Source organism: Pseudarthrobacter sp. rb (genome assembly GCF_056389225.1).
The window spans coordinates 55,288-279,853 of record NZ_JBWJAR010000005.1 but is presented as its reverse complement, the minus strand read 5'-3'; the positions used below and the strand labels follow the sequence as shown (position 1 = coordinate 279,853).

Annotated in this window: 213 protein-coding genes, 1 tRNA gene and 1 pseudogene (2 of these 215 running past the window's edge); 76 read left to right on the top strand and 139 right to left on the bottom strand. The window is 67.0% G+C overall.

Features of this window, described 5'->3' with window-relative positions:
• From ACWRN3_RS09615 to ACWRN3_RS09605, 3 genes are all read right to left on the bottom strand, one after another.
• Window positions 1-907, bottom strand: partial view of a glycoside hydrolase family 65 protein gene (locus ACWRN3_RS09615; protein WP_476740471.1) — the beginning only. The gene continues 1,439 nt to the left of window position 1, outside the view; the window shows 907 of its 2,346 coding nt (coding positions 1-907); the start codon lies at window positions 905-907; the stop codon falls past the left edge of the window.
• A gap of 141 nt (window positions 908-1,048) precedes the next feature.
• On the bottom strand, window positions 1,049-1,786 hold the full coding sequence (locus ACWRN3_RS09610) for an HAD family hydrolase (RefSeq protein ID WP_476740470.1): 738 nt from the start codon (window positions 1,784-1,786) through the stop codon (window positions 1,049-1,051).
• Between the two features lie 201 nt (window positions 1,787-1,987).
• Complete coding sequence (locus tag ACWRN3_RS09605) at window positions 1,988-2,605, bottom strand: alpha/beta hydrolase (RefSeq protein WP_476740469.1); 618 nt, start codon at window positions 2,603-2,605, stop codon at window positions 1,988-1,990.
• Window positions 2,606-2,778: 173 nt separating this feature from the next.
• On the opposite strand from ACWRN3_RS09605, the gene ACWRN3_RS09600 reads away from it, so the two are divergent.
• From ACWRN3_RS09600 to ACWRN3_RS09580, 5 genes are all read left to right on the top strand, one after another.
• Window positions 2,779-3,036 (top strand): DUF6458 family protein, encoded by a 258-nt coding sequence (locus ACWRN3_RS09600; RefSeq protein WP_255174206.1) that lies wholly within the window; start codon window positions 2,779-2,781, stop codon window positions 3,034-3,036.
• A 272-nt stretch (window positions 3,037-3,308) separates the two neighbouring features.
• Complete coding sequence (locus tag ACWRN3_RS09595) at window positions 3,309-4,115, top strand: DeoR/GlpR family DNA-binding transcription regulator (RefSeq protein ID WP_255174205.1); 807 nt, start codon at window positions 3,309-3,311, stop codon at window positions 4,113-4,115.
• On the top strand, window positions 4,112-5,092 hold the full coding sequence (locus tag ACWRN3_RS09590; RefSeq protein ID WP_255174204.1) for a 1-phosphofructokinase family hexose kinase: 981 nt from the start codon (window positions 4,112-4,114) through the stop codon (window positions 5,090-5,092). Before ACWRN3_RS09595 ends, ACWRN3_RS09590 begins: the two co-directional genes overlap by 4 nt.
• A 2-nt stretch (window positions 5,093-5,094) precedes the next feature.
• Window positions 5,095-7,188: a PTS fructose transporter subunit IIABC gene (locus ACWRN3_RS09585; RefSeq protein ID WP_255174203.1), complete on the top strand. Its 2,094-nt coding sequence runs from the start codon at window positions 5,095-5,097 to the stop codon at window positions 7,186-7,188.
• A gap of 65 nt (window positions 7,189-7,253) precedes the next feature.
• On the top strand, window positions 7,254-7,532 hold the full coding sequence (locus ACWRN3_RS09580; protein ID WP_015935750.1) for an HPr family phosphocarrier protein: 279 nt from the start codon (window positions 7,254-7,256) through the stop codon (window positions 7,530-7,532).
• Between the two features lie 119 nt (window positions 7,533-7,651).
• On the opposite strand, the gene ACWRN3_RS09575 is transcribed toward ACWRN3_RS09580, so the two are convergent.
• From ACWRN3_RS09575 to ku, 3 genes are all read right to left on the bottom strand, one after another.
• The gene (locus ACWRN3_RS09575; protein ID WP_255174202.1) at window positions 7,652-8,068 is read right to left on the bottom strand and encodes an SRPBCC domain-containing protein; all 417 of its coding nucleotides are present in this window, start codon (window positions 8,066-8,068) and stop codon (window positions 7,652-7,654) included.
• An 18-nt stretch (window positions 8,069-8,086) separates the two neighbouring features.
• Complete coding sequence (locus tag ACWRN3_RS09570) at window positions 8,087-8,929, bottom strand: class I SAM-dependent methyltransferase (RefSeq protein WP_476740468.1); 843 nt, start codon at window positions 8,927-8,929, stop codon at window positions 8,087-8,089.
• A 171-nt stretch (window positions 8,930-9,100) separates the two neighbouring features.
• Window positions 9,101-10,288: a non-homologous end joining protein Ku gene (ku, locus tag ACWRN3_RS09565; RefSeq protein ID WP_476740467.1), complete on the bottom strand. Its 1,188-nt coding sequence runs from the start codon at window positions 10,286-10,288 to the stop codon at window positions 9,101-9,103.
• Window positions 10,289-10,328: 40 nt separating this feature from the next.
• Here ku and ACWRN3_RS09560 point away from each other — a divergent pair, with 40 nt between their 5' ends.
• A complete protein-coding gene (locus tag ACWRN3_RS09560; protein ID WP_476740466.1) occupies window positions 10,329-12,833 on the top strand; it encodes an ATP-dependent DNA ligase in 2,505 nt (834 codons plus the stop codon).
• Window positions 12,834-12,982: 149 nt separating this feature from the next.
• Here ACWRN3_RS09560 and ACWRN3_RS09555 read toward each other — a convergent pair whose 3' ends face one another.
• Window positions 12,983-13,240: a hypothetical protein gene (locus tag ACWRN3_RS09555; RefSeq protein ID WP_476740465.1), complete on the bottom strand. Its 258-nt coding sequence runs from the start codon at window positions 13,238-13,240 to the stop codon at window positions 12,983-12,985.
• 432 nt (window positions 13,241-13,672) lie between these two features.
• Here ACWRN3_RS09555 and ACWRN3_RS09550 point away from each other — a divergent pair, with 432 nt between their 5' ends.
• Window positions 13,673-15,262, top strand: coding sequence for an MFS transporter (locus ACWRN3_RS09550; protein WP_476740464.1), 1,590 nt, complete (start codon window positions 13,673-13,675; stop codon window positions 15,260-15,262).
• A 203-nt stretch (window positions 15,263-15,465) separates the two neighbouring features.
• Window positions 15,466-16,602, top strand: coding sequence for an FUSC family protein (locus ACWRN3_RS09545; RefSeq protein ID WP_476740463.1), 1,137 nt, complete (start codon window positions 15,466-15,468; stop codon window positions 16,600-16,602).
• Here ACWRN3_RS09545 and ACWRN3_RS09540 read toward each other — a convergent pair.
• Window positions 16,570-17,343 carry an SDR family NAD(P)-dependent oxidoreductase gene (locus ACWRN3_RS09540; protein ID WP_476740462.1) on the bottom strand — a complete coding sequence of 258 codons (774 nt, stop codon included), beginning with the start codon at window positions 17,341-17,343 and terminating at the stop codon, window positions 16,570-16,572. The genes ACWRN3_RS09545 and ACWRN3_RS09540 overlap by 33 nt on opposite strands.
• An 89-nt stretch (window positions 17,344-17,432) precedes the next feature.
• Between ACWRN3_RS09540 and ACWRN3_RS09535 the strand changes: the two genes are divergently transcribed.
• Together ACWRN3_RS09535 and ACWRN3_RS09530 are read left to right on the top strand one after the other, a co-directional pair.
• Complete coding sequence (locus ACWRN3_RS09535) at window positions 17,433-17,774, top strand: hypothetical protein (protein ID WP_476740461.1); 342 nt, start codon at window positions 17,433-17,435, stop codon at window positions 17,772-17,774.
• A 171-nt stretch (window positions 17,775-17,945) separates the two neighbouring features.
• Window positions 17,946-18,269, top strand: coding sequence for a hypothetical protein (locus ACWRN3_RS09530; protein ID WP_476740460.1), 324 nt, complete (start codon window positions 17,946-17,948; stop codon window positions 18,267-18,269).
• 75 nt (window positions 18,270-18,344) lie between these two features.
• Here the strand turns inward: ACWRN3_RS09530 and ACWRN3_RS09525 are convergent, their stop codons facing one another.
• The 7 genes from ACWRN3_RS09525 to ACWRN3_RS09495 form a co-directional block, all read right to left on the bottom strand.
• Window positions 18,345-18,674 (bottom strand): GNAT family N-acetyltransferase, encoded by a 330-nt coding sequence (locus tag ACWRN3_RS09525; protein WP_476740459.1) that lies wholly within the window; start codon window positions 18,672-18,674, stop codon window positions 18,345-18,347.
• Window positions 18,675-18,689: 15 nt separating this feature from the next.
• Complete coding sequence (locus ACWRN3_RS09520; RefSeq protein ID WP_476740458.1) at window positions 18,690-20,009, bottom strand: acyltransferase family protein; 1,320 nt, start codon at window positions 20,007-20,009, stop codon at window positions 18,690-18,692.
• 86 nt (window positions 20,010-20,095) lie between these two features.
• Entirely contained in the window at window positions 20,096-20,500 is a 405-nt protein-coding gene (locus ACWRN3_RS09515; protein ID WP_476740457.1) for a DUF1304 domain-containing protein, read from the bottom strand.
• Between the two features lie 119 nt (window positions 20,501-20,619).
• Window positions 20,620-21,495, bottom strand: coding sequence for a class II fructose-bisphosphate aldolase (locus ACWRN3_RS09510; RefSeq protein ID WP_476740456.1), 876 nt, complete (start codon window positions 21,493-21,495; stop codon window positions 20,620-20,622).
• Entirely contained in the window at window positions 21,495-22,961 is a 1,467-nt protein-coding gene (locus ACWRN3_RS09505; protein ID WP_324643909.1) for a GntP family transporter, read from the bottom strand. The genes ACWRN3_RS09510 and ACWRN3_RS09505 overlap by 1 nt, the downstream gene beginning before the upstream one ends.
• A gap of 168 nt (window positions 22,962-23,129) precedes the next feature.
• The gene (locus ACWRN3_RS09500) at window positions 23,130-24,029 is read right to left on the bottom strand and encodes an NAD(P)-dependent oxidoreductase (RefSeq protein WP_224024499.1); all 900 of its coding nucleotides are present in this window, start codon (window positions 24,027-24,029) and stop codon (window positions 23,130-23,132) included.
• A gap of 66 nt (window positions 24,030-24,095) precedes the next feature.
• On the bottom strand, window positions 24,096-25,592 hold the full coding sequence (locus ACWRN3_RS09495; RefSeq protein WP_324643908.1) for a four-carbon acid sugar kinase family protein: 1,497 nt from the start codon (window positions 25,590-25,592) through the stop codon (window positions 24,096-24,098).
• A 173-nt stretch (window positions 25,593-25,765) separates the two neighbouring features.
• Here ACWRN3_RS09495 and ACWRN3_RS09490 point away from each other — a divergent pair, with 173 nt between their 5' ends.
• Window positions 25,766-26,470 carry a FadR/GntR family transcriptional regulator gene (locus ACWRN3_RS09490; protein ID WP_255174189.1) on the top strand — a complete coding sequence of 235 codons (705 nt, stop codon included), beginning with the start codon at window positions 25,766-25,768 and terminating at the stop codon, window positions 26,468-26,470.
• A gap of 113 nt (window positions 26,471-26,583) precedes the next feature.
• Complete coding sequence (locus ACWRN3_RS09485; RefSeq protein WP_142131425.1) at window positions 26,584-26,796, top strand: dodecin; 213 nt, start codon at window positions 26,584-26,586, stop codon at window positions 26,794-26,796.
• Window positions 26,797-26,872: 76 nt separating this feature from the next.
• Here the strand turns inward: ACWRN3_RS09485 and ACWRN3_RS09480 are convergent, their stop codons facing one another.
• Complete coding sequence (locus tag ACWRN3_RS09480; RefSeq protein WP_159633882.1) at window positions 26,873-27,079, bottom strand: hypothetical protein; 207 nt, start codon at window positions 27,077-27,079, stop codon at window positions 26,873-26,875.
• Between the two features lie 151 nt (window positions 27,080-27,230).
• On the bottom strand, window positions 27,231-28,130 hold the full coding sequence (locus ACWRN3_RS09475; RefSeq protein ID WP_476740455.1) for a helix-turn-helix domain-containing protein: 900 nt from the start codon (window positions 28,128-28,130) through the stop codon (window positions 27,231-27,233).
• A gap of 219 nt (window positions 28,131-28,349) precedes the next feature.
• On the opposite strand from ACWRN3_RS09475, the gene ACWRN3_RS09470 reads away from it, so the two are divergent.
• From ACWRN3_RS09470 to ACWRN3_RS09425, 10 genes are all read left to right on the top strand, one after another.
• Window positions 28,350-29,171 carry an aldo/keto reductase gene (locus tag ACWRN3_RS09470; RefSeq protein WP_324643905.1) on the top strand — a complete coding sequence of 274 codons (822 nt, stop codon included), beginning with the start codon at window positions 28,350-28,352 and terminating at the stop codon, window positions 29,169-29,171.
• Window positions 29,172-29,225: 54 nt separating this feature from the next.
• Entirely contained in the window at window positions 29,226-30,197 is a 972-nt protein-coding gene (locus ACWRN3_RS09465) for an aldo/keto reductase (protein WP_255174186.1), read from the top strand.
• The gene (locus ACWRN3_RS09460; RefSeq protein WP_255174185.1) at window positions 30,191-31,213 is read left to right on the top strand and encodes an NAD-dependent epimerase/dehydratase family protein; all 1,023 of its coding nucleotides are present in this window, start codon (window positions 30,191-30,193) and stop codon (window positions 31,211-31,213) included. Before ACWRN3_RS09465 ends, ACWRN3_RS09460 begins: the two co-directional genes overlap by 7 nt.
• 87 nt (window positions 31,214-31,300) lie before the next feature.
• On the top strand, window positions 31,301-32,026 hold the full coding sequence (locus ACWRN3_RS09455; protein ID WP_255174184.1) for a TetR/AcrR family transcriptional regulator: 726 nt from the start codon (window positions 31,301-31,303) through the stop codon (window positions 32,024-32,026).
• Between the two features lie 135 nt (window positions 32,027-32,161).
• Window positions 32,162-33,418 (top strand): acyl-CoA dehydrogenase family protein, encoded by a 1,257-nt coding sequence (locus ACWRN3_RS09450; RefSeq protein WP_476740454.1) that lies wholly within the window; start codon window positions 32,162-32,164, stop codon window positions 33,416-33,418.
• 49 nt (window positions 33,419-33,467) lie between these two features.
• On the top strand, window positions 33,468-34,664 hold the full coding sequence (locus ACWRN3_RS09445) for an acetyl-CoA C-acetyltransferase (RefSeq protein WP_324643904.1): 1,197 nt from the start codon (window positions 33,468-33,470) through the stop codon (window positions 34,662-34,664).
• A gap of 24 nt (window positions 34,665-34,688) precedes the next feature.
• Window positions 34,689-36,245 carry a long-chain-fatty-acid--CoA ligase gene (locus ACWRN3_RS09440; protein WP_255174181.1) on the top strand — a complete coding sequence of 519 codons (1,557 nt, stop codon included), beginning with the start codon at window positions 34,689-34,691 and terminating at the stop codon, window positions 36,243-36,245.
• A gap of 80 nt (window positions 36,246-36,325) precedes the next feature.
• Entirely contained in the window at window positions 36,326-37,159 is an 834-nt protein-coding gene (locus tag ACWRN3_RS09435) for an aldo/keto reductase (RefSeq protein ID WP_255174180.1), read from the top strand.
• 132 nt (window positions 37,160-37,291) lie between these two features.
• Entirely contained in the window at window positions 37,292-37,558 is a 267-nt protein-coding gene (locus ACWRN3_RS09430; protein ID WP_018769627.1) for a GlsB/YeaQ/YmgE family stress response membrane protein, read from the top strand.
• 126 nt (window positions 37,559-37,684) lie between these two features.
• Window positions 37,685-38,110 carry a YtxH domain-containing protein gene (locus ACWRN3_RS09425; RefSeq protein WP_324643903.1) on the top strand — a complete coding sequence of 142 codons (426 nt, stop codon included), beginning with the start codon at window positions 37,685-37,687 and terminating at the stop codon, window positions 38,108-38,110.
• Window positions 38,111-38,278: 168 nt separating this feature from the next.
• On the opposite strand, the gene ACWRN3_RS09420 is transcribed toward ACWRN3_RS09425, so the two are convergent.
• A complete protein-coding gene (locus tag ACWRN3_RS09420) occupies window positions 38,279-39,142 on the bottom strand; it encodes a putative protein N(5)-glutamine methyltransferase (protein WP_476740453.1) in 864 nt (287 codons plus the stop codon).
• Window positions 39,143-39,313: 171 nt separating this feature from the next.
• Between ACWRN3_RS09420 and ACWRN3_RS09415 the strand changes: the two genes are divergently transcribed.
• Window positions 39,314-40,375 (top strand): lactonase family protein, encoded by a 1,062-nt coding sequence (locus ACWRN3_RS09415; protein WP_476740452.1) that lies wholly within the window; start codon window positions 39,314-39,316, stop codon window positions 40,373-40,375.
• 187 nt (window positions 40,376-40,562) lie between these two features.
• Entirely contained in the window at window positions 40,563-43,709 is a 3,147-nt protein-coding gene (locus ACWRN3_RS09410; RefSeq protein WP_476740451.1) for an alpha-amylase family glycosyl hydrolase, read from the top strand.
• Window positions 43,710-43,778: 69 nt separating this feature from the next.
• Here ACWRN3_RS09410 and malQ read toward each other — a convergent pair whose 3' ends face one another.
• Window positions 43,779-46,001 (bottom strand): 4-alpha-glucanotransferase, encoded by a 2,223-nt coding sequence (gene malQ, locus ACWRN3_RS09405; protein WP_255174176.1) that lies wholly within the window; start codon window positions 45,999-46,001, stop codon window positions 43,779-43,781.
• Window positions 46,002-46,176: 175 nt separating this feature from the next.
• On the bottom strand, window positions 46,177-46,911 hold the full coding sequence (locus ACWRN3_RS09400) for a GAF and ANTAR domain-containing protein (protein WP_255174175.1): 735 nt from the start codon (window positions 46,909-46,911) through the stop codon (window positions 46,177-46,179).
• Between the two features lie 179 nt (window positions 46,912-47,090).
• On the opposite strand from ACWRN3_RS09400, the gene ACWRN3_RS09395 reads away from it, so the two are divergent.
• From ACWRN3_RS09395 to ACWRN3_RS09385, 3 genes are all read left to right on the top strand, one after another.
• A complete protein-coding gene (locus ACWRN3_RS09395) occupies window positions 47,091-48,137 on the top strand; it encodes an aldo/keto reductase (RefSeq protein WP_255174174.1) in 1,047 nt (348 codons plus the stop codon).
• A gap of 36 nt (window positions 48,138-48,173) precedes the next feature.
• Window positions 48,174-48,707 (top strand): DUF488 domain-containing protein, encoded by a 534-nt coding sequence (locus ACWRN3_RS09390; protein WP_476740450.1) that lies wholly within the window; start codon window positions 48,174-48,176, stop codon window positions 48,705-48,707.
• Between the two features lie 94 nt (window positions 48,708-48,801).
• Window positions 48,802-49,098, top strand: a complete 297-nt coding sequence (locus ACWRN3_RS09385; RefSeq protein ID WP_255174172.1) for a DUF3040 domain-containing protein — start codon at window positions 48,802-48,804, stop codon at window positions 49,096-49,098.
• On the opposite strand, the gene ACWRN3_RS09380 is transcribed toward ACWRN3_RS09385, so the two are convergent.
• The 6 genes and pseudogenes from ACWRN3_RS09380 to ACWRN3_RS09355 form a co-directional block, all read right to left on the bottom strand.
• Window positions 49,009-50,064, bottom strand: coding sequence for a DMT family transporter (locus ACWRN3_RS09380; RefSeq protein WP_476740475.1), 1,056 nt, complete (start codon window positions 50,062-50,064; stop codon window positions 49,009-49,011). The genes ACWRN3_RS09385 and ACWRN3_RS09380 overlap by 90 nt on opposite strands.
• Before the next feature lie 41 nt (window positions 50,065-50,105).
• On the bottom strand, window positions 50,106-50,702 hold the full coding sequence (locus tag ACWRN3_RS09375; RefSeq protein ID WP_476740449.1) for a TetR/AcrR family transcriptional regulator: 597 nt from the start codon (window positions 50,700-50,702) through the stop codon (window positions 50,106-50,108).
• 68 nt (window positions 50,703-50,770) lie between these two features.
• Window positions 50,771-51,847, bottom strand: a complete 1,077-nt coding sequence (locus tag ACWRN3_RS09370) for an L-idonate 5-dehydrogenase (protein ID WP_476740448.1) — start codon at window positions 51,845-51,847, stop codon at window positions 50,771-50,773.
• Window positions 51,847-52,617 carry an SDR family oxidoreductase gene (locus ACWRN3_RS09365; RefSeq protein ID WP_476740447.1) on the bottom strand — a complete coding sequence of 257 codons (771 nt, stop codon included), beginning with the start codon at window positions 52,615-52,617 and terminating at the stop codon, window positions 51,847-51,849. Before ACWRN3_RS09365 ends, ACWRN3_RS09370 begins: the two co-directional genes overlap by 1 nt.
• 63 nt (window positions 52,618-52,680) lie before the next feature.
• Complete coding sequence (locus ACWRN3_RS09360) at window positions 52,681-53,634, bottom strand: 2-hydroxyacid dehydrogenase (RefSeq protein ID WP_255174168.1); 954 nt, start codon at window positions 53,632-53,634, stop codon at window positions 52,681-52,683.
• 45 nt (window positions 53,635-53,679) lie between these two features.
• Window positions 53,680-53,811, bottom strand: a pseudogene (locus ACWRN3_RS09355) (SDR family NAD(P)-dependent oxidoreductase); the annotation flags it as partial.
• 117 nt (window positions 53,812-53,928) lie between these two features.
• Between ACWRN3_RS09355 and ACWRN3_RS09350 the strand changes: the two are divergent.
• The 4 genes from ACWRN3_RS09350 (at window position 53,929) to ACWRN3_RS09335 (ending at window position 57,907) form a co-directional block, all read left to right on the top strand.
• Entirely contained in the window at window positions 53,929-54,405 is a 477-nt protein-coding gene (locus ACWRN3_RS09350; protein WP_476740446.1) for a hypothetical protein, read from the top strand.
• A gap of 10 nt (window positions 54,406-54,415) precedes the next feature.
• On the top strand, window positions 54,416-56,335 hold the full coding sequence (locus ACWRN3_RS09345) for a glycoside hydrolase family 15 protein (RefSeq protein ID WP_255174166.1): 1,920 nt from the start codon (window positions 54,416-54,418) through the stop codon (window positions 56,333-56,335).
• 73 nt (window positions 56,336-56,408) lie between these two features.
• A complete protein-coding gene (locus ACWRN3_RS09340; protein ID WP_018772148.1) occupies window positions 56,409-56,708 on the top strand; it encodes a DUF4193 domain-containing protein in 300 nt (99 codons plus the stop codon).
• Window positions 56,709-56,836: 128 nt separating this feature from the next.
• Window positions 56,837-57,907, top strand: a complete 1,071-nt coding sequence (locus tag ACWRN3_RS09335; protein ID WP_476740445.1) for a quercetin 2,3-dioxygenase — start codon at window positions 56,837-56,839, stop codon at window positions 57,905-57,907.
• Window positions 57,908-58,067: 160 nt separating this feature from the next.
• Here the strand turns inward: ACWRN3_RS09335 and ACWRN3_RS09330 are convergent, their stop codons facing one another.
• Genes ACWRN3_RS09330 through ACWRN3_RS09315 form a run of 4 tightly spaced genes read right to left on the bottom strand, consistent with a single transcriptional unit; the run spans window position 58,068 to window position 62,868 of the window.
• Window positions 58,068-59,303, bottom strand: a complete 1,236-nt coding sequence (locus tag ACWRN3_RS09330) for a DUF3500 domain-containing protein (protein WP_476740444.1) — start codon at window positions 59,301-59,303, stop codon at window positions 58,068-58,070.
• Window positions 59,281-61,047, bottom strand: a complete 1,767-nt coding sequence (locus ACWRN3_RS09325; RefSeq protein ID WP_476740443.1) for an FAD-dependent monooxygenase — start codon at window positions 61,045-61,047, stop codon at window positions 59,281-59,283. Before ACWRN3_RS09325 ends, ACWRN3_RS09330 begins: the two co-directional genes overlap by 23 nt.
• Complete coding sequence (locus tag ACWRN3_RS09320; protein ID WP_255174162.1) at window positions 61,047-61,928, bottom strand: fumarylacetoacetate hydrolase family protein; 882 nt, start codon at window positions 61,926-61,928, stop codon at window positions 61,047-61,049. Before ACWRN3_RS09320 ends, ACWRN3_RS09325 begins: the two co-directional genes overlap by 1 nt.
• Window positions 61,929-61,986: 58 nt before the next feature.
• Window positions 61,987-62,868: an alpha/beta hydrolase fold domain-containing protein gene (locus ACWRN3_RS09315; protein ID WP_476740442.1), complete on the bottom strand. Its 882-nt coding sequence runs from the start codon at window positions 62,866-62,868 to the stop codon at window positions 61,987-61,989.
• A gap of 144 nt (window positions 62,869-63,012) precedes the next feature.
• Between ACWRN3_RS09315 and ACWRN3_RS09310 the strand changes: the two genes are divergently transcribed.
• Both ACWRN3_RS09310 and ACWRN3_RS09305 read left to right on the top strand, forming a co-directional pair.
• Window positions 63,013-63,360, top strand: a complete 348-nt coding sequence (locus tag ACWRN3_RS09310) for a hypothetical protein (RefSeq protein ID WP_476740441.1) — start codon at window positions 63,013-63,015, stop codon at window positions 63,358-63,360.
• Window positions 63,361-63,385: 25 nt separating this feature from the next.
• On the top strand, window positions 63,386-63,625 hold the full coding sequence (locus ACWRN3_RS09305) for a hypothetical protein (RefSeq protein WP_476740440.1): 240 nt from the start codon (window positions 63,386-63,388) through the stop codon (window positions 63,623-63,625).
• Window positions 63,626-63,644: 19 nt separating this feature from the next.
• Here ACWRN3_RS09305 and ACWRN3_RS09300 read toward each other — a convergent pair whose 3' ends face one another.
• The 5 genes from ACWRN3_RS09300 to ACWRN3_RS09280 form a co-directional block, all read right to left on the bottom strand.
• A complete protein-coding gene (locus ACWRN3_RS09300; RefSeq protein WP_476740439.1) occupies window positions 63,645-64,127 on the bottom strand; it encodes a hypothetical protein in 483 nt (160 codons plus the stop codon).
• The gene (locus tag ACWRN3_RS09295; protein WP_476740438.1) at window positions 64,124-66,589 is read right to left on the bottom strand and encodes a molybdopterin oxidoreductase family protein; all 2,466 of its coding nucleotides are present in this window, start codon (window positions 66,587-66,589) and stop codon (window positions 64,124-64,126) included. Before ACWRN3_RS09295 ends, ACWRN3_RS09300 begins: the two co-directional genes overlap by 4 nt.
• A 95-nt stretch (window positions 66,590-66,684) precedes the next feature.
• A complete protein-coding gene (locus ACWRN3_RS09290; RefSeq protein WP_476740437.1) occupies window positions 66,685-67,683 on the bottom strand; it encodes a bile acid:sodium symporter family protein in 999 nt (332 codons plus the stop codon).
• Window positions 67,684-67,941: 258 nt separating this feature from the next.
• Window positions 67,942-69,339, bottom strand: a complete 1,398-nt coding sequence (locus tag ACWRN3_RS09285) for an MFS transporter (protein WP_476740436.1) — start codon at window positions 69,337-69,339, stop codon at window positions 67,942-67,944.
• 115 nt (window positions 69,340-69,454) lie between these two features.
• Complete coding sequence (locus ACWRN3_RS09280) at window positions 69,455-70,390, bottom strand: dihydrodipicolinate synthase family protein (protein ID WP_476740435.1); 936 nt, start codon at window positions 70,388-70,390, stop codon at window positions 69,455-69,457.
• A 166-nt stretch (window positions 70,391-70,556) separates the two neighbouring features.
• Between ACWRN3_RS09280 and ACWRN3_RS09275 the strand changes: the two genes are divergently transcribed.
• Complete coding sequence (locus tag ACWRN3_RS09275) at window positions 70,557-71,582, top strand: LacI family DNA-binding transcriptional regulator (protein ID WP_476740474.1); 1,026 nt, start codon at window positions 70,557-70,559, stop codon at window positions 71,580-71,582.
• A 223-nt stretch (window positions 71,583-71,805) separates the two neighbouring features.
• Here ACWRN3_RS09275 and menE read toward each other — a convergent pair whose 3' ends face one another.
• The 6 genes from menE to ACWRN3_RS09245 all read right to left on the bottom strand — a co-directional run bounded on the left by menE (window position 71,806) and on the right by ACWRN3_RS09245 (window position 78,383).
• On the bottom strand, window positions 71,806-73,368 hold the full coding sequence (gene menE, locus ACWRN3_RS09270) for an o-succinylbenzoate--CoA ligase (RefSeq protein ID WP_476740434.1): 1,563 nt from the start codon (window positions 73,366-73,368) through the stop codon (window positions 71,806-71,808).
• A 7-nt stretch (window positions 73,369-73,375) separates the two neighbouring features.
• Window positions 73,376-74,701: an MFS transporter gene (locus ACWRN3_RS09265; protein ID WP_476740433.1), complete on the bottom strand. Its 1,326-nt coding sequence runs from the start codon at window positions 74,699-74,701 to the stop codon at window positions 73,376-73,378.
• 107 nt (window positions 74,702-74,808) lie between these two features.
• Window positions 74,809-75,264 (bottom strand): MaoC family dehydratase, encoded by a 456-nt coding sequence (locus ACWRN3_RS09260; protein WP_224024406.1) that lies wholly within the window; start codon window positions 75,262-75,264, stop codon window positions 74,809-74,811.
• 53 nt (window positions 75,265-75,317) lie between these two features.
• On the bottom strand, window positions 75,318-76,547 hold the full coding sequence (locus ACWRN3_RS09255) for an acyl-CoA dehydrogenase family protein (protein ID WP_476740432.1): 1,230 nt from the start codon (window positions 76,545-76,547) through the stop codon (window positions 75,318-75,320).
• Between the two features lies 1 nt (window position 76,548).
• Window positions 76,549-77,439, bottom strand: coding sequence for an amidohydrolase family protein (locus ACWRN3_RS09250; RefSeq protein WP_476740431.1), 891 nt, complete (start codon window positions 77,437-77,439; stop codon window positions 76,549-76,551).
• Between the two features lie 2 nt (window positions 77,440-77,441).
• Window positions 77,442-78,383 (bottom strand): SDR family NAD(P)-dependent oxidoreductase, encoded by a 942-nt coding sequence (locus ACWRN3_RS09245; RefSeq protein WP_476740430.1) that lies wholly within the window; start codon window positions 78,381-78,383, stop codon window positions 77,442-77,444.
• Between the two features lie 130 nt (window positions 78,384-78,513).
• Here ACWRN3_RS09245 and ACWRN3_RS09240 point away from each other — a divergent pair, with 130 nt between their 5' ends.
• Window positions 78,514-78,981, top strand: coding sequence for a MarR family winged helix-turn-helix transcriptional regulator (locus tag ACWRN3_RS09240; RefSeq protein ID WP_224027260.1), 468 nt, complete (start codon window positions 78,514-78,516; stop codon window positions 78,979-78,981).
• Between the two features lie 1,274 nt (window positions 78,982-80,255).
• Here ACWRN3_RS09240 and ACWRN3_RS09235 read toward each other — a convergent pair.
• Complete coding sequence (locus ACWRN3_RS09235) at window positions 80,256-80,663, bottom strand: SHOCT domain-containing protein (RefSeq protein WP_255174147.1); 408 nt, start codon at window positions 80,661-80,663, stop codon at window positions 80,256-80,258.
• 162 nt (window positions 80,664-80,825) lie between these two features.
• Between ACWRN3_RS09235 and ACWRN3_RS09230 the strand changes: the two genes are divergently transcribed.
• Both ACWRN3_RS09230 and ACWRN3_RS09225 read left to right on the top strand, forming a co-directional pair.
• Window positions 80,826-81,434: an RNA polymerase sigma factor gene (locus ACWRN3_RS09230; RefSeq protein WP_324643879.1), complete on the top strand. Its 609-nt coding sequence runs from the start codon at window positions 80,826-80,828 to the stop codon at window positions 81,432-81,434.
• Window positions 81,431-82,345, top strand: coding sequence for a peptidase M56 family protein (locus ACWRN3_RS09225; protein ID WP_324643878.1), 915 nt, complete (start codon window positions 81,431-81,433; stop codon window positions 82,343-82,345). The genes ACWRN3_RS09230 and ACWRN3_RS09225 overlap by 4 nt, the downstream gene beginning before the upstream one ends.
• Window positions 82,346-82,562: 217 nt before the next feature.
• On the opposite strand, the gene ACWRN3_RS09220 is transcribed toward ACWRN3_RS09225, so the two are convergent.
• Entirely contained in the window at window positions 82,563-83,072 is a 510-nt protein-coding gene (locus ACWRN3_RS09220; RefSeq protein ID WP_476740429.1) for a DUF4188 domain-containing protein, read from the bottom strand.
• Window positions 83,073-83,127: 55 nt separating this feature from the next.
• Here ACWRN3_RS09220 and ACWRN3_RS09215 point away from each other — a divergent pair, with 55 nt between their 5' ends.
• Window positions 83,128-83,703, top strand: a complete 576-nt coding sequence (locus ACWRN3_RS09215) for a TetR/AcrR family transcriptional regulator (RefSeq protein WP_324643876.1) — start codon at window positions 83,128-83,130, stop codon at window positions 83,701-83,703.
• A gap of 255 nt (window positions 83,704-83,958) precedes the next feature.
• Here the strand turns inward: ACWRN3_RS09215 and ACWRN3_RS09210 are convergent, their stop codons facing one another.
• The 9 genes from ACWRN3_RS09210 to ACWRN3_RS09170 all read right to left on the bottom strand — a co-directional run bounded on the left by ACWRN3_RS09210 (window position 83,959) and on the right by ACWRN3_RS09170 (window position 93,006).
• Complete coding sequence (locus tag ACWRN3_RS09210; protein WP_476740428.1) at window positions 83,959-84,696, bottom strand: Pr6Pr family membrane protein; 738 nt, start codon at window positions 84,694-84,696, stop codon at window positions 83,959-83,961.
• Between the two features lie 148 nt (window positions 84,697-84,844).
• A complete protein-coding gene (locus ACWRN3_RS09205) occupies window positions 84,845-85,669 on the bottom strand; it encodes a class I SAM-dependent methyltransferase (RefSeq protein ID WP_476740427.1) in 825 nt (274 codons plus the stop codon).
• A gap of 47 nt (window positions 85,670-85,716) precedes the next feature.
• Complete coding sequence (manD, locus tag ACWRN3_RS09200; protein WP_476740426.1) at window positions 85,717-86,946, bottom strand: D-mannonate dehydratase ManD; 1,230 nt, start codon at window positions 86,944-86,946, stop codon at window positions 85,717-85,719.
• A gap of 52 nt (window positions 86,947-86,998) precedes the next feature.
• Window positions 86,999-87,961: a sugar kinase gene (locus ACWRN3_RS09195; RefSeq protein WP_476740425.1), complete on the bottom strand. Its 963-nt coding sequence runs from the start codon at window positions 87,959-87,961 to the stop codon at window positions 86,999-87,001.
• The gene (locus ACWRN3_RS09190) at window positions 87,958-88,635 is read right to left on the bottom strand and encodes a bifunctional 4-hydroxy-2-oxoglutarate aldolase/2-dehydro-3-deoxy-phosphogluconate aldolase (protein ID WP_476740424.1); all 678 of its coding nucleotides are present in this window, start codon (window positions 88,633-88,635) and stop codon (window positions 87,958-87,960) included. Before ACWRN3_RS09190 ends, ACWRN3_RS09195 begins: the two co-directional genes overlap by 4 nt.
• Before the next feature lie 5 nt (window positions 88,636-88,640).
• Window positions 88,641-89,789 carry a galactonate dehydratase gene (gene dgoD / locus ACWRN3_RS09185; protein WP_255174137.1) on the bottom strand — a complete coding sequence of 383 codons (1,149 nt, stop codon included), beginning with the start codon at window positions 89,787-89,789 and terminating at the stop codon, window positions 88,641-88,643.
• 10 nt (window positions 89,790-89,799) lie between these two features.
• Window positions 89,800-90,672, bottom strand: coding sequence for a carbohydrate ABC transporter permease (locus tag ACWRN3_RS09180; protein ID WP_324643871.1), 873 nt, complete (start codon window positions 90,670-90,672; stop codon window positions 89,800-89,802).
• Window positions 90,669-91,622, bottom strand: a complete 954-nt coding sequence (locus tag ACWRN3_RS09175) for a carbohydrate ABC transporter permease (protein ID WP_255174135.1) — start codon at window positions 91,620-91,622, stop codon at window positions 90,669-90,671. The genes ACWRN3_RS09180 and ACWRN3_RS09175 overlap by 4 nt, the downstream gene beginning before the upstream one ends.
• An 85-nt stretch (window positions 91,623-91,707) precedes the next feature.
• Window positions 91,708-93,006, bottom strand: coding sequence for an ABC transporter substrate-binding protein (locus tag ACWRN3_RS09170; protein WP_324643870.1), 1,299 nt, complete (start codon window positions 93,004-93,006; stop codon window positions 91,708-91,710).
• 137 nt (window positions 93,007-93,143) lie between these two features.
• Between ACWRN3_RS09170 and ACWRN3_RS09165 the strand changes: the two genes are divergently transcribed.
• Window positions 93,144-93,890, top strand: coding sequence for a FadR/GntR family transcriptional regulator (locus ACWRN3_RS09165; RefSeq protein WP_255174133.1), 747 nt, complete (start codon window positions 93,144-93,146; stop codon window positions 93,888-93,890).
• 13 nt (window positions 93,891-93,903) lie between these two features.
• Here ACWRN3_RS09165 and ACWRN3_RS09160 read toward each other — a convergent pair whose 3' ends face one another.
• From ACWRN3_RS09160 to ACWRN3_RS09150, 3 genes are read right to left on the bottom strand one after another with little or no spacing between them, the layout of a single operon-like run.
• Window positions 93,904-94,869: an alpha/beta hydrolase gene (locus ACWRN3_RS09160; protein ID WP_255174132.1), complete on the bottom strand. Its 966-nt coding sequence runs from the start codon at window positions 94,867-94,869 to the stop codon at window positions 93,904-93,906.
• Window positions 94,866-95,858 carry an alpha/beta hydrolase gene (locus tag ACWRN3_RS09155; RefSeq protein WP_255174131.1) on the bottom strand — a complete coding sequence of 331 codons (993 nt, stop codon included), beginning with the start codon at window positions 95,856-95,858 and terminating at the stop codon, window positions 94,866-94,868. Before ACWRN3_RS09155 ends, ACWRN3_RS09160 begins: the two co-directional genes overlap by 4 nt.
• Window positions 95,855-98,554, bottom strand: coding sequence for an alpha-L-rhamnosidase (locus ACWRN3_RS09150; protein ID WP_476740423.1), 2,700 nt, complete (start codon window positions 98,552-98,554; stop codon window positions 95,855-95,857). Before ACWRN3_RS09150 ends, ACWRN3_RS09155 begins: the two co-directional genes overlap by 4 nt.
• Window positions 98,555-98,714: 160 nt before the next feature.
• On the opposite strand from ACWRN3_RS09150, the gene ACWRN3_RS09145 reads away from it, so the two are divergent.
• On the top strand, window positions 98,715-99,545 hold the full coding sequence (locus tag ACWRN3_RS09145) for an IclR family transcriptional regulator (RefSeq protein ID WP_255174129.1): 831 nt from the start codon (window positions 98,715-98,717) through the stop codon (window positions 99,543-99,545).
• 6 nt (window positions 99,546-99,551) lie between these two features.
• Here the strand turns inward: ACWRN3_RS09145 and ACWRN3_RS09140 are convergent, their stop codons facing one another.
• The 8 genes from ACWRN3_RS09140 to ACWRN3_RS09105 all read right to left on the bottom strand — a co-directional run bounded on the left by ACWRN3_RS09140 (window position 99,552) and on the right by ACWRN3_RS09105 (window position 111,021).
• On the bottom strand, window positions 99,552-100,700 hold the full coding sequence (locus ACWRN3_RS09140) for a cation:proton antiporter (RefSeq protein ID WP_476740422.1): 1,149 nt from the start codon (window positions 100,698-100,700) through the stop codon (window positions 99,552-99,554).
• A gap of 167 nt (window positions 100,701-100,867) precedes the next feature.
• Window positions 100,868-102,355, bottom strand: coding sequence for a glycoside hydrolase family 43 protein (locus ACWRN3_RS09135; protein WP_476740421.1), 1,488 nt, complete (start codon window positions 102,353-102,355; stop codon window positions 100,868-100,870).
• Between the two features lie 78 nt (window positions 102,356-102,433).
• Window positions 102,434-102,898, bottom strand: a complete 465-nt coding sequence (locus ACWRN3_RS09130; RefSeq protein ID WP_224024363.1) for a phage tail protein — start codon at window positions 102,896-102,898, stop codon at window positions 102,434-102,436.
• A 128-nt stretch (window positions 102,899-103,026) separates the two neighbouring features.
• Entirely contained in the window at window positions 103,027-105,321 is a 2,295-nt protein-coding gene (locus ACWRN3_RS09125) for a family 78 glycoside hydrolase catalytic domain (protein ID WP_476740420.1), read from the bottom strand.
• Between the two features lie 37 nt (window positions 105,322-105,358).
• Window positions 105,359-106,363, bottom strand: coding sequence for an oligopeptide/dipeptide ABC transporter ATP-binding protein (locus tag ACWRN3_RS09120; protein ID WP_476740419.1), 1,005 nt, complete (start codon window positions 106,361-106,363; stop codon window positions 105,359-105,361).
• Window positions 106,360-108,438: a dipeptide/oligopeptide/nickel ABC transporter permease/ATP-binding protein gene (locus tag ACWRN3_RS09115; protein WP_476740418.1), complete on the bottom strand. Its 2,079-nt coding sequence runs from the start codon at window positions 108,436-108,438 to the stop codon at window positions 106,360-106,362. The genes ACWRN3_RS09120 and ACWRN3_RS09115 overlap by 4 nt, the downstream gene beginning before the upstream one ends.
• 8 nt (window positions 108,439-108,446) lie before the next feature.
• On the bottom strand, window positions 108,447-109,400 hold the full coding sequence (locus ACWRN3_RS09110) for an ABC transporter permease (RefSeq protein WP_324643863.1): 954 nt from the start codon (window positions 109,398-109,400) through the stop codon (window positions 108,447-108,449).
• Between the two features lie 64 nt (window positions 109,401-109,464).
• Window positions 109,465-111,021, bottom strand: coding sequence for an ABC transporter substrate-binding protein (locus tag ACWRN3_RS09105; RefSeq protein ID WP_476740417.1), 1,557 nt, complete (start codon window positions 111,019-111,021; stop codon window positions 109,465-109,467).
• A gap of 218 nt (window positions 111,022-111,239) precedes the next feature.
• Here ACWRN3_RS09105 and ACWRN3_RS09100 point away from each other — a divergent pair, with 218 nt between their 5' ends.
• A complete protein-coding gene (locus tag ACWRN3_RS09100) occupies window positions 111,240-112,499 on the top strand; it encodes a glycoside hydrolase family 1 protein (RefSeq protein WP_476740416.1) in 1,260 nt (419 codons plus the stop codon).
• A 52-nt stretch (window positions 112,500-112,551) separates the two neighbouring features.
• On the opposite strand, the gene ACWRN3_RS09095 is transcribed toward ACWRN3_RS09100, so the two are convergent.
• A complete protein-coding gene (locus tag ACWRN3_RS09095) occupies window positions 112,552-113,382 on the bottom strand; it encodes a nucleoside hydrolase (RefSeq protein WP_324643860.1) in 831 nt (276 codons plus the stop codon).
• Window positions 113,383-113,596: 214 nt separating this feature from the next.
• Here ACWRN3_RS09095 and ACWRN3_RS09090 point away from each other — a divergent pair, with 214 nt between their 5' ends.
• Window positions 113,597-114,478, top strand: coding sequence for a methyltransferase family protein (locus ACWRN3_RS09090; RefSeq protein ID WP_255175715.1), 882 nt, complete (start codon window positions 113,597-113,599; stop codon window positions 114,476-114,478).
• Here ACWRN3_RS09090 and ACWRN3_RS09085 read toward each other — a convergent pair.
• The 3 genes from ACWRN3_RS09085 to ACWRN3_RS09075 form a co-directional block, all read right to left on the bottom strand.
• Window positions 114,475-114,912: a universal stress protein gene (locus ACWRN3_RS09085; RefSeq protein WP_324643859.1), complete on the bottom strand. Its 438-nt coding sequence runs from the start codon at window positions 114,910-114,912 to the stop codon at window positions 114,475-114,477. The genes ACWRN3_RS09090 and ACWRN3_RS09085 overlap by 4 nt on opposite strands.
• 39 nt (window positions 114,913-114,951) lie before the next feature.
• A complete protein-coding gene (locus ACWRN3_RS09080; RefSeq protein WP_159634125.1) occupies window positions 114,952-115,236 on the bottom strand; it encodes a hypothetical protein in 285 nt (94 codons plus the stop codon).
• Window positions 115,237-115,326: 90 nt separating this feature from the next.
• Entirely contained in the window at window positions 115,327-116,049 is a 723-nt protein-coding gene (locus tag ACWRN3_RS09075; protein WP_476740415.1) for an AAA family ATPase, read from the bottom strand.
• 105 nt (window positions 116,050-116,154) lie between these two features.
• Between ACWRN3_RS09075 and ACWRN3_RS09070 the strand changes: the two genes are divergently transcribed.
• Window positions 116,155-116,460 carry a hypothetical protein gene (locus ACWRN3_RS09070; protein ID WP_255174117.1) on the top strand — a complete coding sequence of 102 codons (306 nt, stop codon included), beginning with the start codon at window positions 116,155-116,157 and terminating at the stop codon, window positions 116,458-116,460.
• Here ACWRN3_RS09070 and ACWRN3_RS09065 read toward each other — a convergent pair.
• The gene (locus tag ACWRN3_RS09065) at window positions 116,445-117,197 is read right to left on the bottom strand and encodes a GAF and ANTAR domain-containing protein (protein WP_324643856.1); all 753 of its coding nucleotides are present in this window, start codon (window positions 117,195-117,197) and stop codon (window positions 116,445-116,447) included. The two genes, ACWRN3_RS09070 and ACWRN3_RS09065, sit on opposite strands and share 16 nt — an antisense overlap.
• A gap of 103 nt (window positions 117,198-117,300) precedes the next feature.
• Between ACWRN3_RS09065 and ACWRN3_RS09060 the strand changes: the two genes are divergently transcribed.
• Window positions 117,301-118,857 carry a carboxylesterase/lipase family protein gene (locus ACWRN3_RS09060; protein WP_476740414.1) on the top strand — a complete coding sequence of 519 codons (1,557 nt, stop codon included), beginning with the start codon at window positions 117,301-117,303 and terminating at the stop codon, window positions 118,855-118,857.
• On the opposite strand, the gene ACWRN3_RS09055 is transcribed toward ACWRN3_RS09060, so the two are convergent.
• The 6 genes from ACWRN3_RS09055 to ACWRN3_RS09030 form a co-directional block, all read right to left on the bottom strand.
• A complete protein-coding gene (locus tag ACWRN3_RS09055; RefSeq protein ID WP_324643854.1) occupies window positions 118,835-119,275 on the bottom strand; it encodes an SRPBCC family protein in 441 nt (146 codons plus the stop codon). The two genes, ACWRN3_RS09060 and ACWRN3_RS09055, sit on opposite strands and share 23 nt — an antisense overlap.
• Window positions 119,275-119,544: a hypothetical protein gene (locus tag ACWRN3_RS09050; protein WP_159634144.1), complete on the bottom strand. Its 270-nt coding sequence runs from the start codon at window positions 119,542-119,544 to the stop codon at window positions 119,275-119,277. Before ACWRN3_RS09050 ends, ACWRN3_RS09055 begins: the two co-directional genes overlap by 1 nt.
• Window positions 119,545-119,566: 22 nt before the next feature.
• Window positions 119,567-120,058, bottom strand: coding sequence for an RpiB/LacA/LacB family sugar-phosphate isomerase (locus ACWRN3_RS09045; RefSeq protein WP_476740413.1), 492 nt, complete (start codon window positions 120,056-120,058; stop codon window positions 119,567-119,569).
• A complete protein-coding gene (locus tag ACWRN3_RS09040; RefSeq protein ID WP_476740412.1) occupies window positions 120,058-121,809 on the bottom strand; it encodes a dihydroxyacetone kinase family protein in 1,752 nt (583 codons plus the stop codon). The genes ACWRN3_RS09045 and ACWRN3_RS09040 overlap by 1 nt, the downstream gene beginning before the upstream one ends.
• A gap of 53 nt (window positions 121,810-121,862) precedes the next feature.
• Window positions 121,863-122,636: an SDR family NAD(P)-dependent oxidoreductase gene (locus tag ACWRN3_RS09035; protein WP_476740411.1), complete on the bottom strand. Its 774-nt coding sequence runs from the start codon at window positions 122,634-122,636 to the stop codon at window positions 121,863-121,865.
• Between the two features lie 107 nt (window positions 122,637-122,743).
• Window positions 122,744-123,568: a sugar phosphate isomerase/epimerase family protein gene (locus tag ACWRN3_RS09030; RefSeq protein WP_476740410.1), complete on the bottom strand. Its 825-nt coding sequence runs from the start codon at window positions 123,566-123,568 to the stop codon at window positions 122,744-122,746.
• Window positions 123,569-123,754: 186 nt separating this feature from the next.
• On the opposite strand from ACWRN3_RS09030, the gene ACWRN3_RS09025 reads away from it, so the two are divergent.
• From ACWRN3_RS09025 to ACWRN3_RS09005, 5 genes are all read left to right on the top strand, one after another.
• Window positions 123,755-125,092 (top strand): MFS transporter, encoded by a 1,338-nt coding sequence (locus ACWRN3_RS09025; RefSeq protein ID WP_476740409.1) that lies wholly within the window; start codon window positions 123,755-123,757, stop codon window positions 125,090-125,092.
• Between the two features lie 36 nt (window positions 125,093-125,128).
• Window positions 125,129-126,040, top strand: coding sequence for a transketolase (locus ACWRN3_RS09020; protein ID WP_476740408.1), 912 nt, complete (start codon window positions 125,129-125,131; stop codon window positions 126,038-126,040).
• Window positions 126,037-127,056 carry a transketolase family protein gene (locus ACWRN3_RS09015; protein WP_255174110.1) on the top strand — a complete coding sequence of 340 codons (1,020 nt, stop codon included), beginning with the start codon at window positions 126,037-126,039 and terminating at the stop codon, window positions 127,054-127,056. The genes ACWRN3_RS09020 and ACWRN3_RS09015 overlap by 4 nt, the downstream gene beginning before the upstream one ends.
• A 119-nt stretch (window positions 127,057-127,175) precedes the next feature.
• Window positions 127,176-127,835, top strand: a complete 660-nt coding sequence (locus ACWRN3_RS09010) for a GntR family transcriptional regulator (RefSeq protein WP_159635915.1) — start codon at window positions 127,176-127,178, stop codon at window positions 127,833-127,835.
• Between the two features lie 87 nt (window positions 127,836-127,922).
• Window positions 127,923-128,372, top strand: coding sequence for a DapH/DapD/GlmU-related protein (locus ACWRN3_RS09005; protein WP_255174109.1), 450 nt, complete (start codon window positions 127,923-127,925; stop codon window positions 128,370-128,372).
• Window positions 128,373-128,419: 47 nt separating this feature from the next.
• Here the strand turns inward: ACWRN3_RS09005 and ACWRN3_RS09000 are convergent, their stop codons facing one another.
• Genes ACWRN3_RS09000 through ACWRN3_RS08980 form a run of 5 tightly spaced genes read right to left on the bottom strand, consistent with a single transcriptional unit; the run spans window position 128,420 to window position 134,154 of the window.
• Complete coding sequence (locus ACWRN3_RS09000) at window positions 128,420-129,472, bottom strand: LacI family DNA-binding transcriptional regulator (RefSeq protein ID WP_476740407.1); 1,053 nt, start codon at window positions 129,470-129,472, stop codon at window positions 128,420-128,422.
• A complete protein-coding gene (locus ACWRN3_RS08995; RefSeq protein ID WP_476740406.1) occupies window positions 129,472-130,956 on the bottom strand; it encodes a glycoside hydrolase family 1 protein in 1,485 nt (494 codons plus the stop codon). Before ACWRN3_RS08995 ends, ACWRN3_RS09000 begins: the two co-directional genes overlap by 1 nt.
• Window positions 130,953-131,870, bottom strand: coding sequence for a carbohydrate ABC transporter permease (locus ACWRN3_RS08990; protein ID WP_476740405.1), 918 nt, complete (start codon window positions 131,868-131,870; stop codon window positions 130,953-130,955). Before ACWRN3_RS08990 ends, ACWRN3_RS08995 begins: the two co-directional genes overlap by 4 nt.
• Window positions 131,867-132,859 (bottom strand): carbohydrate ABC transporter permease, encoded by a 993-nt coding sequence (locus ACWRN3_RS08985; RefSeq protein WP_476740404.1) that lies wholly within the window; start codon window positions 132,857-132,859, stop codon window positions 131,867-131,869. Before ACWRN3_RS08985 ends, ACWRN3_RS08990 begins: the two co-directional genes overlap by 4 nt.
• Window positions 132,860-132,861: 2 nt before the next feature.
• Window positions 132,862-134,154, bottom strand: a complete 1,293-nt coding sequence (locus ACWRN3_RS08980) for an ABC transporter substrate-binding protein (protein ID WP_476740403.1) — start codon at window positions 134,152-134,154, stop codon at window positions 132,862-132,864.
• A gap of 295 nt (window positions 134,155-134,449) precedes the next feature.
• On the opposite strand from ACWRN3_RS08980, the gene ACWRN3_RS08975 reads away from it, so the two are divergent.
• Window positions 134,450-136,375: an adenylyl cyclase gene (locus ACWRN3_RS08975; protein WP_476740402.1), complete on the top strand. Its 1,926-nt coding sequence runs from the start codon at window positions 134,450-134,452 to the stop codon at window positions 136,373-136,375.
• A gap of 56 nt (window positions 136,376-136,431) precedes the next feature.
• Here the strand turns inward: ACWRN3_RS08975 and ACWRN3_RS08970 are convergent, their stop codons facing one another.
• From ACWRN3_RS08970 to arfA, 12 genes are all read right to left on the bottom strand, one after another.
• On the bottom strand, window positions 136,432-137,469 hold the full coding sequence (locus ACWRN3_RS08970; protein ID WP_476740401.1) for a HoxN/HupN/NixA family nickel/cobalt transporter: 1,038 nt from the start codon (window positions 137,467-137,469) through the stop codon (window positions 136,432-136,434).
• Window positions 137,469-138,425, bottom strand: a complete 957-nt coding sequence (locus ACWRN3_RS08965; RefSeq protein WP_476740400.1) for an urease accessory protein UreD — start codon at window positions 138,423-138,425, stop codon at window positions 137,469-137,471. Before ACWRN3_RS08965 ends, ACWRN3_RS08970 begins: the two co-directional genes overlap by 1 nt.
• Window positions 138,422-139,036, bottom strand: a complete 615-nt coding sequence (ureG, locus tag ACWRN3_RS08960; RefSeq protein ID WP_110542400.1) for an urease accessory protein UreG — start codon at window positions 139,034-139,036, stop codon at window positions 138,422-138,424. Before ureG ends, ACWRN3_RS08965 begins: the two co-directional genes overlap by 4 nt.
• Before the next feature lie 26 nt (window positions 139,037-139,062).
• The gene (locus tag ACWRN3_RS08955) at window positions 139,063-139,731 is read right to left on the bottom strand and encodes an urease accessory protein UreF (RefSeq protein WP_324643842.1); all 669 of its coding nucleotides are present in this window, start codon (window positions 139,729-139,731) and stop codon (window positions 139,063-139,065) included.
• A gap of 144 nt (window positions 139,732-139,875) precedes the next feature.
• Entirely contained in the window at window positions 139,876-140,361 is a 486-nt protein-coding gene (gene ureE / locus ACWRN3_RS08950) for an urease accessory protein UreE (protein ID WP_324643841.1), read from the bottom strand.
• Window positions 140,362-140,394: 33 nt separating this feature from the next.
• Window positions 140,395-142,125, bottom strand: a complete 1,731-nt coding sequence (ureC, locus tag ACWRN3_RS08945) for an urease subunit alpha (RefSeq protein ID WP_476740399.1) — start codon at window positions 142,123-142,125, stop codon at window positions 140,395-140,397.
• Window positions 142,122-142,475, bottom strand: a complete 354-nt coding sequence (locus tag ACWRN3_RS08940) for an urease subunit beta (RefSeq protein WP_476740398.1) — start codon at window positions 142,473-142,475, stop codon at window positions 142,122-142,124. The genes ureC and ACWRN3_RS08940 overlap by 4 nt, the downstream gene beginning before the upstream one ends.
• Window positions 142,476-142,486: 11 nt before the next feature.
• Window positions 142,487-142,789 (bottom strand): urease subunit gamma, encoded by a 303-nt coding sequence (locus ACWRN3_RS08935; RefSeq protein ID WP_324643838.1) that lies wholly within the window; start codon window positions 142,787-142,789, stop codon window positions 142,487-142,489.
• A 109-nt stretch (window positions 142,790-142,898) separates the two neighbouring features.
• A complete protein-coding gene (locus ACWRN3_RS08930; RefSeq protein ID WP_476740397.1) occupies window positions 142,899-143,456 on the bottom strand; it encodes a cysteine hydrolase family protein in 558 nt (185 codons plus the stop codon).
• A gap of 77 nt (window positions 143,457-143,533) precedes the next feature.
• Window positions 143,534-144,538, bottom strand: coding sequence for a LacI family DNA-binding transcriptional regulator (locus tag ACWRN3_RS08925; RefSeq protein WP_476740396.1), 1,005 nt, complete (start codon window positions 144,536-144,538; stop codon window positions 143,534-143,536).
• A complete protein-coding gene (locus tag ACWRN3_RS08920; protein WP_476740395.1) occupies window positions 144,538-145,125 on the bottom strand; it encodes an HhH-GPD-type base excision DNA repair protein in 588 nt (195 codons plus the stop codon). Before ACWRN3_RS08920 ends, ACWRN3_RS08925 begins: the two co-directional genes overlap by 1 nt.
• Before the next feature lie 58 nt (window positions 145,126-145,183).
• Window positions 145,184-146,752, bottom strand: coding sequence for an arabinosylfuranosidase ArfA (gene arfA, locus ACWRN3_RS08915; protein WP_476740394.1), 1,569 nt, complete (start codon window positions 146,750-146,752; stop codon window positions 145,184-145,186).
• Window positions 146,753-147,016: 264 nt separating this feature from the next.
• Here arfA and ACWRN3_RS08910 point away from each other — a divergent pair, with 264 nt between their 5' ends.
• Window positions 147,017-147,970, top strand: a complete 954-nt coding sequence (locus ACWRN3_RS08910; protein WP_476740393.1) for an ANTAR domain-containing response regulator — start codon at window positions 147,017-147,019, stop codon at window positions 147,968-147,970.
• Window positions 147,971-148,017: 47 nt separating this feature from the next.
• On the opposite strand, the gene ACWRN3_RS08905 is transcribed toward ACWRN3_RS08910, so the two are convergent.
• From ACWRN3_RS08905 to ACWRN3_RS08885, 5 genes are all read right to left on the bottom strand, one after another.
• Window positions 148,018-148,914 (bottom strand): anti-sigma factor, encoded by an 897-nt coding sequence (locus ACWRN3_RS08905; RefSeq protein ID WP_476740392.1) that lies wholly within the window; start codon window positions 148,912-148,914, stop codon window positions 148,018-148,020.
• The gene (locus tag ACWRN3_RS08900) at window positions 148,901-149,515 is read right to left on the bottom strand and encodes an RNA polymerase sigma factor (RefSeq protein ID WP_476740473.1); all 615 of its coding nucleotides are present in this window, start codon (window positions 149,513-149,515) and stop codon (window positions 148,901-148,903) included. The genes ACWRN3_RS08905 and ACWRN3_RS08900 overlap by 14 nt, the downstream gene beginning before the upstream one ends.
• 45 nt (window positions 149,516-149,560) lie before the next feature.
• Entirely contained in the window at window positions 149,561-150,277 is a 717-nt protein-coding gene (locus tag ACWRN3_RS08895; RefSeq protein ID WP_476740391.1) for a class F sortase, read from the bottom strand.
• A gap of 111 nt (window positions 150,278-150,388) precedes the next feature.
• Window positions 150,389-151,225 carry a DUF4397 domain-containing protein gene (locus ACWRN3_RS08890; protein ID WP_476740390.1) on the bottom strand — a complete coding sequence of 279 codons (837 nt, stop codon included), beginning with the start codon at window positions 151,223-151,225 and terminating at the stop codon, window positions 150,389-150,391.
• A gap of 153 nt (window positions 151,226-151,378) precedes the next feature.
• Entirely contained in the window at window positions 151,379-152,398 is a 1,020-nt protein-coding gene (locus ACWRN3_RS08885) for a LacI family DNA-binding transcriptional regulator (protein WP_324643831.1), read from the bottom strand.
• Window positions 152,399-152,559: 161 nt separating this feature from the next.
• Here ACWRN3_RS08885 and ACWRN3_RS08880 point away from each other — a divergent pair, with 161 nt between their 5' ends.
• The gene (locus ACWRN3_RS08880) at window positions 152,560-152,907 is read left to right on the top strand and encodes a YciI family protein (protein ID WP_255174087.1); all 348 of its coding nucleotides are present in this window, start codon (window positions 152,560-152,562) and stop codon (window positions 152,905-152,907) included.
• Window positions 152,904-153,521, top strand: coding sequence for a M23 family metallopeptidase (locus ACWRN3_RS08875; RefSeq protein ID WP_476740389.1), 618 nt, complete (start codon window positions 152,904-152,906; stop codon window positions 153,519-153,521). Before ACWRN3_RS08880 ends, ACWRN3_RS08875 begins: the two co-directional genes overlap by 4 nt.
• Before the next feature lie 66 nt (window positions 153,522-153,587).
• Here the strand turns inward: ACWRN3_RS08875 and ACWRN3_RS08870 are convergent.
• Window positions 153,588-153,660 (bottom strand) — tRNA-Lys (locus ACWRN3_RS08870).
• Between the two features lie 211 nt (window positions 153,661-153,871).
• Between ACWRN3_RS08870 and ACWRN3_RS08865 the strand changes: the two genes are divergently transcribed.
• The 4 genes from ACWRN3_RS08865 (at window position 153,872) to ACWRN3_RS08850 (ending at window position 157,064) form a co-directional block, all read left to right on the top strand.
• Window positions 153,872-154,531 (top strand): hypothetical protein, encoded by a 660-nt coding sequence (locus ACWRN3_RS08865; RefSeq protein WP_159634234.1) that lies wholly within the window; start codon window positions 153,872-153,874, stop codon window positions 154,529-154,531.
• 314 nt (window positions 154,532-154,845) lie between these two features.
• Window positions 154,846-155,463 carry a DUF47 domain-containing protein gene (locus ACWRN3_RS08860; RefSeq protein WP_255174084.1) on the top strand — a complete coding sequence of 206 codons (618 nt, stop codon included), beginning with the start codon at window positions 154,846-154,848 and terminating at the stop codon, window positions 155,461-155,463.
• Window position 155,464: 1 nt separating this feature from the next.
• Window positions 155,465-156,475, top strand: a complete 1,011-nt coding sequence (locus ACWRN3_RS08855; RefSeq protein ID WP_255174083.1) for an inorganic phosphate transporter — start codon at window positions 155,465-155,467, stop codon at window positions 156,473-156,475.
• 181 nt (window positions 156,476-156,656) lie between these two features.
• Window positions 156,657-157,064 carry a hypothetical protein gene (locus tag ACWRN3_RS08850; RefSeq protein ID WP_324643828.1) on the top strand — a complete coding sequence of 136 codons (408 nt, stop codon included), beginning with the start codon at window positions 156,657-156,659 and terminating at the stop codon, window positions 157,062-157,064.
• A 30-nt stretch (window positions 157,065-157,094) separates the two neighbouring features.
• Here the strand turns inward: ACWRN3_RS08850 and ACWRN3_RS08845 are convergent, their stop codons facing one another.
• The 5 genes from ACWRN3_RS08845 to pstS form a co-directional block, all read right to left on the bottom strand.
• Window positions 157,095-157,523, bottom strand: a complete 429-nt coding sequence (locus ACWRN3_RS08845) for a hypothetical protein (protein WP_476740388.1) — start codon at window positions 157,521-157,523, stop codon at window positions 157,095-157,097.
• A 93-nt stretch (window positions 157,524-157,616) separates the two neighbouring features.
• Window positions 157,617-158,396, bottom strand: a complete 780-nt coding sequence (pstB, locus tag ACWRN3_RS08840) for a phosphate ABC transporter ATP-binding protein PstB (protein WP_018763202.1) — start codon at window positions 158,394-158,396, stop codon at window positions 157,617-157,619.
• 71 nt (window positions 158,397-158,467) lie between these two features.
• Window positions 158,468-159,580: a phosphate ABC transporter permease PstA gene (gene pstA / locus ACWRN3_RS08835; protein WP_255174079.1), complete on the bottom strand. Its 1,113-nt coding sequence runs from the start codon at window positions 159,578-159,580 to the stop codon at window positions 158,468-158,470.
• Window positions 159,581-160,513 (bottom strand): phosphate ABC transporter permease subunit PstC, encoded by a 933-nt coding sequence (gene pstC, locus ACWRN3_RS08830; protein ID WP_476740387.1) that lies wholly within the window; start codon window positions 160,511-160,513, stop codon window positions 159,581-159,583.
• A 103-nt stretch (window positions 160,514-160,616) separates the two neighbouring features.
• Window positions 160,617-161,738 (bottom strand): phosphate ABC transporter substrate-binding protein PstS, encoded by a 1,122-nt coding sequence (gene pstS / locus ACWRN3_RS08825; RefSeq protein ID WP_476740386.1) that lies wholly within the window; start codon window positions 161,736-161,738, stop codon window positions 160,617-160,619.
• A gap of 251 nt (window positions 161,739-161,989) precedes the next feature.
• On the opposite strand from pstS, the gene ACWRN3_RS08820 reads away from it, so the two are divergent.
• The 3 genes from ACWRN3_RS08820 (at window position 161,990) to ACWRN3_RS08810 (ending at window position 166,407) form a co-directional block, all read left to right on the top strand.
• Complete coding sequence (locus tag ACWRN3_RS08820) at window positions 161,990-163,117, top strand: FUSC family protein (RefSeq protein WP_255174076.1); 1,128 nt, start codon at window positions 161,990-161,992, stop codon at window positions 163,115-163,117.
• A gap of 107 nt (window positions 163,118-163,224) precedes the next feature.
• The gene (gene radA, locus ACWRN3_RS08815) at window positions 163,225-164,598 is read left to right on the top strand and encodes a DNA repair protein RadA (protein ID WP_476740385.1); all 1,374 of its coding nucleotides are present in this window, start codon (window positions 163,225-163,227) and stop codon (window positions 164,596-164,598) included.
• 180 nt (window positions 164,599-164,778) lie between these two features.
• Window positions 164,779-166,407: a sensor histidine kinase gene (locus ACWRN3_RS08810; protein WP_476740384.1), complete on the top strand. Its 1,629-nt coding sequence runs from the start codon at window positions 164,779-164,781 to the stop codon at window positions 166,405-166,407.
• A 13-nt stretch (window positions 166,408-166,420) separates the two neighbouring features.
• Here ACWRN3_RS08810 and ACWRN3_RS08805 read toward each other — a convergent pair whose 3' ends face one another.
• On the bottom strand, window positions 166,421-166,660 hold the full coding sequence (locus tag ACWRN3_RS08805) for a hypothetical protein (protein WP_324643822.1): 240 nt from the start codon (window positions 166,658-166,660) through the stop codon (window positions 166,421-166,423).
• 120 nt (window positions 166,661-166,780) lie between these two features.
• On the opposite strand from ACWRN3_RS08805, the gene ACWRN3_RS08800 reads away from it, so the two are divergent.
• A complete protein-coding gene (locus ACWRN3_RS08800; RefSeq protein WP_324643821.1) occupies window positions 166,781-167,269 on the top strand; it encodes an NUDIX hydrolase in 489 nt (162 codons plus the stop codon).
• A gap of 102 nt (window positions 167,270-167,371) precedes the next feature.
• Here the strand turns inward: ACWRN3_RS08800 and ACWRN3_RS08795 are convergent, their stop codons facing one another.
• Together ACWRN3_RS08795 and ACWRN3_RS08790 are read right to left on the bottom strand one after the other, a co-directional pair.
• Window positions 167,372-168,601 carry a beta-ketoacyl-[acyl-carrier-protein] synthase family protein gene (locus ACWRN3_RS08795; RefSeq protein ID WP_476740383.1) on the bottom strand — a complete coding sequence of 410 codons (1,230 nt, stop codon included), beginning with the start codon at window positions 168,599-168,601 and terminating at the stop codon, window positions 167,372-167,374.
• A gap of 7 nt (window positions 168,602-168,608) precedes the next feature.
• Window positions 168,609-170,222: a peptide chain release factor 3 gene (locus tag ACWRN3_RS08790; protein WP_255174070.1), complete on the bottom strand. Its 1,614-nt coding sequence runs from the start codon at window positions 170,220-170,222 to the stop codon at window positions 168,609-168,611.
• Between the two features lie 197 nt (window positions 170,223-170,419).
• Between ACWRN3_RS08790 and ACWRN3_RS08785 the strand changes: the two genes are divergently transcribed.
• The 3 genes from ACWRN3_RS08785 to disA all read left to right on the top strand — a co-directional run bounded on the left by ACWRN3_RS08785 (window position 170,420) and on the right by disA (window position 172,556).
• On the top strand, window positions 170,420-170,650 hold the full coding sequence (locus ACWRN3_RS08785; RefSeq protein ID WP_324643819.1) for a hypothetical protein: 231 nt from the start codon (window positions 170,420-170,422) through the stop codon (window positions 170,648-170,650).
• 82 nt (window positions 170,651-170,732) lie between these two features.
• Window positions 170,733-171,233, top strand: a complete 501-nt coding sequence (locus ACWRN3_RS08780; RefSeq protein WP_324643818.1) for a 2'-5' RNA ligase family protein — start codon at window positions 170,733-170,735, stop codon at window positions 171,231-171,233.
• 246 nt (window positions 171,234-171,479) lie between these two features.
• A complete protein-coding gene (gene disA / locus ACWRN3_RS08775; protein ID WP_255174067.1) occupies window positions 171,480-172,556 on the top strand; it encodes a DNA integrity scanning diadenylate cyclase DisA in 1,077 nt (358 codons plus the stop codon).
• 96 nt (window positions 172,557-172,652) lie between these two features.
• Here the strand turns inward: disA and ACWRN3_RS08770 are convergent, their stop codons facing one another.
• A complete protein-coding gene (locus ACWRN3_RS08770; RefSeq protein ID WP_476740382.1) occupies window positions 172,653-173,354 on the bottom strand; it encodes a hypothetical protein in 702 nt (233 codons plus the stop codon).
• 274 nt (window positions 173,355-173,628) lie between these two features.
• Here ACWRN3_RS08770 and ACWRN3_RS08765 point away from each other — a divergent pair, with 274 nt between their 5' ends.
• The 3 genes from ACWRN3_RS08765 to ACWRN3_RS08755 are packed head-to-tail and all read left to right on the top strand — an operon-like array spanning window position 173,629 to window position 175,475.
• On the top strand, window positions 173,629-174,447 hold the full coding sequence (locus tag ACWRN3_RS08765; RefSeq protein ID WP_476740381.1) for an HhH-GPD family protein: 819 nt from the start codon (window positions 173,629-173,631) through the stop codon (window positions 174,445-174,447).
• Between the two features lie 60 nt (window positions 174,448-174,507).
• Complete coding sequence (locus ACWRN3_RS08760) at window positions 174,508-174,939, top strand: DUF3592 domain-containing protein (RefSeq protein ID WP_324643815.1); 432 nt, start codon at window positions 174,508-174,510, stop codon at window positions 174,937-174,939.
• Window positions 174,940-174,968: 29 nt separating this feature from the next.
• The gene (locus ACWRN3_RS08755; protein ID WP_324643814.1) at window positions 174,969-175,475 is read left to right on the top strand and encodes a hypothetical protein; all 507 of its coding nucleotides are present in this window, start codon (window positions 174,969-174,971) and stop codon (window positions 175,473-175,475) included.
• Here ACWRN3_RS08755 and ACWRN3_RS08750 read toward each other — a convergent pair.
• The 10 genes from ACWRN3_RS08750 to lysS form a co-directional block, all read right to left on the bottom strand.
• Window positions 175,472-175,645, bottom strand: coding sequence for a hypothetical protein (locus tag ACWRN3_RS08750; RefSeq protein ID WP_255174062.1), 174 nt, complete (start codon window positions 175,643-175,645; stop codon window positions 175,472-175,474). The genes ACWRN3_RS08755 and ACWRN3_RS08750 overlap by 4 nt on opposite strands.
• Window positions 175,646-175,680: 35 nt before the next feature.
• Window positions 175,681-176,421 (bottom strand): HPr family phosphocarrier protein, encoded by a 741-nt coding sequence (locus tag ACWRN3_RS08745; RefSeq protein WP_324643813.1) that lies wholly within the window; start codon window positions 176,419-176,421, stop codon window positions 175,681-175,683.
• Complete coding sequence (gene dhaL, locus ACWRN3_RS08740) at window positions 176,418-177,050, bottom strand: dihydroxyacetone kinase subunit DhaL (protein WP_255174060.1); 633 nt, start codon at window positions 177,048-177,050, stop codon at window positions 176,418-176,420. The genes ACWRN3_RS08745 and dhaL overlap by 4 nt, the downstream gene beginning before the upstream one ends.
• 2 nt (window positions 177,051-177,052) lie before the next feature.
• Complete coding sequence (dhaK, locus tag ACWRN3_RS08735; protein WP_324643812.1) at window positions 177,053-178,054, bottom strand: dihydroxyacetone kinase subunit DhaK; 1,002 nt, start codon at window positions 178,052-178,054, stop codon at window positions 177,053-177,055.
• A gap of 245 nt (window positions 178,055-178,299) precedes the next feature.
• Window positions 178,300-178,809, bottom strand: coding sequence for an amino-acid N-acetyltransferase (locus ACWRN3_RS08730; protein WP_255174058.1), 510 nt, complete (start codon window positions 178,807-178,809; stop codon window positions 178,300-178,302).
• Between the two features lie 27 nt (window positions 178,810-178,836).
• The gene (locus ACWRN3_RS08725) at window positions 178,837-180,954 is read right to left on the bottom strand and encodes a S9 family peptidase (protein ID WP_476740380.1); all 2,118 of its coding nucleotides are present in this window, start codon (window positions 180,952-180,954) and stop codon (window positions 178,837-178,839) included.
• Between the two features lie 118 nt (window positions 180,955-181,072).
• The gene (locus tag ACWRN3_RS08720; RefSeq protein ID WP_026264823.1) at window positions 181,073-183,565 is read right to left on the bottom strand and encodes an ATP-dependent Clp protease ATP-binding subunit; all 2,493 of its coding nucleotides are present in this window, start codon (window positions 183,563-183,565) and stop codon (window positions 181,073-181,075) included.
• Between the two features lie 345 nt (window positions 183,566-183,910).
• A complete protein-coding gene (locus ACWRN3_RS08715; RefSeq protein ID WP_255174056.1) occupies window positions 183,911-184,243 on the bottom strand; it encodes a histone-like nucleoid-structuring protein Lsr2 in 333 nt (110 codons plus the stop codon).
• A gap of 139 nt (window positions 184,244-184,382) precedes the next feature.
• The gene (locus ACWRN3_RS08710; RefSeq protein WP_255174055.1) at window positions 184,383-184,559 is read right to left on the bottom strand and encodes a hypothetical protein; all 177 of its coding nucleotides are present in this window, start codon (window positions 184,557-184,559) and stop codon (window positions 184,383-184,385) included.
• Window positions 184,560-184,561: 2 nt separating this feature from the next.
• Window positions 184,562-186,100 carry a lysine--tRNA ligase gene (lysS, locus tag ACWRN3_RS08705; RefSeq protein WP_159634312.1) on the bottom strand — a complete coding sequence of 513 codons (1,539 nt, stop codon included), beginning with the start codon at window positions 186,098-186,100 and terminating at the stop codon, window positions 184,562-184,564.
• A 68-nt stretch (window positions 186,101-186,168) separates the two neighbouring features.
• Here lysS and ACWRN3_RS08700 point away from each other — a divergent pair, with 68 nt between their 5' ends.
• Window positions 186,169-187,083 carry an alpha/beta fold hydrolase gene (locus ACWRN3_RS08700; RefSeq protein WP_476740379.1) on the top strand — a complete coding sequence of 305 codons (915 nt, stop codon included), beginning with the start codon at window positions 186,169-186,171 and terminating at the stop codon, window positions 187,081-187,083.
• Here the strand turns inward: ACWRN3_RS08700 and atzF are convergent.
• The 5 genes from atzF to ACWRN3_RS08675 are packed head-to-tail and all read right to left on the bottom strand — an operon-like array spanning window position 187,061 to window position 195,740.
• Window positions 187,061-188,923, bottom strand: coding sequence for an allophanate hydrolase (gene atzF, locus ACWRN3_RS08695; protein ID WP_476740378.1), 1,863 nt, complete (start codon window positions 188,921-188,923; stop codon window positions 187,061-187,063). The two genes, ACWRN3_RS08700 and atzF, sit on opposite strands and share 23 nt — an antisense overlap.
• Window positions 188,920-192,648: an urea carboxylase gene (uca, locus tag ACWRN3_RS08690; RefSeq protein WP_476740377.1), complete on the bottom strand. Its 3,729-nt coding sequence runs from the start codon at window positions 192,646-192,648 to the stop codon at window positions 188,920-188,922. The genes atzF and uca overlap by 4 nt, the downstream gene beginning before the upstream one ends.
• Entirely contained in the window at window positions 192,645-193,316 is a 672-nt protein-coding gene (locus tag ACWRN3_RS08685; RefSeq protein WP_255174052.1) for an urea amidolyase associated protein UAAP2, read from the bottom strand. Before ACWRN3_RS08685 ends, uca begins: the two co-directional genes overlap by 4 nt.
• Window positions 193,313-194,188 (bottom strand): urea amidolyase associated protein UAAP1, encoded by an 876-nt coding sequence (locus ACWRN3_RS08680; RefSeq protein ID WP_255174051.1) that lies wholly within the window; start codon window positions 194,186-194,188, stop codon window positions 193,313-193,315. Before ACWRN3_RS08680 ends, ACWRN3_RS08685 begins: the two co-directional genes overlap by 4 nt.
• 1 nt (window position 194,189) lies before the next feature.
• Window positions 194,190-195,740 carry an amino acid permease gene (locus tag ACWRN3_RS08675; RefSeq protein WP_255174050.1) on the bottom strand — a complete coding sequence of 517 codons (1,551 nt, stop codon included), beginning with the start codon at window positions 195,738-195,740 and terminating at the stop codon, window positions 194,190-194,192.
• A gap of 229 nt (window positions 195,741-195,969) precedes the next feature.
• On the opposite strand from ACWRN3_RS08675, the gene ACWRN3_RS08670 reads away from it, so the two are divergent.
• Window positions 195,970-196,641, top strand: coding sequence for a TetR/AcrR family transcriptional regulator (locus ACWRN3_RS08670; RefSeq protein WP_255174049.1), 672 nt, complete (start codon window positions 195,970-195,972; stop codon window positions 196,639-196,641).
• 51 nt (window positions 196,642-196,692) lie between these two features.
• A complete protein-coding gene (locus tag ACWRN3_RS08665) occupies window positions 196,693-197,529 on the top strand; it encodes an alpha/beta fold hydrolase (RefSeq protein WP_255174048.1) in 837 nt (278 codons plus the stop codon).
• Window positions 197,530-197,586: 57 nt separating this feature from the next.
• On the opposite strand, the gene ACWRN3_RS08660 is transcribed toward ACWRN3_RS08665, so the two are convergent.
• Both ACWRN3_RS08660 and ACWRN3_RS08655 read right to left on the bottom strand, forming a co-directional pair.
• Window positions 197,587-199,089, bottom strand: a complete 1,503-nt coding sequence (locus ACWRN3_RS08660) for a DHA2 family efflux MFS transporter permease subunit (protein ID WP_476740376.1) — start codon at window positions 199,087-199,089, stop codon at window positions 197,587-197,589.
• Window positions 199,090-199,219: 130 nt separating this feature from the next.
• A complete protein-coding gene (locus ACWRN3_RS08655) occupies window positions 199,220-199,786 on the bottom strand; it encodes a type 1 glutamine amidotransferase domain-containing protein (protein WP_324643800.1) in 567 nt (188 codons plus the stop codon).
• Window positions 199,787-200,132: 346 nt separating this feature from the next.
• Here ACWRN3_RS08655 and ACWRN3_RS08650 point away from each other — a divergent pair, with 346 nt between their 5' ends.
• Window positions 200,133-201,731: an HNH endonuclease signature motif containing protein gene (locus ACWRN3_RS08650; protein ID WP_476740375.1), complete on the top strand. Its 1,599-nt coding sequence runs from the start codon at window positions 200,133-200,135 to the stop codon at window positions 201,729-201,731.
• Between the two features lie 43 nt (window positions 201,732-201,774).
• Here ACWRN3_RS08650 and ACWRN3_RS08645 read toward each other — a convergent pair whose 3' ends face one another.
• The gene (locus ACWRN3_RS08645; protein ID WP_255174045.1) at window positions 201,775-202,395 is read right to left on the bottom strand and encodes a TetR/AcrR family transcriptional regulator; all 621 of its coding nucleotides are present in this window, start codon (window positions 202,393-202,395) and stop codon (window positions 201,775-201,777) included.
• Window positions 202,396-202,521: 126 nt separating this feature from the next.
• Between ACWRN3_RS08645 and ACWRN3_RS08640 the strand changes: the two genes are divergently transcribed.
• Window positions 202,522-202,788, top strand: coding sequence for a hypothetical protein (locus ACWRN3_RS08640; protein WP_255174044.1), 267 nt, complete (start codon window positions 202,522-202,524; stop codon window positions 202,786-202,788).
• 49 nt (window positions 202,789-202,837) lie between these two features.
• Here ACWRN3_RS08640 and ACWRN3_RS08635 read toward each other — a convergent pair whose 3' ends face one another.
• The 14 genes from ACWRN3_RS08635 to dacB form a co-directional block, all read right to left on the bottom strand.
• Window positions 202,838-203,761, bottom strand: coding sequence for a 4-phosphopantoate--beta-alanine ligase (locus tag ACWRN3_RS08635; protein WP_324643797.1), 924 nt, complete (start codon window positions 203,759-203,761; stop codon window positions 202,838-202,840).
• A complete protein-coding gene (locus ACWRN3_RS08630) occupies window positions 203,762-204,655 on the bottom strand; it encodes a Rossmann-like and DUF2520 domain-containing protein (protein ID WP_255174042.1) in 894 nt (297 codons plus the stop codon).
• Entirely contained in the window at window positions 204,648-206,303 is a 1,656-nt protein-coding gene (locus ACWRN3_RS08625; RefSeq protein WP_324643796.1) for a PH domain-containing protein, read from the bottom strand. The genes ACWRN3_RS08630 and ACWRN3_RS08625 overlap by 8 nt, the downstream gene beginning before the upstream one ends.
• Window positions 206,300-206,812, bottom strand: coding sequence for a PH domain-containing protein (locus ACWRN3_RS08620; RefSeq protein ID WP_476740374.1), 513 nt, complete (start codon window positions 206,810-206,812; stop codon window positions 206,300-206,302). Before ACWRN3_RS08620 ends, ACWRN3_RS08625 begins: the two co-directional genes overlap by 4 nt.
• The gene (locus ACWRN3_RS08615) at window positions 206,793-207,341 is read right to left on the bottom strand and encodes a DUF3180 domain-containing protein (protein ID WP_255174039.1); all 549 of its coding nucleotides are present in this window, start codon (window positions 207,339-207,341) and stop codon (window positions 206,793-206,795) included. Before ACWRN3_RS08615 ends, ACWRN3_RS08620 begins: the two co-directional genes overlap by 20 nt.
• Window positions 207,338-207,883 (bottom strand): 2-amino-4-hydroxy-6-hydroxymethyldihydropteridine diphosphokinase, encoded by a 546-nt coding sequence (gene folK / locus ACWRN3_RS08610; RefSeq protein ID WP_255174038.1) that lies wholly within the window; start codon window positions 207,881-207,883, stop codon window positions 207,338-207,340. The genes ACWRN3_RS08615 and folK overlap by 4 nt, the downstream gene beginning before the upstream one ends.
• Window positions 207,880-208,272 carry a dihydroneopterin aldolase gene (folB, locus tag ACWRN3_RS08605; protein ID WP_476740373.1) on the bottom strand — a complete coding sequence of 131 codons (393 nt, stop codon included), beginning with the start codon at window positions 208,270-208,272 and terminating at the stop codon, window positions 207,880-207,882. Before folB ends, folK begins: the two co-directional genes overlap by 4 nt.
• Before the next feature lie 13 nt (window positions 208,273-208,285).
• Complete coding sequence (gene folP, locus ACWRN3_RS08600; RefSeq protein ID WP_255174036.1) at window positions 208,286-209,224, bottom strand: dihydropteroate synthase; 939 nt, start codon at window positions 209,222-209,224, stop codon at window positions 208,286-208,288.
• A gap of 9 nt (window positions 209,225-209,233) precedes the next feature.
• The gene (gene folE, locus ACWRN3_RS08595; protein ID WP_324643792.1) at window positions 209,234-209,878 is read right to left on the bottom strand and encodes a GTP cyclohydrolase I FolE; all 645 of its coding nucleotides are present in this window, start codon (window positions 209,876-209,878) and stop codon (window positions 209,234-209,236) included.
• A gap of 9 nt (window positions 209,879-209,887) precedes the next feature.
• Complete coding sequence (gene ftsH / locus ACWRN3_RS08590; protein ID WP_159634414.1) at window positions 209,888-211,951, bottom strand: ATP-dependent zinc metalloprotease FtsH; 2,064 nt, start codon at window positions 211,949-211,951, stop codon at window positions 209,888-209,890.
• Window positions 211,952-212,466: 515 nt separating this feature from the next.
• A complete protein-coding gene (hpt, locus tag ACWRN3_RS08585) occupies window positions 212,467-213,018 on the bottom strand; it encodes a hypoxanthine phosphoribosyltransferase (protein WP_041651844.1) in 552 nt (183 codons plus the stop codon).
• A gap of 30 nt (window positions 213,019-213,048) precedes the next feature.
• Window positions 213,049-214,122, bottom strand: a complete 1,074-nt coding sequence (tilS, locus tag ACWRN3_RS08580; protein ID WP_476740472.1) for a tRNA lysidine(34) synthetase TilS — start codon at window positions 214,120-214,122, stop codon at window positions 213,049-213,051.
• 108 nt (window positions 214,123-214,230) lie between these two features.
• Complete coding sequence (locus ACWRN3_RS08575; RefSeq protein WP_476740372.1) at window positions 214,231-215,376, bottom strand: zinc-dependent metalloprotease; 1,146 nt, start codon at window positions 215,374-215,376, stop codon at window positions 214,231-214,233.
• 361 nt (window positions 215,377-215,737) lie between these two features.
• A complete protein-coding gene (gene dacB / locus ACWRN3_RS08570) occupies window positions 215,738-217,249 on the bottom strand; it encodes a D-alanyl-D-alanine carboxypeptidase/D-alanyl-D-alanine endopeptidase (RefSeq protein WP_476740371.1) in 1,512 nt (503 codons plus the stop codon).
• A 156-nt stretch (window positions 217,250-217,405) separates the two neighbouring features.
• Here dacB and ACWRN3_RS08565 point away from each other — a divergent pair, with 156 nt between their 5' ends.
• The 3 genes from ACWRN3_RS08565 (at window position 217,406) to ACWRN3_RS08555 (ending at window position 220,121) form a co-directional block, all read left to right on the top strand.
• Window positions 217,406-217,894 carry an inorganic diphosphatase gene (locus ACWRN3_RS08565; protein ID WP_043450105.1) on the top strand — a complete coding sequence of 163 codons (489 nt, stop codon included), beginning with the start codon at window positions 217,406-217,408 and terminating at the stop codon, window positions 217,892-217,894.
• Between the two features lie 93 nt (window positions 217,895-217,987).
• Window positions 217,988-219,331, top strand: coding sequence for a carboxylesterase family protein (locus ACWRN3_RS08560; RefSeq protein ID WP_476740370.1), 1,344 nt, complete (start codon window positions 217,988-217,990; stop codon window positions 219,329-219,331).
• Between the two features lie 37 nt (window positions 219,332-219,368).
• Window positions 219,369-220,121 carry a DUF429 domain-containing protein gene (locus tag ACWRN3_RS08555; protein WP_255174032.1) on the top strand — a complete coding sequence of 251 codons (753 nt, stop codon included), beginning with the start codon at window positions 219,369-219,371 and terminating at the stop codon, window positions 220,119-220,121.
• A 4-nt stretch (window positions 220,122-220,125) separates the two neighbouring features.
• Here the strand turns inward: ACWRN3_RS08555 and ACWRN3_RS08550 are convergent, their stop codons facing one another.
• On the bottom strand, window positions 220,126-222,549 hold the full coding sequence (locus ACWRN3_RS08550; RefSeq protein WP_476740369.1) for a phosphoketolase family protein: 2,424 nt from the start codon (window positions 222,547-222,549) through the stop codon (window positions 220,126-220,128).
• A 187-nt stretch (window positions 222,550-222,736) separates the two neighbouring features.
• On the opposite strand from ACWRN3_RS08550, the gene ACWRN3_RS08545 reads away from it, so the two are divergent.
• Window positions 222,737-224,566, top strand: the 5' portion of a protein-coding gene (locus ACWRN3_RS08545) for a catalase (RefSeq protein ID WP_476740368.1). Its footprint extends 402 nt past the window's final position; the window shows 1,830 of its 2,232 coding nt (coding positions 1-1,830); the start codon lies at window positions 222,737-222,739; its stop codon lies beyond the right edge, outside the window.

Below are 224,566 nucleotides of genomic sequence, written 5' to 3'. Positions count from 1 at the left end.
CGGCAAAGATGCTGTCCACCGGGCGGAGGGCTTCCTCCGCCACAGCGGCCGCATCGACGTCCGGGTCCTGGATGGTGCGGCCGGCCGCGTAGCTGACGCTCTTTTCCAAGCGGAACGGATCGCCGGCTTCGACCGCAAGGACGTACCGGACGGTGCTGTCGTCCTGGTCCACCACCGTTTCGAACGGCTGGTGCCCGGCAGAGGTCCAGTGGTCCACTGCGATCCCCACCCGCTGCTTGGATTCGGCCGCCTCCCAGGACAACCGCAACGAGCCGTCGCCGCCGTCCAGCCGCACGGGGAGCAGCACCCGCCCGGCGTGCCGTCCGGCCCGGCGGGGATCGTGCACGGAGTGGTCTTCCACCGGCTGGTCCTGGCGGTTGATCACCGCGGAGGTGACGTCCAGGGAGATCTGCCGGTCCGCTTCCACCTCCAGGGAAATGCCCAGGCAGCCGCGGGACTCGTAGCCCACAGCCCGCCGTTCCGTGGTGGTCACGGTGGCGCCGGACCGGCACTGCCAGGTGATGCGGCACTCGTAGATCCCGGTGGAGAAGTCGACGCTCCGGTGGTAGTCCAGGACCTCTGATTCGGCGAGGCTGAGGTTTTCGCCGTCCACCACAACGGTGAAGTTGTTGGCGTCCGGGATGTAGAGGATGCGCTGGCCCGTCCGGGCGAAGCCAAAGGCGTTTTCGGCGTGCTTGATGTCCCAGATTTCGTGCAGGCCGTTGATGAAGCTGCCTGGCAACTCGGCATCGGCGGCCGCCCAATGGGCCCCCCGGATGCCCAGATGGCCGTTGCCCAGGGCGAACAGGGCCTCCAGGGTTCCTGTGCCATCGGTTCCGTAGCGCGTTTCGACGAGCTGCCAGGGGGTATCGGGGAACCGTTCGCGGTCCGCGGAAATCAATGCCATGGTCGGGGTCCTTTTGACCTTGCTGTGGTGCCGGGCTGGCCGGCACGGAATATTCGGGGGAAGGGCAATACTCGGATGGGGTGCTGCCGGTGAGCAGCAGGGTTGCCCGGGGCAGGCAACGGGGGTTGTTGAGGCCTGGGTTTAGGGGACTAGTTCCTGGAGGTCGTTGACCACCAAGGTGGCTCCGGCGTCCAGGAGCGTCTGCCGCCCGGCGCCACGGTCCACGCCGATCACTGAGTGGAACGCTCCCGCGTGTCCGGCCTGCACCCCTGATACGGCGTCTTCCACCACCACGCACTCGGGACTGGAGAGGTCCAGCAGTTTTGCCGCGTATTCGTAGGTAGCCGGGCTTGGTTTACCGGGCAGGCCCTGCTCCGCGGCCACCACCCCGTCCACCACCACGGCGAAGTAGTGGCTGAGACCGGCGGCTTTCAGGACGGCGGGGGCATTGCGGGAAGAAGAGACGACGGCGACCTTGAGTCCGCGTTCCAGGGCGGCTTCGAGGAAGCGGACCGAGCCCTGGAACGGTTCGACGCCGGCGCTCACGATGTCACTGAAGATCGCGTTCTTCCGGTTGCCCAGGCCCTGGACGGTTTCGTGGGCCGGGTCGTCATCCAGCGGGCCTTCCGGCAGCGTGAGTCCCCGCGAGGCCAGGAAGTCGCGCACCCCGTCAAAGCGGGGCTTGCCGTCGATGTGGTCGAAGTAGTCGCTTTCCCGGTATCCGGGGAGCTCCGGGTGCGAGGCCAGATAACCGTCGAACAGTTCCTGCCAGGCGCGCTCGTGCACGGTAGCGGTGGGCGTCAGGACGCCGTCCAGGTCAAACAGGATTGCTGCGGCGCCGGTCCAGGCGGCGGCCTCAGCTGCAGTTTCCAGTGTCATCGGCAGTGCGGTGTCCTTTCGGTTAGTGGACAGCCGGCCCTGCCGGGACAGCCTAAAGGAGGGTGTGCTGCGCTTCGCGCGCTCAGCATCACTTCCTTGTCCGCCCACTGCAGGACCGATCATGGCCGTAGACGAGTGTAAGCGCTTGCAAATTACGCTGGCAACTGTTTTTTCTTACCCACTGATGGGGCGGCTACACAGTCAGCGCAGCACGTAGTGACGCAGGAAGGCGCTGACGTCCACCATCTCGGTCTTGGACATCGCGTGCCCCATTCCCGGGTATGTCCGGGCCGTCAACAGAGTGTTCTTTTCCAGCCACTCGGCGGTGTAGGCAACGGCGTCCTCGTTGATCACCAGGTCCGCCTTGTCCCGGCCCCAAAAGAAGGGCGGCTTGACGTCAAAGGAGTCGGTCACCGAGAGGAGTTCGTTGTTGAGCACGAAGCCGGACAGTCCCACAACCGCCTTGTAGTCGTCGGGGTGCAGCCGCAGGAGCGTGCTGGCCATGGCCATGCCCTGCGAGTACCCCATCAGGGTGACGCTGCTGTGCTGGTCCCTGACGGAGCTGATCCATGCCCGTACCGAGTTGGCGGCGGAGATGACATCCGCGAAGTCGTTCGCCAGGAAGTAGTCGAGCAGGAACCAGCCCCAGTGGTCGCCGATGGGCATCGGTGCCCGCAGGGCGGCAAACGTGAACTCGGGAGGCAGGTACTCGAAGAGGCGCACCATCCGGGACTCGTCCGTACCGTACCCGTGCATCATCACCAGGAGGGGGGTGCCTGCGCGCTGGTCTTCCGGCTTGGACCACACAACTGTTTCCACTGGTCAAGCCTAACTACGGAAGCACGACGCCCCGGTCGGATCATTGAATCCGGAATCACCGGGAGGTAGCGTGACGCTAGACAGACAGCAGGCTTGGCTTTTGGCAGTGTACGCACCACCCTTCCGTATCGCCCTACCAGCGCCGCGCAGCCCGCGGCCATAAGGAGCAAGTCATGAGAATCGGATCGTCAATCTTCCTCATCGCCCTCGGCGCCATCCTTGCCTGGGCTGTCGCGCCCGGACTGATCCCGTTCGTGGACCAGCAATTGGTTGGGTACATCCTCATGGCGGTAGGCGTGATCGGGCTGGTCGCCTCGCTCATCCTCGCTTCCCCGGGCCGCAGCCGCCGCGTCAGCGAATCACGTTCCGTTATCGATCCCAACACCGGTGAGCGCATCACCCGCCACGAAAGCCGCGACGGCGGTATCTAGCCACACGCGAACGGGGACGGGGACGGGGATCCCGGGGCGTGACCGATGAACCCGAAAAAGCCGGATTGGACCACCACGCGTCCAGCCCGGCTTTTTCGTGCCTGCGCCCGGACTGGAAAGCTCGATATTGTTTCATGTTGGTTTCCATTGACAAACCAACAGAAGCACAGATAAAGTCAAGTAACTCAACATCAATGTGATGCCAGTCACGCAAGGCCGGGAAGTCGGCAGGGCGGACAACCTCACAGCAGGACCTACGCAACGGAGGGTATGTGTTCGCCGAAGAGCGCCAGCAACAGATTGCCGAGCTTGTAGCCGGCAGCGGCCGGGTCAGCGTGACCCTGCTGGCTGAGCGCTTCCGCATCACCACCGAAACGGTGCGCAGGGACCTCGCCGCCCTCGAAAACGCCGGCACGGTCCGCCGTGTCCACGGCGGCGCTGTTGCGGCAGACCGATTCAGCACCACCGAGGAAAGCGTCACTGAACGGGCCATTCAGCGGCCGGACCAAAAGATCCGGATCGCCGAAGCCGCCCTTGCCCTGATCCCCCGCAACTCGCCTGCCAGCGTCCTGATGGACGGGGGCACCACCACCGAAGTGCTTGCCGACATGCTGGCCCGCCGCACCGCCGTCGAACCTTCCGACGGAACGGGCCCCCAGCACGAACTGGTGGTCATCACGCACGCAGTACCCATTGCCAGCAAACTCTCCAACGTCCCCGGCGTTGCCCTGCAGATCCTGGGCGGCCGGGTTCGCGGCCTCACCCAGGTAGCCGTGGGGCAGGCAACGGTGAACGCCGCCGCCAGGATCCGCCCTGACATCGCGTTCATCGGAACCAACGGCATCCACGCCACCTTTGGCGTCAGCACTCCCGATCCTGAAGAAGCCGCCGTCAAGGCAGCCTTCGTCCAGTCGGCACGCCGCATTGTGGTGCTGGCCGACTCCTCCAAGCTGGACACGGAAACCCTGGTCCAGTTCGCCTCCCTGAAAGATCTGGACACCTTGATCACAGACAGTGAACCCGGACCTGAACTCGCAGCCGCCCTGGAAGAGGCCGGCGTTGATGTGGTGGTCGCATGATCGTCACCTTCACGGCCAACCCCAGCCTTGACCGGACCGTCGCCCTTCCCGGCCCGCTCGAGCGTGGCGAGGTACAGCGCGCCATCTCCGTCCGCCAGGAATCCGGCGGCAAGGGCGTCAACGTCTCCCGCGCGCTGGTGGCCTCGGGGCTGGAGTCCCTTGCCGTCCTCCCCGGCGCGGACAGCGATCCCGTCCTGGCGGGCCTGCGCGAGCATGCGGTGCCCTTCGTTTCGCTTCCCATCGACGAGCCGCTGCGCACCAACGTGGCCCTCACCGAACCCGGCGGCGTGACCACCAAGATCAACGAACCGGGCCCCGCGCTGGATGAGAACCAGCAGGAAGCCCTGATCAAGCTGTTGGTCGAAAGCTCACGCGGCGCCACCTGGGTGGTCCTGGCCGGATCACTGCCGCCGGGACTCCCCACCGACTTCTACGCAACGGCAGCCCGCCGCCTGCGTTCTTCCGCCGACGGCGCCGCCCCGCGCATCGCCGTCGACTCGTCCGGCCTGCCACTCGCGGCCGCCCTTACCGGCGGCCCGGAGGGCATGCCTGACCTCCTGAAGCCCAACGCCGAGGAACTGGCGGAACTGGCCGCAGCTGCCGGTTTCCCCCCGGCATCCGGTGACGAACTGGAAGCGGATCCGGCTGCTGCCGCTGCCGCCGCAGCCGCCGTCGTCCGTTCCGGTGTGGGTGCTGTGCTGGCAACTCTCGGTTCCAAGGGAGCTGTCCTTGTCACGGCCGACGGCGCGTGGCTGGCCACGCACCCGCCGGTCGCCGCGGTCAGCACGGTGGGTGCGGGCGACTCCGCACTTGCCGGCTACCTGCTTGCCCATGGCCGGGGCGCCGCCCCTGCCGACTGCCTTCGTCAGGCGGTGGCCCATGGTGCCGCCGCTGCCTCGCTGCCGGGTTCCACCGTTCCGGCAGTAAACCAAACCACCCCGGATGCCGTAACCATCACGGCCCTTCGAAAGGATTGACAGTGACCCAGCTCATCACCACGGACCTGGTCGAGCTCGACCAGAACCTGGGCAACGCCCCCGAGACGGTGATCCGGCATCTGGCAAGCAAGGTAGCTGCCACCGGACGCGCATCAGAAGTTGAAGGACTCTTCGCGGACGCCTTCGCCCGCGAGCAGAAGACCGCCACGGGCATCCCCGGCGGCATCGCCATTCCGCACTGCCGCTCTGCCGCCGTCACCGTACCCACCCTCGCCATGGCCCGCCTGAACCCGAAGGTGGACTTCGGCGCCAAGGACGGCCCCGCTGACCTGGTGTTCTTCATCGCCGCTCCCGACGGAGCGGACCAGGAGCACCTGAAGCTGCTCTCCAAGCTCGCCCGGTCCCTCATCAAAAAGGACTTCACCGCGGCCCTCCGCAACGCGTCCTCCCAGGAAGAAATTGTGGAACTCGTCGACGGCGCGCTGGCGGACAAGCCCGCCGCGCACGCCGCAGCGGCTCCGGCCGATGCAGTTCCGGTCGGCGCCGGAGTAGGCGCAGCCGGTGCCAGCGCTGTGGGTGCCCCCGCAGGGGCATCCGCAGGTTCCGCCGCCCGGGGACCCAAGCGCCTGGTGGCCGTCACCGCGTGCCCCACCGGCATTGCCCACACCTACATGGCAGCCGACTCCCTCGTGGCAGCCGCCAAGGAAGTGGGCGTTGACCTGCAGGTGGAGACCCAGGGTTCCTCCGGAGCCAAGGCACTGGACCCCGCCGTCATCGCCGCGGCGGACGCCGTGATCTTCGCTGTTGACGTGGACGTGCGCGGTAAGGAGCGCTTCGCCGGCAAGCCCGTCATCAACGCCCCGGTAAAGCGCGGCATCGACGAACCGGACAAGATGGTCCAGGAAGCCCTCGCCGCGGCCGACAACCCCCACGCCCGGCGCGTCCCGCACTTCGGTGCCGAGGAACAGGCCGAGCACGAGGCCGAGGAAAAGGGCGAGCACATTGGGCAGAAGCTCAAGAAAGCCCTCCTGACCGGTGTCAGCTACATGATTCCGTTCGTGGCCGGCGGTGGCCTGCTGATCGCCCTTGGCTTCCTCATGGGCGGCTACCTGATCACCAAGTACGCGGACACGATTGTGGTCCAGAACAGCCTGTTCAACCTGCCCACCGAGTTCCCCGACAACGCGTGGGGTCCGCTGGGTGCCTACCTCGGGGCGGTCCTGTTCAAGATCGGCGCATTGTCACTCGGGTTCCTGGTTCCGGCGCTGGCAGGCTACATCGCCTACGCCATCGCTGACCGTCCGGGCATCGCGCCCGGCTTCGTCGCCGGTGCAGTTGCCGGGTTCATGGGTGCCGGATTCCTGGGCGGCATCGTGGGCGGCCTGCTGGCCGGCTACATCGCCCACGTGGTAGGCCGCCTGCAGGTGGCACGCTGGCTGCGCGGCCTGATGCCCGTGGTGATCATCCCGCTGCTGGCCTCCCTGGTGGCTTCGGGCCTGATGTTCGTAATCCTGGGCGGCCCCATCGTCGCCATCACCAACGGCCTGAACTCCTGGCTGTCCGGCCTCACCGGGGCCGGTGCCATCGCCCTGGGCGTGATCCTGGGCCTGATGATGTGCTTCGACCTCGGCGGCCCGGTCAACAAGGTTGCCTACTCCTTCGCCGTCGCCGGCCTCGGCGCCGCAACCATCGACAACCAGGCCCCGTGGCAGATTATGGCAGCCGTCATGGCGTCCGGCATGGTTCCGCCGCTGGCCATGGCCTTGGCGTCCACCGTCCTGAACAAGAAGCTCTTCAGCCTGGCGGAGCAGGAAAACGGCAAGGCAGCCTGGCTGCTGGGCGCGTCCTTCATCTCCGAAGGCGCCATCCCGTTCGCCGCGGCCGACCCGCTGCGCGTTATCCCCGCCAGCATGCTGGGCGGTGCGGTGACTGGAGCCATCTCGATGGCTGCCGGCGTCGGATCCAAGGCACCCCACGGCGGCCTGTTCGTCTTCTTCGCCATCGACAACTTCCTGATGTTCGTTGTTTCGATCATCGTCGGCGTCGTGGTCACCGCCCTCTCGGTCATCGCCCTGAAGCGCTGGGCAGTCAAGAAGACCGTTGATACGGTTGAACCGGTTCCCGTAACCGTCTGAGCCGGTTCAGCCACAGACCTTCCCGGCGCTGAACGATCAGCACGCCGAAAGACAAAGGAGCAAAAATGCCAGAACGCACAGCAACAGTTGCCAGCCGCGTGGGCCTGCACGCCCGCCCCGCCGCTATCTTTGCCGAGGCAGCCGGAGAGTTCGACCTGGACATCACCATCGCCCGTGAAGGCGAGCCGGCAGACGAGGCCATGGATGCCGCCAGCATCCTGTCCCTCATGAGCCTGGGCGCCTCACACGGCGACGTGGTGGTCCTCCGCGCCGAAGGTGCCGGCGCAGACGATGCGCTGGAGCGCCTGGTGCAGATCCTCGAAACGGACCACGACGCCGAGTAGCACCTTCGCTGCCTCAGGCAGCACAACGCCGGCGGCCGCCGTCGGGCTTTCCCTCCCAAGGGATACGCCCGACGGCGGCCGCCTGGTTTTAACCGTCCGCCCGCACGGGCGGGCATCAGTCAGCCGCGCTCGGCGAGTGCCTTCACATCCGCCACGAGCTTGTCCCACATACCCTTCGAGTGCGCGGCGGCTTCCTCCGTGGGGTTATTGTCCTGGGCCAGCGTCAGCCGGGTGGCGCCGCCCTGGTCCTCGAGTGTCCATTCGAGCGTGTGGTAGTTCTCTGGTTTGTCCTCCTGGCCGGACAGGGCGCTGAAATGGGTGTGGACGAGCTTCCGCCCCGGCTCCACGGCCAGGATCCGGCCTTTGTCCTGGTACGTCTTTCCCTCCCACACGCCCTGCCAGGTGATGGGGCTTCCCACCGTCCAGTCCGTCTCCAGAGTGGTCCCGAACATGAACTCCTTCACTGCGGCGGGATCGGTCAGCACTTCCCACACGCGCTCCGGCCGGGCGTTGATGGTGGCAACGGATGTAGCCACGTGGTTTCCCGCCATGGCTCAGGCCTTCTTCGCCGTGAAGAGCAGGTACTCCCATTCCATCTGGAACGGGCTGTCGCCGTGCGCATCACCAAAGGAATCAGCAAGATCGGTGAGGGCCTTATCCAGCGCCTGGACCTTGTCCCGGTCCTCGCCCAGGAATTTGTAGACGGAGATGATGGGGCCGTAGTGGGACTTGAAATACCTGACGAAGTCCGCGGGCTGGTGAAAGCTCCTGACGGCCAGGTTCTGCTTGCGGGTGTGAACGTCGGTGACGCTCCCGTCCAGCAGTTCGCGGACATGCTCCTCGCTCCCCCAGAGCGGCGCTGGCTGTGCGCCGGGCGGGGGCGGCGGGGCAAACGGCTTCAGGGTGGCCAGCATCTGACCGACGAATCCTTCCGGCGTCCAGCTGAGCAGCCCGATCGAGCCTCCCGGCTTGCAGACCCGGAGCAGCTCGTCCGCGGCCGCCTGGTGGTGCGGCGCAAACATCACCCCGATGCAGGACATCACGGCGTCGAACTCCGCATCACCAAAGGGCAGGGCTTCGGCGTCGCCCTCCTGCCACTCCAGGCTGACGCCACGGTTGGCCGCCTCCTTGCGCCCTGCCTCGAAAAGTTCAGGAGTAAGGTCGCTGGCCACCACCTCGGCCCCCATCATGGCTGCCGGGATGGCCGCGTTGCCGGTTCCGGCCGCAACGTCCAGGACCCGTTGGCGTGGCCTGATGCCGCAGGCCTCCACCAGGACGGCGCCCAGTTCCAGGAGCATCTCGTCCGCGAGGGCGGGGTAATCCCCTGATGCCCACATGGCCCGGTGCTTTTTCTTCAGCTCCCGGTCCGCCTCCACTGCATCCGTCTGCTGGCTCATGTCCGCGCCCCTTTACATGTCCGTCCGGAATGGGTGGCAGCGCCCCGTTGGCACAGCGGAGGCTGCGATGCGACTCATTGTGGGCGCGTTGGAGGCCGCTGTAAAGCAGGTTTTCCGAAAGCGCGCCGGCCCGGCCCCTCCGGCCTTGCGGAATGCCGTCCCGATTGCCGCTCAGGCCGGCTTGCGCGCCCTGGTGGTCTTGGCCGCCGGTTTTGCCGCAGCCTTTGTGCCGGACGTCTTGGTGTCCGCCGGGCCCGTGCCGGAGGACTTGGACGCGGTTGTTTTAGCTGCAGTGGACTTGGCTGCAGTGGATGTGGCTGTCGTGGATTTGGCTGTCGTCGACTTGGACGCTGTGGATCTTGCTCCCGTGGTCTTGGCGGAAGCCGATGTGGACTTCGCTGATGACCTGGCGGCTGGTTTGGCATCGTCTGTGCCGGTCTTCGCTGCCGCCGTCCTGGACGCGGCCGCCTTGGTGCCGGACCGCTTGCCCGCAGGTTTGGCAGTTTCGGTTTCCTCGTCCCCTGCGTCCGCTTCGTCGTCGGATTCTCCACCGGCGGAGGCGGCTTCCCCGCCGCCGCGCTTCCGGTCCAGGCTCCGCTTGAGGGCCTCCATGAGGTCGATGACCTCGCCCTTGCCGCCCTCGCCGGCCTCGACGCCGAACGTTTCCTCCGTGTCCAGCGATTCGCCCTGTTCGAGCTTGGCGTCAATCAGCTGCCGGAGCTGCACCTGGTACTCATCCGTAAAGGAGCTGGGCTCGAAGTCGGCCGCCATGGATTCCACCAGCGCCGCGGACATGTCCCGTTCCTGGGCGGAGATCCTGATATCGGCGTCCAGCGATGGGAAGTTGGCCTCGCGTACCTCATCGGGCCAGAGCAGGGACTGCAGCACCAGGACGTCGTCCTTGATGCGCAGGGCACCCAGCCGGGTCTTTTCCCGCAGCGCGAACTGGACGATGGCCACCCGGTCCGTGTCCTCCAGCGCGCGGCGCAGCAGCACGTAGGCCTTGGGCGACTTGGAGTCCGGCTCCAGGTAGTAGCTCTTCTCGAACATCATGGGTTCGAGCTGCTCCGACGGCACGAACTGCACCACTTCGATCTCGTGGCTGTTCTCAGCAGGAATGGACTTGAGCTCATCCTTGGACAGCACCACCGTGCGGCCGTCCTCCTCGAACGCCTTCTCGATGTCCGAGTAGTCCACCACTTCGCTGCAGACCTCGCACCGGCGCTGGTAGCGGATCCTGCCGCCGTCGGCATTGTGAACCTGGTGCAGACTGATGTCATGATCCTCAGTGGCGCTGTAGACCTTCACGGGCACGTTGACCAGGCCGAACGCGATGGCACCTTTCCAGATGGCTCTCATTCATACAGTCAACATCAGTGCGGGCCGGAGGTGAAGCCCCATGGCAGGTAGCCGGGAACGTGTCCGGGTGGCAGGCCGCGAACTGACGCTGACCAACTTGGACAAAATCATCTACCCGGAGACCGGCACCACCAAGGCGGATGTGCTGGCCTACTACGCCGCGGTGGCGCACGTCCTGATACCGGCGGCCGCCAACCGCCCGGCCACGCGGAAGCGGTGGGTCAACGGAGTAGGCACCGCGGACAAGCCGGGAGAAGTGTTCTTCCAGAAGGATTTGGAGGACTCAGCGCCTGGCTGGCTGCCCCGGGCCGCGATCACGCACAAGGACCGGACCATCCACTACCCCCTGGTCAACGACGCCGCCACGCTGACGTGGTTCGGCCAGATCAATTCCCTCGAAATCCATGTGCCGCAGTGGCGGGTGGATCCGCACGGCCACCAGCTCAATCCGGACCGGCTGGTGCTGGACCTGGACCCTGGCGAGGGCGCCGGGCTGCCGGAATGCCGCGAAGTGGCCCTCCTGGCGCGGGACATCCTGCAGGACGTGGGCCTGGACCCGGTGCCGGTAACCAGTGGCAGCAAGGGCATCCACCTGTATGCAGCACTGGACGGGACCCAGACCTCGGAACAGATCTCCGCTTTCGCCCGCGAACTGGCCCGGGCACTCGAGGCCGACCACCCGGACCTCGCCGTCAGCGACATGAAGAAGTCACTGCGCAAGGGCAAGGTGCTGGTGGACTGGAGCCAGAACAACGCCGCAAAAACCACGGTGGTCCCCTACTCGCTGCGCGGCAGGCCCACGCCCATGGTGGCCGCCCCGCGGACCTGGCGGGAAATCCAGTCTCCCACGCTGAAGCACCTGGACTACCAGGAGGTGCTGCGCCGGGTGCGGGACGGCAAGGACCCGTTCGCCGCCGTCGTCAACGCTGCGGCAAGCGCGGCGGCGGGTGGGACAACCGGCAGCCCGGAACAGGGGGACGCACACCACGACGGCGACGCCCGGCTGGGCAGGTACCGCTCGATGCGCGACCCCAAGGCGACCCCCGAACCGTTCGCGGGGATCCCGGCCGGCGGCAACAGCTTTGTCATCCAGGAACATCACGCCAGCCGCCTGCACTGGGACCTCCGGCTGGAACACGAGGGGGTCCTGGCATCCTGGGCCCTGCCCAAGGGCGTCCCGGAGTCCGGCGGCAGGAACAACCTGGCCGTGCAGATCGAGGACCATCCCATGGACTACCTCACCTTCCACGGCACCATCCCCAAGGGACAGTACGGCGCGGGTGAGATGACCATTTGGGACACCGGCACCTACGAACTGCACAAGTGGATCAACGGCAAGGAAGTCATCGTCACCCTGACGGGATCGGAGGGCGGCGGGCTGGGCGGCAGCAGGAAGGTGGCCCTCATCCACACCGGACGCGGGCAGGGGAAGGACGCCGAAAACCAATGGCTGATCCACCTGATGGACCAGGAGCAGCAAGGCGGACGACGACGGCAGCCGGCCCGCGCAGTGCCGGAACCTTCGCAGGACGCCGGCGGCGAAGAGCCGTCCGCGGCTTCCGCAGCAACGCTGAGCGCCCTTGCCGACCCGCTGGAGTACGCCCCCATGATGGCGACCTCCGGCAGCACTGCGGACCTGCACGGCAGCACGTGGCAGTACGAGCTCAAGTGGGACGGTGTCCGGGCACTGCTGGTGGCGGACAGTGAAAAGGTCCGGATCTTCTCCCGCAACGGCAACGACGTCACCAGGACCTACCCCGAGTTCACGGACCGGGCGTGCTGGCCGGGGCAGCCGTTCGTGGCCGATGGTGAGATCATCGCCGTCGGGCCCGGTGGAAGGCCTGACTTTGGGCTGCTGCAGGGGCGGATGAAACTTACCCGGGCGGCCGACGTCGCCAAAGCCCGCACCTCGATCCCGGTCCAGCTGATGCTGTTCGACCTGCTCTTCGACGACGGCAAGGACCTCCGGCGCCTGCCGCTCAGCAAACGGCGGCAGCGGCTGGAGGAATTCTTCCGTCCCTCCGACTGCCCGGTGGACCTGTCCATGGTGCTCGAGGAATCCGTGGACCTCCTCCTCGACAGCGCGCAGGAGCTCGGCCTTGAAGGGGTGATGGCCAAGAGGACGGACAGCCGCTACGTGAGCGGGCAGCGGACCAGGACCTGGATCAAACTCAAGACGGAACAGACCCAGGAAGTGGTGGTGGGCGGTTGGCGGCCGGGAAAGGGCGGGCGGCAGGACACCGTGGGATCGCTGCTGGTGGGCATTCCCGACGGCGGCAAGCTGCAGTACGTGGGGCGCGTCGGCTCCGGTTTCAGCGGCCGGGAGCTCACGGAACTCCGCCAGACGGTGGAACGCCTGGGCCGGAAGACCTCACCCTTCCACGACGTCCCCCGGCCGGACTCCGCCGACGCCCACTGGGTGTCACCGGAGCTCGTGGGCGAGGTGACCTACAGCGAGTGGACGGGGCCGGGCAGGCTCAGGCATCCACGGTGGCGGGGCTGGCGCCTGGACAAGGACCCGTCGGACGTGGTCCGCGAAGGCTAAGCCCGGCGGGGCGCACGCTTTTCGACGCGCTTGCGGGTCCGCGACGCGCAAATTACCTGGCGGCCCCCATATTCCGGGGGCGCCAGGCAATTATCGTGTCGATATGGACAGCGCGCGTCGCCCTGCTGGGTCCAGGCGCCGGCCAGCAGCTATGAGGAGTGCGGCATCTGGGGCCGGCCGGTGCGGTGGACAGCCGTCACTGCGGCCTCGTGACCCATTCGCCCATGGCCGGAGCCCTGGTCCTTCGGGTGCCGCCGCTTTCCCATGCCGTCCGGCCACCCGCTCTGCCCTGCCAGCGGAACGGCACCCGTAGCCGCGGGACCGGGCGCCACAGGCGCATCCATGGCTGCCGCAAGGTGGTCCGCCACCTCAGGCCTGATGTGGAACTGGCTGGATTCTTCACCCATGTGGTTCTTCCCTTCTTTTCTTCGTTCTTCCTTGAAACGAATGCCGGCGAAAGCGCCCGGGCGCGCGGACTACTGCCCGGAAAGAAGTGCGTTCACCGCTCTACCATAGGCACGTCCGAGGCTGCTGGGAACCCCCTCCGGGGACCGTGGCAGCGGTCACTTTTTGCGGCCGGTTTCCCTCGGGAGCGGGGTTGAAACGGAGCATTTTGGAAAATTTTTGGTAACGCCGCTGTTCATCAGCCTGCTTCCCAGTGATCACGCGGGAAAAGCCGGGGGAAAAATTTTCGGAACCGGCCCCATATTGGGCCCAAAAGAGAGCATGCTACGCCATCAAACTGCTCCGACGCTAGAGGAATCCCGTAAAATTGAAGGCCTGCCCGGAGCGGGGCAGCTACAAGTCGCAAGCAAATGACCTCCACAGGAGTTGCCCAAATGCCCACAGACCGAAGCATGACCGACTCTTCAGCAGGCGCCAGGAACGCCCGCGGAACCGACCCTGCAGCCCCCACGGCTGCCAAGAAGCCCAGGCTGCTGCCACGCCGCCGGCTCAAGGAATCCGATGTCAACGTGGTGGACCAGCCCATGCTCAAAAAAGCACTGGGCGGCACGATCGTTGGCAACACCATGGAGTGGTACGACGTAGGCGTTTTCGGCTACCTCATCACCACCATGGGCCCGGTGTTCCTCCCTGAATCCGATCCCACCACCCAGACGTTGTTCCTGCTGGGAACCTTTGCCGCCACCTTCATCGCCCGTCCCCTGGGCGGGGTGATCTTCGGCTGGCTGGGCGACAAGATGGGCCGCCAGAAGATCCTGGCCACCACGCTGATGATCATGGCGGCCAGCACGTTCGCCGTCGGCCTCCTGCCCGGATACGCCCAGATCGGCCTCTGGGCTGCAGCGCTCCTGGTGCTCCTCAAGGTCATCCAGGGCTTCTCCACCGGCGGCGAGTACGCCGGCGCCACCACGTTCGTCAGCGAGTACGCCGCTGACAAGCGCCGCGGCTTCTTCGCCAGCTTCCTGGACCTGGGCAGCTACCTCGGCTTCGCCATCGGCGCCGCCCTGGTGTCCGTCCTGCAGCTGACCCTGGGCCAGGGCACCATGGAGGACTGGGGCTGGCGCATCCCGTTCCTGGTTGCCGGCCCGCTGGGCCTGATCGCCGTGTACTTCCGCAGCAAGATCGAGGAATCGCCGCAGTTCCAGGCCACCCTTGACGCCCAGGAAGAAAACGCCAAGAACGCCTCCGCCGGGGACGCCGCAACGGCCAAGGGACCCGTGGGGATCGTCAAGGCCTACTGGCGCCCCATCATTGTGGCCATGGTTGTTGTGGCCGCTGCCAACACCGCCGGCTACGCGCTGACGTCCTACATGCCCACGTACCTGACCGACTCCAAGGGCTACGACGAGGTGCACGGTACACTGCTGACGATTCCCGTCCTGGTGGTCATGAGCCTCTGCATCCCGCTGACCGGCAAGCTCTCCGACCGGATTGGCCGCCGTCCCGTGCTCTGGATCGGCGCCGTCAGTACTATCGTCCTGGCCATCCCGGCCTTCATGCTGATTGGTATTGGGCAGATCTGGTCCACCCTCGCCGGCCTGGCCTTGATCGCTTTCCCCGTGACCTTCTACGTGGCCAACCTGGCATCGGCACTGCCGGCCCAGTTCCCCACCTCCAGCCGTTACGGAGCGATGGGCATTGCCTACAACTTCGCCGTAGCCATCTTCGGTGGGACCACCCCGTTCATCGTGGCCGCGCTGATCGGGGCCACCGGCAACGACATGATGCCCGCGTACTACCTGATGGCCACCTCCCTGGTGGGCGCCGTGGCCATCTACTTCCTGAAGGAATCCGCCAACCGGCCGCTCCCGGGATCGATGCCGAGCGTCGACACCGAGGCAGAGGCGAAGGAACTGGTGGCGACCCAGGACGAGAACCCGCTGATCAACCTGGACGAACTGCCGTTCGACACCCAGGACGGCAGCGACCCCCACGCACACCGCGGGGTTCCGGCCGGGGCATAGGCCCAGCCTCCCGGGCACTCTTGTAGCCCACGCTCACAGGCCCGTCCCGCGTGCTTCCTTGGGGGAAGCACGCTGGGCGGGCCTTTGCGCGCCGGCCGGATGTCCTCCCGTTACTGCGGCATGTGGCTCTGCATGGGACGCGGTGATACGGTCGCAAGGGCCTTCGGGCCGCAGTACATCAACAAAACAGGACAGGTCGGGACATGAAGCGCGTTGTGGAGCAGCTACGCGCGCTTCACCGGTTAGAACCTGCCAACGGCGACCACCTTGCCGCGCTCCGGGTGGCCCTCAGCGTGGCGGTCCCCTCGCTGCTCCTGCTGGCCGCCGGCCGCACCGACCTCATCATCTACGCCGTATTCGGCGCGCTCACCGGCATGTACGGCCGCTCGGAACCGCACCAGCTCCGGCTCCGCCACCAGGGCCAGGGCGCCCTGGTGCTGCTCACCGGCGTGGTGGTGGGAGTAACGCTGTCCATCAACCACATCCACTCCTGGCGGCTGGTGGCAGTGGAAGCGGCCCTGGCCGGAGTGGGGTCGGTATATGCGGACAGGGTACGCCTGAAACCCAACGGGCCCTTCTTTGGAATCCTCGCCCTCGGCGCCTGCGCTTCCGTTCCCACCACAGTCCCCTGGTACGCCGCCATGCTCATCGCGGTGGCCTCATCAGTGTTTTCCATCCTGATCGGCTTCAGCGGCTGGATGCGCCGGAGGTCCTGGGAGCCGGGGGCCACCCGGAGCGTGCCGCGCCGCTCGGCGGCGGGGCGCAGGGAGTTGTCAGTCCACGCCGCCCGGTACGTACTGGCGGTGGGTGCCGCCGGGACCGTGGGCGTCATCAGCGGCAGCGGCCACCCGCACTGGGCCATGGCAGCTGCCGCCGTCCCCCTGGCCGGAGCAGACCTGCCCAGCAGCGTCCGGCGGGGCGTCCACCGCATCGTCGGGACGTTCCTGGGACTGGCGGTCACCGCCGTCGTCATCATTCCGGGACCCTGGACCCTGGCGGCGGTCTACCCGGCGCTTCAGGAGCCGGGACACCGGGCCGTGGTGCTGGCGCTGCTGGTGATCCTTTTCCAGTTCGCCACGGAGCTGTTCATGACCAGGCACTATGGCCTGGCCATGGTCTGGTTCACCCCGGTCATCCTGCTGATAACCCAGCTGGCCTCCCCCACCGAACCGCGGGTCCTGATCCTCGAGCGGGCCGTGGAGACCTTGGTGGGCGCGCTGCTGGGGATCCTCGTGGTGCTGGCCGTCCGCAGGTCCGGTGCCCGGCCCCGGAAGGCGCTTCCCAGGTTCCCTGCCAGGCGCTCCCGCCTACTTCGGCTTCCGCGCCGGCCCGGCCATTAGCCGCGCAGGCGCCACCCTGGCCACTGCGGCAACCACTTTGTACCTCTTGGAGGGGACGGACACCGCCTTGCCGCGTTCGTTGTCCGCCAGGCCTTCCCTGACCACCCGCTCCGCCCGCAGCCACGTCCAGGACGGAGCCACCGACTTGTCCATCCCCATACGGTCGTGGAACTCCGTGTGGGTGAAGCCCGGGCAGACGGCCGTGACCTTAATGCCCCGCTTTCGATAGGCCAGGTTTGCCCACCGGCTGAAGCTCACCAGCCACGCCTTCGCCGCCGAGTAGGTTCCGCGCGGCAGGAACGCGGCGACGCTGGCCACATTGATGATCCTGCCCTCCCCGCGCTCCAGCATTCCCCTGAGTGCCGCGTGGGTAAGCACCATGGACGTTTCCGCATGCAGCTTCAGGTGGCGCCTCTCCTCCGCTGCATGGTTGTCCTCGAAGTTGTGCAGCAGGCCGATCCCGGCGTTGTTCACCAGGATCCCCACCGGCCGCGTGGCGTCCTCGAGGCGTTCGACGACGGCGGCGACGTCGTCGTCCTGCGTCAGGTCAGCAGGAAGCACCTCAGCCGTGACGCCGTACCGCCGCCGGAAGTCTTCCGCTGTTTCCGCAAGCCGGGACGCGTTGCGCGCCACCAGGACCAGGTCATGACCCTGGGCGGCGAGCTGCTCGGCAAATTCGTAGCCCAGGCCGGCGCTGGCGCCAGTAACGAGTGCTGTGGTTCGAGTGCTGGTAGGCGTCATGCTGCAAGCCTAGCCAGAGAGACGGCTGTGTGGGCCGTTAGGCTGGTAACGCCGGCAGCCGGCCGGGCTGCTGCCGTGAAGGGGGAAACATGGACCAGCAACCATCCGGAGCGCTCGGATTCCGTGAAGTGGACAGGGACGGGAACCCGGTACCGCCTGAGGCGGAGGGCCCAGAAGCCGCCGGGACGGAACGGTCCTGGTCCGCACCCAATCCCTTCATTGTGGTGTTGTGGCTGCTGGCTGCGGCGATGATTGCCGGCGGCACAGCACCGCTGCTGAGCGGCCCGATGATCATGGGGCCGTCCTCCGGCGCAATCCCGCTCGCGTACGTCGTGTTCACGTTCGCTCCGCAGGTGGTTCTCGCCGGCTTTGCCACCCTGGTTTTCCTGCTGTTCTGGCATGCCTGGCACTGGCAGCGCCGGCGGAGCTGACCCGGAAAACGTATCCTCGCGCGGTCCCCACGACCGCATTCCGGGCTGTTCCGACTTGTGCAACAAATAGTAAGCATGCTTTGCTTACGGTGATAAATGAACCTCCGCAAGCAGTTCGCGGCGGGGCTGCCAATGCCGGCGGTTCCGTGAAGAAGCCCAAGGAAGAACATAATGACCACCGCAATGGAACACCAGCTGACGGCGTTTGGGGAGCGCACCGAGGCAGCTGGGCAGCTCTTGTCCACAACCGTACCCGTGGACGCAGGGTTGTTGACGACCCTGAATTCGCGCATGCACTGCCGCACGCCAATGCAGCGCGTCGACCATGATGAGCTTCCCGTCCGGCAGCCCGTGTACGTTGACGGGAACACCGTAGTTTCACTGCGTCCCGGATCCGTCCCGGAAAGCATCGTCACCTACCGCTGTGCCTGCGGCTTCACCATCGATGATCCGGGAACCGCCATGGCGGTCACCGACCAGGCGCTGGCCAGCTGACGCCTGGCCGCTTGGACCAGGGCGCGCGCCCCGGCCCGGCGCTTCAGGCTTAGCGCCTCGCCGGCGCCTCAAAGATCAGCGCTCCGGCCAATCGACGAATTGTTCGTAGCCTTCGTGCTTTCGCAGGTAGCTGGAAATGAACGGGCAGTGCGGAATGATCCGCTTGCCGGTGGCTACCACGTCATCCAGGGCAAAGTGTGCAAGGACCTTGCCCAGGCCTTGTCCCTCGAAATCCTCGCCGGTCTCGGTGTGGGTGAAATCGATGTGCCCGGGCAGGTCGCGGAAAAAGGCCTGGACAGCCAGCCTGCCGTCCACCAGGAGTTCGTACCGGTGCTGTGCGTCATTGCGCCGCAGCGAGACATTTGCGGTGAACTTGTCCTCAGCGGACGTGGTGTTCTCGGTCATGGTTCGACACTGGCACTACTTCAGTCCGCTGGCAATGGTCCTTCGGCCATGGCGGCGCCGGTATGGTTGCCGGCGCCGCAGCGGAAAACCGCCCAGCAAAACGATCGCCACCGAGAAACACACCGTGCCGGCGGCCAGCAGTCCCGGTGACAGTCCGCTGAGCGCGGCGTCCGCCACGGGGATGAAGACCACAACGACGGCGGCCCCCGCCGTGGCGGGCCGGCAGCGCAGGGTGACGGCCGTCGTCGTCCGTTCCTCCAGGTGGCCAAACGCGGCGGCCACCGGCAGGAGCAGGATGAGCAGCGCCAGGACCACCAGGGGCCGAGACCACCACCATGCAGCGGTGCCGGCGCCGGGCTTGGGGATCGGCGCCAGGAGCAGCAGCCCGGACATGCCCACCAGCAGCGGCAGGTGCCACAGGTACACCGTGAGGGATCTGCTGCCGGCCAGCACCAGCAGCCGGCCGATCCAGCCCACCCCGGCCAAAGGCGCCAGGACCGGACGCGCCAGTTCCATGGTGGCCAGCTGCGGAACGGCCAGGATCACCAGGGTCAGGTTGGGCGGGTTGAGGTTCACCAGCATGTTTCCGCGGTACAGCCCCAGCCCGGTCACGAGTCCCAGCAGCAGGTGTCCAGCCACGGCGATGCCCAGCAGTTCGGAACGGGAAAGACGGGAAAAGTAGCCGTCGGCGGCCAGGAAACCCAGTTGCTGGACCGCGCACCATACGAACACCAGGTTGACGTTGGCGAGGTCCGGCAGGACGCCCCGCAGGCAGTCGACGGCAACCACGAGCCCGGTCAGCAGGCAGAAGCCAAGCCAGGGCGCGCGCGCATGCAGTGCCGCCAGGGCCGGGATGTTCAGCTGTGCCGCGAGGTAGGCGGCCAGGAACCACAGGGGCATGGCCGCCCCGGCTGCCATGAGCTGGACCACCTGCCGGTCCACGCCGAGCGCAGCCGCCACGGACAAACCCACCACCATCGTGGCCAGCAAAGGGGTGGCCGGGCGGAGAAGGCGCAGGAGCCGGGCGCGGATGAACTGGGCTGCGGTGCCTCCGCTTGCCTTGAGCCGGCGCCAGGACTGCAGTCCGGTCACGCCACCGGTGACGAAGAACAGGGGCATGACCATGAAGATCCAGATGATGGGCTCGAACCAGTCCTGCTGGGCCAGGGTGTTCTCAGTGGTGACTGTTCCGTCCGGGTGCAGGACCGGGCTGACCATCATGGAGTGCCCCACCACCACCAGCGCCAGGCACATGAACCGGACAAGGTCGATGGCCGGATCACGGTCCACCGTGTCCGCCCCGGTTCCTGTCCCCCGCCCTTCGGTGCTGTGCATGGGACCTACAACGGCTCGACGCTGCCCACGGCACTATTGTGCCCCCGTTGCCTGCGCGGGTTTAAGGACTTACGCCCCTTCTGCCCCTATTGCAGCACTGCAAGCAGTCCTAGCACGACGGCGAGCAGCGGCGTGGTGCCCTGGGTTGCCGCGGCGCGGAGGTACTTGCGTCCGGTGAACGCCAGGACGGCGGCCGCCAGCAGCATGGAACCGCAGCAGCTGAAGATCAGGGTCCAGCCTGCCACGTCCTGCATCGATCCCGCCCCGCCAAACGCCACGAGCCCCACGCCAATGAACGCCCCGACGGCCAGGAACAGGTTATAGAAGCCCTGGTTGTACGCCAGCGGCCTGGTGGTCTCCGCGTCCGCCTGGGAGACAACCCCAAAGCGCTTCCACGTCGCGGGCCGGGTCCAGGTCAGCGACTCCATGGTGAAGATGAAGACGTGCAGTGCGGCGGCCAGGAAGGCAAAGAGAAGGGAGGCCAGGATCATTGCTCGATCCTAGCCTCCCGGCGAAAACCTTCATCCCGCCTGGCAGGCGGGATGAAGTCGAAAAGAAGGAGGCCAGGACCGGCTGCTTGATCCTGGCCTCCCGTTCGTGGAAGATTCCGTTACCGTGCCAGCGTGGCCAGCGTGGTGGCAGCGAAGCCCTTCGCCGACGTGTTCCACAAAGCCAGCAGGCCCTGCAGGTTCTCACCGTCGGCACGGTGCGCGGGAAGCTGGTCCTGGAGCGTGGCAAGGACGCCGGTCCGCAGTTCGGTGTTGAAGTTGACCTTGCCAACGTTCATGGCCGCGGCCTTGACCAGCTCTTCCGCGGGGATGCCGGAGGCACCGTGCAGCACCAGCGGAATGTGGATCCGCGCCGCGATGTCCTGCAGCACGTCCCAGCGCAGCCGCGGCTCGCCCTTGTACTTGCCGTGGACGTTGCCCACTGCGACGGCCAGCAGTTCGGCCCCGGTGCGGAACACGAAGTCCTCCACCTGCGCGGAGTCGGTCAGGCCTGCCACGTCGATGCCTGGCTGGCCGGCCCCCGCGGCATCCAGCGGGTCGACGCCGAAGGCACGGTCCTCGTCCCCGGCCAGGCCACCGAGTTCCGCCTCAAGCACCACGTCGGAGCCCAGCAGCGCACGCGCAGCCTGGACCAGCGCAATGTTGTCCTCGTAGGGAAGGGAGGAACCGTCGGCGAGGACCGAATCCGCCCCTGCCGTGACGGCGTCGGCCATCACGTGGAGGTCGGAGGCGTGATCGAGCTGCACCGCGACGGGGACGCAGGCGGCGTCGGCCAGGCCACGCAGCGCCGAGATCAGCCGGAGGCCGTTCGCGGTGGCGGCGGTCTTGGGTGCCACCAGCAGGATCACGCCCCTGCCGGATTCCTCGGCGGCGCCCACCACGGCCAGCGCGGTGGTGAAGTCGTAGCAGGTGAAGGCCGGCACTGCGGAGCCCTGCTGGAGGGCGGAGGTGACCAGGTGGTCCAGACGGGTTTGCATCAGGCGCCCAGGCCTCCCACCAGGATCCAGGCGACGAAGGTCAGCAGGAAGCCGGCCACGCCCAGGATGGTGGTCAGGACGGTCCAGGTCTTGAGGCCGTCGGAGACGGTGAGGCCGTAGTAGCGGACCACTACCCAGAAGCCGGCGTCAGTCACGTGGGACAGGCCCAGGGCGCCGAAGCCGATGGCGATCACGATTACTGCGATCTGCGCCGGGCTGTAGCCGCCGCCGCTGACTGCTGCGGACAGCAGGCCGGTGGTGGTCACGATGGCCACGGTGGCCGAACCCTGGGCGGCGCGGAGGGCCAGCGAGATGATGAAGCCGAGCAGCAGCAGCGGAACGCCGAGGGTGTCCAGGGTCTTGGACAGCGCCGACCCGATGCCGGAGACCTGCAGCACGTTGCCGAACACGCCGCCGGCGGCCACCACCATCAGGATGGAGGCGATGGGAGGAAGGGAGCCTTCGAAAATCTCGCCGGTTTCCTTGAAGGACCAGCCGCGGCGGACAGCCAGCAGGAAGAAGGACAGCGCCACGGCCACCAGCAGGGCCAGGAAGGGGTTGCCGATGAAGGCAGCGAGGCCATACAGCGGATCGGACTTGGGGATCACCAGGGTGCCGACGGTACCGAGCAGGATCTGCACAATGGGCGCTGCGATCAGGAAGATGATCAGGCCCGGGCGCGGGGGTGCGATGGCGGCGGCCCCGGGACCGTCATGGCCCACCTTGACCAGTGACTTGGAGCCGAACTCCTCCACCTGGGCCTTCACGGCCGGCAGCAGCTCATAGTCCTTGCGGTTCATGATGGACGCAACCCAGTAGGACAGGAAGCCCAAGGGCACGCAGATCAGCAGTGAGATCAGGGCGATGAGTCCGATGTCGGCACCAAGCACGCCGGCGCCGGCCACGATTCCGGGGTGCGGCGGTACTGCCACGTGGATGGCGAGCATGATGCCGGCCATGGGGAGGCCGAACTTCACCGGGTGGACCTTGGCGATCTTGGCGAAGGCGTACACGATGGGCACCAGCACGATGATGCCCACCTCGAAGAACACGGGGATGGCCACCAGGAAGCCGACGGCGGTCAGTGCCACGGCAACGCGCTTGGCCCCGAGCTTGCGGGTGAAGTGGTCCGCGAGGGACTGGACCCCGCCGGACACCTCGATCATGCGGCCCAGCACGGCGCCGAGCGCGATCAGGATGGCAACCTTGCCCATGGTGCTGCCCACGCCGCTGGAGACCACGGTAAAGATGTCCTGCAGCGGGATGGTTGCCGCCACGGCCACCAGGATGCTGACGGTGAGCAGGGCCACGAAGGCCTGGATCTTGAAGCGGATGATCATCACCAGCAGGATGGCGATGCCCACCGCTGCGATGGTGAGCAGTACTGGGGTGCCCAGCTCAACGGCGGGCTTGATGGCCGGGGCATCGGCCGCCCGCTGTATCAGCGGGCTCATCAGGTGGTTCACGGGGGGATGTCTCCTTTGACGTGCCGGTCCGGGGCAGGGCGGCATCAGGGAATGGTGGGTGGGGATAAACGTTGCGGGACTGCGCCGGCAACGCTGGGAGGTACGACGACGGCGGAGGGGGGACCGCCGTCGTCGTACGTCTTGTGCCGCAAGGGCAGGAGGGGTGGCTTACTTGGTGCGCTTGGCGGGCGCGACCACCTTGATGACGGCGGAGTCATCGGCGGCGGCGAGGCCCTGGGCCTGGCCCAGGAGGTAGAGCTGTTCGGCGGCGGCAGCAACGGGGGCTGCCAGCCCGGCGGCGCGGGTTGCCTTGCCCACGATGCCCATGTCCTTGACGAAGATGTCCAGGCGGGACAGCACCTCGGCGCCTTCCTCGTTGTAGGCCTCCAGGATGCGGGGTCCGCGGTTGGAGAGCATGAAGGAACCGGCCGCGCCTGCTTCCAGGGCGGCAAGGGTCTTGGCCTGGTCCAGCCCCAGGGCGTCGGCCAGGGCCAGTGCCTCGGCGGCGGCGGCGATGTGGACGCCGCACAGGAGCTGGTTGACGGTCTTCAGTGCCTGGCCGTCGCCGGGGTTGTCGCCCACCACGGTGAGGGTGGAGGCGAGCAGGTCCAGGGCGGGGGCGGCCTTTTCGCGGGCTTCAGGGGACGCGCCGACGACGATCAGCAGGTCGCCTTCGCCGGCGCGCTTGGGGCCGCCGGACAGCGGAGCGTCCACCAGGTCCACGCCGTATTCGGCCAGCTTGGCGACCGTGGCGGGGATGGCGTCGGTGCCCACCGTGCTGCCGAGGATGACGACGGCGCCCGGTTCCAGGACGGAGGCCACACCGTTCTCCCCGAAGAGGACGTCGTTGAGCTGTTCACCATTGCGGACGGCCAGGAGGACGGCGTCGGCACCCTTGGCGGCTTCGCGGGCCGTGCTGAAGGTGGCAATCCCGGCTTCCCGGGCAAGTTCCAGGCGGGGTTCGGCGATGTCGAAGCCGTGGACGGTCAACTGCGAGGCCAGGCGGGTGGCCATGGGCAGGCCCATGGCGCCGAGGCCCAGGACGGTGACGGTGTAGTTGCTGGTCATGGTGTTTCTCCTTGAAATTTGCCCGGCCCTCGCCGGCGGGGGCCCGGCCCGTGGAGCCGGTGGGAATTAGAAAGTGCTGCTGAGCTTGCGGGTGACCTGGGCCAGGGAGTCGTCGTCGCCCACGTTGCCGGCGAACACGATGTACGGGATGCCCTTGGCGGGGCCGTCGACCGGTTCCCAGAGGCTGACGATGCCGGGCAGCATGGGGCCGCGGACAATGGCGTGGCGGATTTCCAGGCCGTGGGCTGCGACGTCCGAGGACGTGATGCCGCCCTTGGCGATGACGAACCGGGGCGGGAAGGTCTTCAGCGTGCGGTTGACCACGTCCACGACGGCGGCGGAAACCGTCCGCGCGATCCGCAGGCTTTCGGCGGGGTCATCGGTCTTGATGAGCAGCCGGCTGGTGTGCACGATGACGTCGCCGCCGTGGAGGGCTTCGACGACGGCCTCAACGGTCTGGTCCAGGTGCGCCTTGGCGTCGGTCTCGGCACCAAGGAGTTTCTCGACGTCGATCTCGATGATCCGGGCGGAGCTGTGTTCCGCGGTGAGGACGTTGAGCTGGCGCGTGGTGACGCCGACGTGCGAGCCCACCACGATCAGGCCACCGGCCTCCGACGGCGTGTTGCCCGCGTAAGCCTCCTCGGAGGTCAGCGCGGCGCGGATGTCCTGGCCGATGCGGCCCCGGACGAACGGCGGGCCAACGCGGTACAGCAGCTTCTTGCCGCGGCGCTCGGCTTCTTCCAGGCCCAAGGCCAGTGCGCGGAAGTCGTTCTCGGTGACGATGTCCGCGACGATGGGCGTGGAATCGGTGGCCGGTTCGATGGCGTCGGCAATCGCTTTGGCGGAGATGGCCGGGTCCTGGGCGGAGGCACCGGCGCGGATGGTGTTCAGGTCCAGGACGATCACGGAATCTGCCGGGAACCTGCCCTGCGACTTTTCCGCGACGTAGTCCGCCATGACGGAGGTGCTGAAGCCGAAGGACGCGTCCTTGGCGAACTCCGTTTCGGAGACCGGGACCAGGGTGCCCTTGGCGTCGCCGGTGCCGCGCATGTAGTGGACGCCGCCAATGGTGAGCCTGCCGGCGTCGGGGAAGGCCGGAACCAGGACAACGCCGTCGGTCTTTTCTCCACTGACCTTGGCCACGGTGGCTGCAATGACGTCCGGCTCCAGGGGGAAGTGGCCGCGGAGGGTGGAATCGCTGCGGCTGACGAAGCCCAGCCGAAGACTGGAACCAGCGGAGTCCTGCTGCCCTGCTGCGGCCAGGGCGTTGCGGACCACTTCCTCGTTGCGGGCCGCCGCCTCCGCCGGGTCAAGGCTGCGGGTGTTGGTCAGGACGTACACGGCGGGCTTGCCCTGGCCGAAGGCCCAGGTGAAGTCTTCCACTTCCCAACGGGTGAGCACGGGCAGGTCTGCCACGGACTGCGTGCCGGTGGGGTCGTCGTCGAGCACTACCAGGACGCGGGGAACCGCTGCGTTGGAAGCGGCCAGCGCGCCGGCAACCAGCCCGGCGGGAATCTCGAGGTCTGCCGGATAGGCGGCCAGAACGTCTGCTTCATACGTCACAGTGCACTCCGTTGTGTAGCGATCCGGGCTCGCGGATCCAGATGTAAAGGTAACTGTAAGATGTCTGACATCTTGCATCTGAAAATTAGTGTGGCACACGGCATACGGACACGCAAGTACACTTGTCTGACATATCCGCCAGGCGTCGGCCGGAAAGAGCGATCGGGGGCAACATGGCAAGGAAGTCACTGGTGGGCGTGGTGGCCGATGAGCTGCTGGACCGCATCATCGAAGGCGAGTTTCCGCCCGGCTCCACGGTTCCCGGCGAGCATGAACTGAGTGCCCGCCACGAGGTCAGCCGCATGACCGTCCGTGAGGCGATGAAGACGCTGCAGGCCCAGCGCATCCTCAGCGTGGAGCGCGGCCGGGGCACCTTCGTCAATCCCCTGAGCCGCTGGGCCTCCCTCGAAGCCGTGCTGCGCGCCGCATCCGAGGGCAAGAACGACGCCGATGCCTCCATCCAGCTGATCGAGCTGCGCAGGATGCTCGAAACGGGAGCCTGTGAACTTGCCGCAGGACGGATTGTCGAGGAAGACATCACCTCCCTTTTCAACTACATTTCCGCGATGAAGGCCGCCCACAGCATCAACGATGTTGCCGCTTTCGTGGAAGCAGACCTTGCCTTCCATGACGTCATCCTGCGCGCATCCGGGAATGTGTTCGTGTCGGTCCTGTTTGAGCCGCTGCATCGCGTGCTGGAAAAGCGCAGGACCGAGACCTCCGCTGTCCCTGCGATCCAGGAGCACGCAATCGGCCATCACCAGAACATTGCCGAGGCCTTGGAATCCCGTGACCCTGACCGGTCACGCCAGGCCATGGACGCCCACATGCAGCAAACCCTCGACGACCTCAAGCAGCTGGTGCTGGACTCCAAGTAGCCTCCCGTGCCACGGTCCTGATTGCCCCGGGCCCCTGTTCAACGCTCCCGCAGTCCTACTAGGCTTCAGGAACGGCCCGCAACCGGGAGCATCGACGATCACGAGGAGCGAAGTTGTCCAACCACACGTACAGCATTTCTGAAATTGTCGGCACCTCCACCGAGGGCGTGGACGACGCCGTCCGCAACGGCATTGCCAAGGCATCCCAGACCCTGCGGAACCTCGACTGGTTTGAGGTCAAGGAGGTCCGCGGCCACCTGGAGGACGGAAAGGTCGCAGATTGGCAGGTCACCATCAAGATTGGCTTCCGCCTGGAAGAGCACTAACGCCAAACACGGCTGACCCGCAGCCAACACGTTCCTGACGATGTTGGCTGCGGGTCAGTTGTGCTTAAGGCAGGACCTAGTTTGCCGTGCCGGGGCTGCGGCGCCGCCAGACAGTGGGCACGCCGTCGAATGCCGGGAACACGTGGCCCTCGAAGAAGGACAGGACCGTGTGGGGATCGATGTCGGGGCTCCAGAGGCCGGAGGCCGGGCAGTGGGAACCGGTGGCGGTGGAGGCGGCGCCGGCAGAGGCCTGGCGCTCCTTCAGCAGGGCGATGCGTTTCATCGTTGAGACCATCCTGGGGTGATAAGAACTGGGCAGGGAAAGCTGGTACTCCCACCCTAGGAAAGGGCCGGGCCGCCACCAATGGGCGGCTGGCCAGAATCACCCCACTGCGCTGGACGAATGTACAGTGGCGTGGCCATCTACGTGCCGGTCAGCCCGCGTCGCCGCTTTCGGCCACCGCGGCGGGGTCCCGCGCCAGGCTTGCGTCCGGGGCTGCCCCGAGGCTTCCCAGCAGCGCCAGGGCGTCCGACGACGGCGATCCGGGCCGGGCGGAGTACACGCGGAGCGTCTGGTCGGGGTCCTCCGGCAGGACCAGGTTTTCGAAGTTCAGTTCCAGGTCCCCCACGGCGGGATGGTGCAGCCGGACGGTGCCTGCAGCGCGGGTGGCCACCCGGTGCCCCGCCCACCACTGGCGGAAGTGTTCGCTGTGGACCGCCAGCTCCCCCACCAGGTGGTTCGCCTGGGGGTCGTTGGGGTGCCGGCCCACGTCCAGGCGGAGGGAGCCTGCGGCTTCCGCCGCCACGGTTTTCCAGTCCCTGAAGAGTTCCCGCGCAGCCGGGTCAAGGATGGTCCAGCGTGTCAGGTTCCGCTCCGCGGGCGGCAGCGCGGGGAAATCGGCGAACAAGAGGAACGCCATCCTGTTGCCCGCCAGCACGTCGTTGCGCCTGCCCAGCACCAGCGCGGGCACCTCCCCCACCGCGTCCAGGAGCTGGCGCAGCGCCGGCCGGACGCCCTGGGCTGCATTGGCACCCGGTTCGCGGGGAGCACCCGCGCAGTTCTCGAGCAGGTCCAGCATGTGCGCGTGCTCGCTGCTGTCCAGCCGCAGGGCCCTGGCAACGGCGTCCAGGACCGTGCGTGACGGGTGGATGTTGCGGCCCTGCTCCAGCCGCACGTAGTAATCGGTGCTGACCCCGGCCAGGCGCGCCACTTCCTCCCGGCGCAGGCCCGGAACCCTGCGGGCACCCGTACTCGGCCCCGTCCCGGCGACCTCCGGGCTCAACCGGGACCGCATGGCTTTGAGGAATTTTCCGAACTCGGCGCTTTGACCCATGCAGACCATTGTGCCTGCGTTGACGTGGCCGGCTCTACAACGAAGGTAGGACTGGCGGTCCTAGGAAAAACAGGATCAGCCTTGGCTGCTGACTTGATGGCGGAAAGTGCATAGGCTCAGGAGTGAGCCGGTGGAAACCGATTTCTCACTTTGGTTCCCCACTCGTCGAGCAGCCGGCATCATTCATTCCTCAGCACCATACGTCCAAGGAGTACATCCATGTCAGAGCTGACACTCAACAACGGCGTCACCATTCCGCAGCTTGGCTTCGGCGTTTTCCAGGTCCCGCCGGAGGATACCCAGCGGACCGTGGAGGATGCGCTGGAAGCGGGCTACCGCCACATCGACACCGCTGCCGCGTACCGCAACGAGGCAGGGGTAGGGGCAGCGCTCGCAGCTACCGGGATCCCCCGCGAGGAAATTTTCGTGACCACCAAGCTCCGCAACGGCGAGCAGGGCCGGGCCCAGGAAGCGTTCCAGAACAGCCGCAAGGCCCTGGGCCTGGACTTCATCGACCTCTACCTCATCCACTGGCCGGTTCCTTCGCAGGGCCTCTTCGTCCAGGCATGGAAGGAATTGGAGCGGCTGTACGAAAACAAGGAGATCCGCGCCATCGGCGTCTCCAACTTCCTCTCCGACCATCTGGACACCCTGCTGGAATCCGCGGAAACAGTGCCCGCCGTCAACCAGATCGAGCTTCACCCCAGCTACCAGCAGGCGGACCTTGCCGCCAAGTGCCGGAGCCTGGGAATCGCCGTGGAGGCGTACAGCCCGCTGGGGCAGGGCGGTGACCTCAACGGGAACGCAGTCACCGCAATCGCCAACGCCCACGACGCCAGCACCGCCCAGGTGGTGCTCGCCTGGCACCTCGCCAACGGCAACATCGTCATTCCCAAATCCGCGAACCCTGGCCGCATCCGGGAAAACTTCGCCGCTTCGTCCCTGAAGCTGTCCGAAGACGAACTGTCCGCCATCACCGCACTGGAGTCCGGTGCGCGCATTGGCTCCGATCCCGCCGTCGCCTCCTTCACCCAGATGTAGGTTCCAGCCGGCCCACCCACCGGTTGGCATGCCTACCCGTTGAAAGGATCTTCCATGCAGTACACCCATCTGGGCCGCTCCGGCCTGAAAGTCTCCCGCCTCTGCCTGGGCACCATGAACTTTGGGCCGCAGACGGAGGAGGCGGATGCCCACAGCATCATGGACTCGGCCCACGAAGCCGGCATCAACTTCTTCGACACCGCCAACGTGTACGGGGGCGCCGACCACCGCGGCTGGACCGAGGAGATCATCGGGCGCTGGTTTGCAAAGGGCGGCGAGCGCCGGGAGCACACCGTCCTGGCCACCAAGCTTTACGGCACCATGACGGACCGGCCCAACGAGTCCAAGCTCTCCGCACTGAACATCCGCCGCGCGCTGGATGCCAGCCTCAAGCGACTGCAGACGGACTACATCGATGTGTACCAGTTCCACCACGTCGACCGGGACACTCCGTGGGACGAGATCTGGCAGGCCATCGAAGTGGCCGTACAGCAGGGCAAGATCCTGTACTCGGGCAGCAGCAACTTCGCCGGCTGGCACATCGCCCAGGCGCAGGAAGCGGCACGCCGCCGGAACTACACGGGCCTGGTCAGCGAGCAGTCCATCTACAACCTGTTCATGCGCCAGGTGGAACTGGAAGTCATCCCGGCGGCACAGCAGTACGGGCTGGGCCTCATTCCCTGGTCGCCGCTGCAGGGCGGGCTGCTGGGCGGCGTGCTGAAGAAGGAACGCCAGGGAGTCCGCCGCACGGAGGGACGGGCCGCGGAAACGCTGAAGAAGCACGAGGACCAGATCCGCCAGTACGAGGATTTCGCGGACGAACTGGGCCACGAACCCGGCGACGTGGCCCTCGCATGGCTCCTCCATCAGCCTGCCGTGACCGCGCCGATCGTGGGCCCCAGGACCCAGGAACAGCTGGATGCCGCAATCCGCGCGCTGGATGTCTCCCTCGATGCCGACGCACTCAAGCGGCTTGACGATATCTTCCCGGGACACCGCACGGCGCCGGAAGACTACGCGTGGTAGGCACAATCGCCGCGGATACGGCGGCGCCCAGGAGCATCCTTTTCATCGGCGGCACCGGGGTCATCAGCGCGGCGGCGGCAGAACGCGCCGCCGCGCTGGGCCACCGGCTGACCATCCTGAACCGGGGGCAGTCCGGCAGGCCTGTCCCCGACGGCACCGAAGTGCTGCACGCAGACGTCCGCGATGCGGCCTCCGTCAGGGAGGTGCTGGGCGGGAGGGAGTTCGACGCCGTGGCGGACTTCATCTCCTACACTCCGGACCAGGCCCAAACCAGCATGGAGTTGTTCCGGGAGCGGACAGGTCAATACGTCTTCATCAGCTCGGCCTCCGCGTACCAGAAGCCGCCCACCAGGCTGCCCATCCGCGAGTCCACGCCGTTGAAGAATCCGTTCTGGCATTACTCCCGGGACAAGATCGCGTGCGAGGAGCTGCTGTTCCGGGCCTACCGGGAGGATGACTTTCCATTGACGGTGGTGCGGCCGTCGCACACTTATGACCGCACCAAGATCGCCATGGTGGGCGGCTGGACGGACATCCACCGGATGCGCAACGGCCTCCCGGTCATGGTCCACGGAGACGGCACCTCGCTGTGGACGCTGACGCACAGCAAGGACTTTGCCAAGGCGTTCGTCGGCCTGCTCGGCCGGCCGCAGGCGGTGGGTGAAAGCTATACCATCACCTCCGACGAGTACCTGCCCTGGAACCAGATCTACCGGCTCTTCGCGAGGGCGGCCGGGGTCCGGGAACCGGAGCTGGTCCATGTGGCGTCTGAAACCATCGCCGCCCACGACCAGGAACTGGGTTCCAACCTCCTGGGCGACCGGTCCCATTCGGTGGTCTTCGACAACACCAAGATCAAGTCACTGGTCCCGGACTACACCGCCGCCATCCCGTTCGCGGACGGTGCCCGGGAAATCGTGGAGTGGCACGACAGCCACCCGGAGCTGCAGCAGGTCAACGAGGCTTACATGCAGCTTTCCGACAAGCTGACCGGCTGGGCGCGGCAGGGCGCCTGACCCCCGGCCGCACGCTGGCCTGCCGCAGCCGGCGGCGGGCCAGCGGCGCGCCAGCTGCCGGAGGGCAGCTGTGCTACATTTCGGCGCATGACTTCGCCCCCTTCCCACCGTCCCGTCGATGGGCATCCTGCCGACGGGCCCGTTGCCGCAGCCATTGGCCTCCTGGCGAAGCAGGGTTTCGACACAACGTCGGTCGAGGAACTCGCAGAAGCCTCGGGCATGAGCCGCAGCACGTTCTTCCGCAGGTTCGGGTCCAAGGAGGACGTCGTCTTCGCCGACCACGAGCGGATCCTGCACCAGGTCAACGAAAGGCTCGCCGAATCCAGGCTCGAGCCGCTGGCTGCAGTGGCGGACGCAGCGCTGCTGGTTTTCGACCACCACTTGCGGAACCCCCAGACCTCCCGCGCCCGGTACGGGCTGTTGCAGGCAGTCCCGGCCCTCAGGGACCGGGAGCTGGTGACCTCGCACCGGTACGAGCGGGCGTTCCTGCACTACCTGAGCGACAAGCTGCCCCGGAACGACCGGCGCGAATACAAGGCCGTCGCCTTCGCTGCAGCGGTAGTGGCGGTGCACAACGCGTTCCTGCGGGAGTGGCTGCGGGCCGCTCCCAGTGCCGGAGACACCCTGGCGGGCGACCGGCAGCGGGCCACCGCCCTGGCTGCCGAACTCCATGCTTTGGCGGATACGTTCCGGCCTGCGCTCCTGGGCGCGGCCGCTGCCGCCCCACCTGCGCCGACCGTCGTCGTTACGGTTTTCCCCGGCCCCGCCGACAAGGACGCAATCGCCCAGGCGGTCCGGGACGCCCTCCCCTAGCCCCAACCCGCCACTACAGCCTCTTGATACCCAGTTTCTTGACGTGGAACTGGGTTTCATTGCATCCTTGGAGGGTGTGGTCCAGGCCACAAGGCCCCGGCCCTCCCGCCGCCGCTGATTCAAAGGATGCTTTCAATGACGACGACGTCGCCCAGCCCCGCGCCCACCCGCACCGGGGATCCCGCCGGCTTCCCCTCCGGAACAGTTGAGCCGGAATATGTCCTGACCGAGGCCCTCGGGACGGACCCGGCGTCCATCCTGGCCGGCGTCGGGGACGAGGACCGCGCCTACTGGGAGCGGGCCCGCAGCTTTGTCCAGGACGAGGTCCTGCCCGTCATTGACGGCTACTGGGAACGCGGCGAGTACCCGCTGCACCTCCTCCAGCGCCTGGGCGAACTGGACCTGCTCCGCGACGGCATCACCGTGAAGGGCTTCGCGCCGATGAGCAGCATGGCCGCCGGCCTGGTGAACATGGAAATCAGCCGGGGCGACGGCTCCGTGGCCACGATGATTGCCGTCCAGGGCGGCCTGGCACTGCGTTCCGTGGCTGAATGTGGCTCTGCGGCACAGAAGGAACGCTGGCTGCCGGCAATTGCCAGGGGCACGGAATACGCGGCGTTCGCCCTCACCGAGCCTACGCACGGGTCCGACTCGGTGGCTCTGGAAACCACGGCAACCCGCACGGACGGCGGGTTCCTGCTCAACGGCGAAAAGAAGTGGATCGGCAACGGCTCCGTGGGCGGCGTCAGCATCGTCTGGGCCCGGGGCGACGACGGCCAGGTCCACGGCTACCTGGTTCCGCAGGACTCCCCCGGCTACACCGCAACCAAAATCGAAGGCAAACTTGCCCTCCGCGCCATCTGGCAGGCCCACATCCGCCTGGAGGACGTCTTCGTCCCCGAGGAGAACGTCCTGCCGGGGGCACGCACCTTCAAGGACACGGCCCGGGTGCTGTTGGCGACCCGGTTGGGCGTGGCCTGGTCCGCCGTCGGCCATGCCACCGCCTGCTACGAAACGGCCGTCCAGTACGCCAAACAGCGCAAGCAGTTCGGCCGGCCGCTGGCCGCGTCCCAGATTGTGCAGGAGCGCCTGGCCCGGATGCTCAGTGAACTGGCCACCATGCAGCTGATGGTGGTGCAGATGACCCGGCTTGATGAAGCCGGAACGCTCACGCCCGAGCAGGCATCCCTGGTGAAGTACACCTGCACCCGCACCGCACGCGGCATCGCCTCCAACGCCCGCGACCTCCTGGGCGGCAACGGCATCCTGCTGGAAAACCGCGTTGCCAGGCACCTTGCGGACATCGAAGCCATCCACACCTACGAAGGCACCGAAACCATGCAGGCCCTCATCATCGGCCGCGGCATCACCGGCACCTCCGCCTTCGCCTGAGCCCTGCCCTTCGGCTTTGGTTGCCCATCATCCCCTGAAAGGACTGTTCTTGAACCAGAACGCCAACATCCCCGTCATCCTGGGCGGCGCCCGCACCCCGTTCGGCAGGTTCCGCGGCGGACTCACGCCCTTTTCCTCCAGCGAACTCGGCGCCCACGCCATCCGCGCCGCGCTGGAACGCACCGGCGTGGCGCCAGAGCAGATCGGCGCCGTCATTGTCGGCCAGGTCATTCAAGCCGGCGCCGGCCAGGGCCCCGCACGGCAGGCCAGCCTGGCCGCCGGAATCGGCTGGGACGTCCCCACCATCACCATCAACAAGCTCTGCCTGTCCGGCCTGACGGCAGTGATCGACGCCGCCCGGATGATCCGCACAGGGGAAGCCGACTTCATTGTGGCCGCCGGCCAGGAATCGATGACCAACGCACCGCACCTGGTCCCCGGGCTGCGCGCCGGCGTCGTCATCGGTGATGCGCCCATGCTGGACTCCCTGAACCATGACGGGCTGCAGGACCCGGTGAGCAAGAAGCTCATGGGTGAGGCCACCGACTCGGGAAACGCCGAACGCGGCATCACGCGCGAAGAGCAGGATGCCGTCGCGGCCCGCTCCCACCAGCGCGCCGAAGCCGCCCGCGCCGCCGGGATCATGGCCGAGGAGATCGCTCCGATCGAGATACCGCAGCGCAAGGGACCTGCCGTGACCCTTGAACACGACGAAGGCATCCGTCCGGACACCACCGCGGAATCCCTGGCGCAGCTCCGCCCGGCGTTCTCCAAGGCGGAGAGTGCCACCATCACGGCGGGGTCGTCGTCGCCCCTTTCCGACGGCGCAGCGGCGCTGGTCATTGCCAGCAAGGCAGCCGCGGAAGCGGCAGGCCTGGAGTGGATTGCCGAGGTCGGCGCCCACGGCCAGACCGCAGGCCCCGACGGATCCCTGCATTCCCAGCCCGCCCGCGCCATCGAGCGCGCGCTCAAGGACCAGGGGCTGACCGTGCAGGAGCTGGACCTGGTGGAAATCAACGAGGCCTTCGCCTCGGTCCTCATCCAGTCCGCCAACGATCTTGGCATCGACACCGAATCCGTGAACGCCGAAGGCGGCGCCATCGCACTGGGCCACCCCGTGGGCGCCTCGGGTGCACGCCTGGTGCTCCACCAGGCACTGGCGCTGAAACGCCGCGGCGGAGGCACCGGCGTCGTGGCCCTCTGCGGGGGCGGCGGCCAGGGCGACGCCCTGATCCTCACAGCGTGACCCATCCCAACAAAGAAGCAGGCCATGACCAACACAAACTCCGCTGACGGCTTCGCCACCATCTCCGTCGCTGCCGTCCTGGCAGAATCAGCCAAGAGGAATCCTGACAGCATCGCCCTCGTTGTCGGCGAGGACCAGGTCAGCTACGCCGACCTGTGGAGCCAAACCCGCGGCTATGCCGGTGCACTGCGGGCGCGGGGAATCGGGCCGGGAGACGCCGTCGCCGTCCTGATCCCCAACGTCCCGGACTTCGCCCGGGTGTACTACGCCATCCTGTCGCTGGGCGCCATCGTTGTCCCGGTCCACGCCCTGCTCAAGGCGCGCGAGATCGAGTACGTCCTGCAGGACAGCGGCGCCCGGCTGCTCATCTGCGCTGCTCCCCTGCTCACGGAAGGCGCTGCCGGTGCTTCAGCCAGCGGGGTCGATGTGCTGACGGTCATGGCGCCCGACGACGGCGGGTTTCCACGGCTGGAAGCGGAGGCGGCCGCCGCGGAGCCGATCCGGACGTACGAACCCTGCCGCCCATCGGACACGGCCACCATCCTGTACACCTCAGGCACCACCGGCAAGCCCAAGGGCGCACTGGGCAGCCACTTCGCCCTGGTGGAACAAACCAGCGTCCTGCTGACCAGCGTGATGGACTTCCGGCCCGGTGACGTCCTGTTCGGCGGCCTGCCGCTCTTCCACACCTTCGGCCAGACGGTGGTGTTGAACACGGGCCTGCGCGCCGGGGCCACCATCGTCCTCATGCCCCGGTTCACCGGCCCGGACGCCTTGAAGCTGCTGGCGAAGCACGACGTGAACATCTTCCTGGGCGTCCCCACCATGTACGTGGCGCTCCTGGAAGCCGCCAAGACCGTGCCGGACCGGCCGGCGGCCCTGCGCTACGGCATCTCCGGCGGAGCCTCACTTCCACTGGCAGTGATGGACCGGTTCCGCGACGTCTTCGGCGTGGAGATCCATGAGGGCTACGGCCTGACCGAGACGTCCCCCGTGGCGGCCTTCAACCACGTGGGCATGCAGCCACGGCCCGGCACCATCGGTATCCCGATCTGGGGTGTGGATATCGAAATCGCCCGCCCTGAGGTGACGGAGCGGATCGAGCTGCTGCCCAACGGGGAACTCGGCGAGCTGGTGATCCGCGGACACCTGCTGATGAAGGGCTACCTCAACCGGCCTGAGGCCACCGCCGAGGCCGTGGTGGATGGCTGGTTCCGCAGCGGGGACCTTGGCACAAAGGACGACGACGGTTACCTCACCATCGTGGACCGCAAGAAGGACATGATCATCCGCAACGGCTACAACGTGTATCCGCGGGAGGTGGAGGAAGTCCTGCTGACACACCCTGCAGTTGTCAGTGCCGCCGTTTACGGCATCCCGCACGATGTCCACGGCCAGGAGATCGCGGCCGCCATCGTGCTGGACGCCGGGGCCAGTGTCACCGAGACCGAGCTGATGGACTTCGCCAGCTCCCAGCTTGCGGCCTACAAGTATCCGCGCGTGGTCAAGATACTCTCCGAGCTCCCGCTGGGACCCAGTGGAAAGATCCTGAAGCGGAAACTGGCGGAGGAACCGGCCTAGGCCGCCGGCAGTACCCTCCGGGCCGTCCCGAATCGCGGGCACTTGGAGCCGGGACGGCCGGGAGGGGGCAGACTGATCGCATGACACTTGCACCGCTCATCGAACTCAATGACGGCAACAGGATTCCGCAGCTGGGGCTTGGCACCTGGCCGCTGGACGACGAACAGGCGGGCGCCGCCGTCGTACAGGCCGTGGAAGCCGGGTACCGGCATATCGACACCGCCGTGAAGTACGGCAACGAACGCGGTGTGGGCAACGGCATCAGGGCCAGCGGCGCGGACCGCAGTGAGCTCTTCATCACCACCAAGCTGGACGGCGAATTCCAGGGCCACGACCGTGCCGTAGCCGGCCTCGAGGGGTCGCTGGCGCGTCTTGGGCTTGATTACGTGGACCTGCTGCTGATCCACTGGCCCCTGCCCGGCAGGGACCAGTACGTCTCCACGTGGCAGACCTTTGAACGGCTGCAGGCGGAGGGAAAAGTCCGGTCCATCGGAGTGTCCAACTTCAAGCCAGCGCACCTCGAACGGCTGATGGCGGAGACTGACGTAGTGCCGGCGGTAAACCAAATCCAACTCAGCCCGGCCATCACGCGGTCCGCCGAGCGGGAATTCCATAGCCGGCATGGCATTATTACTGAGTCCTATAGTCCGCTGGGCGGCTCGGGAGCGGGTTTGTTGGGCGCTCCCGTCCTTTCCCAACTGGCGGAAAAGCATGGGAAAACCCCTGGCCAACTCGTCCTTCGGTGGCACATACAAAACGGATTGGTAACGATTCCGAAGACCGCTTCGCCGGACCGGATGGCGGAGAACCTGGACGTGTTTGATTTCGCCCTGGACCCGCAGGATCTAGCGGAATTATCGATCCTTGACGAAGGTCCCGGATCAGGCAACGACTCGGACAAAACAGGACACTGAAACCAGCCTGAACTGCACTCTTTTCCAAAAACGGGGTTGGCAAATAGATAGTAAGCATGATTACTATTGAGCCAGAAGGATGAAGTGCCTCCGGAACCTGGAGGCCTCCTTTACTTAGGAAGAGAGCTTCAAATGGGATTTATTGCATTTCTGATTCTCGGACTTATTGCTGGTGCGATCGCTAAGGCGATCCTCCCGGGCAGGCAGGGTGGCGGCTGGGTCATCACTCTGATCCTGGGCGTCGTTGGCGCATTCCTCGGTGGCTGGCTGGGCGGGATGATCTTCGGCAGTGGACTGCAGGAGTTCTTCTCGATCCAGACGTGGCTGCTGGCGATCGTCGGCTCGCTGATCGTCCTTGCCATTTACGGCATGGTCACCAAGCGCAGCGCCCGCGGATAACTGCACGGGCAAGCCAGGAAGCCGGCCTGGGGACATCATCCCCAGGCCGGCTTTCATTTTCCCCGGCCACGGGCGCCCGCTGCCCCGGCCGGGACTGACAACCTTCTCGCAGAGCAGGAGTTCATCGTGAAAAACAAGCTTCTTTTGGGTGTAGGCGTTGCCGTGGGATACGTCCTCGGTTCGCGGTCAGGCCGTGCGGCTTACGACAAGCTGAAGGCCCGCGCGGCCGGCATCTGGGACAGCAAGCCGGTCCAGGACAAAGTGTCCGTGGCGACGGAAACCATCAAGGAAAAGGCGCCTGAAGTGGCAGACCAGCTTGGGGAAGCCGCACGCAGGGCAGGCACCGTGATTGGCTCTGCGATGCACCGTGACGGCGCATCCGGTGGCAGCCAGGCCTCAGGACCCTCTACTGCTGCTGCCGCTGGTACTTCCACCGGCACTTCCGGGGCCGGCGACGCCGGTGCCCTGGGCGGGGACCACATCCCAGCCCACAGCACCCACCCGGAGACCACCAACCTTGGTACCTCCGATGGGACCGGCACGAAGTCCTGATTGCCGCAGCGGCACCGTTCATTACGCACGGGCCGCCGCGTGACATGGGCGTGGCACGCCTTTGTGTTACAACTGAATCGCCTTGCCGGCCGTCGCGATCCTTGGGGGACGCGGCGGCCGGCAGTGCTTAAACCCCGGCAGCGCTTAAACCACAGCCAGGTTTTCCACTTAGGGGTTTTGGGACTCGTACTGTCCCACGACCACCGTCCCATCCAGCTCTTCCGACCGCACGGTGCGGACGGTGAACCCCGCTGCGGCCAGGATTTTGGAGGTGCCGGCCGACTGCCGGTCACTGGTTTCGATGAGTAGGCGGCCGTGGGGAACCAGCCAGTGAACGGCCCCGGCGGCGACCCGTCGGTGGAAGTCCAGGCCGTCAGGGCCTCCGTCGAGCGAGGCAACAGGTTCGTAAAGGCGCGCTTCCGGAGGCATGGTTCGAATTGCTTCCGTAGGGACATACGGCGCGTTGACGGCGAGCACCCCGACCCGCCCGTGCAGCGCCGGCGGGAGGGCTGCGAACAGGTCACCCGCATGAACATGGCCGCCCAGGGGATCCAGGTTCCGCCGGGCGCACCTTACGGCAGCGGGCTCGATATCCGCTGCATGCAGCTCCACCTGGGGGGCACGGCGAAGAATTGCAGCTCCCACGGCCCCGGACCCGCAGCACAGGTCAACCACAACCGGCGGCGCAGGCAGTGCTCCGTCCGTCAGCAGAACCAAGGCCTCATTGACCAGCAGTTCCGTGCGGCGCCGTGGCACGAAAACGCCGGGCTCAACCACAACGCGGCCACCGGCAAACTCAGCCCAGCCCAGGATGGGCTCCAGGGGAACACCCTCCATACGGCGCTGGACACTGCGTGAAAGTTCCTCGGGGCCAGCGCCCTCAGCGAGCAGGAGCCGGGCCTCGTCTTCGGCGAAAACACAACCGGCAGCACGCAACAGGGAAACGATCCGGCCGAAGCCCAACAACGGGGACCGGCCGTGAACAGCGCGCAGTCCGGGAGGAGGCTGGGCAGCGCCCTCCGGCCAGCCCACGGGCACCTCCACGCGGGCTAGGCCCAAGCCCCAGAAGGGCGTCGGGTGTGGACAATCGACATCCATGCAGCCATGACCGCGCCCGTCTCCCTTCTGCCACTGCCGAAAATCCCATGCTAATCGGCGGCCCGGGGTACGGGAATAGCGGCGAAACCTTGGCAGGATTGGACCATGACCAACGGCGCAGCCAACAACAATGCAGCCACCAACATCCTGTGGATCGGCGCGTACACCCCCGACGGCGGCGGCCGCGCGGACGGCATCGGCGCCGTCCGCGAGCACCAGGACGGCAGCCTGGAATGGTTGGGAACGGCCGTCGAAGCGCAATCGCCGTCGTTCGTTGCTGCACACCCAACCCTGCCGGTGGTGTACGCGGCGGCTGAGCAGCGCAGGAAAGTCCGGGCATACCGCCGGCACGGCGAAGCCGCCCTGGAACCCTACGGGGAACCACAACCGGCCGGCGAGGCCACCTGCCATGTTGCCGTTGACCCGCACGGCCGCTTTGTCACTGCCGCGTGCTGGGGCGACGGGCAGGTTCTGCTCTACGAGCTGGGTTCCGACGGCGGCATGGCCGGGCGGTTCCCGGCCGCACCGTCGGTTGATCCCCACGCTGCCCTTTCTCCCGGCAGCCCGAGGCAAAGCCGCGCCCACGCGAGCCTGATGCTGCGGGACGGCCGGGTGATGACCACAGATCTGGGCCATGACACCCTCCGCATCTGGACCTACCAGGCGGGTGCAGGGCTGGTGGCGGACCACGAGGTGGTCCTCCCCTTCGGCTGCGGCCCGCGCCACCTGGTGGAGCACCCGAACGGGAACGTCTTCATCGTGGCGGAGTACTCCGTGGAAGTCTTCGTGGTCCGTCCCGAGGCCGGCACCTACGAGCTGGTCTTCCGCGGACCTGCGACGGCGGGCGGAAGCCAGCAAGGGGACTCCGCCGCCGAGATCTGCCTGGGCCCGCAAGGAAACTTCGCCTATGCCGGCGTGCGCGGCTCCAACCTCATCAGCGTCCTGGAGGTTGCCGGGGATGGCACCGAACTGATCCCCGTCAAGGACTTTGACAGCGGCGGGAACTGGCCGCGCCACCACCTTGTCCGCGGAAACTGGCTCCACGTGGCGCACGAACGATCACACAACATCGCGACCTTTGAGCTGGATCCCATCACCGGCCTTCCCGGACCGGTGCTGCACAACCTGCATGCCGCGTCGCCCACCGCACTGATAGCCGCCGGCTAGCACTTCAGGTCCCCGCGGAAGCTTCCCGCGCCAGCGCGTTCCCTAAACACTGGAGTAATTCAGTGCAAGCGCTTACAGTTGTGACTTGGTTCACAAGACAGCATGCTGTTCTTCGAACCCTCCTGCCGCATCCCCATGTCAACGGCAAGCCTGTACAGCAGCGCTGCTTCCCAGGAAGGTCTCACCCTTGTTATTCCGCACCCCTCCCGGCGCGCCCCCACGCGCCCACCTGCCGGCAGGTCCGGCAGGGACACCGCACCCTCCAACCACCCGGCCAACCCGGAAACGCGTTGCTGGCCGGTCCGCCGCCGGCCTCCTGGCGGCCGCCGTCGCAGTCTCCGCAGCAGTCCTCCCGGCGCAGGCCGCCCCCAACGGTCCAGGGTCCAACGACCCGGGCAGCAGGAACCAGGGATCCGCGCCCGCCCTGCATTCGCTGCGCGGTCCCGTGACGGATGAAAACTTCTACTTCGTCATGGCGGACCGGTTCAGCAACGGCAGCACGGCCAACGACCAAGGCGGCCTTGGCCCCGATCCCATGGTCTCCGGCTTCGATCCCACAAAGAAAGGCTTCTACAACGGCGGCGACCTGGCCGGCCTCCGAAACAAGATCGACTACATCCAAGGCCTGGGCACCACGTCGATCTGGCTGACCCCCAGCTTTAAGAACAAGGCAGTCCAGCCGGAAGACAAGTCAGCCGGTTACCACGGTTACTGGGTCACCGACTTCACCCAGATCGATCCGCACCTGGGCACCAATGGCGAACTCAAGGCCCTGATTGACGAGGCCCACGCCCGCGGCATGAAGGTGTACTTCGACATCATCACCAACCACACGGCTGACGTCATCGGCTACCAGGAGGGCGACCGCAAAGGCTACGTCTCCAAGGACGCCGTCCCGTACAAGACGGCCTCGGGCGAACCCTTCGATGACCGCGACTACGCCGGCACCGGGACCTTCCCCCAGTTGGACGCGAACACTTCATTCCCTTACAAACCCGTCCTGACACCCGGCGAAGAAAACCTCAAAGTGCCGGCCTGGCTGAACGACCCCACGCTGTACCACAACCGGGGCGACACCACCTTTACCGGCGAGGACTCCATGTACGGTGACTTCTTCGGCCTCGATGACCTGTTCACCGAAAACCCCAAAGTGGTGCACGGCATGGAGGACATCTACAAGTCCTGGATCGGCGACTTCGGCGTGGACGGCTTCCGGATCGACACCATGAAGCATGTCAACAACGAGTTCTGGCAGGAATTCGGCCCCAACGTCCTCAACTACGCCAAAGAGCACGGCAAGGACGAGTTCTTCATGTTCGGCGAGGTCTTCGACACCACCAAGAGCTTCACGTCCCAGTTCACTACCCGCAACAAGATGCAGGCAGTCCTGGACTTCCCCTTCCAGGATGCGGCCCGCAACTTCGCGTCCAAGGGCCAGGACGCCAAGGCCCTGCAAACCTTCTTCGCCGGGGACGACTGGTACACCGACGCCGACTCCAACGTCTACGAACTGCCAACCTTCCTGGGCAACCACGACATGGGCCGCATCGGCAGTTTCATCAGCCAGGACAACCCGGCCGCCAGCGATGCCGAGAAGGTGGCCCGCGACGAACTGGCCCACGAGCTGATGTACTTCTCCCGCGGCAACCCGGTGGTGTACTACGGCGACGAACAGGGATTCACCGGCCCCGGCGGCGACCAGGACGCCCGCCAGACACTCTTCGCAAGCAAGGTCCCGGACTACCTCCACGACGACCTGTTGGGCACGGATGCCACCCACGCCACGGACAACTTCAACCCTGGCCATCCGCTGTATGCGAAGATCCGCGACCTGGCCGCCCTCACCAAGGAGCACCCGGCACTGCGGAACGGCGCCCACCAGCACCGCTACGCCTCGGACGGCCCAGGCATCTACGCCTTCTCCCGCACGGACGCCCAGGACCAGCGCGAATACGTGGTGGCCCTGAACAACAGCGCCCAGCCGCAGACGGCCGAAATCCCCACCTACATTGCCAAGCGCAGCTACACGCGCATTTACGGCGAAGGGGCCGACGAGGCCAAAACCTCGGAGGACGCCAAGCTGACGGTCACCGTGCCGCCGCTTTCCGCCGTCGTCTACGAATCCTCGGGGCGGATCCCGCACTCAAAGGCTGCACCCGCCGTCGCCCTGCAACAGCCGGCCGCAGCCCCAAGCGACAACGGGCGCATCAACGTGACGGCCGACGTCGACGGTACTTCGTTCTACGAGGTCACCTTCGAGGCCCGAACGGCAGGCGGCCAGTGGCAGCCGATCGGCACGGACGACACCGCCCCGTACCAGGTGTTCCACGACGTCGCGGCCCTGGACGCCGGCACACCCCTGGAGTACCGCGCCACCGTGCTGGACAATGGCGGCCACACCGCCACCAGCCAGAGCCGTCAAGCAAGCGTCCCCGCGCCAGTGCTGACCCTGCAGAAGCCAGCCGAAGGCAGCAGCGTGGAAGGAAAGGTGGAGCTGAGCGCCACCGCCGATCCGGAGAAGGCCAGCCACGTGGTGTCCTTTGAGCGCAGCGTGAACGGCGGAGACTGGACGGCGGTGGGGACCGACTCGTCGTCGCCCGTGTACTCGGCAACCGATGATGTCTCCACGCTGGCTGACGGCACGAAGGTCCAGTACCGGGCCGTCATGGCCGGCACGGGCTTCAGCGTCACCAGCGGCACCAGGACCGTCACGGTAGGCCAGGCGCCGCAGCCCGACTCGGTCACGGTGGCCGGATCACTGAACCAGGCCATGGGCTGCACCGCGCAGTGGGATCCGGCCTGCCCGCAGGCAAAGATGGTCCTGGACCCGGCGGACCGCATCTGGCGGCTGACCGCGGAACTGCCGGCCGGGAAGTACGAATACAAGGCCGCGCTCAACGGCGGCTGGGACGAAAACTACGGTTCCGACGGCCAGCTGAATGGCCAGAACATCGTGCTGGACCACCCCGGCGGACCGGTCACCTTCCGCTACGACAACAGCACGCACCTGCTCAGCGCCGTCTACGCGTCGCAGCAGCCGTCCGCCGTGGCGGCGGCCGGAAGCATGGACAGCGAGCTGGACTGCGCCACCGACTGGGAGCCGGCCTGCCAGCGGGCCCAGCTGGTCCTGGACCCGGCAGACCTCGTCTGGAAGCTCACCGTGCCTGACCTGCCGGCAGGGAGCTACGAGTTCAAGGCGGCCCTCAACAAGTCATGGGACGTCAGCTACGGGGCCGGCGGGGCAACGCCCGGAGCCAACATCGTGTTTGAGCACGACGGCGGCCCGGTCACCTTCCGCTACGACCACTTCACCCACGTGATCACCGCACGCTAGTTCAGCGGAACAACCACCATGGCCCCGCCGCTTACGGAAGCGGCGGGGCCATGGTGGTTAACCAGCCAGTCAGGACCCGTGTAGGGATCCCTCCACGGCAGCGAGCAGTGCGTTGAAGCGCTTATTGCCGGGGAGGTCGTCCAGGTAAACCGGCCTGCCGTCCGGGCCGCCCAGCGGAACCTGCCAGTTTGGATACAGGGCTTCCGTTGTTCCGGGCTGGTTCTGCACCCGCCGCTCCCCCACCGCGTCCACCAGTGCCACACCGAGCAGTACAGACGGTGCCTGGGCCAGCAGGAGGTGCAGCGCCTCGATGGTGTGCTCCTCCGCCGACTGCGCACCGGCTCCGCCGGCTGCCCCCTCGGAGAGGTACCCGCGTTCGCGCAGCAGGGCAAACATCTTCTCCAGCGACGCGTTGTGCTCGGCCCGTTCTTCCTCCTCAGACCGCTCCAGCAGTCCCAGCCGGCTCCGCAGCCCCACGTGGTCCCCTGCAAGGTAGCCTGCCGTGGGCGGAAGGTCATGGGTGTTTACGCTTGCGAGCGCCTGCGTACGGTACTTTTCCGGCGCAAGGGGCGACTCGCCGTCGTACTCAAACCAGAGGATGGACGTACCCAGGATGCCGCGGGCCGCGAGGTAGTCACGCACCCAGGGTTCGAAGGTGCCCAGGTCCTCTCCGATCACCACGGCCCCGGCGCGGTGCGCCTCAAGGGCCAGGATGCCGATCAATGCCTCGTGGTCGTACCGGACATAGGCACCGTCCCCGGGCGCGTTCCCCATGGGAATCCACCACAGCCGGAACAGGCCCAGGATGTGGTCCACGCGGATGCCGCCGGCGTGCCGGAGCACGTTCGCCAGCATGTTGCGGAACGGTTCGTAACCGGCCTCGGCCAGGCGGGCCGGGTGCCATGGCGGCTGGCCCCAGTCCTGGCCCTGCTGGTTGTACATGTCCGGCGGCGCGCCCACGCTGGTGTTCGGGGCCAGCACACGGCCCAGCGTCCACGCGTCGGCACTGTTGTGGTCCACGCCGACTGCAAGGTCGTGCACCACGCCCAGCCGCATGCCGGAGCGGAGCGCCACCTGCTGGGCGTTTTCCAGTTGCTCATCGCAGATCCACTGCAGCCAGCGGTGGAACCCGATCCGGTCCGCCAGCTTCTCCCGCAGCGACTCCGCCTCAGGTGTTCCGATGGCGCACGCCGGATCCGCCCACAACGGATCACCGGGCGCCAGGTCCTCGCGGATGGCGGACCAAAGCGCAAAATCATCCAGCCCGCTGCCGGAGATGCGGCAGAACTCCTCGAAGGCGGCTTGCCGGGAGGGCGAACGCCGCGTGTGGTACAGCATCTCCAGTGCCTGCAGCTTGGCCGCATAGACAGCGTCCCGGTCCAACCGCGCAGCGTCCCGGTTCAGGCCGGCCACTTCCTCGTGCAGCTTTTCCAGCGCCGCCCGTTTCCGGGGCCGGAGGTACGCCAGTTCGGGGATGGCCTCGATGCGGATGTACAGCGGGTTGAAGAACCGGCGGGTGGACGGCGAATAGGGCGAGGGCTGGACGGGCGGGACGGGCTCCGCCGCGTGCAGCGGGTTGACCAGCACATAATCGGCCCCGCGCGCACCGCTGATGGCCGCCAGGTCCGCCAGGTCCGCAAAGTCGCCGATGCCCCATGACCGCTTGGACCGGACCGAATACAGTTGCGTGGCCAGCCCCCAGCCGCGGCGTTCCTCCAAAGGTTTTGCCGTCGTTAGCCGGGCGGGCGTGACCACCAGGACGGCACTGGCCGTGGCGCCCTCTGCCTCCGCATGCAGGGTGTGCCAGCCCAACGGCAGGTCCTCGGGCAGGGAGAACGTGGCACGTCCGGTGGAGACGCCGTCGACCTCCCGGGGCTGGATCCAGATGTCCTGCTGGAGCGCCTCCCTGGATCCGGCTCCCCCTTCAAGGTTGATGGTGAGGCTGGCTGTGGCACCGTCCCGCACGTGGACCGGAACCTGCGCCGGTTCGCCCTGCTTGATGACGACGGCGGGTGGCAGCATCCGCCGCCAGGGCGCCAGTTCCACCTCGGCCAGGGCGGCCTCGATGTGCTGGTTGGTGTGGGCCTCGACTCCCAGCGCCGCCAGCACTTTGATCAGCGTCGGTTCGGCAACGGAGTGCGGAAGGCCGTCCCAGCCCTGGAAGGACGTGCCCACGCCGTGCGCGTCGGCCAGTTGCTGCAGCAGGTGCGGATCCACCGGCCCTGGCGCCGCGGCTGGAGGGTCTGCGGGCGTCGTTGGCCGTGCTGCGTGCTGCTGGTCTGAAGCCGTCATGGGCGTCCGCCTCGTCTGTGATGGTCCCGGAACTTACAGTGCTGCCTGTCGTGCCGGGCGCTCACACCCCCGTGCACAACCGTTGGTTCAGATTATTGCAGCGCGGCGCGGAGGCGAAACCCAGGCGGCATACAAGCGGGTCAAGACCGGTTTATAGGGAGTGGATCCGGGCTGCCTACGGATCGAAGTGCGTCGTCACCGGCCCGGTACTCACCCTGCCAAGGACTTCAGCGGCCAGGTCCCGCAGCTTCTGGTTCCGGTGGCTGGATGCCTTGGTGAGCAGGGCCATGGCTTCATCCTGGGTACACCGGTTCTGCGCCATGATCACCCCGCACGCAAGGTCGATCGCGGTGCGGTTCGCCATCGCGGCCTTCAAGTCGTCCGCCAGGTTCTGGGCGTCCGCGATCCGCAGGGCCAGTCGAAGCGCCCGGCCGGCAAGGTCCGCAAACCCCTCCGCCGTGCGGATGACATTGGGGGCAAAGACGTCGGGCTCCGCGGCGAAGAAGTTCAACGCGGCCGCCTGGTTCCGGTCGAGCGCCAAAGGCACGCCCAGCACGCTGCGGCAGCCGTTGTCGGCCAGCACCTTCTGGTATTCAGGCCAGCGGGTATCGGTGTGGACGTCGGACAGGACCATGGGCTTCATTGCGTCCAGGGAGGCGATGCACGGCCCTTCCCCGAGGGCCTGTTCCAGCTTGTCCAGCACGACGGCCCGTTCGCTGCTGCCGGCAATGGTGGCGCTGCGTTTGCGGCGGCGGAGCGTGACCCCGCATTCGATGAAGACGCCCGCTGCATCGCTGAGCGCTGACGCGGCAACAGCGGAAAGCTCGGACAGGAAGTCGGCCACGTTGCTGCTGCCGATAATGAGGTCGTGCAACTGGACGAACTGTTCATCGCTGCTGAGGATGCCCATGCCCTCAATATAGGCGTTGTTCCCTCCTCCTTTGTGCGCCACAAAACGTCATCCCCGCTGCCCCGGTTACTCCATGCGACGAAAAGAGAAGGACTAAAACGGAAATCTGCGGCCGCCTGCCTGATCTGTGTAGCGTCGTGACGATCCAGGGGACGGCAACTGAATGGAGGAGACCGGAGATGAGCCTGAGCGAACTGCGGGTGTTTGGACGGTCGGGAACCCCCATCAGTCCCCTCACCCTTGGGACCATGAATTTCGGTGAGGGGACCGGCAACGGCCAGGGTGCACCCACCGGGGCCGACGAGAGCATCCGCATCATCCACGCGGCCCTGGACGCCGGCATCACCGCGGTTGATACCGCCGATGTCTACTCGCAGGGCGAATCGGAGCAGGTGGTAGGCCGCGCACTCCGGGGACGCCGGGACGACGTCTTCCTGGCCACCAAGTTTCACGGCCAGATGAGCCGCAACCCCGCGCATTCCGGGAACTCCCGGCGCTGGATCATGCAGGCTGTGGAGGGCAGCCTCCGCCGGCTGCAGACGGACCGGATCGACCTCTACCAGGCCCATCGGCCGGACTACAACACCGACGTCCTGGAAACCATCACCACCCTGAACGACCTCATCCGCCAGGGCAAGATCCTGTACTACGGCACCTCGGTGTTCACGCCGGCGCAGCTGGTGGAGGCACAATGGCTGGCCACCACCAACCACCTGATCCCGCCGGTGGGCAACCAGGTCCCGTATTCCATGCTGGTCCGCGGCAATGAACGCGACGTGCTGCCGATTGCCCAACAGTACGGCCTGGGTGTCCTTGCGTACGGGCCCCTGGCGGGCGGCTGGCTTTCCGGCAGTTTCGTGCTGGAATCGGGCAAGCCGCCCACCCGCGTCCATACGCTTCCCGGCCGGTACGACCTGTCCGGACCGTCCAGCGAGCGGAAGCTGCTCGCCGCAGACTCCTTGGCCCGCCTGGCGGACAAGCTGGAGCTGTCCCTGGTGGACCTGGCGGTGGGGTTCGCCCTGACCCACCCCGCCATCAGCAGCGTGATCATCGGCCCCCGCAGCGAGGAACACCTCCAGGCGTACCTTCGCGCAGCCGACGTCCAGCTGGGCGAGACAGTACTGGACGCCATCGACGACCTGGTGCCCCCGGGCACCAACTTCGTGGAGCGGGATGCGGGCGCCATCGTGCCGTCCATCGAGTTCGCCGAATTACGACGACGGTAGCCGGCTTCTGCGGGCCACCCCGCCCACGTGCCTATCATGGCTTCGATGAAGGCCCTGTTCACCGTAGGTCACGGCACCGCGTCCGAGGAGGACTTCGCCGGGCTGCTCCGCAGCGCCGGAGTGACGTCCCTGGTGGATGTCCGGATCGGCCCGGGCAGCCGCAAGTACCCGCATTTCGGCAAGGACCGTTTGGCCCTGTGGCTTCCGGAGGCGGGCATCGACTACCGCTGGGAGAAGCGGTTGGGCGGGTTCCGCAAGCTGCTCCCGGACTCTCCGGATACGGCCCTCCGCAACGAGTCGTTCCGCGCCTACGCAGGCTATATGCGCAGTGAAGACTTCCTGGCGGCAGCCGCAGAACTGGTGGCAGGCTCCCAGGCGGCAACCACCGCAATCATGTGCAGCGAAACCCTGTGGTGGCGCTGCCACCGCCGCCTCATCGCGGACCATTGCGTCCTGCTGGCCGGCCTGCCCGTTGAACACCTGATGCCGCCGGCCAAGGCAGTTCCGCACGTTCCCACCAGAGGCGTACGGGTAACGGGCGATGAGCTGCGTTACGACGTCCTGGAGTGAGGGCAGTGCCGGGCCGCTGCACCTATTGACTAACCGGTAGAAGGCTCCTACGGTCGATACCGTTACCGCCTCCCAGGGAAAACAGGGGCCCGCCATGCCAATGTCCGATGAGGAGCGACGCCTGCTCAAGGAGCTCGAACTGGGGCTGATCGCGGACGATCCCCACCTGGCCATGGAACTGCTGTCCGGCTATCCCGCGCGGCGTTTCCCCGCAGGCCTGTTCCCGGGGATCCTGGCGGCCCTGATCGGCGTGGTGCTCGTCTTTGCAGGGGCCGGGGTCCCTGCCCCGGGCGCGGTGGTGCTAGGGATTCTGCTGCTGGGGCTGGGCGCCTGCCTGCTGCTCGGCCCCACGGTACTGGCCCGGAGCGCGGGTCGGCAGCACACCGGCTGATTCCGCAACAGGCCGTTCTGTTGCCCGTGACTGTGCCGCTGCGGGTGATGATGCCGTTGCGGGGGCCAGTGCGCGGGTGCGTGGGGTCAGGATGAACAAGCTGGCCAGGACGACGGCGGCGCCAAGCCAGCCGAGCGCCGGGAGCCTTTCACCCACCACCAGCACGGCCAGGACAGCAGCCACCACGGTCTCCAGCAGGGAGAGGCTGGTGGCCGTGCTCGCCCCCACGCGGGCCAGGCCCCAGCCGAAGAGGACATACCCTGCGAACATCGGCACCACAGCCATGTAGGCCCCCACGCCCGCGTTGCCCCAGGACTGCAGCAGCGGGCCGCCCGTCACCGCGAGGACAGGCATCAGGAGGAGTCCGCCCAGCCCGAAAATGCTGCCCATGGCGGCCCTGGGGGTAACACCGTGACCGGTCATGCGGTGCGCCGCCCAGGAATACAGGGCATAGGTGGCGCCGGCCAGCAGCCCAAGGAGGATTCCCGCCGTCGAACTCCAAGCCGTGGCCTCCCCCGCAGCAGCCGGAGCAGCTGGAACCGGTGATGACGCTGCGGGGGCATGCCCGGCAAAGGAGAGCAATGCGGCGCCGCCGACTCCCAGCAGGGCCCCAAGAATCCATTGCCGGCTCAGCGGTTTCCTGTCCGCGAAGCGTTCGATGAGCGCTGCCGCCACGGGGGCCGAGCCGATGGAGACGACGGTTCCCACCGCTACGCCGGAGAGGTGCATCGAGCTGTAGAAGGCCAGGGGGTAGGTGGCCACGGCCGCGGCACCGAGCGAGACCAGGCGCCACCGTGCGAGCAGGCTGCCCGCCTGGAGGCCGATGTGCCGTGCAGCGAAGAGCGCCTGCAGCAGGCCGCCCAGTCCCATTGCCACGGCGCCAATGGCCAGCGGGCTCACGGCGGGGGCGAAGGTGGCCGCGGTCCCGGTGGTGCCCCAGAGGACGGAGGCAGCCACCACGGACATTGCCCCCCACCGTTGGGCCTTGGGGTGGTGGCGCTCGATGCTCACAGGGCGTCCAGCAACTGTCCGGCCATGCGCCTGGCGTCCTTCAGCGGACCGTCATTGCCTTCCAGCCCGGCGCGGGCCATGGCGCCTTCGAGCAGGAACGCCAGGTGCGCGGCGATGGCGGGGACCTGTTCCTCCCGCTCCGGCAACAACCCCGACACGTGCCCGGCCAGGAGTTCCTGGACTTCTTCCTTGTGGCGGCGCACGACGTCCCGGCCGGGATCGCCGGCCGGCAGTTCCGCGGCGGCGTTGAGCAAGCCGCATCCCCGGAAGCCGTGCTCGTAGGCGAAGTTGGCGTGGTCCAGGTAGGCATCGAAGACGGCCAGGACCTGGCTGCGCGGTGTCGGCGCCGTTTCCAGCCGCTTGCGGTACAGGCCGAGCCATTCCTCGTGCCTCGCCTCAAGATATGCGGCCACCAGGTCCGCCTTGGAAGTGAAGTTGTTGTAGAGGCTCTTTTTGGCCACTCCTGCTTCGGCAGTGATGGTATCGATCCCGGTGGCCGCGACGCCGTGGGCATAGAAAAGGCGCGCCGCAGCGTCGAGCAGGAGCTCCCGGGCGGGGCGCCGGGCAGGTGATGAAAGTCCTGAAGCTGCCATAGTTCACTCCTCGCAGAGGTGGTAGGTAGCCCAGTCTACCTACCACCTTCGCTCAGGAGAAGTTCTCCTCATTGGGCCTGCCCCTCATCGCCGAAAGAGAGGAGCACCTTGCCGGAACTGGTGGAGTCCTTGGCGACTTCGAAGGCGTGGAGGGCGTCGGCCAGCGGGAATTCGTGGGTGATGACGGGCTCGATGTGCAGGGACCCGTCGGCGAGGGCGGCGATGACATTGTCGATCTCGTTGTTGAAGCGGAACGAGCCGAGCAGCTGCAGTTCGCGGGTGATCGCCAACGAGATGGGCACCGGCTGGGCACCAGTAGGCAGCAGGCCGACCATGACTACGGTGCCGCCGCGCACCGCGCCGCGGATGGCCGAGGCCAGCCCGTGATGGTTGCCGGAGGATTCGATCACGACGTCGGCCTCCACGGCGGCGATGGCTTCGGTGTCCGCGGCGTTGATGACCTGGTCCGCGCCCACGGCCGTGGCGATCTCCAGCGGCTTGGGATGGAGGTCGACGGCGGTGATGCGGGCGGCGCCGGCGCGTTTGAGGACTGCGACGGTGAGGGCGCCGATGGGGCCGGAGCCGATGACCAGCGCGGTTTTCCCACGGACGTCCCCGGCCCGGGACACCGCATGCCACGCGACCGAGGCCGGTTCGATCAGTGCCGCGGTGCGCAGGTCGATGCTGTCCGGGAGCGGGCGGAGCATCCGGACGGGCAGCGTGACGTAGCGGCTGAACGCCCCGTCCGTGTGCGGGTAGCGGGCCGCGCTGCCCAGGTACGTGCAGCCAGGGGACAGGTTGGGCCGGTCCTCCGGATAGCGCGCGGCGCCTGGACCAGGCGTTGCGGGGTGGACGGCGACGGCGGTCCCTGCCTGCGGACCGGAGCCATTCGCCGCGGGGCGCACCACCACGCCGGAAATTTCGTGCCCCAGGACCAGCGGCGCCTTGAGGATGGACTCCCCCGCCGCACCGTGCAGCCAGTAGTGCAGGTCGGAACCGCAGATGCCGCCGTAACGGACCTCGACCACCGCCTCGTCCGGCGCCGGTTCGGCTAGCGGGACCTCATCGATCCGCAGGTCGCCGGCGGCATGGGCCACCAGCGCCGGACCGGTGGCGGGCAATGCGACATCAAGGGACGGTGCCATCAGACCACCACCGTCATTCCGCCATCGATGAAGATGGTTTGTCCGTTCACGAAGTTGGAGCCGTCCGAGGCCAGCCACACCACGGGTCCGGCCAGATCCTCCACGGTGCCCCAGCGGTGCGCGGGTGTCCTGCCGAGGATCCAGGAGTTGAACTCCCCGTCATCCACCAGGTTCTGGGTCATTTCGGTGTGGATGTACCCGGGAGCGACGGCGTTGATCTGCAGCCCTGAGGCGGCCCATTCTGCGGTCATGGCGCGGGTGAGGTTCCGCAGTCCGCCCTTGGCAGCGATGTACGGGGCGATGGTGGGGCGGGCCAGGTCGGCCTGGACAGAGCAGATGTTGATGATCTTGCCGCGGCCCCGGGTGATCATGTGCCGGGCGGCTTCGCGGCCCACCAGGAATGCGCTGGTGAGGTCCGTGGAGAGGACGCGTTCCCAGTCCGCCACATCGAGATCCAGCATGGGCACCCGGTGCTGGATCCCGGCGTTGTTCACCAGGATTTCGAGCGGCCCTACATTGTCCTCGATCCAGCGGATGCTGCGGGCGGCAGCGTCGTCGTCGGTGACGTCGAAGGCCACGCTGTGGATTCGGCCCGGCGGGAAACCTGCCGCCATGGCCGCTTCGGCGTCCTTGAGCCGCTCGGGGTTGACGCCGTTCAGCACTACTGTTGCTCCGGCGTCGGCCAATGCCTTGGCAAGGGCCGAACCGATGCCCCTGCTCGAACCGGTGACCAGGGCTATGCGCCCCGTAAGATCAAAAAGCCCTGTCATGTCCTGGTTACTCCCTCTTCATTGTTGTTTCGTACCGCTGCCTGCATGAGATCGCGGCGGCCGTTAGAACGGGCCCTGCTGAAAGGGTCCCTGCTGCACCAGGTTGTCCGGGGTTTGGCCTGTCGCCAGGGCCTCGAGCTGCTGTTTCAGGAGTTTCAGGATTCGGGGCTCAAAGGCCGAGGCGTTGCCGCCCACGTGCGGGGTGATGAGGGCGTTCTCCGCGGACCACAGAGGGTGGCCGGCGGGAAGCGGCTCGGGATCGACCACGTCGATGGCGCACTGGAGGCGGCCGGAGACCACTTCGCGGGTCAGCGCCTCGGTGCTGATGACGGCGCCGCGGCCCACGTTCACTACCAGGGCTCCGTCGGGCAGGGCGGCCAGGACGTCCCGGCCCACCAGGTCGTGGGTGTTGTCGTTCAGGGGCAGGACGGAGACCAGGATGTCGTGGTCCGCGGCGAGGGCCACCAGTTCGTCCGGGCCGTGAACCTGCCCGTCGGCGTCCGTGCGGGCCGTGCTTCCCACCCGGGTGATGGTGACCTCGAAGGGTTCCAGGCGGCGGGCCAGTTCCTTGCCGATCCCGCCGATGCCCAGCAGCAGGACCTTGCGGTCGGCCAGGGACTGGCGGCGTTGCGGCCTCCAGCTTTCAGCCTGCTGGTCCTTGACAGCCTGGTCGATCCCCCGCAGCTTGGCGAGGATGAGGCCCACGGCCAGCTCCGCGGTGGCAGCTGCATGGACGCCCGAGGCGTTTGCCACCGCGGCGCCCGGACCGGCGGCCTCGCACACGCCGTCGTACCCTGTTGACTGCGTCTGCACGAACTTGAGGTCCGGGACCTTGCCCAGGGAACCCAGCACTTCCCCGGCGTTGATGTACGGCAGGATGACGCCGTCGATCCTGCCCAGGTCCCCACCGGGGGCCTCCTTCATGTCCCAGACAACCCCGCGCAGGCTTCCGGGAAGCGGCGACAGGTCGGCCAGGAGCTGGGAATCGGGAAAGCTGACGGTGTGCACATGCTGCATTGGCGGGGACCTATCGGTTGGTGGTGGTTGAAGTGCGGGCGGACGTCAGGCAGTGGGCTCGCGGCGGTCAAAGGTCAGGCCGCCCGGGACCTGGAAGATGGGCATGAGCTCAAGCATGCCAACATTCACGTGCCGCGGCGTCTCAATGGCGTAATCAAGGGCGTTAACAACGCCATCAGGCCCTCGGAATCGGGGAGCGGGTGTGCTGGCCCGCGCTCACTCTTGACAACCTCCGCGGATGCTTCTAAATTCAAGATAATCTTTTTTAGAACGACCAGGGCTGGACGGCATGACATGGACTGGCAAGGATGGGACCTGTTCGGGCTCCTGGCTACCGCCGCACTGACGGTCATCATGATCGCGGCCCAGATGGCCGGCCTGACCCGGCTCGACCTGCCTCTGGTCCTGGGCACCCTGGTGACGCCTGATCCCGACCGGGCCCGTGTTGCCGGCTTCTTCATCCATCTGGCTGCCGGCCAGGTGTTTGCCCTCGGTTATGCCGCGGCGTTCTCCCTCCTGGGCAGGGCAACCTGGTGGATCGGCGCGCTGCTGGGCCTGCTGCACGTAGCCGTGGCCCTGACGGTCATCCTGCCATTGCTGCCCGGTGTCCACCCGAGGATGGCATCCACCCGCGCGGGCCTGTCCACTACCGCCGTGCTGGAGCCACCGGGACTGCTGGGTTTGAATTACGGCATCCAGACACCGGCGGTAGCCATCGTGGCGCATGTCGCCTACGGGGCCGTGCTGGGGCTTCTGCTGAGGGCGCTGTGAGCAGGCAGCCGTGAGCATCGCATTCGAGCGGAAGCCCCGCCCTTCGATGGAAGAACCTTCCGTGACCGGGCCGCCAAAGCGGCACCCCGCCGTCGCCCCCTCCCCCGTCCCCACGCGCGAACCAAGGCCCTGGCAGCCCGCTGCCATCGCCGACTACGGCATGCTCGGCGACACCAGGACGGCCGCCCTGGTGTCCTCCAAGGGGTCGGTGGATTGGATGTGCGCTCCGGCGTTCGACGGCGAGCCAATCTTCGGCGCCCTGCTGGGAGGAACGGAAGCGGGCCAGTTCGTCGCCGGACCCGCCGGCCCCGCCCACCTGCTCCAGCGCCATTACCGCGGGAATACGGCAACACTGGAAACGACATGGTCCGCGGGCGGGGCCCGGCTGACGCTCACCGAAGCGATGGTGGCCGAAGTCTCCGGAGCCCTGCTGCCCACAACGCTCCTGGTGCGCCGGCTCACCGCCCACGGCGGCCCGGCAGCCGCCGTCGTCCGCTTCACTCCACGCCTGGGTGAAACCCACCGCGTGCCACGGATCAGCCGGCGGGCGCGGGACCTGGTGTGCGAATGGGGACCGCTGGCCATAGCGCTGGGCTCCAGCGAGGGGTGCCCGCTCCCCGACGGCGAAGAACAGACGCTGGTGGTGCAGCCCGGCAACCCGGTGACCCTGGTCCTGTCCATTGCCTACGGCGAGCCGCTGATTCACGTGGACCCCGAGGCGGCCTGGCACCTGGTGCTTGAGGACGAGCAACGGTGGGAAGCCTGGTCCGGGGAGGTGGACGCCGACATCCCGTTCCGCGGCCAGGTCCTGCGGAGCCTGCTCACCCTGCGGCTGCTCACTTATTCACCGTCCGGGGCTCCAGTGGCCGCACCCACCACGTCGCTGCCCGAAAATCCGGGCGGCATCAGGAACTGGGACTACCGGTTTGCCTGGCCGCGGGACGCCAGCATCGGCGTGGCCGCGTTCCTGCACGCGGGCAAGACGGATGTGGCCCGGAACTTCTTCGGTTGGCTGCTGCACGCCAGCCGGCTCCAGCGGCCACGGCTTCCGGCGCTGCTCACACTGTCCGGCCGGCCGGTCCCCCGCGAGCACGAGTTGCGCGGCTGGCCTGGATATTTGGGGAGCGTACCGGTGCGGACGGGCAACGGGGCGGCCGGGCAGCACCAGCTGGACGGTTACGGCTGGGTGCTGGACGCCGCCTGGGTGCTGGTGCAGGGCGGGCACCGGCTGTACTCGGAGACGTGGCGGGCCATGCGCGGTTTCGCCGACAGGGTGGCGGCGTCCTGGGCCGCCCCGGATGCAGGGATCTGGGAAATCCGGGATGATGCCGCCCACCACGTCCACTCCAAGCTCATGGCGTGGCTCGCCCTGGACCGGGCGCTGCGCATCGGTGCCACCCACCACCTGGGCGCGCGGCAGCGGCAGCGCTGGCTGTCCGCGAGGGACCAGCTGGGCGCCGAAGTCCGGAGCCTGGGCATCGACCCCGTGCGGGGCACCTACACGCGGACCTATGGGTCGGCAGACCTGGACGCGGCATTGCTGGTCCTTCCGCTGATTGGGCTGGAGGACCCGGACGCTGACGTGGTCCGCCAAACCGTTGACGCGGTGCGGGCCGAGCTCGGCGCGGGCGGGCCCCTCCTGTACCGGTATCCGCCCGGCCAGGACGGGCTGGAGGGCGGTGAGGGCGCCTTCCTGCCCTGTTCCTTCTGGCTGGTGCAGGCCCTGGCCCTGACGGGCAGGGGCCGGGAGGCGGTGGAGACCTTCCGGGCGTTGCTGGACCTGGCCTCCCCGCTGGGACTCTTCAGCGAGGAACTGGATCCCGCCTCCGGTGCCTTCCTGGGCAACTACCCCCAGGCCCTCACCCACGCCGCCCTGGTGCAGGCCGCGCTGGCCCTGCGGGAAAACAGCAACATCCGGAATGGGAATTAGTTGCGCCCATCCGGCGTTGTCGATCTGTCCAGAACAATCTGGACATCAGCAGCTGGACAGGAGAACACACCACATGTCAGTTGACTACGACGCTCCGCGGGTGACTCCCGAGGAAGAGCCGAACGTCGCCTTGGAGGAGCTGAAGTCCGACAAGTCCGGCCGCCGGGAGGCCGCTCCCGACATGGACGAAACGGATCTCGCGGACAGCTTCGAGCTGCCCGGCGCCGACCTCTCCAACGAGGAACTCCTCATCCAGGTGGTCCCGGTGCAGGCAGACGAATTCACGTGCATGTCCTGCTTCCTGGTGCACCACCGCAGCCAGTTGGCCCGTGAGAAGGACGGCAAGAAGTACTGCAAGGAATGTGAGGGGTAGCAGGGGGACGATGGCCGGCCACGTTCGGATTTCAACTAATGGAATCAGGGCTCGTGGCCGGGGGCGTGGGACAGCCATGATGTAGGTCACGCTCCGGCAAGGGCCGGCCGACTGGAAAGAAGGAAACCATGTCCCTCAGCGTTGAGGAAATGAACAAGCAGCTCCCGGTGGCCAACGCGCTGCCCGGCGAGGCGGTCCCGTATTACATGGCCTCGGGCGAAGGCGCGCGCTACGAGATCAACGGCCAGCTGGTCACGGTCATCGCCCGCGCTGCCGACACCGGGGGCATCTTCAGCGCTGCCTACATCTCCGGCGGCATGGGCGCTGAGTCCCCGTTTGTCAGCCACACGGTGGAGCACAAGACGCTCTACGTTTTCGACGGGATCCTGCACGTGTGGCTGCCGGGCGAGAGCCGCATCCTCACCCCCGGCGACTCCGTGGTCATCCCGCCCAACACGCCGCACGCTTACAGGATGGCCAGCCACTACACCCGCTTCCTGAACTGGATGACCCCCGGCTGCGGCGAGGCCTACTACGAGCGGGTGGGCACGCCCATCGATTCGCACGTCCCGCCGGCGCGCCCTGGCCACAAGGCCAGCCTGCAGGAGCAGGCCGAGGTGGGTGCCGAGTTTGGCATCACGTTCCCAGACGTTGAGCGGGTGGCGCCGTCGTTCAAGCACGACGCCGGGCTGCCGCCCACACAGAGCCCGTACTTCCTCACTGCCGGGGAGGGTGAGCGGATGGTCAGCTACCAGACTATGTTCACCTACCTGTCCCGGCCCGCCAACACCGGCTCCAACTACTTCGCTGTGCACACCAAGGGCGCCAAGAGCCCCTATATCCCGCTGCACTTCCACTCCCAGCACACGGAGAACTTCCTCTGCACCGAGGGCCGGATGTGGCTCTATGCCAACGGCCGCGAGATGCTCCTGACGAAGGGCGATTTTGTGCACGCCCCCGCCGGGACCATCCACTCATTCGCGCTCGATGCCCACAACACCCAGATGGTGGGCTTCCTGACCCCTTCGGTGTTCAACGGCTTCTTCGAGTACTTCAACGAACCCACGGAGGACTACATGTACACCGAGGGCGGCGAGCCCTACATGGACATGGACGGCTTCGGGCGCGCCCAGGCCGAGATGGACCTGACCGTCGTCGGCCCGCCGCCACAGCGCCGCGCAGCACTGGACATCCCCTAACCCACAGTTAACACAGAAGGCCCGGACTTCCGAGAGGAAATCCGGGCCTTCTGGTCTTTGAAACCCATCGATTGCTGAGTAACTGCCGTTATGGCGCCCCAAAACGGCAGTTACTCAGCAATCGATGGTGGGTGGGGTGGGTTGGTGGGTGGAGAGTGGGTCAGGAAGTGGCCTGCCTGACGAGTTCGCGGCCGTAGTCATTGCCGTTGGGGGTGCGGACCACGGTGTGCATGTGGAAGGGGGCGGGTTCATCGTTGCCCAGGAAGACGCCGGTGTGGTGGTCCAGTTCCAGCACCACCACCTGGCTCTGGACTCGGAAGTAGAAGGCCTCCTCCCCTTCCCAGCCGCCGATCCAGCTGAAGAACGTCTCTGAATAGTGCTCCTGGATTTCCCGACGCCGGGCGGCACGGGGACCGTCCGGAAGGTAGGCGATGAAGTCCTCCACCACCGCGTCGAGCAATTCCCGGGCCCCGGCCGGCAGCTCGGCCACCCGGATGCCCTCGTACGGGATCACCCTGTTGTCCTGGAAGCAGCCGCCCAGGTGCCGCTCGTCGCCCGGGTGGAGGCGCTCCTCGGGCATGGCCGGATCCACCATCTCCGCATAAACAACGGCCCGGGACCGCAGGTCCGCAGGCAGGGCGACCATCAGCTGCCGGGCCAGGGCGATGCGCTCCTTGAACACCTTGACACCCTTGTGCGGGCCGGCGTCGATCATGTCCGGTTCGGCCCCCATGAACACCGGCGAGATCACCAGCTGCGTCCCGGCCACCAGGCAGTTCAGCGCCGCGTGGTGGCCAAACAGCTGCCACCCCCACGGTTCCGTCTCGGAAGGCTCCCCAAACAGGGCGAAGTTGTAGCTGAACTCGTTCATGAGCAGCGGCAGCTCCACCAGATCACCCAGGAAACCGTTGATCCGCATGAGGTTCCGCACCAGCTCAAACCCGGCCGGGCTCAGCGAAGCCTCCACCACGCCCAACACCGCGTCCCGCACGGGACCGGCAACCTCGTCCAGACGGAGTCCGGTGTCGTGCTGCATGAATTCGGGGTTGGCCCAGCTCTGCCACTCCGGCGCGTCCACGGCGTAGCAAAGCTTCCCGGCCTGGTCTGCGGCGACAGCGCCAAGCAGCTTCCGCGCCGCAGCCTCCATGTCCGCCGTGGGCGCTTCCTCCCCCGGCCGGGCAGGAGCCAGCGGATACAGGCCCTCCCGGCGGACGCCGTCGCTGGTGATGCCCGTGAACGGCTGGGGATAGAGCTTCCGCCAGCCCTCGATCATGGGCCCGGCGAACGCATCGGTCTTGGCCGCCTCGGCGTATTCGCGGGCGTCCAGCCCCCGGATGTCCGCCACGCGGGGGTGGTCCGGGGCAAAGAGGAAATCACGGAATGACGGCGTCGACACGGGCGCTCCTGGTCTCGATGGAAGGTGCAGATTCTTCAGGACGTGCGGAAGGGACAGCCGGCGTCCAGCCCGCGGCGACGGACAACGCTGCGGCGGCCTCCACCGGGGAGTTGCCGCGCCAGGCCACGTGCTGGTCGGGACGGACCAGCAGTGCAGTGGCGCCCCACAGGTCCGCAAGGTGCGTGCCGTCGTCGGAAGGCCCGACGGCGGCGACGGTCACCGGGATGCCCTGCCGGGCACCGGCTGCCAGGACCGGCTCGAAAACTTCGACGGCGGGCACCCCGCCCAGCGACCCGGCGTCGGCCAGCAACGTGAAACCCGCACCAAGGGCGCTGTACAGGGAGACCGAATCCGCCAGCCAGGCGTGCCGCAGCAGGGCCCCCGGAACAGCGGACGGAACGTAACGGATGGGGTCCTCGTCGGGGAGGGCCGAACCGTCCGGTACCACCACGGATGAACCGCCGTAGTCGTAGCCCAGCACCAGGCCCAGGGAATCGAACTCGCTCTGCTTCACGGCGAGCGCCCGGTGGGCCGCGTCCCGCGCGGCTTCCCCGGCAGGGCCGGCCGCAACCAGCTCCGGGTCTGCGAAGTGGTAGGCCAGGGCCTTGCCGTTGGTGGCGGCGTCGCGGATGGTGCGCGCAGCCACCGGCCGGCGTTCCGCCCCGTAGCTGGCAAGGAGTCCTGGCCCGGCCCAGCCGTTGATCGTGGCGGCGAGCTTCCAGGCCAGGTTGGCGGCGTCCCCGATGCAGGTGTTGAAACCGTGGCCGCCCCAGGGCGGGTTGAGGTGGGCGGCGTCCCCCACCAGGAAGACGTTGCCGCGGCTGTATTCGGGAGCCAGCAGCATCCGGGCCGTCCACGGGTCGGTGGCCACCACCTCGATGTCCACATCCGAGCCCACCAGGGAGCGGACCATCGCGGCTGCCTCCCCCGCAGTGACGGTGACGGACGGATCCACGCCCTGGACGATTGCCCACCAGGTGCCGTCACGGTCCATGGGCCCCACCATGCCGGAGGTCTCCGAGCCCACCACCCAATATTGCACCGCCGGAGCCAAGGAGACAGCTGACGTCAGCGATTCCGAGCGGAAGAGGATGCTGATGTTGGACAGCTCGGCGGACCCGCCTTCCAGCCGCAGCCTGAGGCTGCGGCGCACGGCGGAGGACCCGCCGTCGGCACCGATGACGTACTCGGCGGCGATGGTGCGTTCAGCACCTTCTGGATCCCTAACGACGACGGCGCGAGGTTCCGTGGCTGCCCCGCCTTCAGGGACGTTGACGCCAGTGACAGTCCAGCCGGCCAGGAACGTCACCAGCGGGTGGCTTTCGACGGCGGCCCGGAGCACCTCCTCGAGGACGGGCTGGGGCACCTGCTGGCCGCACTCCGGCTGCGGCCCGTACCTGCCGGGGACCAGCTGGAAGGCGTTGCGGAACCGGCGCAGCTCGTACGCGGAAGGGCCGGTGAGGCCGGTGCAGAAGATGACGTCCTGGGCGTACTCCACCGGCAGCGGCGAAGCGTCCCGGAGGACCTCGGCGAGGCCCAGCCGGCGCAGGTGCGTCATGGTACGGGCATTGGTGGTCTTGGCGCGCGGACGGGTGTGGTCCAGCGCTGTCCGCGGTTCGATGACGGTGCTGGGCACCCCGCGGGAGGCGAGGTCCAGGGCCAGGAACAGCCCGCTGGGGCCGCCGCCGGCGATCAGGACCTGCACCTCCGCCGGCAGGTCAGCAGCGGTATGGAAGGAGTTCATCAGGCACGGCTCCGGAGGGAAATGTCGCCCACCGGCGTGGTCAGGGTGCCCAGCTTCTCGATCTCCACTTCCACGGTATCGCCGGGCTGCAGGAGCCACTGCGGGGTGCGGGCGTAGCCCACGCCTTCGGGGGTGCCGGTGGCGATGACGTCACCCGGGTGCAGGGTGAAGGTTTCGCTGATGAGCGAGATGATGGCCGGGACGGAGAAGATCATGTCCCGGGTGTTGCCGTTCTGGGCTTCGATCCCGTTGACGCGGGTGCGGACCTGCAACCCGTCGCGCAGGTCACCCACCTCGTCGCGGCTCACCACGGGACCCAGGGGGCCGCTGAAATCGCCGTTCTTGCCCAGGGTCCACTGCGAGGTGAGCTTCTGGGCCTTGCGGGAGGTGATGTCGTTGAACGTGGAGTAGCCAAAGACGGAATCCGCGGCGGTGTCCTCGTCGGCGGACTCCACGCGGCGGCCGATGTAGGCGGCCACTTCGCCTTCCCAGTCCAGGCCTTCCTCGCCCGCCGGGACGGGGACCGGGACGTTGCCCACGGACAGGGAGGCCGTCCAGCGGGCGAACAGAGTGGGGTAGGACGGCAGTTCCTGGTCCTTGAAGCTGCCCTCGGCTACGTGCGCCTTGTAGTTCAGCCCCACGCAGATCACGCGAGCGGAGGCCGGGACCAGCGGCACTTCGGTGACACTGCCGCGCTCCAGCCAAGTGCCGGCGTCGGACGTTTCAGTGTCTGCTGCGCCGGCAACCAAGGCTGCTGCCTTGTCCTGCCAGCCCTCGGCGTCGGCCCAGAAATCGTCGACGGACGTGAGCGGGAGGACGCGGGAGCCGGCGAGCGCCGCTGCCCAGGGTCCGCCGTGGTGGGTGATGCCGATGAACTGCATTAGAGGCCTTTCGGTCTGGTCCGGGGTGCGCGTATTGCCCCGGCATGGTGGTGGGAAATCAGTGCTGCTTTGCCTGGCGGCGGAGGAAATCGATGGTGGCGGCAATGGCCTGTTCCGCGTCCTCGCTGTTGCCGTCCGGGCTGGCCCACATGTGGTCCGCGCCGTCAAGCAGGAGGAGTTCGACGGCGTTGCCCGCGCCTTCCAGCGCCCCGGCCAGCGAGGTGGACTGGGCTACCGGGACGAAGCGGTCCGCCGTTCCATGGATGAGGAGGAAAGGCGGGGCGCCTGCGTGGACGTGGCTGAGGGGGCTTGCGGCCTTGGCCTTGTCCGGGGCGTCGGCCGGCTGCGCGCCGATCAGCAGCGCTTCCCGGGATCCGGGATCATCCGCCCGGGCCACGGCATCCGGCCGTGCCTGTCCACCCATCCGGAGGAGGTCAGTGGGCGGGTACCAGGCCACGACGCCGGCAACCGAGTCGTCGCTGGCGGGCCCGTCATATCCGGCATGGCCCGGAAGCTCCGCTGCCCCTGCGGTCAGGCCCAGGAGGGCAGCGAGGTGGCCGCCGGCCGAGTCTCCCCAGGCGTAGATCCGGTGCGGGTCCACGCCGTACTCGGCCGCGTGGGTGCGGAGCCAGTCGACGGCTGCCTTGGCGTCCTCCAGCTGGGCCGGGAACGTGGCAACCGTGCTGAGCCGGTAATCGGCCGAAGCCACCACGAACCCGGCATCCGCGAGCTGCTCGATGGGGCTGAGTCCAAAACCGTCAACAGCGGGGCCCAGCGAAGACCGCTCCCCCGTCCGCCACCCGCCTCCGTGGAAATGGACCACCGCCGGCCGGCCGCCCTGGTGCGTTTCTCCTGCAGGAAGGTAGAGGTCCAGCAGCAGCGGCTCCGCGTTCTGTGGCCGGGCGAACTCAATCCCTTTGAGGATCTGCCGTCCCGTCATCGTTGACTCCATGTGTAGCGCGCCGTTTCTGTGCTGTATTTACCGAACTGCTGAATGACCTGGGCGGGGCCCGCAACGGGACCCGCGTTCATGGACTCAACTCTGTGCCATGGGCCGGGCTGCACGCGCCACCAGTTTCACTGAATGAAACTGGTTCGCTCCGCCCTGGATCCTGCCAGCGGGTGGGGGCGCCGGGGGTTGAACCTGACGCGGCGTCAGGTCCTACGGTGGGCGGTATGGAACAACCGGAAGAACCCCGCTGGAGTTGGCGAGATTGGCGCCCTGGTGGACGGGCCGGAAGGAAGTTCCGATTCCCTGCAAAAACTGCTGCTGAGGCAGCTCGATGCCTTGGGCGAGCAGGCCTTGCAGCTGGAACAGCCTCAGCGGACCGTCCGGGAGCTGCTGGCACGCCTCAGCGGGCAGGGGCACGCCGAGCCCACCTATTTCATGACCGTTTTGGAAAGGATGACTGGGGCAGGAGGCCGCCGATGAATCACGGACCGAGTGGGCGGGCCTCGTGCAGGAAGGCCTGCGGCAGGTCGACGGCGGTGTCCCCGCCGTCAGCCCCGAGGCCCGGGAGCTGGTGCGCCGCTGGGATGAGCTGGGCTCGCGTTTCCACAGCAGCGAGGGCACCAAGGAAGCCGCCCGCGCGATGTGGGCGGAGAACAGCACCGAATTGAGCCACGCCCTGCCGCGGACCGCGGAGCAGCTGCAGGCCCTGGTGGCGCACCTCCAGGCGGCGCGGGAGACGCTCTGAAAGTTCCCGCAGCCGGCGCTTAGCTGACCAGGATCTGGGTGGCGGATTCCTTCAGCTTCCCGTTGGCCCACTTCATCTGGCGGATGGTCTGCGGGTGGCACTTCTCCGCCAGGGCCAGGAGATTCTTGTCCTTCATCCCCTGGGCGGCCTGGGCCAGCAGTTCCCAGTCCGCTGACACCCCGCAGGCCTTCAGGTAAAGCTCCCGCAGGTCGCGCAGCAGCAGCATGCCGGTTTCGGGGCGCCGGCCCACCATTTCGCTGCCCTTCTCCCTGATGGTTTCCATCCGCCCTGCTTCGCCGCGGGGCTCCGGATCCAGGTTTTGGCCGTAGTTCTTGGCGATGTCCGCGATGTCCCGGACGTGCTGCTGCGACCAGCGCGCCAGGTCCCGGGCCAGGTGGTAGATCTCGTGGTCCACCTTGTGCCGCTCGGAGATGACCAGCAGGTGGTGTGCCAGGTCATTCTCGGAGCGGTGCATTTCCTCCAGTACCAGCCCGAATTTCATCGTGCCCCTCCTGCCGTGCCGGTGGCTTCGTCCGCCAAAGCGGTGGGTAGGCCCTTGGTCCTGGCGGCTTCCGGGAAGACGCCGGCGGGTGCCGACGCCGTGGTGGTGGGCGCCGGAGAGGGCCCGTCGCCGCCGGAAATGCGGGTAATGCGTGCTGCCGCCGTCTTGAAGATGGGCTGCTTGGACGCCGCATCCCAGTCGGTGATGGTCAGTTCGTTCGCTGCCCGCCCGGCCCCGTCCGGCTGGTGTCCGCCCTTGGTGTCCCAGTAGCCGTAATGGAAGGGCAGGAAGAGGACGCCGTTCCGGATGCCGCTGATCCGCACCCGCGCACGGACCGAACCGCGGGGTGTCTCCACCTCGGCAAGGTCACCTTCGGCGATCCCGTACGTGCCGGCGTCGTCCGCTGACAACTCAACCCACACGTCAGGCGCGGCCGCCTGCAGCTCCGGCGCCCGTCCCGTCTTGGTGCGGGTGTGGAACTGGTAGAGCGTGCGGCCGGTGATGAGCTGGAGCGGGAAGTCCTGGCTGGGCAGCTCGTGCGGCGGCATGTATTCGGCGGCCTTGATGATGGCCTTGCCCTCCGGGTTCAGGGCCTTGTACTCCGTGGGTTCCACGGGCGCACCGGTGATGAGGTCGCGGCCGTAGGTTTCGCAGTAATCGGGGTGCGCCCAGAATTTTCCGTCAGCGTAAATGCGTTCCGTGCCGTCCGGGTTCTCCTCGTTGCAGGGCCACTGGATGCCGGAGCCGCCGCGCAGTTTGTCGTAGGTGATGCCGGTGTAATCGCAGGGCCGGCCGCGGGTGCAATCCTTCCAGGCCTCGAAGGCGGACTCGGGGTCGTGCCACTTGATCAGCGGCTGCCCGTCCTTGTCCTGCAGGCCCATGCGGTGGGCGTAGTCGATGAAGATCTCCAGGTCCGGCCGGGCCTCGCCCGGCGGGTCAACCGCCTTCTCGGAGAGGTGCACGGTGCGGTCCACGTTGGTGAAGGTGCCGGTCTTTTCGCCCCAGGTGGCAGCGGGAAGGACGACGTCGGCCAGCTGGGCGGTCTCGGACAGGAAGATGTCCTGCACCACCAGGAACAGGCGGTCCTGTTCAAGGATGCTGCGGATGCGTGCCAGCTCGGGCAGCGAGACGGCGGGGTTGGTGCCGCTGACCCACAGCATCCGAATGGAGCCGTCCTCCACGTACCGCATCATCTGCATGACGTGCGTGGGCGGGGAGTAGTGCGGGATGGACATGGGGTCGATGTTCCAGACCCGGGCCAGGTCCTGGATGTGCGCGTCGTTGGACCAGTTCCGGAAGGCGGCGAGGTCGCCGTCGGCCCCGCATTCGCGGGTGTTCTCGGCGGTGGGCTGGCCGTTCATCTGCAGGATGCCGCAGCCGGGTTTGCCCAGCATGCCGCGGATGATGTTGACATTGTTGACCTGCACGGCGGCGGCCGTGGCCTGGTTGGACTGGTAGAAGCCCTGCAGCACCGTGGACAGCAGCCGCTCCGCGTGGCCAATGATGCTGGCCGCCTCGGAGATCTGTTCCGCCGGGACACCGCAGATCTCCGCCACGAGGGCAGGCGGGTAGTTCTTGACCTCTTTTTCGAGCTCGGAGTACCCCACGGTGTGCGCCTGGATGTACTCCTGGTCCACCCAGCCGTTGGTGATGATCTCGTGCAGGATGCCGTTCATCAGCGCCACGTTGGTGCCGGGCCGCGGCGCCAGGTGCACGGTGGCGGCCCTGGCCACGGGCGTCATGCGCGGGTCCACGCAGATGATCTTGGGCGGGTTGGGGCCGGCCAGCCGGTCCAGCATTCGGGTCCAGAGGACAGTCTGGGTTTCGGCCACGTTGTGCCCGTACAGGGCGATGACATCGGCGTGGTCCACGTCCGTATAGGAGCCGGGCTGCCCGTCGCAGCCGAAGGATTCCTTCAGCGCCTCCCCCGCAGTCGCGGTGCACAGACGCGTGTTGCCGTCCACGTGGTTGGTGCCGATGCCGCCGTGGGCCATGGTGCCCAGGGTGTAGTACTCCTCGGAGAAGAGCTGGCCGGTGGTGTAGAAGCCGAGGGCGCTGGGACCCTGTTCCGCGAGCAGCGCCTTGGACTTGTCCACGATACGCTGCATGGCGGTGTCCCAGTCCGTTTCCACCAGCTTCCCGCCCTCGCGGATAAGGGGTTTGGTGAGCCGGTCCGGGGAGGCGTTCGCCTGCCAGCCGTACAGGTCCTTCGGTCCCAGCCGGCCGTGGTTGACGCGGTCCACGGCCCGTCCCCGCACGCCCACGATCCTGTTGTCCTTGACGGCGATGTCCATGGCGTCGCCGTTGGAGTGCAGGAGCGAGGCCGTCTGGACCCACCGGTCCACGTCCTCCGGCGCCACGCCTTCGGCCAGGTGGGTATCGACCCTGACCGGCCAGTCAGCGCCGCTGCCGTACGGCGTCCGTGTCCCCCATGGTTCAGCTATCCGGTCAATCCGAGCCATCTGTCCATCTCCTTACAGGAACCGGCGGACAGCGTCGAAACGGCGCTGTCCCTACCGGATCCTGTACCCAGGATGGCTGGCTGGAAACGTGCCCTTTAGGCCTGCTTGTCCTGCAGCGGGCGCCGGGCCAGCCAGGCGGCCACGATGGCCCCGGAGATGTTGTGCCACAGCGAGAAGACCGCGGACGGCAGTGCGGCCAGGGGCGTGAAGTGGGCGGTGGCCAGCGTCGCGGCCAGGCCGGAGTTCTGCATGCCCACTTCGAACGCGAGGGCGCGGCGGGCTTTGTCGTCCAGGCGGCCCAGCTTGCCGGCAAGGTAGCCAAGGCCCAGTCCGAATCCGTTGTGAAGCACCACGGCGAGGAAGACGATGGCCCCGGCCTCAATGATCTTGTTGGCGCTGCCGGCCACCACGATGGCCACGATCAGGGAGATCACGACGGCGGACGCCCACGGCAGCGCGGGCAGCACCTTGGCAACGAGCTTCTTGAGGAAGACCCGGGCGAGGAGGCCGGCCACCACCGGGAGCAGCACGGTCTTGACGATATCCAGGACCATGCCGGCAGCGTCGATCTGCAGGTACGAGCCGGCCAGGAACAGGACCAGCAGCGGGGTGACGATCGGGGCGATCAGGGTGGAGACGGAGGCCACGGCCACGGAGAGGGCAACATCGCCCTTGGCCAGGAAGGCCATGACGTTCGAGGCCGTGCCGGAGGGTGCGCAGCCCACCAGGATCACGCCGACGGCCAGCTCGGGCGGGAGGTTGAGGGCGCCCGCGATCAGCCAGCCTGCGCCGGGCATGATGATGTAGTGCGCCACGATTCCCAAGGCCACAGCCCACGGCCGCTTGGCCACGGCGGCGAAGTCCGGCGGGGTGAGGGTCAGGCCCATGCAGAACATGATGATGCCCAGCAGGTAGGGCACGCTGGGGGCCATGGGCTTGAAGACTCCGGGGAGCATGAAACCGAGGATGCCGGCAACGACCACCAGGATGGGGAACACAGTCACCGCGATGCGGGCGATCCTGCTTTCCGCCTCGAGCGCGGGATTGACGGGTGTCCCGTCCGGGGACTTCTGGGGTTTAGTTGCCTCAAGCATCCAATAATGGTGGCACTGTCCTATAGGACTCCGCCAATTGATGACCGTGAACGGTAACAACGGCGGAATCCCGCGGCAATGCGCCTTTGAGGTCGACGCCTTGGCCGCCGAAGCGCAGCGCGAGTGTCCTCAAGACGGAGCACCTGGGATCTGGGCGGAACGGGAAGCAATGATCCGAGGGTAGTCCTTGACTGGCAACGGCAGCGCCACGGACCGGAGCTGGTTCGTGGCGCTGCCATTGAGGCGGGTGCTAGGGAGTTAGGGCGAGAGTTCCTCGAGGACCCGGCCTTTAGTTTCGATGGCGAAGAAGATAGTCACCAGGCCACCTATGAGGGCAACGACTGCGAAGACGGTGAACACCAGGCTGATTCCGTAGTTGTCCACGATCCAGCCGACCAGGATGGGGCCGATGGCGGAGCCTGCCCGGAGCCAGGCGCTGCCGAAGCCCGTGCCGATGGCGCGGAGCCGGGTCGGGTACAGCTCGGCGGAGTAGAGGTAGAGCGAGAAGGAGATGGTCTGCAGGATGGCGTAGGCGATGCTGGCGAATACTACGACCTGTGTCGCCGACACGGCGCCGAGGGCTGTGAGGATGACAAGAGGGACGGTCGCGGCCAGGAAGGCGAATGTGTACCAACGCTTACGGCCTACGCGGTCGATGAGCAGCGCGCAGAGGATGGATGCCACGACGCCCACGGCGGAGGTGACCCAGCCGTAGGCGAGGCTGGTCTGCAGCGACAGGTTGAATGTCTGCTTGTAGAGGGTCGGCAGCCAGGTGACCAGGCCGTTGTTGACCATGTAGACGCAGATCCAGAGCATCCAGATCATGAAGGTGCGCTTTTTGTATATGCCTGAGAAGAGTTCGCGCCAGCTGGTGCGGGCGGTGGCCTTCGGATCCACGGGGCGGATGACGGGCTCGGAGAGGGTGTGTCCTGCCTTGAGTGCTTCCTTTTCGAGCATGGTGACGACGGTTTCGGCTTTGTGGACGTGTCCGCGGGAGGCTAGCCAGCGCGGTGATTCGGGCATCAGCCACCGCATCGGGATGGTGAGCAGGGCCGGGACGATGCCGACGATGAACATGGCCTTCCAGCCAACGACCGGGACGAGGAAGTATCCGGCGACGCCCGCGAACATGAGACCGACAGGGAAGATGACCTCGTAGAGCAGGAAGAATCTGCCGCGCTTCTTGGCTCCGACGAATTCGTTGATGTAGGCGCTGGCGACCGGTACTTCGCCGCCGGTGCCGATGCCTTGGAGAAAGCGGAAGATGATCATTGACGTGGCGCCCCAGGCGAAGAGGCAGGCTACGTCCATGGAGACGAAAAGCAGGATCGTGATCAGCAGGACCGGGAGGCGTCCGATCCGTTCGGCGAGTTGGCCGAAGAAGAGTGATCCGAAGATTTGGCCGACGTAGCCGGCGGAGAGGATCATTCCGATTTCCCCGGCGGTGAGGTGCCATTCTGAGGACAGCTGGGGCATTGCGAATGCGATGGCCAGGACGGTGTAAGCGTCGAAGAACGTGGCTGACCCGATGACCACGCGGATGAGGGTCAGGCGTCGGGTGAGCGGGAGCCGTTCGAGGCGGGCTACGAGCTCTGCATTGATCCTGGCGGCGTTGGGGCCGCCAGCCATGGTTGTGGTGTTGTTTGGCTCGCGCATTGCGAGTCCTCCTTCTCCAGCGGTGATGCTGGGGTCCTCATTGACCAGAGTGGAGATGGCTAAAGCCTAGGGGAGGATGGCGGGAGTTGCTCCCGCCATCCTCAGGATCCGGGGATCAGGCGCTGACGGTGACCTTGCCGATGTTCGCGGCAGCGAAGGCTTCCGCGATTTCGGTTTCGGCGCCCTGGGGCAGGGGCAGGAGCGGGGTGCGCACCGTGGCGTGGTCCAGAATGCCGCGGTTCACGAGGCCCCACTTCAAGGCGACCGTGCCTTCCATGTGGGAGCCGCGGTGGTAAACGTTCTTCGTTACCGGGAGCAGCCGCTCATGGATTGCGTGGGCACGCTTGTAGTCCTGCGCCTTGCCTGCTTCGATCAGTTCGACGAGCAGTTCGGGGGCGATGTTGCCGTAGCCGACGAGCAGGCCGTCGACATCGAACATTGTCGGCAGCAGGTATTCGTCGTGGCAGGACAGGATCTGCAGTTCGGGGTAAGCGGCGCGCAGGGCGGGGATCTCGGTGTACCACCGGCGCATGTTCCGGACACCGTTCTTCGTCGCAAAGACTCCCTCCTGGCCGGCAATCTCCAGCTGGGTTTCGAGGTCGTAGCTTGCCTTGGTGTTGTCCGGGTACTGAAACAGGATCAGCGGCAGACCGGATTCGTCGTAAATCTCCTGATAGCGCGACTGGGGTGCGCCCTTCTGGTAGCCGAAGCGCAGCCACCCGTGCGAGGGGTAGACGAGACCAGCTGACGCGCCGGCATCGACGGCCTTTCTGGCTTCGAGGGCCGCTGTCTTATTGCCCTCCTTCGTGATGCCCGCTACAACCGGTACCCGGCCGTCGGTCGATGCTACGAACGCGCGGATCACGTCCAGCTGCTCCTCTTCGGTGAGGAACGTCCCTTCGCCGGCGTGCCCCAGAACGACGAGGCTCTTCACGCCCTCAATCGATCCGAGCCACGAACCCAGGCGCTGGATTGCAGCGAAGTCGACGGCGCCATCTTCGGTGAACGGCGTGACAGGTGCGGGGTTGAGTCCGCGGAGATCGAGTGCCATTGCAGCTACCTTCTTGTCTTCTTTGATGGTCGGTAGTCCCACTATGATGAGAACGTTTGCGGGAACGTTTTCAAGTTTGCACGTGTCGCAGCTCACTGTCAAGAGAACGTTTGCAAGAAGGAGGAATAGAGTGGCTGTAACACCCTTGCTGAAGAGGAGAACCGCGATGGAACGTCCCGCCCCCGCAGGGATTGTCACGCTCAAGGATGTCGCGGCTGCCAGTGGCGTGAGCATCTCGACCGCCAGCCGCGCGCTGGATGAACGCACCACCTCCAGATCCGCGGCGGCAGCCCATGTCCGGAAGATCGCGGAAGAACTCGGGTACCGCCGGAACTCTTTTGCTTCAAGTTTGCGGCGTGGTGAGACCCGCACCCTTGGTGTCCTTGTCCCGCGTTTGAGCGACACGGTTATGGCACTGATGTTCGAAGAACTCGAAAAGGCAGCGTCATCCCGGGGCTACTTTGCGATGGTCGCCACCAGCGGAGATGACCCCGTGGATGAACGCAGCGCGGCCGAAACACTCCTCGATAGAAACGTCGATGGGTTGATTCTCGCCACGGCGCGGCTCGATGACGAGCTCCCCCGACTGCTGCGTGAGCGCCGTGTAGCGCATGCGCTGGTGCTCCGAACTGACGGCATCAGTCCCTCTGCGCTCGGAGACGACGAGGTCGGCGGCTACCTCGCCACACGTCACCTCATCGACCTGGGCCATCGCAACATTGCTGTCGTTACCGGCCCCGCTTTCACCTCCACCGGAACCGCACGCTTGGCGGGAGCACGCAGAGCACTGAATGAAGCAGGCATCCAGCCGCGCGAAGAATGGCTTATCGCTGCCGGTTACGGCATCGAAAATGGCTACACGGCCGGCGAAACGCTCCTCGCAGGAGCACCGCAATCCCGCCCGACAGCCATCTTCGCCGCCAATGACAACATCGCCATGGGTGTGATGGCGGCAGCACACCGAAACGGGATCAGCATCCCCGACGATCTGGCATTGGTCGGATACAACGACACGCCACTGTCCGCCCGGCTGCCGACGCCCCTAAGCTCGGTGCACGTTCCCCTGGACCAGATAGCAGCCACCGCCATCGACCTCATCGTCAACCCAGGCATCGAACCACTCATCCGCCGGTCCATGCCCACTCTCATCCCACGCCAATCCAGCGGAGCGCCCCAGCGCACCGGTACGTGAAACAGCACCCTATGCCGCCCCTGGGGTTGTCTGGATGCGAAGTCGTTGACATCCACGGAAGCTCCGCTGATATCGAAATCGAGGTGGCGCGCTGCCTTCCACCGCGATCTCGGAGTCACCGTCCAGGTGGCAGCCCTTGGAAAGGCCGCCTGACAGCAGCCCGTTGTTTCAAAAACAGCTGCCCGCCCCGGAAACCGGGGCGGGCAGCTGTATGTCACTGACGTCAGAGCTGCTTGCGGAGCTCCATCTTGCGGATCTTGCCGCTGGCGGTGCGCGGCATGTCCTCCACCACCACCAAGGACTTGGGGATCTTGTAGCGGGCGAGCCTGCCGTCGAGGAAGCTGCGCAGCTGCTCCGCGGTCAGCGATTCCCCTTCGCGCAGAGTCACGATTGCCTGCGGGACCTCGCCCCATTTGTCATCCGGGACGCCGATGACGGCCACGCTGCCCACGGCGCCGTGCTCGGAGATGACCGCTTCCACCTCCGCCGGGTAGATGTTCTCCCCGCCGGAGATGATCATGTCCTTGAGCCGGTCCGAGACGAACAGGAAGCCTTCCTGGTCCCGGTAGCCCATGTCGCCCGAGCGGAACCAGGCCCCGTCCGCGTAGCTGGCCGCGGTGGCCTCCGGCCGGTTCCAGTACTCCTTGATCACGTTGGGGCCGGAGATCTGGATTTCCCCCACCTCGCCAGGGGCCACCGTGCCGCCCATGGGATCGGCGATCCGGAGGTCGGTAAAGAAGTGCGGCAGGCCCGCTGAACCGGCTTTCTCCCTGGACCGGTCGACGGGGAGCATGGTGACGCCGGGGGCTGTTTCGGTCATGCCGTAGCAGCTGGTGAAGCCGATGCCCCGGTTCTCGTACGCGTCCAGGACCCGGCGCGGAATCGCGGAACCGCCGCAGGTCAGCTTGTCCAGGGAGCTGAGGTCCGCTGCTGCCCATCCGGGATCTTCGCAGAGCAGCTGGAACGTCGTGGGCACCCCGTTGAGGGTGGTCACCTTGTGCTTCCGGACCAGGTCCAGGACCCTGGCGGGATCGAACTTGGCCTCGAGGACAACGGTGGCGCCCTTGAGGAGCATCGGCAGCAGCCCCATGTCCAGGGACGCCACGTGGAACAGCGGCGAGATCATCAGCGCCACGTCGTTGCGGTTCAGGTCCATGTCCACGATGGTGTTGATGCAGTTCCAGGTGATGTTCCCGTGCGTCAGCAGGGCACCCTTGGGCTTGCCCGTGGTCCCGGAGGTGTACAGGATCATGGCGCCGTCGTCATGGCCCACGGGCACGTCGGGGTGTTCAGGGGCAGCTGCCTGCAGTGCCTCCCCGTACCGTTCCACCGTGACGGAGTGTCCGACGGCGGCGGGTGACGTGGCGGCGGAAGGTTCCGTCCCGCCGTCGGCCGCGACGACCAGGCGGTGGGTCACCGCCGTCCTTTCCACCGCGGCCGATGCAGACGCCTCCAGGGCGTCGGCGCTGACCAGGAGCCGGGCTCCAGAATCCTGGAGCTGGAACTGCAGCTCGGGCGGTGCGAGCCGGGTGTTGAGCGGCACGAAGATGGCACCGAGGAGGCCGCAGGCGAAGAAGGATTCCACGAAGGAGGGGTGGTTATCGCCCAGGTAGGCCACCCGGTCCCCTTTGCTCACTCCCCTGACCCGGAGCGCGTTGGCCAAACGGTCCGTCCGGGCGGCGAGCTCCTCATAGGTCAGGGTGCCCGCTGCTGACAGCAGGGCCGTCTTGGTGCCCGACTTGCGGCGGCGGCGCTGCAGCCAGGAGCCAACTCCGTTGTTGTCCATGGTTCTCCTAACGGACCGTGGTGAGGTCGTTGTTCTTAGATTCCCGTGTCAGGGCGATGAAGACAATCGAGACCAGCGCCATGACGGAGAGGAACACCACTACCGGGAGGATGTTCTGGCCGGCGTCCTTGTAGAGGCCGGCGATGATGCCCGGGGTGAAGCCGGCGCCGATGAGCGTGGCCAACTGGTAGCCCACCGCGGCGCCGGTGTAGCGGGAGGTGGTGCCGAACTGTTCGGACACGAACGCCGCCAGCGGCCCGTAGAGGGAGGAGTGCAGGATCAGCGCCACCGTGAAGGCCACGAAAACCAGTCCCACATTGCCCGAGCCGAGCATCCCGAACATCGGGAAGAGGTAGGCGATGAACAGTGCCAGGCCGGCGATCATCACCGGTCGGCGGCCGAACCGGTCCGACAGGCGGCCACCCAGGAGGACGAAGACGATGGAAATGGCTGAGGCTCCGGCGAAGGCATAGAGCACGCCCTGCTGCGGTGCGCCCTTGGAGACGGCGTAGGTGACCGAGAACGTGGGCAGCACCACCTGCAGGCCGAACCCTGCGGCGCCGGCGAACATGATCATGATCAGTGCCTTGGGCCGGCGGAGCACGTCCAGCAGCGGGATCTTGCGCTTGGCGCCCTGTGCTTCTTCCTTGGCCACGGCCTCGGCGAAGATGGGGCTTTCGGAGACCCGGAGGCGGACGAACATGCCAACGATCAGGAGCACGAAAGACAGCAGGAACGGCACGCGCCAGCCCCAGGCCAGGAAGGCGTCCTGCGGCAGGGCCGAGAAGGCGCCCATCACCAGGGTGCCCAGCACGGCGCCGGTGGGGGCGCCGGCGTTGACGAACGACGCCGCGAAGCCGCGCCGTTTCGGGTCCGAGTGCTCCAGCGCCATGAGCGCGGCGCCGCCCCACTCACCGCCGACGGCGATGCCCTGGCAGACCCGCAGCAGCACCAGGATGACCGCGCCCCACGGTCCGATCACGCCGGCGCCCGGAATCACGCCGATGAGGGTGGAGGCGATGCCCATCATGGCCATGGAGATGATGAGCATCCCCTTGCGGCCCACCTTGTCACCGAAGTGGCCGAAGATCGCTCCACCCAGCGGCCTGGCCACGTATCCGGCGGCGAAGGTGGCGTAGGCGGCGACGACGCCCACCCATTCGTCCGTGCCGGCGAAGAAGACCTTGGGGAAGGCCACTGCTGCCGCTGTGGCGTAGAGCAGGAAGTCGTAGAACTCGATGGTGCTGCCCAGATAGCTGGACAGGATGACCGTACGCGCTTCCTTGCGCTTGGCGGCCGTGCCCGCAGGTGCGAGCGTGGTGTGTCCGGACATGGCTGTTCCTAAAGACGGAGGAATGTGGGGGTTTTTGGGGTTGCCTGAGGCGGCGGCGCCGGGGCGTACCGCCTGGGGTGGGAACTGTTGTTCCTTTTAGGAGCGGGCTACTTGTAGAAGCGGGCCAGGAATTCGGCGACGACGGCCGGGCGTTCCTGGCCTTCGATCTCGATGGTGGCGTTGACCTTGATCTGGGCGCCGCCCTTGACCTCGGCCACGTCGGCGATGGTGGCCTGCATGCGCACCTTGGAGCCCACCTTCACGGGAGAGGTGAAGCGGACCTTGTCCAGGCCGTAGTTCACCTTGGTGGTGACGCCTTCGACGTCGAACAGCTCGCCCCAGAACGGGATGATCAGGGACAGCGTGAGGAAGCCGTGGGCGATCGGGGCGCCGAACGGGCCGTCCTTGGCGCGCTCGGGGTCCGTGTGGATCCACTGCTGGTCGTCGGTGGCGTCCGCGAACTGGTTGATCTGGTCCTGGGTGATCTGGCGGTAGTCGGTGGTGCCGAGGTCCTTGCCGGACAGGGTGAGCAGGGTGTCGAAATCGACGACGAGATTGGGCATCATTGCCTCCTGGGCTGGTGTGTGGTTGTGGTGCTGTGCAGGTGTTGCAGGGCTTAGCGGGTGAAGGCGCTCTCGCCGGTGAGGGCGCGGCCGATGATGAGGGCGTTGATGTCGTGGGTGCCCTCGTAGGAGTAGACGGCCTCGGCGTCGGCATGGAAACGCGCGACGTCGGTTGCCAGGGTGATGCCGTTGCCGCCCACCACTTCGCGGGCCAGGGCTACGGTGTCGCGCATGAACAGGGACGTTTGCATCTTGGCCAGGGCGGAGTCCTGGTCGCGGTAGATGCCTTTGGCCTGCTGTTCGGTGAGCCTGACCACCAGGGAAAGGCTGGCCGTGACGTTGCCGAGCATGCGGGCCAGTTTCTCCTGGACCAGCTGGAAGGAACCGAGGGTCCGTCCGAACTGCCGGCGTTCGTTGACGTAGGCGAGGGCGGCCTCGAAGGCGCCGGCGGCGATGCCGGTGGCGATCCAGGCCACGTCCGAGCGCATGGCCCGGAGCATTGCCGCTACATCCCGGAAGGAGTTCACGTTGTGCAGGCGCATGGCCTCGGGGACGCGGACACCGGTGAGGGTGATGTGGGCGTTCTGCATCATCCGCAGCGAGGTCTTGCCCTGGAGTTTCTCCAGGGTGACGCCGCCGGCGGTGCGGTCCACGAGGAAGGCTTTGACCTGCCCGTCCGCGGTGTCCCGGGCGAATACTGCGAGGACGTCCGCGGTGGCGGCGCCGCCGATCCAGCGTTTGGCGCCGTCAAGGATCCAGCTGCCGTCGGGCTGCTGCCGAGCGGTGGTGGAGAGTCCGCCGGCGATGTCAGACCCGGATTCCGGTTCGGTCAGCGAGAACACGCCTTTGAGCGAGAAGTCGATGACCTTGGGCATCCATTCGGCCTGCTGTTCCGGCGAGGCACCCACGCGGATGGCGGTGCGGAACAGGCCGGCCTGGGCGGTGTACCAGGTGGCCAGGGACGCGTCCGTGCGGGCAAGTTCGAAGATCCGGAAGCCCTGGTAGATGCCGCGGGCCGGGCTGTGTTCTGCACCCGCGGCGCCAGTGAGTTCGGCTGGTTCCATGAGGTCCAGGTCGATCAGCGGCCGGGCGAGCTGCTCCGGAAACTCACCGCGTTCCCAGTACTCGGCCAGGAGGGGCCGGGCTTCCACATCCAGGAAGGACCGCAGCCGGGACAGGACCTGGCGCTCCTCGAGCGTGAGCAGGGACTCGGCGTCATACCAGTCCGCTGCCTCGTAGAGCCGGGCACCCAGGGCGGCCTCCGCCGTCGTCAACGTGCCCATCTCAGGCCCCCAGCCCGAGGAGGCGGACCGCGTTGTCTTTGAGGATCTTGGGCCGGACCTCGTCCTTCAGCGGCAGGTCCGCGAACGCGCCGAGCCACTTTTGCGGCGTGATCAGCGGGAAGTCGGTGCCGAACAGCACCTTGTCCTGGAGGTAGGAGTTGGAGGCCTTGACCAGGGATTCCGGGAAGTACTTGGGCGACCAGCCGGAGAGGTCGATGAAGACGTTGGCCTTGTGGGTGGCGATGGAGTTGGCCTCGTCCTGCCAGGGGACGGACGGGTGGGCCATGATGATCTGCAGGCCCGGGAAGTCCGCGGCCACAGCGTCCAGCAGCAGGGGGTTGGAGTAGGCCAGCTTGATGCCGAAGCCGCCGGGAAGGCCCGCGCCCATGCCGTTTTGGCCGGTGTGGAAGATGGCGGGCAGGCCCAGTTCCTGGAGGGTTTCCCAGAGCGGGTAGAAGCGCTCGCTGGAGGGGTCGAAGCCCTGCAGGGAGGGGTGGAACTTGAAGCCGCGGGCGCCGAGTTCGATGGCCTGGTGCTTGGCGCCGGCGATGGCGTCCTCGCCGGTGCGCGGGTCCACGCTGCCGAACGGGATCAGGACGTCATTGTTCCGGGCAGCACCGGCGATGAGTTCGGGGATGCTGTTGGGCTCGTGCTTGAGCTGGGTGCGGGCGTCCACGGTGAAGACGACGGCGGCCATGTTCAGCTCGCGGTAGACCTCGGCGATGCGGTCCAGGGACGGGGTGCGGTCCTCGGCCTTGAAGTACTTGGCCGAGGCTTCGGTCAGTTCCTCCGGCAGGGAGCCGTGGCCGCAGCTGTCCACTTCGAGGTGGACGTGCATGTCGATGGCATCGAGCTTTGCCGGGTCGATGCCCAGTTCGTAGCGGTCGGCCATGGTCAGCGGGCCTCGGCGGGCTGTGCGGGCTTCAGGTCCTCCGGCAGGGGAAGGAATTCTTCGCCATACGTTTGGAGCGTTTCCGCGGTGAACAGGTGGCCGGCGTTTTCCTGCAGCGCCTCGTAGCTCCAGCCGCCTTCGCGGTACTCGGTGGTGGCCGCTTCCGGGTGGGTCCAGACCTGCAGCCGGTCACCGCCGGCGCCGATGGCCTGGCCGGTGATGTTGGCTGCCTCGTCGGAGGCGAGGAAGGCAACCAGTCCGGAGACGTCGTCGGCCGTTCCAAAGCCAAGGTCGTGCCGGAAGAAGGACGGCATGGCGTCGCCGCGCTCGTCCGCTTCCACGGCCTTCTGGAAGTAGGGCACGGTCTTGGTCATGGCAGTGGCGGCCACGGGGATGACGCTGTTGACCGTGACGCCGGCCTTCTTCATTTCCAGCGCCCAGGTGCGGACCATGCCCACGATGCCGGCCTTGGCGGCGGCGTAGTTGGTCTGGCCGAAGTTGCCGCGCTGGCCGGTGGGTGAACCGATGGTGATGATGCGGCCCCGGACGTTGTGTTCCTTGAAGTAGGCGTAGGCCTCGCGGACGCAGGTGAAGGTGCCCTTGAGGTGGACGTTGATCACCAGGTCGAAGTCCTCGTCCGTCATTTTGAGCAGGGACTTGTCGCGGAGGATGCCGGCGTTGGTGACCAGGATGTCCAGGCCGCCGAAGGTGTCCACGGCTCCGGCCACCAGCGCCTTGGCGGCATCGGTGGTGCCCACCGGAACCACCACGGCGGTGGCGCGGCCGCCGTCGGCCTCGATCTGGGAGACGGCCTGCGCGGCGGTGTCGGCGTTGACGTCGTTGATGACGACGGCGGCGCCCTGGCTGGCGAGCTCCCTGGCGTAGGCGAGGCCGAGACCCTGCCCGCTGCCGGTGACGATTGCAACCTTGCCGTTCAAGCTCATGGCCTGCTCCTTCGCATGCGCCGGCCGAAGCCGTTGGGGTGGTCCCACTGCGGTGTGAGATCCTTGTTGGAATCAATGAAATTACGGATCATTGAAAAAGTCAACGATTGTTTTTTACACCGGAGTTGTGATGGCCACCTTGGGCACCGAAGTTCAGACACCCCGCCTTGCGGCAGCCAGGATCGGCAGTGATGTGGGCCTGCTGCTCGCCAAGCTGCACGCCGCCGGCTCGGTGCTGAACAACAAGGCGTTGGCTGACTTCGGGCTGCGGGAGCGGTCCTTCTCCATCCTGACGCTGGCGTGCAGCGGGCTTGAGCCCACGCAGCGGGAACTGGCAGATTTCCTCAGCCTGGACCCCAGCCAGGTGGTCACCCTTGTGGACGATCTGGAACGCCGCGGCCTCGTGGAACGGGCGCAGGGCAAGCAGGACCGGCGCGCCAAGATCATCGTCTCCACTGCCGAGGGGCGGAAGATGCACGCGAAGGCCCGCACCGCCATGGACGCGGCCGAACTGAACCAGCTGGCCGTGCTGTCCGGGGAGGAGTCGCAGGAACTGAAGCGGCTGCTCCGCAAGGCACTGTGGGGCGCGGCGGAGTAGGCAGCTGCCTGGATTTCCGTTTTTAAGGTTTAGCTACACGAGCTTGGGCAACTCCGTGAACCCGTTCGGGGACCGATGAGACGTTACTCATTCCAAGGGTTCCGACACACTCTGGAGCGTTGCGGTTAGGGCACCTTCACCGTGCATTTCATCGTGCGGGGTAAACGTGCATGTATGGTCAGCAGCGGTTGCGAAACAAGAATCCATGCCTGGCTGCACGGTAAACGACCGCCATACGGGCACAACCCCGGCAAGGAATCTCAACGGTGAACACTTCCGCCCCCCGCACCCAGCGCCGGCGTATCCTGTGGACATGGCCATGGGGGCAGGCAAGAGCGACAACAGATATGAGTGGCAATCATGGCCACCGGATTCCTTAGAGGGAATGCCGCCTAAGCGGAGGCGCTTGGCCGGCTGGGCAATTTTTTGGTTCATTATCCTGGGATCATTGCTGGGGTCCGCCCTAGAGGCATTCGGCGTTCCGGAACCGTGGCGATCCACGCTTGTAGCCGCCGCATTGGCTGCAATGTTTGTTCCCTTGATCCGGGCCGCAGCTTCGGAGGCCCGACAGCTCCGCGCCGAAGGGATTGAACTGCCTTCCTATCGGGTTACCCGCAAGTCATTGATCTCCATGGGCGTCCTCACTGGTGTCCTTTGGATCGCCTTTGCCGTAGTTGCATTCAGCGGGAGGCCCGTCTTCCCGCTAGTGCCAATTGCCGCCACCGCATGGCTGGTTTTCCAAATCCAACGGTGGAGAAAGCCATCAGCCGACGAAACCGCACCTGCGCGTACCGAGACGCCTGACTCGCCGAGCTGACTACATCAACGGCGGCCGGTGAAGGATCCTCCACCGCACGGTGGCCCACGTCGGGGCTCAGCCCGGATCGGTTTGGAGTAAAAAGCAGCTGGGGCATTCCGCTGGAGGCGGGATTATGCTTCCACAATGGGGAACCTGGAAGAACGGAAAGTCCAGCCGCGCTGGATGAATTGGTTATGGCTGGTTGCAGCGATCCCGGTTGGTTCGGGTGTTGCATGGATAGTCAGAAACTTCAGCCCGATAGCTCCCGATGCGTTGGCCGTGCCTGTAGCCTGCGTCGTGGTCTTTGCTATGGCGATAGCCGTTTCCTCTCGCAAGAGCCACAAAAGGTTGAACGGCAACGAGCCCTCCCACCCGTCAGGGTCGCGGCTCGAGTGAATCGCTAGACGGCCTATCCGCCTGGTACAGAGTGGCGCTCGGTAGAGGATCCCTGACCGGGCGGCTTTAGCGTGGACGCTTAGCTTTCGAGTATGCGACGTTTGGCTGCGGAAAATTCTTCTGTGCTGAGGGCGCCCCTCGAATAGAGGTCCGCAAGAAGGGAAAGATCCGCTGCGACCGAGTGCGGGCCGGTGCTTTGATTCTTCGTATGGCGCTTGCCAACCGTGCCAGAAGCAGCCGCCGTGGCCTTCGTTCGGCTCTTTGTCAGTGCGTACAAGACAAGCATGATGGCACCAAGAACCGCTACGGCAATCCCAAGCGGCATGGATAAGTACGAATGGAAGGCTGTCCCTATGATTGCGATGGCTACTCCCGCGCAAACCAAACCGACGCCAGATACCCAGCGGGCTGTCTCACGAAGGGGGTGCTTTCCTTTGAACTCAAACAAGTACCCGTCGGCAGGACTGGGAACCGCGTGCTCGTTCATGTGCTGAAGCCTAGCTTCGACCTGGATCATTGAACATCCCCATTTTTCTGGGAGTCTCACCACCGCAAGTAACCCGATCGATAAGCGGACATGCTCTGTTTCCGCTCTTGAAGCTTTCCTGATCGGGCGAAACCTTTTGGACTTTGCCGGACACTAAAGGGCATGGGGACCATAGATACGGGTGATGAGACGCTGTGGCGCCGGAGCCTTTTGGGACAGGGCGACGCTTTTGGCGACCTGTACGACCGGCACCGCGACAGGGTTTTCCGCCACGCCTACCGGCTGTGCGGAAACCACCACGATTCCGAAGACATCATGGCCGCGGCGTTCCTTGAACTGTGGCGCCGGCGAAAGCACGTCCGAGTGGTCGAGGGATCCATTCTTCCCTGGCTGCTGGTCACGACCACGAACGTTGCGCGAAACCGTGCCCGTGCTGCCGCTCGCTACCAACGGCTTCTGAACTCGCTGCCGCGCAGCCGGGAACCTGACGACGCCAGTGCAGATCCCTACCGCCGATACCAAAACCAGCTGGACAACGACCTGGCACAGGCTTTGGCCAGCTTGACCATTGAGGATCTGCAGCTGGTGAGCCTGGTCGTTTTCGAAGAACACACCATCGCTGCAGCCGCGGCCATCCTGAATCTGACACCGTCAGCAGCGAAATCACGCATGCACCGAGCCAGACAGCGGCTAAGAACCGCCCTGAACGGGGATGCATCAACGAACTCACCCACGGCTGCAACCCCAGTTCTGGAAGGAGAACGGCCATGAATCAGCTCCACGTGGACGACCTCTTCAGTGACGCCCTGCGCACGAAACTCGTGACAGAAGTCGAAAAAATCGCTCCTTCCCGGGCAAAGAAGCGCGCCAGACTCTGGGCTGGAACTGCGGCAGTTGCCGGCATCGGCCTCCTAGGCGGTGTCGGCGCGACCGCCGCCGGCCTGTTTTCAACTCCCGGCTCCTCGCAGGTGACACCCCTGGCATCTCCTGTGACAGAGATACACACAGGAACGGCCACTGTTCAGCTCGGTCACGCACCCGAAGGCGCCACAGGCATCGAACTGCAGCTCAACTGCCTCACTCCTGGGCGCTTTGAATTCGAGGACGGCGCCAACGCCACCTGCAAACCGGAGGACGTTGGAACACGCCAGGACTGGACCGGTTACACGCTGCCTCTCACGGCCGGAAAAGAGAGCATCACCATCACTACGAGCCCCCAAGCCAGCTGGAAACTAACAGCCCAGTACGTCAATACCGAAATTACCGACTGGGCAGTGAACCCCCATGGAGATACCTACGGTGCTGCAAACGAAAACGGAAGCCCCGACCTGGTCGCCGTCATAGCAACAAACGGGACAAGCGGATACGCCTACCGAACCGACCTCGAGGACGCCAACGGAACAACAGCCAGCAAAACGTTCAAGAGCCCCGCGGACGCCCTCGCCTGGCAGGAATCAATCAAGGGCAAAGAGTTCGTCGTCCCCGTCTACGACTCAACGGGCAAAACCGTGGTCGGCGAATTCGTCATCGGCCGCGGAACCGGCACCTCCGGAGTCGTGGGAGAACCGGCACCGGAATGCGCCGGAGTTCCGCCCACACTGGGTCCTGGCGAAACCTACCCCTGCCCCGGCCTGTCGACAACCGAAACCGGACGCCCCGCAATCCCAGTCCCTTCAAAGTAACTGCAAGTACCTGGCATGCCCGTATACCGATCGGCTAACGGGCAGCTAATCAATCCCCTCTTGGGCTGTCCTGTGCGACAAATAGCGTCGCGAAGATACCGCTATTTATCGCCGGATGTCACACAAGGACCCTCAGCTCACGGCGTCCCGAAGAGGTCCATCCGTAACATCTACTCAAAGAGGCGTCGCGTACGTCGCGTACGCACGGACCGGGCATTCAACCCCGCGCCGACGGTCGACCGCCTGGGCCACCTGCCTCCAAACGCTGGCGTGCGGTGTTCAGTCCTGCTCCCACCGGCACATGGCCGGTGGCCGCTGCCAACCCAAAGACCGGCATATCGCTATACATGCTTTCCCTGCCACCCGGAACCGTCTCATAGGTTTCGTGCCATACGCCGACGTCGCCATTGCCGGCTGATTCGCGCATGAACCGGCGCCAGGGCTCAAGGTGCGGCGCCGACCGGTCGGCCGCGAACCGCTGCAAATCCTCCGGGCTTTTCCAGTAGGTGACCATGATGGTGGTCCGCCCGAACCATTGCTGGTAGCCCAGCAAGCCAGCCTCCGGCGTCTTGGCTAGGTAGGCAAGCATTTTGGGCATGGCCGCCCCCACCCGTACCACCTTCCCGAACTTCCACCACCGGTTTGCACGCATCCCGATCAGGAAGACCGTCACGGGGCCACCCCCGGGATCGGCAGTGAAACGTCCTTTGAGCACTTGCTGTGACATGCGCTTCTCCTATCCATAACACTGTTACAAAACATTGTTATGCAATACTTGTCCTATGGCAAGACCCGTAGTCCACGATGAGGCCCTGCGTCGCAGGCTGCTCGACGCCGCAGCCTCCTTGATCAGCCGTGACGGCGTTGCCTCCGTATCGTTGCGCAGTATTGCCGCAACCGCTGGGACTTCGACGACGGCGGTGTACTCGCTCTTCGGGGGCAAGGCGGAATTGCTGACTGCCGTGCTTGACGACGGCTTCGCGTCGTTTGCTGCCTCCCAACAAGCAGCCGGCGCTGCCGGCCTCGAAGCATTGGGCCGGGCTTACCGAACCTGGGCGCTCGAGCATCCCGCCCTCTACGGCTTGATGTTCGGCGGCTCGCTGGCCAGCCAAGTGCCGTGTACGCCGACGCCGGGAGCCACTGAGCCATCGATCGCGCCGCTGTTCGCCGCGGTCGCCGCAGCCCTGCCCGGAGCAGCAGATGATGAGATCGCCTCTATGGTCGGCGTTGTCTGGGGCCAGGTCCACGGGCTGGTGTCACTAGAGCTGGCCGGCGCACCCGCAGCTGGCTGGACGTGGGATGCGGCCTATGATGCCGCCATCCGGCAGATCGGTCGATCTCTTGGACGCTACACGTAATTCCTCAGTATGCGCCGTCGGGGAAATGCCCGATAAAGGTTGGGATGATGGATCATGGGCGCCGCTTCAAGCCGTGAAACAACGTTATTGACACAGTCCTAATCCGTAGGAAGACTGGGCTCCCAATCATCCCCTCCCCCACTGCACTAACACCGCCTCCCTAAACGGTCGTTTTTGGCTATTGAGGATAGGGATCTTCACACGGCAGTTTGCGACGTGGGTGGACCAGCAAATCTCCCGAGCGTGACGACGCATCTAGCCGGCCGGGACTGCCAGCTGGGCAGGGGTTTCCTTTCCGGGTCCGCGGGCGAGACCCACCCGGGCATTGCCGGCGAGGTGCACGAGTATGCCCACCACGAGAAACGCGGCGAGTACCAGGGCACTGGTGGCGAGGACCGCCGGCCAGCCGCCGTCGAGCCCCGGGTTGAGGAAGTCGTAGGGGTACCAGCCGTCGAGGGCACCGCGCACCCAGGAGAAGATTAGGAACACCCCCGGGTAGCAAAGCCAGACGAGGGGCCGCCGCCACTGGCCTCGGACGGTGCGCGTGACCAGGAGCCAGTCGAGCCCCGCGACCAGCGGCGCGATGCGATGGGTCACCATCCACGGCCAGTACATGTCCAGCGTCCACCACGGTTCACCAGGCGGAGCCACGAGCACCACATAAATAATGCCCGTCATCACCAGGTAGAACGCGAGGGCACCGAAGAGGTGATCCCACCACTGCGGCAGCCGCGCACGCGGCCGCGCGACGGACACAAGGAACACGAGCCCGAGGACGAGGTTTGACTGGAACGTGAACTGGGAGATGAGCTGGGGGATATCGACGGAATTGCCGGGCTGGGTGGCGTCATATAGCTCCTGCCCAAGCGCCGCGAGCATGGCAAGTCCGGCGCCGCCGCGTACTAGACGGATCCATAGACGGTCCGGATGCAGCGCCCGGTTGGCGCCCACGTTGCGTTGAACGGGAGGACTCAGCGTCAGCACGTCGCTCATGGCATCAGCGTAGTGTTGCGCCAAACGTAGCCCCAGAGTCCAAAGGACCGGGTTGCCACCGGACGCTGCGTCAGCCACGAGTCGCCTTAGGAAGCACTTGTGCGGCATGAAGTCCCGCGGAAGCTAAGTGGTTCGGACGCTCAGACGATCAAGACGGCTTCGAGCACACGAACATGATGGTCCGGATGCGCCGCTCGGCGAGGTTGGCCACCTGGTTGGCTGTCATCTGCGCGAAATCGTCCCCCAGGAAAGTCGCGAAGGTCACCGGCGGTGGCCCCTCCCTCTGGATCTTGGCGAGCATCCTCTGGAACCAGGCGAGGCTTTCGTCCGACGAGTCGACTTCCGAGACGACGTCAAAACCTGCCGACGGGAGGAGTTCGCGCATCTCTTCCAGGGTCGCGGGAAAGCTTGTCGAGGAGTCGGCGGCCCACGGCACTGGGTAGTGCACCTCGCCGCCTTCCCCCTGCAGGACGTCGTAAACCACGAACCTGCCGCCCGGGCGGAGGACACGGAAAGCTTCCGCATACAGCGCATGCTTGTCGGGGATGTTCATGGCCACATGCATGGTCAGTGCCGCATCCGCTGACCTATCGGGAAGACCGGTGGCTGTGGCGTCCCCAATGCGGAAGCGGGTCCGGCCGGACAGGCCTGTCCACTCAGAGAGTGCCGTCGCTAACTGGCAGAACTCCGGGGTGAGGTCCACCCCTGTGACCGTGCACCCGGTCAACTCGGCGAGGGTCCGCGCGGGCCCGCCCAGTCCGCTGCCGAGGTCGAGCACATGGGAATCGGCGGTGAGGGCGAGTGCTTCGATGATTTCCAGGGTTGCCCTGCGGCCACGGATGTGGAACTCGTCAACAGGCGCGAGGTCGGCCGGCCGCAGCCTCGTACGGTCCACGCCGGCCGCGTCCAAGGCAGAACCGATGGCCCCCACAAGTCCGCCGGGGCCGGTGTAGAACGCCGAAACCTGGTTCATTGCGCCATCCTCACACCGGGCGGCTGCAGGGTCAACGGGAAGCGCGATTACCAGTCATGCACCGTGCCGTCGACGAGGCGGTTGTAGGGCAGGTAGGCCTGCTGGTAGGGGTAGGCTGCTGCGGCTTCTTCGTTGAATTCGACGCCGATCCCGGGCTTGTCGCCCGGGTGCAGGTACCCGTCCACGAAAGTCATGGACTGTTCGAAGACCTCGTTGGTCTTGTCCGAGTGCTGCATGTACTCCTGGATCCCGTAGTTATGGATCGCCAACCCCACGTGCAGCTGCGCCGCGAACCCCACCGGGGAAATGTCGGTGGGGCCGTGGAAGCCGGACTTGATCTGGTACTGCGCGGCGAAGTCCATCACCTTCTTCAGCGGCGATATTCCGCCGAAGTGCGTGGACGCTGCCCGGACGTAGTCGATGAGCTGTTCCTTGATCAGCGTCTGGTAGTCCCACACGGTATTGAAGATCTCCCCGATCGCCAGCGGCGTGGTGGTGTGCTGCCGGACCAGGCGCAGGCCCTCCTGGTTCTCGGCCGGGGTGCAGTCCTCGAGCCAAAACAGGTCATACGGTTCCAGCGCCTTGCCCAGCTTCGCGGCCTGGATCGGCGTCATCCGGTGGTGCCCGTCGTGCAGCAGCGGGATCTCCGGGCCGAACTCGTTCCGGACCGCCTCGAACACGGTCGGCAAATGCCGCAGGTAGGCGCGGGTGTCCCAGTCCTCCTCCACCGGGAACGCACCCCGCCCGGCCGGCTCATAGTCATACCGCTCCCCCGACGCCTGCGCCTGCGCCGCCACACCGTAGACAGCCTTGATGCCGGGGACGGCGGTCTGGATCCGGATCGACTTGTACCCAAGTTCCAAATGCTCCCGGACCGAATCAAACAACGACTCAATATCCGCCCCCGAAGCATGCCCGTACGCCCGCAACCCGTTCCGCGACGCACCACCGAGGAGCTGGTACACCGGCATCCCGGCGAGCTTGCCCTTGATATCCCACAGCGCCATATCGACCGCGGCGATCGCTGCCATCGTCACCGGGCCCCGCCGCCAGTACGAGGACCGGTACAGGAACTGCCACGTGTCCTCGATCCGGTGCGGATCCTTCCCGATCAACAGCTGCGCCACATGCTCCTTCAAATACGCAGCAACAGCCAACTCCCGGCCATTCAACGTGGCATCACCAATACCGGTCACACCATCCTCCGTCGTGATCCGGAGGGTCACAAAGTTCCGGGACGGACTGGTAACAAACACATCGGCGGCAACGATTTTCATGGCTGGCTTTCGGGTTGGAATCTCTAAAGGTCTGGAGTGTGAAGGGCAGGAGTCAGCGCACGGTGCTGCCCCGGGCGGCACCAAGCAGGGCAAGCTCCTCGCGACGCGGCAGCCCCTCCCAGTCGCCGCGCGTGCTGACAGCGAAGGCGCCTGCCAGGATGCCCTGCCGCAGGCGGTCGGCGGTACCGACGCCGTCGAGCAGCGCCGAGAGGTAGCCGGCGGTGAAGGCATCCCCGGCTCCCACGGTGTCCACGCAGGTCACGGCGAGGGCCGGTGCTTCCAGGCGCCCTTCCGCGGTATAAACCGCCGCGCCCGCTGCGCCGCGCTTCACCACCACTTCGCTGACTCCGGCGTCGAGCAGCCGGGCCGCGGCGGAAGCTTCGTCCATAGCCGCCCCGCTCCCCTCGTTCGCCGGGGCAATCAGGTCGAGCTCGTCGTCGGACGCAATGACGATGGTGGCGTGCCTCGCCAGGGGGCCGAGCACCGCGCGCGCCTGTTCCGGGGACCAGAGCTTGCTGCGGTAGTTCACATCGAGGCTGACCACCACACCGTCAGCGGCCGCCCGTTCCGCGGCGTATTCCACGGCGTCGCGGGCTTCCGGGCTGAGCGCTGCGGTGATGCCGGTCAGGTGCAGGATCCGGGCACCGCAATCCAGCGCGGCCGACACGTGCGCACGCGAGATGGTGGCCCCTGCGGACCCCGCGCGGTAGTAGAAGGCCCGGCTGAGGTCTGCGGTGCGCTGCTCCAGGAACATCACGCCGGTGCTGCGCTCCGGGTGGACGCTGTGGTGCAGCTGGACACCCTCGCCCCGGAGCTGCTTGACGATGAACTCGCCGTGCGGGTCCGCGCCCACGGACCCGGCCCAGGCCGCCGTGTGGCCAAGGCGGGCCACGCCGATGGCAACGTTCGATTCCGCCCCGGCCACCTGCATGTTCAGGGTCCCGCCGGAGGCCAGCGGGCCGGTGGACCGGAGCGAGACCATGGACTCGCCGACGGTCAGCAGGTCCACCGTCACGAAGGGGTCCCGGTACGGGCCGCGAATTCGGCAGCGAGGCCCAGGAAACGGCGGGCGCGGTCCCGCATGTCCGAAAGGTCACCGCCCGAGGCCGCCGTGCCGAAGAGCGGTCCCCCCAGCCCGACGGCGATGGCCCCGGCTTCCCAGTACCCGGCGGCTTCGTCAAGGCCCACGCCGCCGACGGCGATGAAGGGGATGTCCGGGAAGGGATCGCGGACTGCCTTCAGGTAGCCGGGGCCGCCGATCGAGGCGGGGAACAGTTTGATGGCGGTGGCGCCGCGTTCCATCGCCTCATAGGCCTCGCTGGGAGTCAAGGCCCCGGCAAGGACGGGGATGCCGGCATTGGCGGCCTCGCTGATCGAGGGGGCCAGGGAGGGGGTGACGATGAACTGGCCGCCCGCTGCGGTGACGTATTCGACGTCGGCCTGGCTGAGGACGGTCCCGGCGCCCACCAGGCAGCCGGCCGGGGCAGCCGCGCGAACCTCGCGGATGGCGTCCAGCGCGTTGGGCGTGGTGAGGGCGATCTCCACGTACTGGAAGCCCTCCTCCATGGCGGCCAGCGCGGCCTTGGCGGCAGCACCGCCGTCGTTCCCGCGGACGATGCCCACGAGGCGCGCCTGCCGGATACCGGCGAGCAGGCCGGCGGAGGTAACAGCTGGGTTCTGGGATGTCATGGGGTTCACCATTCTGCGAAGGATCCGTCGGGGTGGCGCCACACCGGTCCGCGCCAGGCGTGGCCGCGCTTGTCCGCTGCCCGCACCACGGCCTCGTCAATCTCGACGCCCAGTCCGGGCCCGGTGAGCCGCTCGATGTGGCCATCGACGAACTTGAACGGCGTCTTGTCCACCACGTAGTCCAGGACTTCGGCGCCCTGGTTGTAGTGGATCCCGATGCTTTGTTCCTGAATGAGGAAGTTCGGCGTGGCGAAGCCCACCTGCAGGCAGGCTGCGAGCGCCAGGGGGCCCAGCGGGCAGTGCGGCGCCAACTGGACTTCGTACACTTCGGCCAGCGCGGCGATCTTGCGGACCTCCGTGATCCCACCGGCGTGCGACAGGTCCGGCTGAGCCACCGCGATGCCTGCCTGCAGCGCGGGCAGGAATTCCTGCCGGCTGTAGAGCCGCTCCCCCGTGGACACCGGGGTGGTGGTGGATGAGGTGAATTCGCGGAGCAGGTGGGTGTTTTCCGGGACCACCGGCTCCTCGAGGAAGAAGGGCCGGAACGGCTCCAGCAGGGGTGCCACCCGCCTGGCGTTGGCCAGGCTGAAGCGGCCGTGGAAATCGACGGCGACGTCCCGGTGGTCGCCCAGCACCTGGCGGGCTGCCGCGACACGGCGGATGACGCCGTCGATCTCTGCCACCGACGCCACCGGGCTCATCCGGCCGCTGGCGTTCATTTTGACGGCGGTGAGGCCCACCTCCAGCTGGGCGCTGATCTGGTCGGCCACCTCGTTGGGCTCGTCGCCGCCCACCCAGCCGTACATCCGGATCCGGTCGCGGACGTGGCCGCCCAGGAGCTGGTGCACCGGGGTGTTGAAGTGCTTGCCGGCGATGTCCCACAGCGCCTGGTCCAGGCCGGAGACGGCGCTGGCCAGGATGGGCCCGCCGCGGTAGAAGGACCCTTTGGTCATGACCTGCCAGTGGTCTTCGATCCGGAGGGCATCCCTGCCGATGAGCAGCTCCGAGAGCTGTCCGACGGCGGCGCGCACAGTTTCGCTGCGGCCCTCGCAGGTGGCCTCGCCCCACCCCACGATGCCGCTGTCGGTTTCGATCCGGACAAAGAGCCAGCGGGGGGCAATGAGGAATGTTTCGATCCGGCTGATGACGGTCACGCGGCGGTTCCTAACCCTTGGTGGCGCCGGCGGTCAGGCCGGAGACGATGTACTTCTGCGTGAAGAGCGCAATGATCATGATGGGGATTGTCACGACCGTCGCCGCGGCCATCAGCCCGCCCCAGTCGATGCTGGCGTAGGAGACGAAGTCGAAGATCGCCACCGGCAGGGTCTTGGTCTTGGCGCCCGATAGCACCAGGGCGAACATGAAGTTGTTCCAGGAGAAGATGAAGGACAGGATTCCGGCGGTGGCGATGCCGGCCACGGCCAGCGGCAACGTGATCCGGCGGAACGCACCGATGGGCGTAAGCCCATCCACCTCGGCCGATTCCTCCAGTTCCAGCGGAAGTGAATCGAAGTAGCTCATCATGATGTAGACGATCAGGGGCAGGGCGACGAACATGTGGCTGAGGATCAGCACTTCGAAGCTGCCCACCATCCGCAGGTTGGAGAAGACGTAGTACCAGGGCACCAGGAGCGAGACGCCCGGGATAACCCGTGCCATCAGGACCACCAAGGCGGAGCGGTGCATGGTGAAGCGGCTCATCGCGTACGCCGCGGGGACGCCGAGGACGATCGACAGTGCCGTGGAGACAAAGGCCACCCAGAAGCTGTTGAAGATGAAGACGAAGTAGTTGTTGCGCTGGAGCACGTTGGCGTAGTTCTCGAACGTGGGCGAGAACACCACCGCCTTGGCAGTGTCATAGATGTCCACGTTGGTCTTGAGGGACGCCAGCAGCATCCAGAACAGCGGGGCGAGCAGGAACAGCACCACAACGATCAGGGCGACAACCCGGAACACCTTGTAGGCGCGGGTGGCCAGCGGCTTGCGCCGCCGTGGCGTCCGCTTGGCAGCGGTGGTGGAATCTGTCACGACGGTCATTTGCTTACCGCTTTCTTGCGCATGGTCAGCAGCCACATGATGCCGATGATGATCATGAAGAACAGGATCAACACGGCGGAGGAGAGCCCGTACTGGTTGTAGTCGAAGCTCAGCCCGTACGCGTAGACGTTCAGGGTCTCCACTTCGTGGAACGAGCCGCCGCCTTTGCCCTTGGTGGCGTACAGGATGTCGAAGGTCTTCAGGGCGTCGATGCCCCGCAGCAGGATGGCGACGATAACGGTGGGCATCATCAGCGGGAGGGTGATGAAGAAGAACCGCTGGAAGGCGTTTGCGCCGTCCACGCGGGCAGCTTCATCCGGCTCGTCCGACAGCGAGGTCAGGCCGGCGAGCAGGATCAGTACCACCATGGGCGTCCACTGCCATACGTCCATGAAGATGGTGGTGCCCAGGGCGGTGTCCTGCCCGGACAGCCACGGCTGGGGCGGAATGCCGATTGCGCCCAAGAGCTGGTTGGCGAAGCCGATGTTGGGATCGAAGATCAGCCGCCACATCATGCCGACGGCCACGGGCGTGGCCACCAGCGGCAGCAGGATGGCCACCCGTACCCACTTTTCCCCGCGGAAGGGCCGCCACAGGAGCAGCGCGATGCCCATGCCGAGGACTACCTCGAAGGCAAGTGCCAGGCCGGTGAAGGACAGTGTGCGGCCCACCGCCGGCCAGAACCGCTCCAGGTCCGTCAGGACGGTGAGGTAGTTCTGCAGCCCGATGAAGTCGGTGGCGGCGCGGACGGAGCCCTGGGAGTCGGTAAGGCTCAGGTACACGGTCCAGGCCAGGGGGAAGATGATCAGGACGCCGACAAAGATCATGGCCGGTGCGGCGAAGAGCCATTTGCGGTGCCGGTTGGCCCAGGCGGAAAAGCTCCCCCCTGCGCCCTTGCGGCCACTGGCCTTGCGGGTGCCGGCGCTGCGGGGAGGGTTCAAAACAGACATGGTTCACCTAAAAAGTTGGGGGTGAAGTGGGGCCGCGCCGGGACGGGGGGTTGCTGCCCGTCCCGGCGGGCTGATGACGAAGGCGCTACTTCTTTTCGCTGTCCAGGAAGGTCTGGAAAGCGGTCTGGGCCTCGTTGGCAGCGGCGGCAGTGTCCGCGCCGGTGATGCTGGCAACAATGGGCCCGCCCACGATTTCGCGTGCCTTGCCGACGGTGATTACTTCGGGGCGGTCGTGTCCGACGCCGTTCTTGGCGCTGGCGGCAATGGCGTCAGCAAGGTCCTTGGGGTAGGTGGAGGTTCCGTCCGGGTTGGACCAGACCGAGGTACGCGGGCCCGGGACGCCGGCCTTCTGGGCTGCCAGGGTGCGCTCCTTGCTGGTGGCCCACTGGATGAACTTCCAGGCGTTGTCCTGGTTGCTGGAGTTTTGGTTGACGCCAAGGGCCCAGGAAGGGATGTTGTACGGCTTGCTTCCGGCGGGGCCGGCGGGCAGCGGCGCAAAACCTACCTTGTCCGCAACCTTGGACTTAGCCGGGTCGGTGGCGTTCTTGTACAGGGAGTCAGCCTCGGTGTAGAAGGCGGCACCGCCCTGCGTGAAGATTGCCATTGCCTCCGGCCAGCTCATGTCGGTGCTGACGTTGGCGGGGCCGTAGTTACGGATCAGGCCGCCGTAGTAGGCGTAGGCCTTCTTGGCTGCATCGGTGTTGACGGCAGCCTTGCCGCTCGAGTCGATGAAATCACCGCCGAAGCTGTACAGGAAGCTGGAGAACTGCGTCACGGCAGTGGACTTGCCGGTGCGGGCAACGAAGCCTGCAGTGTCAGGCGAAGAAGCCTTGATGGCCTTGGCTGCGGCTTCAAGCTCCTCCATGGTCTTGGGGACCTGGAGCCCTGCGGCCTGCAGCAGGTCCTTGCGGTAGTAGAGGACTTCGCGTTCGGTGATGATCGGCACGCCAACTACCTTGCCGTCGGCTGTGGTGGCCTTGACCGGGCCTTCCTGGTAATCCTTCCAGTCCCAGCTGGAGTCGGAGGACACCTTGCTGGTCAGGTCCGCCAGGTACCCGTTCTTGGCGAAGGCCTTGCCTTCCTGCAGCGGGCGGTACATCATGACGTCGACTTCGTCGCTGCCCGCGTTGAGCTTGACGTTGTACTGGTCCGAGAGCTGGTCTTCGCCGAGCTGGGTCAGTTCGACCTTGAGCCCGCTGGACTTTTCGAACTCCGGAATGGCGGCCTTGATGCCTTCGGTCCACACGTGGTTGGCGAGGGTGACGCGGACGGTGCCGGACTCTTTCGCCTGGTCGCTGCCGCCACCGCCGCCGCTGCAGGCGGTGAGCCCCAGCGACATCGCCGCGGCCACGGCCGCGTACTTCACAATTGAACGCCGCTTCATTACGACTCCCTTTGCCTTTAGGCCCGCATCAGCGCGGGCTGGTTACAAACGCCTCGTTACGTCTGCTCTGTTCAGCGAGCATAGACAAATAAGGCAGACATATACAAGACCTTGCTATGCCCCCATATGATTTATTCATGACCATCCCAAAGGCGGCGTTGTCCCCTGACCTGCATTCATCGCTGGTCGAGAACCTGGGGCTCGCCATTGCCGAGGGAACGCTGGCACCGAACTCCATCCTGCGGCTGGACGAGCTGGAGGCGCAGCACAAGGTGTCGCGGTCCGTGATCCGGGAGGCCACCCGGGTCCTGTCGTCCATGGGCATGCTCGAGTCCCGCCGGCGTCTCGGGACAGTGGTGCAGCCTGAGGCCAGCTGGAACCTCTACGACCCCCAGGTGATCCGGTGGCGGCTGGCCTCGGCCAAGCGGCTGGAGCAGCTGCAGGCCCTTAACGAGCTGCGCGGCGCCATTGAGCCGCAGGCCGCCCGCCTGGCCGCCGAACGCGCCTCACTGGACCAGGCCAGCGACCTTGTCTCCATGGCCGCCAGGCTGTGGGCGGCCGGGCAGCGGGGAGACCAGGACGATTTCCTGCGACTGGATATCGAGTTCCATGCAGCGGTCCTCGACGCCTCCGGCAACCTCATGTTTTCGCAGCTGCATAAACTCGTGGCGGAGGTGCTGGCGGGCCGGACCCAGCACGGCCTGATGCCCCACCTTCCGGACCATGAAGCACTGCAGATGCATGTGGACGTGGCCAGTGCGATCCAGCGGGGCCAGGCGGCCGCGGCGCACGCGGCCATGAGCAGGATCGTGGAGCAGTCCACCGAGGAAATGGGCGACATCTGGTCCAGCAGCCACCAGGAGGAAAGTTCCGGGCAGCCCTGACCCGCCTCCGCGATTAAGGCCTCCGCACCGCCGCCAGCTCGCCCGCCAGGAAGTCCAGGGCCGCCTGGCCCTCCGGCAGCCCGGCCGTGTGGTTGAGGTGGCCGTGTACTGCGCCCTCGGCAAGGAAGTAGGACACCGGAACCCCTGCCCGCTCCAATGCCGAGGCAAACTGCTCGGTTGAGCCGCGGGCGTCGTCGTACTCGCAGGCAAGCAAAGCGGTGGGCGGAAGTCCGGCAGGATCCGCGTAGCCGGGCATGGCATAGGACGGTGCCATGCTGACCGGACCGCCCACGTAGTTCTCCGCCGTCCGGATGCAGTCCTCCAGCGTGAACCGCAGGTGCCGCGGCAGCCCGGCCATAACCTCTTCGTCCAGTCCTCCCGCCGGCGGCGGGAGTTCGGCATCCAGGAAGGGATAGGCCAGCAGGAGTTTCGCGGGCAGTGGCTTGCCGGCGTCGATCAGGTAGAGCGCGGCGCCCACGGCGAGGTTGCCGCCGGCACCGGCACCGCCCAGGCAGAGCAGGTCCGGATCCAGGCGCAGTGATTCGGCGTTCTTCCGCGCCCAGAACCAACCGGCCAGGGCGTCATCATGCGGGATGGGAAAGGACACGCCATTACGCGCCAGGCGGTAGTCCACGGACAGCACCGGCGTCCCCTGGGCCGCGAGCACCCGTGCCAGGTAATCCGATTCGGGGATGTCCACGCTCCCGCTGACGAAGCCGCCGCCGTGCAGCCACACCAGGGCAGGGCTGCCGGCAGCGGCGGCCTCCCCGTAGATCCGGATGGCCACCGGCCCGTGCCGGCCATCCGCCGTCACCGTGCGGATGGGAACGTCGGGCCCGGGCGAACGCACGGCGTCCGGGTTGAGGAACTTCGGGCCTTCCGGCGTGGCCAGGTACTCCGCGAAACCGGCCGCGGTCTCCCCCTGGGCGCTCCGGGAGAGCCCCGGGGACCCTGCGGCTGGTTCTGTCCGGGATGTCATGGAGTTCCCAGCTTCCGTGAAAAGTAATCGACGGCGGCGGCCAGGATGGTGTCCAGCTGGTCCTCGGCGCCGAAGAAGCAGTGGTCGCCGCCCTTGATGGTCACCACCTCATGTTCCACGTTGGCCTTGGCGAGCGCGGCGGCCAGGAGGTCGGTCTGCGAGTGCGGGACCAAGCCATCCGAATCGCCGTGGACCAGGAGGAACGGTGCGGCGTCAGCCGTCACGTAGCTGACGGGACTGGCCGCGGCCAGCAGTTCGGGATCATCCGAGCCGCCCACCAGCATGTTCTCCGGCTGCAATGACCTTCCGGGCGGGACAGCGGCGGTCAGGGCCGGGGGAAAGAGTTCGTCAGGAATGTTGATGGGCGGGATGTCCACCAGCGAGGAAACGCCGTAGAAATCGACGACGGCGCTGACGCTGCTTGGGTGCCCCTGCACACCGAGACCGCCATCCAGGTCGCCGCGGTTGCCGGTGAGTCCCAAGAGCGCCACCAGATGGCCGCCGGCGGATTCGCCCCAGGCGCCAAACCGGTCCGGGTCGATGTTCAGGTCACCGGCGAATTCACGGAGGTAGCGGACCGCGGCCTTGATGTCGTGGAGCTGTGCCGGGAACGGGGCTTCCAGGGAGTGCCGGTAGTCCACCGTGGCGCAGGCAATGCCGGCCTGGTTAAGCAGCCGGAACACGGAGTCGGGCGCGAAGGTGGGCGGCAGTTCCCGGCGGTCGCCCAGCTGGAACGCGCCGCCGTGCACCCAGAGGACCAGCGGCGTGGGCCCGGTTGCGTTGCGGGGCAGCCAGATGTCCAGCTTCAGCGGCCGGAACCCGATGGCCTTGGCGTAGGTGAGCTCACGGTGCACCGATGAGGCGTCCGAGACGTGCTCAGGGGTTCCCGGCGCATCGAAGACGGGCATCGGCGGAACCTCCCTGCCTCCAGGCCGGGAAGTTTCAGGGCGCGACGGGTCCATTACGTCGGTAGCGTTGTCCACTGTCATAGTGTGCTCCTCATCAGTTCAGGTTGTGCGGTGTCCCGGCCGGTTGCGGCAAGGAAAGTATGGTGTCCGGGCCCGACGACGGCGGCCGGTTCACCGGGCAGCCTTACCTCCGCGGTGGTGCCGGAGGGGATCGTGGCGGTGAGCGTCAGCACGGCGCCGTCGGTAGCCCAACGCACTTCGATCAGGCCGCGCGGCCCCTGGTGGGAGGTGGTGGCGGAGGTGATGCCGGCCCCCGGCCGGGGCTCGATGACGATCCGTTCCCAGCCCGCACTGCCGTGGGCCTGCCGAAGCCCGGCGGTATACCGGTGCAGGAAGGACACCACCGCGCCCTTGCTGTAGTGGTTGAGCGACTGGTGCGGGATGCCGTCCGCGTCGATGCCGTTCCACAGTTCCCACACGGTGGTGGTGCCACGGTCCACCATGGCGAGCCAGGACGGTTCGGAGTCCTGCATAAGCAGTTTGTAGGCCAAGTCCAGTTCGCCGTTGTCCGCCAGGACGGGCAGCAGGTAGGGCGTGGCCAGGAAGCCCGTGCCCAGGTGCGTGCCGGCGTCCCGGATCAGTCCTGCGAGCTGCGCGGTCACGGTGGCGCGGTGTTCCGGGCTGACCAGGTCAAAGGCCAGGGCGCGGACGCAGTTGGCCTGGCTGGCTTGGGTCACGTGGCCGTCTGCGTGAAGGTATTCCGTTTCCCAGGCGTTCCCGATGTTCGCCGAGAGTTCCGCCAACGCAACGGCTGCCCCGGCGAACCCCAGCACCCTGGCGATGCGTGCCATCAAGTCCGTGGTGTGCCGGTAGTAGGCGGTTGCCACGATGCCGTTGTCCGCGGTGCGGGCGGCAAACAGGTCCGGTTCGGGGCCGTCCGGTTCCATCCATTCGCCGAAGTGGAAGCCGGTGTCCCACAGGTACTTTTCGTGGGCGGCCGGAAGGGGCGCCTGCGCTGCGCGGGCTGCGTGCCGCTGGGTTTCCGCGGCGGTCCGGACGAAGCCCAGCCAGCGCTGCATCGCGTCCCAGTTTTCGGCGAGAATGGCGGCGTCGCCGGTGGCCCGGTAGGCCTCCCACGGCACCATGACGATCGCGTCACCCCAGCCGGCCGACCCATTGGTGAATGCCATGAACTCAGCCGAGGTGACAGCAGGCCCGGGCGAAGGCGAAATGTTGGCGATGACGCCGTTCTCCCACTGATCGGCTCGGACGTCGCGGAGCCATTTCCGGGAGAATCCGGTCACGTCGTAGAGGTAGGCGGCGGTGGGGACAAACAATTGCCAGTCACCGGTCCAGCCGGCCTTTTCGCGCTGCGGGCAGTCGGTGGGGACCTCGCAGGAGTTACCCAGAAAGCTCCATTCCACGATGTTGTGGAGCCTGTTCAGCCGCTCATCACTGCAGCTGAAGGTACCGATGCGCTCCAGGTCGGTCCGGACCAGGCAGCCGGTGATGTCGTCGGATTGCAGATTCTCCCGCAGGCCCTGGACGGAGACGAACTGGAACCCGTGCGTGGTGTGCCGGGGCTCGAAGACCTCGCCCGGGGCGCCGGAGGCGATGACGGTGTCTACCTGGCCGGCATCAAGGAAGGCACCGGGCGTCCGGAAGTCGAGGGGGCGCAGGTGGTCCCGGGTGACGTCGCCGTCCGGGCCAAGCGCCTCGCCGTATTCCAGCGTGACGGTTTCGCCCGGGGCACCCAACTGAGACAGCCGGACCCAGCCGTGGATGTTCCGGCCGAAGTCCACCACCTGGCGGCCGTTGGACAGGCGGGTGATGGATACCGGCGCCAGTTCCCGGGTCACGCGGGCGGGAGGGGCGAGGGGCCCGGTGAGCTCCGTAAAGCCGCCGGGACGGACGACGGCGGGACGCACCCCGGGTGACGTGACTGCGGACAGTGCGCTCCCGCCGTCGTGCATCCGGAAGTCAACCCGCTGGCCCGCCATGAGGTCGGCGCTGGTGATCTCCGTTGCGGACACCAGCCAGGAGCCGTCGGTGCCGATGGTCTGCCGGCCGGCAGCTGACTCCACCTCGAGCTGCGCCAGGAAGGCTGTGCGCGTGCCGTACATGCCGGCGTCGCGCGTGTACCCGAAGGTGCCGCGGTACCAGCCGTCGGTGAGGACGGCGCGGACGGTGTTGCTGCCCCCGCGGAGCAGGTCCGTGACGTCGTGGGCCTGGACCTGGAGCGTGGTGTTGTAGCTGGTGGAGCCGGGGGTGAGCTGCTGGTCGCCCACGCGGCGGCCGTTGATGAAGAGTTCGTAGATGCCGTGGGCGGTGGCGTACGCGCGGGCCTTCTGCGGGGCTGCCTCGAGCGTGAAGGTTTTGGTGAAGGCGTAGCCGGGGCGTTCCCCCGCCGCCGGGATCTCCGGTTCGTCAGCGCCGATCCACTGCGCTGTCCAGTCGGTGGCATGCAGGAGACCCAGTTCAACCGGCATCGGCTGGGACCAACCGGTCGCTGTTTCGGCGCCGTCTTCGCCGGTGTTCCAAGTGCGGACGCGCCACTCGAACCGGCTGCGGGAGTCCAGCGCGGGGCCGGTGTAGGGGATGCCGCTGCACGCGGCTGACTCCTGCCGGCCCGTGTCCCAGCCGTTGCCGGCGGTGATCCGGTAGGCCGTCTGGCTGTTGGTGCCGGCGGGCGGCGTCCAGCCCAGCCGGGGTGCGGTGACGGTCAGGCCCAGCGCCTCAGGCAGGTGTTCGGCCCGAAGCCGGGTGGGGGCGCTCATGCGGCGGGACTCCTGAAGTGCGGTTGCTGGGAGTTCCAGCATCGCGTTCCGTCATTTCCCCTCGACAGGGAGCTTCCAATGGTTGGAATAGTATTGTGGTTCAGCTCACCACTTTCCCCGTGGGCCACAGGATCTGCCGACGGCGCTAGGAACCACTGCCATGACTGCCACTCCGGACACGGACACCCCGCCTGCCCGCGGAAAGCGGCCCAAACAAGGCGAACCGGTCATCGACCGGGCACTGAGCCTGCTCGCCGTTTTCTCCGACCGGCGCCGGGCCCTGACCCTCTCCGAACTGGCCCGCCACGCGGACATGCCTGCCCCCACGGCGCTGCGGCTGATTGCCCGGCTGGTGGCGTGGGGTGCCCTGGAAAGACTCGACGACGGCCGGTACGTCGTGGGGGTCCGGCTGTGGGAAGTGGCATCCCTCTCTCCGCGCGGGCACGGCGTGCGGGAAATTGCCCTCCCCTACCTTGAGGACCTGTTCGAGGTCACCCGGCACCACGTGCTGCTGGCGGTCCGGGACAACGAGGAGGCAGTGCTGATCGAACGCCTCTCCGGGAAGGACGCCACCGAGGTGGCATACCGGGTGGGCGGCCGTGCGCCGCTGAGGTCCACCGCCATCGGCCTGGTGCTGCTCGCCGGGGCGGACCAGCAGTTCCAGGAGGCCATCCTGAAGCGCCCGCCGGAAAACGAGCCCGGCGTGCCCGAGATGCCCGAAGGCCAGCTGCGGCGGACCCTGTCCGACGTGCGGCGGACCGGCATCGCCATGATCCGACGGACCGTCCCGTCCCGCACCGTATCCGTGGCCTCCCCCATCTTCGACGCCCAGGGCGCCGTGGTGGCGTCGCTGTCCATCGTGGTTCCGGACGGTGCAACTCCGCCCAACGTCCTTGCCCCGGCGGTCCGCGCCGCCGCCCGCGCCGTGTCCCGCAACCTGGGCTTCCAGGCGCAGGCGAGCACCGGCGTATGGACCCACTCCCGGGGGTAGCGCCGGCTACGCCGGTGCCTCGGCGTTCCGCGCAAAGGTGCGGGCAGCACGTGAACCTGCCGCGGCGCTGGCCCCAATGGTGATGAGGGCGCCCAGGATCAACGCCGAGGCTTCCCCCGGTTCCAGCAGGTCCAGTTGGGAGCCGATGGTGGCCGCGGCAACCGGCACGCCCAGCTGGGATGCCGACAGGACGGCGAGGGGCAGCGGCTGGCCCAGCAGGCGCAGGCTTCCGTGCACCAGGAGGGTCCCCGCTCCAAGGCAGACCCCGAGGAGCACCATGGCGGGGGTGCCGGCGAGCGCGCGCAGGTCCAGCGATGCGCCCAGCCAGACGAAGAACACCGGCCCCAGGAAGCCGTCACTGACCGCAAAGAGCTGGTGTGCCAGCCGGCGGGGTTCCCCCACTGCCGCCACCACCAGTCCAAAGGAGAATCCGGCGAGCATGACGGACACGTGGCCCGCCACGGCAAGCCCGGACAGCGCGAAGAGCAAGGCAAGCTGGATCCGCAGTTCCTGGGCGAACTTCCGTTCCTCGGACACGTCGTGCACCCGCCCGCGGGTGCCAGTGACTTCCAGCCAGCGAAGCACGAAGAACAACACCACCGAACACGCCGCGACTGCGGTCGCCCCGATGGCTGCCCTCGGTGCGTTGGGCGGGTCGACGGCCAGTGGAAGCGCCACAATGCAGGCGATATCGGCCACCGCCACCTGCGCCGTCGTCGTCAGGACCTTCGGCCCCGCCAGCCGCAGGGAATCAACAATGGGCAGCACAAGGGCAGCTGACGAGGACGCGAGCAGCACGATGTAAAGCGGCGCATGTCGGGTTCCGAAGGCGAAGGCAATGACGGTTCCTGCGGCCGCCGCGAGGGCTGCGGCGATGGCGGCCCGCAGCGCGCCGCCGCCCAGGGCGGGACGGATGGCCCGGTCCCGCACGGGCACATGCGTTCCGGCGACAAACATGATGAGCGCGAAACCAACGTCGGCCACAAACGTAAATGTGGGATCTGCGGAATCAACCAGGCCCAGGCCGGTGCGCCCGATGGCGATGCCTGCCAGGAGCTGCCCAAGGACTGTGGGAAGGTTCCATTTCCTGGGGAATGCCAGCAGCGGTCCGAGGAGCGCGACGGCCGCGATCAGCGAAAGCTGGAAGAAGGACATCTTCCTCCTCTCGCCGGCTCAGCGGTTGACGTGTCGCGGCAACCTGGTGCGTCGGCCAGTCTAAGCCGGATGGGGGCGTTCCGCCGGTCAGGATGGCTGACGGAGGTCCTGGTTTGCCCGGGTCCTTGTTTTCCGCCGTCGCCATGTCCCGGCATGGACCCCGGAGGTCAGTCCTCGCCGCGGTAGGACAGGCCGCGGACCAGGACCTCGCCGTCCACAGCAAAGACGCCAAAAGCCCTGCCGGTGAAGGCCTTGGCAGTTTCGAAGGCCCAGTGCCGTCCGTCCAGTTCGGTGAGCAGTTCCCCTTCGGCGCTGCAGCCGGGCCCTGAGCCGCGGACCAGCAGGCGGATCCTGTCGCCGCCCACGGCTCCAGCGCGGAAGTCCGACGGCGGCGGGCTGGCCTCGACTGCCAGTTCAACGTCCCCGGACGGAACAGTTGCTTCCCAGGTGCATTCAAAGCCCGCGACCACGGCACGTGCCGTGATCCTGACGGCGTCGCCGTCCTGGCGGGCCTCGATGCCGAACCAGTTGTCCTCGGCGTTCCGCACGGCGATACCGCCCGCGCCGGAGCCGACGTCCAGCACGGCCCTGAATTCCATCGCGAGGTGTCGCTGGCGTTGGGCGACGAAACAAGGCCTGGGCGACCCCATGGTGCTGCCTTCGCCCCTGAGTAGAAGCCCTTTGGAGGTGGGTGCCGAGAACTCAGCGGGCGTCCTGCGGACACCGATCCATCGCGGATCCTCCAGCCCGGCACCGTTGCTGAAGTCGTACTCAAGCTGCTCCGGCGGCGTCACGCCGGGCTGGGGCATCCGGGCGTGCGGCCAGCCGTCAATCCAGTCCACGGTGGTCAGGAACGTCTCACGGCCCAGCTGTGAGAACGACTTCGCCAGCCCCACCGGGCGGACACCCAGAAGGACCATGGCTGTTCCGCCGTCGGGAAGCTCAACGAGGTCTGCGTGCCCGGTGTTCTGGACGGGCGAGCCGGTTCCCGCGGCGGTGAGGAGGGGATTGTGCGGAGCGGATTCGAACGGGCCGTCCGGCCGCCGCGACCGTGCCACGGTCACAGCGTGGCCCCTGTCCGTGCCGCCCTCGGCTGCCAGCAAAAACCACCAATCACCGCGCCGGTAAAGGTGCGGGCCTTCGGGTGAAAACAGCCCGCTGCCGGACCACAGTGGCCGCGGCTTCTCGAGCGCTTCTCCGGTGGCGAGGTCCACCCGCACCTGCTGGATCGCGTCCGGGTGGCGGGCAAAGGTCACGTACGCAGTCCCGTCGTCGTCCCAGGCGAGGTCCGGGTCGATGCCGTCCACCGCCCCGATGACCGTCCCGTCGCTCCATGGCCCGGCGGGATCAGCGGCCGTGAAAACAACGCAACCGCGCCCACCGAGGAACACGGAGACGATCAGGTAGAACACGCCGTCCCGGTAGCGGAGGGTCGGCGCCCAGACGCCGCCGGGCGTGGGGACATGGGCAATCCGGACCTGCGCCTCCCGCGTGGCCACATGGCCCACCAGCTGCCAGCCTTCCAGATCCGGGCTGTGATGGACCGGCAGGCCCGGCAGGTATTCGAAGGACGATGTGACCAGGTAATAGCCGTCCGGCGTGCGGACGATGCTCGGATCCGGATTGAAGCCGGCAAGGATGGGGTTGGCGTGCATCCAGCCATCCTGCCCCGCGGAGGCACCCGCAGCGGGACCCGGTTTCAATCGTTGGAACGCGTTCTTCGGCGCTCCCGCCTAGTACTGGCCCTTGATAACAAAGTAGGAGCCGCGGATGGTGCCGGCGAGCTTGGACTTTTGCCGGGCAAACTTGAAGCTGGACGCCAGTTCCTCCGGGACCTCCATGCCGTCGGACAGCTTGAAGCCGACGGCCCGCTTGCCGCCCTCTTCAAGGCTGTACATGACGTTGATGGACAGCCCGGACTCGTAGAACACGTACGCCATCCGCAGCCCGTCCACCTCAAAGGAGGACACCTCAAGGGGCTTGGACGCGATCACCAGGTTCCGCTCCGTGGACAGGATGTTGGTGATGTACTGCAGCGTCTCCGGATCGTCTTCGGCCGGAGTGACGGTGAAGTCGTGGTCGTATTTGTTCTTGTAATAGCGCGCCTCGTTTGCGCGCAGCCCCGCCAGCGCCTCCGCCACCGGTGACGATTCCAGGCCGGTGGTGGAGACGTTCTTGAAATCCACGGTGTACGGCATGTGTCCTCCTGGGTTTGGTCCTGTGGCACATCGTTGCAGATCAGCGCCCCTGTTGCATCCGGCACCGCAGGACCCGCCTCACAGGATCCGGACGCCGCCGTGGCTGTGGACCATCGCCTGTGGGCCTATCAGCGGCTCGCCTGGTAATCGAGCGCAGGTGCCGGCGCGCAGGCAAAATGGTGCTCCCCGCCCTCAACCGTGCGCCGTGCTCCGTCCGGAAGCACGACGTCGGCCGCCACCCCGTCGGGGACGGTCGCCTCGAGCCGGAACTCCCCGCCGTCGGACGTCCAACCCACGCGGACCTCGCCGTGCGGGGTCTTCAGGGACGTCCTGGCCCAGCTGATCCCCTCCCCCGGCTGCGGCTGGATCAGCACGCGCGCGTAGCCAGGTTCGGCCGGACGGATGCCCCCAATGGCCTTGTGCATCCAGTCCGCAACGGCGCCCAGCGCGTAGTGGTTGAAGCTGGTCATCTGCCCGGGGTTGATGGTGCCGTCCGGGAGCATGGAATCCCAGCGTTCCCAGACGGTGGTGGCACCCATGGTGACCGGATACAGCCAGGACGGGCAGCCCTCCTCCAGCAGGAGGCGGTAGGCCTCATCCACGTGGCCGGTGTCGGTGAGCGCGTGGGTGATGAACGGGGTCCCGGCGAACCCGGTGGACACCCGGTAGCCGTTGTCCCGCACCAGCTCCGCGAGGCGGTTCCCGGCGAACTCCCGCAGTTCCGGCGTCAACAGGACGTCGAAGGAGATGGCCAGGGCGTAGACGGTGGTGCAGTCGCTGCGGATGGTGCCGCCGGGCGCCACGTAGTGTTCAGCGAAGGCAGCCCGCACTCGGTCCGCGAGCGCGTTGAAGTGGGCCTCGTCGTCGTGCTTTCCCAGCAGCCCGGCCGCCTGCGCGGTGAGGCGCGCGGTGCGGTACATGCAGGCGGTGGCCACGACGGCGGTATCCGCCTTGGCAGCCCATGGCTGGTCCGGTGCGGCGTCGGGGTCCAGCCAGTCACCGAACTGGAAGCCGGAGTCCCACAACCCAGCAGGGGACAGCAGGCCCTCCACGCGACGGGTGTGCGCGGCCATTGATTCGTACTGGTTCCGCAAAACGCCGAGGTCACCGTATGCCTCCCAGAGCGCCCACGGCACCAAGACCGAGGCCTCGCTCCACAGCGCCGAGGACTCGGGCGACGGAAATTCCGGCGGCTGCGGGCAGTACTTCAGGACGTCCGGCACGGTGATCGGCACCAGCCCATCCTGCGCCTTCTGCTCCGCGGCGAGGTCCAGCAGCCAGTCCTGCAGGAAGCCCTTGACGTCGTAGAGGTAGGCGGCGGTGGGGGCGAAAACGGCGATGTCACCGGTCCAGCCGAGCCGCTCGTCGCGCTGCGGGCAGTCCGTGGGCAGGTCCAGGAAATTGCCCCGCAGCCCCCAGACGATGTTGCGGTGCAGCTGGTTGACCAGCTCGTTTGAGCACTCGAAGGTACCGATGCGCTCCAGGTCGGAATGGACCACCACGGCTTCCAGGTCCTCCTCCGTGAGCTCCCCGGGCCAGCCGGTGATCTCGGCATAGCGGAAGCCGTGGAAGGTCTTGGTGGGTTCGAAAAGGTCCTTGCCGCCGGAGAGGACGAACGTATCCTCGGCCTTTGCAGAGCGCAGCGGCCGGACGCCCAGTTCCCCGTTTTCCAGCACCTCGGCATGCCGGACGGTGATGGCCTGTCCGGCCTCCCCCTGGACGGTGAACCGGAGCCAGCCCACCAGGTTCTGGCCGAAGTCCACCAGGGTCCTGCCGGAAGGCGAGGTAAAGACTTCGGCGGGACGGACGACGCCGGCACGCACCACCGGCGGGCCCACCGGCTCAGCCAGCCGGTCGGCGTCGAACGCCAGGGTACGCACGCCGGTCCAGTTGGCGTCGGGGGCGAAGCCCGGCTCCGCCCAGCCGTGGACAGCGTTCCGGGCGTCGATGGTCTGCCCGTCGTACAGGTCGTTGAAGGTGGTGGCCGACGGGCCGGCCTGCCAGCTGGCGTCGGTGCCGACGGACTGGACGTGGCCATCGTCGAACTCGATGTCCAGCTGGCCCAGGAAGCCCAGTTCGCTGCCGTACAGGTTGGACAGTCCGTGCCACGCCAGCCTGCCGCGGTACCAGCCGTTGCCGAGCTCCGCACCAATGACGGTGCGGGGTCCCACCAGGGCGGTGACGTCGTAGGTGCGGTACCGGAGCCGCCACTCGTAGGAGCTCCAGCCCGGGCTCAGGACATCCTCCCCCACTGGCGTGCCGTTGATGCAGGCCTCGTAGATGCCTAGGGCGGTGGCGCGCAGCGTCGCCTTCACCACGTCGCCGTGGCCCTCCTCAAGCCGGAATTCCTTGCGGAGGCGCGGGGCGCCGTCGAAGTCCAGCCCGGGGGTGATCATGGCGGCGTGCCAGGGTGTGGAAGTCATTGATGAGGTGATCCGTTCTGAAGTGGAGGCAAAGGTACTAGGCGTAATGGCAGGCGACGTCGGCAGCGCCCACCCGGCGCAGCGCCGGCCGTTCGGTGGCGCACAGTTCGGTGGCCAGGGGACAGCGGAGCCGGAAGGGGCAGCCGCCGGGCCCGGGGACCGCAGCCGCTCCTGAGCGGACGCCCAGCGATTCGCGGGCTTCGCGGCGTTCCGCCTGTTCCGCCGGCCGGGGCACCGGGGATGCTGCCACGAGGGCCTGGGTGAAGGGGTGCTGCGGGTTTTCCGTGACGGCGGCGGCAGGTCCGCTTTCCATGACCTGGCCGCGGTAGAGCACCACTACGCGCTGTGCCAGGAACTGGACCACGGCGATGTCGTGGGCAATGAAGAGGTAGCTGAGGCCGCGTTCGTCGCGGAGGTCGGCCAGGAGGTTGAGGACCTGGGCCTGGGTGGACAGGTCCAGGGCGCTGACGGCCTCGTCGCAGACCACCAGCCGGGGATCGCAGATCAGGGCGCGGGCCACGGAAATCCGCTGGCGCTGGCCCCCGGAGAACTGGCTGGGGTACCGGTCCACGGCCTCGCGGGGCAGGCCGACGCGTTGCAGCATGTCCTCGGCCTTTACCCGGGCCTCCGCAGCGGCGGTGCCGCGCAGGCGCAGGGGTTCGGCCAGGGAGGTGCCCATGGTGTTCCGGGGGTTCAGGGAGGAGTTGGGGTCCTGGAAGACGGCCCGCAGTTCCCCGCCCAGGTCCCGGCGCTGGGCCGCGGTAGCGGAGGTGACGTCCTTGCCCTGGTAGCTGATGGTGCCGCCGGAAACTTTCTGCAGGCCGAGGATCGCCTTCCCGATGGTGGACTTTCCGGAGCCGGATTCCCCCACCAGGCCCACCGTTTCACCGGGGGCGATACTGAAGCTGACGCGGTCGACGGCGGCAGGCGCGGCGGCTGCCTTCCGTCCCCGGCCGTAGCGGACCACCAGGTCCTTGACCTCGAGCATGGGGACGGCGGTGGCCGGCGTGGAACCGGCGCGCTCCGTGACTGCGGTGCTCATGCCATGTCCTTTTCGGTGAGTAGCGTCTGTTTGGGGGTGACCTCGAGCAGGCGGGAGGCCGGGATGTCCGTGGCCAGCCAGTCCATGCCTTCGACGGCGAGCTGGTCCGCCTTCACGCACCGCACCAGGCCTTCTCCTGCGCCGGAGGGCAGCAGCGGGACGGGTTCGAGGCAGGCGGAGCCGGCAAACTGGCAGCGGGCAGCGAACCGGCACCCGGAGGGCCAGTCCTTGGGCTGCGGCACCTGGCCGCTGATGGTGGCAAGCCGCTCGGGCATGCTGTCCGCGTGGTTGGCGTGCGGGTCCGCGGCCAGCAGGGCCAGTGTGTAGGGGTGGCGGGGGCTGTCCAGGATGGCTGCGGTCCTGCCGTTTTCCACCACCTGCCCGGCGTACATCACGGCCACCTGGTCGCAGATGTCCGCCACCACGCCGAGGTCGTGGGTGACCATGACCACGGACATGCCGGTGTCCTTCACCAGTGCACGGAGCAGGGACAGGATTTCGGCCTGGACCGTGACGTCCAGGGCAGTGGTGGGTTCGTCCGCCACCAGCAGTTTGGGTTTGCCGGACAGCGCGAGGGCGATGGCCACACGCTGCGCCATGCCGCCGCTGATCTGGTGCGGATAGGTCTTCAGGATCCGGGCAGCGTCAACGATGCCCACCTTCTCCAGCAGGCTGAGTGCTTCCTTGCGGGCCTCGGCCTTGCCCATTCCGCGGAGCCGGCGGATGGTGGCGGTGAGCTGGTAGCCAACGGTGAACATCGGGTCCAGGGCGCGCATGGGTTCCTGGCTGATCAGGGCGATCTCGCGGCCGCGGACGGATTCCATGTCCTTGTCCGTCGTGGCGGCAAGGTTCCTGCCGTTCCAGAGAATCTGTCCGCCGGTGACGGAAACGCCGGAGGGCAGCAGTCCGAGCAGGGACAGCGCAGTCATGGTCTTGCCGCAGCCGGACTCCCCCACCAGGCCCAGGACCGTGCCCTGTCTGACGTCGAAGGACACGTCGGTTACGAGCCGGACGCCATTGTCGACGCCGACCGAGAGGTTGCGGACGCTGAGCGTCCCCTTGGCCGTTTCCCCAGCGGGGGCGCCGTCCTTCGTGGCATGAACGGGGGCGGCGGCGATGGCGGCGACAGCCTTGGCCCGTTGCCGGCGTGCGGCGGCCGAGGGCAGGTGCGGCGCGGCGGCGTTGGGGGCCTTGCCCAGGGCATTGCCGATGGCATTGGCCGACAGGACCGTGAGCGCCAGGACGGCACCGGTGGGGACCATCATCCAAGGGGCGTCGTAGACATGCTGGGAGGCGCCCTGGATCATTCCGCCCCAGCTGGGCTGAGGGATGGGCGGCCCGAAGCCGATGAAGGCCAGGCCGGCCTGGATGAGCATGCCCACGGCGAAGATGAGTGCCGCCTGGACCACGATGGTGTTGGCAAGCCCGGGCAGGATGTGGCGGAGGCTGATGCGCAGCGGGCTGACGCCATCCACCTTTGCCGCGTCCACATAGAGCTGGGACTGCAGGGACTTGGCCTGGCCCAGGATCACCCGGTAGACACCGGCGGACATCAGGACGCCCAGGATGGCCATGACCACGGGGATGTTGGTTCCCACCGCGCCAATCACGGCCAGGATGATCACCGTTCCGGGCAGGGACATCATGACCTCGGTGACCCGGCTGATCACGGCTTCGGTTCGTTCCCCGGCACCGGCGGCAAGCATGGCCAGGACGGTGCCCAGTCCGACGCCGACAATCACCGTGAGCATTGAGGTCCCCAGGGTTCCGGCCGCAGCGGCGAAGATGCGGCTGAGGATGTCCCGGCCCAGTTCATCCGTTCCGAGCCAGTGCGCGGCGGTGGGGCCGGAGAGGACGGCGGTGAAGTCCTGGTCCTCAGTCTTGAACGGCAGCCACAGCGGTGCGGTCAGCGACGCGGTGACCAGCGCGGCGAGCCAGGCGAGGCCGGCCACGGCGCCGGGCGAGGTGAACAGCCGGTGCCGGGAAAATTTGGTGATGGCCGCCCTGCCGGCGTTGCGAGCGGGGTCCGCTGCCGCCGTCGTGGTTTCTGCCTGGTCTGCGGGGGCTGGAGCCATTGAAGGGATCATGAGGCACGCAACTTCGGGTCGAGGAACTTGGTGGCCAACTCCAGCACCAGGTTGACGGCAACCACCACCACGGTGGCGATGACCACCACACCCTGGACTGCGGGGGCATCATGGGTGCTGACCGAGGTCTGGACGGCCTGGCCCAGGCCGGGCATGGCGAACAGCTGCTCAGCAATGACGGAGCCGCCGAACAGGCCGATGAACTGCAGGGCAATGCCGGCCACGATGGGCAGGCTGGCATAGCGCAGGGCGTGGACGTAGAGGATCTTCCAGGTGGGGGTGGCCGTGGCTCGCAGCGTGCGGATGTGCTCCTGCTGCAGCGCCTCCAGCATGGAGGCCCTGGTCTGGCGGGCAATGAAGGCGGCACCGCCCACGGCAAGGGTGATCACCGGCAGCGCCAGGGACAGGGCCCAGTCCTGCGGCGAGACGTCGAACGGCACGTAGCCGGTGGCCGGGAAGATGGAGGACTGGACGGCGAAAAGGTAGACGAAGAGGACGCCCACCCAGAACGCCGGCAGGGCGACCAGGAGTCCAACGAAGCCGCCGATGGCCTGGTCCAGTAGTCCCCCGCGGACGGCCGCCGTGACGCCCAGGGCGATGCCGAGGACGGCGCTGAGGATGGTGGCGCCGGCGGCAAGCGAGGCGGTGACGGGAAGCCGGCTCGCCAAGTCGGCGCTGACCGAACGGCCGTCGATGAGCGAGATGCCCAGGTCGCCCTGGACCGCGGAACCGAGCCAGGTGAAGAACTGCGTGGGGAGCGGGTCGTTCCAGCCCAGCCTCTGGTTGACCTCGTCGATGGCCTCCTGGGAGGCGCCGGCGCCGAGGGACACGGCCCCCGGGCTGCCAGGCATTGCGTGCACCAGCAGGAATGCCAGCACCGCAACCACCAGCACGGTGGCCAGCGCCATCAGCAGGCGCTTAGTGATGAATAGTGCCATGGTGACCTCCATCGGTCAGGCCCGTCCCGCCGGGCGCTCCCCGTGGTGGGGAGGGGCCGGCGGGACGGTGCGGGTGCTAGCTGGCCGGGGTGTAGGACGAGAGGAGCGGGTAGGCGTTGGTGCCGGCAAACTTCACCGGGGCTACCTTCTTGGTGTTGTAGCCCTGGTTGGTGAGCGCCTCGTACAGCGGGATCATCCAGCCGGACTCCACCAGGCGGGTGTTCAGCTTGGTGGCGGCTGCCTTGACGGCGGCGTCGTCCTTGGCCGCGGCCAGTTCGCCGGTGGCGGCGCTGAGCTGCGCATCGGTGGCCTTCTGGACGTTGGTGAAGCCGTTGAGGACGACGCCGTACATGACGCCGACCGGGTTGTCCCAGTTCAGCGGCGCGTAGCCCAGGGGCGGGGTGGCAACGGCGGCGAAGGCTTCGTCGGTGGAAGCGGCCATCTTCACTTTCATGGTGATGCCGACGGCGGCGAGGTCCTTCTGGACGGCCTGCAGGTCCGTTTGGGTCTGCGCGCTGGCGATGATGGTGAACTCGAAGCCGTTGGGGTAGCCGGCTTCGGCCAGCAGGCTCTTGGCCTTGTCCGGGTTGTACGCGAATGTGGTTTCGAGGTCCTTGGTGAAGCCGGCCGAATCCTTGGGCAGGGCGTTCCATGCAGGGACGTCGCCCTTGTGCAGGGCATCCACCAGGGCCTGGCGGTTGATGGCGTACTGAATGGCCTGGCGGACCTTTTCCTGGGCGAACGCCGGTGCGGTCTTGCCAATCTTGTCGAAGGAGATCATGGTGTTGACGGTGCCGCCGATCTGGGTGACCCCGACGCCCTTCGACTTGGCGAAGTCCACCGTGTTCGAGGTCAGCATCGCCACGTCCGCCTGGCCGGACACGAGGGCGTTGGCCCGGGCCTGCGGATCCTGGACCACGCTGAAGACCACCTTCTTGTAGGCGTACTTGGCTGCGTCGGCGCTCTTGTCGTTCTTCACCATCACGTACTTGTTGCCCTTCACGGTGGAGGGGTCCAGGGTGTACGGGCCGGAACCGTCAGGCGTCGCCGACAGGCTGGCGGTGTCCGTGACACCGTTCTTGCCCACGATCATGCCGGTGGTGGAGGCCAGGTTCTTTTCAAATCCCGGCTGCGGCTTGGCGAACGTCAGGGACACCTGGGTGGGGCTCACCACGTCCACCGAGGTGATTTCCTGCGCGCCGCCCTTGGCGACGGCCGAGTACGCGCTCAGTGCGGGATCGGAGCGGCGGTCCAGGTTGGCCTTGACCAGTGCCGCATCAAGCTTCGAGCCGTCCGTGAAGGTGATGTCGTCCTTGAGGTTGAGCGTCAGGACGGTGTTGTCCGCGTTGTAGCTGAAGTCCTTGGCCAGGCCGGGGCCCGTGGAGCCGTCCGGCTGGAGGGTCATCAGGCTGTCGTAGAGGCCCTCGAAGAACTGGCGTTGCGCTGCGGAGACGCGCAGCGGGTCGTAGCCGAAGGAGGCCGAGTCGCTGTCGATAGCCAGCGTGATGCTGCTGGTGTCGGCTTTGGCGGAGGCCTGGCTGGATCCGCCGCCGCAGGCGGCCAGGGAGCCGATCAGCAAGGCACCGGTCAGGACGGCAGCGCTGCCGCGTGCGGTGGTGGTCAGGAGTTTCATGTGGTGCGCCTTCGCATTCTTCTATGACTGCAACGGAAAGAAATCAGCGGGGCCGGAGGTGCCCGGCTCCTTTCAAGAATCAGCCGGGGCTGCCTGCACCAAACATGACAATGTCATTGATTGAAAAGGTATTGTGGCGGCGGTCACGCGGCCGGACAGGATGGATGCAGGCAGCGAGGCCTGGGGCGCCGGTGTGCGTCCATGATGAGAGGAACCCTATGACCAACCCGTTTCCGCAGGACTTCCTATGGGGTGTGGCCACCGCAGGCCACCAGGTGGAAGGCAACAACGTCAACAGCGATATCTGGTTCCTGGAACATCTTCCGGGCACCATCTTTGCGGAGCCCTCGGGGGACACCGTGGACCACTACCACCGGTACCGGGAGGACATCGCGCTGATCGCCGGGCTTGGTTTCACGAGCTATCGCTTCTCCCTGGAGTGGGCCCGGATCGAGCCGGAAGAGGGCCACTTCTCGGTGGCCGAACTGGAGCACTACAAGCGGGTGCTGGAGACCTGCCTGGAGCACGGTCTCACCCCGGTGGTCACGTTCCACCACTTCGCGTCGCCACTCTGGCTGCTGCGGTCGGGCGGCTGGGAGGGCGAACGCACACCGGAACTTTTCGCACGGTACTGCGACCGCGTGATGGCGCACCTGGGTGACCTCGTCGGCGTCGCCTGCACCCTGAACGAGCCCAACCTTCCGTGGCTGCTGGAATCGTTTGGCATCGGCGGCGAAGCGCCGGAAAACCGCGGCACGGTCCCCATGTGGGCAGCCGCCGCGGAGCGTCTTGGCGTCGACGCCAGCACGGTGGCTCCGTTCCAGTTCTGCTCCACGGAGGCGGGCTTTAACGTCAAACTGAGCGCGCACCGGGCCGCCACTGCAGCGATCAAGGCGCACCGCCCGGAGCTGCAGGTGGGCTGGACCCTGGCCAACTCGGACATCCAGGCAATCCCGGGCGGTGAGGAAATCGCGGACCGGGTGCGCGGGAACGTCAACGAGCGGTTCCTGGAAGCATCCCGCGGTGACGACTTCGTGGGCATCCAGACCTACGGCCGCACCGTGTACGGCCCGGACGGCCACGCCCCCGCTCCAGAGGGAGCGGCGCTGAACCAGATGGGCGAGGAGGTCTACCCCCAGGGCCTGGAAGCAACCATCCGGGAGGCCTGGCGCATTGCCGGCACCCCGGTGATCGTCACCGAGAACGGGCTGGCCACGGAAGATGACACCCAGCGCCTGGCCTACCTCCGGGCAGCGGTCGACGGCGTGGCCTCCTGCCTTGCCGACGGCATCGACGTGCGGGGGTACATCGCCTGGACGGCGTTCGACAACTTCGAGTGGATCTTCGGTTACCGGCCCAAGTTCGGCCTGATCGCCGTCGACCGCTCCACCCAGGAACGCACGCCCAAGGACAGCGCACGCTGGCTGGGCAACTTCGCCAGGGAACACGCCCAGGCGGGGGCGCCGCAGCCCGCCTGACAACAGCGAACGGCCCGGACTTCCCTTGGAGGTCCGGGCTTGTCCTTGCCTGCTACTGATGCAGCCGCAGCTTCGCGAGGAAGTCCGCCATGATCAACCGTGCATCCACCGAGGTGTAGGTCCGGCGGGAGGGCTGGGTGCCCGTTTCCGTGAAGGTGGACGTGACGTCGTCGAGCCCGGTCACCACCAGGGGTGCACTGTCGCCCAGGCACCACAACGGCCCGCATTTCACGAAATCCGGTACCTCCAGGTTGTTGAAGAGCTCCCACAGCCACGCGCCGGCCGGCCCTGAGTTCCTGAAGGCATGATCGAGTTCAGCCACAGGGGCAACCACCTGCCGGTACGTCTCCGCCGGGAACTGCCAGACGGCCAACTCTTGGTTTCCCAGCACAAAGTCCGCGGCGGCGGGATCCGTGAAGTAGTTGTACTCCTCCCCGTTCGCCGCGGCCCCGCCCACCCACGCGAGGGTGAGGGAAAGGGCGACGGCGGGATCCAGCAGGAGCGCATCGGCCACGTTGGTGAGCGGGCCGGCACAGACAAGGATCAGGGGCAGCTCTCCTCCGGCCGCCACGGCGTCCACAATGGCACGGGCAGCCGCATTGTCCCGGGCTTGCCCGGTGAAGGGGGCATCGGACCCGGCCTGCACGTCTGACACTTCCGGCCGCTTCAGTACCCGCAGCAAACCGGCCGCGAGGTCCGCGCCCCTTTGCGCCATGCCCCCGGGCGGTCCAAACATCGGGTTGGTCAATGAACTGGTGACCGCCACGATGTTGTTGGCGGGCGACAACGCATGGTGGGCCAGGGCCGCCAGCCCGTCCGGGTCCCCTGCCCAGTCGTTGTCGATTATCACGCGGCACCGGGGCTCGACCCGAATCATGTCCATGCTGGTCCTTTCACAGGTCCGGGGATTCAGCCGGTGAGTGATCCCTCCCCCAGGCCGGCAGACAGTCCCGGCTCAACAGGTAGTCTCAGGAACAAGTCTTGCTGCCAGACACGCCGGAGGGTTGGCAGCTTTCATTCACTGGAACGATTCGGGGGGATCCGTGCCACGCTTGGCCCAAGGGGATTTGGCCTGGTGGGGCCGGGCGTATTTTGCCCTGCAGGCAGTGGCTGGCGGCCTCTGGTGGGTCGCTGTTTTCCTATCGCCCGGGATTCGCCGGGCCACCCTCGGCGGACTCGACCCCGTCCTCACCGCCACCTTCGACGTTCCCCTTTTTGTTGTTGCCTCCGCTGCCGCGGCCGCCGGAGTACGGACAGCCGCCGTCGTCAGCACCTCGTGGACCGTCCTCGTCACCGCCGCCCTGGCCGTCTATGCCACCGCCACGGCCCAGGCAGGCCTGGGTGTGCTGGCCATGGGGGCTGCAACCTCAGGTACAGCCGCTGCGCTCTGCCTTGTCCTGCTGGGGCGCATCCCCACCGAGTGGATTGTGCGCGGCCCCTTCGCTTTCCGGCAGGCCCGCAGCCGCCCACGACCGGGACGCCACATGGCCGGAACGCTCGCGCAGATCATGGTGTTCTGGGGTTTCTTCCTGGGCCTTGTTCCGCCCATCCTGGGTTTCCTTGAACAGCGCTGGGGCTTGTCCCTGGCCTTTCCCCCGTTGGCAGTTCCGGCCGGTACCGCCATCCTGGTCCTGGCGAGCGGCCTGGGGATTTGGTCGGCGGTGGTGATGTCCACCCTGGGAGATGGAACGCCATTGCCGTCGGCCATGCCCAACCGCCTGGTGATCGCCGGGCCCTACCGGTGGATCCGGAACCCGATGGCGGTGGCAGGCATAGTGCAGGGAGCCGCGGTGGGCCTGCTGCTGCAGTCGTGGCTCGTGGTGGCCTATGCAGTCCTGGGCTCCCTGGTATGGAACTATGCGGTCCGGCCCTTGGAAGAAGCAGACCTCGCGGAGCGGTTCGGTGCCGAGTTCCAGCACTACCGCGAAGCGGTGCGCTGCTGGGTCCCCACGTTCCGTGGAGCCCGCCGCACGCCTTAGTCGGAGCTGGGTTCGCGGATCACCAGCACCGGACAGTGCGCGTGGTGGATGGTCTGGTGGGACACGGAGCCGAGCAGCATCCCGGTGAATCCGCCGTGGCCGCGCGAACCGACCGCCACCAGGTCCGCATCCCGGGAAGCGTCAATAAGCGCCGACGCCGGATTCCCCTCCACGATGCGCCCGGTAATGGTTACACCCCGGTCCTTGACCCGCTCGAGCTCCGCTTCCAGGATGGCCTGGGCGTCCTTCTCGAAGATCTCGTAGTCCCAGGAAGTGCCCATGGCATCACTGACGTAGGGGAAGCTCCAGGCCGTCAATGCCCGGACCTCACCCTTGTGCAGCCTGGACTCCTCGACCGCCCAATCCATGGCTGCCTTGGACTGGTCTGACCCGTCCACGCCCACCACTATCCTGAAACTTCCGTTGCCGGCCACCGTTTCCCTTTCTCCTGTTGTGAAGTTCTTCCGGCGGGACTAGGCCTGGCCCGCTGCGGTCCCCTGCGCAGGCACGGCCACCGTCGAATGCTCCGCCTTGGCGGCCTGGTGCGGATTCCCTGCTTCCTTCGCGCAGTGCAGGCAGCAGTAGATGCCGGCCTCGCTTTCAACGGCGTGGCCCAGGATCCGGCAGCCGCAGTGCTCGCACGCCGGAGCCATCATGTGGATGGCGCATTCGAAGCTGTCGAATGTTCCGGTCTGGTTCCCCATACTGACGGTGAACATGCGGCCCTCACTGCTGCCGCAGACGTCACATGCGCCCATGGTCCTTGCCTCCTGTTGTGTTTCCTGCCCCAGACACTCAAGTTGACTGCCTGGGCGGGTTTGCTGCCTAGGGGCGAAGGTCCCACGGGGCTAGATGTGGCGGAGGTAGCGTTCGGGCGAGTCCATGAACCGCCGCCAGTTCGCGACGAGCTCCAATTCCGCCCAGGCCCGGGGCCGTAATCCCCAGGGCCCCACTTCGAGGATCGAGGCCCCGGGAAGGGCCGCCAGCAGCGGGGAATGCGTGGACATCACCACCTGGGATCCTCCGTCGGCAAGCAGTTCCTTCAGGACGGACAGCAGGCTCAGGCAGCCCGAGAAGGAGAGGGCGGATTCCGGTTCGTCGAGGACCCACAGCCCATGACCGTTGAAGCGGTCGGCTGCCAGCTGCAGGAAGGACTCTCCGTGGGACATGTCATGGAACGGAATGTCCGGGAGGGCTGTGCTGGGGTTCTGCTCCAGGTACGTGTAGAACCCGTGCATCGTCTCAGCCCTCAGGAAGTATCCCCACCGGGTGGCACCGGCGTTCCGGATCAGCTGCAGGTGGTCGCCCAGGACTGATTCGGTGCGGCGCGTGGCATGCCGTGCGCCTGTGGAGCCACCCTCTGGAGACAGCCCGTAGGCGAGCGCAAGGGCTTCCACCAGCGTGGATTTCCCCGACCCGTTCTCGCCGACCAGGATGGTGGCCGGCCCCAGGTCGAGTCCCTGGTCAAGGACCTGGGACACCGGTGGCAGCACGGCCGGCCAGAGAGCCCGGTCCAGAACGTTCCCGGGATCCTCTGCCAGCCGCCGGACGGGGTAAGTGCGCAGAGGCATGGACCCATTCTTGCAGGCAAAAAAGTTTCGAACCTTTTCCCATCCACCGGCTCCGCCGCTCCGAAAGCAAAGTGTAGGGGTATAGCCAATCGCGAGGACGGGACGATGGATGCCGTGGACCAGCAGGCCCTGACCGGTGCTGTCATCAAGGAATACCGGCTTGACCTGGCCCAGTTGTGGCTGGAGTTCGTAGCGCTGGGTGGCGACGCCTCCGAGCAGCTCATCCGCGACTACTGCGACGGCCAGGGGACCCTTTCGCCGAAGGAGCGGGACGCGCTGGCCCAGGCCGTCAATGAACACTGCGCCGCCGAAGGCCTGCCGCTGCGGGCCCCCCTCAGCAACTCCCATTTGTTCCTTCTCCGGCCGGAGCGGCATGACCCGGAGCGGAAGGACCCCTACTCGTCGAAGTAGGTGAAGGTCTCCGCGGCGCCGGCCACGGATGCGACCACGGCCGCGGCAACCTCGCGGAGCTTCATGTTCCTGCTGTTGGACGCGTCCCGCAGCAGCTTGAAGGCGGCCGCTTGGGTGCAGCGGTTCTGCGCCATGATGGCCCCCGTTGCCAGGTCGATTACCGTGCGCGTCTGCATGGCCGCACTCATGCCGTCCCTTGTCTCCTCCAGCTTCAGCATCCGCAGGGCAAGCTTCAGGCCCTTGGACGCCTGGCGCACAAAGGCCTCCGCGGCGTGGACGCCGTCGCCGCCGGAGGCAACGGGCTCTGAGCAGTAGAACGTCAGGACGCCCCGGGCGTCCCCCTCCAGCACGGCCGGGACACTCAGCACCGAAAGGATTCCCTGCCGCCGGAGCGCCTTGACGTACTCCGGCCACCGCTGCTCCCGCCGCAGGTCACCCACCAGGACCGTGCCTCCGCTGCCCATGGCAGTCAGTCCCGGACCGTCACCGTATTTGGACTCCAGCGGGGTTATGAGCGCCCCACCCGGCCGGCTGCTGGCGGTCGCTGCGGGTTTCTTGGGACGCAGCACCGTAATTTCACACGAACACTCATGGTCCCGAGAGCCGAGCCGCGAGGCAGCATACTCCGCCAGGTCATGGAGGAACGCCTCCACCTCCTGGTTCTGCAGGAACGAATCCTGGAGATGCAGGGCAACGTCTGCGAAGTCCCTGTATTCAGGGACGCCGGCGTTCAGCACGGGTCTTACCTCCGGACAATGGTTAAACGCCACAGCATTCGTGGCCGCCCACTGCCGAACGGTGATGACAGCCTACCTGTGCGGACACCGTAACCTGTCAACCATGACGCGCCTCTCCACGCCCAGCGGACCCGTCCACGGCACTTCCCTGGAAACTGACGGGACCACCATCCACCGGTTCCTTGGCATCCCTTACGCCGCGCCGCCGTCGGGCGCCAACCGTTTCCTGCCCCCGGTCCCGGTCCCGCCGTGGACCGAAGGGCTGGACTGCACCGCACCGGGTCCCGCAGCGCCGCAGAACCCGGAATCCCCCGCACCCCCGGGAGCCAATCCGCGCACCTGGAGCGAGGAAGGCTGCCTGAACCTGAACATCTGGACACCGGGGACGGACGGTCCCGCCAGGCCGGTCATGGTATGGATCCATGGCGGCGCGTACCTTCTGGGCGCCAACAGTGACGGCATGTACGACGGCGCCCGGCTCGCCGCCGCGGCGGGCGTGGTGCTGGTGTCCATCAACTACCGCCTGGGCGCGCTGGGCTTCCTGCACCTGGCTGATCTGCTGGGGGCCGGGTATGAAGACTCCGGAAACCTCGCCCTGCTGGACCAGCTGGAGGCCCTCCGCTGGGTGCGCCGGAACATCGCCGCGTTCGGCGGCGACCCGGACAACGTCACCGCTTTCGGCGAGTCCGCAGGCGCGGCAGCGATCGGCACGCTGCTGGGCATGCCGGCGTCGGATGGGCTCTTCCGCCGGGCCATCATGCAGAGCGGCACAGCGGAACGGTACCGCCGGCCGGAGGAGTCGGCCCGCATCACTTCGCTGTTCCTTGAGCTGTGCGGCCTGGCGCCGTCCTCCGCCGCGGAACTCCTCACGCTTCCGGTGGAGCGGCTGCTGGCCGCCCAACAGGACCTTGAGAAGCGTTTCGCCGCTGAATCCTTCGCGGTGCCTCTGCCGTTCCAGCCGACGTCCGGGACACCGTCACTTCCCGCGCCGCCGCTGGAAAGCATCCGTAACGGGCTCAACGGCTGGGTGGACCTGCTGATCGGGACCAACCTCAATGAGGGTTCATTCGCCGTCGAAATGCGGCCGCCTGCCGCCGGCGACCCCGACTACCCTGGCCGCGCCGCCGCAACCCTTGCCGGCAGCGGAGTGCCGGAGGCAGCGGCCTCCGGCTACACCGAAGCACTGGCCCGGGTGATGGGCCGGGAAGCCACGGGGAAGGAACTACTCGAGGCCTCGATCGCGGACTCCCTGTACCGCCAGCCGAGCAACCGCCTGCTGGATTCCAGGAGCCTCGCGGCCCGAAACGGAGCAACCGGAAAGACCTTCGCCTACCTGTTCACGTGGCGCAGCCCGGCGATGGGCAGAAAACTTGGCGCCTGCCACGCCCTGGACATCCCCTTCGTCTTCCGGCACCTGGACGCACCGGAGGCTGCGTTCCTCACCAGGGGCAAGGCACCGGCAGCCCTCGGCGACGCCATAAGCGGGGCCTGGGCGGCCTTCGCCGGCACCGGAAACCCGGCAACTGAGGAACTGGAATGGCCCGAGTACGGCGACGCGCGCAGCACCATGGTGCTGCGCGACGAAATCCGGCTGGAGAACGATCCGCGCCGGGAGCTCCGGGAGTTCTTCGAAGCCGTCAGGCCGCTGCCAGCGCGTTAAGCGTGTCCCGGATCCCGTTCAGTGCGGGATCGCGCAAGGAATTGAAGGCAGGCTTCAGGAGCGGCTGGATGATCTTGGCCGGCCCGTGGATGCTGAACTCGGCCGTGTACTTCACCACCGAACCTGTCCCGTTGGGGCTGACATCGATGGAATCGAACGAGGTTACGGTCTTGTTCTCGCCGCGCAGCTTGATGTGGTTGTCCGTCAGCTCGATGACCTCATAGACCAGGGTCTGGCGCTTCCCCCGGAACTCGGACTCGGCGTGGTACTTGTGCCCCACGGCCACGGGTCCCGGCGTGATTTTGTCCATGACAGGGGTGTTGGGGTCCCACTTGCTGGTGTTTTCGAACTCACGCATGAAGGCAAAGGCCTTCTCGGCGGACAGGTTGGTTTCCACACTTCCGGTGACTGTGATCATCACCCCAGTCTAGGAGCACCGCGCAACGGGGCGGCAGCCATCTTGTAGCAGAGTTTTCCGCCCAGCTCCCGGGGCCGGATCCATGCCTCGTACCCTTCGGCGGCGGTGAACAGTTCCCTGCCGCCACCGGCGTCGGCGGCGAGCCACAGCGCGGCCGGGCGCGGCATGGCGTCATCCACCACACCGGCCCGCACCACCTCAGAGTCCCTCCGGATCTCCACCGGAACCCCGATCAGGCGCCCCCAGTCGTGGCAGGGATAGGGCTTCATGACATTCCCCCGATGTGTCCGGCTAGCAGGACTCGAAGTCGGTGAGGACCTTGACCTTGCCCGCCGAGGCCGACGACGGATCGAACGTGTACCCGATCCATTCCTTTGCCAGGCGGCGGGCAAGTTCGATGCCCACCACGCGCTGGCCCATGGTGAGGACCTGGCAGTCGTTGGACAGGATGGAGCGCTCAACCGAGAACGAGTCGTGCGCTGCGGTGGCGCGGATGCCTTCCACCTTGTTCGCCGCGATGGCCACGCCGATGCCCGTGCCGCAGAAGAGAATGGCCCGGTCGGCCCGGCCGTCGCGGATCATCTCGCCGGCCGCAATGCCCACGTAGGGGTAGGGCCTGGTGAAGTCGTCCGCGGCGTCGGTGCGGTTGACGCCGATGTCGATCACCTCGCTGACACGGGGGTCGGTGCGGAGATCCGCCAGGACCTTGTCCTTGTAATCAACACCGGCTTCGTCCGCGCCGACAATGAGCCGCAGCCCCATGGGGTGTCCTTCCGTCGTCATTACTTGGCTCCCGCCGGCGCAGCGCCGGCTGTGCTGGTGGTGGTGAAATGCGGCCCCATCACGGCGAAGACCATGGCAAGGGACGTGGCGCCGGGGTCGGCGGTGCCCAGGCTCTTCTCGGCCAGCGGGCGGGCGCGGCCCTTCAGGGGCAGCAGGTCGGCGGTGGCCTCCGCCGCGGCTGCCGCTTCCCGGGCGGCGTCCTGCCAGGCCAGGCCTGGCTCGGCACCGTCAGCCACCGTGCGGCTGAATGTTGAAGCGAACGGCAGCAGCGCGTCCACCATGGTCTTGTCGCCGATCTCGGCCTTGCCCAGCTGGACGATGCGGTCCGCGAACGCCGTCACGGCGGCCGCAAGGACGTTGGCCCCGGGCGCGGAGGAGTTTCCTACCGTCTCGCCGAAGGCGCGCAGGCCCGCTCCCCAGAGGACACCGGAGGTTCCGCCGGCCTTGTCCCCCCAGGCGTCGCCGGCGGCAGCCAGCACGTCACCGGCACCTGCACCGGCGGTGAAGGCGGCAGCTGCTGCTGCGGCTGCTGCGTCCACGCCGCGGACCATGCCGCGGCCGTGGTCGCCGTCGCCGGCGATGGCGTCCATCCGGCCCAGCCGTTCCTCGGCCCCGTGCAGCAGGGTGCGCGCGGCACCGATGGCCTCGACGCAGGCCGCGGCATACCCACGGGAGGCGCCCGTGGCGACGAACGCCTCCGCGGGGGCGCCGGCGTCGGCCGCTTCTTCCCCGGCGGAAGTGCCCGCCCGGGTGACCACGGCACCCCGGCGGTAGGCCGGAGTCTCGGCAGGGGCAGCCCACAGTGGTTCCAGCTCCTCATCCAGCCATGTGATGGTCAGCGAGACGCCGGCCATGTCCAGGCTGGTGACCAGCTCGCCCACCTCAGGCATCACCAGCGTGTAGCCGGCGTCGCGCAGCAGCGGTGCAATGGTTCCCCAGAGGACGAACAGCTCCTCGTGTTTGGTGGAGCCGAGCCCGTTGAGGATGACGGCGATCCTGCTGCCGGCATCCGGCGGGGTTTCGGAGAGGACCCTGGCCACCAGTTCCCGGCCCAGGTCCTTCGCCGAGGGCAGGTCGGTGTCGTGCAGGCCCGGCTCGCCGTGGATGCCAAGGCCCAGGCCCATCTGCCCTTCCGGAAGGGTGAACAGCGGGGCGTCGGCGCCGGGGAACGTGCAGCCGGCGAACGCGCTGCCGATGGTGCGGGTCTGGTCATTGGCTTTGCGGCCCAGGCGGACCACCTCGTCCAGGTCCGCGCCGTTCTCGGCGGCGGCCCCCATCACTTTGAAGACGGTGAAGTCACCGGCGATGCCGCGGCGCTTGGCGGATTCCGACGGCGGGGCGCTGGCGATGTCGTCCGTCACCAGGACGTTCTCCACAGCGATGCCCTCGGCGGCCAGGCGCTCGCTGGCCATGCCGAAGTTCATCACGTCGCCGGCGTAGTTGCCGTAGGTGAAGACGACGCCGGCGCCGGACTCGGCGGCCTTGGCCACCGAGTAGGCCTGGTGGGCGGACGGCGAGGTGAAGATGTTGCCCACCACCGCGCCGTCCGCGAAGCCGGTGCCGATCACCCCGGCGAACGCCGGGTAGTGCCCGGAGCCACCGCCGGCCAGGACGGCAACCTTGGGCTGCGCAGGCCGGTAGCGGCGGACGGCGCCGCCGGGGACCTGGCGGACCAGGTCCGAGTGGACGTCGCAGAAGCCTGCCAGGGCCTCCTCGGCGAACTCTGAGGGGTCGTTGAAGATTTTGGTCATGGTGGGTTCTCCGGCGTCCGGGTGCTGTCAGTGCTGGGGGCTGTCAGGGGCTGCTAGTGGATGTGGCTGCCGCCATTGATGTCGATGGTGGTGCCGGTGAGGTAGGCCGAGTCCTCGGAGGAGAGGAAGGCGATAACGGCGGCCACTTCCTCGGTGGTGGCGTTGCGGCCCAGCGGGATGCCGGCGTTGATGGCCGCTTCCTGCTCCTCGGTGCTGCCTACGCGGATGTTGGTGTCCACGGCGCCGGGGGTGATGGCGTTGACGGTGACGCCGGTGGTGCCCAGTTCACGGGCCAGGGCCTTGGTGAAGCCCAGGATGGCTGCCTTTGCGGCGGAGTAGGGGACCTTGCCGAAGACGCCGCCGCCTCGCTGGGCAGAGACGGAGGACATGTTGACGATCCGGCCCCAGCCGTTGGCGATCATGTCCGGCAGGAAAGCCTTGGTCACCAGGTAGGTGCCGGTGGCGTTGACATCCATGACCTTGTGCCACAGCTCGAGGGTGGTCTCCAGGAACGGGATGGGCGAGGTGATGCCGGCGATGTTGGCCAGGGCGCCGACGGGCGGGAGGTTGCCGGCGGCCACCTCGGCGGCGACGGCGGCCTGGGCGGCGGTGACGGAGGCTTCGTTGGCGACGTCGATCTCGTGGCCGAAGGCGGGGACGTTGAATTCGTTGCCGATTTCGGCTGCGACCTTGGCGGACTTCTCGCCGTCGAGGTCCAGGATGACGATGCCCCAGCCGTCACGGGCGTAGCGGCGGGCGGTGGTGATGCCGATGCCGCGGTCCGAGGTTGCTCCGGTGAGGACGGCGGTGCGCTGGATGATGGTCATGGTGGGGCTCCTTGAATTGTGTGCGTGGATCGCTTGTTTGGGTGGATCGATTGCTCCGCAACGGCCCTTATGAGGCGTCAAAACGGCGTTTACGGAGCAATCGATGGTTAGAGAAGGTCGGTGATGAAACTTGCTGCCTTGGCGGCGGCGGCGGGACGTTCGTCGTTGGTGACGTCCCGGGTTTCCAGTTCGAGCGAGAAGTGGCCGGTGTAGCCGTCGGCGGCGAGCCGCTTCAGGCCGCCGGCGAAGTCGGCGGCCCCGTTGCCGATGCTGAGGTTGATGTTCCCCGGCACGGCGTCGCGCAGGTGGACGTGGCTGATGCGGCCCTGGTGCCGGTCCAGGTAGGCCTGGATGTCCTCGCCCGACGCCACAACGTGGCTGAAGTCCATGACGATTCCGACGCCGGAACCGGCAAGGCGGTCGGCCAGGAGTCCCGCGCGCTCCAGGTTCCAGCAGAACCGCAGGAAGTGCAGGGATTCGGTCCAAAGTTCGACGCCGAACTCCGCCGCCCGCCGCCCGGCACCAATGAGCTGGGCGGCAACGAGGTCCAGGTCCTCGCCAACGCTCCGGACCGGGGTATGGTCCAGGGCGCCGCATGGCAGGACCAGCGCCTTCGCACCGATGTTGGCCGTCAAGGTCAGCAGGGCGTCAAGGTGGCGCTCCCGCCCGGCCCGGCCTTCGTCGTCGAGCACTTTGTTCAAGTCCCCGATGTCGCCGTTCACGGAACGGACGCGCAGGCCCGAAGCGTTGACCTCGGCGGAGACTGCGGCGACGGCGCCGGCGTCGAGCCCGTACGGTACGTGGTCACAGACGCCGGGCAACGCGCCCAGGTCGATCTCCTCGAAGCCCAGCCCCTTCATAGTCCGCAGGGCGGTGCCCAGGTCCTGGTGCCTGAAGCTGATGGACGAGCACCCAAGTCTGGAATGGAACATCATTGATCCTTTGGTTCGTGCCGGGCTGTAGTGATGGGGACCACAATACGGAAGTTAACTGTCAACAGTCAACTCTAAAAGTCGACTGTTGACAGTCCGAATGATCTGGGTCACACTGGATCCCATCAATTGTTAACAGTCGACAGCGGCGGACCTCCTTCAGCCGCTTTTCGAAAGGGAACCACCATGAGCAAAGATGCTCTGACCATGCGCGGCCCGGTCCACGGCACCAAGGATGCCCGGCGAGTTGCCATCGGATCCGGCGTGGGGGCCGTGATTGAGACGTATGACTTCATCGGCTTCGGCACCGCTGCCGCACTGTACTTCGGCACCGCCTTCTTCCCCGGAACCGATCCGGTGACCGGCACCCTGGCCTCCTTCGCCACCCTCGGCGTCGGCTTCGCAGCCCGCCCCCTTGGCGGCATCATCGGCGGACACCTCGGCGACAGGGTAGGCCGCAAGCCGGTCCTGGTCGCCTCCCTGATCCTGATGGGCCTGGCCACCTTCGCCATCGGCCTGCTCCCCACCTACGCGGCAGTCGGACTGCTGGCTCCGGCCCTGCTCGTCTTTGTCCGCATCGTTCAGGGCCTGGCCTTCGGCGCGGAATGGGGCGGCGCGATCCTGATGAGCTACGAGCACGCACCCTGGAAGGCCAAGGGCAAGTACACCGGCATCGTCCAGGCCGGCTTCCCCGTGGGCCTGCTGCTGGCCAACCTGACCTTCCTGTTCAGCGTCCAGCTCGGCAACGAACTGGCCTGGCGTATCCCGTTCCTCGCCAGCATCCTGCTGGTCATCGTGGGCCTGATCATCCGTTCCAAGGTCCCCGAGTCCCCGGTGTTCGATGAGGTCAAGGACAGCGGCGCCATCGTGAAGGCCCCCATCGTTGAGGTCATCAAGACGGACTGGCGCAACATCGTCAAAGGCATCGGCCTCCGCATCGCCGAGACCGCCGGCTACGCCGTATCCATCACCTACATGATTTCCTACATCAACAGCCAGCACCTGGCGGACAAGAGCCAGACCCTGATCGCGCTCTGCATCGCTTCGGCCATCGGCATCTTCGCCACCCAGGCCTGGGCCGCGCTGACGGACCGCATCGGCCGCCGCCCGCTCTACATCTGGTCCACCGCCTTCGCCGCACTGTTCGCCATCCCGATGTTCCTGCTGGTCAACACCGGCCTGTTCATCGCCATCATCCTCACCATCGTGATCTCCTACGCGGTATGCCAGAACTCCCTGGCCGGTGCCCAGGGCGCCTGGTTCCCGGAACTCTTCCAGGCCAAGACCCGCGCCTCCGGCGCCAGCCTGGCGTACCAGATCTCGGCCATGGTGTCCGGCTTCACCCCGTTCATCACCACGCTGCTGTTCGTCAGCTTCGGCTGGATGGGCCCCGCACTGCTCTTCGGCGCGTACGCCCTGATCGGCCTCTGGGCCGCCGTCGCCACCCGGGAAACCTGGGGCAGGCGGGAACGCGAACTGGCTGACGAGGCCACCAAAAGCACCCCGAACACTGTGAACGCCTGAATGACCACCACGCACCAAACGACCACGGAGCCAGCAATGCCTACAGATACCGTCCAGGACGCCGCCCCGCAGGGACAAACACTGCAGACTGCGGTGACTCCGGAACGGCTGGAGAAGATCAGCGCCGCCGCCTACCGGATCCGGCACCACGCCCTGAACATGGGCGAGGTGCAGGGCCAGGGGTACGTGGGCCAGGCCCTGGGTGCCGCGGACATGCTCGCCACCGTCTACGGTGACCAGCTCCGCTTCCGCGCCGGGGACCCGCACTGGGAAGCCCGCGACCGGTTCCTGCTCTCCACCGGCCACTACGCCATCGGCCACTACGCGGCCCTCGCCGAAGCCGGCATCGTCCCGGTGGAGGAGCTGGAAACTTACGGATCGGACGACTCCCGGCTGCCAATGTCCGGCATGTCCACGTACACCCCTGGCATGGAAATCTCCGGCGGCTCCCTGGGCCACGGCCTGACCATCGCCGTCGGCATGGCACTGGGACTCCGGTACCAGGGCTCGTCCGCCCGGGTCTTCAACTTCCTGTCGGACGGCGAACTGGACGAGGGCTCCACCTGGGAAGCCGCCATGGGCGCGCACCACCACCAGCTGGGCAACCTCACCGCCATGGTGGACATCAACGCCCTGCAGGCCGACGGCAAGACGGACACGGTGCTGCGCACCGAACCGGTCACGGAAAAGTGGGAATCCTTCGGCTGGTACACCCAGCGGGTGGACGGGAACGACGTCGGCGCGCTGCTGGCGGCGTTCGACAACGCAGCTGCCCAGGCCGCCGCCGTCGGACGCCCCTCCGTGATCCTGTGCGACACGAAGGTTGGCCGGGGCGTGCCCCTGCTGGAGAACCGCGAAAAGGCGCACTTCATGCGCATCGAAGAGAACGAATGGCAGATCTGCCGCGAGCAGCTCACTGCCGGCTACGAAGGAAAGGCTTCAGCATGAGCACCACCACCGAGGCCCCCGACACCGCAGCAGCGGCCAAGCCGAAGCTGAAGACCTCGGCGATGATCGCATCGTTCGCCGACCCGGGCCAGAAGACCTCCAACGCACCGTTCGGGCACGCCCTGGTCAAGGCCGCACAGGAGAACGACAAGATCGTGGGCCTGACCGCGGACCTGGGCAAGTACACGGACATGCACATCTTCGCCCAGGCCTTCCCGGAACGGTTCTTCCAGATGGGCATGGCCGAGCAACTGCTCTTCGGCGCAGCCGCGGGCCTGGCCGAATCCGGCCTGGTGCCCTTCGCGTCCACCTACTCGGTGTTCGCCGCCCGCCGCGCCTACGACTTCCTCTGCCTGGACGCGGCCGAGCCGAACCTGAACGTGAACATCGTTGGCGGCCTGCCGGGCCTCACGACCGGGTACGGCCCCAGCCACCAGGCCACCGAGGACATGGCGATCTTCCGCGGCATGCCCAACCTGACCATCGTGGACCCCTGCGACTCGATCGACATCGAGCAGGCCGTCCCGCAACTGGCCGCCTCGGAAGGCCCCACCTACCTGAGGCTGCTGCGCGGCAATGTGCCCACCGTCCTGGACGAGTACGACTACACGTTCGAGCTCGGCAAGGCCAAGGTGCTGCGCGGCGGCAACGACGTGGTGTTCATTTCCTCCGGCCTGATGACCATGCGCGCCCTGCAGGCAGCCAAGGCCCTGGCGGCACACAACGTGGATGTCGCCGTCGTGCACACCCCCACCATCAAGCCGTTCGACGCCGGGACCGTCCTTAAGGAGGTCAACACGGACCGCCTGGCCGTCACCCTGGAGAACCACTCCGTGGTGGGCGGGCTGTTCGAAACTGTTGCCTCCGCCGTCGTCACCGCCGGTGTGGGCAAGCGTGTGGTGCCCATCGGACTGCCGGACCAGTTCCTGGACGCCGGCGCCCTGCCCACGCTGCACGACCGGTACGGTCTCGCCGTGGACCGCATCGTGGCCAAAGTCCTCGCCGAACTCGGCTAGGGCAGGAAACCGATGCAGAAAGCACGGCACCGGTCCCGTCCGGTGCCGTGCTTTCTGCCGTACTATCGAAACCACTACCGACTGTAAACAGTCGACTTATGACATTGAGGACAGAAGCCATGGCCGGACTGACCGCCCCGCTGCTGGGACTGGAAAAGAAAAGCCTGCGCGAGCAGGCGCTCTCGGCGTTGAGGACCGCCATCACCAGCGGCGAGCTGGAACCGGGCCGCCATCTGGTTGAAACCGAATTGTCCGAGATGCTGCAGATCAGCCGCGGCACCCTTCGTGAAGCCCTCCGCCAGCTGGAACAGGAGGGCCTGCTGTCCGCCGGACCGCGCGGCCGCCTCTCCGTCCGCCACCTGGACGAAAAGGAAATCCGGGACATCTACGCAGTCCGCGCCGCCCTGGAATCCCTCGCCGCCCGGACACTCTGCGAACTCCCGGACCGGCAGCACGTCACCGAGTCCCTCCACAAAGCCATCGACGCCATGACGGAGGCCACGAACGGAAGCCTGGAGGAGCGGATCGAATCCGACCTCGAATTCCACCGCACCCTCTGCCGGCTCACGGGCAATGAAACCCTGCTCCACTCCTGGGAGTCATTGGAAGGGTCCATCCGGATGTCCATCATGTTCGCAGGCCTGGAAAAGGGTGTCAGCAACATGAGCGTTGACCGCCACAAGGACATCGTGGGCGCCATCGACACCGGGGACGCCACCCTGGCCCGGAAGACCATCCTGGAACACATGGACACCGCCGCGGCCAACCTGGTGGCGTAGCCCTTCCGCCCTGTCCAGGGAATCCTCGCGGCCTCCCGGCCGTTAACCTACTGCGCGGTAAAAACCGCGGTGGTAACGAGGGATGGTATGACCGCAAAGTTTGTGTCAGTCGAGGACGACGCCGGGAAGGTCACCCGGTACAGCCGCCATGACAACGGCGGCGGGCTCATCGCTCCAGGGGCCAGCGTGGCGGACAGCGCCCGGGTCGGCCCCATGACCTACGTGGAGCACGGCGCGCAGGTGGGATCAGGCTGCCGGATTGGACACGGCAGCTGGATCGACCGCGGCGCCACCATCGGTGACCGGACGGTCATCGGCGACGGCGTGCGCATCGGCCGGGGCACGGTGATCGGCAATCACGTCCACATCGGCAGCCACTCGCGCATTGGCTCCAGCGTCCTGATCGAGCACGGCGTACACCTGGATTCGGACAGCACCGTGCCGGATGGCAGCGAGGTCCTGGCGGGCGCCCATTCACGCCTGGCACCGGCCCGGCACCGGACGCACCGCAAGGCGAAGGGCGGGCTGGCCGCCTAAGCCGGGCCCTAGGCCGGGCCGCTTCGGCGCCGCGGGTCCGCAGCCGGCTACAAAGCAGTGCTTCCGCGCACCACCAGTTCCGCCCGATAAATGACGGGCTCCCAGGCCTCGCCGGGGTTGCCAATGGCGCTGACCAGCAGCTTTCCGGCCGCAGCCGCGATGTCCGCCACGGGATGGGTCACGGTGGTGAGTCCCAGGCCGTTTGCCGCCTGGATGGGGTGGTTGTCGAAGCCCACCACCGCCACGTCGTCCGGCACCCGCCGCCCGCTTCCGCGAAGAGTGTCCACCACCCCGAGCGCCATGAGGTCTGATGCGGCGAATATCCCATCCACGTCAGGCGTCTCGGCCAGGAGGCTCTTCGCAGCATCGGCACCTCCCGGCGTCGTGAAGTCCCCGTGGATGACCGGTCCGGGCTCAAGGCCGGCTTCCCTGAGTCCCTGCAGCCATCCTTCCAGGCGGTCGACGGCGGCCGTCATGTCGGTGGGGCCGGCGACAGTTGCGGGCCGGGTGCAGCCGATGCCCGCCAGATGCCGTGCCGCCAGCCGCCCGCCCTCGAAGTTGTCCAGGTCCACGTAGGGAATCCCGGATTCCGTGTCCCACGGCCTGCCGATGAAGACGGTGGGCAAACCGGTAGCGCCGAGGGTCTCAACCCAGTCGTCGGCGCGGTGGTGGGATACCACGATCGCCCCGTCAACGTGGCCCCCGCGCAGGTAGCGGATGGTCCGCGCAGAGTCGTCGCCGGCACGGGACATCAGCAGTACCAGCTGCAGGTCCGTCTCGCGCAGTGCTTCATTGACTCCAGTAATGACTGCGGCGAAGTACGGGTCCATCATGACCCGGCCGTCGGGTTCGGGGATGACCAGCGCCACCGAACCCGTGCGCCGGGTGACCAGGCTTCGCGCTGCACGGTTTGGGGTGTAGCCCAACGCCACGATCGCGGCGTCAACCGCAGCCTGGGCTTCCGGGCTCACCTTGGAACCGCCGTTGATGGCACGGGATGCAGTGGAGCGGGACACCCCGGCGGCCGACGCCAGGTCCTCCAGCGTGGGACTGGTCCGCCCTGCTGCGGCCAAGGCAGGGCGGCTGGTCTTTTCGTTCATTACACCGACAATACGACACCTTGCTCCGTAGTCGGCACCGGGCTGCCGGGGGCTGGAACGGCATTGGAAGAAGCCACCGCCGAGTACCACAAGGCACTGGCTTTGGGGATGCGTTCCTGCGTTGTGTAGTCCACCCGGACCAGTCCAAAGCGCTGGTGGTAGCCGAAGGACCACTCAAAGTTGTCCAGCAGGGACCAGGCCAGGTACCCGCGGACGTCCACACCATCTGCGATCGCACCATGTACTGCGTGGAGATGGGCCGCGAAGAATCCCAGCCGGTCCTGGTCGTCCACGAACCCCGCGCTGTCAGGGACGTCATCGTAAGCTGCGCCGTTTTCCGTGATGTACACCGGGATCCCCGCCGGACCGGTGTACTCTGCCTGCAGCCGGTTGAGCAGGCGCCGCAGCCCCTCCGGCTGGACCTCCCAACCCATTCCCGTCAGGGGCAGGCCGCGGGGCACCGAACGCGCGCCGTCAGCCGCCACGAACGGTGAGGACACCGCGCGGACCACCTGCTCAGGAGACGCCGTCGTCGTTGCATCAGGCCGGCCCGGGACATCGGCAGGATCCTTAGTGAGCGATTCACCGTGGTAGTAGTTGACGCCGAGCAGGTCCAGGGGCGTGGAAATGGTCTCCAGGTCCCCGTCCTGCACCAGCTCGGCCAGGCCAAGGTGCGCAACGTCCGCCAGCAGGTCGGCCGGGTACTCCCCCTTGAACAGCGGTTCCAGGAAGATCCTGTTGAACTGGCCGTCGATCCTCCTTGCCGCGTCCCTATCACCCTCGCTGCCGGGATCCCGCGGATCCGCGACTGTCAGGTTCAGGGTGATGCCTACTGAGGCCCCGGAGTCCTGGCGGCGAATTTCCCGTGCTGCGAGTCCATGCCCAAGCAGCAGGTGGTGGGCGGCAGCCAACCCAGCCCGCGGGTCCTGTCTCCCCGGTGCATGGATGCCGGCCGCATAGCCCAGGAACGCCGAGCACCACGGCTCGTTGAGGGTCGTCCAAATCCGGACCCGGTCGCCCAGGACGCTGTGCATGAGGGCCGCGTACTCGGCGAAACGGTATGCGGTGTCCCGGTTGGCCCAGCCGCCCTTGTCCTCAAGCGCCTGGGGCAGGTCCCAGTGGTACAGGGTCAGCCAAGGCGTAATGCCTGCCGCCAAGAGTTCGTCGACCAGACGGGAGTAGAAGTCGAGGCCTTCGGGGTTGGGCGTGGCGCCGTCGGGCATGCAACGGGCCCAGGAAGTAGAGAACCGGTAGGCCCCCATGTTCATATCGGCCATGAGGGCCACGTCCTGCTTGTAGCGCCGGTAGTGGTCGCACGCCACTTCCCCGTTGTGACCGTCTGCCACCGCACCGGGCAGCCGCGCGAACGCATCCCAGATAGAGTCCTGCCGGCCCTCGGCATGTGCTGCCCCTTCAATTTGGTAGGCAGCTGTTGCCGTGCCCCAGAGAAACCCCTCCGGGAACGAAAGTTGGGTGGAACTCATCCCTTGACTGCTCCTTGCATAATTCCAGATACGAGTTGCCGGCCTGCTGCGATAAACAGAAGCAGGAGCGGGACAGTGGCCAGGACGGCACCGGCCAGGACCACGGAGTAGTCCACGAAATGGGCAGCCTGCAGCAATTGCAGGGCCACCGGAAGGGTGGGGTTCGAGGGGTCCAGGACGATGAACGGCCAAAAGAAGTTCGTCCAGGTGGCCACGAAGGTGAACAGCGCGAGCATGGCGGCCGCGGGCCGGGCAGCCGGGAATCCGATGTACCAGAAGGCCTGGATCATGGAAGCCCCATCCATCCTCACTGCCTCAATGAGTTCATCCGGAAGGGCGTCGCGCAGGTACTGGGTCATCCAGAACACGCCGAAAGCCGTGACAACACCGGGGATGATGACAGCCCAGAGCGAGCCGGTCCACCCCAGTTTGGACATCACGATAAACAGCGGAACCACACCGAGCTGGGTGGGAACCGCCATCGTTGCGATGACGAACACCAACAACCCCTTACTGCCCCGGAACCGGAGCTTGGCGAAGGCGAAGCCGGCCAGGGTGGAGAACACGACGACGGAGGCCGCAGTCACGCACGAGACGATGAGGCTGTTGCCCATCGCCTTCCAGAACGGGATGCTGTCGAAAACCTTCGCGGCGTTGACCAGGAAGTTGCCCCCGGGCAACAGCGGGATGCCACGGCTCAGGACAGTGCTGTCGTGGCTGCCGACCAGAAAGGACCAGTAGAGCGGAAAGAGGGACGCCAGAAGCACAGCGCCGAGGAACCCGTACGTGAGGAAACCGGGCCTGCGGGCACTCCCGCGGCCGGCCCTCGGACCCCTGGCACCCGGCCCGCGCCGCGCGGCTGCCCGTGCGGCCCCTTTGCCGGCCGTCTGTTCGATCATGGGGATGGAGCTCACTTGCGGCCTCCCTGGCTTGCGATGCGCTTGGCGATGAGGAAGTTGAACAGGGCGATCAGCACAATGATCAGGAAAAGCAGCCACGCCACAGCCGAGGCCCTGCCAAAGTTGCGCTGGCCCCAGCCGAGTTCCCAGATATACATCGTCAGCGTCTGCCATTGCCTGTCCGCTCCGCCCAGGCCCGACTGGTCGAAGACCCGCGGCTCGTCGAAGATCTGCAGGCCGCCGATGGTCGAGGTGATCACCACGAAGATCACCGTCGGACGCAGCATGGGGACGGTAACGGAGAAGAACTGGCGCAGCCGGCCGGCGCCGTCGATCGTTGCCGCCTCGAACACGTCCCGGGGAATGGCCTGCATGGCCGCGAGGAAGATCAGCGCGTTGTAGCCTGTCCACCGGAAATTCACCATGGTGGCGATCGCCAGGTGGCTGGCTACAGATTCGGAATGCCACCGGACCGGGTCCAGCCCTGCCGCCGTCAACACCCCGTTGATCAGTCCGAACTGGTCTGCGAAGAGGTTGTTGAAGATCAGGCCCACCGCCACGGGCGCCACGACGAACGGCACCAGGACCCCCATCCGCCAGAACGTCCTGGCCCTCAGGTTCGCGTCCAGCACCGCCGCTATCACCAGTGCAATAACAACCTGGGGGACGGAGGACACGATGAAGATGCTGAAGGTGTTGCCCACCGCGTTCCAGAAGTAGGGCTGGGCCACCACAAAGGCGTAGTTTTCCAGGCCTGTGAACTTGCCCTGTCCACCGATGAGGTTCCAGTTGTGGAGGGAAACCCACGCCGTGTACACCAAGGGGAAGAGCCCGGTGATGGCAAACAGGATGAAGAACGGCGAGATGTAGAGGTACGGGGACACCTTGACGTCCCACTTGGACACCTGCTGGGAGAAGGCCAGGCGGCGGACACCCTTCGTCCCTTCCGGAGGCAGGGACTGCCTCCGGGGGCTCCGTGGCTTGACCCGGTCGGTGACAGCCATGTTTAGAGGGACTTCACTGCGGTGACAAACTTCTCCCAGGAGGAGGCGGCGTCGTCCGTTTTGTCGACGTCCACGCGGGTGAGGGCCTGCTGCATGGCGTCATTGATGGCGAAGAATTTGGTGCCCTTGAAGGGGGTCACGTCAACGGCCTTGGCCCGTTCGGCAAAGATTTCGCCGGTAGGGGCGCCGTTGAAGAACGCGTTCGTCTGGCCCAGCAGTGCGCTGCTGTCGAGGGCTTCCTTCTGGCTGGGGAAGGTGCCCTTGGCGGTGAATGCCTTGATCTGCTGCTCCGGCGCAGTCAGCCATCCGGCCAGCTTCTTGGCCTCGGCCTGGTGTGCGCCCTGGGTGGGAACTGTCAGGTAGGAGCCGCCCCAGTTTCCGCCGCCGCCGGGGAAGACATTGGCCACGTCCCAGCCGGTGACACCGGCCGCGTTACCCTCGATAACACCAAGCATCCAGCCCGGGCAGAGTGTTGTGGCGAAGGCGCCGGTTTGGAAACCGGAAGCCCAATCGTCGCTCCACTGCTTGAGGTGGGCGGACAGCCCGTCCTCGGTCGAGGCTTTCAGAACCTGCTTGTACGTGTCCTTGACCTGCTGGTTCTCCGTGGCGATGACGGTGCCGTCCTCCTCCTCGTAGACCTTTTCAAGCTGATTGCTCATGCCTTGGTAAATTGCCCCTGCCGAATCGAACCATGCAGAATCCGGGCTTGCAGCCTTGAATGCCTTGCCGGCTTGGAAATAGCTGTCCCAGGTGGTGCCCAGCATCTTGGCCACCTCCCCGCGTTCCGTGGGCAAGCCGGCCTTCTTGAGCAGTTCGGCGTTGTAGCAAACAGCTTCGGGGCCGGAGTCAGTCCCGTAGCCAAGGAGCTTGCCGTCAGGGGTGGTGGCGGCCTCGGCCTTCCAGTCCAGCCACCGCCCTTCCACTGCAGGGTCCTTCAGGTCGGCGAAGCGGTCCGGATACTGGAGGAGTTCCGGAAGCCAGTCCACCTCTACGGCTTCGATGTCGGACAGCCCTGAGCCCGCAGCAAGGCGCGTGGTGAGGTTGTCCCGTGCCTCGTTGGTGGTTGCCGCCTTCTTGTGTTCGATGGTCACGTTCGGGTTCAGCGCTTGGTATTCGTCAAAGAGTTTCTCGTAGCCGAACTCGTTGAAGGTGCCGACCGTGAGGGTAACTGCCTCGGACCCGGTGGCGCCGTTCACGCCGGATTTCTCGGGCGATGACGAACCGCATGCCGTGAGCGACAGGGCAAGGCACGCGGCGGCGGCCGAAAGCACGGAGAACTTGCTGGGGCTTTTCACAGGGGGAAGACTCCTTCGTCAGGGATGCCCTATCGATCCGGGTGCACGGTCGGAGGCATGGAGGGTGGAGCGGTCTGGTTGACCGGCACGGCGGCCGGCGGTGGGAGCGCTCTCACACATGGTGTCCCACCTCACAAGAGATTGTCAAGAACTTTTAGGAGCGCTCCCGCCAACCCTTGCTGGCGCCGGGAGCCGATGTTACGCTTCCCCGACGGGAGCGCTCCCACCATCCGATCCCAAGCTGCGCAGTGCAGCCGCCGCGGGTCGTCCAGTCCCACCACTGACAGGACCAGCAATGCCGCTATCCTTACGCCCTGAAGTACCCAGACCCCTTCCGGCACAGCGCCGGCCCCACCCTGGCATCGTTGCCGCAAGCACCGCCCTCCTCATCGGGCTTGCCACCGCCGGCGCGACCGTTCCAGCACAGGCCGCACCGTCAGCCGCGCAGCCCGCAGTCCAGGCTCCGGCGTCGCCACCGCCGCCGGCACAGACCCCGCAAAACCCTTTCGGGCCCAACACGTACGTCTTCGATCCCGGAATGCCCGTGGCCCAAATCCAAGCCACCGTGGACGCCGTTGCGGCCCAGCAGGTGGACGACGAGATGGGCTCAAAGCGCTACTCGCTGCTGTTCAAGCCCGGAACTTATGGCACGCCCGAGGAGCCGCTGATCGTCCAGGTGGGCTACTCCACCGAGGTGGCGGGCCTGGGCACAGCACCCACCGATGTCACCATCAACGGACACGTGGACGTCTACAACCGGTGCCTCACCGCGGATAACTGCATTGCGTTGAACAATTTTTGGCGCTCACTGTCCAACCTCACCATCAATGTCACGGGCCTCGAAGGCTGCCGCAGCTCCGCCAACTTCTGGGCGGCATCCCAGGCCTCACCGATGCGCAGGGTCAATATCACCGGCGGCAACCTCTCCCTGATGGACTACTGCACCGCCGGCCCGCAGTACGCCAGCGGCGGGTTCATCGCGGACTCAAAGACAGGTGCCGTCATCAATGGCTCCCAGCAGCAGTACCTGGTGCGCGACAGCAGCATCGGCAGCTGGTCCAACGGAGTCTGGAACCAGGTCTTCTCGGGCGTGGACGGCGCGCCCGCCGACTCCTTCCCCACCCCGCCGTACACCACGCTGGACAAGACTCCGGTCAGCAGGGAGAAGCCGTACCTGACGGTGGATCCGGCCGGCCTGTACAGCGTATTCGTGCCTTCCGTCCGCCAGGATGCAGCAGGGACCACGTGGGAAGACGGTCCCACGGAAGGCCGCAGCATCCCGCTGGCAGAGTTCTACATCGCCAAGCCCGGCGATTCAGTGCAGGCCATCAACTCCCAGCTGGCCCGCGGAAAGAACCTCATCCTGACCCCCGGGGTCTACGACATTGACCGCAGCATCGAGGTCAAGAGGGCCGGAACCGTAGTGCTCGGTCTGGGCATGGCATCACTTACCGCCGTCAACGGATCAGTGCCCCTTACAGTCGCGGATGTCCCCGGCGTGGACATTGCCGCCGTCACCGTGGACGCGGGCGAGGTCAACTCCCCTGCCCTGATGCGAGTCGGCAAGGCAATCCCGGGCGCAGGCGGCGGATCAGCAGACTCCGCCGTCCGCAGTGATCCGGCCAACCCCACCACGCTCCACGATGTGTTCTTCCGCATCGGTGGGCCCCACGTGGGCAAAGCCTCGGTCAGCCTGGAAGTCAACAGCGACAACGTCCTCCTGGACCATATCTGGGCCTGGCGCGCCGACCACGGCAACGGTGTCGGTTGGACCACCAACACCGGCAGGAACGGCGTGATCGTCAACGGCAACAACGTCACTGCCACCGGCCTGTTCGTGGAGCACTACCAGGAGTACAACGTCATCTGGAACGGCGAAAACGGCAAAACCGTCTTCTTCCAGAACGAACTGCCCTACGACGCCCCGAACCAGGCAGCGTGGCAGCATGACGGGGTCCTCGGCTGGGCCGGGTACAAGGTGGCAGACTCCGTCAAAACCCATGAACTGTGGGGCGGCGGCAGCTATGTGTACAACAACGTGGACCCCACCATCCACGCCACCCGCGGCTTCGAGGTCCCGGTGACGCCCGGCGTGAAGCTGCACAGCCTGCTGACCGTGAATCTTGGCGCCGGGACACTGGACCACGTGGTCAATGACACCGGAGCGCCGGTGTCCACGGACGCCGTCGGAGTTCCCAGCTACGTGGCCGATTTCGGCTAGGAGCCGCCTACCCCAACGGGGGCGCGGCGCCGGCAGTGGATGCCGGCTCCGCGCCCCTATCCGTTCCGGGCCTGCCTCCACGCCAGCGCGGCGCCGCCCCAGACGGCCAGCAGCAGCGCCACCAGCAGCACGCCGGCGTCGCCCAGGTCGATCGATGAAAGCCAAGCCGTCACCGGATCATGCAGGCCGAATGCGGCGTGAATGAAGCCGGCCAAAGTAATCACGGCAATGAACAGGGCCGAGACCGCCGAGATGCCCGTCACCACAGCATTGAAGCCAAGCTTCCGGCGCGGGTCAGCCAGTGCCGAGCGGTACATCCGCATCATCACCAGGCCGTTCACCGAATCACACAGCGTCATCGCGGCTGCGAAGGCGAGCGGGAGGGCGAGCAGGGCGAACGGGGGCACCCCGGCCAGCGACGCCGCCGTCGTCATCATCAGCAGCCCGATGGTGGTGGCGGTATCGAAACCCAGCCCAAAAAGGAAGCCGATCACGTAGATGTTCCGGGGCCGGCGCACCCTGGCGAGGGGTTTGGCCAGCAGCCGTGCCACCAGTCCCTGCGGTTCCAGGTCGCGGGGATCGATGGCTGATCCGGACCGGGAGCGCCGGAAGGCAGCGGCCGAGCGGGTGAAGGCCGAGCCGTTGAACAGCCCCATGGCCAGCAGGAACAGCCCGGATACACCGCTGCCGATCAGCCCCAGCACCAGGTTCCCGGCAGTACCGTCCTCCATCAGCCCGCCAACCATGGACGCACCGGCGATCACCAGCACCCCGGCCAGGGTCACCACCGAGCTGTGGCCCAGGCTGAACGCGAAGCCCACACTCACCGGATGCTGCCGCTGTGCCACGAACTTCCGGGTGGAGTTATCGATGGCGGCCAGGTGGTCCCAGTCGTAGCTGTGCTTCACTCCGGCCAAGTAGGAGGTGAGGACAAGTCCCCAGGACAGCGCCCCGCCGCCCCCGGTCCGGGTTCCGGCAAGCAAAAGGACGACGGCGGCAGCGTGCAGTGCGGCCACGGCGCCAAAGGTGAAGAGCGCCCGGGTCCGGAGCGGCAACGAGTCCCGGTCCCGGTAGAGCGCAGCGATGCCGGCCATCAGTGCTTCCTCAGGTCCAGCGGTTCTTGGCCGTACCAGCGTCCGCGCAGCAGGTCCGTGCAGGATCGAAGCAGGCGGTTCAGTTCGTCGGTGCTGTTGGAGAGGCTCCGCAGCACCAGCCCGGTGGTCCCCGAAACAGTGCGGGTCAGCGAGATGCCGGTCAGGGCCTGGTGGTCAGCGGTCAGCAGGTGCAGTTCGTCGGCGAGCGCCTGGTCCACCCGGGGGTCCACCACCACCAGCGATCCGAGGTGGCTGTAGCCTTCCATGAACCCGAGCCCGGTGACGTCGTGGAGCGGCGGCCGGATCAGCAGGTTGTCCAGCGCCAGCAGTTCGGTGCCCGTCCCAGTTTCCACACAGATGTGGTTCCTCAGGCGCACTTCCTCATAGCGGAAGGCGGCGCCGTCGGGCGACCATCCGGGCGTCACAACCTCGGCCATGACCAGCGATGACGAGGGCTGCAGGGTCACGGACGTCCGCTGCCGGTAGCTGGCTTCCCGGTAGGCGATGAGCTGGTCCGGCATGAGTTCCAGCCGCGCCCCCTCCCCCAGCCGCAAAGCCATCCGCTGCTCGGCAAAGGACCCCGGAGTCCGGTAAACCTTGGTGGCGGACTGGGTAGTCAGCAGCAGAGAAGCAGAGTCCCCCACCTCCACATCAATCAGGAAAAGATCCGCCCCAAGATAAGCCCCGCCAGGATTCACGACGACATAGCAAACCTGCCCGGAGTCATCGAGGTAGTGAGGGCGGAGAACCCGAAGCGCCCCCTCATGGAACTGTCGGGATGCCACTGACCGTCGCCCGGGCACGCTGATGCCCAGCTCCAATCGCCCTCGCCCTGGGCGATGAGCGGTCGCGGATGAAGGGGGCCGCGGCGTGGCGGGCACCGCGGAGCGGGCACGGCCCCCTTCATCCGCGGGCGCCGCCCAAGGTGACCTGACAAGGGGAATGCTGGACGTCATGCCAGGTCGAGCATCAGGACGTCGTGCCGGATCCAGTCGATGACCTTGTCGAGTCCTTCGTCTGTCTTCAGGTTGGTGAAGCAGAACGGCTTGTTGCCACGGAATTCCTTGGAGTCCCGTTCCATGACGGCGAGGTCTGCCCCGACGTGGGGTGCGAGGTCGGTTTTGTTGATGATGAAGAGGTCGGATTTGATCATGCCCTGGCCGGCTTTGCGCGGGATCTTTTCGCCTTGGGCCACGTCGATGATGTAGATGGAGAAGTCGACCAGTTCGGGGCTGAAGGTGGCGGAGAGGTTGTCGCCGCCGGATTCGACGAAGATGACCTGCAGATCGGGGTGCCGGGCTTTGAGTTCCTCGATGGCGGCGGTGTTCATGGAGGTGTCCTCGCGGATGGCGGTGTGCGGGCAGCCCCCGGTTTCGACGCCGATGATCCGGTCCACGGGCAGGATGCCGTTGGCGGCGAGGATTTTGGCGTCCTCGATAGTGTAGATGTCGTTGGTGATGGCGGCCATGGAGATATCGCCGCTCATGTGCCGGGTGAGCCGCTCCACGAGCTGGGTTTTGCCGGCGCCGACGGGCCCGCCGATACCGATTTTGATGGGTTCAGTCATGGTTTCCTCCTAGGTCACGAGCACGGTCAGCTCATGAACATCCGGGCACGCTGGCGTTCGTGCCGCATTTGCGAAATTTCCAGTCCCGGGCTCACGGCGCCGAGGTCGTCCGGCGTGAGGCGCGCGACCGCGTCGATGGCGGCAGCGACGTCGTCGTGCGCTTTCCGCAGCACCCGCTGCCCCGCGTTCTGGCCGAGCGGGATGGCGCGGACGGCGTTTTGCGTGAGGGACGTGACGGTTGCGAAGAGGTAGGCGGCGAGCGCCTCCTGCAGCGGAACACCCAGGGAGCGGGCGACGACGGCGAACGCCAGCGGCTGGTGCCCGGCGGCCCGGCCCGTGGCCACCAGGTCCCGGTACAGTTCCAGCGCAGGCGAGGGAAACACCTCAGCCCCGATCTCGAGCAAGCGGCCGCCCATCTTCACGCTGGCCTCCCGAACCTGCCGCGGCAGAAGAGAGGCAGACAAAAGCGAATCCAGCTCCCCAAGCTCACCCCCCTCATACAGAAGCCGGACAGCCAACCCATCGGAATAGGTCAGCTGCTGGCCGACGAAGGCACCTAGCCAGAGCCCGAAAGACCCTTCATCAAAAACGAGCTCCCGATCGATGTACGTCTCAAACCCAAAGGAGTGAGCAAAAGCCCCGGTAGGCAAAGCAGAGTCAGTGAGCTGCTGAAGAGCAAGCTGATACCCACCCACTAAGCGCCTCCCAAAGGCGCGAAACCCAAGCGACGCGAGGGATATGGGGCCGCGGTGTGGCGGGCACCGCGAAGCGGGCACGGCCCCATATCCCTCGCGGCGTCCCAAGCGGACGCACCCGTAAGAGCGCGCAGCGCGTGAGAGTCAGTGCGAGTGTTCAGCATGGCGGAAGGGCACAGGCATGACGCGTTCCTGGCGGGTGTAGGGCACGGCGTTGTGGCGGAGGTAGTCCTCGACGGTGTGGTCGTAGGCGCACACCATGACGGAGGCCCCGTATTCGCTGTCCGCGTCGAAGAATTGTGCCTGGAGGTGGCGGTTGCCGAGGGAGTGCGCGGTGACGCCCATTTCGTGGATGGTCCGTGGCGCGATGACCAGGACGTCGGTGGGCAGGACGGACACCACGATCATGTTGGCTTCTTCGACGTGGAGGATGTCGCCGTCGCGGAGGTCTCCGGACCCGGCGGGGAGGCGGATGCCGATTTCCTTGCCGTGGTCGGTGGTGGCGCGCTGGATGCGTTTGACCAGCTGGGCGCTGGGCAGGACGACTTTTTCGCGGTGCAGGCCGGCGTAGGCGGCGAGGTCGGAGTCCGGCAGGTCGTGCAGGTTGCCCAAGACTTTGTCGATGATCATGTGGTTGCTTTCGGGGGTCTGGAATTCGCGGTTCTAGAAGAGGAAGTACCGCTGGGCCATGGGCAGCACGTCGGACGGTTCGCAGGTGACGTCCTCGCCGTCCACCGTCACCTGGTAGGTTTCCGGGTCCACCTGGATGTCGGGCGTGGCGTCGTTGTGCTTGAGGTCGGCCTTGGTGAGGTTGCGGATTCCGGAGACGGGCCGGATGACCTTTTCCAGCCCCAGCTCCTGGGGCACACCGGCGTCGATAGCTGCTTTGGACAGGAAGGTGATGGAGGACTGCTGAACGGCCTTGCCGAAGGTGGCGAACATGGGACGCATGGTGCGCGGCTGCGGGGTGGGGATGGACCCGTTGGAGTCGCCCATGAGTGCGTAGGCGATCTGCCCGCCCTTGAGCACCAGTTCCGGTTTGACGCCGAAGAATGCCGGGTCCCACAGCACCAGGTCCGCGAACTTGCCCACTTCCACTGATCCTACGGAATCAGCGATGCCCTGTGCGATGGCGGGGTTGACGGTGTACTTGGCCACGTAGCGCTTGAGCCGGAAGTTGTCGCTGTCCGCACTGCCGTGCGCCCCGCCGTCGTTGTCTTCCAACATCCCGCGCTGCTTCTTCATCTTGTCCGCCACCTGCCAGGTGCGGGTGATCACCTCGCCTACCCGGCCCATGGCCTGGGAGTCGGAGGAAGTGATGGAGAAGATGCCCAGGTCCTGCAGGACGTCCTCCGCGGCGATGGTTTCGGCGCGGATGCGGGAATCGGCGAAGGCCACGTCCTCGGGGATGTCCGGGTTGAGGTGGTGGCAGACCATCAGCATGTCCAGGTGCTCTTCGATGGTGTTGCGCGTGTACGGGAGCGTGGGGTTGGTGGAGGCGGGCAGGACGTTGGGCATGCCCGCGATCTTGATGATGTCCGGTGCATGGCCGCCGCCGGCGCCTTCGGTGTGGAAGGTGTGGATGACCCGGCCGTTGATGGCGCGGATGGTGTCTTCCACGAACCCGCACTCGTTCAGGGTGTCGGTGTGGATGGCCACCTGGATGTCGTACTCGTCAGCGACCCTCAGCGATGTGTCGATGGAGGAGGTGGTGGCGCCCCAGTCTTCATGGACTTTGAGCCCGATGGCACCGGCGCGGATCTGCTCGGCGAGGGGTTCGACGGCGGATGCGTGGCCTTTGCCGAACAGGCCGATGTTCAGGGGGAACGCCTCGGCGGCCTGCAGCATCCGCTGGATGTGCCACCTTCCGGGGGTCACGGTGGTGGCTTTGGTCCCTTCGGCGGGCCCGGTGCCGCCGCCGATCATCGTGGTCACGCCGCTGGCCAGGGCGGTGGGGATCTGGTCCGGGGAGATGAAGTGGATGTGGGTGTCGATGCCGCCGGCGGTGAGGATTTTCCGCTCGCCCGCGATGATTTCGGTGCTTGAGCCGATCACGATGTCCACGCCGTCGGTGATCTGCGGGTTGCCGGCCTTGCCGATCCGGAAGATGTGGCCGTCCTTCAGCGCCACGTCTGCCTTGTAGATCCCCGTGTGGTCCAGGATCACGGCGTTGGTGATGACGCTGTCTGGAATGTCCCCGTCACGGGTTGCCTGGCCGTTCTGCCCCATGCCGTCGCGGATCACCTTGCCGCCGCCGAACACCACTTCCTCGCCGTACACGGTGAGGTCCTTTTCGATTTCGAGGAAGAGTTCGGTGTCCGCCAGGCGGATCCTGTCCCCGGTGGTAGGGCCGTAGAGGTCCGCGTACTGCCGGCGCGGAATGTCGAAGCTCACTCGCCGTCCCCTTCCGTAACAGGCCCGCTTTGGCGGGTGCCGCCGTCGAGCCTTCCATTGACCGCGTTGCTGAGCCCGTAGACCTCCCGGGTCCCGGCCAGTTCAATAAGCCGCACGCTCCGCGAATCCCCCGGCTCAAACCTGGCCGCCGTTCCCGCGGGAATGTCCAGGCGCCGGCCATAAGCTGCTTCGCGGTCGAAGGCCAGGGCCGCGTTGGCCTCGGCGAAATGGAAATGCGACCCCACCTGGACGGGCCGGTCGCCGGTGTTGGTCACGGCCACCTCGATTGCCTCCCGGCCCGCATTCGCGGTCACGGGCTCCGGCCGCAGGACGTACTCGCCTGGAATCATTGCCGCGCTCCTTAGCGGATGGGGTTGTGGACGGTGACCAGCTTGGTGCCGTCCGGGAAGGTGGCCTCGATCTGGACGTCGTGGATCATCTCAGGCACGCCTTCCATCACGTCGGCCCGGGTGAGAAGGGTGGTGCCGTAGCTCATGAGGTCGGCCACGGTCCTGCCGTCGCGGGCGCCCTCGATCAGTTCATAGCTGATGATGGCCACGGCCTCGGGGTAGTTCAGCTTGAGGCCGCGGGACTGCCTTCGGCGGGCCAGGTCGGCGGCCACCACGATCAGGAGTTTTTCCTGCTCACGCGGCATGAGATGCATGGGTTTCCCTTCGACGGCCTGCGGCGTGCTGCCAGCGTAGGCGGGTCACGTTTCCGCCAGGTTTCAGGAGTATCAACGAAAGCTGGGGATGTGCCCCAACGGTGGGAGGCTACTCCGCCCCGCTGAGCCGGGCAAGGATCTCGCCACTGGACTGGATGGGCTGGCGGTAGGTGGTGGAGAGGATGCGGAGCATGTCGGCAGCGTCCTGGTCGGCTTCGGAGGCCATCGCGTCCTTGGCGTAAGTGACCCGGATGTTGTGAGCAAATGCGTCGGCTGCGGTTTGGGCGATGCAGTTGTGCGTGGAGACTCCGGCGAGCACCACCTCGTCGGCATCCCAGTTCCGCAGCCGGGCCAGCAGGTTGGTTCCCACGAAGGCACTGTCCCGGGTCTTGTTCAACTGGGGCAGGTCCTCCTTGATGAGCCCGGGCACCGACTGGGCCTGCGCGCTCCCGCGGAAAATGAAGCCCTGGTCGTCGTCCAGCATGCTGAGGGTCCAGGTGGACTTGTCCCGCTCGTGTTCGGTGCCGACCAGGAGCGCCGCGTGCCCGGCGGCCTTGAAGCCTTCCAGCAGCCGGTTGCACTCATTGACCACCCGGTCCTGCTGGGCCGCCAGTTCGGGCGTTTCGAAGAATGCGTTCTGCATGTCGATGACCAGGAGGGCAATCATGTGGGCACCTTTCCTCGTTGAACCGGTGGGCCGGCGGGTGGTGAGGAAAAGTTACCCGCGTGGAGCGCGGCGAAACCCTAGGGTGCGGATTCCCTGACCTTCAGTTCGAACCCGGCTTCCACGTGCACGCCCTGTTCCGAGGGCTCGCGGCCGGTGATCCGCTCCAGCAACAGGCTGATGGACCGCTCGGCGATCTCATCCATGCCCGGCGAGACGGTGGTCAGGGAGGGGGATGCGAACCGCGCCTCGTCGATGTCGTCAAAACCGGCCACCGCCACGTCCTGCGGCACCTTGACGCCGCGGATCAGTAGCTCATGCATGGCCCCCAGCGCCAGTACGTCATTCAGCCCGAAGACGGCGTCGAACTCCACGCCCTTCTCCAGCAGACCGGCGACGGCGGCAGCACCCGTATCGCGCCGCCATTCAGCGGGTGCCACGAGCGCGGCGTCGAAGGGGATGCCTGCTTCCGCCAGCGCACTCCGGTACCCGTTCAGGCGCAGGCCCGCAGTCCCGGCGGACTCCCCCGTGTTCGCTCCCACCACGGCGATACGACGGCGGCCGCCGGCCAGCAGGTGCCTGGTCAGCGCAGCCCCGGCTTCCTCATTCTTCATGGTCACCAGGTCGAAACGGGGATCCACGATGTGCTCGCCGAGCATCACCAGCGGCTTCTTGCCCGCCCGCGCGGCAATCGCATCCGCGTCCACTACCAGCGGTGTGAACAGGAGTCCGTCGGTGAGCTGCCGGAAGGTCCCCTGAAGGGCGCCAAGTTCAGCGGAGGCTTCGGCGTCGGACTGCTCCACCATCACCCGGTAGCCGTGCCGGGCGGCAGCCTTCATCAGCCTGGACGCCAGCTCGGCATAGTAGGGGGCGGAGAGGTCGGACAGGACCAGGCCCAGCATGGACGTCTTGCCGGACCGCAGGCTGCGGGCGGTGAGGTTGGCCTCGTAACCCAGCTCCGCGATGGCATCCTGCACCCGTTGCTTGGTGGCGGGGCGGATGAATTCGTAGTCGTTCAGGACATTCGAAACGGTTTTGAGGGAGACGCCTGCCGCCCTCGCAACGTCGTTCATGGTGACTGCCATTAACGTTCTTTTCCTGCCTTTGCCGCCGCCTTGGCAGCCTGTTTGCTGGCCCGCACCTTGACCAGGGATTCCGGGTCCACAATGTCGGCCACCGACAGGTAGGCGCCATCCTCACCGTAGTGGCCTGCCGCTTCGCGCCAGCCCGGAGCCTCGAGGCCCCGCTGCTTGCCCAGCAGGGCAAGGAAGATCTTCGCCTTTTGCTCCCCGAAACCGGGCAGCGCCTTGAGCCGGCGCAGCACCTCGGCACCGTCCGGCGAGCCCTTGGTCCAGATGGCGGCGGCATCGCCGTCCCACTCGTTCTGGACCGCTTCGGCGAGCGCCTGCACGCGCGCAGCCATGGAGCCCGGAAAACGGTGGACGGCGGGCCGTTCCTTGAACATCTCCACGAACGCCGCAGGATCGTGCGCCGCAATGGCCTCGGGCTTCAGCGACCCGATCCGGGTCCGGATCTTTTCCGGCCCGGCGAACGCGGATTCCATCGTCACCTGCTGGTCCAGCAGCATGCCGGTCAGGAGGGCGAAGTCGTCCTCATTCAACAACTTGTCCGCGGCGGGGTCCCCCGTGATGTGCAGTTCCATGCCGTCCATCCTCCCACCTGCGGGCCGCCGTCGTCATAAGCGCACCCCCCAGGGAAATTTCGCCGGGTCAGGATTCCACAGCCAGCCGGATCATGGACCAGGACACTGCCGGAAGCTCAGCGGTGAGCCGGCCCCCGTCCACTTTCACCGTGCCGTTTTCCGACGGTAGGACGGACGTGGAATCGTCAGCACTCGCCTGCCAGTAAGGGTCCTTGTTGGCGTAGGTGACGGCCTCCACCACCCGGACATCACCCAGGCCTGCTACGGCAGCATCCAGTGCCAGGGCATCGGCGGCTGATCGATTCACTGCGAACACTACGGCCTCGCCCTTGTCCGGGTCGTAGGTGGCGACGGCGGACAGTGCCGCGAAGCCGGTCGTCGTGCCGCCGCTGACCAGGGGGGATTCGACGGCGAGCTGCAGCACCGTGCCGGAGGCGTGCCGGGAGGTCAGGGCGAAGGGGTGGAAGGTGGTCTGCTTCCAGGACCGGCCGCCGGGTTCGGTCATGATGGGTGCGATGACGTTCACCAACTGCGCCAGGCTGGCCGAGTGGACGCGGTCGGTGTTCCGGAGCAGCGTGACCAGGAGGTCCCCCACCACCACGGCGTCAGCCACTGTATAAGTGTCTTCCAGCAGGACGGGGGCCACGGGCCAGTCCTTGCCTGTGGGCACCTTGGACTCGTCGCGGCTCATGTGCCAGACGTTCCATTCGTCGAAAGAGATGTTCACCTGCCTGCTGGACTTCTTGACCGACTTCACGTGGTCAATGTGGCTCACGATGTCGCGGATGAAGGCTTCCATCTTGTGCCCGGCAGCCAGGTGTTCCTGCAGGTCGCCGAAGTCCTCGAAGTACTGGTGCGCCGAGATCAGGTCCACCAGGTCGTAGGTTTCCGTCAGGACCACGCGCTCCCACTCCCCGAAGGTGGGCATACTGGGCCCGGAGCTGCCGCAGGCCACGAGTTCCAGGTCAGGGTCGATCATGCGCATGCCGCGGGCGGTGTCCGCCGCGAGCCGGCCGTACTCCAGGGCGTTCTTGTGGCCGATCTGCCAGGGCCCGTCCATTTCGTTGCCCAGGCACCACATTTTGATGCCGTAGCCGTTGCCGGCCCCGTTGGTGCGGCGTTGCTCGGAGAGGGCGGTCCCGCCGTCGATGTTGCAGTACTCCACGAGGTCCAATGCCTCCTGCACGCCGCGGGTGCCCAGGTTGACGGCCATCATGGGTTCCACGCCGGCCTTGGCCGACCACTTGGCGAACTCGTCCACGCCCACGGTGTTGGGGTCAGTGGAGTGCCAGGCCAGGTCCAGGCGGGCGGGACGCTGGTCCACCGGGCCCACGCCATCCTCCCAGCGGTAGCCGGAGACGAAGTTGCCGCCGGGGTAGCGCACGGTGGAAACACCAAGCTCACGGGTCAGTTCCAGGACGTCCTTGCGGAAGCCGTCCTCGTCGGCCTCCGGGTGTTCCGGTTCGAAGATGCCGGTGTACACGCACCGGCCAAGGTGCTCAACGAACGCGCCAAATGTACGACGGCGGACGGGACCTACCGTGAACGACGGATCGACGGTGATTTTGGCTGCGGGGGGTTGTGGCTGGGTCACGAAGGTATCCTCAGGTAGTTTCTGCAACGTTATAGAAAACATTGTTTGTTGCGCTGGTCCCGGAGTCAAGGGTTCGGCCTGCGGTCCCGCCAGAAGGTTCCAGCCGCGGCCGGAGGACGCTGCGGCGGTCCCACCTGCGGCGACGCTCAAAACGGCGCAGGAGCCGGAACCTCCAAGTACTACCTAATCGAAAAAACAGGTACCAGCTACGCATTCACCGGGGCCCGGAGGGCCATTAGGTTTTTCACAGAGACAAGACCTTCAGGCTCTTGGTACTTGGCTCACTAGGGGGGTGTGAGACTGGCAATGCATCGTTCACCACACATAGGCCGCGCAGGCTTCCCGGTCCATCGGACCCGGGTGATAGGCGGGGCCGGCGACGAGGAGTCCTTCGAGACCAAGGACTCTCCCCCAGCCGTCGCCGGCCCTCTTGCCCCTCCGCTCTCCCGGAGGGGCCACGCACCGCTGCCCGGGGAGGGCAGCCATGAGCAGGCAAACCCACGGAACACGGCTCTGCTGCTGGACCTGGTCAATGGCGCCCGGACCCTGGCAGACTCCCTGGACCTGCTGGTGGCTGCATCGGCCGCGCACGTGGTCAGGACCGCTGGAATAGATGTCGGCTGTGGCCTGGTGCTCCACCAACCCAAGCGTGGTCCCGCCATCACCGGCACCACCGACGAGGTAGTCAGCCTGCTGGAGTGGGAACGGGAAACGGCCGAGGGCCCGGTGACCGATGTCATGGCCGGCGGCCACCCCGTGGCGGTCCTCCAGAGGAACGGGGACTTCCGCTGGCAGCACTATTCCGGCCAACTGCAGGCGGCCGGGTTTGGCAGCGCCCTCGCGGTCAGGCTCCGCCTGGACGCAGAGATTCCTGCCGACGACGGGATTCCCGGCAACAGCGAACTCGGCCAGTCAAGGGCCGCCCTCGCCTTCTTCGCCCAGGATTCAAAGGCCTTTCCGCTCCAGGCCATCGCGGAGGCACGCACTTTCGCGCTGCTGGCAACCAAAAGCCTCCAGATGGCCATCAACCTGCACACTGCCCGGTCACTGGCCACGGACCTCCGCTCGGCCCTCGACAGCCGCACGTCCATCAATGTGGCCTGCGGCGTGATCATGGCCCAGAACAGGTGCTCCTACCAGGAGGCGTTCGCCATCCTCGCCAAGGCTTCAAGCCACCGGAACATCAAGGTGCGCAAGGTGGCCGAGGACATCCTGGAGCGGCTCCCGGAAGGTGCGCCGCACTCACACTTCGGCCGCTGACCCGCTGCCGGTTCCGCCTGTTCAGCGGGTGCGTCCGCGGGCCCAGATCAGGATGTGAGGGTGCCCCGGGCAATACTTATGGTGGAGTGGGCGGGGTTGCCGTCCATGGGCTCGTCCGAGACATCCACCACCGGGTACTGGGACAGGTCAAGGCCGGCAGGCACCTGGAACGTTCCGGAGGTGGAGTTCATAACGCCCAGGCTGACCAGCTTGGAAAGGTCCGGCGCGATCAGCCACACCTCCTGGTAGCCCCTGGCTTCGTCCTTGTCCAGGCTGACCTCCAGGCTGCGGGAACCATCCTTGGCCTCCACCACTTTGGCCGATCCCGCCGCGGAGTGCTGCGGGAGCGGGGTCAGCTGCGTTGCCGCCAGCTCCTGGGGCTGGGGCGGGCGGTTGAGGGCCCAGACGGCGCCGAAAACCACCAGGACAGCAGCTGCCGCCGTGGCCAGCCACGTTCCGGGGCGCTGCCAGGCGCCCCTCGTCCGGGCACTGTCCGTTCCGGCACCCCTTGTCCGGGTTCCCCTTGTCCGGCTGCCGATTGCTTTGTCACCGAGGGGGACAATGTTCGACGGCGGCACGTCCCCGGGTGCGGGCGTGACGGCAGGTGTTGCGGCACCTCCATCAGCCCCGCCACGCTCAGCCCCGCGTTCCTCTGAAACGTCTCCCACAGACCCGGGTTCCGCCGGCTCCGCCGCCGCGAGCGGGTCCTCCCGGACGCACTCGCCCAGGCCAAGCTCGCGGTGGATTCCCGCCCAGACCTGGGGGCCGGGCACGGAGAGCCGGCTGGTGTCCGGCGTCGTCTTCACCGCTTCGACGGCACGCCGCAGGGCGGCGTAGTCGGCGGCGCACTGGGGGCAGGCCAGGAGGTGCTCCCGGCCGCCAGGGTCATCCCAGTCGTTGTACAGCGCCAGGAGGCTCAACTGTTCCGGATCAAGATGCGGCATGGTCAACCTCCAATCTGCTTCTCAGGTGGGTCAGGCTGCGGCGGATGTGGCTCTTGACGGTACCAAGGGGAAGGTCCAGTTTCCTTGAAATCTGTTCGTGCGTCAGGTCCTCGTAGAAGGCAAGCTTCATGATGGACCCCTGGGGCTCACCCAGCTTTTCCAGTTCGCCGTCCAGGAGCAGCCGGTCCGCCAGTGTTTCCGCGGCCTCCGTTCCGGCCCCCGCGTCCCCGGCCATGCCGGCGCCCGCAGCGGCATAGGCTTTGCGCGCTTCGCGGGCCGACGACTGCTGGGCATCCGCGATGGCATTGCGCGTGATGCCAACAATCCACGCCGGGAGCCGGGCCACCTGCGGGTTGAAGGTGTTCCGGGAGCGCCACACGCGGATGAAGACCTCCTGGGTCACGTCGTCCGCCGCCGCGCGGTCCGCGAGGGACCGGACGGCCAGCGTATGGACCAGCGGCGCGAACTCGCGGTAGGCCGCCGCCAGTGCATGCTCATCGCCGGACAGGAAAGAGGCGGTGAGCCCGTCATCCCATCCAGGGGACGCGCGGCCTGGGAGCGTCACGGGCGTCTCCCTCCCGGCTTCGGCGACGAGATACATGGCTGGCCACCGGCTGTGCAGGAACTGGTTCATGCGGGGACCGGTTCAGGCAGGGACTGCGGTGACAATCACATTGTCGCTGTAGTCCATCCGCTCGTCCAGCCATTTGCCGCCGCAGGTGACGAGTTTGAGTTCATGGGGCCCTGACCGCCTGAAGAGGGACGCGCCGTCGAACCTGTCCTTGGCCATCAGCTCCACGCCCACTACCCGGTAACTGAGCGCGGGGGCGCCGTCCCTTCCCACGCGGATGATGGTTCCCGCCGGGAGCGACTTCAGGGCGGAGAAGGGCGCGCGGTCCGAGGTGGTGTCGATATGTCCGGCGATGACGGCGGCGCCTTCGGCCGCCCCGGGGGCGGGGCCGAACCTGTACCAGGCGGCACGGTCGAACACGTCCGGGATCTCCATCGCTCCTGCGGTGGACACTCCCCCGGGCACCACCGGCATATCAATGGCCGTGCCGGCAACGGTGAGCGAAGTGGGTGCCGGTGCTGGGGCATTCGCCGGCAGGGTCGCTGGCCGGAGCGGGATGTCCCCCGGCTGCGCGGTGCCAGGACTGGAAGGGGCGGCCGCCTGCGGCAGCGGGGAATCCGGCGGAGCCACTGAACTGGCTGCAGCCGCAGGGGGCGGTGCCTGCCCGGAATTGGACGGGGCGGCGGAACCGCAGCCGGAGAGAACCAGCACCCCAACCACCAGCGCTGCTGCCGCACCCCTTGAGGCAGGCCGGCGGCGGCACCAGCCTTCCGGCGTCGTGCGTCCGTTCATGAGGAGTTCCTTCCAAGGAAGACATCGGTTGGGGAACAAAAGGGCCGGCGCAGGGGCCCGTCCGCGGGTGTGCGGCCGGGCCCCTGCGCTGATGGTCCTACAGAGTGGCGGCTACAGTTCGGCCCGCCGGGCGCGGACGGCGCGGCTGACGCCCACCGCCCCGGCCAGCAGGGCCAGGGCTGCCAGGCCGAACCCCGCTGTGGCAACTGCGGGGCCCGCCCCGCCGGTATTTGCGGAACCGTCAAGGGCGCCGGGCACCGACGCCGGAGCGGTGTGCAGGCCCTCGATGGTCTGAACGGCCAGCTTCAGGTTCTGGTCCGCCAGGCTGCCCCAGGCGTAGACAATGGTGTGCGTCCCTTCGGCCACCGTGACGTCTGCCGGGCCGATCACGGGGGTGGTGGTGCCGGCGGCGGCAACGGCGGCCGGGACCGTGCCGGGATCGAGGGTCAGGGTTTGTTCGTTCGGGTTGGCCAGGTTGGTGACGACGGCGGTGCCGCCGGCCAGGACATCGACGGCAGGGGCGGCGGCGGCATGCCGGACGGTCAGTTTGCCCTTGCCGGCCTCGATCCGGGAGACGTCATTGGTGAACAGGCTTGCCGTGGGCTTGCCGTCCGCGCCGAGGTGGGCGGCTGCGGTGTAGTTTCCATTGGCAGCCAGGTTGACGCTGACGGGACCGATGGCGGGGGCGGACGCGTCGGCTGCGTCAGCTGCCGTGATGGCAATTTCGTAGGTGCCCGCGGGAAGGGCCAGCGGACCGGCGAGGGTTCCCGGGGTGAAATCGTCCAGCGTCCGGTCGCCGTTGACCCAGACGTCCACGGTCAGTCCGGGAACGCCGTGCAGCACTGAGAGCTGGGCATCTCCTTCTGCTGCGTTGGCGGGGCCGGCCAGGGCGATTGCGGCTGCAATGGCTGCCGCCCCGGCACCTGCGGTAAAGATTGTGTTGCGCATGTCCATCTCCTTGAACGGCCCGGCTGCCGGGCGTTTTTTGCTGACACCCCTACTACCGGCGCAGGCCCGGATTTGGATGCAGATTCATGGAGATTTTTTAACTTTTCTTCTTCCGCAGCTTAAGCCGGCTTCCCGGACGGTTTCCCCGGGCTTCTAAGCGGACGCCGGGGCGGCGGTGCTGGCGCGGAGGACAAGCTGCGGCGGGACCACGGTGGAGCTCACCGCGGCACCTGACTCAATCTCGTCGAGCATGATGTCCATGCAGCGGCGCCCCAGTTCCTCGAAGTCCTGGCGAACGGTTGTCAGCGGCGGCGTGAAGTAGCCCGCTTCGGGCTGGTCGTCGAAGCCCACCACGGAGACGTCGTCGGGCACCCTCACGCCCGCCTCGGTGAACGCGCGCAGGAGGCCCAGGGCCATCTGGTCGTTCCCCACAAAGATGGCCGTGGCCGTGAGTCCGGACGCCAGGCGGCGGCCGATTGCGTAGCCGCTCCCCGCACTCCAGTCCCCTTCCACCAGGAGTGATTCGTCCAGCCCTGCCTCGCGAAGCGCCGCGCGCCAGCCCTCCGCGCGCTCGGCACCGTCCGTCCAGTCCGGAGGGCCGGCGATATGCCCGATCCGCAGGTGGCCCTCCTTGACCAGATGTTCGACGGCGAGCCTGGCGCCCGCGCGCTGGTCCACCATGGCCCCGCTGACGGAGGCGCTGCCGGCGGAGCCCACGGCCACCACGGGCACCGGAAGGTTCAGCTGCTCCAGCACGGCCAGGGTGTCCGCGTGCGGGACCAGTACCGCAATCCCGTCCACGGCCTGGTCCATGAAGTGGCCCACCGCATCGGCGATGGCGTCCCTGCTTACTTCCCGCAACGCCGCGATGCTGACAAAGTAGCCGGCGTTGCGGGCCGCATGTTCAACCCCCAGCAGGGTGTTCGCGGGCCCGTACTGGGAGAGCTCACTGGCCAGCACGCCGATGGTCTGCGAGCGCCGCGTGACCAGGCTCCGGGCCGCGGTGTTGCGTCGGTACCCCAGTTCGGCAATGGCCGCCTCAACCTTTTCCCGGGTCGCCTTGCTCACGTTGGGGTGGTTGTTCACCACGCGGGAGACGGTCTGGTGGGAGACGCCGGCCACCTTGGCCACGTCTTCCAGGCGCGGCATCCGGCCCTTGCTGGTTTTTGCCATGTGCCTATTGTGCCTGTTGCCGTCCCTGCGGCTCCCCGTGTTGCGCCCGCCTGGGGCACCGGCTTGGGTGCCCGTGAAGAGTGCGGCTGAATCCTTGCGCGGCAGCGGACCAGTGGGAAGGATGAGGGTGATCCACCGTTTGCGAAGAAGGAGCCGGCGGAATGACCAAGTACCTGATCTCGTTTCCCAGCGGCGCCATGGACATCCCCGCCGGCGGGCTGCAGGAAGTAGCAGACGCCGCCCACGCAGTGGTCCAGGAGGCAAAAGACGCCGGTGTCTGGGTTTTCGGGGGCGGCATTGACGAGAGCGTCCCGCCCGTCACCGTCAGCGGTGACGGGACCGTACGTGCGGGCACCTACCCCCAGACCGCGCAGATCGAGGGCGGCTACACGGTGCTGGAACTGCCCGCGTACGACGCCGCGGTGCAGTGGGCTGCGAAGATCGCGGTGGCCTGCCGCTGCCCGCAGGAGCTGCGCGCCTTCCAATACGACCCCGCCGCTGAACCGTGAATCCGGCAGGCCCGGTTGACCTGGCCTATCCCTTCACGGGCACCTGGCTGGTGCAGAACTCACCGGCGGACCGGGTCCCCAGCCATGGGACACGGCTCTTTGCCACGAGCTTCGCCATCGACTTCACACCGGTGGACGCCAGTGGGCAGTCGGCGCCGGTCACCCTGGCCTCACTGTTCCGGTCCGAGCAGCCGGAACGCTTTGCAGGGTTCGGCAGGGCTGTGATGGCACCGGCGTCCGGTCTGGTCCGCGCCGCCCGTGACGGGGAGCCGGACCATGCAGCTTTCCGCGGCTTTCCTTCGATCGGTTATGCCGCAACCCAGGCCCGGCGCGTGCGGGAGGGGTGGGTGGGCCTGGCGGGCAACCACGTGATCATCGAGGTCGGCGGGGTGTTCATCGCGCTGTGCCATCTCAAGCGCGGGAGCATCTGCGTCCAGCCGGGCCAGCTGGTCCGGAGCGGGGAGCCGGTGGGACGGTGCGGCAACTCGGGCAACAGCACCGAACCGCATGTGCACGTGCAGGCCATGGACGCCGCAGATCCTGGACAGGCTTCCGCGGTTCCCGTCTCATTCGCGGGCGGACTGCCGCGGAACGGGACTGTCGTGGCTGTGTGACCGGGGTTGCTTAAAAGAACGGGGCCCGCCTGCGCGTTCGCGGCGGACCCTCTCGGTCTTGATGGGTGGGCCCTGTGGGGCTCGAACCCACGACCCACGGATTAAAAGTCCGATGCTCTACCAACTGAGCTAAAGGCCCCTGCCGGCCGGTCAAACACGCAGTGCCTGCCCGTACGGCCCAATCCATTTCTGGACGTTAATACTGTAACCCATGGTTCCGGGCACTTCGCACACGCCCCGGGCGCCGCCGTCGTACGTTTTAACCCCGCGGTCCGGGACCCTGCTGCCGTCACCGGACAAGCCCCGCGGACGCTCGATTTCCGCTGTGGCACAGGAGTAGCGTGGGGGGCATGAGCGAGCAAGCAGGAACAACTCCGTACGGCGGCAGCAACCGGCACCATAAGCCCAAGCCCTTCGCTCCGATGGACTTCGAGCCCTTCGCAGGCGGTGCCGATCCCGCCCGCGTGTCGGAGGCTGCCCACCTTGCCGCGCAGGCCCTGGTCCGCCATGGCCGCGACAGCGACGATCCGGTGATCACCGAACGCCTGGTGAAGCTAGCGGACGAACAGGGCCTGGACGCCATCGCCGAGATGTGGGCGGAGAGCCCTGCCCGGTCCCTTCCCGGCGCCCTCTGGCGGCTCTACGCACTCCGTGCCGCCACCGTCCAGGACCCCGAACGCATCTCCGTCTACTTCCGCGCGGGCAGGGACACCGCCCAGGTATCCAACGTGGTGGCCGGCGCGGCTGAGCCACCGGGCGCCGACGAAATGCGCACCATGGCGGACGCCATCCTTTCCGGCGCGTTCGACGGCGATTTCGACGTCGCGCTGGAACGCTCTGCCGCGTTCTGCCGCGTGGTGGCGCTCGGCCAGGCCACCCTCGCCGACGGCGCCGAGCATGCCAACGAGGCACACGCCAGCAAGCTGACCCGCAACTCCCACCAGCTGGTCAAGACCGCCGAGGACCTTGAACACGCGGCCAACGCGTGGCGCCTGGGCGAACTGGACTGAGGCGTCCTTTCCCCCGGCGGACCGGATTTCCGGGACGAACCAAGCCTCCGCTGTCAAGATTGACTTGGGCCGGGTGAAGTAGAAGACTGAAACCGGTGCCGAGCCGCGAAACCCCCGGGCTTCAACAATTAGCCGCCTAGAGCGGCCTACCGCCGAGAGGCGTATCCGGTTCGGCACCATTTTTCTGCCCTCTGCCAGGTGGTCGATTCAGAGGGTGCAGTTACGGGCCGGTAGAGTAAGCGTCAGTTGCGCGCCGCCGTCAAGTCACACGGCAGCAACCCCCGCCTTGATACGTCCTGGAGACCGGTAAACACGTGAAGCTGCGCCTTTTTCCACAGGAGCCCGCAGGGCTGAACCTGCTCTCACAGATGGCACAACAGATCGTGCTGGCCACCGCCACCCTGGCCGAGATCCTTGGCGTACCCGCGGACGAACACGGCAAGCTCGTTGAGGACATGCACAACATCGAGGCCAAGTCCGCCGAACTGCATTTCGCGCTGCTGACCCATATGCGCACCAGCTTTGTGAATCCGCTGCCCCGCGAGGACATGTACGCCCTCTCCCGGTACCTCAACGAAGCCATGGAAAAGATGGACGCCGCGGCGGAGCTGGTGGCACTTTACCGGCTGGACCGCCTCCCCAAGCGCGCGGCGGACCAGCTGGAGATCATCAGCAGGCAGGCCGAGCTGACCGTTGACGCCATGCGCAGGCTCAATAACCTGGACGACCTCGAGGACTACTGGATCGAAATCCTGCGCCTCGCCAAGCGGGCCGAACGGACCCACCGCGTCTGGGTGGCGGACATGATCGCGGACATGAAGTGGGCCCAGTACTCCCGCAACCGGGACATCGCCAACCAGCTGGTGGAGGTCACCAAGGACATGCGGCGGGTGGCCACCCAGGTAGGCAGCATCATCGTCAAGGAATCCTGACGTGACGGCAGTCATCTTTGGCGCGGTGGTCCTGCTGGCCGCGGCGTTTGCTTTCCTGAACGGGTTCCGCGACGCGTCCACCTCGGTGGCCCTGGCCGTGCGGAACCGGGCGCTCACCCCCAGCGTCGGCGTGCTCCTCGCCGCGTTCTTCAACTTTGTCGGCGCCCTCCTGAGCGCCCTGCTCGCCGTCGCCGTCAGCCGTACCTGGATCAACCTTCCGTCCGGCACTGACGGCCTGGCCATCCTGGTGGCGGGCCTGGCCAGCGCCTGCGCCTGGGGCGTCCTGATGTGGTGGCGCGGCATCCCTGCCTCCTCCACCCACGCCCTGGTGGGCGGGCTCGCCGGCGCAGGCCTCGCCAGCCTGGCGATCGGGGGCCCGGGAGTGGCAGGGGTGGACCAGTCGCTCCTGTTCCAGGTGGTCCTGCCGCTGGTACTGTCCCCGCTGGTGGCCTACAGCGGCTCCTTCCTCCTGGTGTATCCGGCCACGTGGGTGGCCCGCTATACCCAGCCCAACGTGGTGAACCAGCGCTTCCGCCGGGGCCAGGCCGTTGCCGCCGGCGCGGTGGCCTTTGGCCACGGCCTGCAGGACGGCCAACGCGTCAGCGCGGTGCTGCTGCTGGCCCTGCTGGCAGCAGGCTATTCCGACGGCGGGATCCCCACCTGGGTTGCGGCACTTTCCGCGGTAATGATGACTGCCGGGACGCTTTTCGGGGGATGGCGGATCTCCCACACCATCGGATACAAGATCACCAGGATCGATCCCCTGCGTGGTTCCGTCGCCCAGACCTTCAGCGCGCTGATGCTCTTCGTGGGCGCCATCGGGCTGCACTGGCCGCTTTCCACCACCCACACCGTCACGGCCGGTGCCCTCGGCGCCGGAGAGAACCAGCACTTTTCGGTCACCAACCGAAAATTGGTCATCCGGATCCTGTGGCTCTGGGGGCTGACCCCGCTGGCGACGTGCGCCCTGGGCTTCGTGCTGGCGCTGGCCCTCTCCCCCATTTCCGCCTAGGCGGGGCCTGCCGGGGGCGGCGCTGCCCTGTACAGGGAATCCGCCGTGACGTAGATTCGAAAGTGCGCCCCCGGTCAACGGTGCCGGGGACCGGCGTCCGCGCCGTGTGCAGGGCTGCGGACGCGGCGCCGCTGCAGCCACCCGGCGGCCTGGATGCACAACGCGGAAAAGAGCAGGCGTCATGTCTCCCTCCTATTCCCGGCGCCACCTTCCACAGCCCCGGCAACCCCAGTGCGAGGCCTGCGGAACCGAGCACCAGCTGACCATCCACGCCATTACTGCCATCGGCGCTGCCGGCGGGGACCTGGTCACGGTGTCCTACACGTGCAACGACTGCGACCTGTTCCAGGAACACACGGCCTACGCCACCGACGTCGCGGCCGCGCTGAACCAGGTCCGCTGGATGGCCCAGGTGGTCCTCTTCGGGGACGACTACATCCACTGCGGCTTCCCCATGGAAGAGGCGGAGTTCGAGGTAGAGCGGCTCTGCTACCGCAGCAGCAGGTCAGGCAGCGGGCTCAACGCCGTATCCCTGCCGACCCGGGTCCTGCGCTGCCACTGCGGGTTCCAGCTGGAGGTCCCGGAATAGGCACCGCGGCCGCCGCGCCTCAAGGTTTTGCTAGAGCTCCAGCGCCACAGGGCTGACGACGGCGGCGGCCATCAGCACGGCGGCGAGCTCCTCCGGGGTCAGGTTGGCGGCGCTGCACAGTTCGCCGTCCGCCACTCCGGCAGCGGAAGCCTTGCGGACAGCCTGCCGCAGGGACTCCTGGGCGGTGTCCAGTTCCCACTGCATGCTTTCGAGGCGCGAGCTGGTGCGCCACACCTCGGCCAGGACATCCTCTTCCTCGATGGCTTCCTCAACTCCGAACGCGGCCAGGGCCAGGTGCGGTTCGAGCTCCGGTGCCAGCGGACCGGCGGCCAGGGGTCCCGCCAGCCCCGCCGCAGCGGCGAAAGCCTGCGCCGGTTCAACAGCGTCCTGCACTGCGTCCACCCCGGTTACGGAAACAGTAAGCTGGGGGCCCAGGGGTTCACTGGCCGTCTGCGTCATGGCAAAACTCCTTAAGCTGGCTTACTACTAGTTGCGAAAGTATCTCGATTAGCGTACTAAACCGGTCAGTAGATCGCCAACGGGAACAGCGGTTTACCCGAAGCGTCCGGAGACGTAGTCTTCCGTAGCCTTCTGTACGGGGTTGCTGAAGATGGTGTGCGTGTCGCCGTACTCGATCAGCTTGCCCGGCTTGCCGGTGCCCGCAATGTTGAAGAAGGCGGTCTTGTCGGACACGCGCGCGGCCTGCTGCATGTTGTGGGTAACGATCACCACTGTGTACTGGTCCTTGAGCTCGTTGATGAGGTCCTCAATGGCCAGGGTGGAGATGGGGTCCAGGGCGGAGCAGGGCTCATCCATGAGGATCACCTGCGGCTCCACGGCGATGGCGCGGGCGATGCAGAGGCGCTGCTGCTGGCCGCCCGAGAGGCCGGACCCGGGCTTCTCCAGCCGGTCCTTGACCTCGTTCCAGAGGTTGGCGCCCTTGAGGGAGCGTTCCACCAGGACATCGGCCTCGCCCTTGGAGATCTTCTTGTTGTTCAGCTTCACGCCGGCCAGCACGTTGTCCCTGATGGACATCGTGGGGAACGGGTTGGGCCGCTGGAAGACCATGCCGATCTGCGAGCGCACGGTTACAGGGTCCACGCCTGGGCCATAGAGGTTGTCGCCGTCCAGCAGGACCTCGCCCTCAACGCGCGCGCCGGGGATGACCTCGTGCATGCGGTTCAGGGTGCGGAGGAAGGTGGACTTTCCGCAGCCGGAGGGGCCGATGAACGCGGTGACGGACTTGGCCTCGATGTTGATGCTGACGTCCTCAACGGCGAGGAAGTCGCCGTAGTACACGTTCAGGTCCTTGACGTCGATGCGCTTAGACATGGTGTTCCTTCACTTGCTGGGTATGGATTGAAGTCTAGGATCCGCCGCGGTATGGCGGAAGGAAGGCCTGGTTACCGGCCGGTTTTGGGGGCGAAGATCCTGGCGATCAGGCGCGCCACCAGGTTCAGGACCATCACCAGGATGATCAGGACCAGGGCCGCACCCCACGCCCGCTGGGAGGACGGGTCCGGGTTGGACGGCGAGGTGGGGTTGAGGATCTGGGTGTAGATGAACGTGGGCAGCGAGGCCATCCAGCCGCCAAACACGTTGGAGTTGATGCTGGTGGCAAAGCCGGCGGTGACCAGGATGGGCGCCGTCTCGCCGATGACCCGGGCGATCGCCAGGGTGACGCCGGACGCGATGCCGGAGATCGCCGTCGGAATGACCACCTTGAGGATGGTCCGCCACTTGCGGACGCCCAGGGCGTAGGCCGCCTCGCGGAGCTCGTTGGGGACGATCTTGAGCATTTCCTCGCTGGAGCGGACCACCACGGGGATCATCAGCACGGAAAGCGCGACGGCGGCCACCGCACCGGTCTTGGTGCCCGGGCCCACCACCACGAAGAAGAACGCCGCAGCGAACAGGCCGGCCACGATGGAGGGGATGCCGGTCATGACGTCCACGAAGAACGTGATGGCCTTGGCCAGGCGGCCGTCGTTGCCGTACTCCACGAGGTAGATGGCCGTGAGCAGCCCCACGGGGACGGAGATCACGGTGGCGAGCAGCGTGATCTGCACGGTGCCCAGGAGGGCGTGGTAGATGCCGCCCATTACGGGGGCACCGCTTTCCACGGCCTTGTTGTCGAACGCGCCTGTGACGCCGTTCATGGAGGTGGTGAGGAACCCGGGGTCGATGAGCCCGGGGATGCCGTTGACCAGCACGGTCCAGATCACTGAGACCAGGGGCAGCAGAGCCACCAGGAATGAGCCGACCACCAGGCAGGTGGCCAGCTTGTCCTTGGCCTTGCGGGAGCCTTCCACCGCGGCGCTCCAGGACACCAGGCCCACAGCGAACAGGATGGCGGAGACCAGGCCCCAGCCGAACGGGTTGAAGCCGATCAGGGCAAGGATGGCGGCGCCGACAATCAGCGCTCCACCGAGCACTGCATAGGGTGCGAACTTGGGCAGCTGGCCCTTGGTAAGCGCCGACCGCTTGCTGCGGACGGGGGTAAGCGTGGAGGTCATTTAGTTGGCTCCCGAGAATTCTTTGTGCCGGGTAATGACCCAGCGCGCGATCATGTTCACGGCCAGGGTGATGATGAACAGCACCAGGCCGGCGGCGATCAGGGTGCTGACTTTGAGGCCGCTGGCTTCGGGGAAGTTCAGGGCGATCTCGGCTGCGATGGTCTGGTTGCCGGACTGGATCAGGCTGGCGGTCAGGGCACCGGAAGAGAGCACCAGGGCAACGGCCATGGTCTCGCCCAGTGCGCGCCCCAGGCCCAGCATGATGGCGCTGATGATGCCGGGCCGGGCGAAGGGCAGGACGGCCATCTTGATCATTTCCCAGCGGGTGGCACCGAGTGCCAGCGCAGCTTCCTCATGCAGCTTGGGGGTCTGCAGGAAGATCTCGCGGGACAGCGAGGTGATGATGGGCAGGACCATGACTGCCAGGACGATGCCGGCGGTGAGGATGGTCTTGCCGGTGCTGGAGGCCGGGCCCTGGAAGATGGGGAGCCAGCCCATGTTGGCCGCAAGCCAGCCGTATGCCGGCGCGATCTCCTTGGCAAGGAAAGCGGCACCCCAGGCGCCGTAGACCACGGAGGGGATGGCGGCGAGCAGGTCCACCACGTAGCCGAGTCCGGAGGCCAGGCGGCGGGGTGCGAAGTGGGAGATAAACAGCGCCACGCCGATGGCGACGGGGGTGGCGATCACCAGCGCAATGGCGGCGGCGATGAGCGTGCCGATCACGATGGGCCAGATGTAGGCGAAGAAGCCCTGGCCGCCCTGGATCTTGTCCGCGGGCGCGGTCAGCGCCGGGATCGCCTGGACTACCAGGAAAAGCGCGACGCCGAAAAGGACGGCGAGGATCAGGCACCCGGCTGCCAGCGTGGCGCCGGAGAAGACTTTGTCCCCGGCGCGCCCGGCGCCCTGGGTACTGGTCAGGGAGGTGGCGGTCATTCGACGGCCCTTCGATTCGTAGCTGGATTAAGGATGCGGGGTGCAAAGCCAAGTTCCCCGCACTGCCGTCCGGCAGGCGGGGAACCCGGTTTTACAGCGTTGGCTAGGACTTGACCTTGATCGAGTCGATGGCCTTGGCGGCCTTGGCTGCGAGGTCCGAGGACAGCGGGGCGGACTTGGCCGACTCTGCTGCGGCCTTCTGGCCCTCTTCGGAAACTACGTAGTGTTCGAAGGCCTTGACCAGGTCAACGGTCTCCTGCTTGTCGTAGGTGGTGCACAGGACGTGGAAGGACACCAGGACGATCGGGTAGGCACCCGCGATGGTGGTCTTGCGGTCCAGCTTGATGGAGAGATCGTTGGCGGCGCGGCCTTCAACGGGCTTGCCGGCGTCCACTGCCTTGGCAGCAGCATCGGCGGAGATCTTGGTGAAGGAGTCGCCCACCTTGATCTGGGCAACGCCCAGCTTGCCGCTGACGGCGGAGTCGTCGGCGTAGGTCACGGCGCCGGGGGTGTCCGTGACGGTCTTGACCACACCGGAGGTGCCCTTGGCGTTCTCGCCCTGGAGGCTGGCGGGCCACACACCGGCGGCCTTGTCCGTCCAGACGTCGGATGCGGCGGCGGCCAGGTAGTCAGTGAAGTTCTGCGTGGTGCCCGAGTCGTCGGAGCGGTTCACCGGGGTGACCTTCAGGTCGGGCAGCGAGACACCGGCGTTCAGGGCGGCGATTGCGGGGTCGTTCCACTTGGCGATCTGGCCACGGAAGATCTTGGCCACGGTGGTGGCGTCCAGCTTCAGGTCGGTGACGCCGGGAACGTTGAAGGCCACGGCGATCGGGGAGATGTAGACGGGGACGTTGATGGCGCCGTCGGGTCCGCAGACGGACTTGGACGAGGCGTACTCGTCATCCTTCAGGTAGGCGTCCGAGCCGGCGAACTGTGCCGAACCGTCCAGGATGGCCTTGCGGCCTGCGCCCGAGCCATCCGGGGAGTACTGCACGCTGGCGCCGGAGTTGGCGGAGGCGAAGTTCGTCTTCCAGGCGTCCATGGCGGCGCCCTGGGCGGAGGAACCGATGCCGGTCAGCGTACCGGTCACCTTGGTGCCGCCGGCGGACTGGCTGCCGGCAGGGGCGGTGCCCGTGGCGTTGTCTGAACCGCAGGCGGAGAGCGCGAGTGCGCCGGCTGCGATAACAGCGATAGCCGCGTGGCGGCCGAAGCGGAGTGCCTTCACTAGATGTACCCCTTCCAGGGTTATTCAGGTGCGGGACAGGGACGGAGAACCCTGCTGCGCGATGCGTACGTTTTGTACCTTCAAGAAAGTTAAAGGCCGCAGGTAACGGGATGGGCTGTCCAAAGTGAACGGAGGATTAACGACGGCGGGATATTGGCTGACAAATGCCGGGTCACCATTGCGCAGATCACATGCGCAGTCGTAGTGCACCTGCGCCGGGCAGTGGATCGGCACTGAATAGACTTGGACCCATGGCCATCCCAGCAGGACTCTCAGCGACCAGGCGGTTCCTGCGCAGCCGGATCCGGACCGGGCTGATCCGAAGCCGCAACTCCTTTGTGCCCGCCATCCAGATGACCGTGTGCGCGGTGGGCGCCTATGCGTTCGCCGAATACATCCTGGGCCACTCCGGCCCCCTGTTCGCTGCCACCTCGTCGCTGATCGCCCTTGGATTTTCCCGGGAGCCACGGCTGCGGCGCGTGATGGAAGTGGGCCTGGGCTGCACCATCGGCATCGCCGTCGGTGACCTGCTCCTGCACTGGCTGGGCGGCGATATCTGGGTGGCCGCCGTCGTGCTCCTCTTCTCGATCCTGCTGGCCCGCTTCCTGGACAGCGGAAGTATCTTCACCACCCAGCTGGCGCTTCAATCGCTGCTCGTGGTCTTGCTGCCCGCACCGTCCGGGGGCCCGTTCACCCGGAGTATCGATGCCGTGGTGGGCGGCATGTGCGCCCTGCTGGTGACCATCCTGGTGCCAAAGGACCCCCGCCAGGAGCCGCGCCGGGATGTGCAGAAACTGCTGCATGAACTGGCGGAGGTACTGCGTGAATGTGCCGGGGCGCTGGCCAACAGTGACTCCACCCAGGCCTGGCATGCGCTGATCCGCGGCCGGAACTGCCAGCCGCTGGTGGATGCCATGCGCCAGTCCCTCCGCGCGTCCGGCGAGGTGGCCACGTTGGCGCCCGCTTACCGGCGGCACCGTGATGAACTGGACCGGCTGAAGCAGTCGCTGGATTTCATCGACCTTGCCCTGAGGAACAGCCGCGTGTTTGCGCGGCGGTTGACCAGCGCCATCAACCACACGGCGCTCTCGGACGAGGCGACGGACAGCATCGCGGGGGTGCTGCAGGAGACCGCTGCCGCCATTGATGAGCTTTCCCTGGGCCTTGCGGAGACGCACGAAGGCGTTCGCCGCGCCCACTTGCGCACTGCCCGGCGGGACCTGAGCGAGATCGCCCTTCGCCTGCATCCCAAGCTGCTGGAGGTGACGCGGCTGGAGGGCGAAACCGTTGTCATGCTGTTCCGGCCGCTGATGGTGGACCTGTTGGAAGCCACCGGTATGGATGCGGGCGAGGCCAGGGACGTGCTGCCCGCGCTGTAGCTCCGGACGGGCGGATGGGGTGGGCCCACAGCCGCAGGGTTCCCTGGCCGGCTTGCGAGGCCAGTGCGGGGTGGGGTGTGTCGGTGCCCGCCGCTAGGGTTGGACGCATGGCAACAAAGACTTCCCGGGCGTCCAAGGCGCCCGCGTACAAATGCGCCGAGTGCGGCTGGACCACGGTCAAGTGGGTGGGCCGCTGCGGCGAGTGCCAGGCGTGGGGCACGGTGGAGGAAACAGGCACGGCCGTGGCACGGACGACGGCGGCCACAACAGTCGCGGAGCCCGCGCGCCGGATTGCCGACGTCGATGCCACCACCGCCGCTTTCCTGCCCACCGGCGTGGACGAACTGGACCGGGTGCTGGGCGGCGGCCTGGTCCCGGGTGCGGTCATCCTGCTGGCCGGCGAACCCGGCGTCGGTAAATCCACGCTGCTGCTGGACGTCGCTGCAAAGTTCGCCCGCACCGCCCAGGACGTCCTCTATGTCACTGGCGAGGAGTCGGCCGCGCAGGTCAAACTGCGGGCCGAACGGATCGACGCCGTCGCCGAATCCCTGTACCTGTCTGCGGAGACGGACCTCGGCCAGGCCCTGGGCCAGGTGGAGAGGATCGAACCGCGGCTGCTGATCGTGGACTCGGTGCAGACCCTCAGCAGCGCCGATGTTGACGGCAGCGCCGGCGGGGTGTCGCAGGTCCGCGAGGTGGCGGCCTCCATTATCGCGGCCGCCAAGCGGCGGAACATGACCACCCTGCTGGTGGGGCACGTTACCAAGGACGGTTCCATTGCCGGGCCCCGCCTGCTGGAACACCTGGTGGATGTGGTGTGCCAGTTTGAGGGCGAGCGGCACTCCCGGCTGCGGCTGCTGCGCGCCGTGAAGAACCGGTACGGACCCACCGACGACGTTGGCTGCTTCGACCTGAACGAAAACGGCATCGAGGGACTGGCCGATCCCAGCGGGCTGTTCGTCAGCCGCACCAAGGACCCGGTTTCCGGGACCTGCATCACCGTCACCATGGAGGGGCGCCGCCCGCTGCTGGCGGAAGTGCAATCGCTGCTCGCCGAAAGCCCCAACGCGCAGCCCCGCCGCGCTACCAGCGGCCTGGACAGCTCACGCGTGTCCATGCTGTTGGCCGTGCTGCAGCAGCGCGCAGGGACCATGCTGCATAAGGATGATTCCTACGTTGCCACCGTGGGCGGGGTGAAGCTCAGCGAACCGGCCACGGACCTTGCGGTGGCCCTTGCCGTGGCGTCGGCCAAGGCCCGCAAGCCTTTGCCCATCCGGCTGATCGCGTTCGGCGAGGTGGGCCTGGCAGGCGAGGTCCGGCCCGTACCGGGCATCAACCAGCGCATCCAGGAAGCCCACCGGCTGGGATTCACCCACGCCGTGGTTCCGGCAAGCCACACCGGGCCCGGTCCCGTGCCGGCGGGATTCTCGGTGCGTGAAGTCGAGCACCTCACGGAGGCGCTCAGCCTCCTGATTGGCTAGCGGATCCGTTCAAGGGGCCGGGTGCGGAGGATACCGGGCAGGGCACTGCTTCCCGGCGGGTACTCTAAGTCCAGAACCTTCACGCCAACGGAGGTCAAAGATTTCTGTGCTGGGGGAAGCTTGGTCATCCAGGAACAGCAGGGCGCCGCAGGCGTTGCTGGCCACGCACGCAGGGGGCCCATGCAGCCTGTTGTGTCCGACCGTCTCGACGGTTTATTCGGTGCACTCAGTGCTCGGAAGCGCGTGGTGGCGAGCCAGCTGCCCGTCACCTTGACCATTGCGCTCGTGGTCCTCGCCGCGGCAATCTTCAGTCCGGCGACGCTGGCCAACAGTATCTTTCTCGCCGCGCTGCTGTTTCATCTCGCAATCGCCGCAACGTGCCTGGCCGTTCCCTGGGCCAGGCTTCCCGCCGGGGCATTCGCCGTGATCCCGCTCCTGGACTGCCTTGCCATCGGCTTCACCCGCGAGGCTGGAGGTCCCGCCTTCAACGTGCTGAGCATGATGCTGGTGTTCCCCGTTGTCTGGCTCTCGGCGCAGGCCCGGCCGTACATGCCGGTCCTGGCCATTGCAGGGACTGTCCTCAGCACGCTGGCCCCGTCCGTTGTCCAAGGGGCGCCGCTTACCGGGGGATCCATGATCCGCACCCTCATCCTGCCCCTGGTCATGTCCGTCATCGCGGTGACTGCCCACGTGGTGGCCACCACCATCCGCCGCCATCGCGTCAGGCTTGTCCAAAACGAACAGGACCTGGCCCGCACGCTGGCTGAAAGCGTACGCCGCCAGGCCCTGCTTGACGCAGTGCTGAAGGCCGTTGGGGTGGGCGTCTGGGTCGTGGACACCCGGGGCCACACGGTGCTGGCCAACAGGGCGATGCGCACGGACCCCGCCCTCGGCGGCGTGATGGACCCTGCCGGGGGGCCGGGCATGCTGATGCTGGCGGACCGCTGTACGCCGGTACCGTCAGGCCTGCTTCCCGCAGCCCGGGCCGCAGCCGGCGATGCCTTCACGGACGAGTTGTATTGGGCCGGCCCCGCAGACCGCCAGCGCGCCTACTCCGTAAGCTCGCATGGCTTCCCTTCCGCCGGCGGCCAGGAAGGTGGTGCCGTCATCACCTTTGTGGACGTCACCACCCTGGTCAGTGCGCTGGCCGCCAAGGACGATTTTGTTGCCACCGTCTCTCACGAGCTGCGGACACCGCTCACGTCCATCCTGGGTTACCTGGAACTGGTCCTGGACGAACCCGGGCATGAGGACATCCGGGAGGAGCTCCTGGTGGTACGCCGGAATGCGGAACACCTGCTGAGCCTGGTCAATGACCTGATCGCTGTGGCATCCGAGCGGATGGACCTGTCGCTGGAGGAAACGGACCTGGCCCGGCTGCTGGCGCTGGAGGTGGATGCCGCACTGCCCAAGGCCGCAGGCAACGGGCTGCAGCTGGTCCTTGACGTGGAGCAGCCGCTGCCGGCAAGGGTGGATCCGGAGCGAATCAGCCAGGTAGTCAGGAACCTGCTCTCGAACGCCATCAAGTACTCCCCCAGCGGCGGCTTAATCACTGCCGGGGCCGTCAGGACCGATGCGGGCCTGGTCTGTTCCGTCACCGATACGGGGGTGGGAATGACGGAGGAAGAGCAGGAACAGGCCTTCACCAAGTTCTTCCGTTCGGCCCGGTCGCGGGACACGGCCATCCCGGGCGCGGGGCTGGGGTTGCCCGTCAGCAAGACCATCGTTGAGGGCCACGGTGGATCCATCACTCTGGACAGTGAGCCCGGCGTGGGCACCACTGCAACCTTCATCCTGCCGGGACTCTGACAGCTCCGGACAGTCAGGAAGAGGCGCCGGCCAGCCAGCTGGAAACGTCGCTGCGCAGCACCAGCAGCGGCCCGCCGGTGGCGCTCACATTGCCATTGGCCACGTAGTACCCGCGGCCCGACCCTGTTCCCCCGGCCGCGCGGTCCAGGGCTTCCACCAGATGCCGCGGCAGGTGGCCCTGCGGACCAAGGCTGCGGAGTTCGTCCACTTCTTCCGGGGTGAGCCGTCCCAAAACCTCAGCGATGTTGGCCATGAGTGCTCCTTTCGAGCGGAGTGCCTGGCAAGGGTGCCTGAAGGAATAACCTAGAGCAGCGCCGTGAACTCCACGTTAACGGCGGACGGCAACTGCACTTCCTGACGATCCGGAGACCAAATGCCCATTCGAAGCGCAGGCATCCTGCTGTACCGCCGGGACCCGGCCGCCCCCGACGGCGCCCCGGACGGGCTGCAGGTATGGATAGCCCATATGGGCGGTCCATTTTGGGCGCGCAAGGACACCCACGCCTGGTCCATCCCCAAGGGCGAGTACGCCGACGGCGAGGACCCGCTGGCTGCTGCACTGCGGGAGTTCGCAGAGGAGATGGGGACTGCTGCCCCGGAGGCTGAATACCGGTTGCTTGGCGAGTTCCGGCAGTCCTCGGGGAAGCTCATTACCGCCTACGCGGCGCAGGCTGAGTTCGCCCCGGAGGTGATTAACAGCAACACTTTTCCGCTGGAATGGCCCAAGGGGTCCGGCCGGATCCAGCATTATCCCGAAATTGACGACGCCCGCTGGTTCCCTGAGCAGGAGGCCCGGCTCAAACTCGTCAAGGGCCAGCTGCCCATCCTCGATGCACTGGTTGAGAACATGGCGGCCAGCTAGACCACCCGTTTGACGCGCTGCTGCATCCGGATCGCCGGGACGGTGCGGGAACGCCGGTCAGTTCCGGCGTCCCCGCACCGTTCCGGCGTTTTCGGCGTTTGGCTAGGCGCCGGTGAGCACCAGAGCCACGCTGTGGCCGCCGAAGCCGAACGCATTCACCAGTCCTGCCGGGGCAAACCCGGGCGGGAGCTGGTGGGCGCTTTCGGTGACGACGTTGAGGTCCACTTCCGGGTCCAGCGCCTCCACGTTCAGCGTCCCGGGGAGTTGGCCGGTGCGGAGGGCTTCGAGGACCACGACGGCGGCCAGCGCGCCCGCGCCGCCCAGCAGGTGTCCGGTGTGGCCCTTCGTGGACGTCACCGGCACGGAGGCGCCGAAGACGGCGTTGATTGCCTGGCCTTCCAGCCGGTCGCCCACGGGGGTGGACGTGGCGTGGGCGTGGACAAACCCGATCTCCGCCGGTTCCATCCCGGCCGAGTCCAGCGCTTTCTGCATGGCGCGGCGCTGCATCGCAGGATCTGCCGCCACGATGTCGTTGGCATCGGATGTCACCGCTCCCCCGGCGACGGCACCCAGGATGGCGGCGCCGCGGGCACGGGCGTGTTCTTCGCTCTCCAGCACCACCACCGCGGCGCCCTCTGCGAGTACAAAGCCGTCCCGGCCGCCGTCGAACGGGCGCGCGGCCCGCTGCGGGTTATCCGAGCGGGTGGACAGTGCACGGATCTGGGCGAAGCCGCTGATCACCAGGTCATTGACGGAGGCATCAACGCCGCCGGCAATGACGACGTCGGCGGCACCGGAGCGGATCAGCTCGGCTGCCTGGACAATCGCCTCAGCCCCGGAGGCGCAGGCGCTGACGGGCGTCCGCGCACCGCCGCGGGCGCCAAGGTCGATGGAGACCCAGGCGGCGGGACCGTTGGCCATCAGCCGGGTAAGCGTGTGCGGGGAAACCTTCCGCGGCCCTGACTGGTTCAGCGTGCGGTCCTGCTCGATGGTGGAGCCCAGGCCGCCGTATGCGGAACCGATCACCACCGCGAACCGCTCGGGGTCAACCTCGGGACTGCCGGCCTGCGTCCATGCCTCCCGGGCTGAGACCAGGGCGAGCTGGCCGCAACGGTCCATCCGCTTCATTTCGCGGGTACTGAGGTGCTCCGAAAGGTCGGCAGTAATTTGCCCGGCGATTTTGACCGGCAGCTGCTCCGCCCAGTCCTGGTCCAGCGCGGTGATCCCGGAGCGCCCCTCAAGCAGCGCCTCCCAGGTCTCCTTGACCGTGGTGCCGAGCGGGTTGATGGTGCCGGCACCGGTGACGACGGCGCGGGGTGCAGGAGTGTTCACGGATGCCTTACTTCGCCGGGTTGTGCGTGCCGATGGGCACGAGTGTCAGGTCCGGGTGGTTCTTCTCGATCCGCCGGAGCGCCCAGACGTCGTTGAACAAGGCGAGGTATTCGCCGTCGGACCGCAAAAGCACCTCCGCCCCCGGTACGTTGGCCAGCGCGGGCATGGCGTCCGCCGTCGAAATCCTCGCCAGCGAGTAGGGCAGGCGTTCCAGGCGCATGGGGGCGCTGAAGTCGTGGGCCATGCGGTCCTCCACCACTTCGAACTGCATGGGCCCGACGGCGGCAAGCACCGGGGCCTGGTCGCCACGGACGTCGGAGCGGAGCACCTGGATGACGCCCTCGTGCTCGAGCTGCTCGATGCCGCGGCGGAACTGCTTGAACTTGCTGGGGTCCTTGGACCGGGCCACCTGGAAGTGCTCGGGGGCGAACAGCGGGATGGCCGGGTACTCGACGGGTTCCTCAAGGAAGAGGCTGTCACCCACGCGCAGGGACGAGGCGTTGACCAGGCCCACCACGTCCCCGGGATACGCCTCGTCGATGACTTCACGTTCCCGGCCGAACACCTGCTGAGCGTACTTGGTGGCGAAGGACTTGCCGGTACGGGTCTGGGTGACCACCATGCCGCGCTCGAAGACGCCTGAGCAGACACGGATGAAGGCCACGTGGTCACGGTGCGCCTTGTTCATGCCGGCCTGCACCTTGAAGACGAAGCCCGAGAACGGCGACTCAACCGGGCGGGGCGCACCGTCCACGTCGGGGCGCGGGGACGCCGGCGGAGCGAAGTCCACCAGGGCGTCCAGCAGCTCCTTGACGCCGAAGTTCAGGGCGGCGGAGCTGAACAGGATGGGGGTGGCCTTCCCCGCGTGGAAGGCGTCGACGTCGAATTCGAGGTTGGACTCGATCACCAGGCCTGCCTCGTCCACGGCGTCCGACCAGTTGCTGCCCTGGCTCTCGGCGGCTTCCTCCGGCGTGAAGTATTCGGTGATGGCGATCTGGGCGCCGGCGTTGTTGCGCTGGAACCGTGCGAAGCGGTCGTTGCGCAGGTCCCACACGCCGCGGAAGTCGCCGGAGATGCCCACGGCCCAGGTCAGCGGCATGGGCTGCAGGCCGGTGCGTTCGGTGATCTCGTCCATCAGCGCCAGGGCGTCCAGGCCCGGCCGGTCCCACTTGTTGATGACGGTGATGATGGGCAGGTTGCGCTGCTTGCAGACCTCGAAGAGTTTCATGGTCTGGGTTTCCAGGCCCTTGGCGGCGTCCACCAGCATCACGGCACAGTCCACGGCGGCGAGCACGCGGTAGGTATCCTCCGAGAAGTCGGCGTGGCCGGGGGTGTCCAGGAGGTTGATGACCGTGTCGCGGTAGGAGAATTGCAGGGCTGCGGAGCTGATGGAGATGCCGCGGTCCTTCTCCATCTGCATCCAGTCCGAGACCGTTTCCTTCCGGTTGGCCTTGCCGCTGGAGGCGCCCGCGGTGCCGATCACCTTTGCATGCAGGGCCAGCGCCTCGGTGAGCGTGGACTTGCCGGCGTCCGGGTGGGAGATGACGGCGAAGGTCCTGCGGCGGCCCGCCTGCTTGTGAATCTCGGAGATCCGGGCGGGGGTCAGGACATCTTGGGACACGGTGCTACTTTCGCTGCGGTTGAGGCTGCCCAGGGGCCATTCGGGTTCTGCGCTGCGACTCGAGGGCGGGGAATCAGGATTGGCAAACGGCCAAAGTACAAGTTTATCGCAGGGCCGCAAACCGGCATGGGCCGTGCTTAACGCGGGCGAAACCGCCCGTTCAAGGCCGCGAAATGCCGGACCGTTAGCTTGGGCGAATGATGCATGGCGCCACTTTCTCAGGCAACCTTTTCTTTGATCCTCTGGCCCCCAACCTGGCCCCCGGACCGGTTGGTGCGGGTGCGCAGGGGCCCGGCGGAGCGATTCCCTCGGCCCCGCTGCGGCAACGGGGCGTCCAGACGGCGGCGGAACACAAGGCGCTCCGCGCCGCGTCCCTCTCGAAAGTCAGCAGGGATCTGGAGCGGATGCTCAGGGAGCGCAGGCGCTGAAATCTCTGTCGGCGGCCCGGTTGTCCCGGCGCGCGCCACAACACGTGGCGCAAGGGACAGCGGGTAACGGCATGATGTGCTTATGCGCAGCATCGAACTGGTCTTTGATGACCGCACGGACGCCCTCCTCAGAGCCGACTGGGCGCGGCTCGAAGCCGCCGGCCTCCCCAGCATGGCAGCGCACACCTCACCCAGCAACAGTCCACACATCACGCTTGCCGCAGGAGCGGACCTGCAGTCCGGCCAGGAAGGGCCTTGGCAGGCGCTGCCCCTGGACATCACGTTTTCGGGCGCCATCGTTTTTCCCGCCGGAGCCGGCAGGTATGTGCTGGCCCGGTCTGTCCTGCTGACCGCTCCCCTGCTGGATCTGCACAGGCACCTGCACCAAGGGCTTGCAGGTGCATTGCCGCTCACCCTTCCGGAGGGCTGGACACCGCACGTCACCATCTCCCGCCGTATCCCCGGCCATCAACTCGGGACGGCCATGGACCTGCTGGACCTTCGCGTGGAGGGCCGCTGCACGGCAGCCCGGCTGTGGGACAGCAGCACCAAAACGATCACGCTCCTGGCAGGGGCTGCCTGAGCCGGCCGCCATGACCGCGTCTGAAAAGAGCAAAAGTGCCTGCCCTGCATGACATCCAGGGGGCACTTTTCCGCCCTGCCCGGTTACCCCCTAATGGGGTACTTTGGGGCTTGCCCGTGCGGAACTTGGGCTTCTTGCCCCTATCATTGAGCTTGCGGGAATCAGAGCACTTTTTGATCCTGCCGGCCAACTGCGGATGCCGGCATTCCTGCGGGCGGCGGTCCGCACCTTTGAAGGGAAACACCTATGGCGCGGAGCCCCGAAGAATCGCTGAGGGCCACTCTGGGCAGGGTTGCACCCGGAACACCGCTTCGCGACGGCCTGGAACGGATCCTCCGCGGCCGGACCGGCGCACTGATCGTCCTGGGCTCCGACCGCACCATCGATTCCATCTGCTCCGGCGGATTCGATATCGGCATCGAGTTCTCGCCCACCCGGCTGCGGGAACTGGCCAAGATGGACGGTGCCATCATCTGCGACAAGGACGCGGGCAACATCCTGCGCGCGGCGGTCCAGCTGGTCCCGGACTCAAGCATCGAAACCCAGGAGTCAGGCACCCGCCACCGCACTGCGGAACGGGTGGCCAAGCAGACCGGAGTCCCGGTGATCTCCGTCAGCCAGTCCATGCAAATCATCGCCCTTTACGTCAACGGTCTCCGGCATGTCCTGGAGGGCTCCGAGAACGTTCTTGCCCGCGCCAACCAGGCACTCGCCACCCTGGAGCGCTACCGCGCACGGCTGGACCAGGTCACCAGTTCGCTGTCTGCGCTGGAAATCGAGGCGATGGTGACGGTGCGGGACGTGGCCGTGACCCTCCAGCGGCAGGAAATGGTCCGCCGCATCTCGGAGGAAATCTCGCAGTATGTGCTGGAACTGGGCGAAGACGGCAGGCTCCTCTCCCTGCAGCTGGACGAGCTCACCGTGGGCAGGGGCCCCGGCAGCGATGTGATCATCCGTGACTACGCCAGCCCTAATGCCTCCGCGGACGACATCGACAAGGCCGTCCATGAACTTGTCAGCCTGGGCCCCACGGAACTGATCGACCTTGGCAAGATCTCCGCGATTGTGGGGTTTGCCGGCGGCGAAGCCAATCTCGACGCGGTGGTCCAGCCCCGCGGCTACCGGCTGCTGTCCGGCCTCAAGGCAGTCCCCAAGGCCGTGGCGGACCGCCTGGTGGACCATTTCGGGGGCCTGCAGTACCTCATGGCCGCCACCATTGATGACCTCATGACCGTTGACGGCATCGGCGACCAGCGCGCCCGCACCGTTCGCGAAGGCCTGAGCCGGATGGCCGAGGCCAGCCTCCTGGACCGATTCCTCTAAGATCCCCATCCGTGGGATAACGCTCATCGAGTGCTCCGTAGTTGTCGTTATGAGGCCTGAAAACGACAGTTACGCAGCAATCGAGGAAGCAGCAGCTCAGTTCAGCTGGAAGACGGCCTTGGGGCTGGCCCGGGAACCCAGCTTCGCGGTGAAGATGTAGTACGCCCCGCCGCCGCCGGGGGCCGCAGCAACGGCCTTGCAGCCATCGGCGCTGCGGTTCCGGCTCCACGGGAAGTTCGCGGTTTCGCTGGCACCGGGCGCAATCACCTTCACCAGGTCCTCGCTGGAGGCCTGGCAGTCCTTCGAGGAAAAGATCCGGTCAGAGCCACTGGTCACCAGGAACTCCATCTGGGAGGTTCCAATGTTGACCTCACAGGGCACGGTGCCGCCGTTGGTCACCTTCAGGGTAAGCAGCGGGTTTTCCCCCGGACCGTAAGCGGGCTTGTCCGTGGCAGCCGAGACAGTCACCAGGTTCTGGTTGCAGGTGGCGGTCGCCGGGGCAGTGGGCGACGGCGTGGCGGAAGCAGCCGCGGAAGCAAAGGGCGTGGCGGCAGCAGACGGGGATGCGGCCGGGTTCGACGCGGTTTCGGTGGACGACGGCTGGGTGGAGGATGCTTTCCGGGACCCACCCGTGAAGGCTGCGGCGAGCGCGAACCCGCCCGCCACCAGCGCGATCACCAGCAGGAGCGCACCACCAACAACCATTCGTCGCCGGCGGTACACGGCGGCGCTGGGCTTCCGGACGCTGCTGGAACCCGATGCCGTGCCGCGCGCTGATGAATTGCCTTGCCTGCCCATCCTCCTAGGCTAGGGAAACCCGCCGGATCCGCACTGCCACCACGCCGCCGCAGGCCCATCGCGCTGGTCACAACCGGTTTGCGGGCCGCCGGAACCAATCCACTACAGTGTTGGCATCGACACTCAAACCTCCCCCGCAAAGCACGCTCCGGCGGACGCCGCAAACCTGGAGCTGCTCCACCACCGGATCAACGGCTGGTTCGCCGGCATTGCCCGCGACCTGCCCTGGCGCGAGCCCGACTGCTCCCCCTGGGGCGTCCTGGTCAGCGAGATCATGCTGCAGCAAACCCCGGTGGTCCGGGTGCTTCCCGTCTGGCATGAGTGGCTGAAGCGCTGGCCCACCCCCGCCGGGCTGGCGGGGGAACCGGCAGGGGAAGCCGTCCGCTCGTGGGGCCGGCTGGGCTACCCCCGCCGGGCGCTTCGGCTGCATGCCGCGGCCACGGCGATCGTGCAGGACCACGGCGGCAAGGTCCCGGACACCCACGCCGAGCTGCTGGCCCTTCCAGGGGTGGGCAGCTACACCGCCGCCGCAGTGGCAGCGTTCGCGTACGGCCGCCGGGAAACGGTGGTGGACACCAACATCCGCAGGGTGCACGCCCGGCTCTTCTCCGGCGTCGCGCTTCCCGCCCCGGCGCTGACCGCGGCGGAGATGCGCCTGGCCGCCGCCCTGCTGCCGGACGACGACGAAACTTCCGTGCGCTGGAACGCTGCGGTCATGGAGCTTGGGGCTTTGGTGTGCACGGCCCGGGCGCCGAAGTGCGCCGCCTGCCCGGTCAAAGACTCCTGCGCGTGGCTGGCTGCGGGTGAGCCCCCGCCGTCGTACGTTCCCAAGGGGCAGGCATGGCACGGCACCGACCGCCAGGTCCGTGGCGCCGTGCTGGCCGTGCTCCGGCTGGCGGAGTCGCCCGTGCCGCCGGACATGTTCCAGCGTGAACCTGCCGACCTTGGCTTTGCCCCGGAAGGAATCGGCGTGCCACTGGCCGCGCTGCACCGGCTCAACTCCGCCCCTGAACAGCTGGAGCGGGCGCTTGCGGGGCTGCTGGCGGACGGGCTGGCAGAGATGCACGACGGCGGCTACCGGCTTCCTGCCTGACCCACCGGCGGCGTGGGCCCGGGATGGCATACTTCTTGGTGACCGGAACCGGGGGAAGCCATGAAGACCATTCTGTACATCGTCTGGGCACTGTTTGTTGCCGCGGCGATATTTTCGCTGCTCTATGCGTCGCGCCGGACCAAGCGGCAGGAACAACAGATGGCATCCTGGCCCAAGGCGCAGGCAACCGTCACCGGCAGCGCAACCGGTTGGACCAGCGGCGTGGGCGGTGCCAGCCGGAACCTCCGCTACTTCCCCACGTACCAGTTCACCGATCCGCAGGGCACCCTCTTCATGGGCAAGTCCGAAATCTCCGGGGTGGAGCAGCCCGTGCCGGGTTCGCTGATCGAGGTGGCTTACAACCCGTCCAACCCCAACGAATCACTCCAAGTATCCTCCGAGCCGCGCAGGGCCATGGGCTGCCTGATCGCGTTTTTCGCGGTCTTCGCAGTCGCCTCGTTCTGGTTTATCGGCATTTTTCCAATCGGCTGACTGTGCCGCCGGCGCGGTAGCCTGAAGGCATGCACAGGCCCGGAATGCTGGTGCCATTGGGGATGGCTGCGGCGCTCCTCGCTGCCTGCGGGCCCGCCGGCAACGCATGCCCGGCGATTGCGCAGGCCACCGTCGTGGCCGTGACAATCACCGCTGACTACTCCGCCCAGGTACAAACGCTGCATCTGCGGGCATGCCAGGACGGCGCCTGCAAGGAGTCCGACGTCGAACTGCGCCCCGGCAGCTCCTCCGTTGACCAGGGGTGCACGGAAGAGGGCGCCTGTTCGGCCACGGCTTCTCCCGACGGCACCAAGGTGGCGACACTGATGCTGGAGACCCTTGCGGAATCACCCATGACGGTGACCGCTTCCGGCACGGCTCCTGACGGGACAGCGCTGGCCGTCCGCACCCTGGAGTTCCGCCCGCAGGCGCTGTATCCGTTCGGTGGGCAGTGCGGGAAGTTCCTGTCGGCATCACTTACGCTGGACGGCGACGGGCTGCACCAGCAGCCGGCATCCCAAAAGCCGCGGGGCTAGAAAAGCGCCGGCTGGGTGAAGGTCCCGTCGTCGGAAGCTCCGGCCGCGGGGCCACTGCCCACCGGTTCAGCACTCCAGTTGAAGCCCAGTTCGGCGAGCAGTTCCTCCACGGAGATTTGGCCGTCCAGCACTTCGATTTCCTGGGTGTTGTCTGCAAGCGGCCGTTCCATGCCATCGAGCTTATTCCCAGGAACGGCCGGGGAGCTCAGGGCTCGCCGAAGCCGGCCTCCACCAGGCCGCCCACATACTCCACGGCCCGTTCAGCATCCGCGCCCCACGCTTCCACGTGCAGCACGGTGCCCTTGCCCGCGCCCAGGGTCATCAGCCCGGTCATGGACGCACCGTCCACGCCGTTGATGGTGACCTCAGCGTCCAGCGAAGCCAGGCCCCCTGCCACTTTCGCAGCAGGCCGGGCATGCATGCCGGCCTGGTTCACCAGCTCAAAGTCGCCCGTGAAGTCCGGCGGGGCGCTGCTGACAGGCTCGTGTTCGGCTGCCGCCCCGCCCCGCTCCGGTTCGTGCGCCAGCCCCCGCACACCTTCGGCCGCCTTAAGGACCGCGTGGACGTCCGCACCACCCTGCGCAGCGACGGCCGCGGCCACCAGGCCTTCCACCAACGGTGCGTCGGCAAGCAGGACACCGGCGGGATTCTCCAAAAACTCGAGTGCCGATTCCGCGGTCATCACGGCTGATCCCAGGTCTGTCAGGACCACCGTGCCCGTTACCCCGGCACCATCCCCGCCGGCACGCCCGGAAGGTTCACCGCCAGCCTCTCCCCCGGCCTTTTCCAGGGCCGCGAGGACCTTCTCCAGGCTGGTGCCGATCCTGCCATCGTCGGTGCCCCCGGCTGGCAGGATCATTACGTCCGGGGCCATTTGGGCGGCAAGCTCCACGGCGCCGTCGGCAATTTTTTCGCTGTGCGATACCACCACGATGCTGACGTTCACGCGGCCGCCCCAACGGCAGCACGGAGGATCAGCGCGCTGGACACTGCTCCCGGGTCCCGGTGGCCTGCACTGCGTTCGCCAAGATAGCTGGCGCGGCCTTTCCGTGCCACCATCGGGTCGGTGGCCACGGCCCCTGCCTCGGCAGCTTCGGCGGCGGCCACCAGGACGCTGAGGACGTCCGTGCCGCTGCCGTCGGCCGCCGCGCGGGCAGCATCAACCGCCGGTGTCCACGCATCCACCATGGTCTTGTCCCCGGACTCCGCTTTGCCGCGCGCCACGATCCCGTCCCGGGCCGCCTCCAGGGCGCCGGCCCAGGCGGCGGGATCAATCTCGGCGGAATCACCCAGCGCGGTGGCGGCGCGGAGGAACGCTGTTCCGTAAAGCGGGCCGGCTGCGCCGCCCACCTTGGACATCAGGGTCATGGCTGTCATCTTCAGCGCCGCCCCCGGCGTTTCGGGCGTGGATTCACCGAGCTTGGCAAGGACCGCCTGGAAGCCGCGGTCCATGTTCTCGCCGTGGTCCGAATCCCCGATGGCGCGGTCAAGTTCGATCAGTTCAACGCGGTGTTCAGCCATGGCCTGCGCGCACAGGGTCAGCCACTTGACGGCCCAATTGGCATCCAGCACCACGGCTACACGCCCCAGCGCAGGGCGGGGGTATGCACGGGAGCGTCCCAGAGTTCGGTGAGCTCGTCGTCGAGCCGGAGGACCGAGATGGAACAGCCCTGCATCTCCAGCGCGGTGATGTAGTTGCCCACCAACGAACGTTCCACCGTGGCGCCTGCATCCGCCAGCACCTGCACCGCCCGCCGGTACACGATGTAGAGCTCGCTCAGCGGGGTGCCGCCCATGCCGTTGACGAAGAGCAGCACCTTGTCGCCGGAGCTGACCCTCAGATCGGCCAGGACGGGTTCCAGCAGGCGGTTGGTGATGCTGTCCGCGTTCTCCATGGGGATCCGGTGCCTGCCGGGTTCGCCGTGGATGCCGATGCCGATCTCGATCTCATCCTCGGCGAGGTCGAAACTTGGCGTGCCTGCGTGCGGCACCGTGCAGGCTGACAGCGCAACGCCCATGGTCCTGACGTTGGCATTGACCCGTTCTCCGATGGCGGCCACGGCATCCAGGCCGTCACCACGCTCGGCAGCGGCGCCGGCGATCTTCTCCACGAGCACGGTGCCGCCCACTCCCCGGCGGCCGGCGGTGTACAGCGAGTCCTCCACGGCGACGTCGTCGTTGACCAGTACGGTCCGGACGCTTACGCCCTCAGCCTCGGCCAGTTCGGCCGCGGTCTCGAAGTTCAGGACGTCCCCGGTGTAGTTCTTGACGATATGCACGACGCCGGCACCTGAGTTGACTGCGAGGGTGGCGGGAAGGATCTGGTCCGGGGTAGGTGAGGTGAACACCGCCCCGGGCACGGCGGCGTCGAGCATGCCCCGCCCCACGTAACCGGCATGCAGCGGCTCGTGCCCGCTGCCGCCGCCTGAAACCAGCCCCACCTTGCCTGCCACTGGCGCGTCCTTGCGCGTGATGTAGGTAGGGTCTTCACTGACGGTGACCAGCCCGGCGTGTGCCAGGCCAAAGCCCTGGACAGCTTCCTGGACAACGGCTTTTGGATCGTTGATGAGTTTCTTCATGGCGGTGCTCCTGGCTGTGCTCCTGAAGGATGTGTTTCCGACCCTACTACCGGGATCGCAGGTGGCGGTAGGTTCCTCCGGCCCGGTTTTCAGTCAGCGTCCGCCGGCGACCGGTCCGGGACGCAGCAAAGGGACAGCCCCCAATAACTGTCCCTTTCCTGAGGCCCCCCACATATCGGCCTCCAATAGTTTATCCATCAATTCGAGTAAAACCAAGAGGGGTATGTCCTGGGCGGCCCCGGGGCCTATAGGGTGCGGATCATCCGGGTGTTGCCCAAGGTGTTCGGCTTGACCCGTGCCAGGTCCAGGAATTCAGCCACGCCTTCGTCGTGCGAGCGGAGAAGCTCCGAATACACTTCCGGGTCCACTGCGGACTGGTCCGCCATAACTTCGAAGCCGTGGCGCTTGAAGAAGTCCACCTCGAAGGTAAGGCAAAAGACCCGGGACACTCCGAGGGCGCGGGCTTCCTCCAGCAGGCTTTCCACCAGGACATGGCCCACGCCCTTGCCCCGCCATTGCCCGGACGCCGCGAGGGTGCGGATTTCGGCCAGGTCCTCCCACATGACGTGCAGCGCCCCGCAGCCGATCATTTCGCCGTCGCTCGACTCGGCGATGCGGAACTCCTGCAGGCTCTCGTAGTACGCCACCGTCTCCTTCGCCATAAGGATGCGTTCCTCGGCCAGGGGCGCCACCAGCTTCTTGATGGCGGGGACGTCACTGGTGCGTGCTGGGCGGATGTGGAAGGAGTCGGTCACAAAGCCATCCTACGAGGTGGCCTGGAGTTACAGCCCCAGCTCGGCCGGCAGCTCGAGCTCCTGGCCCAGGACGTTCTTCGCCAGGAACCACTCCACCACCTGGTACCAGACCTTGGCGTGCTGCGGTTGGAGGACCCAGTGGTTTTCGTCCGGGAAGTAGAGGAACCTGTGCGGGGTCTGCCCGTCCTGGTCCGCCGCCAGCCGCGATTTGGACAGCAGCTCGTACCAGAGCCGCAGGCCCTCCCCGATGGGCACCCTGTAGTCCTTGTCGCCATGGATCACCAGCATGGGCGAACCGATCTTCTCCGCGTGCAGGTGCGGTGAATTCTCCAGCGCCATCTCCTCGGTCATTTCCTTCAGCCAGTACTGCGAGGCATCTGTGGTGGGTCCGAACTGGTCCAGCGCCCACAGGCTGGCGTGGGTGACCACGGCCTTGAACCGGTCCGTGTTGCCCGCCACCCAGTTGGCCATGTACCCGCCGAAGGATCCGCCCATCGCAGCAGTCCGGGCCTCATCGATGTCCGGACGCTCCACCGCCGCGTCCGTAACGGCTATGAGGTCGGTGAACGGCGCTTTGCCCCAGGCACCCCATCCGCGCTGGATGTAGGCCTGCCCGTAGCCCGTGGACAATGCAGGGTCCGGGAGCAGCACCGCGTAGCCCTTCGCCGTCAGGAGCCAGGGATTCCACCGCCACGTCCACGCGTTCCAGGACCCCAGGGGACCGCCGTGGATCCACAGCAGCATCGGTGCGGGCTCCTCTGCTGATGCACCCTCGGGCAGGGCAAGGTAGGCAGGAACCCGGGAACCGTCCGGAGCCGTGGCGGCGATCCGCTCCAGCCGACCCGGGCGGGACGGCCGGTCGGCAGGGGCTGGAAGCCGGGTGGTTTCCCCTGTGGCCACGTCGATCCGCACTGCCTCGGGTGGGAATTCGTAGGAGCTGCGCAGGGCGTACGCATAGCGCCCTTCCGGCGAAACAACGACGTCGGAGTAGGCCGCCGCGTCCTGCGTCACCCGGGCAACACCCACCTCAGCGGCAGCCGCGGGGACGCTGACCCGGAAAACCGGCGACGCGCCGTCGTCGTCCGCCGTGACCAGGAGGGCGGAACCGTCCGGAAGCCAGGCTGCCGGCTTGGGCCAGCGGTCCCAGTCATGGGCCAACGGTTGCAACCCGGCATCCCCGGCGCTGCCGGAGACGTCCAGGAGGTGCATCCTGACCTCGGGGGCCCGCTGCGGGGTGGAATCACTTTCGCTGACCACCACCAGCGTGTTGCCGTCGGGGCTGACCGGACCCGGGAAATAGCTCATGCCCTCCTGGTCCAGGAGCACCTTGAGGCTGCCCGATGCCACATCCACCGCCACCAGGACGGACCGGCTGTCCGCCTTGGCGAGGGGTTTGGTGTAGCTGCTGTAGACGGTCTTCCCGTCCGGGCTGACCACTGTCTCGGCTTCCCTCAGCCGCGGGCCGGCATACGGAGTCAAGTTCCGCAGGACCAGGGGAGCTGTGGCGTCAACGGTTGCGGGTTTGCCGGGCCCCTTGTCCGCCCCGGCTTCCACGGCGAAGATCCGCGGCTGGCCGGGACCCAGGTCGGCGTCCCAGTACCGGACCGGGTACTCGCTGTGCAGGATGGCGGAGACCTTCCTGTCCTTGCGGGACTTGCGCCGCTCGGCGTCGTCCTCCTCATCGGCTGACCCTGCCAGAACCTCAGCCGCCACGAATGCCGCATCAGCGTTCCTGGCAGTCATCACCTTACTGACGCCGCCGGGCCGGCTGAGGACTACGCGGGCTTCCCCACCGTCGGCCGGAAGGAGCCACAGTGCATTGACCGGTTCTTCGTCGGGGCTGTCCGGGTCGGGGCGCGCGGAGGTGAAGTAGACGTCGCCGTTCGCGGCGAAAGCCGCGCCCGCTTCGCCCTTGGCGCTGCGGGTGATGCGCCGGGCGTGCTTCTGCCCCGCCGGGTCCAGCTCCCACAGGGCGGTGGCAAACTCGGTGCCCTTGCCGTTCAGGGTGGCGACGGTGGTGACCAGGCGGGAGCCGTCCGGGCTCAGCGCCAGTCCGCTTACCCGCGGGATGGACAGGTAGTGGTCGAGGTCGTGGAAAGGAGTCAGTGGTTGCTCGTCCGGGATCGCCGGATTCTGATTAGCCATGCCCCGATTCAACACGCTTTGTGGCCGCCGTCACAAACCCTAAGCCACTGACGGGTACAGAGGGCAAAACGAAAGCCCCGCCGCTCCTTGCGGAGTGGCGGGGCTTTGGCTGTGGCGCCTAGACGCTCGGGGCGATTTCCGGGATGCGCGGCTTGGCGTTGCCGGCGAAGGTGAACTTTGCGTCGTCGCCTTCGCCTTCGACATCCACCACGACGATGTCGCCGGGGTGGATCTCGCCGAAGAGGATCTTCTCGGAGAGCTGGTCCTCGATCTCGCGCTGGATGGTGCGGCGCAGCGGCCGGGCCCCCATGGCGGGATCGTAGCCGCGGGTTGCCAGGAGCACCTTGGCGGCCTTGGTGAGCTCGATGCCCATGTCCTTGTCCTTGAGGCGCTTCTCCAGGCGGGTCACGAACAGGTCCACGATCTCGATGATCTCGTCCTGGGTGAGCTGCGGGAACACCACGACGTCGTCAACACGGTTCAGGAACTCGGGGCGGAAGTGCTGCTTCAGTTCCTCCGTGACACGAGCACGCATGCGGTTGTAGCCGGTCTGCGTGTCGGTGCCGGACTGGAAGCCGGTGGCAACGCTCTTGGAGATGTCCCGGGTACCCAGGTTGGTGGTCATGATGATCACGGTGTTCTTGAAGTCCACCACTCGGCCCTGGGAGTCGGTCAGGCGGCCGTCTTCCAGGATCTGCAGCAGCGAGTTGAAGAGGTCCGCGTGGGCCTTTTCCACTTCGTCGAACAGCACCACGGAGAACGGACGGCGGCGGACCTTCTCGGTCAGCTGGCCACCCTCTTCGTAGCCCACGTAGCCCGGAGGGGCACCGAAGAGCCGCGAAACGGTGTGCTTCTCGGAGTACTCGGACATGTCCAGGGTGATGAGGGCGTCCTCTTCACCGAACAGGAACTCCGCGAGTGCCTTGGCGAGCTCGGTCTTGCCGACGCCGGTGGGGCCGGCGAAGATGAAGGAGCCACCGGGACGCTTGGGGTCCTTGAGTCCTGCACGGGTGCGGCGGATGGCCTGGGACAGTGCCTTGATGGCCTCGTCCTGGCCCACCACACGCTTGTGCAGTTCCTCTTCCATCTTGAGCAGGCGCGAGGATTCTTCCTCGGTCAGCTTGAAGACGGGGATGCCGGTGGAGTTGGCCAGCACCTCGGCGATGAGATCCTCATCCACCTCGGAGATGTCGTCCATGCCGCCGGACTTCCAGTGGCGCTCCTTCTCGGCCCGCTCGGAGATCATCTTCTGCTCCTTGTCGCGGAGCGAAGCTGCACCTTCGAAGTCCTGGGCGTCGATGGCGGATTCCTTCTCCATCTTCAGCTTGGCGATGCGCTCGTCCATGGCCTTGAGCTCCGGCGGAGCGGTCATGCGGCGGATGCGCAGGCGTGCACCGGCTTCGTCGATCAGGTCGATCGCCTTGTCCGGCAGGAAGCGGTCCGAGATGTAGCGCTCGGCCAGGCTGGCAGCGGAGGCCAGGGCGCCGTCGGTGATGGTGACGCGGTGGTGTGCCTCGTACCGGTCGCGCAGGCCCTTGAGGATCTCGATGGCGTGCGCCACGGAGGGTTCCTTGACCTGGATCGGCTGGAAGCGGCGCTCCAGCGCGGCGTCCTTCTCGATGTGCTTGCGGTACTCATCCAGCGTGGTGGCACCGATGGTCTGCAGCTCGCCGCGGGCCAGCATGGGCTTCAGGATCGAGGCTGCGTCGATGGCGCCTTCGGCGGCACCGGCACCCACCAGGGTGTGGATCTCGTCGATGAACAGGATGATGTCGCCGCGGGTGCGGATCTCCTTGAGGACCTTCTTCAGGCGCTCTTCGAAGTCACCGCGGTAACGGGAGCCTGCCACCAGGGAGCCGAGGTCCAGGGTGTACAGCTGCTTGTCGCGGATGGTCTCCGGGACGTCGCCGCGCACGATCGCCTGGGCCAGGCCCTCGACGACGGCGGTCTTGCCGACGCCGGGCTCGCCGATGAGGACCGGGTTGTTCTTGGTGCGGCGGGAAAGGACCTGCATGACGCGTTCCATTTCCTGCTCGCGCCCGATGACCGGGTCCAGCTTGTTCTCGCGCGCAGCCTGGGTCAGGTTGCGGCCGAACTGGTCCAGGACCACGGACCCGGCAGGGGCGCCCTCAGGCTGTCCGCCGCCGACGCCTGCGCCGGTGGTTTCCTTGCCCTGGTAGCCGGAAAGGAGCTGGATGACCTGCTGGCGGACCCGGTTGAGGTCGGCGCCGAGCTTGACCAGAACCTGGGCGGCAACGCCTTCACCTTCACGGATCAGGCCGAGCAGGATGTGCTCCGTGCCGATGTAGTTGTGGCCCAGCTGGAGGGCTTCGCGCAGCGAGAGCTCCAGTACCTTCTTGGCACGGGGGGTGAAGGGGATGTGGCCGGAGGGGGCCTGCTGGCCCTGTCCGATGATCTCCTGCACCTGCTCGCGAACGCCGTCGAGCGAAATGCTCAAAGACTCAAGAGCTTTGGCGGCAACGCCCTCACCCTCATGGATCAAACCCAAGAGGATGTGTTCGGTACCGATGTAATTGTGGTTCAGCATGCGTGCCTCTTCTTGGGCAAGCACAACTACGCGACGGGCACGGTCCGTAAATCGCTCAAACATTTCGCCACACTCCTAGCTACGACGTACTTTGATGCTACGTGGCCGCCCCTGAGTTGTGGAGCGTGTTCGCCACAGGGGAAACCGCGCCCCTTGCGGGAATAACGTTGCGGGCAGCCGCAGCGCGGCGCCCTGGACGGGGAAGGCGGGGCAGCAGCCGGCCCTGGCGCCCGGAAGGGACCCGGCAAACCCCTTCAATCCGGCCAGCTGCCAAGGGGCCGCTGCATCGTCCCAATTGAGTCAAATGGGCAACGGCAGACACCGCCAGTAGCAGCAATATCGGCAAATTGAAAAACCCCGCCCCGCCTGTCGGCGGTAAGCGGGGTTTCGGTGGAGCTAAAGGCGGCGCTAGGAATTTGCCTTCTGGTAGGCTTCCTGGATTTCGGCCTGAATTCGGCCGCGGCTGTTAACGGTGTACCCGTTATCCCGCGCCCATTGCCGGATTTGCGCCGAATCGTGGCTGCGGCCCCCTGTTGGCGCCTTGGTCCGCTGCGCCCGGCTTCCACCGGAAGCCTTGCGTGCAGCGTTGATGAACCTCTCCAATGAAGACCGGAGTTCAGCGGCATTGGCTGCCGACAGGTCAATCTCGTAGCTGGCCCCGTCGAGGCCAAACTTCACATTCTCGTCTGCGGATCCCCCATCCAAATCATCAACGAGGATGATGTTTACTTTCTGTGCCATTAAAGGTCTTCCTCTTGCTGGAAAGTTCGGTTTTCAGAAAAGCAGGATGTTTCCCAAAAAAAGTATGACTCTTATCTTGGCAACGCGTCAAAGCGCCTAATGGTTCCTTGGGGATAAAACCGGAAAGTAGGGGGTTTATCTATTTGGATTCCGAACCCGGACGGTCCGTAGGCTGAACCGGGAGGCCGTCCGCTTCGGCCTGGGCGCGGGCTTCCGCCTGCCGCTCGGCCTTGTCGGCGTTAAAAATCGCCTTCATGGCGAACCAGAACAGCAGTCCCACCACGAGGGAGGGAAGAATCACTGCAACGTATTCCATGATCAGTGCCCTTCGGGCTTCAGCAGGGGGAACAGGATGGTTTCGCGGATGCCGGCTCCGGTGAAGAGCATCACCAGCCGGTCGATGCCCAGGCCAATGCCGCCCATGGGAGGAGCGCCATATTCCAGGGCACGCAGGAAGTCCTCGTCAAGCTGCATTGCCTCGACGTCGCCGGCAGCCGCGTGCAGGGACTGTTCGGTGAGCCGTTCGCGCTGGATGACGGGGTCGATCAGTTCAGAGAAGGCGGTGCCGCGCTCCATGCCGCCGATGATCAGGTCCCAGGCCTCGATCAGCCGGCCGTCCTCGCGGTGCGGGCGGGCCAGCGGCTGCGCGGACGGCGGGTAGTCGTAGACGAAGGTGGGGTTCAGGAGGGTGGGCTCCACGATTTCACCGAAGAGCTCCACTGCCAGCTTCTCGGCGTCCCACTTGGGGTCAACCTTGACCTCGTGCTTGGCTGCGATTTCCCGAAGCACCTCAGCGGAAGTGTCCGGCGTGATCTCCTGCCCAACGGCGTCGGAAAGTCCGGGGTAGACGGCCAGCCAGGTCCACTCGCCGTCGAGGTTGATCTCCCCCGCCTCGGTCTGCAGGACGCGTCCGGCACCCACGGCGTCCGCGGCGTCGAGGATGATTTCCTTGATCCGCTCGGCCATGACGAACTGGTCCGCCCAGGCCTCGTAGCACTCAAGGGTGGTGAATTCGGGGCTGTGCGTGGAGTCGACGCCCTCGTTGCGGAACACGCGGCCCATGTCGTAGACGCGGTCGATCCCGCCCACCACGGCGCGCTTGAGGTACAGCTCGGTGGCGATGCGGAGGGTCATCTTCTGGTCGAAGGCGTTCATGTGGGTCTCGAACGGACGCGCCAGGGCGCCGCCGTGGACCAGGTTCAGGATGGGCGTTTCCACTTCCACGTAGCGGTGCCGGAACAGCGTTTCGCGGATGGAGCGGGTGATGGCGGCACGGGTGTAGACCATCTCGCGGGCCTCGTCCCGGACCATCAGGTCAACGTAGCGCTGGCGGACGCGGGTTTCCTCGTTCAGTTCCGCGTGCAGGACGGGCAGCGGGCGCAGTGCCTTGGAGGCCATGGACCAGGACTCGGCCATGATGGACAGTTCACCGCGGCGGGAGGAGATGACCTCGCCCTTGATGAAGACGTGGTCGCCCAGGTCAACCAGGGCCTTCCAGTCGGCGAGCGCTTCCTCGCCCACGTTGGCCAGGCTCAGCATGGCCTGCAGGCGCGTTCCCTTGCCGTCGGTGCCGCCTTCCTGCAGGGTGGCGAAGCAGAGCTTTCCGGTGTTGCGGACAAAGACCACCCGGCCGGTGACGCCCACGATGTCGCCGGTGGTGTCGTCCGCCTCGAGGTGGGCGTACTTTTCCCGGATTTCGGCGAGGGAGTGCGTGCGTTCCACTCCCACGGGGTACGCCTCCGTGCCGCGCTCAAGAAGTTTGGCGCGCTTTTCCATGCGGATCCGCATCTGCTCGCTGGCGTCGATGGGCTCTTGGGCATTCTTGGGCGCGGGGGTGTTTTGGGAAGTCACAATCATCAAGTTTACCGGGCATTGGCTGCCCCGACTTTCAGCTCCTGCGCAGGCTTGCGCCCTAGGATGGGCGGGTGAAAGAACGGGAACTTCCAACGCACGACGGCGGCAGGCTGGCTTTGTACAGCTACGGCGCCGGGGATGCGCCCGGCGAAAAGCGGGTACTGCTGATCGGTGGCGCGTTCCTCACGGCCCTGATTTACCGGCCGTTCTCCATTGCGCTGGCGAACGGCCTGGGCGACGGCTGGGCTGTTGACGTGTACGACCGGCGGGGCCGGGGCAACTCGTCCGGACAGCCCGCGGACTACTCCATGGCCACCGAAATCGAGGATGTCCGGACTGTGCTCAAAGCCACCGGAGCCCGGAATATCCTGGGCCACAGCCTGGGTGGATCGGTGGCCCTGAACGCCGTCCAGGAGTTCACCGGGACCGGGTTCGTCCCTGACAAGCTCGCCGTGTACGACGCCGCAGTGAACATCGACGGCAGCATTGACACGGGCTGGCTGGACGGATTCGAGGACGCCGTGAACAACGGCAGGGTGGGTCACGCGCTGGCGCACATGAAGAAGGCCACCAGTCCGGGCTCAGCCATGGCAAGGATCCCCGAACCGGTCCTGGCCGGCCTGATGGCGGTGTTGTCGCGGACCAAGGTCAACAGGATGTTCCAGCAGGTCATGCCCAGCGGTGTGGGAGAGCTGAGGGCGGCGTACGACGAAAAGGACCACGCCAGGGACTTCAGCGTGCTGCCCGCCGGAACCCACTTCATGGCGGGCGGAAAGAGTCCCGGTTATTACAGGGTGACGGCGGAACGGCTCCACGCAGCAGTACCGGGGAGTACCTACCAGCTGTCCCCCAAGTGCTTCCACGGCTCTATTCCAGCGGCCGTGAAGGAACTGGTGACGGACATCTCGGCGTACTTCAAGGACGAAGGTCCGGACGGGAACCCCCGTCCGGACGCTCCTGACGCTATCCCCGTTCGCCGCGGCTGAAGCCGGCGAGCGCAGCCTCGCTGAGGTCCCGCCACACTGTCCGCGGCTTCGGGGCCACGCTCCGGTCCGCCAGCCAGTCGCCCCAGGCGGTGATGTCCTCCCCGTGCCCGGCCGCCACGGCGTCGCAGGCGAATCCGACGGCGGTGGACCCATCCGCGAGCTGGATGGAGCCGAGCAGCATGGGTTCGGGGAGGGACGCCAGGAACGTCCCCAGGGCGGCCGGGGACAGCAGCCACCGTTCCCCCACGAGTTCGGCGCCGTCGTCGGACCGGTAGACGCCCGGCTTGGGCGGCGCTGTATCCAGCGACACCATCCGGTAGCGTGCAGCCGTCCGGACCGGGCCGTCCCAGAACGCGCCTCGTTCTTCCAGCTGCTGCGCCAGCGGCTGCCCCTTCCGGTGCGCGCCGACCACCACCAGCGGCACGGCCGTTGCCCCCGCGGCCACCGGCCAGGGAACGGACGACGACGGCTGGCCGGCTCCTGCGGTTGCCTCCGGGCCGGCGCCGCCCGGCACCGCCGCGGCGGCAAAGAGCGCAGGCGGGGCGGGGGTGGCTTCGATGCGGCGGGCGATGTCCGCGGCCACGGCGTCATCGAAGGTCCGGCCCACCACCGTGAGCCCGAACTGGGCGCCGTCCACCTCCCCGGCAGGGACTGCCACGGCACACAGGTCAAACAGGTTGCAGAAGTTGGTGTAGGTGCCCATCAAGGAGTTCACGCCCACCGGATCCGCTGCCACCTCGGCAAGCGTGGGGTGGAACGGCGCGGTGGGGATGAGCAGTGCGTCGAAGCCCTCGAGCCGGGCCATGGCCTTGGATTTCAGTTCCTGCAGCCGGGCGGTATCGGCCACGTACTGGTGCGCCGGCACTGTCCCGGCCGCCCGGATGATGCCGCCCACCGTGGGATCGATCCCAGCGTGGCTTTCCGTGCCGGCGTCGTAGTCCTCAAGGAAGCTCCCCACGGCGGCGTGGCGTTCGGCAACCAGCCCGCCGTCGTAAAGCAGCCGTGCAGCCTTGAGGAAGTCGTCGAATTCGATGGGGGCCATTTCCACACCGGAGGCCGTGAGACGGTCGACCTGCCGCCCAAACTCGGCAGCCCATGCCGGCGGAAGGGCCGGCAGGGTGGCCGGATACGCCACGCGCGGCCGTGATGGTGCAGCCAGCCGGACGTCCGCGGGCCAGGCCCGGGAGTTGCCGGCCATGGCACCCATGGCGAGCTCGGCGGTGACCAGCGTTCGGGCAAAGATGGTGATGGCGTCCCAGGACCGGCAGGCGGGAACCACGCCGGCCGTGGAAACGACGTCCAGCGTGGCCTTGATCCCAACAATGCCCTGCAGCCCGGCGGGGACGCGCCCGGAACCGGCCGTGTCAGTCCCGATGGCGATGTCCACCAGTCCCAGTGCCACGGCCACGGCGGACCCGGAACTGGACCCGCCGGAGATGTGGTCCGGGCGGCGCGAGTCGCGGACGGCGCCATAAGGGCTCCGGGTGCCGACCAGCCCGGTGGCGAACTGGTCCAGGTTGGTGGCGCCCAGGACCAGCGCACCCGCGGAGCGGAGGCGGGCCACGGCTTCGGCGTCCTTGTCCGGGTTGTACGCAAAGCCGGGGCAGGCCGCCGTGGTGGGGATGCCTGCCACGTCCACATTGTTTTTCACGCCGAGCAGGAGCCCGGCGAGGGGGAGGTCCGCGCCGGCGGCCACTGCGGCGTCGATTGATGCGGCCTCGGCCAGGAGATCATCCCCGCCGCGCAGCGTGATCCAGATTTCGGGCCGGTCCACGGCTTCAAGGGCGGCGAGCGCTGCCTTAACGCGCCGGGTGGCGTTGCCGGTGATTCTGGTGCTCATACTGCTGCCTCTTCCAGTTCCAGCGTTTCCAGCCCTGCAGGCTCAGTGGTGGCGCCAAGGACCACCACTGCCTCGCCGGCCACCACCTGCGAACCCGCGGTGGGCAGGACGCGGAGCACCACGCCGTCGCAGGGCGCTTCGAGGACTGTTTCCATCTTCATGGCCTCCAGGGACACCAGCGGCTGGCCTTTGACCACGTGGTCCCCAGCCGCAACGTCCACCTTCCAGACGCTGGCCGCGAAGGGGGCGGAGACCAGTGCGCCGTCGTCGGGAACGTCCACGTCGTCCACTACGGGAGTGACGGCGGCGGCGAGCGCCTCCGCCCGGTCGAACTCGCCGGCGTCGGCCCATGCCTGCCGTTCCACGGCGAAGGCGGCGCCCTGCTTTTCCCGGAACAGGTCGATTGACTCACGGTTTTCGGCCAGGAACGCCTCATGCTCGGCAAGGGAGAAGGTTCCCTCCTCGATCTCCACGCCACGGCCGCGACCAGCTGCCATGTCGGCCCGCAAGTCCAGGAGTTCCTCGGGGCTGACGGGGTACCAGGAGATCCGGTCGAAGAAGCGCAGCAGCCACGGCGACCCGGGTTCGAAGGGAGCGGAGTCCGCGTAGCGCGACCACACCTGGGTGGTGCGGCCCACGAACTGGTAGCCGCCGGGGCCCTCCATGCCGTAGATGCACATGTACGCCCCGCCGATGCCCACGGCGTTCTCCGGGGTCCAGGTGCGGGCCGGGTTGTACTTGGTGGTGACCAGCCGGTGCCGCGGGTCCAGCGGAGTGGCCACCGGCGCGCCGAGGTATACGTCGCCCAGTCCCAGGACCAGGTACTCGGCGTTGAAGACGGTGTCGAAAACGTCGTTGACCGAATCCAGGCCGTTGATCCGGCGGATGAATTCGATGTTCCAGGGGCACCACGGAGCGTCGTCCCGGACGCCTGCCATATACCGCTCAATGGCCTCGCGGGTAGCAGGATCATCCCAGGACAGCGGCAGCCGGACCGTACGGCTGGGAACCACAAGTTCGGAGCTCGCCGGCAGGGCGGCCTCAATCTGCTGGACCAGGTCCAGCAGCCGGGTGGTGGACAGGACGGACGGGTCCACCTTGATCTGCAGGGAGCGGATACCCGGGGTGAGGTCCACGATGCCGGGCACGCGAAGCGCCTCTATGTGCTGGTGCAGGGCGTGGACGCGGGCGCGCAGGCCAAGGTCCAGGACCATCTCGCCGTATTCGACCAGCAGGTTGTCGTCTCCTGACCGGCGGTAGGTGACCGCGGGCCGGCCGGAACCTTCCGGCACCCGGCCCAGCACGCCGTCGTCGCCATCCCCGCGGACGGGGCGCGGGACGGCGCGGCCGACCACCTGAGCTGGCGTGGACGGGTTCGCTGGCCAGTCAGCGCCGCCGGGGAGGACGAGCTGGCGGCCCGGACCCAGGTCCTTGGCCGACGGCGCCCGGCCGGCTTCGATGGGCACGAACCGGACTTTGTCTCCGGGCCGGAGCTGGCCGAGCTTCCAGCGTTCGGCCGTCACCACGGTGACAGGGCAGACGAAGCCGCCCAGGCTGGGGCCGTCCGGGCCGAGCAGGATGGGGGTGTCGCCGGTGAAGTCCAGGGCGCCCACGGAGTAGGCGGTGTCGTGGATGTTGGACGGGTGCAGGCCTGCCTCGCCGCCGTCGCTCCGGGCCCAGCGGGGCTTGGGGCCGATCAGCCGGACGCCGGTGCGGGCGGAGTTGAAGTGCACTTCGTACTCCGCGGCATACAGCTCGTCGATGTCTTCGCGCTGGAAGAATTCGGGGGCACCGTGAGGGCCTTCGGCCACGGCCAGTTCCCAGGTGGAGGTGAGGGCCGGACGGCTGTCCAGGGGCACCGCAGTTTCGGTGCCGTGACCCGCGGGGCCCTTGACCGCGCGGAGCACATCGCCCGCGCGCAGGACCCGCCCTGCGTGGCCGCCGAACTGGCCCAAGGTGAAGGTGGACGCACTGCCCAGGTACTGCGGGATGTCCAGGCCGCCCTGGAACAGGATGTAGCCGCGCAGGCCGTTCCCGGTGGCCGTGCCGGCGTCGAGCGTTCCACCCGCGGGCACCGTGACCGGGGTCCAGGCGGGCACCTCTGCCCCGTCAACCGTCACCGTCACGTCCGCCCCGGTGACGCAGATGGTGGTGGCGTGGGTGAAGGTCAGGCTGGGGCCGGTCATGGTGAACTCCAGGCCCGGCGCGCCCTCCGGATTGCCCAGGGCGGTGTTGCCCAGGCGGAAGGACAGGTCATCCATGGGGCCGCTGGGCGGGACACCGATCTGCCAGAGGCCGGTGCGGCCGGGCCAGTCCTGCACGCTGGTCTGCAGGCCGGGGCGGTTCACGGTGACGCGCGGCTCCGGGTCACCAACGCTGTCAAGGGTGCTGGTGGAGTGCCCCACGCTGCGGACCACGTCCATGCCGCTGACCGCCCGGAGCAGCCCTAAGTTGGTCTCGATGCCGTCGATCCGGGTGTTCTCCAGGGCTGCGGCGAGCCGGTCGAAGGCCTCGGCGCGGCTTGCGCCGGAGGTGATGATCTTGCCCAGGAGGGGATCGTAATTGGTGGAAACGTCGGTGCCGGTTTCCACCCAGGCGTCCACCCGCGCTGCTCCTGCCGCGGGGAAGGCGGCGTTGGTGACGGTTCCGGCGCTGGGCTGGAACCCGCGGGCCGGGTCCTCCGCGTAGACGCGGGCTTCCACGGCGTGGCCGGATACCGGCAGCGCGGCCGGCACGTTGTCCAGGACAGCCCGCGCTGCGTTCCCGCCCTGGGCCAGGCGGAGCATCCATTCCACCAGGTCCACGCCGGTGACGGCCTCGGTCACGGGGTGCTCCACCTGGAGGCGGGCGTTGACTTCCAGGAAGGAGGCTTCCTGGCGGGCAGAATCGTAGACGAACTCCACGGTGCCGGCGGAGCGGTAGTTAAGGGAAGCGCAGAGGGCCCGGGAGGTGCGGTGCAGTTCCGCACGGAGTTCGCCGGGCAGGTCCGGTGCCGGAGCTTCCTCCAGGACTTTCTGGTGGCGGCGCTGCAGCGAGCAGTCGCGGTCGCCAAGGCTGACCACGCGGCCTTCGCCGTCGCCGAAGACCTGGACCTCGATATGCCGGGCGTTTTCGACGTACCGTTCGGCGAAGACGCCGGCGGTTCCGAAGCTGGCGCCGGCCAGGCGGGCCACGCGGGGGAAGCTTTCAGCGAGCTCGGTTTCGGACCGGCATACGGTCATGCCGATGCCGCCGCCTCCGCCGGTGGCCTTGAGCATGAGCGGGAAACCGATCGTCCTGCCGGCTTCGACGGCGGCGTCCACATTCTCCAGCAGCCCGGAACCGGCGATCATGGGCACCTCGGCCGCCCGGGCGGCGTCGCGCGCTGTGTGCTTGGTGCCGAAGATCCGCAGTTGCTCAGGGGTGGGACCCACGAACACCAGGCCCGCTGCCTCCACGGCCTCAGCGAAGGCCGCGTCCTCCGACAGGAAGCCGTAGCCGGGGTGGATGGCGCCGGCGCCGGTTGCCTTCGCTGCGTCCAGGATCGCGTCGACGCGGAGGTAGGACTCCTTGGCGGGGGCGGGGCCCAGGAGCACTGCCTCGTCGGCGAGCCGCACGTGCTTGGCGCCGCGGTCCGCCTCGGAGAAGACCGCCACGGTACGCAGGCCCAGCTTCTTCGCGGATTCGATGATTCGGCAGGCGATTTCGCCGCGGTTGGCGATCAGGAGGGTGTCGAAGTTGTTCACTTGGCTGCCTCCGGCCGGGTGACGATCATGCGGACGGGGGTGGGGTTGAAGCCGTTGCAGGGGTTGTTGACCTGCGGGCAGTTGGAGACCAGCACCAGGGTGTCCACCTCGGCCTTCAGGGCTACGCGCTTGCCGGGGGCGGAGAGTCCGTCGACGATGCCCAGGGCGCCGTCCGGGTCCACGGGGACGTTCATGAACCAGTTGATGTTGGAGACAAGGTCACGCTTGCCGAGGCCCCAGCGGGAGCCCTCAATCAGGAAGTTCTCCACGCAGGCGTGCTGTTCGCGGGTGTGCTGGCCGTACCGGAGGGTGTTGGATTCCTGCGAGCAGGCGCCGCCGATGGTGTCGTGCACGCCCACTTCGTCCGCTACAACGGTCATCAGGGCGGCGCCAGTGTCTGCCCGCAGGACAGAGCCGGTGGTGAGGACGATCGACTGCTGCGCGGCGATCGTGGTGGCGGCGGAGTACCGCACGGCGGTGTCGGCCGCGGCGTACAGCAGGCAGTCCACGGCCTGGTTGCCTTCCAGGTCCACGATGGTCAGCACGTCTCCGGCCGCCACCACGGCCGACCAGGGACCCCGGGCCTCGACGAATTCATCCAGGATCACGGTGCCGGCAGCGAGGGCGGTGTGGGCAGCGTCCGGGCGGGTATCAATGACGGTGTTCATCGGGCGTTCCTTGCGGTGAGGTCGTGTTCGGTGTTGCGGAGGGCCTGCAGGTGTTCCGGGCTGAGCGGGCCAGACAGGCTGCCTGCCGCCAGCGCGTCCAGGTCCTGCGGGGCGTGCCAGGCGAGGATGTCGACGGCGGTCCCGGTGAAATCCGGGCGGGGATCCAGCGGGTGGGCGGTGTTGGCGAGCACCAGCACCGCGTCCATCTGGAGAAGGAGTTCGACGGCGGCGCCCGGCCCGGCGCTGCCGGTGAAGGTGATGCTTCCGGCCGGGTCAACGGTGATGCCCTTGAAGAGCGAGAGCGACGGCGCCACGTCCCGGGTGCCCAGGCCGTTCTTGAGGGCGCCCAGGGTCAGCAGTTCGCGGGCGGCCGGTGAGGCGCTGTGGACGGTCCCGGCCCCGTACTTGGCCGTGTTGCCTGCCAGGGTGGTGGCGCCGGTCAGGGCGTCGTGCCGGCTGGAGGTGTCCGCGACGATGGTGGCCATCAGGCGGCCTGCGTCGGACAGCAGCGGGTGGCCGGTGGCGGGGTAGGCCTGCCACGGGACCTTGACGGTATCGGCGATGTTGAGGCGTTCGTGCAGGGCCCCGGTCCGGTACAGAAGGGTGTGTACGCATGCATCGCCGGCGGTATCGGTGATCCGGACCCGGGTGCCGCGGGCCAGCACCATGGTGGTGTAGCGGCCAAAGGCGAGGGACTCCGCCCAAACGGGGGACGCGCCGTCGGGCATTCCGGCCAGCAGGCGGGCCGGCGCCGAAGCTGCCGGGACGAAGCGCATGCTCTCCGCGGTCTTGCCGTGCTGTTCCCGGGCGTGGGCGCGGGCGCCGGCAGTGGTTGCGGTACCGGCAACTGGTGTTTCGATGGTCTGTGTCATGTCAGTCCTGTAGGTCGTGGAATGTTGTGCGGGATCCGGGATTGGCCGCTCCGGCCTTCGCGGCGAGGTTCCGGCCGCGGACCCAGAGGCCCAGGAGCAGGACGGCCGTGACCATCAGCGGCGCGGACCAGAGGAGGAGCCCGTTTTCACCGGAAGGGTCGTAGACCTCAGGCCGCGGCCAGGCGAGGTTGACCACCATGACTGCGCCGTAGAGCACTGCGAGGATGTTGACCGGCAGGCCCCAGCGGCCCAGTGAGAAGAGGCCCGCGGGCATGGCCTGTCCCACCCGGTCCCAGTCGCCGCGGAGGCGGTTGATGAGCTGCGGGACGGTGACCAGGAGGTAGGCGAGGTACACCATCACGATGCAGACGCTGCAGAGGGTGGTGAACAGGGCGGCGTTGCCTACGTTGATGGCGAGCACGCCCACTGCCAGGGCGCCGATCACGATCGAGGGCCACATGGGGGTGCCGCGGGTGGGGTGCACGGAGGAAAGGAGGCGCGACGCCGGGAGCTTGCCGTCGCGGGCCATGGAGAACACCAGGCGGGAACCTGCAGTCTGGATTGCCAGGGTGCAGACGAAGATGGCGATGGCCACGTCCACCAGCAGGACCTTGCCCCAGAAGGTGCCCAGGACGGCGGTGAGGACGTAGGGCAGGCCTTCGGTGGCGAGGCGGCCGTCGTCCAGGCTGGGGGCGGCCATCAGGGCGGTGATGATCATCAGTGCGCCGCCGAGGCCGGAGATGAGCAGGGCGGAGAGGATGGTCCGTGGGGCGGTGCGGCGCGGGTCCTTGGTTTCCTCGGACAGCTCGCCGGCGGAGTTGAAGCCCACCATGACGTAGGCGGCCATGAGTCCGGAGACCAGGAAGGCTCCCACGGCGCCGAGGTCCGATCCCTGCAGCACCGTGGTGTCCGCAACGACGTCCGGTCCGCGCTGGGCGGCGCTGACGAGTGCCAGGATGACAGCCGCGACGCCGACGATTTCGCAGGTGACGCCCACGGAGTTCACGTGCGCCATCAGCTTCACGCCCAGCGAGTTGATGATGGTGGTGGCCACCAGGAGCACGGCACCCAGGACCACGGCGTTCGAAGCCCCGGTCACGGTGTTGAGGGCGGGGTCGCCGCCCACCACCTGGAAGCCGTCCCACAGCTGGGGCAGGACCACCTGCAGGGCGATGGCGGCGGCAGCGGCGGTGACCACCTGCGCGATGGCCATGAACCAGCCGGCGAACCAGCCCACGCCCTCTCCCCCGACGCGGCGCGCCCACTGGTACACGGCTCCGGAGAGCGGGTAGCGGGCTGCGAGTTCGGCGAAGTTCAGGGCCACCAGCAGCTGTCCCACCAGGACAACGGGCCAGGTCCAGAAAAACGCGGGTCCGGCAAAGGAATAGCCGAAGGCGAAGAGCTGGAAGATGGTGGTGAGGATGGAAACGAAGGAGAAGCCGGCGGCAAAGGAAGCGTAGCGGCCGAGCTTGCGGTGGAGGGTGGGCTGGTAGCCAAGGGACGTCAGGTCGGCATCGTCCTGGTGGACGGTGGGGAGGACGGTTGATGTCATCGGGAATCTCCGGGGCTGGAAAGGGTTCATGGGGGCAAAGCCTCCCGGCACCGCAGCGCTCGGCCGAAGGCTGCTGATTACCGGTCAATTGATAGTTTTCCAGTGGGATGTCCCCAAACAGTTTCGCCTCTGTAAAAGGCGGATAGACATCTTGTTTCGGCCAGATTTCCGTCCCCTCACCACGTCCGGGCGTCATTTCCGCCGCGCCCGGCAATGCAAGAATGGGGCCGTGACTTCAGCCGGACCGGGCCGCCCCCGCCACCAGCAGCCCTCGCGGCCAGGTGCCACCGCCCGCGAGGAAATACTCGACGCAGCGGCGGAGCTCTTCACCACGCAAGGCTTCGCCAGCACCTCCACCCGGTCCATTGCGGATGCCGTGGGAATCCGGCAGTCGTCCCTCTACCACCACTTCAAAACCAAGGACGACATCCTCGAGGACCTGCTGGAGGGGACGGTGTCCGGCGGCCTGACGTTCGCGCGCGCAGTGGCGGCCCTCCCTGCCGGGACCCCGGAAACCGATGGCCCGGCTGGGAGCCGGCTGCACGCCGTCGCACTTTATGACGGCACCCAGCTGTGCAATGCCCGGTGGAACCTTGGCGTCCTGTACCACCTGCCGGAGGTGCGGAGTACGCGCTTTGCCCGGTTCCTGAACGACCGGCAGGAGCTCCGGCACCTGTACGGTGAGCTGGGCGGCGGCCTGTCAGCCACCGCGGCGGGACCGGACGGCGGCGACTTCACCTTCCGCCTGGTCGAATCCCTGATCTACCTCCGGGCGGACGGGGCGGTTGGTCCGGACTCGCCTATGCAGGCGGCCGATGCCGGCCTGATCCTCTGCGGGCTGGGCGGGAAGCTGCCGGCCATCCGCGCTGCGAGCCGGTCCCTCATTGACCGGCTGGCCTGAGCCGACGGGTTCCGGGATGCCTGCAACCACTTGCTCGGCTAGGCTCGGAGCATGACGCGAGAGAACATCAGGACCCCCGACGGCGGCACGATTGAGCTCTTCTCCACCGGCGCGGAACTGGCGTCGGCCGGGTCCGGCGTCGTGGTGGTGCCGCCCTCCATGGTGACGGCCGCGGACTACACGAAGTTCGCCCAGAAGTTGAGCGCCGCCCTGGGCCGGCCGGTCCACACGTTCAACCGGCGCGGCCGCGGCTCGTCGTCGCCGCAGCCCGAGGACTACACGCTGGACGTGGACATCCGGGACTTGGACACGGTCATGAAGCACACCTCCAGCACGGACGTCTTTGGACACAGCTTCGGCGGAGCAGTTGCCCTGCACGCCGCGCGGACGCTCCCGGTGGAACGGCTCGCCGTCTACGATCCCGCAGTCTCCGTGAATGGCAGCGTCACTGCCAGCTGGATTGCCGAGTACGAACGCGCCATCGCCGCCGGCGACCATGACCGCGCCCTGGCCGTCATCCAGCGCGGCCTGGAAGCGGGCGGCTCCTTCTCCTCGCGCATGCCGCTCTCCATGCTGACCCTCGCCAACAAACTGACCGCGGGCACCACGGAAGGAAAGCAGCAGCGCGAGCTGATGCGTACCGGCGTCCGCGAAATCAAGGCCATCATTGCCGCGGACATGCCGGCCGAACCGTTCCAGGCACTGCCCCTGGAGACGCTGATCGTGGTGGGCGAAAAGAGCCCGGCCTACTTCGGCATCGCCTGCGGCCAGATCCACGACGTGCTCTCCGGCTCCAGCTACACCATCCTGCCCGGCTTCGGCCACGACGGCGCCATCAAGGCTCCGGACAAGCTGATCAAGGAACTGAGCGACTTCTTCTCCGGCTAAGTACTGCCGGTGCGGCGCTGGACTATTGTCCTTCGCCGGCCAGTGTTTCTCCGCTGGCTAATGTCCTGCGCCGTGGCCCGGGCCGGCACCTTCGGTCTTGCGCATCATCGCGGACAGTACGACGGCGGCAAAGGCTATGACGGTTGCCGTCATGAAGGCGGCGCTCATCCCAGCGACGAGTCCCGACGCCGCGCTCACCACAGCGAAGATGGATACCAGCAGCGCCGTGCCCGCCGCGCCGGCCACCTGCTGCGTGGTGCTCATGATCGCGGAGCCGTGGGAGTAAAGGTGCGGCGGCAGCGGGTTCAGGCCTGTGGTGAAGGCCGGGGTGAACAGCAGCGCCAGGCCGAAACTCAGCGTCACGTGCAGGGTGATGATCCACCAAACCGCTGTGCCGGCGTCGAGCATTGAAAATTGCCAAAGGGCAACCACCATCAGGATGGAGCCGGTGACGGTGAGTGGCAGCGGGCCTACCTTGTCGAACGCGCGGCCGATGACGGGGCCCAGGAGTCCCATGGCCAGGCCGCCGGGAAGCAGCGCAAGGCCGGTCTCGAGCGACCCCAGGCCGCGGACTTCCTGCAGGTAGAGCGGGAGCAGGATGACGCCGCCGAACAGCGCCATCATGGCCACCACCATCAGCAGGACCGAGACGGTGAACATCCGGAAGTTGAACGCGCGAAGATCCAGCAGCGGCGCGGCGGCCTTCTGGAGCCGGACCTGGCGCAGTACGAATACCGTGAGCGCTGCGACGCCGATGACAAGGGCCGCAATGGCACCGGCACCCGGTCCCGCCTGGCCGCCGTGGCCACCGCCGATCTGACTGAGCCCGTAGACCAGGCCGCCGAAAGCCGGGACGGTGAGGACAACGGACAAGACGTCGAGCTTGCCCTTCTCCACCTCACCCACGTTGGTAAGGTACTTGGCGCCGATGGCCAGCGCGGCGAGGGCCACGGGCAGGACGAAGACGAACATGAAGCGCCAGGTGAAATGCTCAAGGATCAGCCCGGAGACGGTGGGGCCCATGGCCGGTGCCACCGAGATGGCAATGCTCACGTTGCCCATGACGGCGCCACGTTTGGCAAGCGGGACCAGGGTGAGGATGGTGGTCATCAGCAGCGGCAGCATGATGGCGGTACCACCGGCCTGGACGATCCGTGCCAGGAGCAGGACCTCGAATCCGGGGGCCACCGCGGCCAGTGTTGTTCCGCCCGCGAACAGGCCCATGGCCAGCATGAAGACGGCCCGCGTGGAGAGGCGCTGGAGGATGAAGCCGGTGGTGGGAATGACCACGGCCATGGTGAGCATAAATCCTGTGGACAGCCACTGGACGGTGGGCGCGTCCACCCGGAGGTCCACCATGAGCCGCTGCAGGGCAACATTCATGATGGTCTCGTTGAGGATCACCACGAACGTCGCCACCAGCAGCGTGCTGATGATGGTCACGGACTCCCGGGACATCTTCTCCGGGGCGGCGGGCAGGGTTCCTTGGCGGACTCCTTCGCCGAGTCCTTGGTCAGGGGCGGGCTGTCCGCTGGCGTTCGGAGAGACTTCGGTAGACATGGGTGTTCCCTCAGGGGTGTTTTAAGAGTGGTGCGCGGTCGGCGCCGCTGCAGATTCCAACACTCTACCCGCTGGAGTAATTCCTCCGCATGGGTTCTTTTTACCCCTGAGGGAACATTAGGGATTTGCTTTAGGCGGTCTGCCCTGCGTGCTGGCCTTCGGAGATTTCTTCCACCAGCTTGTTGTTGAACGCCGGGAGGTCATCAGGGTTCCGGCTGGTCACCAGGCCCTGGTCAACCACCACTTCCTGGTCCGTCCAGTTGGCGCCCGCGTTCTTCAGGTCGGTTTCGAGCGTGAAGTAGGACGTGACATTCCTGCCCCGGATGACTCCGGCCTCGATGAGCAGCCACGGTCCATGGCAGATCGATGCCACGGGCTTGTGCTGCTCGAAGAAGCTCCGCGTGAAGCTCTGGGCGTCCTTGTCGACGCGAAGGTGGTCGGCGTTCACCACGCCACCCGGGAGTACCAGCGCGTCGAAGTCCGAGGCGTTCGCTTCCGCGACAGTCAGGTCAACGTCGAACGTGTCGCCCTTCTCCGTGCCGTTGTAGCCCTGCAGCTTGCCGTTCTTCGGCGCCACCAGGGTGGGCTCGCCGCCGGCGTCCTTCACTGCCTGCCAGGGACTGGTGAGCTCTACCTGCTCCACTCCGTCAGTCAGCAGGAATGCGACCTTCTTGCCTGCGATGCTGTGCTCTGACATTGTTCCTCCTCGCTGGAGTGGGCCGGCCGGCCTTTGGGCGCGCCGGGTCCCGCTCGAGAGTTGATTGCCTGACGCATTCCAGCCTAGGAAAGACAAAAGTAATAAGCAAGCTGACTATCTGCATCGACTCCCCGTACCCGAGTCGGCTGCTGCGCGCGAAAAGGAATCTGCGCTGCGCAGATTCCTTTTCGCTGGGGGTATTAGGGGCGCGGGAAGTAATTCGCGCAGCGGGAACGCGCACGACGGCGGCGCACTGCTTTTTGGACTTGGGCGCCTTTGGCTGGGGTTGGCCTTGGTGGCCAGGGTTCCCGGCGTAAATGTCAGTGGGTCATTGGATGATGTCGGTATGGGAATCGGCGGTGGTGCTGGGGTGGCTTTGGAGGGTGTCCACGCCTCTGTTGCTGCCCTGCACGCGTTGGAGAAAGAGGACTCTTTCCTCGCTTCCGGGGCTCATGTTGCTGCCGGTGTGGATGTTGGTGCCGGTATAGATGTATTGCAGCGACGGTATGGGATCAGGCTGGAAAAACTGGAGCTTATGGCCCGGCTGGAGGCGCAGCTCGCTGCGGTGAAGGCACAGGACGCCGCTGAGGCCGTTGAGTTCCAGCAGGCGATGACGCCGCCGGACGCATCCGTACAGGACCGCACGTACGCTGACATGTCCGTGGTGGAGGAGATCGCGGGAGTCCTGACCATCAGTTCCGCGGCCGCGGGCGCTTTAGTGGAGCAGTCACGGCGGATCTGTTCCCTGCCACCCGTCATGGACGCACTGGCCGCCGGCGTGTTGTCCTGGCAGCACGCCCGCATCATTGCCGACGAAAGCGAAGGCCTCACCTCCGAGGGCGCGGCGTCTCTGGTGGCGCACTTCTTCGACCCGGCTGCGCCGAACCCCGCCCGGGGTGCCGCCCCCGGCGAACTCGTCCCGTCACGGTTCCGGGCCAAGGTCCGTGGGTGGCGGGAACGCCACCACCCGGAATCGATCGAGAAGCGCCATGCAAAGGGCGTGGCGGATCGGCGGATGGAATACACCCCGGACAAGGACGGCATGGCCTGGGTCTCCCTCTGCCTGCCCGGGGACACCGCGTGCGCCATCTGGAACCGGACCACCGCTATCGCCCGTGGCCTGCAGGGACCGGACGAAGAGCGCACCCTCACCCAACTCCGCCCCGACATCGCCGCATCCCTGCTCCTCGGCGCCGGGCACACCACACAAACCGGGAAACCCACAGAGATCGGGAAGGTCCCTGCGCCGCGGGCCGATGTCCTGGTCATCGTGCCGGTGTTCTCGCTCCTCGGCCTCACCGACGAGGCCGCCGTACTGGATGGTTTCGGGCCGATCCCGGCATCCGTGGCACGGCGGCTGGTCGCGGACGGGGCGGACTCTTTCTACCGGGTCCTCGTCGACCCCCGCAACGGGGCAGCACTGGAAATCGGCCGCACACGTTACCGGCTCACCGAAACCATCAAACGCTGGATCAGGATGCGGGATGCCAAGTGCACCTTTCCCGGCTGCACCAACCGCACCCCCGACAACGACACCGACCACCTAAAAGCATGGGAACACGGCGGCACCACCAACGTCAGCAACCTCGCACAGCTCTGCCCCAAACACCACCGGCTCAAGCACCACAGCCCATGGACACCCGACCCCGCAACCGAAAACAATCCGCCCGGCTGGACCTCACCAACAGGCAGGCACTACAACGCCGAACAACAGGATGCCGAACCAACCCCCTGGCCACCAGGAACCTGGCCGCAATGGCCGCAGTGGGCCGTGCCCCGTGAATGCCGGTGCCTCGACCCGCACCCCGAAGACCTTCCGCAGTGGGAACCAGACGACGCCAGATACGTGGACCTCAACGACCTGCCGGCCAGCGATCCAGTCTGGGCCGAATTCCTCGCCACCTCATTCGCCCTGTTCCCGGACGCCATAGGGGCCCGGCCGTAGGCTGTCACGGTCGGTGCTGAAGCCCGTCCTGGAGAGCCAGCCGCTATGCCCTGTGGTGCTCGATCAGCCAGACAGCCATCTCTTGGGCACGCTTCCCGGCGTCCAGGTCACCGCCGGTTGCCGAGATGATGGAACCCTTCATCAGGATCTGCCAGGAACGCGCGAACCCGTCCGGGTCCACAAGCCCGGCTTCTTCGGCCAACGCCTGTACGTGGCTCCGGAGTTTTGCCAGGTAGTTGATACTGGCCTGCCCCAAGGGGTGGGACGGTCCCATCTCCAGCAGGACCTGGGTGAAGGTGCTCCCTTCGAAGTCATCGCGCCGGAACCATTCCCCCAGGACATCGAAGATTGCCAGCAGCCGCTCCACCGGCGTCTGTCCCCGGCCCCGGGCCTGGGCCACGATCGCTTCAACAGTCCACAGTTTGTCCCGCTGCTCCAGGAAGGCCAGGACCAACGAGTCCTTTGACGGGAAATGCCGGTAGAAGGTGGCCTTGGCCACGCCTGACCGCTCGATGAGTTCATTGACACCCACGTCCCGGATTCCCCTGCGCGAAAACAGCTCGTAGGCCACCGAGAGGATCCGCTCCACGGAATTGGTGTTGCCCTCCGCCGCCGGAGCCACGGAAGAGGAATCGGATATCGGGACCTTCGCCTCTGTGCTCATAGGACTTGGAGTCTACTTCAGGGGAGACAGACTGGTCTTGCCCGCTGTAGTGTTTCTCCTACGCAGTTCTTTAGAACACCGCAAGGCGCGCCCAAGGGTCCGCCGGTTTGGAGCAAGGAGGCCCCAATGTCAGCAGAGCGGATGTTCCAAAGTGTCCCGTCGGATCCGGATCCCTGGATGTCCAGTGATACGCCCGAAGAGGTCAGGCAGTTCGCTATCGAGTCGCTGCGGTGGCAGGCGCAGGAAATCATCGATGAGCTGCTTGGCGGCCAGGATCCCTGTGAAGAACTCGCCCGGGCCCGCCTTCGCCGCTGCGTCGCCAGGAACCCGGGCAGGCCTGAACGCGCGCTGCTCGAACAGCTCATGATCAACCGGGACCACTCAGGCCTGTAACGGGGCACCCGGGCGTGCGCCGGGCCGGCGTGGCAGCTATGAGCAGCAGTTACGAACTCAGTGGCACGTTGTCGATCAGGCGCACCGGGCCCACCTTGGCGGCGATGAGCGCCAGGGCCTCGCCGCGGAAGGGCGTTTCCCGGCAGTTCTCCGCCAGCGGCTCAAGGGTGCCCGGGTCCACTACGTCAAAGTAGTCCAGCGAGACCAGGGGCTGCGATTCCACCATCGCCAGCGCGGAGTCGAGGTCCAGCGGCTCATGGGCGTTCGCCCTTTGCTCCAGCAGCCGCAGGGCCCTGGACAGGACCAGCGCGGCGTCCCGCTCGGCGTCGGACAGGAAGCGGTTCCGGCTGGACAGCGCCAGCCCGTCCGTTGCGCGCACCGTTGGCACGCCCACGATCTCCACCGGAAAGTTCAGGTCGGAAACCATCCGCCGGACCAGGGCCAGCTGCTGGGCGTCCTTTTGCCCGAAGTAGGCCCGGTACGCCGGCAGGCTGCCGGCGGCAGAACCCGCAGGGCCGGCGGGGAGGCCGGCCGCCGGTGTGCCGTAGTGCAGCAGTTTTGCCACGACAGTGAGTGCGCCGTCAAAGTGGCCGGGCCGCGAGGCGCCCTCCCACTTATCCCCGAGGCGGCCGGAAGTGATCCGCACCAGGGGTTCACCACCGGGATAGACCTCGTCCACGGAGGGCGCGAACGCGAGGTCAACGCCCTGCTCCTCGAGCAGGGCGAGGTCCGCGTCGAGCGTCCGCGGGTAGCGGTCCAGGTCAACGGCATCGCCGAACTGCAGCGGGTTGACGAAAATGCTGGCCACCACCACATCGTTCTGCTCGACGGCGGTGCGCGCCAGCGTTGCGTGGCCTTCGTGGAGTGCGCCCATGGTGGGCACAAGCCCCTGGGAAACACCCTGTTTCGCGCCGAGCAAACGGGCGCTTTCGGCTTTCAGGCCGGCCACGGTGGTGACGAGTTGAATGGGCATTCAGTCTTCCTTCGAATCGAGGGCCTCGCGCAGCCCCTTCAGCTGGTCGGGTTTCAGCAGGCCGCGCCCTTCAGCGCGCAGGGCAGTGGCGCGGGCCATTGCAAGGTAGGCCTCGAGCACGTCACCGTGGCCGCCGCCGTCGAACTCCCGCAACGCCTCAGCGTGCGCACGAACGGTGCCCACGTCCCCGCGGGCCACCGGCCCGGTCAGCGCAGACTCCCCCGAGGCCAGCGCGTTTTCCAGGGTGGCGCGCAGCAGCGGCCCCAGCATGCGCTCGGGTGATTCCACTCCCACCTCGCGCAGGAGCTGCGACGCCTGTGCCACCAAGGTGACCAGGTGGTTGGAACCATGGGCCAGGGCCGCGTGGTAGAGCGTCCGGTCCGCCTCGGCGATGGCCACAGGCTCCGCCCCCATCTCCACCACCAGCGCCTGCGCGATAGGGAGCATGGCGGCATCGGCCGTCACGCCGAAGGTGCAGTCGAGCAGCCGGGTGAGGTCCAGGCTCATGCCCGTGAACGTCATGGCCGGGTGCAGCGCCAGCGGCACGGCCCCGGCGGCACGGACCGGATGCAGCACGCCCACGCCGAACCGGCCCGAGGTATGTGCCACGAGCTGCCCCGGCTGCCAGGCGCCTAGCTTCGCCAGCCCCTCCACCAAGTCCGGCAGCGCGTCGTCGGGCACCGCCAGCAGCACCAGTTCCGCACGTTCCACGATGTCCTGCACTTCAAGGATGGGCACGCCGGGAAGGAGTGCCTCGGCCCGGTCCCGGCTGGCGTCGGAGACGGCTGACACTCCCACGACGGCGTGCTCGGCGGCGCGCAGGGCCGCGCCGAGCACGGCGCCCACCTTGCCGGCGCCGATGATTCCGACGCCGAGGCGTCCGGGCTTAGCCATGCGTCTGGCCTTCCTGTTGGTAATGGGTGCGGGCTTCACTGGCTGGTGTCCCAGGGTGCGGCGCTCCGGGGACGGGTGTGTCCGGCACGGCCGCGGGTTCCACTGCCGGAACGACCTGCCGCAACCATTGTTCGGTGGTTTGCCGCTTCCTGGCCAGCCGCGCCCGCGCCGACTGCTCGTCGAAGAGTTGCCTGGCCTCGTCCAGCCCCGCCTGGGTCAGCCGCGGGGCAACGGGACCGGCTGTCGTGTGCAGGACCAGATCGGCCACCCGGAACCGGCGCGCCACGGGCCCCTGATGGATCGCCAGTGACTGCGTGCGTTGGTGGGGCACCAGCACAAGGTCCCGCCACCAGCGCCCGGAGCGGATCAGAAGTGCCGTGTCCGTGGCGGCAAACCCGTTCCGCCGCCAGGCCAGCGGCGCCAGCAGCCGGGCCCGCCGGGGCGTGGTGGTGAACCCGCCGTCGGAACCGCTGCCCATAAGCCCCGCCGCGAACACCTCCGCAGGGCGTTCCGTTCCGGGGTCCGGCAGGACCAGCGAGAGCATGGCGAGGACGTCGGCGAACTTGCCCACCGGCAGGAGGATGGTCCGGGTGTTGCCTTCGACGGCGTTGCCGGACGCCCCGTAACCGGCAACGTTCACCTGCATCCGGTACCAGCCGAACGGACGCCACAGCGGCGGCTGGGCAATCTTCACAGCCTGGATCCGGCCCGGCGGAAGTGTCTGCGCCTGGGTGTCCAGCAGGCCGTAGCGCAACCGGATGCCGTCCGGCGAGACGGCCGCGGTGAAGTTGTAGCCCTTGTTGAAGAAGTTCCAGTAGCTGGCGGCAAGGCCCAGCGCTGCGGGCACCAGGTAGAAGTAGAAAGCGCGGTTGTCCGTCAGCGCAGACAGGACCACGGAAGCGAAGCCGCCCACCACAATGAAGAAGCTTTGCTCGCTCAACAGCAGCGATCCGACAAGGCGCGACGGCGGCACGCTGAGTACCTGGATTTCGGGCGCCTCAGGTGCGGACGGGTCAAAGGACGCCGCCGATGGGCTGCCGGGACCTGAACGCGCCGCGGCGTTGATGCCGGCCGCCGGGACCGCACCGAAGCTTGCCTCAGCACCGGAGGCCCGGGCCAGGATGGTGGCGCGCAGCTGGCGGGCGTCGTCGATCCTGAGGTACGCCAGGCGCACGGCGGATTCACCGGCGTCGGCAACTTCGAACTTGAGTTCGGCCAGGCCAAAGATGCGGGCCAGCAGGGGCTGCACGATGTCAATTGCCTGGACCCGGTCCAGGCGTGCCTGCCGGTGCTGGCGGAAGAGGAGGCCGGTGTTGACCCGGACATAGCCGCCGGAGACCTGGTACTTGGTGAAGTACCAGGTCAGGACGAACCCCAGGACTGCCACGGCCAGCACGGCGGCGCCGCCGCCAAGGAGCCATGGTGCACGGCGGGCGAACCCGTCCTCGAAGACGGGCTGGCCCTGGAGTGTCCGCTCAAACAGGTCGCGGCCGAAGAAGAACGTGATGGCGGCCAGTGCAACCCAGCCGCGGACGAAAGGTGAGGCGGGATGCACACGCAGCCATTCGCCGTCGGGCGTTCCCGTGGCTTCCGGGCCGGTACCGGCAGGCGGCAGCGCCGGGCCGGGCAGCTGGCCGTCAGTGGTCACAGTCCTGCCAGCCTGGCTTCGCCGCGGGCGGCCAGTTGTTCCCGGAGCCGGGCGCCTTCCGACGCCGGGAGGCCGGGGATGCGCGCATTGGTGCCCGGGGACGCTGTGTGGAGCTTGACGGTGCACAGGCCCATGCTCCGCTCCACAGGTCCCACGGCGATGTCCACATACTGCATGCGTCCGTACGGGACGGCCATGGTGCGCTGGAAGAAGATGCCGCTCCTGACCAGGAGGTCCTCGTCGCGCTCGGCGTAGCCGATGGCCCGGACCTGCCGGGGGATGAGGACAAGCCGCCATAAGGCAAGCAGCAGGGTGGCGGCCGGAACAGTGGTGGCCAGCCACAGCGGCGGCCACCGCCACCATCCCAGGAGGACGAACACCAGCGGCGCGGACAGGACCAGTACCGCGGCGATGTTGGCCAGCGCCCATTCCACCAGGCGGACGGTGACGTATTTCGGTGACACCCGCTGCCAGTTGATACCCGGCGGGTCAATCGCCTCGGTACGCATATTCGCCTTCCCCAGCGGCTTCCCCGCGGGCAGGCCGGCCCTTCTTCCCGTCAACCGTGTTGGTGTCGCCGTCTTCCGGCGGGATCCTGCAGAACCGCTCCACGACGAGCCCCACCACGATCATCACCAGGCCGCCGCCCGCCATGGCGAGGGCGAGCCAGGTGATGCCCTGGTCGCTGCGCAGGCTCCAGATCCGCAACTGGTCCAGGAAGATGCCCACATGCCATCCCAGCAGCACCGATCCGGCGTAGGCGCACGCCTGCGCCAGGATCAGGGTCCGGGCGGCCAGCAGGGGATCCAGCTGCGTCTTCTTCGTCTTGCTGTTGGGCTGGTGGCTGTTCCGCCACCTCAGGATCCGGATACCCAGGATCAGGGTGATGATGACGATGACGCCCATGGTGGCCAGCGCGGTGGCAGGCAGGACAGGCGTGGCCATGCTGTACCGGCTGGTGACAACCGTGGCTGACCAGCCCGCGATGGCAAGGATGACGCAGATCAGCAGCAGGCGCAGCGGGTTGATGGGCTTCATCTCTCCTCCACCGCTCCGGCCGTCGGCATTCCGTCAAAGTCCCCGAACCCGTCGAACGGGGCAAGGTCCTTGAAATCGTCCGCCTGGACTGCCAAGGAGCTGATCCGTTCGCCGTTCAGCGTGGCGGCGGGTTCGATGAGCGACCACGGGTAGAGGACGAAAGCACGTGACGCAGCCCGGGGGTGGGGGATGGTCAGGGCGGGGTCGTCACTGCGGAGCTCACCGTAGGTGATGATGTCGACGTCGAGCGTCCGCGGCCCCCAGCGGACCTCGCGGACGCGGAGGTGCTTGTTCTCCACGGCCTGGCAATGTTCCAGCAGTTCGGCAGGGGTGAGGCTGGTTTCCACGGTAATGACCATGTTCAGGAAGTCCGGCTGGCCGGCAGGGCCGCCCACGGCCTTGGTCTGGACTATGGGCGAGACGGCGAGGAGCCGTACTTCGGGCGGATCCACCAGGTCCGCCACAGCCTCTGTCAGGGTCTCGTTCCGTTCACCAAGGTTGCTGCCCAGGGCCAGCACGGCCTTGGTGTAGATCCCGTTCATGCCTGCGCACCGGACAGCGCAGGGGCGGCGGGTTCCCGCTCGCGGTGCACCGTAACGGCCACGTCACCGAAGGGGACCTCGATGGGCGCCTGCGGTTTATGGACGGTGATGTCCACGGCCTGGAGTGCGAATTCGGCCAGGAGGCAGTCGGCGATCCGCACCGCGAGGGCCTCAATGAGGTTCAGGGGCTCCCCGGTGATCCAGTCGGTAATACGCTGCGCCACCTCACCGTAGTGGGCGGTGTCCCGGACGTCGTCGGATTGCGCCGCTTCGGTGAAGTCCAGGTAGAGCACGGCGTCCACAACAAAGGGCTGGCCCTCCCGGCGTTCAAAATCGAAGACACCGTGGTGGCCGACGGCGGTCACTCCGGTCAGCGTAATCCTGTCCATGGGTCCCCCGGCCCTATTGCGTTTTGGGTACGGCTTGTGTTGTGGGTGCCGCCGCCATGCGCGCAGCCACCTTGACCGCGTCAAGGCTGGAACCGACGTCGTGCACGCGGACGGCCCAGGCCCCGCGGTAGGCGCTGATGGCTGTGATTGCGGCCGTGGCGCTGTCCCGCTCGTCAGGAGCGGCAGACTTCCCGGCCACCGTAAGCAGGGTGCCGAGGAAGCGCTTGCGGGAGGCAGCCACCAGGACCTTGTGGCCCAGGCTGTCCAGCTGGTCCAGGTTCTGCAGCAGTTCCCAGTTCTGGGCGTCGTTCTTGGCGAACCCCAGGCCCGGATCGATGATGATCTGTTCCCGGCTGACACCGGCTGCGTAGAGCTTGTCCCGTACTCCTGCGAGTTCCGCCACGACTTCCCCGGCCACGTCCGTGTATTCGGCGAGCGAGTTCATGGTCCGGGCGTCGCCCCGGCGGTGCGTGAGGACATAAGGTGCCTTGGAGGCCGCCACGAGCTCCACCATCTCCGGTTCGATGGTCAGCCCGGAGACGTCATTGATGATGGCCGCGCCGGCCTTCAGGGCAGCGGCTGCGGTGGAGGCATGCGTGGTGTCGATGCTGACCAGCGCGCCGGCTTTCACCAGGGCTTCGATCACGGGCAGGACGCGGCGCTGCTCTTCGTCCGGGGTGACGTCGTCGGCGCCGGGCCGGGTGGACTCGCCCCCGACGTCGATGATGTCCGCGCCTGCGTAGAACATCCGCAGGCCTGCCGCGATGGCGGTGTCCGCCGTCGCGTGCTTGCCGCCGTCGCTGAATGAATCCGGGGTGACGTTCAGGATGCCCATCACCAGGGTGCGGCCGGTGGGGAGGTCCTCAAAGCGGGCAGCCGGGCGGGGCTTGCGCAGGATGGGCAGCGGGGACGTAGCGGGCCCCGTTCCAGGGGCTGCAGCGAGTGAATCCATGGTGTGTGGTTACCTTCCGAGGATGAGGCTCATGGCTTCGGCACGGGTGGCCGGGTCATGAAGCTGCCCGCGGACCGCACTGGTGACGGTCTTCGCTCCGGGCTTGCGGATGCCGCGCATGGACATGCACATGTGCTCGCATTCAACGACGACGATCGCACCGCGGGGTTTGAGGTGCTGCACCATCGCTTCGACAATTTCGGTAGTCAGCCGCTCCTGTACCTGGGGGCGGCGGGCGTAGATGTCCACCAGCCGGGCCAGCTTGCTCAGCCCGGTCACCTTTCCGTCGTGCGAGGGGATGTAGCCAACGTGGGCCACCCCATGGAACGGCACCAGGTGGTGCTCGCACGTGGAGTAGAAGGGGATGTCCTTGACCAGGACCAGTTCCTCGTGGTCAAGGTCGAAGGTGGTGGACAGGACGTCCGCAGGATCATGATGCAGTCCGGCGAACACCTCGGCGTACGCCTTCGCAACCCTTTTCGGGGTGTCCACGAGGCCACCGCGGTCCGGGTCCTCGCCAATGGCAAGGAGGATCTCGCGGACGGCCGCCTCAATCCGTGGCCGGTCCACCTTTTCGCGCTTGGAGTGGTGGGAACCGTCCTCCGCCGGGTAGGCGGCGGAGTCGGAAACGTCGTCGTCGTCGAAGGAAGTCACAAGGAAAGCTTAGCCGCGAAGGGTGTCAGGCCCCGAGTCGGGGGTGCCTCCGTGAAACGGAGCATCCTCCGAAACGCCCTGCGGGTGCGGGGGCTGGGCGTCCAGCGGCTCGTCAAGGCGCGCCTTCTTCGCTTCCTCCTGCGCTTCCCGTTCAGCCCGCTCCTGGCGGCTCTCCACCGGTCCGGTCAGCTGGACGGGACGGGTTTCCTTGGACAGCCACACCTCGCGGAAGTCCCGCTTGCGGACGTCACGGAAGATGTCGGCAATCTCGGCCTGGTTGAGGGTCTCCCGCTCCAGCAGCTCCAAGGCGAGGTAGTCCAGGATGTCCCGGTTCTCGGTGAGGATTTCGTAGGCCTCGTCATGTGCCTGCTCGATCAGGCGGCGCACTTCCTCGTCCACCACATAGGCAATCTGGTCAGAGTAGTTCCGCTCGTGCCCTGCGTCGCGGCCCAGGAAGGGTTCGCCGCCGCCCTGGCCCAGGCGGACAGCACCGACGCGTTCGCTCATGCCGTACTCGGTGACCATCTTGCGTGCGGTTCCGGTGGCTTTCTCGATGTCGTTGGAGGCACCGGTGGAGGGATCGTGGAACACGATCTCCTCAGCAACACGGCCGCCCATGGCGTAGGCCATCTGGTCCAGGAGTTCGTTGCGGGTCACGGAGTACTTGTCGTTTTCCGGGACCACCATGGTGTAGCCAAGGGCGCGGCCGCGGGGAAGGATGGTGATCTTGGTGACCGGAGCGGAGTTCCGAAGGGCCGCCGCCACCAGGGCGTGGCCGCCTTCGTGGTAGGCGGTGATCTTGCGCTCGTGTTCCTTCATGACGCGGCTGCGCTTCTGCGGGCCGGCCATGACGCGGTCAATGGCCTCATCCAGGGCGCGGTCGTCAATCAGGTTGGCGTTGGAACGCGCGGTGAGCAGAGCGGCCTCGTTAAGGACGTTGGCGAGGTCGGCGCCGGTGTACCCGGGCGTCTTCTTCGCCACACCCTTCAGGTCCACCCCGGGAGCCATCGGCTTGCCCTTGGCGTGCACCTGCAGGATCTGGTCGCGGCCGATCAGGTCCGGCGCTTCCACGGACACCTGGCGGTCGAAGCGGCCGGGGCGCAGCAGGGCCGGGTCCAGGACGTCGGGCCGGTTGGTGGCGGCGATGAGGATCACGTTGGTCTTTACGTCGAAGCCGTCCATCTCCACGAGCAACTGGTTGAGGGTCTGCTCGCGTTCGTCGTTGCCGCCGCCGATGCCGGCGCCGCGATGGCGGCCGACGGCGTCGATCTCATCCACGAAGATGATTGCCGGCGAGTTGGCCTTGGCCTGTTCGAAGAGGTCGCGGACGCGGGAGGCGCCGACGCCGACGAACATTTCCACGAAGTCGGAGCCCGAGATGGAGAAGAAGGGAACCCCTGCCTCGCCCGCAACTGCGCGTGCCAGCAGGGTCTTACCGGTGCCCGGGGGGCCGTAGAGCAGGACACCCTTGGGGATCTTGGCTCCCACGGCCTGGAACTTGGCCGGTTCCTGCAGGAATTCCTTGATCTCCTGGAGTTCCTCCACGGCCTCATCAGCACCTGCAACGTCAGCGAAGGTGACCTGCGGCATGTCCTTGCTGACCATCTTGGCCTTGGACTTGCCGAACTGCATGATCTTGGAGCCGCCGCCCTGCATGCGGGTCATCAGGAACCAGAAGAGGGCGCCCAGCAGGATGACGGGGATCAGGAGGGACAGCAGGCCGGAGAACCAGTTGCTTTCGATCGGCTGGTCGGTGAAGCCCTGTGCGGGCTTGGCATCGGTGACAGCCTTCACCACGTCCTGCGCACGGGCATCGACGAAGAAGAACTGGACGCTCTTGCCTTTGTCCTGCCCGTCCACCTGCAGGTTGTCCTTCAGCGTGAGGTCAACGCGGTTCTCGCCGTCGAAGATCTTGGCCTGCTCCACCTTGTTGCTGGAGAGCAGTTCCAGGCCCTTGTCCGTGTCGATCCGGGCCGCACCGCCGGGGGCGAGCGTTGCAAAAGCCACAAGGAGCAGACCGACCACAACGACGATCCAGATGCCCGGGCCTTTGAAGAAGTTCTTAGCTTTCATCTGTTCGGGGGCTGGCCCCGTCCCTTCCGGTAGTGCTTCACGGCGAGTAGTCTGCGCGCGTGATGGTGCTGCGTCAGCTTCTAGCTATACACCGTCCGGAGTAAATCACGCATAGCGAAAAGCAAAAGTTCCCTGTGGGCGTAGATGGTGCGGCAGTCCGCAGAATGCCGCGTCAAAGCTGCGATATCCCGGTGCGGGGCGGGCCCCACGGATGCACGCGTGAGCGGTCACTGCAGCAAAAGAGGGCGCGCGCCAGGCGGTTGGGGCCGTACCCCAGCCGACCGCCGTCGTCCGTACTTTCCCGCAGGTTTCGGGACTGACAGGACGAAAGGCACGTCATTGAGGGCGTGCGGGACCCTGGTGGCCGGGACGCCGGAGTCCCGCGCCACGTCCCGGATGCCCACGCTGCTGCTGCTCACGCTTCCCGGACCTCACCAAGGCCACTGCGGGATGGCATTTCATGGCAGTCCCGGGCGGCAACATTGCCGTGAACCGCCATGTTCGCGCGGAAGGGGTTACTCGTAGACGTGCGGCGCCAGGGTGCCCACGAAGTCCAGGTTGCGGTACTTTTCCGCGTAGTCCAGGCCATAGCCCACCACGAACTCGTTGGGGATGTCGTAGCCCACGTACTTGACGTCGATCTCCACCTTCGCGGCGGTGGGCTTGCGGAACGCGGTGCAGATTTCCACCGACGCGGTGCCACGGGATTCCAGGTTGGTCTTGAGCCAGGACAGCGTGAGGCCGGAATCGATGATGTCCTCGACGATCAGCACATCCTTGCCCATCAGGTCGGTGTCCAGGTCCTTGAGGATCCGCACCACGCCGGAGGACTGCGTACCCGAGCCGTAGGAGGAAACGGCCATCCAGTCCATGGAGATGTGGCTGTGCAGTGCCCGGGCCAGGTCAGCCATGACCATGACGGCGCCCTTGAGGACGCCAACAATGAGGATTTCGCGTCCTTCGTAGTCTTTGTCGATCTGCGCGGCGAGTTCGGTGATCCGCTGCTGGATCTGTTCCTTGGTGTAGAGAACGTGCTTGAGATCTGCCTGGACGTCGTTTGAATCCACCAATGGCTCCTGTTTAGATGCGGGGTGCGACTATTTTGCGGGCGGTTTTTGAGGCCGGAATACTAGCTTCCCACAGCGCGCGGGTTCGCGGGGAACGGAAGCGGCGCCGCCCGGAGCCCCGGGAGCGGCCGCGTCCTTCGATTCCTCCAGCTGCGCCAGTGACAACCGGTACACACTCACGCCGCCGGGAAGCTCCACCGGTCCGGCCGAGCCCTGCCGCCGGAGCAGCCCTTCTGCCGCCAAAAGGCGCCGGTAGCTGGGCTGCTGCCCGCCGGCGTCGGCCGCTGCCTTGGCAATCACACGGAACCTGATGGCCGGTGCCAGCGCCCGCAGCGCCTCCTCCGGCAGGCCCAGTCCGCTGCCGTCCCGTTCCACCAGGGACGCGTAGGTGCTCCCCGCCACATCCTCCAGGTAGTCGGCGTCCAGCTGCAGGATGGCGGCTGTCCGGGCCAGGGATTCGGCGACGCCGGGACCGAGTTTTTCCTCAAGGTGCGGGAGGACTTCCACCCTGGTCCGTGACCGCGCGAAGGCGGGATCGGAGTTGGTGGGATCGTGCCAGGGATCCAATTCCTCCACGGCACAGATTTCCTCGGTGTCCGCTCGCCGGAGTTCCAGGAAGGGGCGCAGGAGGACGGCATTTCCGGTTCCAGGACGTGCCGGCCGCATCCCTGCGAGGGACCGCGTGCCGGAGCCGCGGGCCAGGCCCAGCAGTACTTGTTCGGCCTGGTCGTCCAGGGTGTGCCCCAGCAGGATTGCCTCCGCGCCCTGGTCTGCGGCTGCGGCCTCAAGCGCGGCATGCCGGGCTTCACGGGCGGCGGCTTCGGGGCCCATGCCGGCACCGGCCACCGTAACGGTACGGATTTCCACCGGATGCAGGCCCAAATCCTGCAGTGCTTCCACCGTGCGGGCGGCAATATCGCCCGATCCCTCCTGCAGCTGGTGGTCCACCACCACGGCGCCAAGGGTCAGCGGGTGGCCGTCCACGTGTCCGCGGCGGCCAAAATACGCGGCGACGGCGGCGAGCGCCAGGGAGTCCGGCCCGCCGCTGCAGGCTACGAGGACGTGGCGTGGGTAGCCGGCCCCGGCCAGGGCGTTCTGCAGCAGTTTGCGCGCAGTGCCAACGACGGGCGCCAACCTGCCGGGCCGGCGTCGGCCGCTCCGCGCACCCTGTCCTTCAGCCGCCGGGGCGCCCACCGGTACCTCTGAAGGCAACTAGAGGCCCATCCGGTCGAGCCACAGCTTGGCGTCGTGGATCTCGGGCTCGGTGGGAAGGTGGTCCACCGAGTCCCACACCTTGTTGAAGCCCTCCATGCCGGCCACGTCCACCACCGCGCGGACAAAGCGGGCGCCGTCGGAGTACTGGCGCATTTTGGCGTCCAGGCCCAGGAGGCTGCGGATGAACTTCTCGATCACGCCGCGGTCCTTGCCGCGGTCGTTGAAACGCTGCCGGATGGTCTTCACGGAAGGCACGATGCTCGCGTCCACGGCATCCATCACCACGTTCGCGTGCCCCTCGAGCAGGCTCATCACGGCGGTGAGGTGCGAGATGGCGGCCTTTTCCTCGGGGTCCTGCAGCAGGTCCAGGATGGCGCCGCGGCCCGGCGTGTTTCCGCTGGCAGAGCGGTCCTTCAGCGAACGCGCGGCGGCCGAGGCACGCTCCATCAGGGAATCGACGTTGCCCAGGAGGTGCCCGCTGAGTTCGTCGATTTGCTCCAGCATGTGGTGGCGCAGCCACGGCGCTGCCGCGAACTGCACCCGGTGCGTCTGCTCGTGCAGGCACACCCAGAGCCGGAAATCCTCCGGCGTGACGTTGAGTTCGCGCTCCACCGAGACGATGTTCGGCGCCACCAGCAGGAGCCGGCCGGCAGCAGGGGCCGTGGAGTTCTCCGCCAGGGCCGCAAAGGGATCGTACTGGCCCAGGACCTTGCTGGACAGGAAGGCAAGGACGGCCCCCAACTGGCTGCCGGTAATGGCGCCGCTGACCTGGGCGGCCGCGGGGCTGAGGTTTCCGCGCCGGGTGTCCAGCATCTTCTGCATGGCGGGCTTGAGCATCACCGCGAAGCTTTGGGTGTTGGCCTTGGCCCAGGACGCCCGGTCCACCACCAGCACGGAGGAGTCGCGCAGGTCGCGGGCCGCTTCCAGCCCGGTGATTTCGTGGACGTGCGGCACGGATGCGTACGCCAGCCGGCGCAGGCTGTCCACCGCCTCCCCGATGGCTTTTCCGTCGAGCACGGGCCCGGCCGGAGCCAGCCTCGCCGCGGCAGAGGCAGCGAGGTCCCAGTTGATCAGGGCTTGCGCCTGGTCGGACTGGGCTGTTGGGGACAACGTCGATGCGGACTCGCGCGCAGTGGACTCCATGGTTCCCATCAGAACACAGCAGGCCGGGGATCGTCCTTAAGTTCGCTGACCGGCGAAACTTCCACAGCCGCTGCACAGGAGGGCGAAAGCGCTGTCCCAGACCCGCCGGGCAGGCTGGAAACCGCAGGGCAACCTTCCTGTCCAGGAGCGGCCCGAACCCGCACAACCGTTGCTGCCCCGCACCGTTCATGCGGGACAGGGCCGTACATGCGGGACAGGGCCGGTCATAACCATCGAAGGAGGACACCATGATCCCCTACCGTCCCATCGCTCCCCTGACCATCGGCCCGCGCACGGGCTGGAGGTCGGTGCTGGCCGCCGTCGTCATGGCCGCGCTGCTGGGGACCACCGCAAGCCCGCGTTAGCGGCAGCCGCAGCCCGCCAGCGCGGTAGCTGCCCGGTCCAGCGCCACCTTGTTGCCGGCAGCTCCGGGCGTCAGGCCGTTGCCGATGAAGGAGAACACCAGGAGCCGACCGTCGGAGTCAACAACATAGCCGCTCAGCGCCAGCACGGTATTCAGGGTCCCGGTCTTGGCACGGACCAGCCCGGCGCCGCCGGAGGTGGTGGCATCCCCGTAACGGGTGTCCAACGTGCCCGACAATCCGCCAACCGGGAATCCGTCCAGCGCGGCGCGAAGCCTGGTATCAGCGCCGGTGGTCATGGCCCGCACCACGTCCGTGAACTGGCGGGCAGTGACCTGGTTGCCCATGGCCAGGCCGCACACATCCACCAGCTTCACGGCGTCGGGGGTGACGCCGGCGGCCGCAAGCTCGGCAGTGACTGCGGCCGTGGCGCCGTCATTGCTTCCGGGCCGTCCCGTGGCTACCGCCGCCATGCGGCCCATGGTTTCAGCCAGGTAGTTGTCCGAGACCTGCAGCATCAGGTCCACCTGCTCCGCCACGGGGGCCGAGGCAACACTGGCCAGGGCTGCAGCGCCGGCCTTGGCCGCACCGGGTGAACGGTCGACGCCGGCCGCTACCGTCAGTCCCGCCCCGGCACCTGCCGTACGGAGCTGGGCCGCGAACGCCTCCGCCGCAGCCATGGCCGCATCCTGGGGGCGGGGACCGGTGGTGACGGCGGGATCAAAACGTGCCGAGTTGAGGGCCAGCGGGTACAGCGGAGCGATTTCGCCGGCTTCCACATCGCCGGACTGCCAGTTGGGATTCAGTGCAGGGCCGGTGAAAAGGGAGTCGTCCACCAGCACCTTGATGTCACCCGCGGTACCGGCGGCCTGCAGGGCCTGCACGGTGAGGGCTGCAAGCGTGGCCAGGCCGGCATGGCCCATGGCCTGTCCTGGCCGCGACTCCCCGGCGCCCAGGAGGACATCGCCGCCGCCTACCAGGACGACCTGACCGGGAGCAGGGCCCTGCACCACCTGCGTGGTGAACCGGTGCTCCGGCCCCAGGGTGCGCAACGCGGCCACGGCGGTCAGCAGCTTGAGGTTCGACGCCGGCACCCGGCCTTCCGCGCCACCCCGGTCAAAGAGGACCTGGCCCGTGAGCGCGTCCTGCACCATGCCAGTGAAAGTACCGCCGCCGTCGGCCGTTAATACTGGTTCCACCTGGGCCGCGACGGCCGACGGCGCGGGCACCGGGGCGGAAGGCTGGAGGGGTGCAAGCACCTGCGGGGCGGAAAGTGTGGCGGGGGCCTGTTGCCAGGCGGGCGCAGCGGGGGCCGGCGCCGGGGCGCTGGAACCAAAGAATCCGGGTCCGACGATGCCGGGGGCCACGAGCAGGGCCGCCGGGATGGCCAGGACCAGCAGGACCAGCGTGGCCAGGACCAGGTGCCAGGACTTCCTTCCCTCCTGGGCCATGCCGCCGGAGCGTCGGGAACGCCGGACGCGCAATGGTTCCCTGCCGGTTGGTTTGGTCATGCTGGTGCCGGTCCTCAAGTCCTGAAATTTCCCCACAAGTTCCTGATTCCAGGGCCTCTCGCTATATCCTCAATTGTAGTCGGCGGCACCGACACGCTTTTTTGTGGGCCCGTCAAGTGTGCCGCGCACCCCCTGCAATTGCCGAGGAGCATTCCCATGAAGCACGACGTGACCATCGAGATCCCCAAGGGATCACGCGTCAAGTACGAAGTTGACCACGAGACCGGCCGCGTCCGCCTGGACCGCGTCCTCTTCACCTCCATGCAGTACCCCACGCACTACGGGTACTTCGAGAACACCCTCGGCGAGGACGGCGACCCGCTGGACGCACTGGTGCTGCTGCAGGACTTCGACCTGCACCCGGGCGTCATCGTCGAGTCCCGCCCCATCGGCGTCTTCAACATGACCGACGACGGCGGCGGAGACGCCAAGATCCTGTGCGTGCCGGTAGACGCCCGCTTTGACCACATCCAGGAAGTCAGCGACGTCAACGAGTACCTGATCAAGGAAATCGAGCACTTCTTCACCCGCTACAAGGACCTGGAGCCGGGCAAGTGGGTCAAGGCCGAGGGCTGGGGCGACCGCGCCGCCGCCGAAGCCGAACTGGAAGCTTCCATCAAGCGCTACGTGCCCACCGGTCACTAGTCCACGAACCACCAGTCCGACGGCGGGTGCCTGGCTTTTCGAAGCCGGGCACCCGCCGTCGTTGTTTCAGGAAGTTATGGCATGGTGGGGGCTGTGAGTTCCGAGCCAGCCGTGACGTCCCAGCTTCTGTTCCATCCGCCGTGCGGCCCCGTCAGCGGGCGGCGGGACGACGACGTCATCCGTGCCACCGGCATTCCCTACGCCACCGCTGAACGTTTCCAGGTACCGGCACCGGTTCCGGACTGGACCGCCGAATATGCCGCCACCTCACCCGCACCCGCCTGCCCCCAGGCGCCGGTGCCGTTCCTGGACGACGTCCTGGGGACCAAATACGGCGAGCTTCCGGGCAGCGAGGACTGCCAGAACCTTTCCATCACGCTGCCCGGCAATCTGCAGCCGGACGAAAAACTGCCCGTCATGGTCTGGATCCACGGCGGCTCCTACACCACCGGCTCCGGGGACCTGGCCATCTTCGACCCCGCACGGCTGGTGGCCGAAAACCGGGTGATCGTGGTTTCCGTGACGTACCGGCTCGGACTGTTCGGGTTCCTGGCAACACCGGCAGGCCGGCCCGGCAACCTGGGACTCCTGGACCAGCTCGAAGCTTTCCGGTGGGTGCAGCGGAACATTGCCGCGTTCGGGGGCGATCCCGGCCGGGTCACCGCCTTCGGCCAGTCCGCCGGGGGCGACGCGATCGCCCACCTGATGGCCACGCCCGAGGCACCAACCCTCTTCCAGCGCGCCATCATCCAAAGCGCCCCGCTGGGCATCACCCGCGGCCGGGCGAAAATGAACCACGCCATGGGCATTGCCGCGGACGGGGTCACCGAGCAGACGCCCGCGATGGACGTGGTGGCTCTCGAAGCACAGGTCACGCAGGTGGCCCGGAAGTTCGGGATGCTGGCGGCCATGCCGTTCGGCACCCAGTACAGCCACGACCCGCTCCCGGAAGAGTCAGGGATCGAAGCTGCCTGGAACCGGACCGCGCCGGCCATCGACGTGCTGATCGGCCATACCTCCGAGGAGGCCCGCCTGTTCCTCCCCCGCAGCCCCCGCCTGATGAGCCTGGCCGCGGTTCCGTTTGTGGGCAAGGCCGCCGTCCGCGCCATCGACTGGGCAGTCACCGAAACTGTGTACGGCCGGGCAACCCGCAGGTTCGCGCGCCGGCATGCCAAGGCAGGCGGAAGGGCGCACCGCTACGTCCTGGAGTGGCATGCCCCCGGCAACATCTTCGGCGCCGCCCACACCGTGGACCTGCCCCTGCTGCTGGGAAACCGGAAGACGTGGGAGGGCGTGGGCCTGATCGCCGGCGCAGAGTGGGCGGATGTGGAGGCCGCGGGCCGGGAGATGCGGGCACTGTGGGCCGGCTTCGCGCGGGGCACTGACCTTGGCGGATCCGGGAGCATCCCCGGCGTCCTGCGCTACCGCGCGGTCTGACGCAATGCCGTCTGACCACAGCATTGACGGGCAGCCCATGAGAACCCTTGGCGTGGATCTGGCGGCAGCGACCAAAAAGACTGCCGTGGCGGTCATCGAGTGGAGCGGTGACCGGGCCCGGCTGGCCCACCTGGCCCTGGATGTTGACGACCAGGAGATCGTGGACCTGTTCGGCACCTGCGGCATGACCGGCGTCGACTGCCCTGTGGGCTGGCCTGACGCGCTGATCCCGTTCCTCACCGGCCACCTGAACTTCAACGCAGCGCCGGTCCTGGAGCACGACGGCCTAGCGGGCCGGAGGCTGCTTGCCTACCGGGACACGGACCGCTTCGTCACGCGCGAAACCGGCCTGATCCCCCTGAGCGTTTCCGCCGACAGGCTGGCCCACCCTGCGATGCGCTGCGCGGTGATCCAGGCGAAGATCGCGGCACTGCATGGCCCGCAGCTCCGGGACGGGTCGGGGCGGTTTGCCGAGGTGTACCCGGCGGCATCGCTGAAGATCTGGGGCCTCAACGGGCGCGGCTACAAAGGCCGCGGCATCCCCGAAACCGAGCGCCTGGGCCTCCTGCTGGCGGCCCTCGAAGAGCAGGCGCCCTGGCTGGACCTGGCCGGGCACCGCGACAGGCTAACCGCTTCGGACGACCTGTTCGACGCCGTCATTGCCTCGCTGACCGCCCGGGCCGTGGGCCGCCGTCGGACACTCCTGCCAGACAGTGCCCACGCCGAAGCCGCCCGCAGCGAAGGCTGGATCCACCTGCCCGCCTGCACGCTGGACGACCTCCCGCTTTAGGGCGTCAGCCGCCCAGCTTCCAGTTCCGGATCTCCTCCGGGTCCTCGCCGTGGGTTCGGGTGTGCTCGCGCGCCCGGCTGCGCCGGTCCTGCAGGTCCTGGCGGAGCAGCGAGTGCTTTTCGGCCAGGCCTGGCACGCGGTCGATCGCGTCGATGGCCAGGGTGAAGCGGTCGATGCCGTTCAGCATGGCCATGTCGAACGGCGTGGTGGTGGTGCCCTCTTCCTTGTAGCCGTGCACATGGAGGCCCTGCTGGTTGGTGCGCCGGTACGCCAGCCGGTGGATCAGCGCCGGGTAGCCGTGGTACGCGAAGATGACGGGCTTGTCCGGGGTGAAGATGCCGTCGAAGTCGTGGGCGGGGAGGCCGTGCGGATGCTCGCTTTCGTCCTGCAGCCGCATCAGGTCCACCACGTTGACCACCCGCACCTTGAGACCGGGGGCGCCATTGCGGAGCAGTTCCGCAGCCGCCACGGTCTCCACGGTGGGGACGTCACCCGCGCAGGCCAGTACGACGTCGGGCTCCTCGCCGGGCACCTCGGAGCCGGCGAACGTCCAGATGCCCAGGCCGCGGTGGCAGTGGTTGGCGGCATCGGCCGGGCCCAGCCAGGTGGGCGAGGGCTGCTTGCCGCTGACCACGATGTTCACATAGTCCGTCGACGCCAGGCAATGCTCCATGACGGACAGCAGCGTATTGGCATCCGGCGGCAGGTATACCCGGATGACCTCGGCCTTCTTGTTCACGGCGTGGTCGATGAAGCCCGGATCCTGGTGCGAGAAACCATTGTGGTCCTGCTGCCACACGTGCGAGGACAGCAGGTAGTTCAGCGACGGCACCGGCTGGCGCCAGTGCAGTTTGCGGGATACCTTCAGCCACTTTGCGTGCTGGTTGAACATGGAATCGACAATGTGCACGAAGGCCTCGTAACAGTTGAACACGCCGTGCCGCCCGGTCAGGAGGTAGCCCTCCAGCCAGCCCTGGCACAGGTGCTCGCTGAGTACCTCCAGGACCCGGCCGGAGCGGGCAAGGTGCTCGTCGACGTCGTCAATCCGGTACTGCCACACCTTGTCGGTGACCTCGTAGACGTTCTGCAGCCGGTTGGAGGCCGTCTCGTCCGGGCCGAACAGCCGGAAGTTTTCCATGTTCTGGGCAATCACGTCCCGCATCCAGGAGCCCAGCGTGATCATGGGGCTGACCCGGTCGGTTCCCGGGCTGGGCACCTCGACGGCGTGGTCCTGGTAGGCGGGCAGCTTGAGGGCCCGCCGGAGCAGCCCGCCGTTGGCGTGCGGGGTGGCACTCATGCGGAAGTCCCCGGTGGGTGCGCCTTCGGCGACGTCGGGCCGGAGCCGGCCGTCGCCGTCGAACAATTCCTCCGGCCGGTAGGACTGCAGCCATTCCTCCAGCTGTTTCAGGTGCTCCCCGTTGGTGCGGACCTCGGACAGCGGCACCTGGTGCGCCCGCCACGTTCCTTCCACCTGCAGCCCGTCCACGGTGCGCGGCCCGGTCCAGCCCTTGGGCGAACGCAGGACGATCATCGGCCAGCGGTGCCCGCCCTCCCCGGCCTCTTCAGCGTCCGGATCCTGCCGGTGGGCGTCCTGGATGGCCCTGATATCGGCCAGGCAGCGGTCCAGGACCGCGGCGAAGTCACGGTGCGCCTGCTCCGTGTTGTCCGGATCCGCCACCGTCACGAAATACGGCTCATGGCCATACCCGCGCAGCAGCTGCTCCAGCTGGTCCTGCGGCATCCGGGCCAGGATGGTGGGGTTGGCGATCTTGTAGCCGTTCAGGTGCAGGATGGGCAGCACGGCACCGTCGGCGGCCGGGTCCAGGAAGTTGTGCGAGTGCCAGCTGGCGGCCAGCGGTCCGGTCTCGGCCCCGCCGTCACCGATCACGACGGCGGTCACCAGCTGCGGGTTGTCGAACACCGATCCGTAGGCGTGGGCCAGGCAGTATCCCAGTTCACCGCCCTCGCTGATGGAGCCGGGGCTTTCCGGTGCGGCGTGGCTGGGGATGCCGCCCGGGTAGGAAAACTGCCGGAACAGCTCCGCCAGGCCGGCCTCGTCGTTGCCCACGTGGGCATAGATTTCGGAGTAGGTGCCTTCCAGCCAGGCATTTGCGACGACGGCGGGCCCGCCATGGCCGGGACCGGCGACGAAGAGCATCTCCAGTGAGTCGCGGCGGATCACGCGGTTCAGGTGGGCATAGACGAAGTTGAGCCCGGGCGTGGTGCCCCAGTGGCCCAGCAGGCGGGACTTGGTGTCCCCAGCCTGCAGCGGTTCGCGCAGCAACGGGTTGGACCGCAGGTAGATCTGGCCCACGGAGAGATAGTTGGCTGCCCGCCACCACCTGTCGACGAGTTCGAGTTCCCCCTGTTCGATGCCGTCCTGCTGCATCTCGCCCTGCATCTCGTCCTGCCCTGCGCTGCCGGCCATAACCATCCTTACGTCGGGTGTGCCGCTGCAGGCGGCAGTTCCCCCATCGCAACAGATGGAGGGGTACGGAGGCAACCCCCGCCGTCGTACCTTGCCTTTTGGACCGTGGGCACCTGTAGGGTACTAAGCAAGCTTAGCTTTCGCTGAGGCGGAGGCTGGGAACATCAAAACGTGGGGAGATCAAGACATGCCAGCCGAAGACGACGTTGCAATTCCCGGGGTTCCGTCCAGCGAGCCGCCGGCGCTCGAGGAGCCCACCAGCCCGCGGGAGCCGTTGCCGCCAAAGCCGGACCAGCGCGGCCCCGAGGCCGTGTCCCCCACCGGCAGCCCTACCGGTGCGCCTGCCACCGCCCGTGCCCAGTCCGGCCAGTACCTGACCACCGCGCAGGGCCTGCGGCTGCAGGATACGGACCACTCCCTGAAGGCCGGCCCGCGGGGTCCCATCCTGCTGCAGGACCATCACCTGCGCGAGAAGATCACCCACTTTGACCACGAGCGGATCCCGGAGCGCGTTGTCCACGCACGCGGCGCAGGAGCGCACGGGGTGTTCCGGTCCTACGGCACGGCGTCGAAGGTAACGCGCGCCGGATTCCTCGCCCCGGACGTCGAAACGCCCGTGTTTGTCAGGTTCTCCACGGTGCTTGGCTCCCGTGGGTCGGCCGACGCGGTGCGGGACACCCGGGGTTTCTCCACGAAGTTCTATACGGATGAGGGCACCTACGACCTCGTGGGAAACAACATTCCCGTCTTCTTCATCCAGGACGGCATCAAGTTCCCGGATGTGGTGCACGCGGCCAAGCCCCACCCGGACCGCGAGATTCCCCAGGCCCAGAGCGCGCACGACACCTTCTGGGACTTCGTGTCGCTCCACACCGAGGCACAGGCCCACACCCTGTGGAACATGTCAGACCGCGGCATCCCCCGGTCGTACCGGACCATGGAAGGCTTCGGCGTCCACACCTTCCGCCTCATCAACGCTGCGGGTGACACCACCCTGGTGAAGTTCCACTGGAAGCCTAAGCAGGGCGTGCACTCACTGGTCTGGGAGGAAGCCCAAATCATCAACGGCATGGACCCGGACTTCCACCGGCGGGATCTGGCCGACGCCATCGAGGCCGGCGCCTACCCTGAATGGGAACTGGGCATCCAGACCTTCCCGGACACGGAAGACCAGATGTTCCAGGGCATCGACCTCCTGGACCCCACCAAGTTCGTCCCCGAGGAACTGGCGCCGGTGCAGCCCATCGGCCTCATGACCCTCAACGCGAACCCCACCAACTTCTTCGCGGAAACCGAGCAGGTGGCCTTCCACCCGGGCCACCTGATTCCGGGCATCGACGTCACCAACGATCCCCTGCTGCAGGTCCGCCTGTTCTCCTACCTGGACACCCAGATCTCGCGCCTGGGCGGCCCCAACTTCGCCCAGATCCCCATCAACCGGCCGCAGGCTCCGGTCAACGACATGCTCCGCGACGGCATGCACCAGACGGCGGACCACGCCGGAGTGGCGCCGTACCGGCCCAATTCGTTGGACGGCGGGTGCCCCTTCCTGGCCGGGCAGGACATGGGTGCGTATGTTGACGTGCCCGAGGCGGTGGCGGAGTCCATCAAGGAACGGCGCAACCCGGCATCCTTCGATGACCACTACAGCCAGGCCCGGCTGTTCTTCCGGAGCCTCAGCGCAGTGGAACAGGACCACGTGATCCAGGCCTACACGTTCGAGCTCGGCAAGTGCTACGAAAGCGCCGTCCGCGAACGCCAGCTGCTGGCCCTGGCCAACATCGACGCCGCACTGTGCGCCGGGGTGGCCGCCGGCCTGGGCATGCCCGCTCCGGAGGCCACCGAGCAGGTCCCGGACCGCGACCCCAGCCCTTCCGTGTCCCAGGTGGGTGGAACGTGGCCGGTTGCCGGGCGCGTTGTAGGCATCATTGCCGATTCCTCCAGCGACCTGTCCCAGGTGGAGGCGGCCCGCCAGGCGCTCGACGGCGAGGGCATGGTCCCGCTGGTCATCGCACCG

Bases quoted from the DNA above. Each gene is read 5' to 3' on its own strand.
- ACWRN3_RS09570 (WP_476740468.1), bottom strand. From the start codon at position 8,929: ATGAGCCAGCAGACGGATGCAGTGGAGGCGGACCGGGAGCTGAAGAAA.
- lysS (WP_159634312.1), bottom strand. From the start codon at position 186,100: ATGATTGTGACTTCCCAAAACACCCCCGCGCCCAAGAATGCCCAAGAG.
- ACWRN3_RS08805 (WP_324643822.1), bottom strand. From the start codon at position 166,660: ATGGCCAACATCGCTGAGGTTTTGGGACGGCTCACCCCGGAAGAAGTG.
- ACWRN3_RS09515 (WP_476740457.1), bottom strand. From the start codon at position 20,500: ATGATCCTGGCCTCCCTTCTCTTTGCCTTCCTGGCCGCCGCACTGCAC.
- ACWRN3_RS08750 (WP_255174062.1), bottom strand. From the start codon at position 175,645: ATGGAACGGCCGCTTGCAGACAACACCCAGGAAATCGAAGTGCTGGAC.
- ACWRN3_RS09375 (WP_476740449.1), bottom strand. From the start codon at position 50,702: ATGGCAGCTTCAGGACTTTCATCACCTGCCCGGCGCCCCGCCCGGGAG.
- ACWRN3_RS09380 (WP_476740475.1), bottom strand. From the start codon at position 50,064: ATGTCCGTGGTGGCTGCCTCCGTCCTCTGGGGCACCACCGGGACCGCG.
- disA (WP_255174067.1), top strand. From the start codon at position 171,480: ATGGCGCGGAGCCCCGAAGAATCGCTGAGGGCCACTCTGGGCAGGGTT.
- ACWRN3_RS09400 (WP_255174175.1), bottom strand. From the start codon at position 46,911: ATGGGCATCCTCAGCAGCGATGAACAGTTCGTCCAGTTGCACGACCTC.
- ACWRN3_RS09005 (WP_255174109.1), top strand. From the start codon at position 127,923: ATGACCGCAAAGTTTGTGTCAGTCGAGGACGACGCCGGGAAGGTCACC.
- ACWRN3_RS09580 (WP_015935750.1), top strand. From the start codon at position 7,254: ATGCCAGAACGCACAGCAACAGTTGCCAGCCGCGTGGGCCTGCACGCC.
- ACWRN3_RS09115 (WP_476740418.1), bottom strand. From the start codon at position 108,438: ATGGCTCCAGCCCCCGCAGACCAGGCAGAAACCACGACGGCGGCAGCG.
- pstC (WP_476740387.1), bottom strand. From the start codon at position 160,513: ATGACCGCCACCTCCCTGACCAGTACCCAGGGCGCCGGGCGCGCCGGG.
- ACWRN3_RS08865 (WP_159634234.1), top strand. From the start codon at position 153,872: ATGAGCGAGCAAGCAGGAACAACTCCGTACGGCGGCAGCAACCGGCAC.
- menE (WP_476740434.1), bottom strand. From the start codon at position 73,368: ATGGACAACAACGGAGTTGGCTCCTGGCTGCAGCGCCGCCGCCGCAAG.
- ACWRN3_RS09610 (WP_476740470.1), bottom strand. From the start codon at position 1,786: ATGACACTGGAAACTGCAGCTGAGGCCGCCGCCTGGACCGGCGCCGCA.
- ACWRN3_RS09080 (WP_159634125.1), bottom strand. From the start codon at position 115,236: ATGGGCGCATGTGACGTCTGCGGCAGCAGTGAGGGCCGCATGTTCACC.
- ACWRN3_RS09455 (WP_255174184.1), top strand. From the start codon at position 31,301: ATGACTTCGCCCCCTTCCCACCGTCCCGTCGATGGGCATCCTGCCGAC.
- ACWRN3_RS09315 (WP_476740442.1), bottom strand. From the start codon at position 62,868: ATGACGGGACGGCAGATCCTCAAAGGGATTGAGTTCGCCCGGCCACAG.
- ACWRN3_RS09210 (WP_476740428.1), bottom strand. From the start codon at position 84,696: ATGAGCGACGTGCTGACGCTGAGTCCTCCCGTTCAACGCAACGTGGGC.
- ACWRN3_RS08810 (WP_476740384.1), top strand. From the start codon at position 164,779: ATGCAGCCTGTTGTGTCCGACCGTCTCGACGGTTTATTCGGTGCACTC.
- ACWRN3_RS09095 (WP_324643860.1), bottom strand. From the start codon at position 113,382: ATGGACATGATTCGGGTCGAGCCCCGGTGCCGCGTGATAATCGACAAC.
- ACWRN3_RS09130 (WP_224024363.1), bottom strand. From the start codon at position 102,898: ATGCCGTACACCGTGGATTTCAAGAACGTCTCCACCACCGGCCTGGAA.
- ACWRN3_RS09260 (WP_224024406.1), bottom strand. From the start codon at position 75,264: ATGCCCAATCTCGTCGTCGATTTCGACACCCTGCTCACCCTGTCCGGC.
- ACWRN3_RS09290 (WP_476740437.1), bottom strand. From the start codon at position 67,683: ATGCTTGAGGCAACTAAACCCCAGAAGTCCCCGGACGGGACACCCGTC.
- ACWRN3_RS09030 (WP_476740410.1), bottom strand. From the start codon at position 123,568: ATGTTCCATTCCAGACTTGGGTGCTCGTCCATCAGCTTCAGGCACCAG.
- ACWRN3_RS09500 (WP_224024499.1), bottom strand. From the start codon at position 24,029: ATGACCAGCAACTACACCGTCACCGTCCTGGGCCTCGGCGCCATGGGC.
- ACWRN3_RS09255 (WP_476740432.1), bottom strand. From the start codon at position 76,547: ATGGGCACGTTGACGACGGCGGAGGCCGCCCTGGGTGCCCGGCTCTAC.
- ACWRN3_RS08905 (WP_476740392.1), bottom strand. From the start codon at position 148,914: ATGCCGCATCTTGATCCGGAACAGTTGAGCCTCCTGGCGCTGTACAAC.
- ACWRN3_RS08970 (WP_476740401.1), bottom strand. From the start codon at position 137,469: ATGGCCGGCATCGCTGCGCTCTACCGGGACCGGGACTCGTTGCCGCTC.
- ACWRN3_RS09435 (WP_255174180.1), top strand. From the start codon at position 36,326: ATGACACTTGCACCGCTCATCGAACTCAATGACGGCAACAGGATTCCG.
- ACWRN3_RS09430 (WP_018769627.1), top strand. From the start codon at position 37,292: ATGGGATTTATTGCATTTCTGATTCTCGGACTTATTGCTGGTGCGATC.
- ACWRN3_RS08630 (WP_255174042.1), bottom strand. From the start codon at position 204,655: ATGGCTAAGCCCGGACGCCTCGGCGTCGGAATCATCGGCGCCGGCAAG.
- ACWRN3_RS09365 (WP_476740447.1), bottom strand. From the start codon at position 52,617: ATGACAGGGCTTTTTGATCTTACGGGGCGCATAGCCCTGGTCACCGGT.
- ACWRN3_RS08760 (WP_324643815.1), top strand. From the start codon at position 174,508: ATGAAGACCATTCTGTACATCGTCTGGGCACTGTTTGTTGCCGCGGCG.
- ACWRN3_RS08770 (WP_476740382.1), bottom strand. From the start codon at position 173,354: ATGGGCAGGCAAGGCAATTCATCAGCGCGCGGCACGGCATCGGGTTCC.
- ACWRN3_RS08620 (WP_476740374.1), bottom strand. From the start codon at position 206,812: ATGCGTACCGAGGCGATTGACCCGCCGGGTATCAACTGGCAGCGGGTG.
- ACWRN3_RS08845 (WP_476740388.1), bottom strand. From the start codon at position 157,523: ATGACGCAGACGGCCAGTGAACCCCTGGGCCCCCAGCTTACTGTTTCC.
- ACWRN3_RS09310 (WP_476740441.1), top strand. From the start codon at position 63,013: ATGAAACTGGTTCGCTCCGCCCTGGATCCTGCCAGCGGGTGGGGGCGC.
- ACWRN3_RS08765 (WP_476740381.1), top strand. From the start codon at position 173,629: ATGCTGCAGCAAACCCCGGTGGTCCGGGTGCTTCCCGTCTGGCATGAG.
- ACWRN3_RS09020 (WP_476740408.1), top strand. From the start codon at position 125,129: ATGCCTACAGATACCGTCCAGGACGCCGCCCCGCAGGGACAAACACTG.
- ACWRN3_RS08660 (WP_476740376.1), bottom strand. From the start codon at position 199,089: ATGTCTACCGAAGTCTCTCCGAACGCCAGCGGACAGCCCGCCCCTGAC.
- ACWRN3_RS09220 (WP_476740429.1), bottom strand. From the start codon at position 83,072: ATGTCACAGCAAGTGCTCAAAGGACGTTTCACTGCCGATCCCGGGGGT.
- ureG (WP_110542400.1), bottom strand. From the start codon at position 139,036: ATGACTGAACCCATCAAAATCGGTATCGGCGGGCCCGTCGGCGCCGGC.
- ACWRN3_RS09100 (WP_476740416.1), top strand. From the start codon at position 111,240: ATGACCAACCCGTTTCCGCAGGACTTCCTATGGGGTGTGGCCACCGCA.
- ACWRN3_RS09245 (WP_476740430.1), bottom strand. From the start codon at position 78,383: ATGAGCTTGAACGGCAAGGTTGCAATCGTCACCGGCAGCGGGCAGGGT.
- ACWRN3_RS09325 (WP_476740443.1), bottom strand. From the start codon at position 61,047: ATGAACTCCTTCCATACCGCTGCTGACCTGCCGGCGGAGGTGCAGGTC.
- pstB (WP_018763202.1), bottom strand. From the start codon at position 158,396: ATGTCTAAGCGCATCGACGTCAAGGACCTGAACGTGTACTACGGCGAC.
- radA (WP_476740385.1), top strand. From the start codon at position 163,225: ATGGCAACAAAGACTTCCCGGGCGTCCAAGGCGCCCGCGTACAAATGC.
- folP (WP_255174036.1), bottom strand. From the start codon at position 209,224: ATGGATTCACTCGCTGCAGCCCCTGGAACGGGGCCCGCTACGTCCCCG.
- ACWRN3_RS09070 (WP_255174117.1), top strand. From the start codon at position 116,155: ATGGATGCCGTGGACCAGCAGGCCCTGACCGGTGCTGTCATCAAGGAA.
- ACWRN3_RS09540 (WP_476740462.1), bottom strand. From the start codon at position 17,343: ATGACGCCTACCAGCACTCGAACCACAGCACTCGTTACTGGCGCCAGC.
- ACWRN3_RS09545 (WP_476740463.1), top strand. From the start codon at position 15,466: ATGAAGCGCGTTGTGGAGCAGCTACGCGCGCTTCACCGGTTAGAACCT.
- ACWRN3_RS09600 (WP_255174206.1), top strand. From the start codon at position 2,779: ATGAGAATCGGATCGTCAATCTTCCTCATCGCCCTCGGCGCCATCCTT.
- ACWRN3_RS09050 (WP_159634144.1), bottom strand. From the start codon at position 119,544: ATGAAGCCCTATCCCTGCCACGACTGGGGGCGCCTGATCGGGGTTCCG.
- ACWRN3_RS08800 (WP_324643821.1), top strand. From the start codon at position 166,781: ATGCCCATTCGAAGCGCAGGCATCCTGCTGTACCGCCGGGACCCGGCC.
- ACWRN3_RS08935 (WP_324643838.1), bottom strand. From the start codon at position 142,789: ATGCATCTCATGCCGCGTGAGCAGGAAAAACTCCTGATCGTGGTGGCC.
- ACWRN3_RS08785 (WP_324643819.1), top strand. From the start codon at position 170,420: ATGATGCATGGCGCCACTTTCTCAGGCAACCTTTTCTTTGATCCTCTG.
- ACWRN3_RS09140 (WP_476740422.1), bottom strand. From the start codon at position 100,700: ATGTCCTTCTTCCAGCTTTCGCTGATCGCGGCCGTCGCGCTCCTCGGA.
- ACWRN3_RS09450 (WP_476740454.1), top strand. From the start codon at position 32,162: ATGACGACGACGTCGCCCAGCCCCGCGCCCACCCGCACCGGGGATCCC.
- malQ (WP_255174176.1), bottom strand. From the start codon at position 46,001: ATGACGGCTTCAGACCAGCAGCACGCAGCACGGCCAACGACGCCCGCA.
- ACWRN3_RS09525 (WP_476740459.1), bottom strand. From the start codon at position 18,674: ATGACCGAGAACACCACGTCCGCTGAGGACAAGTTCACCGCAAATGTC.
- ACWRN3_RS08890 (WP_476740390.1), bottom strand. From the start codon at position 151,225: ATGCGCAACACAATCTTTACCGCAGGTGCCGGGGCGGCAGCCATTGCA.
- ftsH (WP_159634414.1), bottom strand. From the start codon at position 211,951: ATGAAAGCTAAGAACTTCTTCAAAGGCCCGGGCATCTGGATCGTCGTT.
- ACWRN3_RS09390 (WP_476740450.1), top strand. From the start codon at position 48,174: ATGGCTTCGATGAAGGCCCTGTTCACCGTAGGTCACGGCACCGCGTCC.
- ACWRN3_RS09075 (WP_476740415.1), bottom strand. From the start codon at position 116,049: ATGCCTCTGCGCACTTACCCCGTCCGGCGGCTGGCAGAGGATCCCGGG.
- ACWRN3_RS09250 (WP_476740431.1), bottom strand. From the start codon at position 77,439: ATGGCCGACCGCTACGAACTGGGCATCGACCCGGCAAAGCTCGATGCC.
- ACWRN3_RS09555 (WP_476740465.1), bottom strand. From the start codon at position 13,240: ATGGGTGAAGAATCCAGCCAGTTCCACATCAGGCCTGAGGTGGCGGAC.
- ACWRN3_RS08640 (WP_255174044.1), top strand. From the start codon at position 202,522: ATGTCAGCAGAGCGGATGTTCCAAAGTGTCCCGTCGGATCCGGATCCC.
- ACWRN3_RS08910 (WP_476740393.1), top strand. From the start codon at position 147,017: ATGCATCGTTCACCACACATAGGCCGCGCAGGCTTCCCGGTCCATCGG.
- dacB (WP_476740371.1), bottom strand. From the start codon at position 217,249: ATGACCAAACCAACCGGCAGGGAACCATTGCGCGTCCGGCGTTCCCGA.
- ACWRN3_RS09225 (WP_324643878.1), top strand. From the start codon at position 81,431: ATGAATCAGCTCCACGTGGACGACCTCTTCAGTGACGCCCTGCGCACG.
- ACWRN3_RS08925 (WP_476740396.1), bottom strand. From the start codon at position 144,538: ATGGCAGTCACCATGAACGACGTTGCGAGGGCGGCAGGCGTCTCCCTC.
- ACWRN3_RS08900 (WP_476740473.1), bottom strand. From the start codon at position 149,515: ATGTATCTCGTCGCCGAAGCCGGGAGGGAGACGCCCGTGACGCTCCCA.
- ACWRN3_RS09490 (WP_255174189.1), top strand. From the start codon at position 25,766: ATGGCAAGGAAGTCACTGGTGGGCGTGGTGGCCGATGAGCTGCTGGAC.
- ACWRN3_RS09045 (WP_476740413.1), bottom strand. From the start codon at position 120,058: ATGACGACGGAAGGACACCCCATGGGGCTGCGGCTCATTGTCGGCGCG.
- ACWRN3_RS09480 (WP_159633882.1), bottom strand. From the start codon at position 27,079: ATGAAACGCATCGCCCTGCTGAAGGAGCGCCAGGCCTCTGCCGGCGCC.
- atzF (WP_476740378.1), bottom strand. From the start codon at position 188,923: ATGAGCACCAGAATCACCGGCAACGCCACCCGGCGCGTTAAGGCAGCG.
- ACWRN3_RS09530 (WP_476740460.1), top strand. From the start codon at position 17,946: ATGACCACCGCAATGGAACACCAGCTGACGGCGTTTGGGGAGCGCACC.
- ACWRN3_RS09120 (WP_476740419.1), bottom strand. From the start codon at position 106,363: ATGAGCACCGCAGTCACGGAGCGCGCCGGTTCCACGCCGGCCACCGCC.
- ku (WP_476740467.1), bottom strand. From the start codon at position 10,288: ATGAGAGCCATCTGGAAAGGTGCCATCGCGTTCGGCCTGGTCAACGTG.
- ACWRN3_RS09285 (WP_476740436.1), bottom strand. From the start codon at position 69,339: ATGCGCGAGCCAAACAACACCACAACCATGGCTGGCGGCCCCAACGCC.
- ACWRN3_RS08685 (WP_255174052.1), bottom strand. From the start codon at position 193,316: ATGAACACCGTCATTGATACCCGCCCGGACGCTGCCCACACCGCCCTC.
- ACWRN3_RS09145 (WP_255174129.1), top strand. From the start codon at position 98,715: ATGACTGCCACTCCGGACACGGACACCCCGCCTGCCCGCGGAAAGCGG.
- folB (WP_476740373.1), bottom strand. From the start codon at position 208,272: ATGGACAGGATTACGCTGACCGGAGTGACCGCCGTCGGCCACCACGGT.
- ACWRN3_RS09060 (WP_476740414.1), top strand. From the start codon at position 117,301: ATGACGCGCCTCTCCACGCCCAGCGGACCCGTCCACGGCACTTCCCTG.
- ACWRN3_RS08920 (WP_476740395.1), bottom strand. From the start codon at position 145,125: ATGGACGGCATGGAACTGCACATCACGGGGGACCCCGCCGCGGACAAG.
- ACWRN3_RS09395 (WP_255174174.1), top strand. From the start codon at position 47,091: ATGAGCCTGAGCGAACTGCGGGTGTTTGGACGGTCGGGAACCCCCATC.
- ACWRN3_RS09125 (WP_476740420.1), bottom strand. From the start codon at position 105,321: ATGACTTCCACACCCTGGCACGCCGCCATGATCACCCCCGGGCTGGAC.
- ACWRN3_RS09235 (WP_255174147.1), bottom strand. From the start codon at position 80,663: ATGAACGAGCACGCGGTTCCCAGTCCTGCCGACGGGTACTTGTTTGAG.
- ACWRN3_RS08675 (WP_255174050.1), bottom strand. From the start codon at position 195,740: ATGACATCAACCGTCCTCCCCACCGTCCACCAGGACGATGCCGACCTG.
- dhaK (WP_324643812.1), bottom strand. From the start codon at position 178,054: ATGAAGAAACTCATCAACGATCCAAAAGCCGTTGTCCAGGAAGCTGTC.
- ACWRN3_RS09135 (WP_476740421.1), bottom strand. From the start codon at position 102,355: ATGCACGCCAACCCCATCCTTGCCGGCTTCAATCCGGATCCGAGCATC.
- ureE (WP_324643841.1), bottom strand. From the start codon at position 140,361: ATGATCATCGACAAAGTCTTGGGCAACCTGCACGACCTGCCGGACTCC.
- ACWRN3_RS09180 (WP_324643871.1), bottom strand. From the start codon at position 90,672: ATGACCGTCGTGACAGATTCCACCACCGCTGCCAAGCGGACGCCACGG.
- ACWRN3_RS09015 (WP_255174110.1), top strand. From the start codon at position 126,037: ATGAGCACCACCACCGAGGCCCCCGACACCGCAGCAGCGGCCAAGCCG.
- ACWRN3_RS08710 (WP_255174055.1), bottom strand. From the start codon at position 184,559: ATGGAATACGTTGCAGTGATTCTTCCCTCCCTCGTGGTGGGACTGCTG.
- ACWRN3_RS09520 (WP_476740458.1), bottom strand. From the start codon at position 20,009: ATGCACAGCACCGAAGGGCGGGGGACAGGAACCGGGGCGGACACGGTG.
- ACWRN3_RS09275 (WP_476740474.1), top strand. From the start codon at position 70,557: ATGGAACGTCCCGCCCCCGCAGGGATTGTCACGCTCAAGGATGTCGCG.
- ACWRN3_RS09295 (WP_476740438.1), bottom strand. From the start codon at position 66,589: ATGGCTCGGATTGACCGGATAGCTGAACCATGGGGGACACGGACGCCG.
- ACWRN3_RS09190 (WP_476740424.1), bottom strand. From the start codon at position 88,635: ATGACATCCCAGAACCCAGCTGTTACCTCCGCCGGCCTGCTCGCCGGT.
- ACWRN3_RS09230 (WP_324643879.1), top strand. From the start codon at position 80,826: ATGGGGACCATAGATACGGGTGATGAGACGCTGTGGCGCCGGAGCCTT.
- ACWRN3_RS09105 (WP_476740417.1), bottom strand. From the start codon at position 111,021: ATGAAACTCCTGACCACCACCGCACGCGGCAGCGCTGCCGTCCTGACC.
- ACWRN3_RS09150 (WP_476740423.1), bottom strand. From the start codon at position 98,554: ATGAGCGCCCCCACCCGGCTTCGGGCCGAACACCTGCCTGAGGCGCTG.
- ACWRN3_RS09175 (WP_255174135.1), bottom strand. From the start codon at position 91,622: ATGTCTGTTTTGAACCCTCCCCGCAGCGCCGGCACCCGCAAGGCCAGT.
- ACWRN3_RS09535 (WP_476740461.1), top strand. From the start codon at position 17,433: ATGGACCAGCAACCATCCGGAGCGCTCGGATTCCGTGAAGTGGACAGG.
- ACWRN3_RS09035 (WP_476740411.1), bottom strand. From the start codon at position 122,636: ATGACCATCATCCAGCGCACCGCCGTCCTCACCGGAGCAACCTCGGAC.
- pstA (WP_255174079.1), bottom strand. From the start codon at position 159,580: ATGACCTCCACGCTTACCCCCGTCCGCAGCAAGCGGTCGGCGCTTACC.
- ACWRN3_RS09205 (WP_476740427.1), bottom strand. From the start codon at position 85,669: ATGAACCAGGTTTCGGCGTTCTACACCGGCCCCGGCGGACTTGTGGGG.
- arfA (WP_476740394.1), bottom strand. From the start codon at position 146,752: ATGTTTTCTATAACGTTGCAGAAACTACCTGAGGATACCTTCGTGACC.
- ACWRN3_RS08635 (WP_324643797.1), bottom strand. From the start codon at position 203,761: ATGCCCATTCAACTCGTCACCACCGTGGCCGGCCTGAAAGCCGAAAGC.
- ACWRN3_RS09110 (WP_324643863.1), bottom strand. From the start codon at position 109,400: ATGGAGGTCACCATGGCACTATTCATCACTAAGCGCCTGCTGATGGCG.
- ACWRN3_RS09370 (WP_476740448.1), bottom strand. From the start codon at position 51,847: ATGGCACCGTCCCTTGATGTCGCATTGCCCGCCACCGGTCCGGCGCTG.
- ACWRN3_RS09440 (WP_255174181.1), top strand. From the start codon at position 34,689: ATGACCAACACAAACTCCGCTGACGGCTTCGCCACCATCTCCGTCGCT.
- ACWRN3_RS08680 (WP_255174051.1), bottom strand. From the start codon at position 194,188: ATGACACAGACCATCGAAACACCAGTTGCCGGTACCGCAACCACTGCC.
- ACWRN3_RS08940 (WP_476740398.1), bottom strand. From the start codon at position 142,475: ATGATTCCAGGCGAGTACGTCCTGCGGCCGGAGCCCGTGACCGCGAAT.
- ACWRN3_RS09025 (WP_476740409.1), top strand. From the start codon at position 123,755: ATGAGCAAAGATGCTCTGACCATGCGCGGCCCGGTCCACGGCACCAAG.
- ACWRN3_RS09265 (WP_476740433.1), bottom strand. From the start codon at position 74,701: ATGTCCGGACACACCACGCTCGCACCTGCGGGCACGGCCGCCAAGCGC.
- ACWRN3_RS09300 (WP_476740439.1), bottom strand. From the start codon at position 64,127: ATGAAATTCGGGCTGGTACTGGAGGAAATGCACCGCTCCGAGAATGAC.
- ACWRN3_RS09510 (WP_476740456.1), bottom strand. From the start codon at position 21,495: ATGCAAACCCGTCTGGACCACCTGGTCACCTCCGCCCTCCAGCAGGGC.
- ACWRN3_RS09155 (WP_255174131.1), bottom strand. From the start codon at position 95,858: ATGACAGTGGACAACGCTACCGACGTAATGGACCCGTCGCGCCCTGAA.
- ACWRN3_RS09360 (WP_255174168.1), bottom strand. From the start codon at position 53,634: ATGCAGCATGTGCACACCGTCAGCTTTCCCGATTCCCAGCTCCTGGCC.
- ACWRN3_RS09550 (WP_476740464.1), top strand. From the start codon at position 13,673: ATGCCCACAGACCGAAGCATGACCGACTCTTCAGCAGGCGCCAGGAAC.
- ACWRN3_RS08650 (WP_476740375.1), top strand. From the start codon at position 200,133: ATGGGAATCGGCGGTGGTGCTGGGGTGGCTTTGGAGGGTGTCCACGCC.
- ACWRN3_RS08665 (WP_255174048.1), top strand. From the start codon at position 196,693: ATGACGCGAGAGAACATCAGGACCCCCGACGGCGGCACGATTGAGCTC.
- manD (WP_476740426.1), bottom strand. From the start codon at position 86,946: ATGAAAATCGTTGCCGCCGATGTGTTTGTTACCAGTCCGTCCCGGAAC.
- ACWRN3_RS08655 (WP_324643800.1), bottom strand. From the start codon at position 199,786: ATGTCAGAGCACAGCATCGCAGGCAAGAAGGTCGCATTCCTGCTGACT.
- ACWRN3_RS09475 (WP_476740455.1), bottom strand. From the start codon at position 28,130: ATGGGTCAAAGCGCCGAGTTCGGAAAATTCCTCAAAGCCATGCGGTCC.
- ACWRN3_RS09385 (WP_255174172.1), top strand. From the start codon at position 48,802: ATGCCAATGTCCGATGAGGAGCGACGCCTGCTCAAGGAGCTCGAACTG.
- ACWRN3_RS08930 (WP_476740397.1), bottom strand. From the start codon at position 143,456: ATGATTGCCCTCCTGGTCATCGACATGCAGAACGCATTCTTCGAAACG.
- ACWRN3_RS08725 (WP_476740380.1), bottom strand. From the start codon at position 180,954: ATGGCTAATCAGAATCCGGCGATCCCGGACGAGCAACCACTGACTCCT.
- ACWRN3_RS09280 (WP_476740435.1), bottom strand. From the start codon at position 70,390: ATGGCACTCGATCTCCGCGGACTCAACCCCGCACCTGTCACGCCGTTC.
- ACWRN3_RS09160 (WP_255174132.1), bottom strand. From the start codon at position 94,869: ATGACATCCCGGACAGAACCAGCCGCAGGGTCCCCGGGGCTCTCCCGG.
- ACWRN3_RS08720 (WP_026264823.1), bottom strand. From the start codon at position 183,565: ATGTTTGAGCGATTTACGGACCGTGCCCGTCGCGTAGTTGTGCTTGCC.
- ACWRN3_RS09350 (WP_476740446.1), top strand. From the start codon at position 53,929: ATGGACTGGCAAGGATGGGACCTGTTCGGGCTCCTGGCTACCGCCGCA.
- ACWRN3_RS09340 (WP_018772148.1), top strand. From the start codon at position 56,409: ATGTCAGTTGACTACGACGCTCCGCGGGTGACTCCCGAGGAAGAGCCG.
- ACWRN3_RS09010 (WP_159635915.1), top strand. From the start codon at position 127,176: ATGGCCGGACTGACCGCCCCGCTGCTGGGACTGGAAAAGAAAAGCCTG.
- ACWRN3_RS08555 (WP_255174032.1), top strand. From the start codon at position 219,369: ATGAGAACCCTTGGCGTGGATCTGGCGGCAGCGACCAAAAAGACTGCC.
- ACWRN3_RS09590 (WP_255174204.1), top strand. From the start codon at position 4,112: ATGATCGTCACCTTCACGGCCAACCCCAGCCTTGACCGGACCGTCGCC.
- ACWRN3_RS08965 (WP_476740400.1), bottom strand. From the start codon at position 138,425: ATGACGTCCAGCATTCCCCTTGTCAGGTCACCTTGGGCGGCGCCCGCG.
- ACWRN3_RS08995 (WP_476740406.1), bottom strand. From the start codon at position 130,956: ATGAGTTCCACCCAACTTTCGTTCCCGGAGGGGTTTCTCTGGGGCACG.
- ACWRN3_RS09000 (WP_476740407.1), bottom strand. From the start codon at position 129,472: ATGAACGAAAAGACCAGCCGCCCTGCCTTGGCCGCAGCAGGGCGGACC.
- ACWRN3_RS09240 (WP_224027260.1), top strand. From the start codon at position 78,514: ATGGCCACCTTGGGCACCGAAGTTCAGACACCCCGCCTTGCGGCAGCC.
- ACWRN3_RS09040 (WP_476740412.1), bottom strand. From the start codon at position 121,809: ATGACCAAAATCTTCAACGACCCCTCAGAGTTCGCCGAGGAGGCCCTG.
- ACWRN3_RS08975 (WP_476740402.1), top strand. From the start codon at position 134,450: ATGCCGCTATCCTTACGCCCTGAAGTACCCAGACCCCTTCCGGCACAG.
- folK (WP_255174038.1), bottom strand. From the start codon at position 207,883: ATGAACGGGATCTACACCAAGGCCGTGCTGGCCCTGGGCAGCAACCTT.
- ACWRN3_RS08850 (WP_324643828.1), top strand. From the start codon at position 156,657: ATGTCTCCCTCCTATTCCCGGCGCCACCTTCCACAGCCCCGGCAACCC.
- ACWRN3_RS09465 (WP_255174186.1), top strand. From the start codon at position 29,226: ATGCAGTACACCCATCTGGGCCGCTCCGGCCTGAAAGTCTCCCGCCTC.
- ACWRN3_RS08645 (WP_255174045.1), bottom strand. From the start codon at position 202,395: ATGAGCACAGAGGCGAAGGTCCCGATATCCGATTCCTCTTCCGTGGCT.
- ACWRN3_RS08780 (WP_324643818.1), top strand. From the start codon at position 170,733: ATGCGCAGCATCGAACTGGTCTTTGATGACCGCACGGACGCCCTCCTC.
- ACWRN3_RS09165 (WP_255174133.1), top strand. From the start codon at position 93,144: ATGACCATCCCAAAGGCGGCGTTGTCCCCTGACCTGCATTCATCGCTG.
- ACWRN3_RS08820 (WP_255174076.1), top strand. From the start codon at position 161,990: ATGGCCATCCCAGCAGGACTCTCAGCGACCAGGCGGTTCCTGCGCAGC.
- ACWRN3_RS09560 (WP_476740466.1), top strand. From the start codon at position 10,329: ATGGCAGGTAGCCGGGAACGTGTCCGGGTGGCAGGCCGCGAACTGACG.
- ACWRN3_RS09170 (WP_324643870.1), bottom strand. From the start codon at position 93,006: ATGAAGCGGCGTTCAATTGTGAAGTACGCGGCCGTGGCCGCGGCGATG.
- ACWRN3_RS08575 (WP_476740372.1), bottom strand. From the start codon at position 215,376: ATGGAGTCCACTGCGCGCGAGTCCGCATCGACGTTGTCCCCAACAGCC.
- ACWRN3_RS08755 (WP_324643814.1), top strand. From the start codon at position 174,969: ATGCACAGGCCCGGAATGCTGGTGCCATTGGGGATGGCTGCGGCGCTC.
- ACWRN3_RS09335 (WP_476740445.1), top strand. From the start codon at position 56,837: ATGTCCCTCAGCGTTGAGGAAATGAACAAGCAGCTCCCGGTGGCCAAC.
- ACWRN3_RS09215 (WP_324643876.1), top strand. From the start codon at position 83,128: ATGGCAAGACCCGTAGTCCACGATGAGGCCCTGCGTCGCAGGCTGCTC.
- ACWRN3_RS08550 (WP_476740369.1), bottom strand. From the start codon at position 222,549: ATGGCCGGCAGCGCAGGGCAGGACGAGATGCAGGGCGAGATGCAGCAG.
- ACWRN3_RS09320 (WP_255174162.1), bottom strand. From the start codon at position 61,928: ATGCAGTTCATCGGCATCACCCACCACGGCGGACCCTGGGCAGCGGCG.
- ACWRN3_RS08985 (WP_476740404.1), bottom strand. From the start codon at position 132,859: ATGGCTGTCACCGACCGGGTCAAGCCACGGAGCCCCCGGAGGCAGTCC.
- ACWRN3_RS09055 (WP_324643854.1), bottom strand. From the start codon at position 119,275: ATGATCACAGTCACCGGAAGTGTGGAAACCAACCTGTCCGCCGAGAAG.
- ACWRN3_RS08715 (WP_255174056.1), bottom strand. From the start codon at position 184,243: ATGGCACAGAAAGTAAACATCATCCTCGTTGATGATTTGGATGGGGGA.
- ACWRN3_RS08895 (WP_476740391.1), bottom strand. From the start codon at position 150,277: ATGAACGGACGCACGACGCCGGAAGGCTGGTGCCGCCGCCGGCCTGCC.
- ACWRN3_RS08615 (WP_255174039.1), bottom strand. From the start codon at position 207,341: ATGAAGCCCATCAACCCGCTGCGCCTGCTGCTGATCTGCGTCATCCTT.
- ACWRN3_RS08565 (WP_043450105.1), top strand. From the start codon at position 217,406: ATGAAGCACGACGTGACCATCGAGATCCCCAAGGGATCACGCGTCAAG.
- ACWRN3_RS08885 (WP_324643831.1), bottom strand. From the start codon at position 152,398: ATGGCAAAAACCAGCAAGGGCCGGATGCCGCGCCTGGAAGACGTGGCC.
- ACWRN3_RS09415 (WP_476740452.1), top strand. From the start codon at position 39,314: ATGACCAACGGCGCAGCCAACAACAATGCAGCCACCAACATCCTGTGG.
- ACWRN3_RS09470 (WP_324643905.1), top strand. From the start codon at position 28,350: ATGTCAGAGCTGACACTCAACAACGGCGTCACCATTCCGCAGCTTGGC.
- ACWRN3_RS08880 (WP_255174087.1), top strand. From the start codon at position 152,560: ATGACCAAGTACCTGATCTCGTTTCCCAGCGGCGCCATGGACATCCCC.